Source organism: Streptomyces lusitanus (assembly GCF_042647945.1).
Lineage (GTDB): Bacteria > Actinomycetota > Actinomycetes > Streptomycetales > Streptomycetaceae > Streptomyces > Streptomyces pseudogriseolus.
In genome coordinates, this window is record NZ_JBHRWL010000018.1 from 14734 (window position 1) to 245419 (window position 230686).

201 protein-coding genes, 4 tRNA genes, 1 pseudogene and 1 riboswitch (1 of these 207 cut by a window edge) are annotated in these 230686 nt (G+C 71.5%); of the genes and pseudogenes, 123 read left to right on the forward strand and 83 right to left on the reverse strand.

What is annotated here, in order from left to right:
- Positions 1–71: 71 nt before the first annotated feature.
- The 3 genes from ACFOSY_RS24260 to ACFOSY_RS24270 all read right to left on the reverse strand — a co-directional run bounded on the left by ACFOSY_RS24260 (position 72) and on the right by ACFOSY_RS24270 (position 6384).
- Complete coding sequence (locus ACFOSY_RS24260) at positions 72–1622, reverse strand: sodium:solute symporter family protein (RefSeq protein ID WP_394310442.1); 1551 nt, start codon at positions 1620–1622, stop codon at positions 72–74.
- Positions 1623–1922: 300 nt separating this feature from the next.
- On the reverse strand, positions 1923–3824 hold the full coding sequence (locus ACFOSY_RS24265) for an MFS transporter (protein WP_394310445.1): 1902 nt from the start codon (positions 3822–3824) through the stop codon (positions 1923–1925).
- A 133-nt stretch (positions 3825–3957) separates the two neighbouring features.
- Entirely contained in the window at positions 3958–6384 is a 2427-nt protein-coding gene (locus ACFOSY_RS24270) for a D-alanyl-D-alanine carboxypeptidase (protein ID WP_394310449.1), read from the reverse strand.
- Positions 6385–6623: 239 nt separating this feature from the next.
- Between ACFOSY_RS24270 and ACFOSY_RS24275 the strand changes: the two genes are divergently transcribed.
- The 3 genes from ACFOSY_RS24275 to ACFOSY_RS24285 all read left to right on the forward strand — a co-directional run bounded on the left by ACFOSY_RS24275 (position 6624) and on the right by ACFOSY_RS24285 (position 8933).
- On the forward strand, positions 6624–7376 hold the full coding sequence (locus ACFOSY_RS24275) for a GOLPH3/VPS74 family protein (RefSeq protein ID WP_394310451.1): 753 nt from the start codon (positions 6624–6626) through the stop codon (positions 7374–7376).
- Positions 7377–7658: 282 nt separating this feature from the next.
- Positions 7659–8516 (forward strand): helix-turn-helix domain-containing protein, encoded by an 858-nt coding sequence (locus ACFOSY_RS24280; RefSeq protein WP_290001281.1) that lies wholly within the window; start codon positions 7659–7661, stop codon positions 8514–8516.
- Positions 8517–8741: 225 nt separating this feature from the next.
- The gene (locus ACFOSY_RS24285) at positions 8742–8933 is read left to right on the forward strand and encodes a DUF397 domain-containing protein (RefSeq protein ID WP_006135736.1); all 192 of its coding nucleotides are present in this window, start codon (positions 8742–8744) and stop codon (positions 8931–8933) included.
- A 158-nt stretch (positions 8934–9091) separates the two neighbouring features.
- Here the strand turns inward: ACFOSY_RS24285 and ACFOSY_RS24290 are convergent, their stop codons facing one another.
- The 3 genes from ACFOSY_RS24290 to ACFOSY_RS24300 all read right to left on the reverse strand — a co-directional run bounded on the left by ACFOSY_RS24290 (position 9092) and on the right by ACFOSY_RS24300 (position 11364).
- Positions 9092–10000 carry a MerR family transcriptional regulator gene (locus ACFOSY_RS24290; RefSeq protein WP_394310455.1) on the reverse strand — a complete coding sequence of 303 codons (909 nt, stop codon included), beginning with the start codon at positions 9998–10000 and terminating at the stop codon, positions 9092–9094.
- Positions 10001–10062: 62 nt separating this feature from the next.
- Positions 10063–10572, reverse strand: coding sequence for a glutathione peroxidase (locus tag ACFOSY_RS24295; RefSeq protein ID WP_006135738.1), 510 nt, complete (start codon positions 10570–10572; stop codon positions 10063–10065).
- Positions 10573–10677: 105 nt separating this feature from the next.
- On the reverse strand, positions 10678–11364 hold the full coding sequence (locus tag ACFOSY_RS24300; RefSeq protein WP_394310458.1) for a nucleotidyl transferase AbiEii/AbiGii toxin family protein: 687 nt from the start codon (positions 11362–11364) through the stop codon (positions 10678–10680).
- Positions 11365–11492: 128 nt separating this feature from the next.
- On the opposite strand from ACFOSY_RS24300, the gene ACFOSY_RS24305 reads away from it, so the two are divergent.
- Positions 11493–12140 (forward strand): DUF4352 domain-containing protein, encoded by a 648-nt coding sequence (locus tag ACFOSY_RS24305; protein ID WP_394310460.1) that lies wholly within the window; start codon positions 11493–11495, stop codon positions 12138–12140.
- A 4-nt stretch (positions 12141–12144) separates the two neighbouring features.
- Here the strand turns inward: ACFOSY_RS24305 and ACFOSY_RS24310 are convergent, their stop codons facing one another.
- The gene (locus ACFOSY_RS24310; protein WP_394310462.1) at positions 12145–12519 is read right to left on the reverse strand and encodes an RICIN domain-containing protein; all 375 of its coding nucleotides are present in this window, start codon (positions 12517–12519) and stop codon (positions 12145–12147) included.
- 1002 nt (positions 12520–13521) lie between these two features.
- Between ACFOSY_RS24310 and ACFOSY_RS24315 the strand changes: the two genes are divergently transcribed.
- On the forward strand, positions 13522–13872 hold the full coding sequence (locus tag ACFOSY_RS24315) for a hypothetical protein (protein ID WP_394310464.1): 351 nt from the start codon (positions 13522–13524) through the stop codon (positions 13870–13872).
- Positions 13873–13961: 89 nt separating this feature from the next.
- A complete protein-coding gene (locus tag ACFOSY_RS24320) occupies positions 13962–14633 on the forward strand; it encodes an enoyl-CoA hydratase-related protein (RefSeq protein ID WP_394310466.1) in 672 nt (223 codons plus the stop codon).
- Positions 14634–14719: 86 nt separating this feature from the next.
- On the opposite strand, the gene ACFOSY_RS24325 is transcribed toward ACFOSY_RS24320, so the two are convergent.
- From ACFOSY_RS24325 to ACFOSY_RS24340, 4 genes are all read right to left on the reverse strand, one after another.
- Complete coding sequence (locus ACFOSY_RS24325; RefSeq protein WP_394310468.1) at positions 14720–15052, reverse strand: hypothetical protein; 333 nt, start codon at positions 15050–15052, stop codon at positions 14720–14722.
- Positions 15049–15549: a DUF6232 family protein gene (locus ACFOSY_RS24330; RefSeq protein ID WP_394310472.1), complete on the reverse strand. Its 501-nt coding sequence runs from the start codon at positions 15547–15549 to the stop codon at positions 15049–15051. The genes ACFOSY_RS24325 and ACFOSY_RS24330 overlap by 4 nt, the downstream gene beginning before the upstream one ends.
- A gap of 207 nt (positions 15550–15756) precedes the next feature.
- Positions 15757–16323, reverse strand: coding sequence for a Uma2 family endonuclease (locus ACFOSY_RS24335; RefSeq protein ID WP_394310474.1), 567 nt, complete (start codon positions 16321–16323; stop codon positions 15757–15759).
- Between the two features lie 775 nt (positions 16324–17098).
- Entirely contained in the window at positions 17099–17854 is a 756-nt protein-coding gene (locus tag ACFOSY_RS24340) for a GntR family transcriptional regulator (RefSeq protein ID WP_394310477.1), read from the reverse strand.
- A 237-nt stretch (positions 17855–18091) separates the two neighbouring features.
- Here ACFOSY_RS24340 and ACFOSY_RS24345 point away from each other — a divergent pair, with 237 nt between their 5' ends.
- The 3 genes from ACFOSY_RS24345 to ACFOSY_RS24355 all read left to right on the forward strand — a co-directional run bounded on the left by ACFOSY_RS24345 (position 18092) and on the right by ACFOSY_RS24355 (position 19528).
- Positions 18092–18541 (forward strand): ATP-binding protein, encoded by a 450-nt coding sequence (locus ACFOSY_RS24345; protein WP_394310480.1) that lies wholly within the window; start codon positions 18092–18094, stop codon positions 18539–18541.
- 260 nt (positions 18542–18801) lie between these two features.
- Entirely contained in the window at positions 18802–19071 is a 270-nt protein-coding gene (locus ACFOSY_RS24350; RefSeq protein WP_394310482.1) for a type II toxin-antitoxin system Phd/YefM family antitoxin, read from the forward strand.
- A complete protein-coding gene (locus ACFOSY_RS24355) occupies positions 19061–19528 on the forward strand; it encodes a type II toxin-antitoxin system VapC family toxin (RefSeq protein WP_394310484.1) in 468 nt (155 codons plus the stop codon). Before ACFOSY_RS24350 ends, ACFOSY_RS24355 begins: the two co-directional genes overlap by 11 nt.
- Before the next feature lie 390 nt (positions 19529–19918).
- Here the strand turns inward: ACFOSY_RS24355 and ACFOSY_RS24360 are convergent, their stop codons facing one another.
- Complete coding sequence (locus ACFOSY_RS24360) at positions 19919–20551, reverse strand: hypothetical protein (protein WP_394310486.1); 633 nt, start codon at positions 20549–20551, stop codon at positions 19919–19921.
- Between the two features lie 610 nt (positions 20552–21161).
- Between ACFOSY_RS24360 and ACFOSY_RS24365 the strand changes: the two genes are divergently transcribed.
- The 8 genes from ACFOSY_RS24365 (at position 21162) to ACFOSY_RS24400 (ending at position 33300) form a co-directional block, all read left to right on the forward strand.
- The gene (locus ACFOSY_RS24365; RefSeq protein ID WP_394310488.1) at positions 21162–21662 is read left to right on the forward strand and encodes a YfbM family protein; all 501 of its coding nucleotides are present in this window, start codon (positions 21162–21164) and stop codon (positions 21660–21662) included.
- A gap of 152 nt (positions 21663–21814) precedes the next feature.
- Positions 21815–22288, forward strand: coding sequence for a YxiG-like protein (locus ACFOSY_RS24370; protein ID WP_394310491.1), 474 nt, complete (start codon positions 21815–21817; stop codon positions 22286–22288).
- A gap of 539 nt (positions 22289–22827) precedes the next feature.
- Entirely contained in the window at positions 22828–24573 is a 1746-nt protein-coding gene (locus ACFOSY_RS24375; RefSeq protein ID WP_394310494.1) for an N-6 DNA methylase, read from the forward strand.
- Complete coding sequence (locus ACFOSY_RS24380) at positions 24570–25778, forward strand: restriction endonuclease subunit S (protein WP_394310497.1); 1209 nt, start codon at positions 24570–24572, stop codon at positions 25776–25778. Before ACFOSY_RS24375 ends, ACFOSY_RS24380 begins: the two co-directional genes overlap by 4 nt.
- The gene (locus tag ACFOSY_RS24385) at positions 25778–28921 is read left to right on the forward strand and encodes a type I restriction endonuclease subunit R (protein ID WP_394310499.1); all 3144 of its coding nucleotides are present in this window, start codon (positions 25778–25780) and stop codon (positions 28919–28921) included. Before ACFOSY_RS24380 ends, ACFOSY_RS24385 begins: the two co-directional genes overlap by 1 nt.
- A 430-nt stretch (positions 28922–29351) precedes the next feature.
- Positions 29352–30209 (forward strand): hypothetical protein, encoded by an 858-nt coding sequence (locus tag ACFOSY_RS24390; RefSeq protein WP_394310501.1) that lies wholly within the window; start codon positions 29352–29354, stop codon positions 30207–30209.
- Positions 30210–30401: 192 nt separating this feature from the next.
- A complete protein-coding gene (locus tag ACFOSY_RS24395) occupies positions 30402–32018 on the forward strand; it encodes a hypothetical protein (RefSeq protein ID WP_394310503.1) in 1617 nt (538 codons plus the stop codon).
- 154 nt (positions 32019–32172) lie between these two features.
- Positions 32173–33300, forward strand: coding sequence for a hypothetical protein (locus ACFOSY_RS24400; protein WP_394310505.1), 1128 nt, complete (start codon positions 32173–32175; stop codon positions 33298–33300).
- Between the two features lie 5 nt (positions 33301–33305).
- Here ACFOSY_RS24400 and ACFOSY_RS24405 read toward each other — a convergent pair whose 3' ends face one another.
- Both ACFOSY_RS24405 and ACFOSY_RS24410 read right to left on the reverse strand, forming a co-directional pair.
- Positions 33306–33845, reverse strand: a complete 540-nt coding sequence (locus ACFOSY_RS24405; protein ID WP_394310508.1) for a GNAT family N-acetyltransferase — start codon at positions 33843–33845, stop codon at positions 33306–33308.
- Positions 33842–35125, reverse strand: coding sequence for an XRE family transcriptional regulator (locus ACFOSY_RS24410; protein ID WP_394310511.1), 1284 nt, complete (start codon positions 35123–35125; stop codon positions 33842–33844). The genes ACFOSY_RS24405 and ACFOSY_RS24410 overlap by 4 nt, the downstream gene beginning before the upstream one ends.
- A 239-nt stretch (positions 35126–35364) precedes the next feature.
- Here ACFOSY_RS24410 and ACFOSY_RS24415 point away from each other — a divergent pair, with 239 nt between their 5' ends.
- The 8 genes from ACFOSY_RS24415 (at position 35365) to ACFOSY_RS24450 (ending at position 44362) form a co-directional block, all read left to right on the forward strand.
- Positions 35365–35811, forward strand: a complete 447-nt coding sequence (locus ACFOSY_RS24415) for an ATP-binding protein (RefSeq protein ID WP_243782753.1) — start codon at positions 35365–35367, stop codon at positions 35809–35811.
- 68 nt (positions 35812–35879) lie between these two features.
- Positions 35880–36020 (forward strand): hypothetical protein, encoded by a 141-nt coding sequence (locus ACFOSY_RS24420; RefSeq protein WP_394310519.1) that lies wholly within the window; start codon positions 35880–35882, stop codon positions 36018–36020.
- A 17-nt stretch (positions 36021–36037) separates the two neighbouring features.
- Positions 36038–36226, forward strand: a complete 189-nt coding sequence (locus tag ACFOSY_RS24425) for a hypothetical protein (RefSeq protein ID WP_381701893.1) — start codon at positions 36038–36040, stop codon at positions 36224–36226.
- Between the two features lie 186 nt (positions 36227–36412).
- Positions 36413–36592, forward strand: a complete 180-nt coding sequence (locus tag ACFOSY_RS24430) for an FxLD family lanthipeptide (protein ID WP_016825826.1) — start codon at positions 36413–36415, stop codon at positions 36590–36592.
- A gap of 217 nt (positions 36593–36809) precedes the next feature.
- Positions 36810–39764: a lantibiotic dehydratase gene (locus tag ACFOSY_RS24435; RefSeq protein WP_394310522.1), complete on the forward strand. Its 2955-nt coding sequence runs from the start codon at positions 36810–36812 to the stop codon at positions 39762–39764.
- Positions 39761–41035 carry a lanthionine synthetase C family protein gene (locus ACFOSY_RS24440; RefSeq protein WP_394310525.1) on the forward strand — a complete coding sequence of 425 codons (1275 nt, stop codon included), beginning with the start codon at positions 39761–39763 and terminating at the stop codon, positions 41033–41035. The genes ACFOSY_RS24435 and ACFOSY_RS24440 overlap by 4 nt, the downstream gene beginning before the upstream one ends.
- Positions 41036–41056: 21 nt before the next feature.
- A complete protein-coding gene (gene fxlM / locus ACFOSY_RS24445; protein WP_394310527.1) occupies positions 41057–43138 on the forward strand; it encodes a methyltransferase, FxLD system in 2082 nt (693 codons plus the stop codon).
- 90 nt (positions 43139–43228) lie between these two features.
- On the forward strand, positions 43229–44362 hold the full coding sequence (locus ACFOSY_RS24450) for a hypothetical protein (protein ID WP_394310529.1): 1134 nt from the start codon (positions 43229–43231) through the stop codon (positions 44360–44362).
- Positions 44363–44368: 6 nt separating this feature from the next.
- Here ACFOSY_RS24450 and ACFOSY_RS24455 read toward each other — a convergent pair whose 3' ends face one another.
- From ACFOSY_RS24455 to ACFOSY_RS24470, 4 genes are all read right to left on the reverse strand, one after another.
- Entirely contained in the window at positions 44369–46084 is a 1716-nt protein-coding gene (locus tag ACFOSY_RS24455; RefSeq protein ID WP_394310531.1) for a relaxase/mobilization nuclease domain-containing protein, read from the reverse strand.
- Positions 46081–46650, reverse strand: a complete 570-nt coding sequence (locus tag ACFOSY_RS24460) for a MobC family plasmid mobilization relaxosome protein (protein ID WP_394310534.1) — start codon at positions 46648–46650, stop codon at positions 46081–46083. Before ACFOSY_RS24460 ends, ACFOSY_RS24455 begins: the two co-directional genes overlap by 4 nt.
- A 433-nt stretch (positions 46651–47083) precedes the next feature.
- Positions 47084–48406 carry a DUF3631 domain-containing protein gene (locus ACFOSY_RS24465; RefSeq protein WP_394310537.1) on the reverse strand — a complete coding sequence of 441 codons (1323 nt, stop codon included), beginning with the start codon at positions 48404–48406 and terminating at the stop codon, positions 47084–47086.
- A gap of 233 nt (positions 48407–48639) precedes the next feature.
- The gene (locus ACFOSY_RS24470) at positions 48640–48870 is read right to left on the reverse strand and encodes a hypothetical protein (RefSeq protein ID WP_269743354.1); all 231 of its coding nucleotides are present in this window, start codon (positions 48868–48870) and stop codon (positions 48640–48642) included.
- A gap of 94 nt (positions 48871–48964) precedes the next feature.
- Between ACFOSY_RS24470 and ACFOSY_RS24475 the strand changes: the two genes are divergently transcribed.
- Together ACFOSY_RS24475 and ACFOSY_RS24480 are read left to right on the forward strand one after the other, a co-directional pair.
- Positions 48965–49654 (forward strand): helix-turn-helix domain-containing protein, encoded by a 690-nt coding sequence (locus tag ACFOSY_RS24475; RefSeq protein WP_394310540.1) that lies wholly within the window; start codon positions 48965–48967, stop codon positions 49652–49654.
- The gene (locus ACFOSY_RS24480; protein WP_394310543.1) at positions 49651–51324 is read left to right on the forward strand and encodes a site-specific integrase; all 1674 of its coding nucleotides are present in this window, start codon (positions 49651–49653) and stop codon (positions 51322–51324) included. Before ACFOSY_RS24475 ends, ACFOSY_RS24480 begins: the two co-directional genes overlap by 4 nt.
- Before the next feature lie 47 nt (positions 51325–51371).
- Here the strand turns inward: ACFOSY_RS24480 and ACFOSY_RS24485 are convergent.
- A tRNA-Arg gene (locus ACFOSY_RS24485) sits at positions 51372–51444 on the reverse strand.
- Between the two features lie 184 nt (positions 51445–51628).
- Positions 51629–53575, reverse strand: coding sequence for a helix-turn-helix domain-containing protein (locus tag ACFOSY_RS24490; RefSeq protein WP_394310545.1), 1947 nt, complete (start codon positions 53573–53575; stop codon positions 51629–51631).
- A 289-nt stretch (positions 53576–53864) separates the two neighbouring features.
- On the opposite strand from ACFOSY_RS24490, the gene ACFOSY_RS24495 reads away from it, so the two are divergent.
- Entirely contained in the window at positions 53865–55355 is a 1491-nt protein-coding gene (locus tag ACFOSY_RS24495; protein WP_394310547.1) for an MFS transporter, read from the forward strand.
- A 120-nt stretch (positions 55356–55475) separates the two neighbouring features.
- Positions 55476–56237 carry an SDR family NAD(P)-dependent oxidoreductase gene (locus ACFOSY_RS24500; protein WP_394310549.1) on the forward strand — a complete coding sequence of 254 codons (762 nt, stop codon included), beginning with the start codon at positions 55476–55478 and terminating at the stop codon, positions 56235–56237.
- A 21-nt stretch (positions 56238–56258) separates the two neighbouring features.
- Here ACFOSY_RS24500 and ACFOSY_RS24505 read toward each other — a convergent pair whose 3' ends face one another.
- Positions 56259–57077, reverse strand: a complete 819-nt coding sequence (locus ACFOSY_RS24505; RefSeq protein WP_394310552.1) for an SAM-dependent methyltransferase — start codon at positions 57075–57077, stop codon at positions 56259–56261.
- 91 nt (positions 57078–57168) lie between these two features.
- Positions 57169–58461, reverse strand: coding sequence for a M6 family metalloprotease domain-containing protein (locus tag ACFOSY_RS24510; RefSeq protein ID WP_394310558.1), 1293 nt, complete (start codon positions 58459–58461; stop codon positions 57169–57171).
- Between the two features lie 319 nt (positions 58462–58780).
- On the opposite strand from ACFOSY_RS24510, the gene ACFOSY_RS24515 reads away from it, so the two are divergent.
- Positions 58781–59428 (forward strand): TetR/AcrR family transcriptional regulator, encoded by a 648-nt coding sequence (locus ACFOSY_RS24515; protein ID WP_394310560.1) that lies wholly within the window; start codon positions 58781–58783, stop codon positions 59426–59428.
- Between the two features lie 147 nt (positions 59429–59575).
- Entirely contained in the window at positions 59576–61132 is a 1557-nt protein-coding gene (locus ACFOSY_RS24520; RefSeq protein WP_394310563.1) for an MFS transporter, read from the forward strand.
- A gap of 102 nt (positions 61133–61234) precedes the next feature.
- Here the strand turns inward: ACFOSY_RS24520 and ACFOSY_RS24525 are convergent, their stop codons facing one another.
- Positions 61235–61753, reverse strand: coding sequence for a MarR family winged helix-turn-helix transcriptional regulator (locus tag ACFOSY_RS24525; RefSeq protein WP_394310565.1), 519 nt, complete (start codon positions 61751–61753; stop codon positions 61235–61237).
- 126 nt (positions 61754–61879) lie between these two features.
- Here ACFOSY_RS24525 and ACFOSY_RS24530 point away from each other — a divergent pair, with 126 nt between their 5' ends.
- On the forward strand, positions 61880–62641 hold the full coding sequence (locus tag ACFOSY_RS24530; RefSeq protein WP_394310898.1) for a dioxygenase family protein: 762 nt from the start codon (positions 61880–61882) through the stop codon (positions 62639–62641).
- A gap of 30 nt (positions 62642–62671) precedes the next feature.
- On the opposite strand, the gene ACFOSY_RS24535 is transcribed toward ACFOSY_RS24530, so the two are convergent.
- The gene (locus ACFOSY_RS24535; RefSeq protein WP_394310567.1) at positions 62672–63187 is read right to left on the reverse strand and encodes a GNAT family N-acetyltransferase; all 516 of its coding nucleotides are present in this window, start codon (positions 63185–63187) and stop codon (positions 62672–62674) included.
- 198 nt (positions 63188–63385) lie between these two features.
- Between ACFOSY_RS24535 and ACFOSY_RS24540 the strand changes: the two genes are divergently transcribed.
- Together ACFOSY_RS24540 and ACFOSY_RS24545 are read left to right on the forward strand one after the other, a co-directional pair.
- Positions 63386–64384, forward strand: a complete 999-nt coding sequence (locus ACFOSY_RS24540) for a sigma-70 family RNA polymerase sigma factor (protein ID WP_394310569.1) — start codon at positions 63386–63388, stop codon at positions 64382–64384.
- 442 nt (positions 64385–64826) lie between these two features.
- Positions 64827–65540 carry a TetR/AcrR family transcriptional regulator gene (locus ACFOSY_RS24545; RefSeq protein ID WP_394310571.1) on the forward strand — a complete coding sequence of 238 codons (714 nt, stop codon included), beginning with the start codon at positions 64827–64829 and terminating at the stop codon, positions 65538–65540.
- 16 nt (positions 65541–65556) lie between these two features.
- Here the strand turns inward: ACFOSY_RS24545 and ACFOSY_RS24550 are convergent, their stop codons facing one another.
- The gene (locus tag ACFOSY_RS24550) at positions 65557–66540 is read right to left on the reverse strand and encodes a helix-turn-helix transcriptional regulator (RefSeq protein ID WP_394310573.1); all 984 of its coding nucleotides are present in this window, start codon (positions 66538–66540) and stop codon (positions 65557–65559) included.
- A 62-nt stretch (positions 66541–66602) separates the two neighbouring features.
- Here ACFOSY_RS24550 and ACFOSY_RS24555 point away from each other — a divergent pair, with 62 nt between their 5' ends.
- From ACFOSY_RS24555 to ACFOSY_RS24575, 5 genes are all read left to right on the forward strand, one after another.
- Complete coding sequence (locus tag ACFOSY_RS24555) at positions 66603–68138, forward strand: MFS transporter (protein ID WP_394310577.1); 1536 nt, start codon at positions 66603–66605, stop codon at positions 68136–68138.
- Between the two features lie 214 nt (positions 68139–68352).
- Positions 68353–69114 carry a DeoR/GlpR family DNA-binding transcription regulator gene (locus ACFOSY_RS24560; protein WP_394310579.1) on the forward strand — a complete coding sequence of 254 codons (762 nt, stop codon included), beginning with the start codon at positions 68353–68355 and terminating at the stop codon, positions 69112–69114.
- On the forward strand, positions 69111–70058 hold the full coding sequence (pfkB, locus tag ACFOSY_RS24565) for a 1-phosphofructokinase (protein ID WP_225657137.1): 948 nt from the start codon (positions 69111–69113) through the stop codon (positions 70056–70058). Before ACFOSY_RS24560 ends, pfkB begins: the two co-directional genes overlap by 4 nt.
- Positions 70059–70173: 115 nt before the next feature.
- On the forward strand, positions 70174–72237 hold the full coding sequence (locus ACFOSY_RS24570) for a PTS fructose transporter subunit IIABC (RefSeq protein WP_394310582.1): 2064 nt from the start codon (positions 70174–70176) through the stop codon (positions 72235–72237).
- 109 nt (positions 72238–72346) lie between these two features.
- Positions 72347–72640, forward strand: a complete 294-nt coding sequence (locus ACFOSY_RS24575) for a hypothetical protein (RefSeq protein WP_394310584.1) — start codon at positions 72347–72349, stop codon at positions 72638–72640.
- A 73-nt stretch (positions 72641–72713) separates the two neighbouring features.
- Here ACFOSY_RS24575 and ACFOSY_RS24580 read toward each other — a convergent pair whose 3' ends face one another.
- Entirely contained in the window at positions 72714–73460 is a 747-nt protein-coding gene (locus tag ACFOSY_RS24580; protein WP_394310587.1) for a DUF6227 family protein, read from the reverse strand.
- Between the two features lie 297 nt (positions 73461–73757).
- On the opposite strand from ACFOSY_RS24580, the gene ACFOSY_RS24585 reads away from it, so the two are divergent.
- On the forward strand, positions 73758–74222 hold the full coding sequence (locus ACFOSY_RS24585) for a large conductance mechanosensitive channel protein MscL (RefSeq protein WP_394310901.1): 465 nt from the start codon (positions 73758–73760) through the stop codon (positions 74220–74222).
- A gap of 11 nt (positions 74223–74233) precedes the next feature.
- Here ACFOSY_RS24585 and ACFOSY_RS24590 read toward each other — a convergent pair whose 3' ends face one another.
- Entirely contained in the window at positions 74234–74407 is a 174-nt protein-coding gene (locus tag ACFOSY_RS24590) for a hypothetical protein (protein ID WP_006131152.1), read from the reverse strand.
- A gap of 43 nt (positions 74408–74450) precedes the next feature.
- On the opposite strand from ACFOSY_RS24590, the gene ACFOSY_RS24595 reads away from it, so the two are divergent.
- Positions 74451–75479, forward strand: coding sequence for a P1 family peptidase (locus ACFOSY_RS24595; RefSeq protein ID WP_394310589.1), 1029 nt, complete (start codon positions 74451–74453; stop codon positions 75477–75479).
- A gap of 38 nt (positions 75480–75517) precedes the next feature.
- On the opposite strand, the gene ACFOSY_RS24600 is transcribed toward ACFOSY_RS24595, so the two are convergent.
- The 5 genes from ACFOSY_RS24600 to ACFOSY_RS24620 all read right to left on the reverse strand — a co-directional run bounded on the left by ACFOSY_RS24600 (position 75518) and on the right by ACFOSY_RS24620 (position 80849).
- The gene (locus ACFOSY_RS24600; protein WP_394310903.1) at positions 75518–76105 is read right to left on the reverse strand and encodes a hypothetical protein; all 588 of its coding nucleotides are present in this window, start codon (positions 76103–76105) and stop codon (positions 75518–75520) included.
- 359 nt (positions 76106–76464) lie between these two features.
- Positions 76465–77307, reverse strand: coding sequence for an S-methyl-5'-thioadenosine phosphorylase (locus tag ACFOSY_RS24605; protein ID WP_394310591.1), 843 nt, complete (start codon positions 77305–77307; stop codon positions 76465–76467).
- 119 nt (positions 77308–77426) lie between these two features.
- On the reverse strand, positions 77427–77756 hold the full coding sequence (locus ACFOSY_RS24610) for an FmdB family zinc ribbon protein (protein ID WP_394310593.1): 330 nt from the start codon (positions 77754–77756) through the stop codon (positions 77427–77429).
- A 67-nt stretch (positions 77757–77823) separates the two neighbouring features.
- Positions 77824–79116: an MFS transporter gene (locus tag ACFOSY_RS24615; protein WP_394310595.1), complete on the reverse strand. Its 1293-nt coding sequence runs from the start codon at positions 79114–79116 to the stop codon at positions 77824–77826.
- A gap of 224 nt (positions 79117–79340) precedes the next feature.
- The gene (locus tag ACFOSY_RS24620) at positions 79341–80849 is read right to left on the reverse strand and encodes a potassium/proton antiporter (protein ID WP_394310905.1); all 1509 of its coding nucleotides are present in this window, start codon (positions 80847–80849) and stop codon (positions 79341–79343) included.
- 289 nt (positions 80850–81138) lie between these two features.
- Between ACFOSY_RS24620 and ACFOSY_RS24625 the strand changes: the two genes are divergently transcribed.
- The gene (locus ACFOSY_RS24625; RefSeq protein WP_394310597.1) at positions 81139–83961 is read left to right on the forward strand and encodes a penicillin acylase family protein; all 2823 of its coding nucleotides are present in this window, start codon (positions 81139–81141) and stop codon (positions 83959–83961) included.
- Positions 83962–84029: 68 nt separating this feature from the next.
- On the opposite strand, the gene ACFOSY_RS24630 is transcribed toward ACFOSY_RS24625, so the two are convergent.
- Positions 84030–84665: a 5-formyltetrahydrofolate cyclo-ligase gene (locus tag ACFOSY_RS24630; protein ID WP_394310600.1), complete on the reverse strand. Its 636-nt coding sequence runs from the start codon at positions 84663–84665 to the stop codon at positions 84030–84032.
- 92 nt (positions 84666–84757) lie between these two features.
- On the opposite strand from ACFOSY_RS24630, the gene galU reads away from it, so the two are divergent.
- From galU to ACFOSY_RS24665, 7 genes are all read left to right on the forward strand, one after another.
- Positions 84758–85669: a UTP--glucose-1-phosphate uridylyltransferase GalU gene (galU, locus tag ACFOSY_RS24635; protein ID WP_394310602.1), complete on the forward strand. Its 912-nt coding sequence runs from the start codon at positions 84758–84760 to the stop codon at positions 85667–85669.
- Positions 85666–86988 (forward strand): molybdotransferase-like divisome protein Glp, encoded by a 1323-nt coding sequence (gene glp, locus ACFOSY_RS24640; RefSeq protein WP_394310604.1) that lies wholly within the window; start codon positions 85666–85668, stop codon positions 86986–86988. The genes galU and glp overlap by 4 nt, the downstream gene beginning before the upstream one ends.
- An 86-nt stretch (positions 86989–87074) precedes the next feature.
- On the forward strand, positions 87075–87590 hold the full coding sequence (gene moaC / locus ACFOSY_RS24645; RefSeq protein WP_031023028.1) for a cyclic pyranopterin monophosphate synthase MoaC: 516 nt from the start codon (positions 87075–87077) through the stop codon (positions 87588–87590).
- The gene (locus tag ACFOSY_RS24650; RefSeq protein WP_394310607.1) at positions 87587–88108 is read left to right on the forward strand and encodes a MogA/MoaB family molybdenum cofactor biosynthesis protein; all 522 of its coding nucleotides are present in this window, start codon (positions 87587–87589) and stop codon (positions 88106–88108) included. The genes moaC and ACFOSY_RS24650 overlap by 4 nt, the downstream gene beginning before the upstream one ends.
- 17 nt (positions 88109–88125) lie before the next feature.
- Positions 88126–88788, forward strand: coding sequence for a GNAT family N-acetyltransferase (locus tag ACFOSY_RS24655; RefSeq protein ID WP_394310609.1), 663 nt, complete (start codon positions 88126–88128; stop codon positions 88786–88788).
- Between the two features lie 173 nt (positions 88789–88961).
- A complete protein-coding gene (sepX, locus tag ACFOSY_RS24660; protein WP_394310611.1) occupies positions 88962–90230 on the forward strand; it encodes a divisome protein SepX/GlpR in 1269 nt (422 codons plus the stop codon).
- A 60-nt stretch (positions 90231–90290) separates the two neighbouring features.
- Positions 90291–90364: transfer RNA gene (locus ACFOSY_RS24665), tRNA-Ala, on the forward strand.
- 162 nt (positions 90365–90526) lie between these two features.
- Here ACFOSY_RS24665 and ACFOSY_RS24670 read toward each other — a convergent pair.
- Together ACFOSY_RS24670 and ACFOSY_RS24675 are read right to left on the reverse strand one after the other, a co-directional pair.
- Positions 90527–91822, reverse strand: a complete 1296-nt coding sequence (locus ACFOSY_RS24670; protein ID WP_394310613.1) for a ricin-type beta-trefoil lectin domain protein — start codon at positions 91820–91822, stop codon at positions 90527–90529.
- Between the two features lie 222 nt (positions 91823–92044).
- Complete coding sequence (locus tag ACFOSY_RS24675; RefSeq protein WP_394310614.1) at positions 92045–92521, reverse strand: GNAT family N-acetyltransferase; 477 nt, start codon at positions 92519–92521, stop codon at positions 92045–92047.
- 51 nt (positions 92522–92572) lie between these two features.
- Here ACFOSY_RS24675 and ACFOSY_RS24680 point away from each other — a divergent pair, with 51 nt between their 5' ends.
- Positions 92573–93376 (forward strand): exodeoxyribonuclease III, encoded by an 804-nt coding sequence (locus tag ACFOSY_RS24680; protein ID WP_394310617.1) that lies wholly within the window; start codon positions 92573–92575, stop codon positions 93374–93376.
- Positions 93377–93439: 63 nt separating this feature from the next.
- Here ACFOSY_RS24680 and ACFOSY_RS24685 read toward each other — a convergent pair whose 3' ends face one another.
- Complete coding sequence (locus tag ACFOSY_RS24685; RefSeq protein ID WP_394310619.1) at positions 93440–94780, reverse strand: recombinase family protein; 1341 nt, start codon at positions 94778–94780, stop codon at positions 93440–93442.
- 136 nt (positions 94781–94916) lie between these two features.
- A complete protein-coding gene (locus ACFOSY_RS24690; RefSeq protein WP_394310907.1) occupies positions 94917–95546 on the reverse strand; it encodes a MerR family transcriptional regulator in 630 nt (209 codons plus the stop codon).
- A gap of 177 nt (positions 95547–95723) precedes the next feature.
- Between ACFOSY_RS24690 and ACFOSY_RS24695 the strand changes: the two genes are divergently transcribed.
- The 4 genes from ACFOSY_RS24695 (at position 95724) to ACFOSY_RS24710 (ending at position 99340) form a co-directional block, all read left to right on the forward strand.
- On the forward strand, positions 95724–97271 hold the full coding sequence (locus tag ACFOSY_RS24695; RefSeq protein ID WP_394310621.1) for a flavin-containing monooxygenase: 1548 nt from the start codon (positions 95724–95726) through the stop codon (positions 97269–97271).
- Positions 97268–98206, forward strand: coding sequence for an alpha/beta fold hydrolase (locus ACFOSY_RS24700; RefSeq protein ID WP_394310623.1), 939 nt, complete (start codon positions 97268–97270; stop codon positions 98204–98206). The genes ACFOSY_RS24695 and ACFOSY_RS24700 overlap by 4 nt, the downstream gene beginning before the upstream one ends.
- Positions 98203–99087, forward strand: a complete 885-nt coding sequence (locus ACFOSY_RS24705; protein ID WP_394310625.1) for an SDR family oxidoreductase — start codon at positions 98203–98205, stop codon at positions 99085–99087. The genes ACFOSY_RS24700 and ACFOSY_RS24705 overlap by 4 nt, the downstream gene beginning before the upstream one ends.
- 76 nt (positions 99088–99163) lie before the next feature.
- Complete coding sequence (locus ACFOSY_RS24710) at positions 99164–99340, forward strand: hypothetical protein (RefSeq protein WP_086016221.1); 177 nt, start codon at positions 99164–99166, stop codon at positions 99338–99340.
- 75 nt (positions 99341–99415) lie between these two features.
- Here the strand turns inward: ACFOSY_RS24710 and ACFOSY_RS24715 are convergent, their stop codons facing one another.
- Positions 99416–102670 (reverse strand): S41 family peptidase, encoded by a 3255-nt coding sequence (locus ACFOSY_RS24715; RefSeq protein ID WP_394310627.1) that lies wholly within the window; start codon positions 102668–102670, stop codon positions 99416–99418.
- Positions 102671–102895: 225 nt separating this feature from the next.
- On the opposite strand from ACFOSY_RS24715, the gene ACFOSY_RS24720 reads away from it, so the two are divergent.
- The 4 genes from ACFOSY_RS24720 (at position 102896) to ACFOSY_RS24735 (ending at position 106854) form a co-directional block, all read left to right on the forward strand.
- A complete protein-coding gene (locus ACFOSY_RS24720) occupies positions 102896–103498 on the forward strand; it encodes a TetR/AcrR family transcriptional regulator (RefSeq protein WP_394310629.1) in 603 nt (200 codons plus the stop codon).
- A 128-nt stretch (positions 103499–103626) separates the two neighbouring features.
- Positions 103627–105843: an MMPL family transporter gene (locus ACFOSY_RS24725; protein ID WP_394310631.1), complete on the forward strand. Its 2217-nt coding sequence runs from the start codon at positions 103627–103629 to the stop codon at positions 105841–105843.
- Between the two features lie 135 nt (positions 105844–105978).
- Positions 105979–106491, forward strand: a complete 513-nt coding sequence (locus ACFOSY_RS24730) for a YbaK/EbsC family protein (protein WP_394310634.1) — start codon at positions 105979–105981, stop codon at positions 106489–106491.
- Between the two features lie 87 nt (positions 106492–106578).
- Complete coding sequence (locus ACFOSY_RS24735; RefSeq protein WP_394310636.1) at positions 106579–106854, forward strand: DUF1876 domain-containing protein; 276 nt, start codon at positions 106579–106581, stop codon at positions 106852–106854.
- A gap of 13 nt (positions 106855–106867) precedes the next feature.
- Here ACFOSY_RS24735 and ACFOSY_RS24740 read toward each other — a convergent pair whose 3' ends face one another.
- The 4 genes from ACFOSY_RS24740 to ACFOSY_RS24755 form a co-directional block, all read right to left on the reverse strand.
- A complete protein-coding gene (locus ACFOSY_RS24740) occupies positions 106868–108037 on the reverse strand; it encodes a serine hydrolase domain-containing protein (protein WP_394310638.1) in 1170 nt (389 codons plus the stop codon).
- An 82-nt stretch (positions 108038–108119) separates the two neighbouring features.
- On the reverse strand, positions 108120–108890 hold the full coding sequence (locus ACFOSY_RS24745; protein WP_394310640.1) for an energy-coupling factor ABC transporter ATP-binding protein: 771 nt from the start codon (positions 108888–108890) through the stop codon (positions 108120–108122).
- Positions 108878–109639, reverse strand: a complete 762-nt coding sequence (gene cbiQ / locus ACFOSY_RS24750; RefSeq protein WP_394310642.1) for a cobalt ECF transporter T component CbiQ — start codon at positions 109637–109639, stop codon at positions 108878–108880. Before cbiQ ends, ACFOSY_RS24745 begins: the two co-directional genes overlap by 13 nt.
- A 1-nt stretch (position 109640) precedes the next feature.
- Positions 109641–110753: an energy-coupling factor ABC transporter permease gene (locus ACFOSY_RS24755; protein WP_394310645.1), complete on the reverse strand. Its 1113-nt coding sequence runs from the start codon at positions 110751–110753 to the stop codon at positions 109641–109643.
- Between the two features lie 210 nt (positions 110754–110963).
- On the opposite strand from ACFOSY_RS24755, the gene ACFOSY_RS24760 reads away from it, so the two are divergent.
- On the forward strand, positions 110964–111326 hold the full coding sequence (locus ACFOSY_RS24760) for an SsgA family sporulation/cell division regulator (protein ID WP_394310647.1): 363 nt from the start codon (positions 110964–110966) through the stop codon (positions 111324–111326).
- A 30-nt stretch (positions 111327–111356) separates the two neighbouring features.
- Here the strand turns inward: ACFOSY_RS24760 and ACFOSY_RS24765 are convergent, their stop codons facing one another.
- The 3 genes from ACFOSY_RS24765 to ACFOSY_RS24775 form a co-directional block, all read right to left on the reverse strand.
- The gene (locus ACFOSY_RS24765) at positions 111357–113018 is read right to left on the reverse strand and encodes a penicillin-binding transpeptidase domain-containing protein (RefSeq protein ID WP_394310649.1); all 1662 of its coding nucleotides are present in this window, start codon (positions 113016–113018) and stop codon (positions 111357–111359) included.
- Positions 113019–113152: 134 nt separating this feature from the next.
- Complete coding sequence (locus ACFOSY_RS24770) at positions 113153–114778, reverse strand: penicillin-binding transpeptidase domain-containing protein (protein WP_394310652.1); 1626 nt, start codon at positions 114776–114778, stop codon at positions 113153–113155.
- Positions 114779–114944: 166 nt separating this feature from the next.
- Positions 114945–116690: a dolichyl-phosphate-mannose--protein mannosyltransferase gene (locus ACFOSY_RS24775; protein WP_394310654.1), complete on the reverse strand. Its 1746-nt coding sequence runs from the start codon at positions 116688–116690 to the stop codon at positions 114945–114947.
- A gap of 85 nt (positions 116691–116775) precedes the next feature.
- Between ACFOSY_RS24775 and rsmI the strand changes: the two genes are divergently transcribed.
- From rsmI to ACFOSY_RS24805, 6 genes are all read left to right on the forward strand, one after another.
- The gene (gene rsmI, locus ACFOSY_RS24780) at positions 116776–117627 is read left to right on the forward strand and encodes a 16S rRNA (cytidine(1402)-2'-O)-methyltransferase (protein ID WP_394310656.1); all 852 of its coding nucleotides are present in this window, start codon (positions 116776–116778) and stop codon (positions 117625–117627) included.
- A 210-nt stretch (positions 117628–117837) separates the two neighbouring features.
- On the forward strand, positions 117838–118191 hold the full coding sequence (locus ACFOSY_RS24785; protein WP_394310659.1) for a hypothetical protein: 354 nt from the start codon (positions 117838–117840) through the stop codon (positions 118189–118191).
- Between the two features lie 10 nt (positions 118192–118201).
- Positions 118202–119083: a TatD family hydrolase gene (locus tag ACFOSY_RS24790; protein ID WP_394310661.1), complete on the forward strand. Its 882-nt coding sequence runs from the start codon at positions 118202–118204 to the stop codon at positions 119081–119083.
- A gap of 147 nt (positions 119084–119230) precedes the next feature.
- Positions 119231–120532 carry a ubiquitin-like domain-containing protein gene (locus ACFOSY_RS24795; RefSeq protein WP_394310663.1) on the forward strand — a complete coding sequence of 434 codons (1302 nt, stop codon included), beginning with the start codon at positions 119231–119233 and terminating at the stop codon, positions 120530–120532.
- A 50-nt stretch (positions 120533–120582) separates the two neighbouring features.
- The gene (gene rsmA, locus ACFOSY_RS24800; protein WP_394310666.1) at positions 120583–121464 is read left to right on the forward strand and encodes a 16S rRNA (adenine(1518)-N(6)/adenine(1519)-N(6))-dimethyltransferase RsmA; all 882 of its coding nucleotides are present in this window, start codon (positions 120583–120585) and stop codon (positions 121462–121464) included.
- Positions 121461–122357, forward strand: a complete 897-nt coding sequence (locus tag ACFOSY_RS24805; protein ID WP_394310669.1) for a 4-(cytidine 5'-diphospho)-2-C-methyl-D-erythritol kinase — start codon at positions 121461–121463, stop codon at positions 122355–122357. Before rsmA ends, ACFOSY_RS24805 begins: the two co-directional genes overlap by 4 nt.
- A gap of 8 nt (positions 122358–122365) precedes the next feature.
- Here ACFOSY_RS24805 and ACFOSY_RS24810 read toward each other — a convergent pair whose 3' ends face one another.
- A complete protein-coding gene (locus ACFOSY_RS24810; RefSeq protein WP_394310671.1) occupies positions 122366–122956 on the reverse strand; it encodes a Uma2 family endonuclease in 591 nt (196 codons plus the stop codon).
- A 156-nt stretch (positions 122957–123112) separates the two neighbouring features.
- Here ACFOSY_RS24810 and ACFOSY_RS24815 point away from each other — a divergent pair, with 156 nt between their 5' ends.
- The 4 genes from ACFOSY_RS24815 to ACFOSY_RS24830 all read left to right on the forward strand — a co-directional run bounded on the left by ACFOSY_RS24815 (position 123113) and on the right by ACFOSY_RS24830 (position 129881).
- Positions 123113–124930, forward strand: a complete 1818-nt coding sequence (locus ACFOSY_RS24815) for an ABC-F family ATP-binding cassette domain-containing protein (RefSeq protein WP_394310673.1) — start codon at positions 123113–123115, stop codon at positions 124928–124930.
- Positions 124931–125174: 244 nt separating this feature from the next.
- A complete protein-coding gene (locus ACFOSY_RS24820; protein ID WP_394310675.1) occupies positions 125175–126992 on the forward strand; it encodes an outer membrane protein assembly factor BamB family protein in 1818 nt (605 codons plus the stop codon).
- A 71-nt stretch (positions 126993–127063) separates the two neighbouring features.
- Complete coding sequence (locus ACFOSY_RS24825) at positions 127064–128983, forward strand: outer membrane protein assembly factor BamB family protein (protein ID WP_394310677.1); 1920 nt, start codon at positions 127064–127066, stop codon at positions 128981–128983.
- A 226-nt stretch (positions 128984–129209) separates the two neighbouring features.
- Positions 129210–129881 (forward strand): response regulator transcription factor, encoded by a 672-nt coding sequence (locus ACFOSY_RS24830; protein ID WP_394310679.1) that lies wholly within the window; start codon positions 129210–129212, stop codon positions 129879–129881.
- 469 nt (positions 129882–130350) lie between these two features.
- Here ACFOSY_RS24830 and ACFOSY_RS24835 read toward each other — a convergent pair whose 3' ends face one another.
- Together ACFOSY_RS24835 and ACFOSY_RS24840 are read right to left on the reverse strand one after the other, a co-directional pair.
- A complete protein-coding gene (locus ACFOSY_RS24835; protein WP_394310681.1) occupies positions 130351–130668 on the reverse strand; it encodes a hypothetical protein in 318 nt (105 codons plus the stop codon).
- A gap of 21 nt (positions 130669–130689) precedes the next feature.
- Positions 130690–132369 (reverse strand): sodium:solute symporter family protein, encoded by a 1680-nt coding sequence (locus tag ACFOSY_RS24840; protein WP_394310683.1) that lies wholly within the window; start codon positions 132367–132369, stop codon positions 130690–130692.
- A gap of 176 nt (positions 132370–132545) precedes the next feature.
- Here ACFOSY_RS24840 and galT point away from each other — a divergent pair, with 176 nt between their 5' ends.
- Genes galT through galK form a run of 3 tightly spaced genes read left to right on the forward strand, consistent with a single transcriptional unit; the run spans position 132546 to position 135767 of the window.
- The gene (galT, locus tag ACFOSY_RS24845) at positions 132546–133607 is read left to right on the forward strand and encodes a galactose-1-phosphate uridylyltransferase (RefSeq protein WP_394310685.1); all 1062 of its coding nucleotides are present in this window, start codon (positions 132546–132548) and stop codon (positions 133605–133607) included.
- Positions 133604–134566 carry a UDP-glucose 4-epimerase GalE gene (galE, locus tag ACFOSY_RS24850; RefSeq protein WP_394310687.1) on the forward strand — a complete coding sequence of 321 codons (963 nt, stop codon included), beginning with the start codon at positions 133604–133606 and terminating at the stop codon, positions 134564–134566. The genes galT and galE overlap by 4 nt, the downstream gene beginning before the upstream one ends.
- 28 nt (positions 134567–134594) lie before the next feature.
- Positions 134595–135767, forward strand: coding sequence for a galactokinase (gene galK / locus ACFOSY_RS24855; RefSeq protein WP_394310689.1), 1173 nt, complete (start codon positions 134595–134597; stop codon positions 135765–135767).
- 100 nt (positions 135768–135867) lie between these two features.
- Here galK and ACFOSY_RS24860 read toward each other — a convergent pair whose 3' ends face one another.
- Positions 135868–136227, reverse strand: a complete 360-nt coding sequence (locus ACFOSY_RS24860) for a DoxX family protein (protein WP_394310691.1) — start codon at positions 136225–136227, stop codon at positions 135868–135870.
- Positions 136224–136724: a cupin domain-containing protein gene (locus ACFOSY_RS24865; RefSeq protein ID WP_394310693.1), complete on the reverse strand. Its 501-nt coding sequence runs from the start codon at positions 136722–136724 to the stop codon at positions 136224–136226. Before ACFOSY_RS24865 ends, ACFOSY_RS24860 begins: the two co-directional genes overlap by 4 nt.
- Before the next feature lie 81 nt (positions 136725–136805).
- On the opposite strand from ACFOSY_RS24865, the gene ACFOSY_RS24870 reads away from it, so the two are divergent.
- Both ACFOSY_RS24870 and ACFOSY_RS24875 read left to right on the forward strand, forming a co-directional pair.
- On the forward strand, positions 136806–137657 hold the full coding sequence (locus ACFOSY_RS24870) for a LysR family transcriptional regulator (protein ID WP_394310695.1): 852 nt from the start codon (positions 136806–136808) through the stop codon (positions 137655–137657).
- Positions 137658–138131: a hypothetical protein gene (locus tag ACFOSY_RS24875; RefSeq protein ID WP_394310697.1), complete on the forward strand. Its 474-nt coding sequence runs from the start codon at positions 137658–137660 to the stop codon at positions 138129–138131.
- 57 nt (positions 138132–138188) lie between these two features.
- On the opposite strand, the gene ACFOSY_RS24880 is transcribed toward ACFOSY_RS24875, so the two are convergent.
- On the reverse strand, positions 138189–138950 hold the full coding sequence (locus ACFOSY_RS24880; protein ID WP_394310699.1) for a GntR family transcriptional regulator: 762 nt from the start codon (positions 138948–138950) through the stop codon (positions 138189–138191).
- 448 nt (positions 138951–139398) lie between these two features.
- On the opposite strand from ACFOSY_RS24880, the gene ACFOSY_RS24885 reads away from it, so the two are divergent.
- The gene (locus ACFOSY_RS24885; protein ID WP_394310701.1) at positions 139399–139539 is read left to right on the forward strand and encodes a hypothetical protein; all 141 of its coding nucleotides are present in this window, start codon (positions 139399–139401) and stop codon (positions 139537–139539) included.
- The gene (locus ACFOSY_RS24890) at positions 139536–140066 is read left to right on the forward strand and encodes an ATP-binding protein (protein ID WP_394310704.1); all 531 of its coding nucleotides are present in this window, start codon (positions 139536–139538) and stop codon (positions 140064–140066) included. The genes ACFOSY_RS24885 and ACFOSY_RS24890 overlap by 4 nt, the downstream gene beginning before the upstream one ends.
- Before the next feature lie 14 nt (positions 140067–140080).
- Here ACFOSY_RS24890 and ACFOSY_RS24895 read toward each other — a convergent pair whose 3' ends face one another.
- A complete protein-coding gene (locus ACFOSY_RS24895) occupies positions 140081–140536 on the reverse strand; it encodes a GNAT family N-acetyltransferase (RefSeq protein ID WP_394310706.1) in 456 nt (151 codons plus the stop codon).
- 288 nt (positions 140537–140824) lie between these two features.
- On the opposite strand from ACFOSY_RS24895, the gene ACFOSY_RS24900 reads away from it, so the two are divergent.
- Positions 140825–141595 carry a LuxR C-terminal-related transcriptional regulator gene (locus tag ACFOSY_RS24900; protein ID WP_394310708.1) on the forward strand — a complete coding sequence of 257 codons (771 nt, stop codon included), beginning with the start codon at positions 140825–140827 and terminating at the stop codon, positions 141593–141595.
- Here the strand turns inward: ACFOSY_RS24900 and tamR are convergent.
- The gene (gene tamR, locus ACFOSY_RS24905) at positions 141554–142051 is read right to left on the reverse strand and encodes a MarR family transcriptional regulator TamR (protein WP_006135804.1); all 498 of its coding nucleotides are present in this window, start codon (positions 142049–142051) and stop codon (positions 141554–141556) included. The two genes, ACFOSY_RS24900 and tamR, sit on opposite strands and share 42 nt — an antisense overlap.
- Positions 142052–142166: 115 nt before the next feature.
- On the opposite strand from tamR, the gene ACFOSY_RS24910 reads away from it, so the two are divergent.
- Both ACFOSY_RS24910 and ACFOSY_RS24915 read left to right on the forward strand, forming a co-directional pair.
- Positions 142167–142988, forward strand: a complete 822-nt coding sequence (locus ACFOSY_RS24910) for a trans-aconitate 2-methyltransferase (protein WP_394310713.1) — start codon at positions 142167–142169, stop codon at positions 142986–142988.
- A 6-nt stretch (positions 142989–142994) separates the two neighbouring features.
- The gene (locus tag ACFOSY_RS24915) at positions 142995–143378 is read left to right on the forward strand and encodes a VOC family protein (protein ID WP_394310715.1); all 384 of its coding nucleotides are present in this window, start codon (positions 142995–142997) and stop codon (positions 143376–143378) included.
- A 221-nt stretch (positions 143379–143599) separates the two neighbouring features.
- On the opposite strand, the gene ACFOSY_RS24920 is transcribed toward ACFOSY_RS24915, so the two are convergent.
- Positions 143600–144274, reverse strand: coding sequence for a TetR/AcrR family transcriptional regulator (locus tag ACFOSY_RS24920; RefSeq protein WP_026243476.1), 675 nt, complete (start codon positions 144272–144274; stop codon positions 143600–143602).
- Complete coding sequence (locus ACFOSY_RS24925) at positions 144271–145284, reverse strand: acyl-CoA desaturase (protein WP_394310717.1); 1014 nt, start codon at positions 145282–145284, stop codon at positions 144271–144273. The genes ACFOSY_RS24920 and ACFOSY_RS24925 overlap by 4 nt, the downstream gene beginning before the upstream one ends.
- 291 nt (positions 145285–145575) lie before the next feature.
- Between ACFOSY_RS24925 and ppc the strand changes: the two genes are divergently transcribed.
- Entirely contained in the window at positions 145576–148308 is a 2733-nt protein-coding gene (gene ppc / locus ACFOSY_RS24930; protein WP_394310718.1) for a phosphoenolpyruvate carboxylase, read from the forward strand.
- Positions 148309–148387: 79 nt separating this feature from the next.
- On the opposite strand, the gene ACFOSY_RS24935 is transcribed toward ppc, so the two are convergent.
- From ACFOSY_RS24935 to ACFOSY_RS24965, 7 genes are all read right to left on the reverse strand, one after another.
- Positions 148388–148885, reverse strand: a complete 498-nt coding sequence (locus ACFOSY_RS24935; protein WP_394310719.1) for a hypothetical protein — start codon at positions 148883–148885, stop codon at positions 148388–148390.
- Between the two features lie 88 nt (positions 148886–148973).
- Positions 148974–149576: an aminoacyl-tRNA hydrolase gene (gene pth, locus ACFOSY_RS24940; protein WP_394310721.1), complete on the reverse strand. Its 603-nt coding sequence runs from the start codon at positions 149574–149576 to the stop codon at positions 148974–148976.
- Positions 149577–149650: 74 nt separating this feature from the next.
- Positions 149651–150244 (reverse strand): 50S ribosomal protein L25/general stress protein Ctc, encoded by a 594-nt coding sequence (locus tag ACFOSY_RS24945; protein ID WP_394310724.1) that lies wholly within the window; start codon positions 150242–150244, stop codon positions 149651–149653.
- A gap of 229 nt (positions 150245–150473) precedes the next feature.
- Entirely contained in the window at positions 150474–151454 is a 981-nt protein-coding gene (locus ACFOSY_RS24950) for a ribose-phosphate diphosphokinase (protein WP_006135794.1), read from the reverse strand.
- A gap of 109 nt (positions 151455–151563) precedes the next feature.
- Entirely contained in the window at positions 151564–153009 is a 1446-nt protein-coding gene (gene glmU / locus ACFOSY_RS24955; RefSeq protein WP_394310727.1) for a bifunctional UDP-N-acetylglucosamine diphosphorylase/glucosamine-1-phosphate N-acetyltransferase GlmU, read from the reverse strand.
- Between the two features lie 123 nt (positions 153010–153132).
- Positions 153133–153203, reverse strand: a tRNA-Gln gene (locus tag ACFOSY_RS24960).
- A 6-nt stretch (positions 153204–153209) separates the two neighbouring features.
- On the reverse strand, positions 153210–154082 hold the full coding sequence (locus ACFOSY_RS24965) for a hypothetical protein (protein WP_394310729.1): 873 nt from the start codon (positions 154080–154082) through the stop codon (positions 153210–153212).
- A 167-nt stretch (positions 154083–154249) separates the two neighbouring features.
- Here ACFOSY_RS24965 and ACFOSY_RS24970 point away from each other — a divergent pair, with 167 nt between their 5' ends.
- On the forward strand, positions 154250–155563 hold the full coding sequence (locus tag ACFOSY_RS24970) for a sensor histidine kinase (protein ID WP_394310732.1): 1314 nt from the start codon (positions 154250–154252) through the stop codon (positions 155561–155563).
- Between the two features lie 73 nt (positions 155564–155636).
- On the opposite strand, the gene ACFOSY_RS24975 is transcribed toward ACFOSY_RS24970, so the two are convergent.
- Together ACFOSY_RS24975 and ACFOSY_RS24980 are read right to left on the reverse strand one after the other, a co-directional pair.
- Positions 155637–156131, reverse strand: coding sequence for an SUKH-3 domain-containing protein (locus ACFOSY_RS24975; protein ID WP_369156325.1), 495 nt, complete (start codon positions 156129–156131; stop codon positions 155637–155639).
- Between the two features lie 53 nt (positions 156132–156184).
- Complete coding sequence (locus ACFOSY_RS24980) at positions 156185–156715, reverse strand: YwqJ-related putative deaminase (protein ID WP_394310735.1); 531 nt, start codon at positions 156713–156715, stop codon at positions 156185–156187.
- Positions 156716–157060: 345 nt separating this feature from the next.
- Between ACFOSY_RS24980 and ACFOSY_RS24985 the strand changes: the two genes are divergently transcribed.
- The 3 genes from ACFOSY_RS24985 (at position 157061) to ACFOSY_RS24995 (ending at position 161957) form a co-directional block, all read left to right on the forward strand.
- Positions 157061–158080 (forward strand): SMI1/KNR4 family protein, encoded by a 1020-nt coding sequence (locus ACFOSY_RS24985; protein WP_394310737.1) that lies wholly within the window; start codon positions 157061–157063, stop codon positions 158078–158080.
- 9 nt (positions 158081–158089) lie between these two features.
- Positions 158090–160861 carry an SUKH-4 family immunity protein gene (locus ACFOSY_RS24990; protein ID WP_394310739.1) on the forward strand — a complete coding sequence of 924 codons (2772 nt, stop codon included), beginning with the start codon at positions 158090–158092 and terminating at the stop codon, positions 160859–160861.
- Between the two features lie 205 nt (positions 160862–161066).
- Positions 161067–161957: a cellulose-binding protein gene (locus tag ACFOSY_RS24995; RefSeq protein ID WP_394310741.1), complete on the forward strand. Its 891-nt coding sequence runs from the start codon at positions 161067–161069 to the stop codon at positions 161955–161957.
- A gap of 34 nt (positions 161958–161991) precedes the next feature.
- On the opposite strand, the gene ACFOSY_RS25000 is transcribed toward ACFOSY_RS24995, so the two are convergent.
- Together ACFOSY_RS25000 and ACFOSY_RS25005 are read right to left on the reverse strand one after the other, a co-directional pair.
- Positions 161992–163575 carry a sodium/solute symporter gene (locus ACFOSY_RS25000; RefSeq protein ID WP_394310908.1) on the reverse strand — a complete coding sequence of 528 codons (1584 nt, stop codon included), beginning with the start codon at positions 163573–163575 and terminating at the stop codon, positions 161992–161994.
- Positions 163576–163604: 29 nt separating this feature from the next.
- Complete coding sequence (locus tag ACFOSY_RS25005) at positions 163605–164096, reverse strand: DUF485 domain-containing protein (protein WP_394310742.1); 492 nt, start codon at positions 164094–164096, stop codon at positions 163605–163607.
- Between the two features lie 656 nt (positions 164097–164752).
- On the opposite strand from ACFOSY_RS25005, the gene ACFOSY_RS25010 reads away from it, so the two are divergent.
- From ACFOSY_RS25010 to mfd, 3 genes are all read left to right on the forward strand, one after another.
- Positions 164753–165541 (forward strand): ABC transporter ATP-binding protein, encoded by a 789-nt coding sequence (locus ACFOSY_RS25010; RefSeq protein WP_225654945.1) that lies wholly within the window; start codon positions 164753–164755, stop codon positions 165539–165541.
- Positions 165538–168117, forward strand: coding sequence for an ABC transporter permease (locus ACFOSY_RS25015; RefSeq protein WP_394310745.1), 2580 nt, complete (start codon positions 165538–165540; stop codon positions 168115–168117). The genes ACFOSY_RS25010 and ACFOSY_RS25015 overlap by 4 nt, the downstream gene beginning before the upstream one ends.
- A 336-nt stretch (positions 168118–168453) precedes the next feature.
- On the forward strand, positions 168454–171987 hold the full coding sequence (gene mfd / locus ACFOSY_RS25020) for a transcription-repair coupling factor (protein WP_394310748.1): 3534 nt from the start codon (positions 168454–168456) through the stop codon (positions 171985–171987).
- Positions 171988–172067: 80 nt separating this feature from the next.
- Here mfd and ACFOSY_RS25025 read toward each other — a convergent pair whose 3' ends face one another.
- The gene (locus ACFOSY_RS25025) at positions 172068–172256 is read right to left on the reverse strand and encodes an antitoxin (RefSeq protein WP_006135867.1); all 189 of its coding nucleotides are present in this window, start codon (positions 172254–172256) and stop codon (positions 172068–172070) included.
- A gap of 163 nt (positions 172257–172419) precedes the next feature.
- On the opposite strand from ACFOSY_RS25025, the gene ACFOSY_RS25030 reads away from it, so the two are divergent.
- Positions 172420–173199, forward strand: a complete 780-nt coding sequence (locus ACFOSY_RS25030) for an HNH endonuclease family protein (protein WP_394310750.1) — start codon at positions 172420–172422, stop codon at positions 173197–173199.
- Between the two features lie 88 nt (positions 173200–173287).
- Positions 173288–174031 carry an N-acetyltransferase gene (locus ACFOSY_RS25035; protein ID WP_394310752.1) on the forward strand — a complete coding sequence of 248 codons (744 nt, stop codon included), beginning with the start codon at positions 173288–173290 and terminating at the stop codon, positions 174029–174031.
- 7 nt (positions 174032–174038) lie between these two features.
- Here ACFOSY_RS25035 and ACFOSY_RS25040 read toward each other — a convergent pair whose 3' ends face one another.
- Together ACFOSY_RS25040 and ACFOSY_RS25045 are read right to left on the reverse strand one after the other, a co-directional pair.
- Positions 174039–174833, reverse strand: a complete 795-nt coding sequence (locus ACFOSY_RS25040) for a hypothetical protein (protein ID WP_394310754.1) — start codon at positions 174831–174833, stop codon at positions 174039–174041.
- A 108-nt stretch (positions 174834–174941) separates the two neighbouring features.
- Positions 174942–175448, reverse strand: a complete 507-nt coding sequence (locus tag ACFOSY_RS25045; RefSeq protein ID WP_394310757.1) for a hypothetical protein — start codon at positions 175446–175448, stop codon at positions 174942–174944.
- 207 nt (positions 175449–175655) lie between these two features.
- Between ACFOSY_RS25045 and ACFOSY_RS25050 the strand changes: the two are divergent.
- From ACFOSY_RS25050 to ACFOSY_RS25115, 14 genes and pseudogenes are all read left to right on the forward strand, one after another.
- Positions 175656–177831: pseudogene (locus ACFOSY_RS25050) on the forward strand (N-6 DNA methylase).
- A gap of 195 nt (positions 177832–178026) precedes the next feature.
- Complete coding sequence (locus tag ACFOSY_RS25055; protein WP_394310758.1) at positions 178027–178695, forward strand: hypothetical protein; 669 nt, start codon at positions 178027–178029, stop codon at positions 178693–178695.
- Between the two features lie 38 nt (positions 178696–178733).
- On the forward strand, positions 178734–180230 hold the full coding sequence (locus tag ACFOSY_RS25060; protein ID WP_228752115.1) for a serine/threonine-protein kinase: 1497 nt from the start codon (positions 178734–178736) through the stop codon (positions 180228–180230).
- 169 nt (positions 180231–180399) lie between these two features.
- On the forward strand, positions 180400–181050 hold the full coding sequence (locus ACFOSY_RS25065) for a SurA N-terminal domain-containing protein (RefSeq protein WP_394310760.1): 651 nt from the start codon (positions 180400–180402) through the stop codon (positions 181048–181050).
- Positions 181051–181069: 19 nt separating this feature from the next.
- Entirely contained in the window at positions 181070–182044 is a 975-nt protein-coding gene (locus tag ACFOSY_RS25070) for a nucleoside triphosphate pyrophosphohydrolase (protein ID WP_394310762.1), read from the forward strand.
- A 441-nt stretch (positions 182045–182485) separates the two neighbouring features.
- Positions 182486–183781 carry a cytochrome P450 family protein gene (locus ACFOSY_RS25075; RefSeq protein ID WP_394310764.1) on the forward strand — a complete coding sequence of 432 codons (1296 nt, stop codon included), beginning with the start codon at positions 182486–182488 and terminating at the stop codon, positions 183779–183781.
- A gap of 192 nt (positions 183782–183973) precedes the next feature.
- Positions 183974–184933, forward strand: coding sequence for a transglycosylase family protein (locus tag ACFOSY_RS25080; RefSeq protein WP_394310766.1), 960 nt, complete (start codon positions 183974–183976; stop codon positions 184931–184933).
- 219 nt (positions 184934–185152) lie between these two features.
- A riboswitch (cyclic di-AMP (ydaO/yuaA leader) is annotated at positions 185153–185321 on the forward strand.
- Positions 185322–185325: 4 nt separating this feature from the next.
- A complete protein-coding gene (locus tag ACFOSY_RS25085; protein WP_394310768.1) occupies positions 185326–186033 on the forward strand; it encodes a transglycosylase family protein in 708 nt (235 codons plus the stop codon).
- A gap of 268 nt (positions 186034–186301) precedes the next feature.
- On the forward strand, positions 186302–187582 hold the full coding sequence (eno, locus tag ACFOSY_RS25090; protein WP_394310770.1) for a phosphopyruvate hydratase: 1281 nt from the start codon (positions 186302–186304) through the stop codon (positions 187580–187582).
- A gap of 101 nt (positions 187583–187683) precedes the next feature.
- Positions 187684–188160 carry an FtsB family cell division protein gene (locus ACFOSY_RS25095; RefSeq protein WP_006135881.1) on the forward strand — a complete coding sequence of 159 codons (477 nt, stop codon included), beginning with the start codon at positions 187684–187686 and terminating at the stop codon, positions 188158–188160.
- Between the two features lie 28 nt (positions 188161–188188).
- Positions 188189–188722, forward strand: a complete 534-nt coding sequence (locus ACFOSY_RS25100; protein WP_394310772.1) for a DUF501 domain-containing protein — start codon at positions 188189–188191, stop codon at positions 188720–188722.
- Complete coding sequence (locus ACFOSY_RS25105) at positions 188719–189687, forward strand: Ppx/GppA phosphatase family protein (protein ID WP_394310774.1); 969 nt, start codon at positions 188719–188721, stop codon at positions 189685–189687. The genes ACFOSY_RS25100 and ACFOSY_RS25105 overlap by 4 nt, the downstream gene beginning before the upstream one ends.
- A 418-nt stretch (positions 189688–190105) precedes the next feature.
- The gene (locus tag ACFOSY_RS25110) at positions 190106–191494 is read left to right on the forward strand and encodes an NAD(P)/FAD-dependent oxidoreductase (protein WP_394310776.1); all 1389 of its coding nucleotides are present in this window, start codon (positions 190106–190108) and stop codon (positions 191492–191494) included.
- Positions 191495–191710: 216 nt separating this feature from the next.
- On the forward strand, positions 191711–193024 hold the full coding sequence (locus ACFOSY_RS25115) for a class I SAM-dependent methyltransferase (RefSeq protein WP_394310778.1): 1314 nt from the start codon (positions 191711–191713) through the stop codon (positions 193022–193024).
- 68 nt (positions 193025–193092) lie between these two features.
- On the opposite strand, the gene ACFOSY_RS25120 is transcribed toward ACFOSY_RS25115, so the two are convergent.
- Together ACFOSY_RS25120 and ACFOSY_RS25125 are read right to left on the reverse strand one after the other, a co-directional pair.
- A complete protein-coding gene (locus ACFOSY_RS25120) occupies positions 193093–195624 on the reverse strand; it encodes an ABC transporter permease (RefSeq protein ID WP_394310780.1) in 2532 nt (843 codons plus the stop codon).
- Between the two features lie 56 nt (positions 195625–195680).
- The gene (locus tag ACFOSY_RS25125; RefSeq protein WP_394310781.1) at positions 195681–196451 is read right to left on the reverse strand and encodes an ABC transporter ATP-binding protein; all 771 of its coding nucleotides are present in this window, start codon (positions 196449–196451) and stop codon (positions 195681–195683) included.
- Positions 196452–196837: 386 nt separating this feature from the next.
- Here ACFOSY_RS25125 and ACFOSY_RS25130 point away from each other — a divergent pair.
- The 3 genes from ACFOSY_RS25130 to ACFOSY_RS25140 all read left to right on the forward strand — a co-directional run bounded on the left by ACFOSY_RS25130 (position 196838) and on the right by ACFOSY_RS25140 (position 199352).
- A tRNA-Leu gene (locus tag ACFOSY_RS25130) sits at positions 196838–196924 on the forward strand.
- 161 nt (positions 196925–197085) lie between these two features.
- Complete coding sequence (locus ACFOSY_RS25135; RefSeq protein ID WP_394310783.1) at positions 197086–198267, forward strand: RCC1 domain-containing protein; 1182 nt, start codon at positions 197086–197088, stop codon at positions 198265–198267.
- A gap of 197 nt (positions 198268–198464) precedes the next feature.
- Complete coding sequence (locus tag ACFOSY_RS25140) at positions 198465–199352, forward strand: Bax inhibitor-1/YccA family protein (protein WP_225654972.1); 888 nt, start codon at positions 198465–198467, stop codon at positions 199350–199352.
- Positions 199353–199446: 94 nt separating this feature from the next.
- Here ACFOSY_RS25140 and ACFOSY_RS25145 read toward each other — a convergent pair whose 3' ends face one another.
- Positions 199447–199677: a DUF4287 domain-containing protein gene (locus ACFOSY_RS25145; RefSeq protein WP_394310785.1), complete on the reverse strand. Its 231-nt coding sequence runs from the start codon at positions 199675–199677 to the stop codon at positions 199447–199449.
- Positions 199678–199778: 101 nt separating this feature from the next.
- Between ACFOSY_RS25145 and ACFOSY_RS25150 the strand changes: the two genes are divergently transcribed.
- On the forward strand, positions 199779–200090 hold the full coding sequence (locus tag ACFOSY_RS25150) for a hypothetical protein (protein ID WP_394310787.1): 312 nt from the start codon (positions 199779–199781) through the stop codon (positions 200088–200090).
- Positions 200091–200186: 96 nt separating this feature from the next.
- Here ACFOSY_RS25150 and ACFOSY_RS25155 read toward each other — a convergent pair whose 3' ends face one another.
- From ACFOSY_RS25155 to ACFOSY_RS25165, 3 genes are all read right to left on the reverse strand, one after another.
- Positions 200187–200963, reverse strand: a complete 777-nt coding sequence (locus ACFOSY_RS25155) for a hypothetical protein (protein WP_394310790.1) — start codon at positions 200961–200963, stop codon at positions 200187–200189.
- Positions 200964–201248: 285 nt separating this feature from the next.
- Positions 201249–202469 carry an acetyl-CoA C-acetyltransferase gene (locus tag ACFOSY_RS25160; protein WP_394310792.1) on the reverse strand — a complete coding sequence of 407 codons (1221 nt, stop codon included), beginning with the start codon at positions 202467–202469 and terminating at the stop codon, positions 201249–201251.
- 483 nt (positions 202470–202952) lie between these two features.
- Positions 202953–203978 carry an SGNH/GDSL hydrolase family protein gene (locus ACFOSY_RS25165; protein ID WP_394310910.1) on the reverse strand — a complete coding sequence of 342 codons (1026 nt, stop codon included), beginning with the start codon at positions 203976–203978 and terminating at the stop codon, positions 202953–202955.
- A 163-nt stretch (positions 203979–204141) separates the two neighbouring features.
- On the opposite strand from ACFOSY_RS25165, the gene ACFOSY_RS25170 reads away from it, so the two are divergent.
- On the forward strand, positions 204142–205530 hold the full coding sequence (locus tag ACFOSY_RS25170) for a cystathionine beta-synthase (RefSeq protein ID WP_394310794.1): 1389 nt from the start codon (positions 204142–204144) through the stop codon (positions 205528–205530).
- Positions 205531–205918: 388 nt separating this feature from the next.
- On the opposite strand, the gene ACFOSY_RS25175 is transcribed toward ACFOSY_RS25170, so the two are convergent.
- Together ACFOSY_RS25175 and ACFOSY_RS25180 are read right to left on the reverse strand one after the other, a co-directional pair.
- Complete coding sequence (locus tag ACFOSY_RS25175) at positions 205919–206344, reverse strand: hypothetical protein (protein ID WP_394310911.1); 426 nt, start codon at positions 206342–206344, stop codon at positions 205919–205921.
- 114 nt (positions 206345–206458) lie between these two features.
- A complete protein-coding gene (locus ACFOSY_RS25180; RefSeq protein WP_394310796.1) occupies positions 206459–208171 on the reverse strand; it encodes an LCP family protein in 1713 nt (570 codons plus the stop codon).
- A 251-nt stretch (positions 208172–208422) separates the two neighbouring features.
- Here ACFOSY_RS25180 and ACFOSY_RS25185 point away from each other — a divergent pair, with 251 nt between their 5' ends.
- Together ACFOSY_RS25185 and ACFOSY_RS25190 are read left to right on the forward strand one after the other, a co-directional pair.
- Positions 208423–209265 (forward strand): MurR/RpiR family transcriptional regulator, encoded by an 843-nt coding sequence (locus tag ACFOSY_RS25185; protein WP_394310798.1) that lies wholly within the window; start codon positions 208423–208425, stop codon positions 209263–209265.
- 167 nt (positions 209266–209432) lie between these two features.
- The gene (locus tag ACFOSY_RS25190; RefSeq protein WP_394310800.1) at positions 209433–210014 is read left to right on the forward strand and encodes a hypothetical protein; all 582 of its coding nucleotides are present in this window, start codon (positions 209433–209435) and stop codon (positions 210012–210014) included.
- A 312-nt stretch (positions 210015–210326) separates the two neighbouring features.
- On the opposite strand, the gene ACFOSY_RS25195 is transcribed toward ACFOSY_RS25190, so the two are convergent.
- The gene (locus ACFOSY_RS25195) at positions 210327–211724 is read right to left on the reverse strand and encodes a diaminopimelate decarboxylase (RefSeq protein WP_394310802.1); all 1398 of its coding nucleotides are present in this window, start codon (positions 211722–211724) and stop codon (positions 210327–210329) included.
- A 133-nt stretch (positions 211725–211857) separates the two neighbouring features.
- On the opposite strand from ACFOSY_RS25195, the gene hutU reads away from it, so the two are divergent.
- The 4 genes from hutU to hutI all read left to right on the forward strand — a co-directional run bounded on the left by hutU (position 211858) and on the right by hutI (position 217386).
- The gene (gene hutU / locus ACFOSY_RS25200) at positions 211858–213522 is read left to right on the forward strand and encodes a urocanate hydratase (RefSeq protein ID WP_394310804.1); all 1665 of its coding nucleotides are present in this window, start codon (positions 211858–211860) and stop codon (positions 213520–213522) included.
- Between the two features lie 116 nt (positions 213523–213638).
- The gene (locus ACFOSY_RS25205) at positions 213639–214841 is read left to right on the forward strand and encodes an allantoate amidohydrolase (protein WP_394310806.1); all 1203 of its coding nucleotides are present in this window, start codon (positions 213639–213641) and stop codon (positions 214839–214841) included.
- Positions 214838–216181 carry a formimidoylglutamate deiminase gene (locus tag ACFOSY_RS25210; RefSeq protein ID WP_394310808.1) on the forward strand — a complete coding sequence of 448 codons (1344 nt, stop codon included), beginning with the start codon at positions 214838–214840 and terminating at the stop codon, positions 216179–216181. The genes ACFOSY_RS25205 and ACFOSY_RS25210 overlap by 4 nt, the downstream gene beginning before the upstream one ends.
- A gap of 32 nt (positions 216182–216213) precedes the next feature.
- Positions 216214–217386 carry an imidazolonepropionase gene (hutI, locus tag ACFOSY_RS25215; protein ID WP_394310810.1) on the forward strand — a complete coding sequence of 391 codons (1173 nt, stop codon included), beginning with the start codon at positions 216214–216216 and terminating at the stop codon, positions 217384–217386.
- Between the two features lie 88 nt (positions 217387–217474).
- On the opposite strand, the gene ACFOSY_RS25220 is transcribed toward hutI, so the two are convergent.
- Complete coding sequence (locus ACFOSY_RS25220; RefSeq protein WP_394310912.1) at positions 217475–218389, reverse strand: RNA polymerase sigma factor SigF; 915 nt, start codon at positions 218387–218389, stop codon at positions 217475–217477.
- Between the two features lie 250 nt (positions 218390–218639).
- Between ACFOSY_RS25220 and ACFOSY_RS25225 the strand changes: the two genes are divergently transcribed.
- Together ACFOSY_RS25225 and ACFOSY_RS25230 are read left to right on the forward strand one after the other, a co-directional pair.
- The gene (locus ACFOSY_RS25225) at positions 218640–219017 is read left to right on the forward strand and encodes an STAS domain-containing protein (RefSeq protein WP_019522686.1); all 378 of its coding nucleotides are present in this window, start codon (positions 218640–218642) and stop codon (positions 219015–219017) included.
- Positions 219018–219259: 242 nt separating this feature from the next.
- The gene (locus ACFOSY_RS25230) at positions 219260–219826 is read left to right on the forward strand and encodes an ATP-binding protein (protein WP_394310813.1); all 567 of its coding nucleotides are present in this window, start codon (positions 219260–219262) and stop codon (positions 219824–219826) included.
- 529 nt (positions 219827–220355) lie between these two features.
- Here the strand turns inward: ACFOSY_RS25230 and ACFOSY_RS25235 are convergent.
- Entirely contained in the window at positions 220356–221852 is a 1497-nt protein-coding gene (locus ACFOSY_RS25235) for an oligopeptide:H+ symporter (protein ID WP_394310816.1), read from the reverse strand.
- A 524-nt stretch (positions 221853–222376) separates the two neighbouring features.
- On the opposite strand from ACFOSY_RS25235, the gene ACFOSY_RS25240 reads away from it, so the two are divergent.
- Complete coding sequence (locus tag ACFOSY_RS25240; protein WP_031022041.1) at positions 222377–223054, forward strand: response regulator transcription factor; 678 nt, start codon at positions 222377–222379, stop codon at positions 223052–223054.
- A 34-nt stretch (positions 223055–223088) separates the two neighbouring features.
- Positions 223089–224363 carry an ATP-binding protein gene (locus ACFOSY_RS25245; protein WP_394310818.1) on the forward strand — a complete coding sequence of 425 codons (1275 nt, stop codon included), beginning with the start codon at positions 223089–223091 and terminating at the stop codon, positions 224361–224363.
- Between the two features lie 59 nt (positions 224364–224422).
- Here ACFOSY_RS25245 and ACFOSY_RS25250 read toward each other — a convergent pair whose 3' ends face one another.
- Positions 224423–224914, reverse strand: a complete 492-nt coding sequence (locus ACFOSY_RS25250; protein WP_394310913.1) for a GtrA family protein — start codon at positions 224912–224914, stop codon at positions 224423–224425.
- 163 nt (positions 224915–225077) lie between these two features.
- Here ACFOSY_RS25250 and ACFOSY_RS25255 point away from each other — a divergent pair, with 163 nt between their 5' ends.
- The 4 genes from ACFOSY_RS25255 to ACFOSY_RS25270 all read left to right on the forward strand — a co-directional run bounded on the left by ACFOSY_RS25255 (position 225078) and on the right by ACFOSY_RS25270 (position 229181).
- Positions 225078–226217, forward strand: coding sequence for a 5-(carboxyamino)imidazole ribonucleotide synthase (locus ACFOSY_RS25255; protein ID WP_394310820.1), 1140 nt, complete (start codon positions 225078–225080; stop codon positions 226215–226217).
- The gene (gene purE, locus ACFOSY_RS25260) at positions 226214–226738 is read left to right on the forward strand and encodes a 5-(carboxyamino)imidazole ribonucleotide mutase (protein ID WP_394310822.1); all 525 of its coding nucleotides are present in this window, start codon (positions 226214–226216) and stop codon (positions 226736–226738) included. Before ACFOSY_RS25255 ends, purE begins: the two co-directional genes overlap by 4 nt.
- Before the next feature lie 5 nt (positions 226739–226743).
- Positions 226744–227922, forward strand: coding sequence for a dipeptidase (locus ACFOSY_RS25265; RefSeq protein ID WP_394310914.1), 1179 nt, complete (start codon positions 226744–226746; stop codon positions 227920–227922).
- Positions 227923–228053: 131 nt separating this feature from the next.
- Positions 228054–229181: a dipeptidase gene (locus ACFOSY_RS25270; protein WP_394310824.1), complete on the forward strand. Its 1128-nt coding sequence runs from the start codon at positions 228054–228056 to the stop codon at positions 229179–229181.
- 495 nt (positions 229182–229676) lie between these two features.
- On the opposite strand, the gene ACFOSY_RS25275 is transcribed toward ACFOSY_RS25270, so the two are convergent.
- Together ACFOSY_RS25275 and ACFOSY_RS25280 are read right to left on the reverse strand one after the other, a co-directional pair.
- Entirely contained in the window at positions 229677–230069 is a 393-nt protein-coding gene (locus tag ACFOSY_RS25275; protein ID WP_394310826.1) for a VOC family protein, read from the reverse strand.
- Positions 230070–230084: 15 nt separating this feature from the next.
- A complete protein-coding gene (locus ACFOSY_RS25280) occupies positions 230085–230444 on the reverse strand; it encodes a VOC family protein (RefSeq protein WP_394310829.1) in 360 nt (119 codons plus the stop codon).
- Between the two features lie 109 nt (positions 230445–230553).
- Here ACFOSY_RS25280 and ACFOSY_RS25285 point away from each other — a divergent pair, with 109 nt between their 5' ends.
- Positions 230554–230686, forward strand: the beginning of a protein-coding gene (locus ACFOSY_RS25285) for a CGNR zinc finger domain-containing protein (RefSeq protein ID WP_394310831.1). It continues 374 nt past the right edge of the window; only the first 133 of its 507 coding nucleotides appear in the window; it begins with the start codon at positions 230554–230556; the stop codon falls past the right edge of the window.

The following is a 230686-nucleotide window of genomic DNA, read 5'->3' on the forward strand; positions in this document are numbered from 1 at the left end:
AGGGCCGAAGGGGGGTCCGGGGGGCGCAGCCCCCCGAGGGACGGGACGGGAAGGGGCGGCGGGGGCGAGAACTACGTCCGGTCACGCACCGCCGCAGGGGCCGGCACCGCTGCCGACGCACCCGAGTCGTCATCCGTGTTGACCCGCTCGATGATCGCCATCCGCCCCGGAGTGTCCTCCGGCTTCACAAACCCGACCACCACATACAGCACCAACGAAACCGCCAGCGGAATGGACACCTGGTACTCCAACGGCACCCCACCCTCCACCGCCCAGTTCACCGGATAGTTCACCAGCCAGAACGCCACCAGCCCCAGCCCCCAGCTGGTCAGCGCCGCCGTAGGCCCGGACCGCCGGAACGGCCGCAGCAGCCCCAGCATCATCGGAATGGCGATCGGCCCCATCAGCCCGGCCACCCACTTGATCACCACGGTGATGATGTCCTTGAACGTCGGCGAGTCCACCTGCGTGGCCACGGCCATGGACAGCCCCAGGAACACCACGGTCGTGACCCGCGCCGCGACCAGACCCGACCGCTCGCCCCACGCCCGCGCCCGGGCCGACAGCACCGGCGCCACGTCCCGGGTGAACACGGCCGCGATCGCGTTGGCGTCGGAGGAGCACATGGCCATCGTGTGGGAGAAGAACCCGACGATGACCAGCCCCAGCAGCCCGTGCGGCAGCAGCTGCTCGGTCATCAGGGCGTAGGAGTCGGACCCGTCGGCCTTCTGCGACTCCACCAGCAGCGGCGACATCCACATCGGGAAGAACAGCACCAGCGGCCAGACCAGCCACAGCACCGCGGACAGCCGCGCGGACCGCGCCGCCTCACGCGCGTTGGAGGTGGCCATGTACCGCTGGGCCTGGTTGAGCATCCCGCCGTTGTACTCGAACAGCTTGATGAAGAGGAACGCCAGCAGGAACACCGTGCCGTAAGGGCCGACCAGCGGCTTGCCGTGTCCTTGCAGCTCGGGCTGGTCCCACGCGCCGAGGAAGCCGCCGTGGTCGCCGAGCTCCAGCACCACCGCGACGAACATCGCGATGCCGGCCAGCAGCTGGATGACGAACTGCCCGAGTTCCGTCAGCGCGTCCGCCCACAGTCCGCCGATGGTGCAGTAGACGGCGGTGACCGCGCCGGTGATGAGGATGCCCTGGTTCAGCGAGACCCCGGTGAACACCGACAGCAGGGTGGCGATGGCCGCCCACTTCGCGCCCACGTCCACGATCTTCAGCAGCATCCCGGACCAGGCCAGGGCCTGCTGGGTGCGCAGGTCGTAGCGGTTCTTGAGGTACTCCAGCGGCGAGGCCACGTGCAGCCGGGAGCGCAGCCGGTTGATCCGCGGGGCGAACAGCCGGGAGCCGATGGCGATGCCGAGGGCGATGGGGAAGGACCAGGTGACGAACGACGTGACGCCGTAGGTGTAGGCGATGCCGGCGTACCCGGTGAACATCACCGCGCTGTAGCCCGACATGTGGTGGGAGATCCCGGAGAGCCACCAGGGCATCTTGCCGCCGGCGGTGAAGAAGTCGCTGACGTTGTCCACCCGCTTGTGCGACCAGACACCGATGGCGACCATCACGGCGAAGTAGCCGATGAGCACCGCCCAGTCGAGACCGTTCATGTCCCCCCTTCCAGGGTCCGCCTTGTGAACACCGCTCAGCTGGTTGGCACTTCGCCTGAGCGGGGCAGGAACAGGGAAGGGCGCGAAGTGCCCGCTCATCGTGGGCACTGTGGCGGGAGCACGACAAGAAAACGGAGGGTCAAGACCAGGTAAAAACGTTCGTCAGGCTGACCGCTGTTCAGTGTCCTGAACGTGACGGTGACAAGAGAAGGCCCCGGGGAACCCTCCCCGGGGCCGGACTCAGCAGCTCAGCAGGACTCAGCAGGACTCAGCAGGACTCAGCTGGAACAGAGCAGCAACTCAGCGCAGCTCCTCGGGGCAGGGCGTCCCCCGCTCACCCCACTTGTACGGGGCCGCCAGCCGGTACGTCCCCGCCTCGGGCGCCAGCAGCACCGTCCACTGGTCGCCGTTGGCGTCCTCCTCCGTCTCCATCAGGCAGCCGTGCACGTTGTCGAACGTCTTCGGCTCGTCCTCCGGGCGGTTCTCGGACTCCTCCGTCTCCTGCGGCGGGTCCAGCGCCTTGCCCTCGGCGTCCACCAGGCCCAGCCACGGCGAGTACGGCACCCGGATCAGGATCCGGCCCGGCTTCTCCACCCGCAGCGTCCACTCGCCCTGCTCGGCACGCTCCACGACCGTGTTCGGCTCCGCCAGCGGGGTCGGCGCCTGCACCTCGAACAGCTGCCAGTTGGCGTCGCCCCACACCTGCTTCAGATACGGCAGCCCGCGCTGCACCAGCTCCCGCTCGCGCTGGCCGCCGTCGCCGTCCGGCTCGTCCTTCGGCAGCACCACGTAGTGCACGCCCCAGCGCTTCAGCCACTCGTGGTAATTGGCGGCGTTGAGGGTGTCGTCGTAGAAGAGCGGGTTGCGCTCCATGTCGGCCTGCCGGTTCCAGCCGCGCGCCAGGTTCACGTACGGCGCCAGCGCGGACGCCTCGCGGTGCGAGCGGGCCGGGACGACCTCCACCCGGCCCTGCTCGGCGCCGACCTCCTGGAGCTCGTTCACCAGCGGCGCCAGCTCACGCGCCCAGGACGCGGCGGGCGTCGTGTTCACCACGTCGTTCACCGACTTCACACCGATCCAGCAGGTGAAGCCGACCACGGCGACGACCAGCGCGTACCACTTGCGGGACCGGGGCTCGGTGAACGGCAGCGCCGCCACCAGCACCACACCGCCGAAGAGCATCGCGAGACGGGTCATGTTCGACCCGATCTGCGAGCTGATCAGCCAGACCAGCACCACCCCGAGCCCGTACACCGCGGCCGTGATCCGGACCGTCCTCCAGTCCTTCGGCACCAGGACGTACACCAGCACCGAGTACACCAGCGGCAGCACCACCGAGCCGAAGCCCATCGGCTGCGTGCCCGAGAACGGGAACAGCCACGCCGACACCGCCACCACCGCGCTGGGCGCGAGCCCCAGCGCCCAGGCGCCCGGCCGGCGCTTCTGGAGGAACAGCGCCACCGCCACCAGGCCCACGAACAGGCCCGCGACCGGCGAGGCCATCGTCGCGAGCGCCGCCAGCGGGGCCGCGCACAGCGCCTTCGCCCAGCGCTTGTACCGCCACCGGTACGGCCAGCAGAAGACGACCGCGACCGCGCCGAGCGCGAACATCGTGCCCAGCCCGTACGTCACCCGGCCGGACGCGGCGTTGCACAGCAGCGCGAACACGCCCGCGAGCGCGGCCCACAGCGGGTTGCGCACCGACCGGCTGCGCATCAGCACCAGCGTCAGCAGACCCGCCGCCACCGTGCCGGCGATCATCATCGTGGTCCGCACGCCGAGCAGCGACATCAGGTACGGCGACACCACGCTGTACGACACCGGGTGCATCCCGCCGTACCAGGCGAGGTTGTACGCGGAGTCGGGGTGCCGGCCCACGAACTCGGCCCACGCGTCCTGCGCGGCGAGGTCGCCGCCGCTGTTCGCGAAGGTGAAGAACCAGACGACGTGCAGCAGCCCGGACAGCGCGGTGACCGACAGCACGGGGTGGCGGAGCATGCGCTCGCGCACGGCGAGGACGGCGGACGTCATCCGGCCGCTCCGGCCCGGGGGGTCACCACCGGGAGGGCCGCCGGCGGGGGCCTCCCCGTTCGGCGTCGTATGCGGAGGGGGCTCCGGTCGGTGCTCCGACGCGGGTATTCGCGGGCCGGCTCCCGGGCCCGGGTTCGCGTCGTCGGCGCGTGTCGGCTCCGCTGTCGCCACCTTCGGCACTCCCCGTGTTCCCGTTCATCGCCCGTTCACTGCCCGTTTCGTGACGCTAGCACGCACCCCGCGGACCGTCCGCCCGGGTGGGCGGCGGCCCGCGGGGTGCGGCCGTCGTCGATCGGCCGCCGGGTCAGGCGACCCGGGTCAGCTTGTCCGTGAAGCCGGGCTCCACGAGGTCCGCCTTCAGCGCGACCGGCACCTTGACGGCCCCGTTCTTGCCGTCACCCACGGTGAGCGTGCCGACCTCGGTCCCGGCCTTCGCCGTGTGCGGCAGCTCCGTCCCGGCGAACGTCAGCTTCACCTCGAGCCCCGCCCATCCGACGGCCTTGACGTCCTCGGTCACGGCGACGGGCGTACGGCCGCCGAGACCGTCGTCCACGTACCCGACGACGGTGCCCTTCTTCAGGATCTCCGTCGAGGTCAGTGCCTCCTGGGCAGCGCGCAGCGCGGGCTTGCTGACGTCGTTGACCGTCGTCAGGATCGGGGCCTTGTGCTGGCCGAGGATCGCGCCGACGACGGTGACCGCCCGGCCGCCCACCTCCTTGCGGGCGGCGAAGAGCAGGTTGCCGCCGGCCTTGGTGGTGGAGCCGGTCTTGATGCCGATCGCGCCCATCGTGTAGGGCAGCTCGTTGTAGTTGCTCCAGTACTGCCCGCTCGGGTCCGTCCAGCTGGCCGCGCTGGTGATGGCCACCATGGCCGGGTTCCTCATGGCCACGATGCCGAGCTTCGTCTGGTCCTCGGCGGTGGAGACGGTGGTCTCCTTCAGCCCCGAGGGGTCGGTGTACGTCGTGTGGGTCATCCCGAGTTCCTTGGCGGTGTCGTTCATCTTCTTGACGAACGCCTCCTCGGAGCCCGCGTCCCAACGCGCCAGCAGACGCGCGATGTTGTTCGCGGACGGGATCATGACGGCCGACAGCGCCTGCTTCTCGGTGAGGAAGTCACCGGCCTTGACCGTGTTGAGCGTGGACTCGCCGTCCTTGTCGTAGCCGCCCTCCTTCTCCGCCTTCGCGTCGACCTCGATCTTCGGGCCTTCCTCACCGGGCTTCAGCGGGTGGTCGCGCAGGATGATGTACGCCGTCATGGTCTTGGCGACCGAGCCGATGGCGACCGGCTCCTGCTCACCGAAGTGGTCCATGGTGCCGATGCCGTCGCCGCTCATCCAGCCCTGGCCCTCGCCCGGCCAGGGCAGCTTCACCTGGTCGCCGTCGAAGGTGTGGGTGTCCTCCGCGGTCAGCACCAGCGTGGGGGTCGGCAGCGGCCGGACGTTCTGCACGACCGCGAAGACGATCAGCAGCAGGACCACCAGCGGCGTCCAGATCTTGATCCGCCGCACGGCCGTCCGCAGCGGGGTCTGCGGGGGCGGCGGGGTGTTGGTCAGCTCGGCCAGCAGATCCAGCGGCGGCTTCGGCGGCAACGGCTGCTGCGTGGTCCGCTCCGGGCCGACCTGCGGCAGGAACGTCGTCGACTCCGCCGCGGCGGGTCCGCCCTGACGCGGGGTCTGCCGTATGGCGGGGTCGTCCTTGAGCGCGACGAACTTGCTGGTCCGCTCGGCCTCGGCGGCGCCGGCGCGGTTGCGGGCCGCCGCGTCGCCCAGCTTGAGCATGGTGGTCGGCTGGTCGACACCGGGCTCGGCGGGCCGGGGCGCCCGGAAAACGGCGGTGGGCTGATCGACGGGGGCGTCGTCGGCCTTCTTGACGCCCTCGGGGTCGCCGCCCTCGTCGTCGTCCTCGGCCTTGTCGCCGGCCTTGTCGTCGCCGGTCTTGTCGGCCTTGGTGCTGGTGTCCTTGGCCTCGCTGGGCTTGGCCTCGGTGCCCTTGCCGCCGTCGGTCCTGGCGTCGCCGCCCTTGTCGTCGTCCTCGGCCTCGTCAGCCTTGTCGTCCTCGGCCTCGTCAGCCTCGGCGTCGGCGGCCTTGTCAGCCTCGTCGTCGGCGTCGTCCTCGGCGCCCTTGGCGTCGCCGGCCTCGGCGTCGTCGGTCTTCCGGTTCTCACCCTTCGGGCCCTCGCCCTGGGCGTCGTCCTCGGTCGCCTCGCCGGACGGGTCGTCACCGGCGGTTTCGGCCTCGGCGTCCTTGTCGCCCGCCGCGGCCTCCTCCTCCGCGTCGGACGCCGCGTCCGCGTCCGGTTCGTCCGCGTCCTTGGACGTCTCCGCCGACTCCGACTCCGGCTCCGACTCCGGCTCCGCCGACCGCACCCACGCCGCGACGGCCTCCCGCAGACGCCCGTCACCGTTCCCCGCGCTCTCACCAGGGCTGCCGGCGTCGGCGTCGGCATCGACGGGCGCGTCGTCCGCACCCGGCTCACCCTCCGGCCCGGAGGCCGAGGCCTCCCGAACCGTCAGCACGCGCGTCGCCGTGTCGGCCTTCCCCCGGCCCTCGGCGGGCCCCGAGCCGGACCCGGACCCGGCTGCGGTCTTGGAGTCGGCGGAACGCTCCTTCTCCCGCTCACGGGCCACCGCGAGGCGGGGATCGCGCTTCTCGGGAACCGGCCCGGCGCTCCCCGACGTCTGTTCTGCCGACGACTCGCGCTGCTTCGACCTGTCGGGGGACTCGCCCGCCACCGATGCCTCCTCCATGTGCCGCACGCCCCGCGTGCCGCCAACCGAACCGTGAACCGCCCGCCCGTGACATCGCTCCGAAGCGCTGTCCGAACCATGTACCAGTGTCCTGTGTGCGGGCTTGCCCCACGCGGTAGACGAGAACGACATACCTACCGGTTCCACTACGAACCGGTCACGCACCCTCGACAGACCAATGTGAGAGGGGTCACCCTGTCATTCATCCACGCGGGGAGGCATGGATGGGCAGGAGCCGCAGAACACTTCCGGAGGAGCTTCTGCTGCTGGCGTTGGACCCGGCCACGGGTACCACTGCACAGCCGCAGTCGCTCGACCTCGGTCTGGCCGGAGCACAGCTAGTGGAGCTGGCGCTGGCCGGACGGATAGCCCCAGACGGGGATCGTATCGCCGTGGTGGTACCACGGCCGACTGGAGACCCAACACTGGACAGCGCACTGGAGTTGCTGCGAAGGCGCGGCGCCCCCGTGCGGGCCGTCCACTGGATCGGCGGGCCCCGACTCGGGCTCCGCCAGACCTACCTCTCGCATCTGGAGCGGTGCGGCATGGTGCACGCCGTGGCCGGCCAGATGTGCGGGGTCTTGCCGACGACCCGGTACCAGGCGACGGACACCGAGATCAGCCGGGAGATCAGGGCCCGGCTGGACTCCGCGATCCGTACCGGCGTACCGCCGGACCCGCGGACCGCGGCGCTCGCCGCGCTGGCGCACGCGGTGGGCCTCGGCAAGCACCTGTACCCGGGGAACGAGGGTCGCTCCTCGCGCTCCAGGCTGCGGGACCTGATCCGGCACGACCCGATGGGCGGACTCGTCGCGCACGCGGTGATGGACGTCCAGAACGGCGTCGCGGCCCAGCCGCGCCGCAGCTCCGCACCGGCGGGCCGGCAGGCCCCCGGCGGCAGGGGCGCACCGGAACCCGCCCGCGGTGTTCCGGCGCAGCCACGCCGCGGATCCATGGCACGCGCCGTCGCCCACTGACCCGGTCACGGGAGCCGCTGTCCGAGCGGGGCGGAGAGAACACACGGGCTCTCTCCGCCCCGCTCGGCGTGCCCGCGGGCACGCCGGCTCCCGGCCGCGGGGCCGTAGCCTGGCGTGTACCGGTCGTATATCCACCATTTCCCAGCGGTAGTACGCAGGTTGGTGGCAGTCTGCTCATCGAGCAGACACAGAAAGTGGCACGTACGAAGTCCGAGTACACCGCGCAAGCAAGTACACCGTGCAGGTACCAGTACGAGGCACGCAGCCGGAGGTGCACGTCCCGTGGCGTCCAATGTCAACCCCACCGTCCGGCGGCGCCGGCTCGGCCAGGAGCTGCGCCGGCTCCGTGAGCTGAAGGGCATGACGGCCGAGGAGGTCGCGGAGCGGCTGCTGGTGTCGCAGTCGAAGATCAGCCGGCTGGAGAACGGCCGCCGCAGCATCAGCCAGCGCGACGTGCGCGACCTGTGCGGGGTGTACGAGGTCGAGGACCAGCGGATCGTCGACTCGCTGATGCAGATGGCCAAGGACTCCCGCCAGCAGGGCTGGTGGCACGCGTTCGGCGACATCCCGTACAGCGTCTACATCGGTCTGGAGACGGACGCGGAGTCGCTGCGGGTGTACGAGCCGCAGATCATCACCGGCCTGCTCCAGACCCGCGCGTACGCGGAGGCGATCGTGCAGGGCGGCTCGCCGGAGTCGAGCGAGCAGGAGAACGACAAGCGGGTGGAGGTGCGGCTGCGCCGGCAGGGCCGGATCACCGCCGAACAGGACCCGCTGCGGCTGTGGGTGGTGCTCGACGAGGCCGCGCTGCACCGCGTCGTCGGCAGCCGTCAGGTGATGCGCGAGCAGCTCGAACACGTCCTGGAGCTGAGCCAGCTGCCGCACGTCACCGTGCAGGTGCTGCCGTTCGAGGTCGGCGCGCACGCGGGTATCAACGGCCAGTACTCCATCCTGGAGTTCGCCGACGCGGCCGACTCGAGCGTGGTCTACATCGAGGGCGTCACCAGCGACCTGTACCTGGAGAAGCCGCACGACGTGCAGAAGTACACGGTGATGTACGAGCACCTGAGGGCGCAGTCGCTGAACGTGGAGCAGTCGCGGCGGCTGGTGGAGCGGCTCGCGAAGGAGTACGCACGCTGAACTCCCGCGACAGAAGCGCCGGATGATACACCGGAGCCACGTCCGACTGGAAGTCCCGCCTGGAATATGCCACCTGGTCGAGTGAACGGCCACTCCGGACGACGAGGGTGACGAGTAGCGTCGATCACGCCAACCAGCACCGACGGTTGGCGCAATCCGTTCTGCGGTCCACGCCGGAATGCGCAGGCCGGTGACAGCAACTCAGCATCTGGCTACGGAGCGAACATGGCAATTCGTCTGGGCGCCACGGAAACGTGGACGACGTCCTCCTACACCAACAACAACGGCGCGTGCGTGATGGTCAGGTCGACCACCGAGGAGGCGCTGGAGCTCGGGGACACCAAGATCCCCGAGGGGCCGAAGCTGGCGTTCCCGGCCGACGCGTGGAACGCCTTCGTGACCTCGGTCAAGTCCTAGCGCCCCGGCGCAGGCACCGGCACCACCGACAGGCCCTCTCGACGAGTCCGCCGTCCTTGCCGAGAGGGCCGGCTCGCGCCTCACGCCTCCGGCGGGACGAGGACACGGCCGGCCGCAGGCAACCCCGCGACCGGCCGCACGCGTCCAGACCCGCGGGCTCAGCCCGCCGTGACCCCCGCTTCCGTCTCCGCCTCCGCGACCGTCACCGGGAAGGCGACGTCGCACACCGGGTCCTCCGGGCCCGCCGCGTCCCAGTCCGCGAAGTAGATCTCCCGGCAGGGCCCCGCGTACGTCAGCCCCCGCTCCCGCATCCACTCCTCCACCGCCTCGAACGCGGCCAGGATCTGCGGGTGCGCGACCTGCGCCTTGGTGATCCGGGTGCGGGCCAGCCGCATCGCCGGCTCCACCCGCACCGTCGTCCCCCGGGCCCGGCCCCGCTCCGCGGCCCAGGCGCGGGCCGCCGCCTCGTCGGCGACCGGCACGCACGCCTCCGCGGGCCCGTCGCTCTCCACCGACACCTCGGAGTGGTAGACGACGAACGGCGCCCCGGTCACCCCGCCACAGGCGCGGGCGCCCTCCTCCAGGCGGCCCAGCGACGCGCCGATCCACGCCGGCAGCTCGTCCGCCAGGATGTGCCGCGACTCGGTGATCACCACCTGCTCCGGCACGTCCACCGTCTCCACCGTGAACTTCCCGTACATCTCGAGGCTCCTCCCCGACAACCGTCCACGGAGATAGCCGGCGAGCGTCCGCTGCGAGGCGTGCCGCGCCTCGACGTCGGCCCAGTACGCGTCCAGCCGGCGCGCCTGCGCCGCCCCGTCGCCCGCGTCCACCACCTCGGCGATCCGCGCCAGCGGCATGTCCAGCTGCCGCAACAGCGCCACCAGCCGGGCCCGTTCGACCTGGCCCGCCCGGTAGTACCGGTAGCCGGTGTCCGCGTCGACCCGCGCCGGCGCCAGCAGCCCCAGCCGGTCGTACAACCGCAGAGCCTTGGCCGACAGACGGCACCGGGCCGCGAACGCCCCGATGGAGAGCAGTTCCTCGTCCACGTCGACAGTCTCCGTCACCGGGCGGTCCCTCCGCCCGGTGACGCAGACGCTCGCCCTTGACCCAAGGGCAAGGTCAACCGTCAGCCCAGAGCCTTCTCCACGGCCGCCACGACCTCCGCCGACTCCGGCTCGGTCTGCGGCGAGAACCGGGCCACGACGGCGCCGTCCCGGCCGACGAGGAACTTCTCGAAGTTCCAGCGGATGTCCCCGCTGTGCCCCTCGGCGTCGGCGAAGCCCGTCAGCCGCTCGTACAGCGGGTGCCGGCCGTCCCCGTTCACCTCGACCTTCTCGGTCATCGGGAACGTCACCCCGTACGTCGCCGAGCAGAACTCGGCGATCTCCTCCGCGGAGCCCGGCTCCTGCCCCAGGAACTGGTTGCAGGGCACGCCCAGCACGGTGAACCCGCGCTCCGCGTACCGCTCGTGCAGCCGCTCCAGACCCTCGTACTGCGGGGTCAGCCCGCACTTGGAAGCCACGTTCACGACGAGCACGGCACGGCCCGCGTACTGGGAGAGGTCGGCCGGACCGCCGGTCAGGGCGCCGATCTCGACGTCGAGCGGCGAGGCGCTGGTGTTCTCGGTAGTCGTCATGGGCCCGACCCTAGCTCCGCGCCCTGACGATCCCCTGACCGCCCTGACGAGAATCCGCCGCTCCCGGGACCGCCGGACCCCCTGTTCCCCCGTGGCCGCCGCGCCCTACTCCTCGGGGTCCTCGCCCTCCACCAGCCGCTCCGCGATGTCGTCCGCCCAGGCCAGCGCCCAGCGCCGCAGCTCCTCGATCGCGGGCGCGTCCAGCCCCTGCGCGCGGAAACCCCGGTCGTCGAGCCACTCCGTGCCGGTCAGCCGGGACTGCAACTCGGCCAGGTCGAAGGTGTCCGGCGCGTGCCGGCGCCCCAGCTCCTCCAACTCGGCCGGACTCCACCGGTCCGCGGCCGCGTGCACGTCCACCAGGTCACGCGGCAGCCCCCGGTCCGCCAGCGCCCGCACCCGCGTACCGACCAGGTCCTCCAGCGCCAGCGCCGGACCGGCCGCGGTCGTCACCGGCGGCCGCCACAGCACCTCCTTGCGCAGATCGACCCGCCACCGTGCCCCGGACGCCTCGTCCGCCACGACCAGCCGCGCCGCCAGCGGATCGGCCACCGGCGTCTCGACCGCCCACCCGCGCCCCTCCAGTCCCGCCCGCACCGCCCGGGCGATCTCGGCCATGTCCGCGGGATGCTCGGTGGACAGATCCACTCCCTCGCTCACCCGGGCCTCCACCAGCCCGTGCGCCCGTACGGCCTCCCCGCCGGCCAGCACCAGGCCGTACGGCGCCCCGACGGCGAGCAGATCGCCCGCGAGCCGCCCGTGCACGGCGTCCACGCCGAGAGGAGGAGAGGTCATGACCCGATTATCGCGGCGAGGACGCTCCACCACGATCGGGTGAATCCGTCCGGTACAGGGCAACGGGTCGCATACCTCGCAGGTCACCTACGGCGCACGAAGCGAACGACCAGGAGGGATCCAGCACGGTGACCCAGCCGCACGACCCGAGCCGGCAGCCGCACGACCCGAGCCGGCAGCCGCCCTACGCGAACCAGCAGCCGTACCCGCAGCCTCCGGGGTACGGCTTCCCGGGCACCCCGCCCCCGCCGCCCCGGAAGCGGGGCCGCTTCCTGAAGTTCGCGGGCCTCGGCTGCGCGGGCGTGCTCGGCCTCGTCGTCGTGATCGCCGCGCTGTCGGCGACCGGCGGCGGCTCCGACGACGGCGGGAACACGGCCGCCGACTCCTCCGCCGGCGCCGCCACCGGGGCGAAGGAGAAGAGGGAGGAGGAGAAGCCCGAGCAGGGCGACGGCCCGGTGAAGCTCACCGCGGAACGCGCGGAGTTCAGCAAGAGCGTCCTGGCCGACGGCAGCGACTACACCAGCGTGCGGGTCACCGTCGCCAACGACGGTGACGACGAGGTGAGCGTGAACCCGCTCTACTTCACGATCACCGACACCGACGGCACCAAGCACACCGTCGAGCTCGGCGTGGACGAGGAACAGATCGACACGGTGGACCTCGCCCCGGGCGAGAACATCTCCGGCACCGTCACGGGCAAGGGCACCTTCACGCCGGAGTACGTGACCTACACCGACGGCCTGCTGGGCGACCCGGTGCGCGTGGACGTCTCCTGAGGCGTCAGTCCGGCCGTACGACGAAGTACTGGTCCGGGGAGTCCGCCGCGTCCGCCGCGTCCGCACAGGGCTCCTGGACGGCCTCCACGCCCTCGGCGACGGAGTCGTCGGCGGTGCCCACGCACTTGGCGCCCGGCACCGTACGCAACCGGTAGGCGCCGGGGGCGCCGGAGCTCTCGGGGGCGGGCTCGGGCCGGAACAGGGTGGCGTTGGCGCAGTCGTCGCGCGGTTCGAGCATGCCCTTCACCGGGCCGGTGTCCATGACGGTCAGACACCCCTTGCCGAGCTCCGGATGGTGCCACTGGACGCGGTACAGCCCCGCACCGGCCGGCTCGAGATACGTACGCGGCACCGGGACCTCGGCGCAGGGCAGGTGCACGGCGACGGCGCTGCCGTAGGCGCCGCGGCGGTCCCCGTCCGTCCGTGAGGCACAGGTCGGTCCGTCCGGCGGGCCGGATGGTGACCCAGCCGTCGACGGGCGCCTGCCGCTCGGAGTTGGCGACGGGGGTGTCGTCGGGGGCGCCGTCCCGCGGGTCCTCCGCCTGGGACTGCCAGGCCCAGACCCCGGCGCCGGCGACGATGAGGAGGGCGACGGCGGCGAGCGCGAGCAGGGTCTGCCGTCGCCGCCGTGGCGTCCTGGCCGTGGCGTCCTCGCCGTCCTGCCCCACCGCACTCACCTCCTCGTGTTCGTCGCGCGGCGGGGGAGAGGACGCGGGAGGGGACGCGGACGCGGCCGGAGCCGGCTCAGGCGTGTCGCCGGCCCGTCCGCCCCCTTCCGCGATCCGCTCCCTGGCGTCCAGCCAGTCCCCGACCCGCTGTCCGTCCCCGCAGGCGCGCACGAAGGCGGCCAGGACATCGGGCCGGGGCAGGCGGTCGCGCCGGAGAACGTCGGCCAGGGTGCTGCGCGCCAGCACGTCCCCGTTCCGGCCGGCCTGCTCCTCCAGTTCGCGAAAGGTCATCCCCGACAGCTCTTTGAGCCGCCTCATCGACTCGACGAAACCGGCGGCATCCTCGGCCGCGTACGGAGACAACTCACGCAGGTTCCCCATGCGTGCCATCTTGCTGCGGTCGTTGCACGCTGAACAACGGGGAAACCCGCCATGCACGACCCGCATGCCTGATTCGCATGCACGACCCGCATGCCGGGGCCCCGCAGCCGTGTGCGCGTCGACCCTGCGCGGGGTGCCGGGCCGCGGTCTCCCCCTCGCCACGGCCCGTGCCCCCCGCAACGACGACTTTGCCGACCGCGCCGGCCGGGATCAACGGGGAAAGCCTGTCCCGGACAACCGTCACCTTGTCCCAGCAGGTCAGAGGCGTGCGGCGGCCGTGTCCCGGACAGCGGGGGGAGTGCCGCCGGGCGCCCCCGCATAGAATCCGGGCCATGAAGCCCGACGAGCTGATCGTAGACATCGCAACCCGCGTGGAAGCGGGACAGAGCAGTCAGATGTCTCTGACCGTGGTCACCGGTGGTGCCGTCATCACCGGCCGGCTGGCTCCCGAATCCGTGTGGCGGAAGAGGGTCGCGGAGGTACTGAAGGACTCGGACCGGCTCGGCGAGTTCGCCGCCGTCTTCGACGCCCCGGTGAAGCGGGAAGGCCCGCCCACCCACCTCCACTTCCACGTCGCGCGGATCATCCAGGGCACGGTCGGCGTCCCGGAGACGGGCGGCATGTACCGGGTGGCGATCGAGGACGTCAGCGCGTGGACGGTGGGGGACTTCAGCTACTCGTGACGTGGGCCGGCGTTCGGCGGTGTCTTGCGTTCCCTGCCCCGGCCCCTTAAGTTACCGACCAGTAGGCCACAGGTGAACGGAGCGCCGCCATGCCCACGCTGGACCGCCACGAGAACGTCTTCGTCCTCGATCTGGGAGACGGCGAGAACCGCTTCCACCCCGACTGGATCACCGCGGTCGGGGCGGCGCTCGACGAGGTGGAGAAGGCGGAGGGCCCGCGCGCCCTGGTGACGGCGGCGACGGGCAAGTTCTGGTCCAACGGCCTGGACCTGGAGTGGCTGTTCGCCAACGCGGACGCCTACCACGACTACGTGATCTCCGTGCACGAGCTGTTCGCGCGGCTGCTGTCGCTGCCGGTGACGACGGTGGCCGCGCTCCAGGGCCACACGTTCGCGGCCGGGGCGATGCTGTCCCTGGCCCACGACTTCCGCGTGATGCGCGCCGACCGCGGCTACTGGTGCCTGCCGGAGGCGGACATCGACATCCCGTTCACCCCGGGCATGTCGGCGCTGATCCGCGCCCGCCTGACTCCGCAGACGGCGCACGAGGCGATGACGACGGCGCGGCGGTACGGGGGTGTGGACGCGGCGGCGGCGTCGATCGTGGACCGCGCGGTCCCGGAGACGGAGGTCCGCTCCACGGCCCTGTCTCTGGCCGAGTCCCTGACCGGCAAGGCGGGCAACACGCTGGGCACGATCAAGTCCCGCCTGTACGCGGAGGTCTTGACGGCCTTGAGGGACAGGACGAACCCGCTGGGCTGAGGCGTCGTACGGAGGGTCCCGGACCGTACCGGCCCGGGACCCTCACGCCTGCCGATGCCGCGGGCGGACTGACTGTGGGCGCGCCCTCAACCGGAGAGCAGAGCCTTCCCGGCCGCGACGACGGGCAGGCCGACCTCGCCGACCAGGGCGGCGATGCCGGAGATGCGCTGCACGAGGGTGCGCCGGCGTTCCGCGGAGGTCTCCTCGGCGATGGCGCCGGCGGCGGCGTCCACCTCGGCCCGGTCCGCCGCGTCCAAGTGCGGTCGGAGCCGCTCGATTTCGGCGAGCAGAGCCTGGAGCGCCGGCCCTGCCTCGGCCACGCCGACGTTCTTGCCGCCGGCCACGATGTCCCCGGATCCGGTGTGCTCGGCCTTGCCGATGCTGCCCGCCCCGTACTGCTGGATGTGGTCCCCGCTCATGACGCCTGGATGCCCCCGCTGCCGCTGTGCTGTGCCTTGCCGATGCTGCCCGAGCCGTACTGCTTGATGAGGTCGCCGCCCACCGCGTGCTCCACGTTGATGATCATCTGGGCGATCTCGGGGTTGCCGATCGCCTTCGTGATCTCGTGGATCAGCTGGTGGATCTCCTCCTGCCGGGTGGACCAGATGGCCTCACGCTGCGTACCGGAGGTGTTGAGGACGAGTCCGTACACCGGCGGCTTCTGCAATGCCTGGACCAGCTTCCACACCAGGAAGGCCTGGACGCCGAGGAAAAGAATGACGCCCACGACGTCCACGAGGGCGGCGAAAATGCCGCCGAAGAACAACCAGACAAGGGTACGGACGAGAAATTCCTTCCACGCCGCGCCCTTGTCGACCTCTATCATGCGCTGGCCGACGTGAGAGATGTTCCGCAGGGGATAGGCCTCGCCCCCCACCCACAAAACGCCCTCATTGATGGTTACTTGGGCCGCCACAGGACCCTCCTGTCACCTTCTGGACACTGAGGTGTGAAGAGTAGCGAAGGGGATGTGGACATGTGCGGGGATTTCTGATTTTTCGCCTGGTTCTGATATATGCCGCTCTATCTATTCAAAAGCGGTCACGTCGGGGCGCGTATCGCCATGCAAGTGCAGGAGCGAAAACAAACGACCGAATTCGCGCACCCGTGCGGGGTGGGGGGCTCACATCTGGCCGAGGTCGATCTTCACAGGGAAAGGGGCCGCCACCTCGAGAACGCCGGGGAACACGTCACCGTCCCGGTAGGTCCGCGTCGCGGGGTCGAGGGCGTAGGTGTACACGAGCGGAACGCCTGTCGCAGCTTGCTCGATCCGCCAGTAGAAACCGATGCCTGCCTTGGCGTACTGGTCGACCTTCACGATCCGGTCGGTGGTCTCCGAGCCTGGCGAAACCACCTCCGCTACCAGCAGCACGTGCTCAGGACGGGTCGGGGTGACGTCGATCGTGTCCGCGCGGTAGACGACGACGTCCGGGCGGCGATTGGTGAGGGGGACGTCCTGCAGTCGGACGTCGAAGTCCGTGTCGGCGTTCCAGTCGGGGCCGGCTGCGGCGTCCAGTGCGTTCGCAAGAAGCCGGGCCAGCCGCCTGTGCCGCACGGGCACACTCGGACTGATGACGATCATCCCGTCCACGATCTCGATGCCGGCGCACTGCGCCTCGGACCAGGCCTCGTACTCCTCCGCCGTGATGTGCTCACGCATCCACGCGGGGACCACCGCCTCAGCCGTCATGAGGCACCTCCCGGACACCGTGTGGCGAGCCAATCCGCTGGGTTGGGCGTACGGTCTTCCGCCACCCGGCCAGGACGTGTGGCACGAGACCGATGTGAATCTGATCAGTACCATGAAGCGGCTCAAGCAGCCGTGCACGCGACTGCGTCTCGCCGACGACGAGCCGTACGTGACCAGCGACAACAACAGGTTCGTCGACGGTCGGCACCCACTAGGAGACCCAGGCCGTGATGACGGACGAAAGAGACGGAACAAACGAGGCGGAACCCACGGCCCCCGGCTCGCTGGTCATCGACTTGGCCGAGGTACGGGACGCCGAGGCACTTCAACGGCTCCTTCAACGGAGCCTACGTCGAGGCCGCGCATGCCTGGTTGCACGAAGGCCCATTCCCCAGGCTGCGGTTCGAAGCCCGGATGCGGGCTTACCGCCGGGCGTGCGGCCGCTGCTTTCCAGGAGCGCTGTGGAGCGGGAGTACGTACGCCCACGGGCGAAGCAGCACGTGGCCGCGGTTGCCCCTGCAAGGACCGTGAATACGTCCGTGTGGCCCGAGCCGTGGACGGGGACGAACTGCGCGACAGGCTCCACAGGGCACAGCACTCGGGAAACCCCGCGGCACAGCGCCACGCCGGCTACGTGCTGTGGCTGCTCGACCGTCCCGAGATACCGAACACCAGACATGTCTGGTGCACCTGGCTATCCGGCACCCTCACCTGATGGGTTACGGCGCACGCTTCTCCAACTGGACAGGTGGAGCGGCGGGTGACGAGAACACGCCTACGCGTCGAAGTCGTACTCCAGGACATAGGAGGCGGCGTCCAGGATCATCTCGTTGACCTCGACGGGGTGGCCTTCTTCGGTGAACGCGGTGCGGCAGATGAGGATGACCGGGGTACCCGGGGCCAGGCTCAGCTGCGTCAGCTCGTCCGGCGACGGCATGCGTGAGCGGATCTCTTCCCGGAAGTGCACCGGCGCGTGCCCGAGTTCGGAGAGTCGGGCGTAAGTGCCGCCCGGTCCGGTGTCCTCCTGGGTGATGGCGGAGCCGGCTACCAGGGACAGGGGCAGGTAGCTCGTTGCGAGCAGAACCGGCTTGTTGTCCACGACGAAGCGCCGGCGCCTCACACACATGACGGCTTCGGCAGCCAGGTCCATCACCGCACTGATGTGTGCGGGAGCTGTCTCCTCGGAAACGGAGACCTGGTCGACCTCCAGCGCCCTGGACTCGATGTCCGTCGACCAGATCGAGCGGCCGTTGCCCCACTGGTCGCGGGCCAGTCGCTGGATGCCGCGACGGCGGAGCGGGCGGAAGTCCCGGACGAACACGCCGGCCCCCTTCCGGGCCTCGGCGATGCCCTCGTCCCGCAGGACGCCGATGGCCTGCCTGGCCGTCATGCGGGCCACGCCGTGCGCGGCCATGAGGTCGTTCTCTCCCGGGAGCCGATCACCGGGACCGTACTCGCCCGACCGGATCGCCTCGCGCAAAGAGTCTGCGATCCGCTGGTACTTGGGCCGACGGTCATCGGTAGCAGCCATTCCGGAACCCTCCTCGCTTCTCTAGACACCTTAGGCCATAGGTAAGGCGCGGGCTTGCTGCGTGTAGCCGTCCGGTCCCTCGTTCCGGCGGTCCCCACTCGTAATCCTTGACATCTCTAGAGAGGTGTCGGGATGGTCGGGATGTCTAGAGAGGTCGTACTGGCCTCTGTCTGCGTGAAGGGTGTCCCCATGCGGTCCGCGGGTGGCCTCCCTTCCAACAGCGAGGAGAGACTGCTGATGGCCTTTGTGATCGACCACGATCCCTGTGACGAATCGCCGAGACTCGGGTCGATGGTCCTGGACCCGACGCCGGAGTCCGTCTCCCGGGCGCGGCGCTGGTTCCGGAAGCTCATTGCCCCGTACAACCCTGCCTGTTCGGTGGATGACTGCGTTCTGCTGATCTCGGAGCTGGTGACCAACGCGATCCTCTACGGCCAGTCCGACGAGGAATGGGTCGTCCGGGTCGAGTGGTCACGGAAGGGATCGTCACTGCGCGTGGAGGTGCACAACCCGGGATTTCCCGCGAGCGTGCGACTCAGGCGACCGGACGCCGATGACGCTCACGGACGTGGGCTGCTCCTGGTCGACTCCATCGCCGCGTCCTGGTCCTCCGGACCGAGCCGCTTCGGCGGAACGGTCGTTTCCTTCGAGCTGGCTGACGCGTGGCCGCGATGCCGCCCCGCGTGAGAGGGGAAGCCTCAGGGGTTCGATCCGCGCGCGGTTCGACTGTCGCCGTCAATCGGTGCGACGGCTGGCGGGAGTCGCCGGCGTGTGTCCACGTCCGACGTCGTTGATGTCAGCCGTGGATGTCAGATGCTTTCTCATCCGTAGCTCTGGCCGGATCGCTCAGCGAAGGTGGTACCCGGCCGCCACGGCCGAAGGTGTGCCGGCGCACGCCGTCGGCCGCCATGTGGCACCAGGTAGCACCGGGTGCTACGTTGGTCGGTATGAGCGTTCAGCCCGAAATCACCCAACGGGATCTACGCAGCCGGTCCCGAGAGATCATGGATGCCATACAGGGCGGTCAGTCGTTCACCGTCACACGCGACGGACATCCGATCGGCCAGCTCGTCCCGCTGCGTCGACGCCGTCGGTTCGTCTCTCGCCAGGAGTTCGCCGCGATGTCCAGGAGTGCCCCCGGTATCGACCTCGACAGGTTCCGCGCCGATCAGGACGCCACGGCCGACACCTACTCGGACGATCCCTATGGCCGCTGACCGCTCGACGCATCGGCAGGGCCTCCTCGACACCAACATCATGATTCTGCGCCGCTGGGTGGCCCCCGAGGAGTTGCCGGACGAAATGGCGATCACCGCCATCACCCTGGCCGAGTTGTCCGCCGGTCCGCACGAGGTCCGTCGCAATGACGAACAGAGCAGCTACGACGAACACGCCGAACGCGCCCGCAGGCTCGACATCCTGCAACGGGCCGAGAACGAGTTCGACCCCATCCCTTTCGACGTCGAAGCAGCCCGCATCTACGGGCGTATCTGTGCCGCGGTGATCAGCGCCGGTCGCAAGCCACGCCGCCGGGTGGCCGACCTGATGATCGCTGCCATCGCCGTGGCGGAGAACCTTCCGCTCTTCACCACCAACCCCGACGACTTCCTAGGGCTGGACGACCTCCTTACCGTCGTGCCGGTCACCCGCCCGAGGGTGCCCCACGAAGGCTGACGGCAGGGCACGGGTGCGGTGGGGGCACACCGGACTTCATGGTTCGCGTGCGGCACGGATGTGATCACGCAGCAGGGCCGGTTCGAGGGATCAAGCCCCTCGAACCGGCCCTGTGTCGTGTGCCCCCGGCAGGATTCGAACCTGCGACACCTGCTTTAGGAGAGAGGTCGGGTGTCAAGGCAGGTGACCTGCGGATACCTTGGCCAAGCCAGTCGGCACGGTGCTGCCTGCCAATCGCCACTATCAACCGCGGCTGACCCCTGCATCTGGCACGACTGTGGCACGCGGCGAGCAGAGGGCTCGGAACCTGGCCGGCTCCGCCGTTGCCCGGTGGTCAACCGCCGTAGCGGCTGTGCAAATCTTTCGTTCGAGGAGCGCGGCCCGTAGCGCTCACGTTTTTTGCGTAAGGAGTCTAATAAGCTGAGCAAACGAAGAATCATTCCGGATGAGCTCATGAGTATCGATGCGTTCGATTCTCCTATACAGTTCCTGACGTTTACGCTTTGCGTCGAACCTACTCATTCCCACCCACCGCTCGACGCCAGGATCCACCATAATGGGATGAACTAGGGAGTTGTCTTCGAGTCTTTGGAGGAACTCTTGAGAATCCTTCGGGCTCATACCGTCGGTTTCGACTAGTGCGGCAATCTCATCACCTTCCCCCAGTGAAAGAACTGCTGCAATGCTCGGTATTCCCCTCCTGCCCATGGTAGGAACTACCGAGTATGGACGGCTTCCTGGAGCCCCGCTAAGCGCCCTGTGGAGGAGTGCATGGGTAATTTCCTGGTCCAGCTTCCCCTCTACCAGGATCGTTAGATGGCTCAAGGCCCGAGTCGCGACGTAGGGCATGTAAATCTCACCCTCCTCAGTAGCTGCACGTAGCTTGAATCGGAGAACCTCAGCGAATCCGACTTCTGCAGCGACTTCTATGTCGTCTGGACCGAACAGGATAACGTTAAGGACTTTCCCAATCCGGACGGCTTCTACCGCCTCGGTACTGTAGTCCGACATTGAAACGAACACGCAACGGTTCCTACGAGCTTTCCATCTACTTTTCCCCTGAACTGGTAGATTGAGGAGGCGGGGAGGGGGCTTCCATGCCACTTGGCCTCAAGTAGGTAGATCCGCCCGTCGAGACCAAAGGAGCCGTCAATCTCTTCGCCCTGTGGGCGATAATTAGCCCTTGGATGCTGGGTGGAAGAACGCAGGAGCCGCCTCAGCCATTCTTCAAAGACGCGACCACGTGTTTGCGGAGTGATGCTCCTTGCGGGATTCCCAGAGTATGGGTCGATCGATTGGCGCAGAAGGGACAACTCACCTACCAGGGTCATGCTTGACCTTACCAAGCCCCCTTCTGTGATTTGGCGTGTTTCTAGGGCGCCAAGCCACAGACGTGCTCAACTGTCCATGGATCCCGTGCATGCGTGACTCTGTCGCCAACACGCTTTCCAACTGTGTTGGGGGGTCGGTGGGCTATGTGCAGGGGCGTTCACCAGCGTTCATTGGCGGTTCGGCACCGGGCTGGGATCGGCTCCGGGTCTCGGCTGAACGCCGATGAACGGGGCTGAATGAGACGGAAACTGAGACGGCCCGTCCGGCGACCGTTGTCAGTGGCCTCGCTTAGTCTCCGGCCATGAGCGTGATCGGTGAGTACCTGCGTGTCACGGCAGCTGAGCTTGATCGAGCGATCCAAGACCCCGTCTGGGCTCTGGACTTAGTCGAAGAGGCCCAGGACGCCGAGGAGGAGACGGAGCCTGCGCCGGCCGAAGCACGCCACTTCACCACGTACAAGACCTGGGACATGCTCCGCTTCCTGCTGGCGCGTGCCGAGTTCCCCGTGAACGTGATCCACGGTGAGGAGCCGTTCGCCGAGGATGAGGACTGGGGGTACGGGCCTCCGAGGTACCTGCGGCCTGAGCGGGTCCGGCTCGCGGCGGAAGCTCTGCGGGCTACCAGCTACGCCCAGCTAATTAGTGGCGTGGATCCTGCTGAACTGACCCGCGCCAAGGTGTATCCCCTGGGATGGACTGAGCCCGGCTCCCTGGAGTGGGGGCGCCCCTGGTACGACGGCCTCACACAGTTCTTTGAGTCTGCTGCCAGGGCGGACGACGCGATGCTCGTCTGGCTGGACTGACGGGCCACGACAGCGGTGAGACCTCGGGACTGGTGGGGGAGAGGAAGCTCCCGGCTAACACGTGTTCGAGCGATCCTTGTGTAGTCCTCAGCCCCTGGCACCGGTAGATATCCGGCTGTCAGGGGCTGATCGCGTGGGATAGAAACGGTCGCATGGACGCCGCGGTGCTTGAACAGATGTTGGACGAGATCTTCGACCACGCCGTCGTCCACCACGGATACACCAGCTACACGCGCGACTACGAGGTCATCGTCTACGTGACGGCGGATCCCCGCACCGGTGTCGAGCCGGCGTATCTGCGGTATCTCTTCCGGTACTGCGTCGAGGCCCGGTGCGAATCGTCCGTGCTGCCGGAGACCTGGCGTGTCTCTTTGGACGACCGCCTCATCGACCATGAGACCGGCGTCGACCTCGACGGATATGTCTGGGGCGTGAAGTGGCACTCCCTGTACCCAGGTGCGAAGGTCCTCCCGCGGTCGGAAGCGACCCGCCGTTGGGCGCAAGCTGTTGGGATCGACTTCCATGAGGTTCGCATCGAGACCAACGCGCACCGTCTCACGCTGCTCTTCTCGGACTTGCAGGTCAGTGAGGTGGCGGTCGGGTATGCGCCTTTCGTCGCGGAGTAGCGGGCATCCCTTCCCCCTCCGACGCCGAACGGGCGTAGTGGCACGCGTGTGGCACGACCCCGGACACGACGAAGGGCCGGCCCGGGAGGAAACCCCTCCTGAGCTGGCCCTTCTCGCTGTGCCCCCGGCAGGATTCGAACCTGCGACACCCGCTTTAGGAGTGGGATCGAATCCTTGCCGGGGGGTGCCTGGCGCTGCCGTGCGATGCTGTTTCCCCTGTTCAGAACCGCACGGCGAGCCACTTGGTCCGGCTCATGCGGCCCTGTATCGGGCAGTCCGCTCACGCATCGCTCACGCACCTGAGGTACCTCGGTGTCGTGCTGGCGCATCTCCATCTCTTCGTAGTGGAGTCTGCGGGGCCCGGTTCGTTCTTGCGGCCTTCCAGTGCCCTGCGGAGTTGCCGCTCCGGCAACATGTGCAAGCGCCCGTGCGGATTGGCATGAGCACGTCGAGGAGGCCTCTTAGCTGAACCATGGGATGCTGGCTGCTCCCTTTGGCAAAGTGATCGTCACTGCTAGACGATTCTCGTGAGGAACCTTGTGAGTACGCTCGGTAGCTTCATCTGGTCGATCGCTGACCAGCTTCGGGGGCCCTACCGCCCCAACCAGTACGGGACTGTGATTCTTCCGTTCACGATCCTGAGACGGCTCGATTGCGTACTTGAGCCGGACCGTGCGGCGGTACGAGAGCTGGCTGCGAGGTACGAGAACCCGAACCGGCTCAAGGTCGAGGTCAAGAAGGCCACGGGGCGGACGTTCTACAACACCTCCAACTACGAATTCGCGAACCTGCTGGCCGATGCGGATGGACTGGCGGACAACCTCGCTGACTACATTGACCGGTTCTCAGCCGATGTGGACGTGTTCGAGTATTTTGACTTCAAGAAGGAGATCCTGGCCCTGGAGAAGGCTGGACTCCTGCGCGAGATCGTCAAGTCCTTCGGCGCCGTCGACCTGCATCCCAAAGTGGTGTCCAACGCCGACATGGGGGATGCGTTCGAGTACATCATCCGCAAGTTCAACGAGGCCGCGAACGAGACCTCCGGAGACCACTACACGCCGCGCGACGCGATCCGGCTGCTGGTTGACCTGCTCTTCGCTGAGAAGGACGTCGCCCCCTCCGGGGGCAGCATCGTCCGGACGCTGTACGACCCCACCGCCGGCACCGGCGGCATGCTCTCCCTGGCAGAGGAGCACCTGCTGGCCCAGAAGCCCGAGGCGAAGCTCAGCCTGTACGGCCAGGAGTACAACCCGCAGTCATACGCCATCTGCAAGTCCGACCTGCTCGCAAAGGGGCACTACGCGACCAACATCGCCTTCGGAAACACGCTCACTGACGACGCCTTCAAGGGCCGCCAGTTCGACTTTTGCATGTCTAACCCGCCCTACGGGGTGGACTGGAAGCAGTACGCCAAGGCAGTCAAGGCGGAGCGTGACTCCGCCGGCCCCTACGGCCGATTCGCGCCGGGACTCCCCGCGACCTCGGACGGCCAAATGCTCTTCCTGCTCCACTTGGCCCACAAGATGCGTGCCCCCGAGGACGGTGGTGGCCGCGTCGGCATCATCATGAACGGCTCGCCGCTCTTCAACGGCGCTGCCGAATCCGGCCCCTCCAACATCCGCAGGTGGCTGCTGGAGAACGACCTGGTCGAGGCGATCGTCGCGCTGCCGACCAACATGTTCTTCAACACTGGCATTGCCACCTACATCTGGATCCTCGACAACACCAAGCACTCAGACCGTCAGGGCAAGGTCCAGCTCATCGACGGCACGTCGTTCTGGACCAAGATGCGCAAGAACCTCGGGGCCAAGGGACGCGAGATCAGCGACGATGACCGCGCCGAGGTCGTGCGGCTGTACGCCGACTTCGAGGACGCCGACCCCGACCACTCCAAGGTGCTGCGCAACGACGAGTTCGGCTACTGGACCATCACCGTCGAGCGTCCCCTGCTCGATGAGGACGGGAACCCTGTCGTCGACCGCAAGGGCAACCCGAAGCCCGACTCGAAAAAGCGTGACACCGAAAATGTGCCCTTCACCTACGGTGGCTCAACCGCCGGTGCGACAGGAAAACGCGAGGTCATCCAGACGTACTTCGACACGGAGGTGAAGCCGCACGTTCCTGACGCTTGGATCGACTGGTCCAAGACCAAGACCGGCTACGAGATCCCCTTCACCCGCCACTTCTACAAGTACGTACCACCCCGCCCGCTCGCCGAGATCGACGCCGATCTGGAGAAGCAGGTTGCCAAGATCCTTGATCTCCTCCACGAGGTGGAGCAGTGATCACTACCCCGCCGCCAGACTGGCGTGAGACAACGGTGCGGCGAGTATTGCGCCTGCTGGACCGACCTGCTCGGTCGGGGCTCGGTGTTATCACCGCCTATCGGGATGGCACAGTCACTCTGCGTTCGAACCGCCGTGAGGACGGCTACACCTTTTCTGATAGCGAGAACGGTTATCAGGAGATCCGCCCCGGCGACCTGGTCTTCCACGCCCTCGACGGTTTTGCTGGCGCCGTCGGCGTCTCGGACAGTCATGGCAACGGTTCACCCGTCTACCACGTCTGCGAACCTGTGGTGGGCGACGATCCCGCTTACCTTGCCCGCCTGCTACGCCACCTTGGTACCTCCGGGTTCCTCGCCACCCAGGCGCCGAACGTCCGCGAGCGCAGCGTTGACTTCCGTAACTGGAGCACCTTCGCCCGCATTCCTCTTGTATTGCCCCCGGCCGACGAACAGCGAGCCATCGCCTACTACCTCGACCGCGAGACGGCCCGCATCGACACGCTCATCGAGGAGCAGCAGCGGTTGATCGAGATGCTCCGCGAGCGACGCCAAGCCATCATCGATGTGGCCTTTTCGGCGCTTGGTGAGCCTTGCGTGCAATTGCGCCGATACGTCAGATTCCTGACGAGTGGCTCCCGCGGGTGGGCCGATTACTACGCGGATGCGGGCGAGCGATTCGTCCGCATCGGGAACTTGCCGCGAGCCAGCCTCGACCTTCGAGGTGACGTCCAGTTCGTCGACCTGCCAGCGAATGTGACTGAGGGCTCGCGAACGATGCTGGAGGCAGGAGATCTGCTCTTCTCCATCACCGCCTACTTGGGATCGGTCGCCGTGGTTGGGGGCGACTGGGTCGGTGCGTACGTTAGCCAGCATGTGGCTCTCTGCCGTTTGGAGTCAGAGCACGTGGATTCCAGGTTCATTGGGTGGTTCATGCTGACCACCACGGGCCAAGATCAGCTCAAGGAGGGTGCTGCAGGCGGGGCGAAGATGCAGCTGGCGCTCGATGACATCAGGGGACTTCGTGTGCCAGTCGCGCCCATCAACGAACAGCGAAACATCGCTGCATCCCTCGATGAGCAGACCGCAAAGATCGACACGCTCATCGAGGAGACCGAGCGCTTCATCGAGCTCTCCAAGGAGCGTCGGTCGGCGTTGATCACGGCGGCGGTGACGGGGCAGATTGACGTACGCGAGGGGGCGTGATGGCCGATCACAACGAGGTGGTCTTCGAGACGGAGATCTGTAAGTACCTCGAGGCTCACGGTTGGCTGTACTCGGAGAACGACCGTGACGGCGGGGAGTACGACAGGGAGCGGGCGCTGTTCCCGAATGACCTGTACGCGTGGCTGCAGGAGACGCAAAAGCCGGCGTACGAGAAGGCATTGAAGGCGGCGGGCTCGCAGGCGAGGTTCCTCGACGTGCTGACCGCGGCGCTGGACAGGCCGCTGGAGCATGGTGGGGGCACACTGAACATCCTGCGCAACGGGGTGCAGTACATCGGTGGCGGCCGGCTGAAGATGGCGCAGTTCCGCCCCGAGACCTCGCTCAACGCGACCACCACGGCGCACTACGAGGCGATGCGGGTGAGGGTGGTGCGGCAGGTGCACTTCTCGACTGCTGACCAGCGCATCCTCGATCTGGTGTTCTTCATCAACGGTCTTCCGGTGGCCACGGTGGAGTTGAAGACCGACTTCACCCAGTCGCTGGATGAGGCGATCAACCAGTACAAGCAGGACCGCAACCCACTGACTAAGGGGCGGCCCGAGCCGCTGCTGTCCTTCGGACACCGCGCTCTGGTCCACTTCGCGGTCTCGAACGACCTCGCGGCGATGACCACCAGGCTGGAGGGGGAGAAGACCCACTTCCTGCCGTTCAACATCGGCTTCGACAGCGGTGCCGGCAACCCGCCCGGCGCGGACGGACGGTCGTCGACGGCGTACCTGTGGGAACGCGTCTGGGAAAAACACACCTGGCTGAACATCATCGGGCGGCTGATGATCGTGCAGACCAAGGAAGAGTGGGACGTCACCACCGGCACGCCGGTGCGGCGTACGAGCATGCTCTTCCCGCGGTTCCACCAGTGGGAGGCCGTCACGAGCATCGTCGAGGCGGTGAAAGAGGAGGGTGTCGGGCAGCGGTACCTGATTGAGCACTCGGCAGGCTCGGGGAAGACGAACACCATCGCTTGGACGGCTCACAGGCTGGCGCGGCTGCATGTCGATGACCGGAAGGTCTTCGACTCGGTCATCGTGGTCGTGGACCGCACAGTGCTTGACTCCCAGCTGCAAGATGCGATCCGGCAGATCGACGGCACCGGCAAGATCGTCGCGACTATCAGCCCCGAGGACGTACGTAAGGCTGGCGCGAAGTCCAAGTCGGGTCTGTTGGCGCAGGCGTTGAAGAACGGTGAGCTGATCATCGCGGTGACGGTGCAGACCTTCCCGCATGCGCTGGACGAGATTCGGACCGACGCTGGCCTGAAGGGCAAGCGATTCGCTGTCATTGCCGATGAGGCGCATTCCTCCCAGTCGGGTCAGATCTCCTCGAAGCTGAAGCAGGTGCTGACCGCTGAGGAGGTGAAGGTGATCGAGGAGGGTGGAGAGATCGATGTGGAGTCGGTGCTGGCCTCGGAGATGACCGAGCGGGCCGAGTCGGAGAACATCTCCTACTTCGCGTTCACCGCGACGCCGAAGAACAAGACCCTCGAACTGTTCGGCCGCAAGGGGCCCGACGGCAAGCCGCGAGAGTTCCACTTGTACTCGATGAAGCAGGCAATCGAGGAGGGCTACATTCTCGACGTGCTCAAGGGCTATCAGTCCTACGACACCGCGTTGAAGATCGCCGGCAGGGCCGAGAGCGGTGACGGGGGAGAGGTCGAGGAGGCCGCCGCCCGCAAGGGTCTGATGCGGTGGGTTCAGCTGCACCCGACGAACATCAGCGAGAAGGTGCAGATCGTCGTCGAGCACTTCCATGCCAACGTCGCCTACCTCCTCGAAGGCAAGGCGAAGGCGATGGTGGTGACCGACTCGCGCAAATCCGCGGTGAAGTACAAACTGGCCATCGACGCCTACATCGCCAGGCGCCGGGCCGAGGACGCCTCGTACAACTACCGCACCCTAGTCGCCTTCTCTGCCGGGGTGACGATGGTCGAGGCCGAGACCTGGCACAGCGATTGGGGCCCGCAGCCGTCGAAGGATGACGAGTTCACCGAGGCCAACATGAACCCCGGCGCCGGGGCTGATCTGGCAGCCGCATTCAAGGGCGAGACGTACAAGATCATGCTGGTCGCCAACAAGTTCCAGACCGGCTTCGACCAGCCCTTACTCTCGGCGATGTACATAGACAAGAAGCTGTCAGGGGTCACCGCGGTGCAGACGCTCTCGCGGCTCAACCGCACCCATCGCACCGCTGGTGGGGAGCAGAAGCGCAAGACGTTCGTCATCGACTTCGCCAACAAGCCCGAGGACATCAAGGCAGCCTTCGAGCCGTACTTCAAGAACGCGACCCTGGAGACCGAGACCGATCCGTACGTCGTTGTCCACCTGGCTAACAAGCTTGCGCAGGCCGGAATCTACACCGAGGACGACGTTCGCAAGGTCGCCGAGCTGTGGGTGACCCGGAAGGGCAACAATGCGCTCTCGGCGGCGATCAGCCCGGCGCAGCACGGCTTCCGGCGCCGCTACGGGCGGGCGATCGAGGAGGAGGACAAGGTCACGCTCCAGGCGCTCGACCTATTTCGCAAGGATGTCTCCACCTACGTACGTCTCTACGACTTCATGTCCCAGATCGTCGACTACGGCGACCCCTACATGGAGATGCTCTCGATCTTCCTGCGCCTGCTGGAGAAGGTCATCGCCGAGTCCGCCTGGGCGGCCGACGTCGACCTCTCCGACGTGGTACTGGTCGGGGTGAAGCACAACAAGGCAATCCCGGTCAACATCTCGCTCGTGGGCGACGGGCAGCTGAAAGGCATCAGCGCAGCCGGCACGGGAATGAAGAAGGATCCGAAGTACGTCGCGCTCCAGGTCGTCATAGACAAGATGAACGACCTCTTCGGCGCCGAATCGTTCGCTGAGTCCCAGATCAGGGAGTTCGTGCAGGGCCTCGTCCAGCGGTTGCTCGCAGACCCGAACCTGATCAACCAGACCAAGGTGAACTCCAAGAAGCAGTTCGTGGAGTCACCAGACTTCCAAGCAGCCGTTACGGAGGCGGTCGCAGACAACCAGGACGCCCACAACACGATGGCTGACTACTTCTTCACCGACGGGCCGGCCATCAACTCGATCATCGTCGCCCTCGCGGATGCCTTCTACGAAGCAGCGGTCGATCAGCAGGTGGATTCTTAGATACGGCAGTATGCATGTCGCGCCCCCAGCAGACCGTCCAGCTGAATCTCGGGTGGAGCGCACCAGGCCCGCGTCGCGCAGGGTCCGCACGGCGCGGGAGACCTATGAGGCTCGCACCGGTTGGTAGTCGCCGGGGTACAGCGCCACGCCGAGCCGATCCATGCAGTCCCGGAAGGCGTTGCCCTCAACCCGAAGGAGTTGCTCCTCCACGAGCTTCCGCAGCGAATTCCGATCCACGGCAGCCCCTACCGCACGGCTCCCACGCCCGGTGCGGCTAGGTTACTCGGATTAAGCGGCCGTGGTCGGCGTGGGCTGGTCAAGGCGTCTATGGGGTGCTTGGGTAGCGCGTACATCGTGGCAACTCAGTTGATCTACTTCCACCTTGTCCCGATCCTGGAATATTCGTCTCCACCAACGCGAGAGGACGATCATGAACGAGGCATGGGTCAACATCGGCTGGGCGAACAACGCAGTGCGGCTCGATCTAAAGAAGGTGCAGGGCGCCAGCGGGCTCGGCGTGATGCAGCTTCGGTTCCACGTCGAAGCATCTTGTCGAGATGAAGCGGCAGCTCAGAAGCCGCTGTGGTTCGAGGGCGGGTTGTTTGCAGAGGGACTTGGAACGTCGAGTGGGTATGTGAGACGGCTTGTGGTCGAGGACTCACCGGTCACCCTGCACAGCCTGGCCGCTACGACGAACTTCGTCCTGGTGGCCGACATCGACCATCGACAGCTCCAGGTCATCGAGGAGCATCGCACGAGCGGGATGAAGTTCCGGTTGCAGCTCACCGGTACCGCCATGACTGATGGCAACCTCGAACGCATCGGGGTGGGGAATGTCGAGTGCGAGCTCACCCAAAGCGACTGGGCGGCGGTCCTTGAGCAGATGCAGTACCGTCGCCTGCTCCTGATCGAGCTGGACGCACCGGACGCCCACCGGTCGGCTGAGTACAAGTTGGCTCTCGACTTCTACCGCAACGCCGAGAAGCAGTACCTCAAGCAGGAGTGGCGTTTGACGGTAGAAGCGCTCCGTCAGTCGCTTGCGGCGCTCGTCGGGAAAGCAGTTGACGAAGAGGATGAAGCGGCCGACGTGGAAGCTGCGTTTAAGACACTCCGCAGGGAAGCCAACAAGACCAAGATCGGCTACTCGCCGCGTGCCGAGCAGGTGCGGCGTGCGCTCAAGTTCATGTGTGACCTGGGGGCTCATCCGGAAACGGCCGAGACGACCAAGGCTGAGGCGTACTCCACTCTCCTGATGGTCGGTGGACTGCTGCACGGGTGGCAGAGCTGATGCGGAGGAGGAGCGTGCAGTCGCCGGACTCGTAGACGGGGCCGGCCAACCCCGCGCCGGTTTAGCGGTTTTTTGCGCTACTGAATCAAAGTGCCCCGCCGAGCCCAAGGATTAGCTGCGAAATACGGGGCTGGTCAGCAGAGCTGCGGAAAGTTATTTTCCGGATATGCAGAGTTAGGGTAAAATGCGCACATGAATGAACAATCCCCTCTTGAGTTTCCTGACCATCTAGAGTATGTCGCCAACAAGCTCGGCGCAGAGCCATGGATCACCGTCTACGAGTTCACAAAGGGTGAACGCGAGGACGTAAGTTACTACTGCGCGCTCGCTCGTCCTGAGGTTCTGGAAAGATGCCTTGCCAACACCTCGTGGGATCTGCTTATCGGTCACGGGATGCCCGGCTTCTCGTTCTATGGTGACGGTCGGCATGAGTACCACCGCTTCGGCGGTGACGATGGGGTTGAGCCGTTCGTTATTGACCGCGATTTCCACGGCCTGAAGCCGTCCTATCTTGAGCTGTCCGAAGAATTCCGACACTTCCACAACCTCTACGAGGACCGGAAGAAGGGTGTCTTTATCGCCCTGGACGACAACGGTGACGATGTAGAAGTTGTCCGTATGGCGCCGCAGAAGGTTCAGGTTCGGGCGAAGTACCTCAAGGAATATCTGGCGGCCCGCGGCATTGTGATGCTGCTCTTCTTCGAGTTCGACCGTTGGTCCTCGAAGACGCTGGACGAGCTTGGGATTGAAAAGCAGAACGTGGACGAGCAGAAGGCGAACTATCGGTACATCCGGTGGGTAGACATGCTCCCCGGCATCACCGATCCTGCCCGCCGCACCATGGCTCGTATCACGGGAAAGAAGGTTGTCAACGGTTCCGGGAACCCGCTCCCTTCATGGGTTAGGGACCGTAGCGACCAGCAGTACGAGGAGTTTGTCATTGGGGTGGACGAGGAGGGGAATAACATCCTCTACACCTGTGACGAGGAAGAGTTGGCAAACTACTTCGGCAAGAATGCTGGTTCGCCTCACTACTTGACGCCCGTCTTCTTCAACAAGGCCGTCATGGCCAAGTACTACAGCGACCCGGCGAAGTACCAGGTTGAAGACAGTCACCTTTACTGTGGTGGGTACTGGGGCTTGCGCCTCGACAACAATCACCGGGACTACGTGGTCGTCTACCTGGGCGACCTCGGGAAGCTGTCTCACAAGGAACAGCTCTACTGGAAGAGCTTCAATGTCGTGCCTGAAGGAGGCGTGAGCGAGGTTGCGTACCGGCGCGCCATCTTGGGTGAATGGGCTGCTGCCGACGAACCAGCGCTTGCCTTCAAAGCCTCGTACGGGCGTTTCCGTGACGGCTGGCGTGAGCGCTTTGGCTGGGATCTGTTCAAGCCGCTCAAGCCGGAGGATGAACACTACTGGGCGACCCTGCACGTACCTGCGAGCGAGAACCAGCGGGAGTTCGACGACCAGGTCATGTCGCTGTCGAAGGTTCTCGTCGAGCGGTTGAACGAACGCGAGATCGCCAAGCACATCACGGTCGAGCAGAACGACAAGGGTATTACGAAGTTTCAGAAATACCTAGATGAGATTGGGTTTCCCGACCGGCAGGAACTCATCACGCTGCTGCGTAATCTCAACGGTCTACGCAGCGGGCCGGCTCACGTTAAGGGGAGGGACTATCAGCGAGCTGCCGAGCACTTCTCCCTTGACGAGAAGGGCCTCGCTCAAGCGTTCTCAGACTTGCTTGTGAGGGCGACCGAACTCGTTGACAAGCTGGGCATTTTCGCGATGCCGAGCGAACAGTGAGTCGTGCGCGTTTGGTCTGAATGGCCTGAAGCCCCGGCGGCAGGCAGATCGGAGCGTTCTGTTGGAATCAGTTGTTGGGGGATAAGTGAGAGTCTGCTTTCTGATCAACGAAGGTTGGAGCTCGCCGGAGGCCGGAACCTGGGGATGGCTCACCATGAGGGAATCCCTGGTGCGAGCGTTCATGGAATCCGTTCCACGGCATAGGCGCCATGCCCGCTTTTCCACGGGAACTCTTCCACTGTGGCGGCTTGCCCAAGAGGTGGGCAGCACTGAAGCCGCTGCGAACAGCGTTCTCGGCGAGCACTGGGCAGCCTGGAGCACTTTCTTTGGGCCGGACCTTGCCAAGCACGTTGAATCATTTGATATCGCAGGTATGGTCGTGGAATCTCTGGCTCCCTCGGACGCTCGCGCCATGCACATCCGGCTGAAAGGTACGGAGTGGTACCTGGGAGCAGTGCAAATTCGTCCGGAGATTCCGGAGCACTGGGCGGTGTTCCTGAAGGGTATCCCGAGCCGGTTTCGGATCTTCGAAGACTCCCTCTATTTATTTCATAGAGGATATGAGTTGGAAGTCGAAGACAACCGAGACCATGTGGAATATCGTGAGTGGGAATCTTCCGGCCTCTTCTCCTCAGTTCGCTGGGAGGACTCCGGGGTACGGGAGACCGTCTTTGATCCATACGACAACATGCAGCATTTTCGCAGGCTCGGCGAGGCGGACGAACTGCTTCACGGCCAGTTCTCATCTGCGCTGGGTGAGACCCTGATGCGTTGCTCAGACCTGAACCCGAACCTCACTCAACGGCTCCATGCGGCCATCAAGGCGTTCGAGGGCCACGAGACGGCGGAAGAACTGGCGCATGTGTCGTTGTCCTGTCGGCGATTCACCGAAAAACTTGCCGACTGCCTATATCCTCCACGTGATGAGAAGGTAAACGGACGAAAAGTCGGCCAGGCTGAGTACCGGAACCGGCTGTGGGCATACGTCGCGGAAAATGTCACCTCTGACACCTCGCGCGAACTACTCATCGCGAACGTCGAGGACTTGGGAAAGCGGATTGACAAGCTGGACAGCCTGAGCAATAAAGGGCTGCACTCTGACGTTTCGTCCTCAGATGTGAACCGGTTGTTGCTTTCGCTTCTTGTCGTGACACATGACTTGATCTCGCTTCGCCCGCCCGGTGGCGCCTTCTTGTACGAACCGTACGAGACCACCATTCGTACCTTTATGGAGGGGCTGTGGCAACAACAAGAACGTCGGTCTCAGGATGACGAGGAATAGAGTTGTCAGTGGCTGGCGCGGATCATCACGGTGAGGACTGGTGAGCCCGGTGACGGTTGGCTCTGCCCGATGTCCTCGTACCCCCACGACTTGTAGAGCGCATGGACTTTTCCGTCGCCAGCAGCCGGGTTGACCATGAGCGTCACGTACGGTTCATCGCGCGTGGCGAGGAGGGCGTTGTGGATGCGCCGGGCGGTGCCGGTCTTCCTCCAGGCTGGCCGGACGCCGATCTCCTTCAGGGCTACGGCCGGGCGCTCGGTGTACTTCTCGGCCGGCGTCGGGCTGGTGCGCTGCCAGTATCGGTCGCCGTGCTCGATGGTGTTGCCGTAGGCGTAGCCGACTGGATGGCCATCCGCGTATGCGAGGACGGCCGTGAACCCCGGCTCGCTGCCGTGCCGGTCCAGGCGCTCGCCGAACGCGGTGACCGCATAGTTCGGCAGGTGGAGGAGCGGGGCGCGCACGTCGGCGTACACGTCGAGGAGGTCGCCGCGGGCTGTGTCGAGGGTGGTGAAGGTGCGTAGTTCGATGGCGGGAGCCGTGGTCATGCGGCCATCCTCCAGGTTGCGGTGTGCTCGGTCCAGGTCTGGACGGTGGTGCTTCCGGGTGCGGTGGCGCGCAGTGCGGCCCCGAACTCCTGGAGCATGCGCGTGACCCGGGCGTGCTGGGTGGCGGCTTCGGCGGGGACCTTCATCGCGGTGGCCGTGGCGGCGTCGGGGGCGCCCTGTGCCAGCTGGGCGTGTGCGAGCCGGGTGGTGGTGATGGCCCGGGACCGGACCATGTGGGGCCTGAGGGCGGACAGGCAGCGGTGGGCGTGGTACTCGGCGGTCGAGTGGTCGCCGAGCGCCAAGTGCGCGGAGAGGGCCAGGGAGTCCAACTCGGCCTGGTCGTAGAAGGCGAGCATCCACACCGGCCGGTAGTCGGCGGGATCGGCGCGCAGCATGGCGTCCTGAGCCTGATCGAAGGCCCGGCGGGTGCCCGTGCGGTCCTGGGCCGTGCCGTGGATGGCGCCCTGGCGGGCCAGGCCGAGGGAGGCGAACAGGGGGTCTCGGCGGGTGAGGTGCAGGTTGCGGGCGACGTCGTTGGCGGCGAGTGCGTCGGCGGGTCGGCCCATGTGGCGATACATGGTTCCCGCGTGGCTCCAGATGCGGAACTTGATCGCCTGGTCGCCGGACATCTCGGCGAGGGCCTGGGCCTCGCGCATGTGCGCCTTGGCTACGTCGTAGCGCCGGCCGTCGATGGCGGCCCACATCGCGGAGGAGCGGAAGGCGGCTGCGGAGGCGTAGAGGTTGCTGCGTACGCGCTGGGTGGCGCTGCCGGCGTTCTGGAGGTTGAGTGCCTCGTCGGCGAGGGCGGCGGCCCGCTGTTCGATGCCGAGTTGTCCGCCGTGGCGGTGGTCGCTGGCGATGATCTCGGCGAAGCGCTTGTTGAGGCGGTTGACGTCGCTCATGCCGATACGGCGCGGGGATGCGGTGCCGGGTGCGGCCGCTGCGACGGCAGCCGCTGCGATGCTGCCGACGAGGGTACGACGCTTCATGTCGGGGTCCTCCTGCTGCGGTGGGGCCGGGGTGGACGAAGGCCGGCCCCGTGGCACGAACCCTAAAGCGACGGCGGGTAGTCCGGTCACGATCTCAAGTGCCCTGCGCGCGGCCGACTTTGGCCATGTGACCCGGCCTGCCTTCCATGCTCGGACCGATGAGCCGTCGAGTCCTCCAGGGCGTCCGGTCAACCGTTCAATGGCCCCGTTCACGGCCTCGGCGAGGCTGTTGGAGCTGTAGCCGTGTTCGGCCATCCACGCCTCAAGAACGGTGTTGCGGGTGGTGTCCATGCGGGCACGGTAGCCCGCACGATCCCCGCCCGCCAGGTAAAGGGAGAGTCAAAACGCCCTAGGTCGGTCCGTCGGCTGACCACCTGAACGTCCTAACCAACCTGCTGGGAAAGGGAGTTGTCTGGGTGCTGGTCGCTCGCATGCCCACCTCGCGGGCGGCTGTTGACGGCCCGGCCCGCCCCCGAGGTTTCCCCCGCGGGGGCGGGCCGGGCGCCGAGACGACACGAAGGCTCCACCCAATGACGAGTCTGAGAAAACCAGTTGAGGTCCCATCCGTCGGCCACCCCACGTACAGCCAGACCTTCCCGTGCGAGCCGTCCACGGCCGAGATCGGCCGCGACCTCGTCCGAGCCGTCCTCGGTGTGTGGCACATCGACGGCCTCGCCGACCGTGCCGCGCTGATCGTCACGGAGCTGATCGCGAACGCCGCCCGGCACACTCCGTGTCCCGAGATCCGCCTCACGGTCGGGCGGCCGAGCGCGACACGAGTGCGTGTTGGGGTCGTGGACCGGGAACCGACGCGTCTGCCCATACTCGGCCAGGCGGGTGACGACGACGAGTCGGGGCGTGGGCTGCTCCTCGTCGATGCTGTCGCCGACCGCTGGGGCTACGACCTGCATGGCTCGGGCAGACGCCCCTGGGGCAAAGAGGTCTGGGCGGAACTCAGCACCGGGGGCGGCGAGTGAGTATCCCGGCCACGGCACCCTCGCCCCTTCCGGATCTCGCCAGACTCCGGCCCCGCCAGCAGATGGCCATGGACTGCGCCCTCTGCGCCCGCTGGCTGGGAGCGAGTGGGCGACGGCTGGGCGAGATACGCCACTGGGGCCTGCTGTTCCAGCTCTGGGCCTGCGCTCCCCACTGCCAGGCCGCCAGATCGACCATCCCGACCAGCTGAAAAGGGGACGTCCTTCCATGGAGTGGCCGTGGATCACCGGTGACTGCTGGCTCGGCTGCGGGCGTACCGGAGTCCTGGTGATCTGGCTCGGACCGGTGCAGTGGGACGGGCAGCACGCACCCTTCTACGCGTGCGAGCCGTGCCTCGATCGCCTGCAGGCCCAGGCGCTCGCCTACTTCATGGAGCGGCGGCCGGCGTCCGCTTGATCAGACTCCCGGCACACGACTTCCCGGCGTGATGCAGGCAGCCCGCGAGGACTTCCTACGCGGAGCACGTCACCTCGCGCCGGGCAGCCAGGAGCCGTCGAGGAGCAGCCATCCGGCACCGCTCCCGTGGGCACCTGGTGGGTGCTCCAGCCCAGTAACACCACAACGATTACAAGGAGTTGAAGCATGACGCGCAGCACCGTAGTTCCCAGCCGCACCGAAGTACGCCCGCAGATTCCGGGGGCCTCGGACGGCTTCGACCTGGACGTCTCCCTCGTCGAGATCGCCGACCCGGCGGGTCTGGTCAACCTGACCGACGACAACTGCGGATCCACCTGCGGCGCTTGCACCACCAACGTCGCCTAACCCGGCCCTCAGGTCAGCCCGGTCTGGTGCCGCCGCGTCTCCGCGCGGCGGCACCAGCCGCCCGCCCCCTCACCTTCGGAGGTACTTGGTGGTTGCTTCGCCTGCAGCGTTCCGCGCCGGTTCCACCGCTCTCGTGCGTGCCGTGGCCCGGCCCTCGCTGCCGTTTCCTCCATGCCCTGACCTCGACGACCGCTCGCCCAGTGGTGCGTCTGCCTGTGTGGCGTGGCTACGCGCGGCCTGGGCGGACAAGGACGTCGCCGAGGCCCTCCGGTACTCCAGCCCGGTCCTGGCCGCGCAGGTAGGGGCCCTGTGCACGGCCGAGCACCCAGCCCTCCGGGATGTGCAGCGCGCGGCGCTGTCCGTGGCCCGCTACCTGCTGCGAGCCCAACACCGGGCGACGCCCTTCGGCCTGTTCGCCGGCGTGGCCACCGCGGAGTTCGGCACCCAGGCGCGGGCCGACTGGGGCGAGGAGCACGTGGCCGTCGGCCGTGCAGGGGCAGAGTGGTTGGCGGCCCTGGTCGAACGGCTGGAGTCCTGCCCGGACCTCCTCGAACGGCTGCCCGTCGTCGTCACCAACACCGTGACGTACCGGGGAGACCGGCTCATCGTGCCGTTCCAGCCCGACGTCCAGGACGACCGGACTCGCGCGGTCGAAGCGTCTTTGGCCCTGACCGGACCGGTGCACGCGGTCCTTGCCGCGACCCGGGCGCCGATCCGATTCGGCACCCTCGTGGACAAGCTCCAGGCGGAGTTCCCCGGGGCCGGTCCAGAGAAGGCACGTCAACTGCTGGCGGAGCTGATCCGGCGGCGGGTGCTGATCACGGGCCTGCACGCTCCGAGCACCGAGACCGATGCCCTCGGGTACCTGGTGGGCCAACTCGACGCGATCGACGCTGGGAGCCTCGCTCCGGTCTCGGAGACCGTACGCGAGCTCCACGCGGTTCGGGCGGGCCTGGAGGAGTGCGCCACGCACGACGGCCGGGACAGCGTCGCGGCGCGGATGCGAAACATCGTTCCCGGCCTGCGTCGCCACCCCGTCGCGCTCGACCTCCGCCTGGACGCGCAGATCGTTCTACCGGAAGCGGTCGCCCGAGAGATCGAACGCGCCGCTCTCATCCTGACCCGCTTGAGCATCCGCCCGTACGGGACCGCCGCCTGGAACAAGTACCATCAGCGGTTCTACGAGCGGTACGGCATCGGCACGATGGTGCCGCTCGCGGAGGTCGTGGCGGACAGCGGCACCGGCTATCCCGACGGCTACCCAGGCGCTCCGGCCGGCGCACGCAGGCCCCGCGTCTCCGCTCGGGACGACGCCCTCGTACAGCTGGCTCAGGCCGCCGCGCTCGACGGCCGTGACGAAGTGATCCTCACGGACGAACAGATTGAGTCCCTGGACGTGGGGCCCGACAAACCTCGGCTGCCGCCGCACTTGGAGATCGGGGTGCGGGTGCACGCGGTCAGCCTGGCAGAGTTGCAGCGCGGGCGGTTCCGGCTGGAGGTCATAACGGTGTCCCGAGGCGCCGGCGTCTCCACGGGCCGGTTCCTCAGCGTGCTGGCCCCGGCCGACCGCGATGCCCTGGCCGCCGAGCTTGCCGACCTCCCGACCGCGGACGGCAACACCGTGCCCGCGCAGCTTTCTTTCCCGCCCCTGCTTCCGGAGAGCGCCCACGTCACCCGCTCCCCACAGGTTCTACCCACCGTGATCAGCCTTCAGGAGCACCACGCCCCGCAGGACACTGTCCTCACCCTTGAGGACTTGGCTGTGGGGTGCGACGGCCGCCGCATGTACCTTGCCGTCCCTGGGCGAGGCCACCGCGTGGAGGCCGTCGGGATGCACGCCCTGAACCTGCGCACCCATACCCCACCACTGGTGCGGTTCCTCACCGAACTGTCCCGCGCCCAGTGCGCGCAGGTCACCGTCTTCGACTGGGGTGCCGCCGCGGCGATGCCGTTCCTTCCACGTCTGCGGTACGGCCGCACTGTGCTCGCACCGGCACGCTGGCGGCTGGAAGCGTCCGAACTGCCCGGCCATGCCCGCCCTCGGGCCGAGTGGGACGCCGCGCTCAGCGACTGGCGTGCCCGGCGAAGGCTGCCGCGCCGCGTCCACCTTGTAGAGGACGACCGACGTCTCTTCCTCGACCTCGACGAGGTCAGCCACCGGACGCTCATGCGTCAGCATCTCGACCGCGCGGGCCCGGCCGTGCTCGTCGAGGCCCCGGAGCCAGAGGCGTACGGCTGGTGCGGCGGGCGAGCCCACGAGGTCGTAGTTCCACTCAGGGCGACCCGACCGCCGACGTGGCCACCACTGCCCGTCCCCAGCCGGGCCCGTGCCCTGTCTGCGGCCCAGACGCAGACGCCCGCCGCTTCCCCAGTGCTTCTGGCCGCCCTGTACGGCGACCCCCGCCGCCAAGACGTCCTGCTCTCCCGGCACTTGCCCGGCCTCCTCGAACAACTCGGCAACCTGCCGTGGTGGTTCATCCGCTTCCGCGACCCGGACCAACACCTCCGCGTACGCATCGCCCTCCCCGGCCCGAAAGCCTTCGCCGACACAGCCCGAACGGTGAGCGCCTGGGCCGACGAGCTACGAAGCATCGGCCTGCTGGCCGACCTGCGCTATCCCACCTCCTACCGGGAGATGGGCCGCTGGGGCTCCGGCACCGCATGGGAGGCTGCCGAGGAGGTCTTCCGGGCGGACTCGCGCGCCATCCTGGCCCAACTCGCGCAGCCACAACGCCCCGGACTGCGCACGCTAGTGGCGGCCCACACGGTCGCCATCACCTCCGCGTTCCTCGGCACCAGCGAGGCCGGAATGCAGTGGCTGATCGACCACATCCCGCCGACAGCCCCCGCTCCCGTTCCTCGCCCGCAGTTCACCGAGGCCGTACGGCTCGCCGACCCGAGCGACGACTGGGCGGCGCTGCAAAGCGTCCCGGGCGGAGACGCCATCGTGTCCGGCTGGGCCGACCGGGAAGCGGCGCTCGCCGCGTACCGGCCGCACCTGCCCGGCCCGGACACCCAGGGCATCGCCGTCGACGACGTCCTGACCTCCCTGCTGCACGTCCACTTCGTGCGCCACGTCGCCGTGAACTTCCCGGAGGAAGAGGTATGCCTCTACCTCGCTCGTGCCGCCGCCCTGGCCTGGACAGCCCGCACCAGGGGGAAGGCTTCGTGACCGTCCACCCCGCGCTCGGCCTGGTCGACGCCATCGCCGCCCAACTCGCCGACCCCGACACCGTGCCCCTCGGCTCCAGGACGCTGTCCTCGGACCGGCAGCACCTTGCCTACGGCCCTCCCGGAATCGCGCTGCTGCACATCGAGCGGGCCGCGAGCGGCCTCGGCCCGTGGCACCACGCCCACGCCTGGCTCGCCGCCGCCTCCCGGCAGCCGCTCACCAGCGGCCCAGACAGCCACCCGTTCTACGGGGCGCCCGCCTTCGCCCACGCCCTGACCTGTGCCGCCGACCACCTTCCCGGCTCCTACCAACGCGCCCTCGACGCGATGGACGGACAGATCGCCGTCAACGTCGGACGCCGTCTCGACACCGCCCACCGCCGCATCGATGCCGGACGCCTGCCGCAGCTCGCCGAGTTCGACGCCATCCGGGGCCTCACCGGATACGGCACCTACCTACTGCGCCGAAACCCCGGCAGCTCCACGATGCGCGCCGTTCTCGACTACTGCGTGCGCCTCACCGAACCGATCACCCACCACGGCGAGACCCTGCCGGGCTGGTGGACGGAGACCGGTCCCTCCGGCAGCCCGGATGACCGATTCCCCGGCGGACACGCCAACACCGGTATGGCCCATGGCATCGGCGGCGTGCTCGCGCTCCTGGCCCTCGCCGCTCGGAACGGCTCCGTGACCGACGGGCACCACGCGGCACTGCACACCATCCTGACCTGGCTGGACCGCTGGAAGGAGAAGGCCGACGGCGGGCCGGTCTGGCCGTACTGGGTCACTCGGGGCGAGCTGCGCAGGGCGCGTCTCGCCCCGTCCGCGCCCCGGCGACCGTCCTGGTGCTACGGCACCGCCGGCCTCGCCCGCGCCCAGCAACTTGCCGCGCTCGCCCTCGGCGACATCCGACGCCAGATCGACGCGGAGAACGCGCTCGTGGCCGCCCTCACCGATCCCGACCAGCTGAAGGCCACAACGGACAACGGCCTCTGCCACGGGTTCGCCGGCCTCGCCCACGCTGCCGCGCGGACGGCCGACGACGCCCACCCCTCAACCGCGGGAAAACTCCGAGTCGCGATCCCAGCCCTCCTGGCTGCGGTCATCCCACCGGGCACCGACCCCGAACTCATGGCCAAGGCGCTCATCCAGGACCAGGAAGGCAGCTCCGGCCTCCTCGACGGCGCCGCCGGCATAGCCCTGGCCCTCCTCGCGCCCAGCACCGCCGCACCACCCCGGTCCGCCTGGGACGCATGCCTCCTCATCGCTTGATCCACCAACCGAAGGACCCTTATGCCTCCCGACCGCTGGCAGCAGCACAACATCACCTTCGTCGACCGCGAGATGGCACGGCACACCATCGCCGGACGCCTCGGCCCCGCCCTGATCGAGGCCGAGGCCGACGGGCAGCTCACCGGCTGGTGGTTCATGAACAAGCAGCCCTGGCCGCTGCGTTACCTCGCCGACAAGCCCTCACCAGCCATTGAGGCGCTTCTGAGCGATCTCATCGGCGACGGTGTGGCCGTGTCGTGCCTGCCCAGCATCTACGAGCCCGAGACCGACACCTTCGGCGGACCCGAGGCCATGGACGCGGCCCACGAACTGTTCCACAGCGACTCCCGCCACCTGCTCACCTACCAGCTGGGCCCGATGCACTTGGGACGCCGGGAAACCGCCATCCTGCTCGCGAGCGCCATGATGCGCGGCGCTGGACTCGACTGGTTCGAACAGGGCGACGTATGGGCGAAAGTCGCAGCCCTTAGACCAGCCACCAATCCACCACCACGCGAACGAGCCGCCGAACTGACCTCGTCCGTGCAGAAGTTGATGACCGTGGATGCCTACAGCCTCTGCTGCCCGAACGGTCCACTGCACAGGTATGACGAGTGGGTCACTGCCTTCGAACGGACAGGAGCCACGCTCGCCGACCTCGCAGGCCGTGGCGCCCTCACCCGCGGCCTGAGAGCCGTCATCGCCCACCACGTGATCTTCCACGCCAACCGCGCCGGTCTCCTCCGGGACGACCAGAGCGCCCTGTCCCACATCGCACGAGAGGTAGTCATGGGAACGAGTGACCACACCGAGTCGCCCACCGAGGCAACGGCCGACATCGATAGCGTCAGCGCGGTGAACACCGACACGATCACCACCCCCACGGCGGACGCCGAGCGCCTCCGCAACGCCTTGGTCGACCAGCTCCGCGCGGACGGACACGCCCGCACGCTCGCCGTCGAGACCGCGTTGCGGACCGTGCCCCGCCACGTGTTCGTGCCCGACGCGTCCCTCGAAGACGCCTACGCCAACGCGCCCGTGCACATCAAGTACGACACCGACGGCACCTCCATCTCCTGCGCCTCCCAGCCAGGCGTCGTTGCCCTCATGCTGGACCAGCTCGAAGCCCAGCCCGGCGAACGCATCCTCGAACTCGGCGCCGGCACCGGATACAACGCCGGTCTCCTCGCCCACCTGGTCGGCGAGAGCGGACACGTGACCACCCTCGACGTCGACGAGGACCTCGTGGAAGGCGCCCGTGCGCACCTCGCCGCCGCAGGGATCACCAACGCCGAGGCCGTGACCCGCGACGGGGCACTCGGCTACGCCGAAGCAGCGCCGTACGACCGGATCATCGCCACCGTCGGCGCCCACGGCGTACCGCACGCCTGGCTGCAGCAGCTCGCCCCCGGCGGCCGGCTCCTCGTCCCCCAGCGCCTCAAGGGCACGGTGTCCCGCTCTATCGCCTACGAGCAGCGTGACGGCCGGTGGGTGTCCCTCGGCAGCGAGATGAACACCTTCATGCCGCTTCGGCGGGGCATCGCCGACGACGACCGCCGAGTGATCCCTCTCAGCACGGACGGCACCGTACGACTCCAGGCCCCCGCCGGGCTCAGCATCGACGCCGATGCCCTCGCAGGTGTGCTTGACCAGCCGCGCACCGAGGAGTGGACCGGCATGACGGTCCGCGCCATGGAGTCACCGGAATGGATGGAACTGTTCGTCACCTGCTCCCTGCCCTCCGGCCTGATCCGGATGCTGTTCCCCCAGAGCGCCAAGGGCACTCTGCTCACCGAGGACCCCTACCCCTCGTCGACCGCGGTCGTCGACAAGGGTGCCGTCACCTACCTCGCCCGGCGCCTTTCGAAGGAGCAGACCCCCGAGGGCGACACGCTCTGGGAGTTCGGCGTCATCGGCCACGGCCCCGGCAGCGACGAACTGGCCGCGAAGGTCGCCGACACCATCCGCTCCTGGGATCACGACTACCGAGGCCGTGAGGCCACGTTCGAAATCCAGCCCCTCGACACCCCCGCCATCGAGCAGCGCCCCGGCCTCTTCGTCCTCGACACCCCGCTGAACCGCATCGTCGTCGACTGGCGATGACGCACCACGCGTAGCGGACGGTGCCCGTCGGTACACGGCTGGCGGGCACCGTCGCCTCAGCAATCCTTGCTTTCAACCCGGGGGAGATCCATGGACCCGCACGGCCTCACAGCCCAGCGCTTCCCGCTCGTCGCCCGATTCCGCCCCGCCTGCCGGCCCCTGCCTGAACGTGTGCGTGCACTCGTCGACCTGGCCGACACCGCGGTGAGGAAGGCCGACCAGGGTCTCGCGTCGGCCGTCTACAACCAAGCCGCGCTCATCGCCTCCGACCTCGACCTTCCCGACCTCGCCCGCGAGATGTGCCACCAGCACGCCGCCGCCTACCTCTACGCCTGCCCCCTGCCCGGCATGAGCGCAATCCGAGGACTGGAACCGGTCATCAACCTCGCCCGCCTCCAGATCCGCGCCGGCCACGCCGATGAGGGGCGTCAGCGACTCCTCGACCTGTACAGGGCCGTGGAGACCGGCACAGCGGCACGGTTCGAGGGCGTCACCGTACCTGCGGACCTCACAGCGACCGGCGAAGACCGCCAGGAAGTTCGCGCATGGCTGTGGCGCGTCCTCCTCGCAGATGGCACGCGCACCCTCACGACCGAGGGGCGATGGGCCGAGGCCCTGGCGCACATCGAAGCCCACCATGGCATCGGACAGCGGATGCTCGACGGTCGGCAGGTCGCCGTACTCGCCGCCCTCGCTGCGAACGACACGGCAGGGGCTGCTGGTCTCCTTACCGACACGAAGCCCGGCGACCCGTGGGAACAAGCCGTCACGGCATGCCTGACCGTCCTGTGCCGCCGTGACGCCGGGCAGCCGATCGACAGCCACCTGGCCGACCTGGTGACGGCCTACTTCGGACGGAAGACCGAACCCGGGATGACCGTCTTCGACACCCGCCTCGGACTTACCGTCCTCGACGCGATCGGGTCCGCCGAGGCGTCCGCCGCGCACCGCATCGTCGAGGACCTCCACCGCAGGACGACGGACGCCGAGGACGGCTACGCGGCCCGCGAGAATTTGGCTCACCCCCTGTTCGCCGAGATCGCCACGGACCGGCAAGTACACGACTGTCGCGCGCTGGTGCGCGCCTGCGCCCTCGGCACGGGGGTCTTCCCGGACGAGCTGCGAGGAGAACTGACGTCGGCTCTGCGCGCCAGCGACAGCGTGATCCGGGAAAGCCTCACACGTTCCTCCGATACCGGAGGAACGCAACCCCTGCGGGCCTGACGGTCCCTATCGGCGCTGTCGGCGCTGCTGTTCGGTAGGCGTCGTAGCCGTCGGCGGAAGCTGACCGTCGTGGGTTTGCCGGACGCGGATTGATCCTGCGAGGGTGGAGCGGCGGCGGGCGGCTTCGGCTCGGCGGTTGGGTGCTGGGTTTCGGCCGGTGTGCTGGATGCGGGTGATCAGGACGCGGGCGGGCTGTCGTGCGGTGGTCAGCTCACGCTGGGCAGCGGCTTCCTTGAGGAGCTGGTGGGGTTGGTGGCCGCGGGCTTCGGCGTCGGCGAGGACGGTGGCGAGCGCGGGCCAGGCCGGGTCGGTGAGGATGCGCTCGGCGTGGTCGGGGACGGCTGCCCGCACATCGCTGGCGAGGACGCGCCGGGCTTGATTCCTGGGTGGGCGGGCTGTGAGTTCGGCGAGCGTCGGGGCGAGGGCTCGGTCGGCGGCTGTCTGGAGGTGCTGGACGGCCTGGCGGGCGGCGTCGGCCTGGTGGGCGTGGTTCTTCGCTTCGTGCCAGCGCGCGGCGACGATGGTGGCCCAGACGAGGGCTGCGGCCAGGGCGGCCAGGGCGCTGCCGTCGGGGCCGGTGGCGGTGTGGACGATGTCGCGTGCCGCGCTGCGCAGGGCGTGGGCGGCTCGGTCTTCCGCCCGGATCTGGGAGCGCTGGGCCCGGGCGAACGCCTTGGAGGCGGCGTGGAGTTCGGCCTGCAGGTGGGCGGGTGCCGACTGGGCGGTGGCTTCAAGAAGTTCGCCGAGGGCGGTAATGCGGGCCTGGGCGTGGGCGTCGTCGGCGAGGTCGGTGTGCAGGGTGTCGAGGGCGTCAGCGGCTTGATGCCACGGGCTGCTGGGGTGGTTGCGGCGGGCGGTGGGGTGTTCCTCGGGACGGCTGGATTTGAGACGGGCCTTGATTTTGGGCAGGGAGAGGTCGGGGGAAATCTTGCTTCCGGGGTGGTAAATCTGCTCGCCGGCCTCGTTGACGTCGCCGGGGCGGCCGGCGGCGTAGCCGAGAAGGTCTCCTGACGGGCCGCGCCGGACCTGGACCTCGACGCCGCTGGCTTGCAGGTAAGCGATGAATTCCTCGGCGTTGGTCACGTGGGGGATGGCGGCGCGGATGCGGTCCTGGAGCCACTCGGGGCTGGGCTGTTGCCAGCCGAGGCGTTCGGCCTTGTGCATCTCGGCCTGAGTCGGGCGACGGCTTCCGGTTCCGTCCCCCTTCTTCAACTGCCGTAGCCCGTATTCCTTCTCGATCTCGCGGCAGGCGTCACCGACGCGCACGCCGCTGCCGTGGAGCTTGGGGCGGCGGCCGTCTTCGCGAACGGTGGTGGCGAGGATGTGGATGTGGTCATCGGCATGGCGGACGGCGATCCAACGGCAGCCCAGGTCATCCCCGGCCGGAGCGATGCCAGCCGCCTGGACGATGCGCTGCGCGATCTCGCCCCACTCGGCATCGGAGAGGTAGCGGTCCTCGGGGGCGGCACGGACCGGGCAGTGCCAAACATGGTCGGCGACCGGCTTGCCGAACTCGCCGTTGCGTAGCCGTACGGGTGCGTCGAGGTGGCGGGCGAGTTCGGTGAGGGTGGCGTTCTCGTCGCGGCCGGGGTCGGGCATGCCGAGCATCGCGAAGCCGGCCACGATGTGCGGGTCGAGGTGTTCGTCGTGGTCGCCGGGGCCGTAGAGGTAGGCGAGCAGGCCGCGGGTGTTGGCCCCGGTCGGTTTGATGGCGGCGATCACGCGGCTGCCTCCGTCTCCGGGTCGGCGGGCTTGCGCAGGGCTTCGGCGATCAGCTCCAGCAAGTCGTGGAGTTCGGTGAGGCGTTGGCGGATGTCGGGTGGGGTGTGGTCGCTGTTGAGGGCGCGGGCGATCTGGTTGATATTGACGCCGATCCGGTTGAGCTGGCGCAGGACCTGAGCGCGGAAGATGTGGGTGCGGCGGCGGTCCTCGGACAGAGGCAGGTTGGCGGTGAACCGGCCGGTGATGAAGGCGAGGACGATGTCGGCGGCGAAGCCGGAGTCGCCCCTGTAGCCGTGCTCGGCGGCGGCCTCCTGGAGACGGGTGTGCTCGTCGCCGGTGAAGCGCAGGGGGCCGACGCGGACGACGCGCTTGGTGCCGGTGAAGCGGCGGATCGTGGGCTGCACGCTCTTCACGACCGGCTCACCGCCGACGCTCTCGGCGGTGTCGGCGGCGCGTACGGGGCGCAGGGTCTCGCATTGGACGGTGTGGAGGGTGTCCGCGTCGGGGCCGCCCTCGGCCCCGACGTCCTGGCCTGGCGCCCCCTGGTGCTGGGCCGTCTCCGCCACCCCCGGGGCGGAGACCCCCGAAGACCGGCCTTGAGTCGGACTTGGGGTACTACTGGCTCCGCCCGGGGCAGGTCGTCCGAACGCGCGGCGCCAACGGTCCATCAGCGTAGGGGACTTCGTTAGCGATTGCGGATCATCGGGAATGTGGTCGGGGCGGCACCGGTCGTGCGTCATGGACGGTTCTCCAGAGCGGGGTGGGGAGGGAGTGCGGGTCACGGCGGAGATCAGATGGAGTTCGGACGGCTGCCGCCGCATCCACAGGTGTGGACGACCGTGCGTTACACGGGGCAGTGGCCGGCGGGCCGGGTGACCAGAAGGTTCCGGTCACCCGGCGGCGGTTCCGGTCAGCCGCCGGGCCGATCGGTCTCGGCGGAGGCTTCGAGTTCGGCGCGGAGGATGTCCATCACCTCAGTCAGCCGCTGGCTGCCGACCGTCAGCCCTTTGTCCTCAACCGCCGCGCGGACGACGGCCCGGGTGAGCTTGCCCTGCTCAGCGGCAGCAGCCCGGCCGATCTCCACGAGTTCCTCAAGAGGAGCCCCGGGCGGACGGCCACCGCGCACCTTGCCCGCCGCAGCGGAGGCGGGCGATTCCGGCGACTGGACGGATACAGCGGCCGACAGCCCAACGGCCGGGACGGGCTGAGTCGCGGAGCCTCCGCGTCTTGGCGCAGGTGGTGGAGGAGTTCCTCGGTGGACAGGCTCTCCACCTCACGCTGGGCGTAGAACACCCGGCGGATATCGGCGAGAATCCGCGCCCCGCTCGGGTGGTCCTCCTCGGCCGCCACTTCGGCGGCGACCATCCGCGCGCACGCGAGGCGCGCCCGCCGGGGCCAGTGCCCGCCAGCCAGGTCGGCGACGATGACCAGGGGCTCCCAGGTGTCCGCGGCACGGTCCTCGACCGGCATCTCCGGCTCCAGGTCCGCGGCCTCGTCCAGCAGGGGCCTGGCCCACGCGGCGATACGGTCGCGCAGATCGTGCAGGGCCGGGATGTCACGACGGGAGCGGAAGGGCTTGACCTTCTCGCCCTCGGCCCGGCGCCGCATCCGGATCACCACCGACCGGTCCATAACCGTGTCGGGCAGCTCGCCGATCCCCGCGATGGCCGCCATGGCGAAGGTCGCGAAGCGGTGCGGGGTGTGGTCGTTGCCCACCACCCGGGTCACGTAGCGACCCCGCTGGTGGCCGGCGTTGAGCAGGCCGCGCGTCTCCTCGTTCTTCTCCGCGACCTTCGGGCCGAAGATGGTGTCCGCCTCGTCCACCAGGAGGGTTGGCGGGTTGTCCTCGGAGATCGATCGGAAGATGGCCGCCGGGGTGGTGTTGATGGTGAGCATCGGTTCGTGGACCGTCTCGGTCAGCACGTCCAGGAGCCGTGACTTGCCGCACCGCTTCGCCGGCCCCACCACCGCCAGGCGCGGGGCGTGCTGCCACGCGGGCTGCATGTGCGTTGCCGCCACCCACAGGGTGATCGCGTCCAGGGCTTCCGGGGAGGGCGGGATCACGAACTGGGCGATCTGCCCGTGCAGTTCGTCCAGCAGCTTCGAGCCGTGGGTCGGCTCCGCGTCGGGTATCTCCACGAGTTCGCTCGGCGTCTTGGCCTCGTCGGCGCTGCGGGCGTCGTCCGCATCACCGGTGGGGCTCGGATCGGCGTCGTCGGCCTGCGTGGCGTGCAGGTGGGCGCCGGGTCGGCCGGGGATGGCTGCTGCGGGCCAGACGGCCTGGGCGGGGGCGGAATAGGGCTCGGGGTTCTCGGGTTGCACTCGGCAGCTCCTTGTCTGGCGGTGGCGGGCTGGCATGCCCTGGCCGCCGGGTCGGTTCACATGGGACTGGTGGGGAGTCATCGGGCCTCCGGCGTTGCACCGCCGGGGGCCCACCCTTTTCTCGCGGGCGCCAGGCCATCGCGAGGGAACACGGACGGTACGTCCACGCCCGGCAACAGTCCAGCGTTTCTGTGTCAGCTCAGCGCAGAACCGTCTGCTACGGTTCCCCGCTCTCACGCGGCCAGGCCCAACAAAACCAACAGGTCTGCGGTCACCACCCGGTAGGCGTTGCCCAGCCTCAGCACCTTGCACGGGTACTGGCCTCGCTTCGCCAGCTCGTACCCCTTGCTCCGCCCCAGCCCCAGCGCCCGGTTGCCCGTCTCCAGGTCAACAGCGGCGGGAAGCTCCAGCAGCTCCTCGCGGCTCATGCCCTTCGCCCGGCCGACGGGTTCGTTCTCGCGCATACGCGCTCCATCCATGACTGAGCCCTCGGCGAACACGGCGATCGCGCTCGTCTCCCGGCCATGGAATCAACGTTAGGCAAGTTAATGTGTCTTCATGACACAACACCGTTCCGACCATGGATCTGAGAAGGACGACGCAGACGACGTCCTTGAGTGGGAGGACCACGTCATGGCCACCGTGGCCGGCGAGGTCCGCAGACGACGGAAGGAACTGGGGTGGAGCGCACAGGATCTGGCCGACAGGTGCGAGGAGATCGGCTACCCGATCCCCCGCAACGTGATCGCCAACATGGAGTCCGGCCGCCGCGCCGGCCTGCCCCTGGTCGAGGTCATGGTCCTGGCCAAGGCCCTGCGTATGTCCCCGATCAGCCTGATCTACCCCGTCGGCTACGTCGACGAGGTCCGCCAACTCCCCTACGAGGACCCGCGACCGGCCTGGGACGCCCTGCAGTGGTTCACCGGCAGCTCGGCTGCCGATGACGCCACCGACTACATGCTCGACCACTTCCTGGCCCACGACCTCGAACTCCGCCCAGCCTTGGCCGCCGTGGAGAGTGAGGACTACGAACGCTGGAAGGTCAAGACCGCCCCCAACCGCGTCCAGCGGGAAGCAGCCGAGCGCGCCTTGGCCCGGTACGCCGATCAGGCCGCCAACGCCAAGCACGAACTACGACGCCACCGCGACGCCATCCGCGAAGCCGGCGGCACTCCACCCCACCTGCCCTCGCAGCTCGACGACGTCGACCCACCCGATACCGACCCCACCGAGGAGAACGATCTTTGAAGGGTTCCACCCACCGCCGCTGCTACTGCCGCGACCCTCACACCGGCAAGCCGCTCGGCAAGAAATGCCCCAAGCTCTCCAGCCGCAAGCACGGCTCGTACTCCATACGCCAGGAGCTTCCGCCCCGCGAAGACGGCACCCGCCGCTCCTTCAGCCGCGCCGGCTACGACTCCCTCAAGGCCGCCCAGGCGGACCTCGACCACGTGCGCGCGCTCGTCGGCCTGGCCGACGCCGACGACTCCGAGGGCCTGGCCCAGATAGCCGAGTTGTTGGAGAAGGTGGCCGACGATAGGGCCCCGCTGCCGAACATCGAGGCCACCCGCAGGCGCCTCAGCCACGGCCTGGACCTGACGAGCAGGCTCACGGTCGGCGAGTGGCTGGACATGTGGCTGGCGGGCAAGAAGGGGCGGCAGAGCGCCATCAGCCGCGACGAGAGCAACATCCGTGTCCACCTCAAACCACGGATCGGGCACTACCGGCTCGACCGCCTCCGGGTCGCCCACCTGTCGGAGATGTTCGAGGCCATAGCCGAGGCCAACGTCGAGATCGCGGAGGGTAACGCAGCCCGCCGCAAGGCGTTCGAGGACCTTGCCCAGATCCCCTGGAAGGGCCGCGAGCCCCGCGCCCGCCGTAAGGCGATGAAGGCAGCCATCGCAGAGATGGAGCCCTACCGCCGTATCGTCGGCCCGGCCACACGCCAGCGCGTCCGCTCCACCCTGCGGGCCGCACTGAACGCCGCGATCGCCCAGCAGCTCATCACCTTCAACCCGGCCGCCCACGTCGAGTTGGAGGCAGGCAAGCGACCCAAGGCCCTCGTATGGACCGAGGAGCGCATCCTCCACTGGAAGCGCACCGGCGAGAAGCCGTCGTCGGTGATGGTCTGGACGCCGGAGCACACTGGCCTCTTCCTCGACCACGTTGCGGAGGACCGCCTGTACGCCCTCTTCCACCTGATCGCGTTCCGCGGACTGCGACGGGGCGAGGCATGCGGCCAGAAGTGGACCGACACCAACCTGGACGCCGGTCTCATCACCGTCGCCAAGCAACTCGTCGTGGACGGCTGGGAGGTGTACGAGGACGACCCCAAGACCGACGCCGGCGCGCGGACCATCGCGCTCGACTCCGACACGGTCCAGGCCCTCAAGCGGCACCGCGCCCAGCAGGACAGGGACCGTAAGAAGTGGGAGAGCGCCTGGGTGGAGACCGGACGCGTCTTCACCAAGGAGAACGGCGAGTTGCTCCACCCCGCCAACGTCACCCGGCGGTTCATCGAGCTGTACGAGGAGATCGACCTCCCGCCGGTCAGGCTCCACGACCTCCGCCACGGTGCCGCGACCCTCGCCCACGCGGCCGGGGCCGACCTGAAGGACATCCAGGAGATGCTCGGCCACTCCTCGATCACCATTACGGCCGACACGTACACGAGCCTGCTCCCGGAGGCGGACCTGGCGATCGCCGAGGCCGCAGCCCGACTCGTCCCGCGCGCCCGCGCAACCTCCGAGAACACCGCCTCCGACGCGGAGCCTGAGCCCGACGACGCGGGGCATCCCGGCCCGGAGCCCGTGCCGGATGGTGCTGATCCGTTGGGAGGAATTTCGGAGATCAACTCTCCGTCCGCTCACGCACCGCTCACGCAAACGGCCCCGGACGAGGAGTCCGAGGCCGAGTAGGAGCCCTCCCTGGGGGAGAAACCCCAGGTCAGACGGGTAATGCGTTGTGCCCCCGGCAGGATTCGAACCTGCGACACCCGCTTTAGGAGAGCGGTGCTCTATCCCCTGAGCTACGAAGGCGGGGCCTCGCGTGCAACGTGGCTGAATACTCTGCGTGAGCGTTCACCCGCGCTGCGGCAAGGGTGGGACCGCCGCTGACGGCGGTCCCTGACAGGTTAGCGGATCAGACGGGGGTGGTGGGGGCGAGGCTGATGCCTCGGCCGGGCTTCGTTCCGAGGCCGGCACCGGCACATCCGCCCGACCCTCATGGACCCGACTCCCGCGAAGCCGCGTTGCCCCCGTCCCGTACCGCCCCGGCGGCCGTGTGCCTGTGCCGCAGGGTTCGGCGGGTGCGGTGCAGCCGGAGGGCTAGTTGGATCTCAAGTGCGCGATCAGGGTCCTGCCAGTTCGATCCGAGGAGTTCGGTGATGCGCTCCAGGCGTCTGGACACCGTGTTGGGGTGCACATGCAGGGCCGACGCCGCGCGCGTCGGGCTCGACGAGGAGGCGAAATACGCGTCCAGTGTGCGGGTCAGCTCCGTGAAACGCTGGGCGTCGTAGGCCAGTACGGGGCCGATCACGGACTCGACGTAGTCGCCGACGCCGTGGGTCTCGGAGAGCAGTACGCCGAGGAAGCCCATCTGCTGCGGAGTGGCGACGGAGCCGATGTTGCCCAGCTCCGTGAGCGCTTCCAGACAGCTGAGGGCCTCGCGGTGGGCCTGGGCCACGCGGTCCGGGGCCGAGACGGGTCCGGCCGCCCCGATCGTGACGGGACGGCCGACGAGCGGCGTGAGTTCTCTGGACACCGCATGCGCCGCGGCGAGGGGGGCCTCGCCGGGGATCAGCAGGGTCACACAGCCCTCACGGACTCTCATGAGCCCGGACATGCGATGGGCGTACGACGACGCCCACGCGGCGGCGCGGCCTTCCGGACCTCCCTCGGGCCGTGCCAGCACCACCACGTGCGGTTCGTCGACGGCGATGCCGAGCCGGCGTGCCCGCGGGATCAGCCGGGGCGGCTGCGGCCGGATGTCACTGAGGAGTTCCTCCAGCAGTTCGTCACGGAGCTGGTCGTGGGCGACGGCCGAGGTGCGCTGCAACAACAGGATGAGGGCGACCGCCCACGCGGTGAGTTGCAGCAACCGGACCCCGAAGTCGTCCGTGAGCGGTTCGTCGGGGACCAGCAGAAGGGCACCGAGGTTCTCGCCGCCGGCCGTGACCGGCGCGACCCAGCCGCCCTCGGGCACGGGCACCGGGCGGCCCGCCGCATGGGCGTCGTAGGTCCACCTGAGGACGTCGTCCTCGGCGAGTTCCGGCGGCGTACCGATCGCCACGACCCTGCGTCCGACGCAGTCCCTGACGACCAGCGCCCCCGACAGTTCCCTGGCCGCGGCTTCGGCGAGGGTCCGGGGATCGCAGCCGGCGAGCACCAGGTCGATCAGCCGTATGTAGGCGGCCTCGACGCGGCGTTGCGCGTGGAGACTGCTCCGGGCGCGGGACGTGTCCCGTTCCAGCTCGGTCACCTCGGCGCGGGTGTCCTCCAGCAGCCGTGCGCGTTCGACGGCGACGCCCGCCACCTTGCCGAGGGAGCGCATGAGGCTGATCTCGTCCGGCGTGAAATGCCGTACCTTCCGGTCGGCGCCGTAGAGGGTGCCGAAGACCGTCGTACCGTGGCCGAGCGGCACCGCCAGGATGGCGTGCAGGCCTTCGGCCCTGACGACGGCGTCGATGTCGGGGGAGCGCGGAAGGTCCCGGTCGGCCAGGTAGTCGGGGCTCCAGGCGGGCGCTCCGCTTCGCTGGACGAGGCTGCCGAGGCCCGAGTCGTCGGAGGTCCTCAGGCCCACGCTGAGCGATGTGGTGTCGCCCTCCGCCGCGCGGATGACGGAGCCCGCGCCCTCGTCGTCCGCGTCGCGCAGTGCGACGTAGGCCATGTCGACGTTCAGCAGTCGGCGTGTCCGTCGTGCGATCTCGTGCAGAAGCGCGTCTGTGCCGTGCACCAGCGTGAGGTCGTGGGCCGTGTCGACGAGCGCGGCGAGTCCGGCCTCGCGCTGCTGCGCATGGCCGATCATGGCCCGGACGCGCGAGGCCAGGCGGACGGCCTGGTCGAGTTCCGCGAGCCTCCCGTCGGAGGTCTCGTTGCGGCGCGCGGCATCCAGCAGTTCCTCGAACCGGGCTGACGGCGCCCCCGCCGCGAGCAGTTCCAGTACGGACATCACGTCCGGCGAAGCCGGCTCCGGCCCCCCTGCCATCACGTCCCCCGTGCTTCCTGAGTTCCTCGCCCTGCGGTTTCAGCAGCTCACGGTACGTGGCCGCACGGCTGTTCCTCGAAGGTGGTGGCCGAGGCACCCCTGTGCCTTGTGAGCAGTGTGGTCGGACCACCTGTCGCTCGTTCGCGATGTCACGGAACATCGAGCCCGGGCGGCGTCGAGGCCGCGTACGGCCCTCGAAACACCCCCAGCACTCGCAGTCCACCACCCTTTCCGATCACACGTGAGGCGAGCTGTGCAGCAGCATGACGTCGCCCAGGCCGAGCGGACGAAGCCGGCCGCGACGGCCGCCGACGCGGCAGGCGACGCGGCCGCCGACGAGGCAGGCGGCAGGAGAAGAGGCGCGGCCTTCGCCCTGCTGGCGTCGGTCCAGTTCGTGCTCGTCCTCGCCATGAGCGTGCTCAACGTCGTACTCCCCGACATCCAGCGCGAGTTCGGCCTCGACCGCGCCGAACTCGCCTTGCTCGGGGCGTCCTACCCCATGTCGTTCAGCGGGCTGCTGCTTCTGGGCGGCCGACTGTCCGACCTGTACGGCACCCGTCGGGTGTTCCTTCTCGGCACCCTCGTGTTCGGCGTGAGTTCCGCGCTGGCGGGCGTGTCCACGGGGCTGTGGATGCTGCTGGCGGCGCGCTTCGTCCAGGGCGCCGGCGCGGCACTGGCCGTACCGGCCGCGATGGCGCTGGTGAGGTCCGTTCACCCGGAGCCCGCGCGGTACGCCCGTGCCATGGCCGTCTGGGGCGGGCTCGCGGCCTCCGGCGGGACCGCCGGGATGCTGCTGTCCGGGGTGGTGGCCTCGTGGAACTCCTGGCGCTGGGCGTTCGCCGTACCGGTCGCGGTGGCGGTGGTGACCCTCGCCGCCGCGCCCCGGCTGGTCCCCGAAGGCGCGCCGCCCCGGGGTGGCCGGCTGGACGTCCTCGGAGCCGTCCTGGTCACCAGCGGGATCGCTCTGCTCGGCTACGGCCTCGTGGAGGCGCCGGAGCGCGGCTGGACCTCTCCGGTGGCGCTCGGCACGCTGCTCGGCGGCGGTGCGCTGCTGGCGGGCTTCGTCGTCACCGAGGCACGGGTGGAGCAGCCGCTGTTGCCGCCGGCGTTCCCTGCCTCGCCGCGCCGGGCCGTGGCGCTGCTCGCGGTCTTCCTGGGCGCCGCCGGGATCACCACGATCTTCTTCATGCTCGCGCTGTACTTCCAGGAGGTTCGGGGCTACTCCGCGCTGAGGACGTCGGCGGCGTTCCTGCCCTTCGGGCTGACCCTGGTCGTCAGCGGCGGGTCGGTGGGCAGGCTGGTGCAGCGCTTCGGACCGCGCGTGGTCCTGGTCACGGGACTGGCGCTCGCCGGTCTGGGGCTCGCGGCGCTGGGCCGGATCGGCACGGGCACTCCGTACGTCGGCGCGGTGCTGGTCGGTCTGGTGCTCTTCCCCGCCGGGACGGCGCTGGTCTTCGGCGGATCCACCGTCTCCGTGACCACCGACGTCCCGCAGGACCGCGCGGGTCTCGCCGGCGCCGTGGTCAACACCGCGCTGGAGGCAGGACCCGCCGTCGGCCTCGCCGTCCTGGTCACCCTGGCCGCGGGACGCACCGCCGGCCTGGAAAGCGCCGGCACGGGTTCGGCGTCCGCCCTGACCTCCGGCTACGGCTTCGCCTTCACGGTCGCCGCGGTGGCCTTCGCCGCCGCAGCGGTGTGCGCGTTCTTCCTGCTGCGACCGCGCTCGCCCGGGAACACCGCCTGACAGCTCCGTCGCCCTGAGCGCGGCGGCCGGCCCCCCCGGGTCTCCCGCCACCTCAGCGGCACCCCGGAATCCCGACTCCCAACTCCCGTCCGCAACGACACATGTCAAGGAGCACCCCCCATGACCGCCCGATTCAAGGACAAGGTCGTCATCGTCACCGGGGCCGGATCCGGCATCGGCCGGGCCAGCGCCAGGGCCTTCGCGCGTGAGGGCGCCACCGTGGTCGCCGCGGGTGTCCGGCCTCAGTCCGTCGAGGAGACGGCGCGACTCGTCGGCGCGGACGGCGGCACCGCCGACGCCGTCGTGGCCGACGTCACCCGGCCCGAGGACATGGCGCGCCTGGTGCGCACGACGGTCGAGCGTCACGGCGGCCTGCACGTCGCGCACAACAACGCGGGCGTCTTCGGCAGGCCCACCCCTGTCGCGGACCTGGACCTGTCCGTGTGGCGGTCCGTCCTCGACGTCAACCTGAACGGCGTCCTGATCGGCATGCAGCAGGAGATCGCGCACATGAGGGCGCACGGCGGCGGCGTCATCGTCAACACCGCGTCCAACATCGGCTTCCACGGGCGCCGGCCCGGCATGGCCGCCTACGCCGCGTCCAAGGCCGCCGTGAGCACCCTCACCCGCGTCGCCGCCCTGGACCACATCAAGGACAACGTGCGCATCAACGCGGTGAGCCCCGGCGCCACGGACACCGGCATGTCGCTGCGCCCGGGGGAGACCGACGCCGACCGCGCGGCCCGGCTGGCCACGACGGTGCCGATCGCCCGCGTCGCCACGACCGACGAGATCGTGGCCGCGGTGCTGTGGCTGGCGTCCGACGAGTCGAGTTTCGTCGTCGGCCACGACCTCGTCGTCGACGGCGGCGTCACCAGCTGATCAGACGCCCCGCCCCTCACCTCACCCCTTCCGCCCCACCCCGCCGAACATCGCCACCTCCGCCGGCAGCTCGCCGGACGGGTCCTCCGGGCGCCACCGGTTGCAGGAGACCACGCCCGGCTCGAGCAGCTCGAGGCCCTCGAAGAAGCGGGACACCGCCCCAGGCGTCCGCTGCGTCAGCTTCGGGGTGCCGTGTTCGTTCCAGAAGGCGACCGCCGCGTCGACGTCCGGCATGTCCGGGCGGGTGATCGTGTGGGAGAGGACGAGGTGGCTGCCCGACGGCAGCCGGTCCATCAGGTTGTGCACCACCCCGTACGCCTCCTCGTCGTCCTCGATGAAGATGACCACGCCGAGGAGGACGAGGGCGACCGGCTGGCTGAAGTCGAGGGTCCGCGCGGCCTGTTCGAGGACGGCGTCGATGTTGCGCAGGTCGTCGTCCAGGTACGCCGTGGCGCCCTCCGGCGTGCTGGTGAGCAGCGCCTCGGCGTGGGCCAGGACGATGGGGTCGTTGTCGACGTAGACGACGCGGGAGTCGGGGGCGACGCGCTGGGCGACCTCGTGGGTGTTGTCGGCGGTGGGCAGGCCGGTGCCGATGTCGAGGAACTGGCGGATGCCGCAGGGGCCGGCCAGGTGCCGCACCGCGCGGCCGAGGAACTGCCGGTCGGCGAGGGCGTAGTCGCCGATGCCCGGGTGCAGGGCGCGGATCTGGTCGCCGGCGGCCTGGTCGACCGGGTAGTTGTCCTTGCCGCCCAGCCAGTAGTTCCAGATGCGGGCGGTGTGCGGCTGGTCCGTCCTGATGCGCTTGCGTGCCTCGAGCGATGCCGCGGATATCTCCGACACTACGTCCTCCCTGAGCCGGCCGGCAGCTGTCAAGGAGCAACCTAGCGGCGGGAGTTGGGGGCCAGGGGGTCACCCCCTCGCGGCGGGCGTGTCAGGGTGCCGTCGTGCGGGTGACCCGCACCCGGTACTCCTCCTCGTCCCCGGCCAGCACCGCCACCCGTACCCCCTCCTCGCGGTCCACGAAGCTCTGGCCCGGGGCGAACGTGGCGTCCGACAGTTCCGCGTGCACGTTGGGCGCCCGGGTGCAGCCGCCGCTGTCCCGGGTCGCGTCGTGCACGCGGATCGGGCCCATGCCCGTGTCCACGTCCGCGTCGACCCGGTAGATCAGGACGCCCGGCCGGCACACCGCCTCGTCGTTCCCGCCGCGCGTGCGCACTTCGACCGCGTACCCGGAGTGGGCGTCGAGCGGGACGAAGATCAGTTTGGGGCCGCCCGCGCGGGCCAGCGGCGTCAGGACGTACTCCCGTGAGCCGCGCTGGGCCACGCAGCGCACCTGGGACGAGTCCAGCCAGCCCAGCTTCCACTTGTGCCAGGCGAGGAAGTCGTTGTTGGCGCCCCAGTCCTCGCTCATGATGTCCCAGTGGCCGACCGCGCCTCCGCCCTCGGCGGTGTAGAGGTCGGGCAGGCCGAAGACATGGCCGTTCTCGTGGGGCAGCACGCGGTAGCCGGTGCGGGCGTAGGAGCCGGAGCCGTCGTCCTGGCGGGAGTAGACGAACGACGCGTTGGAGAGGGGCCGGCCGTCGGCGGTGGGGGCCTCGTCGTTGCCGGCGAAGGTGACGGACAGGACGGTGTCCAGGGCGGCGGGGCCCGCGTTGGGGGTGACCAGGACGTTCACCAGGTCGTACGCCTGGAAGTCCACCTCCGTGTCGGCCGCGGAGACGATGTCGCGGATCAGTTCCCGGTAGCCGGGGTCGAAGGGGGCGCCGCGCTCTATGCCGTACTGGCGGAAGGACTTGGGCATGCGCAGCCACTCGGGGACCGGCAGTTCGGGGCGGTAGTCGAGGCGGCCGTAGGAGCTGGTGGTGAACCACTCGCGGGTCTGCGGGAAGAACTCGCGGTAGCGGTCCAGGGCGTCGCCCTCGCCGGGCGCGTCCGAGAAGTCGATCATCAGGGTGAGGGCGCGGACGGTGCCGGTGGAGCGGGTGTAGCCGGGGTCGGTCGGGACGCCCTCGGACATCTGGACGTCGCGGTCGCTGCCGATCATGCAGGGGCCGTGGACGGAGCTGCGGGAGAGGGCGCTGGGGCCGGCGCCGGGCGCGGTGGTCGTCGGGGAGAGGTGGCCGCTGCCGGCCGAGCTGCAGACCGCGAGGGTGAGGGCGGCGACGGAGCCCAGGGCGGCCAGGCGGCGCGGGGATATCCGGCCTCGGCTCGGCTGCGGCTGCATGGGGGGACCTCCGCTCCGCACGGCAGCCGCCGTCTCCGACTGCACCCTCGCGATCACCCTGCGTCACTGGTGGGGGGTGCGCTCGTCGGGTGGTCCGATCGTGGGGTCGGATGAGCGTGTGAATGTGACCTGGGTCACGAGAAAAACTTCCGGCACGGGAAATAACCGGGGATCGTCTCCCCGTTTACACCTGTGTCCGCACGATCCGGGGAGTCGATCCCCGGTTCACCGCAGACACGCAGACGCAGCGATCACCGCAGACACACGGATCGGTGCGGACGCAGACCAGACGTCAGAGCAACACCCCGAGGAGTGCACCGTGACCGCGACGACCGTGACCCCCGTGCCGCGCAAGGTGCCCCGGCCCCGCGCCGACGCCCTGCGCAACCGGGAGCGGATCGTCGCCGCCGCCCGGGAGATGTTCACCGAGTTCGGGCCCGAGGTCCCGCTCGACGAGATCGCCCGCCGGGCCGGCGTCGGCAACGCCACGGTGTACCGCAACTTCCCCGACCGCGACGCGCTCGTGCGCGAGGTCGTCTGCTCCGTGATGGACCGTACGGTGCGGGCGGCCGAGCAGGCGCTGAGCGAGACCGGGGACGCCTTCGAGGCGCTGGAGCGCTTCGCGCACACGGCCGCCGACGAGCGGATCAGTGCGCTGTGCCCGATGGTCTCCAGCACCTTCGACCAGAGCCACCCCGACCTGGAGGAGGCGCGGCGACGCGTCGAGGCCCTCGTCGCCCGGCTCATGGACCGCGCCCGTGAGGCCGGTCAGCTGCGGGACGACGTGGAGTACGGCGATCTGATGGTGGGCGTCGCGCAGCTGAGCCGGCCCCCGGCCGGCACCGCCTGCATGAGCGCCGACCGCTTCGTCCACCGCCACCTCCAGCTGTTCCTGGACGGCATGCGGGCGCCCGCGCCCTCCGTCCTGCCGGGTTCGGCCGTGACCGTGGAGGACCTGCGCCGCTGAGCCACTCCTGACGCCACCAGGCCGCCCGTCCTGATCACGGGCAACGGTGTTGACGGCCGTCGACGGGGACGCGCCGCTGCCGGAACACGCCCGATTTTTCGTTACTCACACATTCATTCCGCTACATGTCCCGAAGTGGGTACCTCCATGTCTGAAACAGTCTCCCCGGCCGGTAAGGCCCCGGGCCGCGCCGACGCCGGCGCCCCGGACGCCAACCGCTGGAAAGCGCTCGTCTTCATCGCGATCGCCCAGCTGATGGTCGTCCTGGACGCCACCATCGTGAACATCGCCCTGCCCTCCGCCCAGCAGGACCTCGGCATCTCGGACGGCAACCGCCAGTGGGTGGTCACCGCCTACGCCCTGGCCTTCGGCGGTCTGCTGCTGTTCGGCGGCCGGATAGCCGACCTGTGGGGGCGCAAGCGGGCCTTCGTGGTGGGTCTCGGCGGCTTCGCGCTGGCGTCCGCGCTGGGCGGCGCGGCCACGAATGAGGCGATGATGTTCGGCGCCCGCGCACTCCAGGGCGCGTTCGGCGCGCTGCTCGCGCCCGCCGCGCTGTCGCTGCTCGCGGTGATGTTCACCGACGGCAAGGAGCGCGCCAAGGCGTTCGGCATCTACGGCGCGATCGCCGGTGGCGGCGGCGCCGTCGGCCTGATCCTCGGCGGCTTCCTCACCGAGTACCTGGACTGGCGCTGGACGTTCTTCGTGAACATCCCGTTCGCCGTCGTCGCCGCGGCCGGCGCGTACTTCGTCATCCGTGAGCCCGCGGGCGGCCGCAACCGCTCCCCGCTGGACATCCCCGGCGTGATCCTGTCCACCCTGGGCCTGGTCGCGCTGGTCTACGGCTTCACCCGCGCCGAGTCCGAGGGCTGGAGCGACACCCTCACCGTCGCCATGTTCGTCGCCTCGGCCGTGCTGCTCGCCGCGTTCGTGGCCGTGGAGGCGCGGGTCAAGGCGCCGCTGCTGCCGCTGCGCGTGATCACCGAGCGCAACCGCGGCGGGGTCTACCTGTCGCTGGGCCTGGCCATCATCGCGATGTTCGGCCTGTTCCTCTTCCTCACCTACTACCTCCAGGTCGTGAAGGGCTACTCGCCGGTGAAGACCGGCTTCGCCTTCCTGCCGATGATCGCGGGCATGATCACGGGCTCCACCCAGATCGGCACCCGGCTGATGACCCGGGTCGCGCCCCGGCTGCTGATGGGCCCCGGCTTCCTGGTCGCCGCGCTCGGCATGCTGCTGCTGACCCAGCTGGAGATCGGCACCTCGTACGCGGCCGTGCTGCTGCCGGGCATGCTGCTGCTGGGTCTCGGCATGGGTACGGCGTTCATGCCGGCCATGTCGCTGGCCACGCTGGGCGTCGAGCCGCGTGACTCCGGTGTCGCCTCCGCGATGGTGAACACCTCGCAGCAGGTGGGCGGCGCGATCGGCACGGCCCTGCTGAACACGATCGCCGCCTCCGCCACCACCGCCTACGTCGCCGACCACATCGGCGGCGCCTCGGGCCGGGCCCAGCAGCAGCTGGTCCAGCTCCAGGGTCAGGTGCAGGGGTACACCAGCGCCATCTGGTTCGCGGTCGGAATCCTGGTGGCGGCCGCGGCCATCGCCCTGACCCTGATCAACGCGGGCCGTCCGGGCGGCACCACGGTCGCCGGGTCCTCCGAGGCGGCCGCGGAGAACGAGGCGGCCGTGCCGGTGGCCATGCACTGACCCACCGGCCCACGGGCCGCATCCACGGAGCCACCCGTGCGGGAGAGGAAGGGGACGCCCCTTCCGCACGGCTCCCCAGGACCTGCCCCGGCTTCCGCGGTGTCAGCGGAGCCAGGGCAGGTCCGCACCCGCTTCGCTCGGCTGAAGTCCCTCGGCGACGATCCCCATGATCTCGCCGAGGGACTTCTGCTGTTCCGGGGTGAGCCGGTCGAACACCGCCTGCCGTACGGCGTTGACATGGCCGGGGGCGTGGCGGCGCAGCACGTCCGTGCCCTCGTCGGTGAGCACGGCGAACTGGCCGCGCTTGTCGGAGGGGCAGTCCTCCCGGCGGACCCAGCCGTTGCGCTCCAGGCGGGCGACCGCGTGCGAGAGACGGGAGCGGGTGATCTTGGCGTCCTTGGCCAGTTCCGTCATCCGCAGCCGGCGGTGCGGCGCCTCGGCCAGCTTGACCAGCAGGCCGTAGTAGACGTGCGGCATGCCCGCGTCCCGCTGGAGCTGACGGTCGAGGTGGTCCTCCAGGAGCGTGGTGGCGTCGACGTACGCACGCCAGACGCGCTGTTCCTCGTCGGTGAGCCAGCGTGGCTCCCCGGCGGCTGCCGATGATGCGGGTGCCGTGTCCATGTACTCCACTGTACGGGGGCTCTCCTTGAAGGTTAAACAAATGAGCGGTACGGTGGGCAGGCAAAGCTTGAGAGTTCAAATATGCGGAAGGGAGTCGCCGCCATGACCGCCGCCACTCAGGAGCGCATGCCGGCGCTCTATCTCAGCCACGGCGCCCCGCCCCTGGCCGACGACCCCGTCTGGCCCGGCGAGCTGGCCGCCTGGTCCGCGGACCTGCCCCGCCCCACGGCGATCCTCGTCGTCTCCGCCCACTGGGAGGAGGCCCCGCTCGCCCTCGGCGCCACCGAGACCGTCCCCCTGGTCCACGACTTCTGGGGCTTCCCCGAGCACTACTACCGGGTCACCTATCCCGCCCCCGGCGCCCCCGAGCTCGCCGCGTCCGTGCGCAAGCTGCTGCGCGCCCCCGGCACCCCCGTCCAGGACGTCCCCGACCGGGGCCTGGACCACGGCGCCTACGTCCCGCTCGTCGAGATGTACCCGCAGGCGGACATCCCCGTCCTCCAGGTGTCCATGCCGACCCTCGACCCGGTGAGGCTGATGGAGATCGGCCGCCGCCTCGCGCCGCTGCGCGACGAGGGCGTGCTGATCGTCGGCTCCGGGTTCTTCACCCACAACCTCGCCGCGCTGCGCCAGGGCGGCATCCCCGCCTGGTCGGCCGAGTTCGACGCGTGGGGCAGGGAGGCGCTCCAGGCGCGGGACGTCGACGCGCTCCTCGACTTCACCCGCAAGTCCCCGGCGGGCCGGCTCGCCCACCCGCGCACCGAGCACTTCGCCCCGCTCTTCGTCACCATGGGCGCCGCCGACGCGGCCGGCGAGCTCGGGGAACAGAAGTCCGTGATCGACGGGTTCTGGATGGGGCTGGCCAAGCGGTCGGTGCAGTTCGGCTGAGCTCCCGGCGTTGAGCCTTGTGCGCCGAGCTCACAGCTCCTTCTCGTGCCAGGCCACGTCCCACCAGCGGCCGAACTTGTGACCCACCTCGCGGTACGTGCCGACGTACCGGAAGCCGAAGCGCCCGTGCAGCGCCGTCGAGGCGGCGTTCGGCTGGGCGATGCCCGCGTAGGCGCGGTGCAGGCCCTCGTCCGTCAGGGCGTCGAAAAGGGCCTGGTAGAGCAGCGTGCCGATGCCGCGCCGGCCCGCGTCCGGGGCGACGTACACCGTCGTCTCCACGGACGTCGCGTAGGCGGGCTTCGCGCGGAACGGGCTCGACGAGGCGTAGCCGAGGAGCCGGCCGGTCCCGGCGGCCGTGGCAACCATCAGGCGGTGGGGGCCGTCTACAGGGTGGGAGAGCAGCCAGGGGCGTCGCTCCGCCGGAGTGAACGGCGTGGTGTCGAACGTGACGGCCGTCTCACGTACGTAGTGGTTGTAGAGGTCGGTGAGGGCCACCAGGTCGCCCTCGTCCCCCGGCCTGACCTGCACCTCTGCGTGATCGGACACCGTCGCACCTCCCCGCGTGGCCGGAGAGGGTACCGCATGATCAGAAAAATCGGGGGACGGGTTGGGAATTCTGTCCTGATTCCAGTCGTTGTTTCCTACGGATGCGGGCACCCGAGCAGAGTCCGGACAGAGACCCTGAAGACCGTGCCGAGTGTCCGCAGGACCACCCGCTGACCTCATCATCGCAAGGGAGCACGCATGGCAACCCGTGCCGTCGCCCGTCGTCAGTCCGCCTCCGGCGAGACGGTCGACTCGGCAAGCAGTGTTCGCGCCCATGGCGGCGAGATCGCCGACCGCGACCTGGTCGGCATGTACCTCGACGAGATCGCGCGCACGCCGCTGCTCGACGCCGCCAAGGAGGTCGAGTTGTCGCAGATCATCGAAGCGGGTGTGTTCGCCCAGCAGATCCTCGACGGCCTCGAGGAGAACAAGGCGGGAGCCACCCCTGAGGAGCTCCAGGCCCTGGTCGACGCGAGCGAGCGGGCGAAGGACGTCTTCATCCGTTCCAACCTCCGTCTGGTCGTCGCGGTCGCCCGCCGGTACCCGCGCAGCGGTCTGCCGCTGCTCGACCTGATCCAGGAGGGCAACGCCGGCCTGGTCCGCGCGGTCGAGAAGTTCGACTACCGCAAGGGCTTCAAGTTCTCGACGTACGCCACCTGGTGGATCCGGCAGGCCATCACCCGCTCCATAGCCGACCAGTCGCGCACCATCCGCCTGCCCGTCCACCTGGTGGAGGAGCTGGGCCGGATACGGCGCGTGCAGCGCGAGTTCAACCGTGAGCACGGCCGCGACGCCGAGCCCGCGGAGATCGCCGCCGAGCTCGGTTCCACGCCGGAGCGCGTCACCGACGTGCTCGACTGGGCGCGCGACCCGGTCTCGCTGAACATGTCGGTGGACGACGAGGGCGAGACCCAGTTCGGCGACCTCCTGGAGGACACCTCCGCGGTGTCGCCGGAGCAGTCCGTGATGACGCTGCTGCGCAGCGAGGAGCTGGACGACCTGATCGGCCGCCTCGACCAGCGCACGGCCTCCATCATCAAGATGCGCTACGGCATCGAGGACGGCCGGGAGCGCACGCTGACCGAGGTCGGCAAGGAGCACGGACTGACGCGCGAGCGCATCCGCCAGATCGAGAAGCACGCGCTGCTGGAGCTGAAGAAGCTGGCCCGTTCCACCGGGTTCGACGCGGCGGCGTGACGGGAGCTTCCGTCCGCCGGCGCGGCGGCCGGCCCCCGCGTACGGGCGTCGCCCGCGCCGCGTGACGGCCGGGTCCCGCGCGGTCGCGTGAGGGGCGCGAGCCGCGTGCGCCGGGTGGCGGAAGACCGCGCAAAACATGGCTGTTCCCCGCCGCTTCAACCCGCTGGGGCCAGGGAACAAGACGTGTGAACCCAGCAGTACGAAAGCCTTGGGGCCGCGGCCCCCGGGCCGACCCACGCACCACGTCCCGACGCACCACCCCCCCGGCGCCGGGACTTCCCACGCCGGGTCCGGCGCCTGTCCCCCCGGGCGCCGGGCCCGGCTTTTGCTGTGTGCCGCGCTCATTGCCGCGTGCCGCGCTCATAGCGGGTCACCCCGGACCTGAACCCCGGGGTGGCCCGCCAGATGGCAGATTGTGCCACATGGGCATAGCCTGCCGAACGTGAGCAGCACCACCCCGACGCCGCCCCCGCCGTTCCCCGAAGACCCGGCCGCCGACGGCTCGTTGACCGAACGACGCAAGGCGCAGACCCGCCTGCGCATCGCCCGCACCGCCGCAGGACTCTTCGTCCGGCACGGGCTGCGCGCCACCCGCGCCGAGGACATCGCCCACGCGGCGGGCGTCGCCCCGCGCACCTTCTACCGGTACTTCCCCACCAAGGAGGAGGCCATCGGCCCCCTCTACGCGCTCGGCGCCCGCCGCTGGGTGGACGCGGTGCGTAACGCGCCCACCGGGACGCCTCTGCCGCGGGTGCTCGAGGAGGCCGCGCGGCACACCCTCACCCCCGGCCTCGGGGTCACCGAGGAGTCCTGGAACTGGGTCCGCACCCTCATCCGGCTCGCGGCGGACAACCCCGCGCTCGGCAGGGTGTGGGCGGAGGCCTGCCGCGCCTCGGAACGGGACCTGGCGGACGCGCTGGCCCACCGGCTGAACGACGGCCGGCCCCCGCGCCCCGACGCCGACGTCGCCTCCCGCACCCGCCTGTGCTTCGCCGCGGCCGTCGCGAGCGCCGCCGTCCGCACCGCCATGGAGAGCTGGGCCTCGGGCGACGGCCCGGCGGAGGGCCCGGCAAGCCCGGCGGAACTCGCGGCCACCAATCTGGCCGCGCTGCGGGACTTCCCTTGGGACGGGGTGGTGGGGGCGCGGGGGCGGTGAGTGAGGGAGTGGGGGGCTACTCGGTGGTGCCCGGGGTACCACCCCCCGCCTCCATCAGCCGTGCGCCCAGTGCTCTCGTCGCCTCCGCCAGTTCCGGTGGCGCCTCGACGGTGAAGGGGAGGCCCGTCATGGCCAGGCGTACCGCCAGCCAGTCCTTCGGGTCGTTCACCGTCGCCCGCAGGCGGCACCTCCCGTCGTCCAGCGGCTCGGGCGCGCCCACCCAGTGCGGGAGCCGCGCCGAGAGCGTCGCGGGGGGCGCGGCGAACGTGACGACGGCCTCGTACGACTCCTGCGCCCGGTACATGGACCGGCGCAGGAACTCCGCGGCGCTGCCCGTCGGCAGTTCGCGCGGTGCGAAGCGGGCGCCCGTGGCGAACGGGTCGCCGACCCGGTCGACGCGGAACGTGCGCCAGTCCGCGCGGTCGAGGTCGTAGGCGACGAGGTACCAGCGGCGGCCGGTGGACACCAGCCGGTGGGGTTCCGTCAGGCGCCGGGACTCGGTGCCGTCGGCCGCCCGGTAGGAGAACCGCAGCCGCTCGTTCCCGGCCACCGCGGACGCCATCACCGTGAGCGTCTCCGGGGCGATGGTCGCGCCGTCCCCGCTGGTCAGCGGTGTCGTCGCGGCCTGGAGGGTGCTGACGCGGTGACGCAGCCTGCCGGGCAGCACCTGCTCCAGTTTCGCCAGGGCCCGCACCGACGCCTCGTCCACACCCTCCAGGGCGTGCCCGGCGCCGGCCCGCAGACCGACCGCGATCGCCACCGCCTCCTCGTCGTCCAGCACCAGCGGCGGCATCGCCTTCCCCGCGACCAGCCGGTAGCCGCCGTCCGCGCCCATCGACGCCTGCACGGGATAGCCGAGGTCCCGCAGCCGCTCGATGTCCCGGCGCACCGTGCGCCGGGAGACGCCGAGCCGGTCGGCCAGTTCGCCGCCGGGCCATTCGCGGGGGGTCTGGAGGAGGGAGAGCAACTGGAGCAGCCGTGCCGGGGTGTCCGTCGTCATGCTCCGAGCATGCCCCACCACTAGGACCGGATCTGACCTACTGGGGCCATAGCGTCAGCGACATGCACTCCACCGACATCGCTCACGCACGGACACCGGAGCCCGCCACGGGCGACCGCCGGCGCTGGTTCGCGCTGGCCATCGTGATGACCGCGGCCTTCATGGACCTCGTCGACGTCACCATCGTCAACATCGCCGTCCCGTCGATCCAGCGCGACGAGGGCGCCAGCTTCAGCCAGATCCAGTGGATCACCGCCGGTTACGCGCTCGCGTTCGCCGCCGGGCTGGTCACCGGCGGACGGCTCGGCGACATCCACGGCCGCAAGCGGATCTTCCTCCTCGGCATCGGCGGCTTCACCGTCGCCTCCGCCCTGTGCGGGTTCGCCGTGAACCCCGAGATGCTGGTCGCCTCCCGCATCCTCCAGGGCGCCATGGCCGCGCTGATGGTGCCGCAGGTGCTGTCCATCGTCCACGCCACCTTCCCCGCGCACGAACGCGGCAAGGTCTTCGGACTGTTCGGCGCGATCGTCGGCCTCGGCGCGGTCTCCGGACCGCTCCTCGGCGCGCTGCTGACCCAGGGCAACCTCTTCGGGCTGGAATGGCGGCCCATCTTCCTCATCAACCTGCCCGTCGGCGTCGCCGCCCTCGTCCTCGGCAGCCGCTTCATCACCGAGTCCAAGGCGCCGCGCGCCCTGAAGCTCGACCTGCCCGGCGTCGCCCTCGTCACCCTCGCCCTGCTCATGCTGCTCTACCCGCTCACCCGCGGCCGCGAGCTGGGCTGGCCGGTGTGGGGCTACGTGTCGATGGCCGGCGCGCTCGTCGTGTTCGGGATCCTGGTGGCGTACGAGCGGGCCAAGGGCGCCCGGGACGGGTCCCCGCTGATCGAGCTGTCGCTGTTCCGGGTGAAGAGCTTCGCGGCGGGCATCGCCGTGCAGACGGTGTTCGGCGTCGGCCTCGGCGTGTTCTTCCTGGTCTGGACGCTCTACATGCAGATCGGGCTCGGCTGGAGCGCCCTGCGGGCCGGGCTGACGGGCGTGCCGTTCTCCGTGGCGGTGTCGGTGGCCGCCGGGGTGTCCGTGCAGCAGCTGGTCCCGCGCTTCGGCCGCAAGGTGCTCCAGGCGGGCGCCCTGGTCATGGCGGCCGGTGTGCTGATCTACCTCGCCGAGGCCGAACGCTACGGACTGGCCGTCACGTCCTGGCAGATGGCGCTCCCGCTGGTCGTCATGGGCGTCGGCATGGGCCTCATCGTGGCCCCGCTGACCGACGCGGTCCTCTCCGAGGTGCCGCGTGAGCACGCCGGATCGGCCTCCGGGCTCATCAACACCGTGCAGCAGATGGGCAACGCGCTCGGCCTGGGTCTGGTGTCCGTGGTGTTCTTCGGCGTCATCGACGAGCCGCTCGCGCCCGCCGAGACGGGCCCGGCCTTCGTGGACGGCTTCACCCACGCGCTGGGCTGGGTGGCCGCGGTGCTCGGAGTGATCTTCCTGCTGATGTTCGCCCTGCCGAAGCGGCCGGCGCAGCACGTCGAGGCCGCCGAGGGCGGCCTCGGTGAGGAGGCGCCGGCGGCGGGGGAGAAGGAGCGGGAGCTGGTGTCCTGACGGGCCCGCGCTGACGTGCCGGAGCCCGGAAGCAGACATGATCGGACGCCCGGTCATGCCCGTTTCCGGGCTTCGACTGTTTACTTTCCGGACATCCCGACGTAGCCTCCCTCCGAAATCACACGTTCGGGCACGGGCATGGGCACGGACGCGGGAACGGACACGGGCGCGTCAGGTGCATGCCGGCGCGGACGGAACCGGGAGGCAGGCGGTCATGTACGCACCGGAGCGGCAGCAGGAGATCCTGCGCCTCGCGCGTGACGGCGGACGCGTCGACGTGGTCTCGCTCGCCGAGGCGTTCCAGGTGACCGCCGAGACCATCCGCCGGGACCTCAAGGCCCTCGACCGCGCCGGACTCGTCCGCCGGGTCCACGGCGGCGCCATCCCCGCCGGACGCCTCGACTTCGAACCCGACCTCGCCGAACGCGAGACCACCGCCGCCGACGAGAAGGACCGCATCGCCCGCGCCGCCCTCGCCGAGGTCCCCGCCGACGGCACGATGATCATTGACGCCGGCTCGACCGCCGCCCGCCTGGCCGGCTTCCTCACCCCGGACCTGTCCCTCACCGTCGTCACCCACAGCCTGCCCATCGCCGCCCGTCTCGCCGACCACCCCGGCATCCAGCTCCATCTCGTCGGCGGACGCGTACGGCACCGCACCCGCGCCGCCGTCGACGCCTGGGCGCTGCGCGCGTACGCCGAGATCCGCGCCGACGTGCTGTTCCTCGCCGCCAACGGGTTCTCCGCCGAGCACGGGCTCACCACCCCCGACCTCGCCGAGGCCGCCGTGAAACGCGCCGCGACGGCCGCCGCCCGGCGCGTGGTGCTGCTCGCCGACTCCTCCAAGCACGGCCAGGAACACTTCGCCCGCTTCGGCGGCCTCGACGACGTCGACCTCCTCGTCACCGACACGGGACTCAGCCCGCAGGACGCCGCCGCCATCGAGGCCGGCGGCACGGAAGTGGTACGCGCATGATCCTCACCGTCACCCCCAACCCGTCCCTGGACCGCACCTACGAGGTGCCGTCCCTGGACCGCGGCGAGGTCGTCCGCGCCACCGGCGAACGCGTCGACCCCGGCGGCAAGGGCGTCAACGTCTCCCGCGCCGTCGCCGCCGCGGGCCGGCGCACCGTCGCCGTCCTGCCGCTCGGCGGCGCCCCCGGCGCCCTCGTCGCCGACCTCCTCGACGCCCAGGGCATCGAGGTCGCCCCCGTCCCGGTCGCCGGCGCCACCCGCTCCAACATCGCCCTCGCCGAGGCCGACGGCGTCCTCACGAAGATCAACGCCCCCGGTCCGGACCTCACCCCCGCCGAACAGGAACACCTCCTCGACACCGTCCGCCGCCACGCCGCCGGCGCCGACTGGATCGTCTGCTGCGGCAGCCTCCCCCGCGGTCTCGCCCCCTCCTGGTACGCCGAACTCGTCGCCCGCGTCCACGCCGCCGGCCTGCGCATCGCCCTCGACACCTCGGGCCCCGCCCTGCGCGCCGCCCTCCGCGAACACCCCGACGTCGTCAAACCCAACGCCGAGGAACTCGCCGAGGCCGTGGGCCGCCCCCTCGCCACCGTCGGCGACGCCCTCAAGGCCGCCGAGGAGCTGCGCGCGGCGGGCGCCCGCGCCGTCCTCGCCAGCCTCGGCGCCGACGGCCAGCTCCTCGTCGACGACGACGGCGCCTGGTACGGCACCGCCCCCGTCGACGCCGTCCGCAGCAACGTCGGCGCCGGCGACGCCTCCCTCGCCGGGTTCCTCGTCGCCGGCGGACGCGGACCCGAGGCGCTCGCCTCCGCCGTCGCCCACGGCGCCGCGGCCGTACGCCTCCCCGGCAGCGTCATGCCGTCCCCCGGCGACCTCGACCCGGCCGCCGTGACCGTCACCGCCGGCATCCCCGTCGACCGGCCGCTCGAGGGAGCGGCCACATGACCGGCCCCACCCCTCACGCCCCTGGTTACGAGCTCCCCCGTCCCCCTCTCGTCCCCACCCCCGCCCGCCCCGCCGTACGGGCCACACGGGCGATACGCGTGCGAAGGAGCCCGCGATGAGCGACACCATCACCGCGGACCTGGTCGACCTCGACCTGTCCGCCGACACCAAGGAAGCGGCGGCCCGCGCCCTCGCCGAACGCATGGCGGCCCACGGCCGGGTGACCGACCTGGAGGGCTTCCTGGCCGACGTCGCCGCCCGCGAGGCGCAGATGCCGACCGGCCTCGACGGCGGCATCGGCATCCCGCACTGCCGCAGCGCGCACGTCACCGAGCCGACCCTCGCCTTCGGCCGCAGCGCCTCCGGCATCGACTTCGGCGCCCCCGACGGGCCCGCCGACCTGATCTTCCTGATCGCCGCCCCGGCCGGCGCCGACGACGCCCACCTCACCCTCCTGTCCGCCCTCGCCCGGCGCCTGATGAACACCGAGTTCACCGACGCCCTCCGCGCCGCGACGGACGCGGAGGCCGCGGCGGCGCTGATCCGGGGGGAGGAGACGGCTTCCGGCGACACCGGCGCCGGGAGTGAGGCGGCTCCCGAGAGGGCTGCTGAGGGCGCGGAGGCGGCTTCCGGGAGCGCGGAGGCGGCCTCCGGCGACCGTCCCTTCCGGATCGTCGCCGTCACCTCCTGCCCCACCGGCATCGCCCACACCTACATGGCCGCCGAGTCCCTGGAGAACGCCGGACGCGAGGCGGGCGTCGAGATCGTCGTCGAGACCCAGGGCTCCGCCGGCTTCACCCGGCTCGACCCGGCCGTGATCGCCGCCGCGGACGGCGTGATCCTCGCTCACGACGTCCCCGTACGGGACAAGCACCGCTTCGCCGGGAAACCCACCGTCGACACCGGCGTCAAGGCCGCCGTCAACCGGCCCGCCGCCCTCATCACCGAGGTCCGCGACAGGGCCGCACGCGGTGAGACCACCGAGGCCGCCTCCGCCTCCACCCCGGTGGAACGCGCCGGCACGGACGGCGAGGGCTACGGCACACTCCTGCGCCGATGGCTGATGTCGGGCGTCAGCTACATGGTCCCGTTCGTGGCCGCCGGCGGACTGCTCATCGCCCTCGGCTTCGCCATCGGCGGCTACGAGATCAACGAGGCCCCGTCGGTCATGGACCACTTCGTGTGGACCCAGGCCGACAGCTGGGGCGCGCTGCTCTTCCAGACCGGCGGCGTCGCCTTCGGCTTCCTCGTCCCCGTCCTCGCCGGATACATCGCCTACGGCATGGCCGACCGCCCCGGACTCGTCCCCGGCTTCGTCGGAGGCGCCATCTCGCTCACCATCAACGCCGGCTTCCTCGGCGGTCTCGCCGCCGGACTGATCGCCGGCGGCGTGGTGCTCGCCATCCAGAAGGTGAACATCCCGGCGGCGCTGCGCGGCATCATGCCGGTGGTCGTGATCCCGCTGATCTCCTCGGCGGTCGTCGGCTTCCTGATGTTCGTCGTCATCGGCAAGCCCATCGCCGAGGCGCAGAAGGGCATGACCGACTGGCTCAACGGCCTCACCGGCACCAACGCCGTCCTGCTGGGCGCCCTCCTCGGCCTGATGATGTGCTTCGACCTCGGCGGCCCCGTCAACAAGGTCGCCTACACCTTCGCCACCGCCGGCATCGCCGTCGCCGACCCGGGCGACTCCGCGATGAAGATCATGGCGGCGGTCATGGCGGCCGGCATGGTCCCGCCGCTCGCCATGGCCCTCGCCACCACCGTGCGCGCCCGCCTCTTCAACCGCGCCGAGCGTGAGAACGGCAAGGCCGCCTGGGTCCTCGGCGCCTCCTTCATCTCCGAGGGCGCCATCCCGTTCGCCGCCGCCGACCCGCTGCGCGTCATCCCCGCCTCGATGGCCGGCGGCGCGGTCACCGGCGCCCTGTCCATGGCGTTCGGCGCCACTCTGCGCGCACCCCACGGCGGCGTCTTCGTGGTGCCCCTCATCGGCAACCCGCTGCTCTACCTCGTCGCCGTCGCCGCCGGTGTCGGCGTGACCACAGCCCTCGTGATCGTCCTCAAGGGCCTGCGCCGCACCACCGGGCCGGCCGCCCCGGCCCCGGACGCGGACACCGCGGCGGCACCGGCCGGAAGCACGGGAACCAGCAAGGAAACCGTCGCCGCACAGCCGCTGTGACGATGCGTCCGTTTGGGGGTGTGTGGGCAGTTCATGCCTAGTGCGATATAGATCACGATCGTCATGGTCCGGGGTACAACTCCCCGGACCGTGGTGTGTACTGGGGCGCATGGCTGAGCACGAGACCCTCTCGCGGACGACGGGTGCCACCGTCCTCACCCTGGTGGTGGTGGCCTGCGCGGCCGGTCTGGCCGACGCCCTCCGGCGCCGCGTACGCCTCCGCAGGCGCGCCCGCCCGAACGCCGGGGCGGAGCCCGCCGTGGCGCACACCCACACCCACCACGGCGGCCCCACGATCCCCCGCCAGCGGGCCACGGGCCCGAGCGCGGAGACCGTACGCCTCACCGAGGCCGAGCGCGACGCGTTCGCCGTCCTCGTACGGCGCCTGGCCGAAGGGGACTAGGCCGAGGGGCCAGGCAAAGGGCAGGTGAAGGGGAGCAGGCGAAGGGGGCCGGGCACGGGGCGGACGGGCGGGGTCAGCAGGCCTGGGCGGCCCGGCGCTCCATAGCCCGCCGCGCGGCGTCCTCGCTCGCGTACACCTCGCACATGTGCCGCCCGTCCGGCGTCACCGTGTGCTCGACCTCCCACAGCGAGATCTCCCCGCCGTCACCCAGCAGGAACGCGTGCTCGTACAGCGCGATGCACAGCGCCACCCGGCCCGCCCGCGACGGGCGGCCGAACGCCTGGGTGATGCGATGCGCGCACGCCGTCGACAGCAGCGCCGCCGTCTCGGCGTCCGGCCGGTCCGCGTTCTCCGCCCGGCGCAGTAAACGGCGCGCGTGGTCGGGGGAGTCGTCCGAGGCGTACACCTGCCGCACCGCCGGCAGCGGGAACGCGGCGGCCGTCACCGGCAGTTCGAAGTCCGGGGCCTCCGACGGCAGCGGCAGCCGCGCCGTCGCCGTCCGCAGCTCATCCTCGTCCACGTACACCTCGTGCTGCGGCTCGCCGCCCGGGGCCGTGTTGTGCGCCAACTCCCAGAGCGTCAGCGCCGAACCGTCCGCCAGCAGCCACGTGTGCCGGTACGTCTCCCGGTGCAGGCCCGCGCTGTGATGCGCCGAGTGCAGGGAACTGTCGTGCGCCAGCGCGCAGTCCAGCCGGCGGATCGTCTCGTCCGGCAGCTCGAAGGAGTTCAGGGCGCGGCCCAGGAGGCGCGCGAGATGCTCCTCCGGTGAGTCGGACGAGTCAGGTGGTTCGCACGCTGCCGTCCCGTAGGGAACGCTCAAGGTTTCTCCCGGCGTTGCTGCATGTCACCTTGTGGGTGCATACGGTAGCCCCTCGCCCGGACGTCATGTCCGGGAACCGAGAAAACGTATGCCCCGACGACGAGCGGACCACACAAGGGAGTTCCCCGTGAAGCCCGCCCGCTCCGCGTCCCGCCGTCCGGCACCACTGGACACGTCGTCTCGGCCGTGACGTAAGTTGCGGAGCGTTTCACTCCGCACCCTACGCACGAGAGAAGAGGCCCCGCAGTGAGCGACCCGGAGAAGACCAGCCTGTGGCAGGGCTTCAAGGCCTTCCTGATGCGCGGCAACGTGGTCGACCTGGCGGTGGCGGTCGTCATCGGCGCCGCCTTCACCAACATCGTCAACGCGGTCGTGAAAGGCGTCATCAACCCCCTCGTGGGCGCGTTCGGCACCCAGAACCTCGACAGCTACGCGTCCTGTCTGAAGGGCCCCTGCGAGGGCAGCGGGGACGCGGCGACCGGGGTGCGGATCCTGTGGGGTTCGGTGCTCGGCGCGACCCTTCAGTTCGTGATCACGGCGGCCGTCGTCTACTTCCTGATGGTGCTGCCCATGGCCAAGTACCTGGCCCGCGTGGAGGCGCGCCGCAAGGCGAAGGAAGGCGCCCACGAGGTCGTCGAGGTGACCGAGCTGGAGGTGCTGAAGGACATCCGCGACGCCCTGCTGGCCCAGCGTGCGCAGGACCAGGGCAGCGGCCCGGGGGCCGACGGCGGGTCCGGGCGGTCCGGCGACGGCGGGCGGTAGACGCCGTCCGGTCAGATGTGGTGGGGCGGCTTCTCGTCGAGGAAGCGCTTCAGGTCGGCGGCGCTGTCCCCGGACGGGCGCTCGCCCCATCCGCGGTCCGTGTCGTCGGCGGTCTGCTGGTCCAGCGGGTCGTCGAAGACGAGCGCGGGCTTCGGCTCGCGCGGGGGCTCGGGGGCGGTACTCATGGCTCCAGGGTACGGCCGGGGCCGTGGGGGCATGACTGCCTCCATGAAGGCTGACGCTCTGACGGATGTGGCCGGCGTGCGCGTGGGACACGCGACACGGACCGGCGACGGATGGCTCACCGGCACCACGGTGGTGCTCGCACCGGAGGGCGGCGCGGTCGCCGCGGTGGACGTGCGCGGCGGTGGTCCGGGCACCAAGGAGACGGATGCGCTGGACCCGCGCAACGTGGTGCAACGGGTGGACGCGGTCACGCTGACCGGCGGCAGCGCCTACGGCCTGGACGCGGCCTCCGGGGTGATGGCCTGGCTGGAGGAGCGGGGCCGCGGGGTGCGGGTCGGCCCGGAGCCAGCGCATGTGGTGCCGGTGGTGCCGGCCGCCTGCGTCTTCGACCTGGGCCGCGGCGGCGACTTCCGGGCCCGGCCCGACGCCGCCCTGGGCCGCGAGGCGGTCGAGGCGGCCGCGGCCACCGGCACCGGGGCGCCGGTGCCCCAGGGCTGCGTGGGCGCGGGGACGGGCGCCGTGGTGGGCCAGCTGAAGGGCGGGATCGGCTCGGCGAGCACGCTCCTGCCGTCCGGGGTGACGGTGGCCGCACTGGTGGTGGCCAACGCGGTCGGGTCCGCGCTGGACCTGGAGACGGGCGTGCCGTACGGGGAGTACTTCGGCGGGCGGCCGCGGCTGCCGGACCCGGACGTGCACCGCGCCGCACGGCGGCGGCTGGCGGAGTCGGCCGGGCGCAACGCCCCGCCGCCGATGAACACCACGCTGGCCGTGGTCGCCACCGACGCCGACCTGAGCCGCGCGCAGGCGCAGAAGGTGGCCGGCACCGCGCACGACGGCATCGCGCGCGCCGTCCGCCCGGTGCATCTGCTGAACGACGGCGACACCGTCTTCGCCCTGGCCACCGGCACGCGCCCGCTGGACGGGAAGGATCCGCTCGCGCTGAACGAGGTGCTCGCGGCGGGCGCGGACCTGGTGACCCGGGCGATCGTCCGCGCGGTACGGGCCGCCACCCCGGTGGACGGTCCGGGCGGCGCCTGGCCGTCGTACCGGGAGCTGTACGGGGGGAGCTGACGGCGGGCGGGGTCGGCCGCCGGACAAGGACGAAGCCGTCACCACAGCGTCACCGCCAGCCGTGCCGTGGCGCTCGCGCCCGCCAGCTCCGCCGCCGTGCCCCGCGGCACCGACAGGACGACCAGCGCGCCCCCGTCCCCGTCCGCCGGCTCCGGCACCTCCGTGACCCGCGCCCCGCGCGCGACCACTCTCGCCCGCCCGCCGGACACCGTCTCCTCCGCCGCGATCACGTCCACCCGGTCACCGGGCCGCAGCAGCCGGACCGTGGCCGCGTCGGCGATCCGCACCGGCGCGGTGACCGTCGCCGCCGCGCGCCGCTGCCGTACGGGGCGGTCGTCGCCGCCGGACGCCACGGGTGTCCCGGCCGCCCTGGCCGGCTCGGGATGTCCGCGCGACCGGTCGGTGTCCCTCGGGCCCGCCGCGACCAGCGCCGCCGCGGTCACCGCCAGACCGACCGCCACCGCGCGCCTGCGGTGCCGCGCCAGACGGCCCGCGAGCGGCAGCGCACCGCGCACCCGCACCGGGTCGAAGTGCGGCACCTCGCACGGCGGCGGCACATCGGCGCCGTGCGGACGCGGGAACGGGGAACGACGGTACGCGGACGACGCAGGGGGCGCGGACGACATGGACGTCACGGACGACATGGACGTCACGGACGACATGGACGACGCGAGCGACGTGAGCGACACGGACACGGGACCTCCACCTGACACGCGGGAACGGCTTGCGCACCCCACGATGAAGCCCCCGGCGGATCCCCGCCGGGGGCTGTGAACGCATCCTCGGTTGTGGAAAACCCGGCCACCCGAACGAGCGCCTCCGCGAAGCCGCGACCCCGCGCCTCCGCGAAGCCGCGACCCCGCGCCTCCGCGAAGCCGCGACCCCGCGCCTCCGCGAAGCCGCGCCTCCGCAACGCCGCGCCTCCGCAACGCCGCGCCCCGCGAAGCCGCCCTCCCCCACCGGGACGGCGGCCCCGCACCCCGCCCTACGGCAACACGAACCCCGGATCCATCCCCCCCAGCGCCGACGCGCACAGACAGTCCCGCTCCTCCGTCGACGGCAGCGCCGCCACCGCGTCGAACAGCACCCCCCGCAGCCGGTCCACGTTGGCCGAGAACACCCGCAGCACCTCGTCGTGCGAGACGCCCTCGCCCGTCTCGGCGCCCGCGTCGAGGTCCGTGACCAGCGTCATCGACGTGTAGCAGAGCTCCAGCTCACGCGCGAGCGCCGCCTCGGGGTGCCCGGTCATGCCGACCACCGACCAGCCCTGCGCCTGGTGCCAGAGGGACTCGGCGCGGGTGGAGAAGCGCGGGCCCTCGACGACGACCAGCGTGCCGCCGTCCACCGCCTCCCAGTCCCGGCCGCGCGCCGCCTTCAGCGCGGACGCCCGCCCGGCGGGGCAGTAGGGGTCGGCCAGCGACGCGTGGACCACGTTCGGCACCGTGCCGTCCGGCAGCGGCAGCCCGTCGAAGTAGGTGTTCGCGCGGGACTTGGTGCGGTCCACGAGCTGGTCCGGCACCAGGAGCGTGCCCGGGCCGTACTCGGGGCGCAGGCCGCCCACCGCGCACGGGCCGAGGACCTGGCGCACGCCGACCGACCGCAGCGCCCACAGGTTGGCGCGGTAGTTGATGCGGTGCGGGGGCAGGTGGTGGCCGCGTCCGTGCCGGGGCAGGAAGGCCACCCGCCGGCCGGCCACCTCGCCGAGGAAGAGGGAGTCGCTGGGCGCCCCGTAGGGGGTGTCGACCTGGACCTCGGTCACGTCGTCGAGGAAGGAGTAGAAGCCGGATCCGCCGATCACGCCGATCTCGGCGTTCGCCATGTTCGCCATGGCCCCGACCCTAACGGCACCCGGAAACGCGCCGGGAAAGGCAGCGGGAAACGCGGGGGGAAACACCAGGGCCCCGCCGTCTCGCGACGACAGGGCCCTGTGAGGTGTGCGTGAGGCGGTCAGGCCGCCGTGGTGCTCGTCGAGCTGCCGGAGGAACCCGACGACGACGACGTCGACGAGGACGACGAGCTGGAACCGGAGTCCGACGACGAGGAGCTCGACGACGAGGATCCGGACGACTTCGACGACGCCGGCGAGGAGCTCGACGAGGAGCCGCGGCTGTCGTTGCGGTAGAAACCGGAACCCTTGAAGACGATGCCGACCGCGGAGAACACCTTCTTCAGGCGGCCCTGGCAGTTGGGGCACTCGGTCAGGGCGTCGTCGGTGAACTTCTGCACCGCCTCGAGGCCCTCGCCGCACTCGGTGCACTGGTACTGGTAGGTCGGCACTGTCTTCCTCCTGGCACTCTCACTCAATGAGTGCTAACGACGGTCCATAGTGACGCATTCCGTGGGCCTAGTCCACTGCGACGGGCTCGCGGTGACCCATGCCACGTGCGACGGTACGCCCGCGCGGAGCACCCGCGAGCCGCGAGCGCAGGGCCAGCAGGGTCGCCAGGGCCAGCAGCGTGCCGCCCATCGGCACCAGGAATCCGGCGCCGTCCCACAGCCGGTCCTCGAACTGTCCGGCGACGGTCACGGCGGCGGCCTGGCCCAGCGCGACCGCGCCGGTCAGCCAGGTGAACGCCTCGGTGCGGGCGCCCGCCGGGACCAGGCTCTCCACCAGCGTGTAGCCGGTGATCAGCGCCGGGGCGATGCACATGCCGACCAGCAGGCCGAGCGCGCCCAGCAGCGGCGCCGAGTCGGCCGTCCACAGGGCGGACGCGGCCAGCGCGAGGGCGGCGTAGGCGACGATCAGGCGGCGCCGCGGGGACACCTTCCAGGCGACGGCGCCGCAGGCGAGGCCCGCGAGCATGTTGCCGGCGGCGAAGACGCCGTAGAGGACGCCGTTGAGGCCCGGTTCGCCGATGGACTCGGTGAACGCGGCCAGGGAGACCTGCATGCCGCCGAAGACGGAGCCGATGCCGAGGAAGGTCACGATCAGCACGCGCACGCCGGGCACGCGCAGCGCGGAGGCGTGCCGTACGCGCGTGTGGCCGTCGGCGGCCGTGGCGACCGGCGGCTGGGTGCCCTTCTGCGCGGCGAACAGCAGACCGCCGACCAGGGTGAGCGCGGCCTCGGTGACCAGTCCCGCGGACGGGTCGACCGTGGTGCACAGGGCGGTGGCGAGGAGCGGGCCGACGACGAAGGTGAACTCGTCGGTGACGGACTCGAAGGCAGCGGCGGTCGCCATCAGCGGGGAGCCCTTGAGGCGGACGCCCCAGCGGGCCCGGACCATCGGCCCGACCTGCGGCACGGAGGCGCCGGTGGGGACGGCGGCGGCGAACAGCGCCCAGAGGGGGGCGCCGTTGAGCGCGAGGGCGGTGAGGGCGAGTCCGGCCGTCGCGTGCACCAGCACGCCGGGCACCAGGACGGCGCGCTGGCCGTGGCGGTCGGCGAGCCGGCCGGTGTACGGGGCGAACAGTGCCATGGAGACGCCGGTGACGGCCGCGACGGCGCCGGCCGCGCCGTAGGAGCCGGTGGTGTGCTGGACGAGCAGCACGATGGAGAGGGTGAGCATCGCGAACGGCTGACGCGCGGCGAAGCCGGGGAGCAGGAACGTCCACGCGCCGCGGGTACGCAGCAGGCGGCCGTATCCCGGTCGGGAGGGGGCCGCCGAGTCCTTCGACGTGGTGACCGTGGATGCCACGGCCCGTGCCTTTCCGCCGCCTGGTAGCGCCCCTCGCGAGGTCGCGCGGGCACGCCGAGAGCTGTCCTCTTGCGCTGACTGCGGTAGATACCGGCGCCACAGCTCAGGGCGCCCGGCCGCCATACGGTCGCGCCAGCTCTGCGTCAGGCAGAGTTGGTTCGATCTGGGGTCGCTTCATGATACAGGCGGTAACGGCGTGCACGCCTGTGAACGTGAGCACCCTCTCAGCGTCCGGCCTGCGATCCTTCGGAGTTGTTGCCCAGCCAGCCGGCGAGCTTGCCGCCCCGGGCGACCGCGCGCAGCCTGCGCTCCACCGCGTCCCGCACCGGGTCGGTGGCGACGACGAGCAGTTCGTCCCCGCGCCGCAGCATCGTCTCCGGCGACGGCACGAACGACCTGCCGTCCCGCACGACCAGGGTGACGGCGGACCCTGCGGGCAGGCGCAGTTCGCCGACCTCGACGCCGTGCATCCGCGACCCGGCGGGGACGGTGACCGACAGCAGATGGCCGCGCAGCCGCTCCAGGGGCGCCGACTCCACGCCCAGGTCGGCGGCGCCGGAGTCGCCGAGCCGCAGCAGCCGGGCCAGACCGGGCAGCGTCGGACCTTGGACGAGGGTGTAGACGACGACCAGCAGGAAGACGATGTTGAAGATGCGTTCGCTGCCGTCGACGCCCTGCACCATCGGGATGGTCGCCAGGATGATGGGCACGGCGCCGCGCAGCCCCGCCCAGGACAGCAGGGTCTGCTCCTGCCAGGGCACCCGGAACGGCACCAGGCACACCACGACGCTGAGCGGGCGGGCCACCATCGTGAGCACCAGCCCGACGACCAGCGCGGGCACGATGTCGTCGCCGAGTTCGTGCGGCGTGACCAGCAGGCCGAGCAGCACGAACATGCCGATCTGGGCGATCCAGCCGATCCCCTCGGCGAAGCCGCGGGTGGCGGGCCAGTGCGGCAGCTTGGCGTTGCCGAGCAGCATCGAGGCGAGGTAGACGGCGAGGAAGCCGCTGCCGTGGGCGAGCGCACCGGCCGCGTACGCGGTGACCGCGATGGCCATGACGGCGATCGGGTAGAGGCCGGAGGCGGGCAGCGCCACGTGCCGCAGGCCCCAGGCGCCGAGCCAGCCGACGGCGAGGCCGATGGCGGCGCCGATGGCCAGCTCCAGGAGTATCTCGCCGATCAGCACGTACCAGTGCTCGACCGGACCGGCCGTGGAGAAGGCCACCACGAGGATGACGACGGGTGCGTCGTTGAAGCCGGACTCCGCCTCCAGGGTGCCCCGCACCCGCGCGGGCAGCGGCACCTTGCGCAGCACCGAGAAGACGGCCGCCGCGTCCGTCGAGGAGACGACCGCGCCGATGATCAGCGCCTGCCGCCACTCCAGCCCGATCAGCAGGTGCGCCGCCGTCGCCGTCACGCCGACGCTCACCGCGACGCCGACGAGCGCGAGCGCGGCGGCCGAGGGCAGCACGGGTCTGATCTCGGCCCACTTCGTGCCGAGACCGCCCTCGGCGAGGATCACGACGAGCGCCGCGTATCCGATGACCTGGGTCAGCTCGGCGTTGTCGAACTGGATGTCGCCGATGCCGTCCTGGCCGATGGCGATGCCGATGCCCAGGTAGACGAGCAGGCTGGGGAGCCCGCTGCGTGAGGAGATCCGGACCGCCGCCACGGCGACGAGCAGGACGACCGAGCAGACGAGCAGCAGCTGGTTGAGGTGGTGGACAGTCAGCGGCGTTCCCTTCCCCGGCCCAGGCGCACCCGTGAGGGAGCGCGCGTCCGTCGCGGGCGATGCGCCCGTTTTCCGGGCGAACCGCTTCGATTGTCACGGCGAACTACTTCGTTACCTTACCTAACTCTTGACGCGTTCTTGACGCGAAAGGCGGCAAGATCGAACGCCCGTCCGCGCTGGTTCCCCACTCCGCGTCAAGGGGCGCGGGGCCCTGCGCCTATCGTTGCTCCAGCGCTCAGTTAAAAGCACAGCCCGACCTGCCGCTCGCGTTAGGACAGCAAGGACAGCGATGCCCACCGACACCACCGCCGCCGCCGCCTCCACGGGTCAGCAGGCCGCCGGCACGTCCGGCAGGAAGAAGGGGCGCAAAGGCCGCCTCCTCGTGCTCGTCCTGGTGCTGGCCCTGATCGGAGGAGTGGCCTACGGGGCGTACTGGTCCGTCAGCACCGTGCGCGCCTCGTTCCCGCAGACCAAGGGGTCGATCACCCTCGAGGGACTGTCCGGCCCCGTCGACGTCAGACGCGACGGCCACGGCATCCCGCAGATCTACGCCTCCTCCGACGAGGACCTGTTCATGGCGCAGGGCTACGTCCAGGCGCAGGACCGGTTCTACGAGATGGACGTGCGCCGGCACATGACGTCCGGCCGGCTGTCGGAGATGTTCGGCGCGGGCCAGGTCGACAACGACGCGTTCCTGCGCACCCTCGGCTGGGACCGGATCGCGAAGCAGGAGTACGAGGAGAAGCTCTCGCCCGCCACCAAGAAGTACCTCCAGGCGTACGCCAAGGGCGTCAACGCCTACCTGGAGGGCAAGGAGGGCAAGGACATCTCCCTCGAGTACGCGGCGCTGAGCTTCGAGAACGACTACAAGCCCGGCGCGTGGACGCCGGTCGACTCCGTGGCCTGGCTGAAGGCGATGGCCTGGGACCTGCGCGGCAACATGCAGGACGAGATCGACCGGGCGCTGCTGACCAGCCGCCTGGGCCCGAAGCAGATCGCCGACCTGTACCCGTCGTACCCGTACGACCGGAACAAGCCGGTCGTCCAGGAGGGCGGCTACGACGAGGGCAGCGGCACCTTCGAGGCCGAGGGCGGCTCCGGCTCGGGCGACGGAGGCGGAGACGGTGACGGTGAGGGCGACGGCACCGGCTCGGGCGAGGGCGCCGGTTCGGAGCTCGGCGGCGGCACGGAAGCCGGTGCGGAAGGCGACGCGGCCGGCTTCGAGAGCCAGCTCACCGGACTCCAGCGGGTGATGGAGGACCTCCCCACCGCCGTCGGCGTCAACGGCGACGGCATCGGCTCCAACTCCTGGGTCGTCTCCGGCGAGCACACCGTCTCCGGCAAGCCGCTGCTCGCCAACGACCCGCACCTGTCGGCCTCGCTGCCGTCCGTCTGGTACCAGATGGGCCTGCACTGCCGCGGCGTCTCCGACACGTGCCGCTACGACGTCACGGGGTACACCTTCGCGGGCATGCCCGGCGTGATAATCGGCCACAACCAGGACATCGCCTGGGGCCTGACCAACTCCGGCGTCGACGTCACCGACCTGTACCTGGAGAAGATCACCGGCGACGGCTACCAGTACGGCGACAAGGTGGTGCCGTTCGAGACGCGCGAGGAGACCATCAAGGTCGCCGGCGGCGCCTCCCGGAAGATCGTCGTGCGTGAGACCAACAACGGCCCGCTGCTGTCGGACCGTTCCGACGACCTGGTGAAGGCCGGCAAGAAGGCCACCGTCGACAGCGCGGCCCCCGACCGGGGCGACGGCTACGCCGTGGCGCTGCGCTGGACCGCCCTGGACCCCGGCCGCACGATGGACGCCGTCTTCGCGATCAACCGCGCCAAGGACTGGGACGACTTCCGCGAGGCCTCCGAGCTGTTCGAGGTGCCCTCGCAGAACCTCGTCTACGCGGACACCGACGGCCACATCGGCTACACCCTGCCCGGGAAGATCCCGACCCGCGCGAAGGACCACGACGGTTCGGTGCCCGTCCCCGGCTGGGACCCCGACTACGAGTGGACCGGCTGGGTCGACCAGGACGAGCTGCCCTACGAGTTCGACCCGGAGCGCGGCTACATCGTCACCGCCAACCAGGCCGTCGTCGGGGAGGACTACCCGTACACGCTGACCACCGACTGGGGCTACGGCGCCCGCAGCCAGCGGATCAACGACCTGATCCAGTCGAAGATCAAGGACGGCGGGAAGATCTCCACCGACGACATGCGGCAGATGCAGCTGGACAACTCCAGCGCCGTCGCCAAGCTGCTGGTGCCCGAACTGCTCAAGATCGACGTCGGCGACCCGCACGTCCGCGAGGCGCAGAAGCTGCTGGAGGGCTGGGACTACACCCAGGACGCCGACTCGGCGGCCGCCGCGTACTTCAACGCCGTCTGGCGCAACATCCTCAAGCTCTCCTTCGGTCACAAGCTGCCCAAGGAGGTACGGGTCAAGGGCCAGTGCCTGTGGGTCGAGCCGGTCAACACCACCGGTCCGGCCGACGAGGCGGGCAAGGTCCGCGAGTGCGGCCAGCGCTCCGCGAGCCAGGCGCAGCCGGACGGCGGCGACCGCTGGTTCGAGGTGGTCCGCCGGCTGATGGCCGACGAGGACAGCGAGTGGTGGACCACGCCGAAGCGCGGCACCCGGCCCGCCGCCGAGAACCGCGACCAGCTGTTCAAGCGGGCCCTGATCGACGCCCGTTGGGAGCTGACCGCCAAGCTCGGCAAGGACATCGACACCTGGAGCTGGGGCCGGCTGCACCGCCTGTTCCTGGACAACCAGACGCTGGGCACCGACGGCCCCGGCTTCGTGAAGTTCGTCCTCAACCGCGGCCCGTGGAAGCTCGGCGGCGGCGAGGCCACCGTCAACGCCACCGGCTGGAACGCCGCCGGCGGCTACGGCGTGGTGTGGGTGCCGTCCATGCGGATGGTGGTCAACCTCGACGACCTCGACAAGTCCCGCTGGATCAACCTCACCGGCGCCTCCGGGCACGCCTACAACGCCCACTACGTCGACCAGACGGAGAAGTGGGCCGAGGGCGAACTGCTGGAGTGGGCCTACTCGGAGAAGGCGGTCGAGGACTCCACCACCGACACCCTGGTGCTGAAGCCCTGACCCGCCGCCGCGCACCGCGGCCCTGACGGACCGGCCTCCACGCGCGCGTGGAGGCCGGTCCGCGTTTCTCAGGCCTTCGCGCCGGGGTCGCCGAACCGCCGCACCCCGGACGGCGTCACCACCGCGTCCACCGGCCGGTCGTGCGGCTCCCGCGGCACGCGCTCCATGACCTCCCAGTCGTACAGCAGCACCACCAGCGCGGGACGCACGCGGGCCCGCTCCAGGCGGGCGAGGACGCGGTCGTAGGAGCCGCCGCCGCGGCCCAGCCGCATCCCGCGGGCGTCCACCGACAGGCCCGGCAGCAGCACGGCGTCCGCCTCCGTCACGGCGTCCGGCCCGAGCCGCTCCCCGGCCGGCTCCAGCAGCGTCATCCGCCCGCCGCCGTGCCGGGCCGGCTTCAGGGAGTCCGGCCCCCGGTACACGCCCCACGCCAGGTCGTTGTCCGGCAGCAGCGCGGGCAGCAGCACGCGGACGCCCCGCGCGCGCAGCGTGTCCAGCAGCGCCGCGGTGCCCGGCTCGCTCCCCACGGAGACGTACGCCGCCACCGTGCGCGCCTCGGCCAGCTCGGGCAGCGCGAGCGCCCGGCGGGCCAGGGCGGCGGCGTGCGCCTGAACGTCATCGGCCGTCAATCCGTTCCTCACCTGGAGGACTTCACGCCGTCGCGCGCGCTTGTCAGGTTCGGGCTGGCCCTGGTTCTGTCTCAAGTCGATTCCCGTACTGTCTTAATGTGCTCATATGAGCATTTTTTCAGCGGAGTCACAGATTCAGTGCAAAGACACCGGCTAGGGTGTCGCCCATGTCTCAGTCACACCCGCGGATCAGCAAGGCTGTCATCCCCGCCGCCGGTCTCGGCACCCGGTTCCTGCCGGCCACCAAGGCCACGCCCAAGGAGATGCTGCCGGTGGTCGACAAGCCGGCGATCCAGTACGTGGTCGAAGAGGCCGTCGCCGCCGGCCTCGACGACGTCCTCATGGTGACGGGCCGCAACAAGCGCCCGCTCGAGGACCACTTCGACCGCAACTACGAACTCGAGTCCGCGCTCGAGAAGAAGGGCGACGGCGAGCGTCTCGCCAAGGTCCAGGAGTCCAGCGACCTCGCCACCATGCACTACGTCCGCCAGGGCGACCCCAGGGGCCTCGGCCACGCCGTGCTGTGCGCCGCCCCGCACGTCGGCGACGAGCCCTTCGCCGTCCTCCTCGGCGACGACCTGATCGACCCGCGCGACCCCCTGCTCCAGCGCATGATCGAGGTGCAGCAGGAGCACGGCGGCAGCGTCGTCGCGCTGATGGAGGTGGCCCCCGAGCAGATCCACCTCTACGGCTCCGCCGCCGTCGAGGCCACCCCCGACGCCGACGTCGTCCGGCTCAGCGGCCTGGTCGAGAAGCCCTCCCGCGAGGAGGCGCCCTCCCACTACGCCATCATCGGCCGCTACGTCCTCGACCCGGCCGTCTTCGACGTGCTGAGCAAGACCGAGCCCGGCCGCGGCGGCGAGATCCAGCTGACCGACGCCCTCCAGCAGCTCGCCGCCGACGCCACGCTCGGCGGCCCGGTGCACGGCGTCATCTTCCAGGGCCGCCGCTATGACACCGGCGACCGCGGGGACTACCTGCGTGCCATTGTCCGGCTCGCGTGCGAACGTGAGGACCTGGGACCGGACTTCCGGACCTGGCTCCAGCGATTCGTCACCGAGGAGATGCAGCAACGTTGAGCAGCGCCGCGCCCCGCACCGCAGAACCGGACCGCCTCTGGTCGGTGGACGAGCACCTGGACGACATCCTCGCGACCGTCCGCCCGCTCGACCCCATCGAGCTGAACCTCCTCGACGCACAGGGCTGCGTCCTCGTCGAGGACATCACGGTCCCGGTCTCCCTGCCTCCCTTCGACAACAGCTCGATGGACGGCTACGCGGTGCGGGTCGCCGACGTCGCGGGCGCGAGCGAGGAGTACCCGGCCTCGCTCGAGGTCGTCGGGGACGTCGCGGCCGGCGCGGCCGACCCCCTGCACGTCGGCCCCGGACAGGCCGCCCGCATCATGACCGGCGCCCCGCTCCCGCCCGGCGCCGAGACCGTCGTCCCCGTCGAGTGGACCGACGGCGGACTCGGCGAGGGCCCCGCCTCCGGGATGCGCGCCCGCAGCCTCGCCCCCGAGGGCGCCACCGGGCAGGTCGGCGTCTACCGTCCCGCACCCGCCCGCGCGCACGTCCGCGCCCAGGGCAGCGACGTCCGGGCCGGCGACCGCGCCCTGGAGGCCGGCACCGTCCTCGGCCCGCCGCAGATCTCCCTCCTCGCCGCCGTCGGCCGCGGCACCGTCAAGGTCCGGCCCCGCCCGCGCGTGGTGGTCCTGTCCACCGGCAGCGAACTCGTCCAGCCCGACGAGCCGCTGCGCCCCGGCCAGATCTACGACTCCAACAGCTTCGCCCTCACCGCGGCCGCCCGGGACGCCGGCGCCATCGCCTACCGCGTCGGCGCCGTCGCCGACGACGCCGAGACCCTCCGCGACACCATCGAGGACCAGCTCGTCCGCGCCGACCTCCTGGTCACCTCCGGCGGCGTCAGCGTCGGGGCGTACGACGTCGTCAAGGAGGCGCTGGCGCACGCGGGCGACGAGGACGAGCCCGGCAGCGGCGTGGAGTTCCGCAAGCTCGCCATGCAGCCGGGCAAGCCGCAGGGCTTCGGCTCGATCGGCCCCGACCACACCCCGCTGCTCGCCCTCCCCGGCAACCCGGTCTCCTCCTACGTCTCCTTCGAGCTGTTCGTCCGCCCCGCCATCCGCACCCTGATGGGGCTCAAGGACGTCCACCGGCCGCGCATCCGCGCCGAGCTGAGGGCCGAGAAGGCGCTGACCTCGCCGAAGGGCCGCCGCCAGTTCCTGCGCGGCCGGTACGCCGACGGCACGGTCACGCCCGTCGGCGGGGCCGGGTCGCATCTGGTCGCCGCCCTCGCGCAGGCCAACGCGCTCCTCGTCGTCCCCGAGGACGTCGAGGACGTGGCGCCGGGCACCGAGGTCGAGGTGGTCCTGCTCGGCTGAGCGCCGCCCGTTGGCGGTACCGTGTCGCGCACAGCAGGCCCGCGCCCCGCACCGCGACGGGCCAGGACCGGGAGCGCCACACCATCATGACCGTGCCTTCCCGGGGGGACACCCCCGGACCCACCGACGACCAGTCCCGTCTGACCCACATCGACGAGGCGGGCGCCGCCCGCATGGTCGACGTGTCCGGCAAGGACGTCACCGCGCGCACCGCACGCGCCACCGGCCGCGTGCTCGTCGCGCCCCGCGTGGTCGAGCTGCTGCGGGGCGAGGGCGTGCCCAAGGGCGACGCGCTCGCCACCGCGCGCATCGCGGGCATCATGGGCGCCAAACGCACCCCCGACCTGATCCCGCTGTGCCACCCCCTGGCGCTGTCCGGTGTGAAACTGGACCTGTCGGTCGCGGACGACGCCGTGGAGATCGCGGCGACCGTGCGGACGACGGACCGCACGGGCGTCGAGATGGAGGCCCTCACCGCGGTGTCCGTCGCCGCGCTCACCGTGATCGACATGGTCAAGGCGGTCGACAAGGAGGCGGTCATCACGGACGTGCGGGTGGAGGAGAAGACGGGCGGCAAGTCGGGCGACTGGAGCAGGTCATGACGCCCTCCGCGGCCCCGTACCGGGCGCTCGTCGTCACGGCGTCCAACCGGGCCGCCGCCGGCGTCTACCAGGACACGGGCGGCCCGCTGATCGCCGAGGGCCTGAAGCGCTTCGGCTTCGCCGTGGACGGCCCTCAGGTCGTCCCCGACGGCGACCCCGTGGAGGCCGCCCTGCGTGAGGCCGTCGACGCCGGGTACGACGTCGTCGTCACCACCGGCGGCACCGGCATCTCGCCCACCGACCGCACCCCCGAGGCCACCCGCCGGGTGATCGACCTGGAGGTCCCCGGCATCGCGGAGGCCATCCGCGCGTACGGCCGGGACAAGGTGCCCACCGCCGCCCTCTCCCGCGGGCTCGCGGGCGTCGCGGGCTCCACGCTGATCGTCAACCTCCCCGGGTCCAGCGGCGGGGTGAAGGACGGCCTCGCCGTCCTTCAGCCGCTGCTGAGGCACGCGGTGGACCAACTGCGCGGCGGGGACCACCCCCGGCCGGACGCCGAGGACGGGGGTGCGCGCTGAACACCCCGTACTGGCCCGTGGAACTGGTGGACGGCGACATCGTCCTCCGGCCGATAAAGCTGCGCGACCAGAAGGCCTGGCGCGAGGTGAACCGGCGCAACCGCGACTGGCTCCGGCCCTGGGAGGCGACCATCCCGCCGCCCACCCCCAGCGGCCCCATCACGCACCGCCCCACCTACCGGCAGATGGTGCGCCACCTGCGCTCCGAGGCGAGCGCGGGCCGCATGCTGCCGTTCGTCATCGAGTACCAGGGCCGTCTGGTCGGGCAGTTGACGGTCGCCGGGATCACCTGGGGCTCCATGTGCTCCGGGCACATCGGCTACTGGGTGGACGAGGCCGTGGCCGGACGGGGCGTGGTGCCGACGTCCGTCGCGATGGTGGTCGACCACTGTTTCCGCAGCGTCGGACTGCACCGCATCGAGGTGTGCATTCGCCCCGAGAACGGCCCCAGCCGAAGGGTCGTGGAAAAACTCGGATTCCGTGAGGAGGGGCTGCGTCCGCGCTATCTCCACATCGACGGCGCGTGGCGCGACCATCTCGTCTTCGCGCTCACCGCGGAAGAAGTCCCCGACGGCCTCCTCGCCCGCTGGCGCCGCACCCGCGCGCGGGAGCGGTCCCGCGATGAGCTGCCCGGACGCGAGCAGCGCGACCACGGAATCCCGCACGGCCCCGGTAATTGAATATACGTTCGAATTGCGGCCCGGGATGACCGGCTCGGAACCGGCAATTACCGGGATCTGGCGACGGTCCGATCGCATCCGTCACAAGAAAAGGTCGAAATATCAGCCAGATCGTGCGACACACCGGCCCAATTGGCGTATGGCCCCGTGCAAACCCCTCTACGGTGTGAGACGTGAGCAGCAGCGGCCTCATCTACGCAGTCATCGTCGGGGCCTGGGCCGCCTACTTGGTGCCGATGTGGCTCCGTAGGCAGGACGAGCTGAACGAGGCACGTCCGACGGAACGCTTCAGCACCGCCATCCGGCTGCTGTCCGGACGGGCGGGCATGGAGCGCCGGTACGCCAAGGACCTGCGGGCGCGCTCCGCCGACGAGGGGGAGCACGGCGTCCACGACCCGGATGCGATCACCGACTCGGTGGACGTCCGGGCCTTCGCCGTGTCCCAGACCCGTCCGCAGACCCAGGCGCCCGTACCGCCCCTTCCGGACGAGCGCCCGGAACCCGCCCGCGGCGGGCGGGCCCCGCAGGAACGCGGCGAACCGGCCGCGCCCCGGGGCGAACAGGCCGCCGCACGGAGCGACCAGGCCGCCGCACGCGGCCCCGCAGCCCAGAGCCCCGCCGCGCAGGGCCGCGTCCCCGCCGCGCGCCGCTCCCCGGACGCCGCCCGCCGGGACCGCACCGCGCAGGCCGCCGCCGAGCGCGCCCGGCGCTCGAAGGTGCTCGCGCGCCGCCGGCGCACCACCACGATGCTGTTCCTCGCCTTCACGCTCGGCGCGGTCGTCGCCGCCGTCGGCGGGCTGGCGTTCCTCTGGGCGCCCGGCGTGCCCGCCGTGCTGCTCAGCGCCTACATCGCCTACCTGCGCTCCCAGGAGCGCCGCCGGTTCGCCTACCAGATGGACCGCCGCCAGGCCGAGGTCGCGGCCCAGCGGCTGCGCGAGAGGCGGCCCCGCCGCCGTCCCGCCGTCGACGAGGCCGACCCCGACGAACCGGAGGGCCCGGAATCGGGCGCCGACACCGACCCCGGCCTGTCCGCCCTCGCCGCCGACCGGCGCGCGCTGGTCGAGCAGACCGACCACGCCGAGTGGGTCGACCAGCAGCGCGAGCGCAGCCGGCGGCCCGGCCAGGGCGGCGACAGCTGGGACCCGGTCCCCGTCCCGCTGCCCACGTACGTGACGGCCCCGGTCGCCCCGCGCGCCTCCGGCGACGTCGACCTCGGCGCCCCGGACACCTGGAGCTCCGCCCGCTCCAGCGCCGTACCGGCCGAGGAGACGCAGGAGGCGGCCGAGGAGCCGGAGCCTGAGGCGGCCGACGACCGCGACCCCGGCGACGGCCGCACCGACGCCCGCCGCGCCGCCTCCGCCCGCCGCTCCCGCGAGCGCGGCCGTACCCCGCTGTTCGACCAGTACGAGGACGGCGACCGCCCCAAGGCCGCGAACGAGTAGTCCCCGGAGATCGGATTTTTGAGCACCCCGATCGGGATGCTAAAGTTTCACTCGTTGCAAGGGCCTGTGGCGCAGTCCGGTAGCGCACCTCGTTCGCATCGAGGGGGCCAGGGGTTCAAATCCCCTCAGGTCCACGCAACGAAGCCCCGGCCGGGTTCACCCGGCCGGGGCTTCGACTTGTTGTGCGGCACCTGCTCCGCACCGTGCCGACGCACCCCGCCGGCGGCCGGCCGGACGCGGAACGCCTCCCGGGCTCGGGTGAGCCGGGAGGCGTTCCGCGTGGGGGGACGGAGGGGTCAGGCGAGCGTCCACTTCTGGTTCGCGGCGCCCGAGCACGTCCGGATCTGCAGGGGCGTGCCGTCGCCCGCGGCGTTGTCCTTCGTGGCCAGGCACTTGTCCGCGCCGACGTTGGTCAGGTCGCGGGCGGAGGTGTAGGTCCACTGCTGCGCCTTGGTGCCGTTGCAGGTGTAGAGCTGCACGGCCGCCCCGTCCGCGGTGGAACCGCCGCGCACGTCCAGGCACTTGCCGAGGGCGCGTACCGTGCCGTCGGCGCCCAGGGTCCACTTCTGCGCGTCGACGCCGGTGCAGTCGTGGAGCTGGACCGGGGTCCCGTCGGCGGCCGAGGCGCCGGCGACGTCGACGCACATGCCGCCGACGCCCTTGATCGCGCCGGTCCTCGTGGCGCCGCCGTTGCCGCCGTCGCCGGAGTCCCCGGTGCCGCCGGAGGCCGAGACGCGGACGTAGTCCACGGTCATCGTCTGCGGGAACCGCGTGTCCGCGTTCGGGCTGCCGGGCCAGTCGCCGCCGACGGCCAGGTTGAGGATCATGAAGAACGGGTGGTCGTAGACCCACTTCTTGCCGCCCAGGTCGGCCGGGGTGCGGGTCTGGTAGGTGGTGCCGTCGACGGACCAGGTGATCTTCTCGGGGCTCCAGTCGACCGCGAAGACGTGGAAGGCGTCGGCGAAGGCCGCGCCGCCCGGGAGGTTGTACGCGGCGCCGATGCCGCCGCCGCCGGAGTAGCCGGGGCCGTGGAGGGTGCCGTGGACGGCGTTCGGCTCGTAACCGACGTTCTCCATGATGTCGATCTCGCCGCTGTTGGGCCAGCCGACGCTGCCCAGGTCGTTGCCGAGCATCCAGAACGCGGGCCACATGCCCTGGCCGCGGGGCACCTTGATGCGGGCCTCGAAGTGGCCGTAGGCCTGGGTGAAGGTCTTGGCGGTGTTGAGGCGGGCGGAGGTGTACTGGCAGGCGCCGTACCAGCACTGGAGCCCGGGGTCGGTGTTCTTGCGGGCGGTGATGACGAGATTGCCGTTGCCGTCGAGGGCGGCGTTGTCCCGGCTGTCGCGGTAGTACTGCAACTCGTGGTTGCCGTTGCCGCCGCCTCCGGTCTCCAGCGTCCACTTGGCGGGGTCCGGGGCGCTGCCGGCCGGGCCGTCGAACTCGTCGGACCAGGTCACGGCGGTCGGGGCGGCGGCGTCGGCCCGGTCGGCGGACGGTCCCGTGGTGATGAAGGTGAAGGCGGCGGCGACCGCGGCGGAGACCAGCAGGACGGATCCGCCGAGCGACCACCGGCGTGCGCGGTGAGCGGCCATGACTGAACGCACCTTGTCTGTGGAGGGGTTCGTGGGGGAGCCCCGATGCTACGGACCGTTGACGGTGCAACCAACTGCCCGGTTTGTGTCCCAACAGGCGCTGACCTGCGGTTACTTGACGCCCTAAGGGGGCCGGCCGATCGCTTAAAGAGCGCTTAAGGTCGGCTTAAGCGGTGAGTCGGGCGGTGAAGGCGCCGTATCCCCCTCCGGCGACCGGGCGCCCTACAGCGTCTTCGCGTAGCAGCGGCTGTCCTCGTGGAAGCGGTAGTAGCCGAACTTCTCGCACGGCTCGTAGCCGCTGGAGGCGTAGAGGGCGATGGCCTCCGGCTGCTTGGTGCCGGTCTCCAGGACCATGCGGACGCGGCCGGCGGCGCGGGCGTCCTCCTCCAGGGCGGCCAGGATGCGGCGGGCGAGGCCCCGGCCGCGCATCTGCTCGATCACGTACATGCGCTTCAGCTCGGCGTCGCCGTCCCGGTTGCCCTCGCCGTTGGCGTCCTGGACGCGCCAGCCGCCGGAGGCGACCGGGACGCCGAGTTCGTCGTAGGCGATCAGGTAGATGCCGTTGGGGGGACGGAAGTCCGCGGGGTCCATGGGGGTGGCGTCGCCGCCGTCGCCGTAGCGGATGTCGTACTCGGCCTGGACGGCTGCGTCCAGCTTGACGGCGTCGGGGTGGTCGTAGGGGACCGGACGGATTTCCATGGCGAATACCGTAAAACATGCCCGGACCTGCGCGTGTCGTATCGTGCCCTGGTGCTCACTGTGACCTCTGTCAACGTCAACGGACTCCGCGCCGCCGCCAGGAAGGGCTTCGTGGAGTGGCTCGCCGGTACCTCCGCCGATGTGCTGTGTCTCCAGGAGGTGCGGGCCGAGGCGGCGCAGTTGCCGGAGGCGGTGCGGGAGCCCGAGGGGTGGCACGTGGTGCACGCGCCGGCCGCCGCGAAGGGGCGCGCGGGCGTCTCGCTGTACACCCGGCGCGAGCCCGAGCGGGTGCGGATCGGATTCGGCTCGGCGGAGTTCGACGGCAGCGGACGGTACGTCGAGGCGGACCTGCCGGGTGTGACGGTCGCCTCCCTGTACCTGCCGTCCGGCGAGGTCGGCACGGAGCGGCAGGACGAGAAGGTCCGCTTCATGGACGCGTTCCTCACGCATCTCAAGGAGCTGCGGGAGAAGGCCGCCGCCGACGGGCGCGAGGTCGTCGTCTGCGGCGACTGGAACATCGCGCACGGGAAGGCCGACCTGAGGAACTGGCGCGGCAACGTCAAGAACTCCGGCTTCCTGCCCGAGGAGCGGGAGTGGCTCTCCCGCGTCCTCGACCCGGCCGACGGGGGCTACGTCGATGTGGTGCGGGCGCTGCATCCCGAGGTGGACGGGCCGTACACCTGGTGGTCGTACCGGGGGCGGGCCTTCGACAATGACACAGGTTGGAGGATCGACCTGGCCGTTGCCACCCCCGGGCTGGCCGCGCGAGCGGTCAAGGGATTCGTCGAGCGAGCGGCCAGTCACGAGGAACGGTGGTCGGATCACGCGCCCGTGACGGTGGTCTTCGGGCAGTGAGGTTCTCGTGCGAGCACGCGAGACGCGAGACCATGCCGCGTGCTCACACGAAGCTTGTCGGACTCAGCTGTCCGATCGCGCACTTCTCTCGGTGAGGGTGAAGGACAGCCGCGAGGTGTCCGGCCCAGCCAACCTGGCCGAGTTTCCACCGCGGTGGCCCTTGGAGACGGTGACACGGGCGCCGCTGTCGAGGAGCACCTGGCGAGAGACCGGTGAGTCCGTCGCTGTGATTTCGCGGTAGCGGGTGACTGTGTATGCCTCAAGCCAGTCGGACCGTATCGCGGCCGGTGCGAGGCACTTTTCGGCGCGCGCAGTCGCCCGGCATACGTAGTCGCCGTACGAACAACCCTTACGAGCGGCGAAGTACATGCGGCCACCACACCCCGAGCAGTAGGCGACTGCCGTGAGCAGGGCGGTCGTACGACTCCTGGGGTGACTGCCGTTCGAGCGGGCTCTGAGCAGCTCTTGCAAGCTGTCGAACTCCTCCTCGGTAAGCAGAGGCGGGCCGATCAACACTGGCGTCCCCGCGGCGTCGTAAACGGTCTGTCCCTTGTGAATGCGATGCCCCTTCAACGATGGACTGCGCAAGACCTTGGACAGTGTGCCGGACGTCCAGCGGAACCTGTCGAAGTCGCGGCCATGGCGACGGCCGCCCATGGGGCGTCCCTGGAGCAGGGCGTGACGGTCCCGTGGCACTGGCACGTCTGCGTCGTTGAGCTTCCTTGCGACGGCGATCAGCGACAGCCCCGAACGCACGTCATCCACGATCTCGCGGACGATGGCGACGGTGTCAGGATCGGGAGTCAAGCACCAGCCCACGCCGGACGGGTGCGGCGACTTCCGATAGCCGAAGGGAACCAGCCCACCTCCATAGCGGCCGACCATGCGCAATGCCGCATGGCTGCTCGTGAGCCGGGCGGAAAGGGTGCGTACCTCTTGTTCGGCAACCTGAGCGAGTTCCATGCATCGCCGGATGGCGGCGTCGTTCGCCTGTGGCCGTACTACGAGTGGACAGTCGTCATCCGGGTTCCCGAATACGAGCGTCCGCGCATGCTTCTTCGCCCACGCGACCAACTCGCGCATGTCGGCAACGGACCGGACGGCGCGGTCCACGTGGGCCCAGACAATGGCGTCGTACTCGTCGGGGCGGCGCAGCCAGGACGACAGGGACGGCCGTTCGAACGGAGACGTTCTGCGGGCCGAGACGCCGAGATCTGCTGCTTCGGCGATGACTGTGATACCGAGCTGCTCGGCGCACATCCGGACCGTGTTGCGCTGCCGTTCCGGCGCTGTGGTGACGTCCGTGAGATGACTGATGCGTACGGCGGCAAGGGCTCTGGGTCGTTCAGTGACGAACGGCAGAAGCGAGGGTTGCTGAACCGGTCGAAGACTAGGCTGGGGCATGTCGGCGCTCCTTGGCAGTGTCGGCCGCACCCCGGGGCTGGTGGCACAGCCGCCGGGGTCTTGGCTCTTACTGTCGGAGCGTGAACACACGTCCGTCTGTCAATCCCCGGAAAAGTACCTCTATGAGGTGAGGCGCTCACATGGGGTTGTCACGTTTGCGTAGCCGCCGGTCCAGCGCCAGCGACAGCTCCGCGTCCACCACACTGCGGGCCAGGGGGCGCAGGCGGTGGAGCGTTTCCTCCGGGGCGTGGCGGAGGATCAGGCCGGCGAAGAGGTCGGCGAGGGCGTCGGCGTGGGTGCGGACCTCCGCGCCGGTGCGGAGCACCTCGCCGAGCGGGATGCCCTCGCGGACGAGCGCGGAGGACACCTCCAGCAGGCGGCGGCTGATGTGGACGATCTCCTCGCCGTCGACGCCGAGGTAGCCGAGGTCCAGGGCGGCGGCCAGGTTTTCCGGGGTGACCTCGCCGGCGAAGTGGTCGGCGAGTTCCTCGGGCGTGAGGCGGACCGGGGTCTCCTCGGTGGGGACCTCCATGCCGAGCAGTTCGCCGACGCCGCGCCCGTGGTCGAAGGCCTCGGCCAGCTCGGCTATGCCGTTGAGGGTGTGGCCGCGTTCCAGCAGCGCCGTGATGGTGCGCAGCCGGGCCAGGTGGTGGTCGTCGTACCAGGCGATGCGGCCCTCGCGGCGCGGCGGCGGGATGAGCTTGCGCTCGCGGTAGAAGCGCAGGGTGCGCACGGTGATGCCGGCGAGCCGTGCCAGTTCCTCCATGCGGTACTGGCGCGGTTCCGAGGGGGTGCCGCTGTCGTCTGCCACGCCTGAAGCCTAGGTCGTACCGCCGGTAACTTTCTTCGCGCGCCCCCTACCCATCAGTACGGAGCTGTTCTACTCTCCCCATTGCGCCAGTAATCACTGGCATGGTTCTGAGCGATGCGCGGAGGTCAAGGGATGACCGAGCACGAGCACGTGCGGGTTGCGGTGATCGGGTCGGGATTCGGCGGGCTCGGGGCCGCCGTACGGCTGCGCCGCGAGGGGATCACGGACTTCGTCGTCCTGGAGCGGGCCGGCGGCGTCGGCGGCACCTGGCGCGACAACAGCTACCCCGGGTGCGCCTGCGACGTGCCCTCGCACCTGTACTCCTTCTCCTTCGCGCCCAACCCCGACTGGCCGCGCTCCTTCTCCGGCCAGGAGCACATCCGCGCCTACCTGGAGCGCGTCACCGACACCTTCGGGCTCCGCCCGCACCTCCGCTTCAACGCCGAGGTCAAGCGGATGACCTGGGACACCGAGCGGCTGCGCTGGGACATCGAGACCACCGCCGGCAACTGGAGCGCGGACGTCGTCGTCTCCGCCACCGGACCGCTGTCCGAGCCCAAGCTGCCGGACCTGCCCGGACTCGACGCCTTCCCCGGCAAGGTGTTCCACTCCGCCCGCTGGGACCACGACTACGACCTGCGCGGCAAGCGCGTCGCCGTGATCGGCACCGGCGCCTCCGCCATCCAGATCGTCCCGTCGATCCAGCCGCAGGTGGAGAGGCTCACCCTGTTCCAGCGCACCCCCGCCTGGGTGCTGCCCCGCATGGACCGGCCCATCGGCGCCGCCGAACGCGCCGTGCACCGGGCGCTGCCCTTCACCACCAAGCTGCGCCGCGGGGTGCTGTGGGGCCTGCGCGAACTCCAGGTCCAGGCGTTCACCAAGCACCCCGGCGAGCTCGGGTTCGTCGAGCAGCTCGCCAAGCGGAACATGGCCCGGGCCGTCAAGGACCCGGCGCTGCGCGCCAAGCTCACCCCCGACTACCGCATCGGCTGCAAGCGGATCCTGCTGTCCAGCACGTACTACCCGGCCCTCGCGCAGCCCAACGTGGACGTCGTCGCGAGCGGGCTGAGCGAGGTGCGCGGCTCGACCCTGGTCGCCGCCGACGGCACCGAGGCCGAGGTCGACGCGATCGTCTTCTCCACCGGCTTCCACGTCACCGACATGCCGATCGCCGAGCGGGTCGTGGGACCCGAGGGCACCACCCTCGCCGAGTCCTGGTCCGGCGGCATGCAGGCGCTGCGCGGCGCGTCCGCGGCCGGTTTCCCCAACTGGATGACGATCATCGGCCCCAACACCGGCCTCGGGAACTCCTCGATGATCCTGATGATCGAGTCCCAGCTGAACTACATGGCCGACTACCTGCGCCAGCTCGACGTCCTGGGGGTCCCCCCAGGCCCTTCGGGCTCTGGGGGAGGCCGGGTCGCCCTCGATGCCCGCCCCAGCGCGGTGCGCGCCTGGAACCACCGGGTGCAGGAGAGGATGAAGCGCACGGTGTGGAACACCGGCGGCTGCACCAGCTGGTACCTCGACGCCAGCGGCCGCAACACCACCATCTGGCCCGGCACCACCGCCGAGTTCCGCCGCGCGACCCGCCGCGTGGACCTCGCCGAGTACTCCGTGCTGCGCGCGGCCGAGGAGCGGCCCGAGGCCGGCGCGGAGAACACGGAGGTGGCCGCATGAGCCGCCCGACCCCCGTCACCACCGGGCGCTACGCCCCGCCCGCCCCGGTCCGCGAGCTGACCGCCACCTCCGCCGACGGCGCCCCGGTCCACGTCGAGGTGCACGGACCCGAGGGTGCGCCCGCCGTCGTCCTCGCGCACGGCTGGACCTGCTCGACCGCCTTCTGGGCCGCCCAGATCCGCGAACTCGCCGCCGACCACCGGGTGATCGCCTACGACCAGCGCGGCCACGGACGCACCCCGGCGAGCCCCGCGTGCAGCACGGACGCGCTCGCCGACGACCTCGAGGCCGTCCTCACCGCCACCCTCGCCCCCGGCGAACGCGCCGTGATCGCCGGGCACTCCATGGGCGGCATGACGGTGATGGCCGCCTCCGGACGCCCCGCGTTCCGCGAGCACGCCGCCGCCGTCCTGCTGTGCAGCACGGGCAGCACGCGGCTCGTCCCCGAGTCGACGGTGCTGCCCCTGCGGCCGGGCCGGGTGCGGACCTGGATCACCGGGCACATCCTCGGCAGCCGCGCCCCGCTGGGCCCGGTCACCCCCGCCGCCCGGCGCATCCTCAAGTACGCGACCATGGGCCCCGCTTCGGCGCCGGAGATGGTGGAGGCCTGCGCCCGCATCGTGCACGCCTGCCCCCGCACGGTGCGCCACGCCTGGTCGCACGTGCTCGCCTCCCTCGATCTCGACGCGGGCGTACGGGAGTTGCGGGTGCCGGCCGAGATCGTCGCCGGCACCGCCGACCGGCTCACCCCGCCCGTGCACGCCCGCGCGCTCGCCGCCGCGCTGCCCGACTGCCGCGGCCTCACCGAACTGCCCGGCGTCGGCCACATGACGCCCGTCGAGGCGCCCGACCTGGTCACCACGCGGATCCGGGACCTCGTCACCGCCCACGTGCGTGCCCAGCAGCCCGCCGTACCCGCCGAGGAGAGCGCATGAGCAGGGTCAGTCTCGAAGGCAAGGTCGCCGTCGTCACCGGAGCGGCGCGCGGGGTCGGGGAGCTGCTCGCCCGCAAACTCTCCGCGCGCGGCGCGACGGTGGCGCTGGTCGGTCTCGAACCAGAAGCGCTGAAGGACGTCTCCGCCCGGCTGCACGGCGAGAGCGGCCACTGGTACGCGGACGTCACCGACCAGGAGGCCATGTCCCAGGTGGCCGCCGAGGTCCGGGAGCGGTTCGGCCGGGTGGACGTCGTGGTCGCCAACGCCGGTGTGGCGACGGGCGGTCCGTTCACCGAGTCCGACCCGGAGGCCTGGCGGCGGGTGATCGAGGTCAACCTCGTCGGATCGGCCGTCACCGCGCGGGCGTTCCTGCCGCTGCTCGCCGAGAGCCGCGGCTACCTGCTCCAGATAGCGTCCCTCGCCGCGATCACCCCCGCGCCGATGATGACGGCGTACTGCGCCTCCAAGGCCGGCGTGGAGGCGTACGCGCACGCGCTGCGCGCCGAAGTCGGCTACCAGGGCGTCAAGGTGGGCGTCGGCTACCTGTCGTGGACCGACACCGACATGGTGCGCGGCGCCGACCAGGACGACGTGATGCGGGAGTTGAGGCAGCGGCTGCCCTGGCCGGCCAACAAGACCTACCCGCTCGGGCCCGCCGTGGACCGGCTGGTGTCCGGCATCGAGCGGCGCGCCGCACACGTCTACGGGCAGGGCTGGCTGCGCGGCATGCAGGGTGTGCGCGGCTACCTGCCGGCGCTCGTCGGCGTCGTCGGGCAGCGGGAGATGAAGCGGTTCGCGGGCCGGCTCGACGGGCTGCGCATCGGCCTGGTCGGAGCGGGCGGCAACGCCGACGAACAGCACCGCGCTACGGTCCGTGACTGATCGACATGCGCAGGGTGACCCCCCGTGTGAATCTGGTCGGGCAAGTTCCCCCACCCCACAACGGGAGTGAACCCACATGGGTATGAAGGATCAGATGCAGGAGAAGGCCGGCCAGTTCCAGCAGCAGGCCAAGCAGCGCGCCCAGCAGGGCAAGGAGCAGCTGCAGAACCGCGGCCGCCGTCGGGACGACGAGACCGACCCGCAGCGCCGCCGCGAGTCCGAGGAGCGCTTCGACCAGGACCAGGAGATCTGACGTCGAAGCACCCGGGCAGTGACGTGCCGTAGGAAGGGGTGCCCCTGGCGAAGGGGGCACCCCTTTCTCACGCCCTCAGCCGCTGCGCGGCGGCAGCCCGGGACGCGACCGGTCGGGCACGTCGGCGTAACCCGGGGGCGAGGCGGGCGGGTTGGCCTCCAGCAGGTCCAGGGCGAGCCGTACGGCGTCGTCCAGGACCGCGTGCCTGCCCTCGGCCCAGTCCAGCGGGGTGCGCAGCGCCTCCAGGTCGGGGTCGACGCCCCGGTTCTCCACGGACCAGCCGTACGCGTCGAACCAGGCCGCGTTCATCGGCACCGTGATCACCGTGCCGTCCCCGAGCCGGTGCCGGCCGGTCATGCCGACCACCCCGCCCCAGGTGCGCTGCCCCACCACGGGGCCCAGCTTCAGCAGCTTGAACGCGGCCGTGATCATGTCGCCGTCGGAGCTGGTCGCCTCGTCCGCCAGCGCCACCACGGGCCCGCGCGGCGCGTTGGAGGCGTACGACACGGGCTGGGCGTCACGGGTGAGGTCCCAGCCGATGATGGTGCGGGTCAGCTTCTCCACCACGAGTTCGCTGATGTGCCCGCCCGCGTTGCCGCGCACGTCCACGATGAGCGCCGGCCGGGACATCTCCATGCGCACGTCCCGGTTGAACTGCGCCCAGCCGGAGCCGCCCATGTCGGGGATGTGCAGATAGCCGCAGCGGCCGCCGCTCAACTCCCGCACGACGGCGCGCCGTTTGGCCACCCAGTCCTGGTAGCGCAGGGGCGTCTCGTCGACCAGCGGGACGACCGCGACCCGCCGGGGCGGGCCGGAGCCGTCCGGCAGGAACGTCAGCTCGACCGTGGTGCCGCCCGCCGCCGCGAGCAGCGGGTACGGCCCGGTCACGGGGTCCACCGGGCGGCCGTCGACATGGGTGAGGACCGCGCCCTCGCGGATGCCCGCGCCGGCCAGCGGGGAGCGGGCGCGGGAGTCGGAGGAGTCGCCGGGCAGGATCCGCTGCACCGTCCAGCCCGCCTCGCGGTGCACCAGGTTGGCGCCGAGCAGTCCCTGGCGGCGCTGGTAGTGCGGGGGTCCCTCGTTGCGGCGGGCGGCGGTGACGTAGGCGTGCGAGGTGCCCAGCTCGCCGAGGACCTCGCGCAGCAGGTCGGCGAACTCGTCCGGGGAGGCGACCCGTTCGACCAGCGGGCGGTACTGCTCCAGCACGCCGTCCCAGTCGATGCCGCACATGTCCGGCTCCCAGAAGTAGGCGCGGATCAGCCGCCCCGCCTCCGCGTACGCCTGGCGCCACTCGGCCGCCGGGTCCGCCTCGTGCTTGATCCGGCGCAGGTCGATCCACACCGTGGAGTCGCCGTCGCCCGGCTCGGTGGCGGGCACCGCGCGCAGCTCGCCCTCGTCCACCACGACCAGCCGGGTGCCGTCGCCGCTGACCGCGAAGAAGTCGAGGTGGGTGACGAGTTCGGACTTCTTGGCCTTGGTGACGTCGAAGTGCTCCAGGGTGGGCCGGCCGGTGGTGTCGTCGGGGTTGGCGAACGTCTCGCCGAGCGCGCCCGAGATCGGCCAGCGCAGCCACACAAGGCCGCAGCCCGCGACCGGGTACAGCCCCGAGTACTTGGACGCGGCCACCGGGAACGGCGTCACCCTGCTCTCCAGGCCCTCCGCCTCCACGGTCACCGTGCCGCCCTCCTCGCCCTCCTCCTCCAGCGGATCGAGCCCCCCGGCGGCGGGACGCCCCTCCGGGTTCAGCGCGAACGGCGAGGGCGTCGCCGACGACAGCGGCACCAGGTACGGGCGGCAGCCCAGCGGGAAGGACAGGTCGCCGGTGTGCACGTCGTACACCGGGTCGAAGCCGCGCCAGGACAGGAACGCCAGATAGCGGCCGTCGCGGGTGAAGACCGGGTTCTCGTCCTCGAAGCGGCCGTTGGTGACGTCGAGGACCAGCCGGTCCTTGATCCGGGCGAGTTTGATCTGGCGCAGCGACCGCCCGATCACCGGGTGGGACCAGGCCAGCCAGCCGCCGTCGGGGGAGAACGCGAGGTCCCGCACCGGACCGTTCCCGGAGTGGATCAGCTCGGTGACCTCCCCCTCAACCGTCCCGTCCGTCGTCTCGTCGGTGTCCACGAGGAGCAGCCGCCCGTCGTGTGCGGCGACGGCGAGACGCCGCCCCTCGGGGTCGGCGACCATCTCGAGGACCCGGCCGAGCTTCCCGGCGGCCAGCCTCCGGGGCGCGCGCTGGCCGGTCGCCCGGGGCAGGGAGGCGATCTCCACGGCGTCCTCGCCCTCGGCGTCGGTGACGTACGCGATCCGGCCGCCCGCGCCGAGCATCTCCGGCAGCCGCACCCGTACGCCCGGGGTGTCGGTCAGGGTGCGGGCGGGGCCGTCGCGGTGGGTGAGCCAGTACAGGCTGCCGCGCACCACGACCGCGCTGGCCCGGCCGGTCTCGTCGACGGACAGGCCGTCCAGGTGCCGCGCGGCGGGCACCTGGTAGGGGCGCCGGCCGGACCGCGGGCCGCTCAGCCGCACGTCGAGCCTGCGCGGCTTCGCGTCGGGCGACAGGTCGTCCACGATCCACAGGTCGCCCGCGCACTGGTAGACGACGCGGGTGCCGTCGGTGGCGGCGTGCCGGGCGTAGAAGGCGTCGTGGTCGGTGTGGCGGCGCAGGTCGGTGCCGTCGTGGGCGCAGGAGTAGAGGTTGCCGATGCCCTCGTGGTCCGAGAGGAAGGCGATGCGGCCGGCGACGAACATGGGCGAGTGCAGATGGCCGTCGAGCCCCTCCAGCAGGCGGTGTCCGTGCAGCCACAGCCGTCCGGTGGCGCCGCCCCGGTAGCGCTTCCAGGACGCCGGTTCGTGCGGCGGGGTGCCGGTCAGCAGCAGTGATCTGCGCTCGCCGTCGAGGTCGGCGACCTGGATGTCGGAGACCGGGCCCCAGGGCAGCTTGCGTCCGGGGCTGCCGTCGGGGCCGAGCTTGTAGGCCCAGGTGAAGTGGGAGAAGGGCTCGCCGTGCGAGGTGACGGCGAGGATCGCGGCGTGCCCGTGCTCGTCGGGCGGGGCCCAGCCGCAGACCCGGGTGTCGGAGCTGCCCCAGTACGACAGCCGCCGGGCGGGGCCGCCGTCCACCGGCACCAGGTGCACTTCGGGGTCCAGGGCGCGCCAGCTGGTGTACGCGATCTGGCGGCCGTCGGGGGAGAAGCGGGGGTGGCCGAGCTTGGTGCGGTCGGCGGTGAGCCGCCAGGCGCGGCCCGGTCCGTCCAGCGGGGCGAGCCACAGGTCGTCCTCCGCCACGAAGCACAGCAGGTCGTCCTTGAGGTGCGGCAGACGCAGATAAGTCACCCTCCCCATGCTTTTCCGGGGGCCGGACGGCAGCAACTCGTACGCGGCAGTCGTACGCGCCCTTTGTCACGTCTTCTGTCGCGTCGCTTATGCGGTGCTGACAACCGTGACGCAGAACACGAACGAAACCGTTTCGTTTCGTTAGGAGTCCGGGGTACCTTCTTCTTGTACGAAACCGTGTCGTTTCTTTGACGCGGTGGGACCCGGAGCGGAAAGGTGGACGGCATGAGTGACATCGCGACATCGCGTCGCAGCCGGATCACCCCCGAGCGCGAGGCCGAGCTGTACCGGGCCGTGCTCGACCTGCTCCGTGAGGTCGGCTACGACGCCCTCACCATGGACGCCGTGGCCGCCCGCACCCGGTCCAGCAAGGCCACGCTCTACCGCCAGTGGGGCGGCAAGGCCGAGCTGGTGGTCCGGGCGATGCACAGCCAGAAGCCGGGCGGCATCGCCGACGTGGACACCGGGTCCCTGCGGGGTGACCTGCACACCATCATCAGCCGTGAGGACGACTGCGTCATGGCGCAGAACGTCGCCCTCATGCGGGCCCTGTCCATGGCGGCGCACCAGAACGACGAACTGCGCCAGGCGCTCCGCGAGCTGCTGGTGGAGCCCGAGATCGACGAGTTCCGCCGGATCATCGACCGCGCGGTCGACCGGGGCGAGGTCCGCCCGGACACCCCGGCGCTGAACTACATCGTGCACATGCTCATCGGCGCGTTCGCCACCCGGATGCTGGTCGACGAGCAGCCGCCCACGCAGGCGTTCCTCATGTCGTACATCGACGCCGTGGTGCTCCCCGCCCTCGGAGTCTCCCCACCCCGCTGACGGCCCCCACCGTCGGCACCCACAGCCAGCAGATCCACAGTCAGCCACCTCCTGACGTAACCGCTCACGTCGTCGGGCTGATCCACCCTGCCCTGAAACATCCACGACCTGACCGGGAGTACGCCCTCGTGGCCACATTCCTCTACCGACTCGGACGGTTCTCCTTCCGGAAACGGCATTTCGTCGCCCTCTTCTGGGTCGCGCTGCTGACGCTCGCGGGCGCCGGCGCGGCCGGCGCGCCCGCCGCCGGCAACTCCTCCTTCTCCATCCCCGGCACCGAGGCCCAGAAGGCCTTCGACCTGCTGGACGAACGCTTCCCCGGCACCAGCGCCGACGGAGCCACCGCCCGCGTCGTCTTCAAGGCGCCCGACGGCCAGAAGATGACCGACCCCGGCAACAAGGCGGCGGTCCGGGAGACCGTCGACGAGCTGTCCGGCGGCGCGGAGGTCGTCCAGGTCACCGACCCGTACCAGGGCGGCGGCGTCAGCCAGGACGGCTCGATCGCCTACGCCTCGGTGACCTACGAGGTCTCCGGCATGGAGCTGGAGGAGTCCTCCCGCGAGGCCCTGAAGGCCGCCGCCGAGGACGCCCGCGAGTCCGGGCTGACCGTCGAGATCGGCGGTGACGCCCTCCAGGCCGTCCCGGAGACCGGCTCCGCGGAGATCATCGGCATCGGTGTCGCCGCGGTCGTCCTGGTCATCACCCTCGGCTCGCTGCTCGCCGCCGGACTGCCGCTGCTCACCGCGATCGTCGGCGTCGGCATCGGCGTCGCCTCCATCACCGCGCTGGCCAGCACCCTCGACCTGGGCTCCACCACCTCCATCCTCGCCTCGATGATCGGACTCGCGGTCGGCATCGACTACGCGCTGTTCGTCGTCTCCCGCTACCGCGCCGAACTGGCCGAGGGACGCACACGCGAGGAGGCGGCCGGACGCGCCGTCGGCACCGCGGGATCCGCCGTGGTCTTCGCCGGCCTGACCGTCGTCATCGCCCTGGTGGGCCTGTCCGTCGTCAACATCCCGATGCTGACGAAGATGGGCATCGCCGCCGCCGGCACCGTCGCCGTCGCGGTCCTCATCGCCCTCACCCTCATCCCCGCCGTGCTCGGCTACGCGGGCCGCCGGGTGCGCCCCGCGGGCGAGAAGAGCAAGCTGCTCGGCGGCGGACGCGCCAAGAACAAGGCGGAGCGGCCCAACATGGGCACCCGCTGGGCGAGCTTCGTCGTCCGCCGTCCGCTCGCCGTGCTGCTGCTCGGCGTGGTCGGCCTCGGCGCCGCCGCGGTCCCGGCCGGCTCCCTCGAGCTGGGCCTGCCCGACGACGGCTCCCAGCCGGTGTCCACCACCCAGCGCCGCGCCTACGACCTGCTCTCCGAGGGCTTCGGCCCCGGCTTCAACGGCCCGCTGGTGGTCGTCGTCGACGCCGAGGGCAGCGACGACCCGCAGGCCGTCTTCAAACAGGCCGGCGACGAGATCAAGGCCCTCGACAACGTCGTGAACGTCGCCCCGGCGGCGCCCAACAAGGCCGGCGACACCGCGACGATCGCCGTCATCCCGGACGCCAAGCCGTCCTCGGTCACCACCGAGGACCTGGTGCACGACATCCGGGCCGCGGGCGCCGACATCAAGGACGGCACCGGCGCCGACGTCCTCGTCACCGGCGCCACGGCGATGAACATCGACGTCTCGCAGAAGCTCAACGACGCGCTGGTGCCGTACCTGGTGCTGGTGGTCGGGCTCGCGTTCCTGCTGCTGATCGTGGTGTTCCGCTCGATCCTGGTCCCGCTGAAGGCGGCCCTCGGCTTCCTGCTCTCCGTGCTGGCGGCGCTCGGCGCGGTCGTCGCGGTCTACCAGTGGGGCTGGCTGTCCGGCCTGATGGGCGTCGAGGAGACCGGCCCGATCATGTCGATGATGCCGATCTTCATGGTCGGCGTGGTCTTCGGCCTGGCCATGGACTACGAGGTGTTCCTCGTGACCCGCATCCGCGAGGCCCACGTCCACGGCGAGAAGCCGGCGCAGGCCGTCGTCACCGGGTTCCGGTACAGCGCGCGGGTGGTGACCGCCGCGGCGATCATCATGATCGCGGTGTTCTCCGGCTTCATCGGGTCCAGCGACTCCATGGTCAAGATGATCGGTTTCGGCCTCGCGACCGCCGTCCTCTTCGACGCGTTCGTGGTCCGCATGGCCATCGTCCCGGCCGTCCTGGCGCTGCTCGGCGAGAAGGCCTGGTGGCTGCCGAAGTGGCTGGACCGGGCGCTGCCCAACGTCGACGTCGAGGGCGAGAGCCTCGCCGCGCTGGACCGCGCGGCGGACAAGGACGACGAGGACAAGGAACTCGTCCGGGCCTGACCGCCCGGACGGTCACGACCGGCCGGTGAGGGCTCCGTGGGGACGGGGCGCCCTCACCGGCTGCGTCGCGTGGGGCCCGCCCGCCCCCCGGAACGCGGTCGCGTGCCTCCGGGACCGGCCGCTAACGTGCCCCGCATGACCACCTCAGCCACCGACACCGAGGGCTCCGCGGCCCACCCCCGTTTCGCCGAGGCCCTGCGGGAGATGGGCCTGGGGGACGTGGCCGGCCAGGTCCGCCGCTTCCCCGAGGCCACCCGCACCGCCGCCGAGGCGGCCGCCGCGATCGGCTGCGACCTCAGCCAGATCTGCAAGTCGCTGATCTTCGCCGCCGACGGCGAACCCCTCCTCGTCCTCATGGACGGCGCGTCCCGCGTCGACCTCGACCGGGTCCGCGAGGAACTGGGCGCGGACCGGGTCACCCGCGCCAAGGCCGACGTGGTCCGCGAGACCACGGGCTACGCCATCGGCGGCGTACCCCCCTTCGGCCACCGCACCCGCACCCGCGTCCTCGCCGACCGCTCCCTCCTCGCCCACCCCGTGATCTGGGCCGCGGCCGGCACCCCCTACGCGGTCTTCCCGATGCCCCCGAAGGACCTGATCACCCACGCGGGGGCGACGCTGGTGGATGTGCGGGAACGCGAGACCTGACCCACGCGGGACGACGCGCCCGGGCGCGTGCGGTGGGTGGGCGGGAGGCGCACTCTGGAACGAGAGGAAATCCGGAGGTGATCCGTCATGATGCACACCGCAGTGGGATGGCACGTGGAGATGGAGTTCGTGGAGGACGAGCAGCACACCCGCGCGGTCGCGATGGTCCGGCTGCCCGACGGGTCCGAGGTGCGTGGCCACGGGCACGCGTCCCGGCACTACACCGACTCCAATCAGCCACGGGTCGGGGAGGAGATCGCCGGCGCCCGGGCCCTGAACGAACTCGCCATGCAGATGCTCGACAAGGCGCACCGCGAGATCGACGACGCGTCCGGCCGCGTCTCCCACCCGATCCACGTCTGAGCACGAGGCATGTCTAGGACGCGGTGACGCACTCCCGTACCGCCCGTATCAGCGCCTGCGCCCTGGGGTCCGCCGTGACCGTCCTGCGGAAGCCGTTGGTGACGTAGCCGAAGGCGACGCCCGACTCCGGGTCGGCGAAACCGAGGGAGCCGCCGCGGCCGGGGTGGCCGAAGGAGCCCGGGGACAGGAGGGGGGAGGCGCTGCCGTGCAGCATGTAGCCGAGCCCGAAGCGGGTGCCGACCACCAGGACCCGGTCGGGGCCCGCCGACTCCTCGGCGCGGGCGCGCTCCACCGTGTCCGGGGCGAGCAGCCGCACCCCGTCGACCGGGCCGACCAGTGACGCGTAGAAGCGGGCGAGTCCGTCCGCCGTCGCGATGCCGTTGGCGGCGGGCAGGGCGGCCGCGTGGAACGCCGGGTCGTTGTGGTCCGGCATCGGGTCGATCGCGGCGAAGGCGCGGCGGGTGAGGGAGCCGGGGTCGGCGTAGGCGGCGGTGACCGAGCGCTTGGGCCGGGCGCGCAGCGCCCCCGACGGCTCGGGCGCCTCGACCTTGCCGGCCCGTCCGACGCGGTGCTCCTCGGAGGACGGGAGGCCCACCCACAGGTCCAGGCCCAGGGGAGCCGCCATCTCGGCCGCGATCCACTCGCCGGTGCCCTGGCCGGTGACCCGGCGCACCAGCTCGTCCACCAGCCAGCCGTACGTCAGCGCGTGGTAGCCGTGATCCGTGCCCGGCTCCCACACGGGCGCCTGCGCGGCGACCGCCTCGGCGGCCCGTACCGGGTCGGCGGCCTCGGCGAGGGTCAGCGGGCGGTCGAGCACCGGCAGCCCGGCGCGGTGCCCGAGGACGTGCCGGACCAGCACGCCCTCCTTGCCGTGCGCCTTGAACTCCGGCCAGTACCGGCCGACCGGCGCGTCCAGGTCCAGCAGGCCGCGCTCGTGCAGCATCAGCACCGCGGCGGCGGCCACACCCTTCGTCGCCGACCGCACGACCTGGGCGGTGTCCCGCTGCCACGGCTCCTCGCCGTCGACGTCCTTCGTCCCGGACCACAGGTCCACGACCCGGCGCCCGTCCCGGTACACGGCGAGCGCCGCACCCCGCTCCCCGAGCCGCTCGAAATTCCGGGCGAACGCCTCCCGGACGGGTTCCCACCCGCCGGCCACCGTGCCGTGCACCTCGACGTTCACGTCCTGTCGTTCCTTCCACTCGCCTGCGACAGTGGGTGCAACCACGCCGCCGCGCCTGCGATTCCAGGGCGCGGCGCGTCCGTCACCCACGGCCGGGCGGCGCCGGTACGGAGCGCGGGTCGAAGCCGTACGGCAGTTCCAGGCGGTGCGCCCGCATCAGCGCGTCGTCGGCGAGCAGGTCGGCCGTCGGGCCGTCGGCCGCGATCACGCCGTCGCTGAGCACCAGCGAGCGCGGGCACAGCTCGAGCGCGTACGGCAGGTCGTGCGTGACCATCAGCACGGTGACGTCCAACGACCGCAGGATGTCGGCCAGTTCGCGGCGGGACGCCGGGTCGAGGTTGGACGACGGCTCGTCCAGGACGAGGATCTCCGGCTCCATCGCGAGCACGGTCGCCACGGCCACCCGGCGCCGCTGCCCGAAGGAGAGGTGGTGCGGCGGGCGGTTCTTGAACTCCGCCATGCCGACCCGCTCCAGCGCCCGGTCCACGCGCGCCTCCAGCTCGTCCCCCTTCAGCCCGGCCGCCGCCGGACCGAACGCCACGTCCTCCCGCACCGTCGGCATGAACAGCTGGTCGTCCGGGTCCTGGAAGACGATGCCGACCCGGCGCCGGATTTCCGCCATGTGCCGCTTGCCGACCTCCAGGCCGGCCACCCGCACCGTGCCGGCGCCACCGCCGAGGATGCCGTTGAGGTGCAGGACGAGGGTGGTCTTGCCGGCGCCGTTCGGGCCGAGCAGCGCGACCCGCTCGCCGCGCCCGATGGTGAAGTCCACGCCGAACAGGGCCTGATGGCCGTCGGGGTAGGCGAAGGCGAGGCCGGAGACCTCGAGGGAAGCAGTACTCACAGGGTCCATCCCAGCAGACACACGACGAGGGCGGCACAGGGGAGGGCCAGGGCGTACGACCACTGCGCCCGGGACGCCGCCACCTCGTCGATCACCGGCATGACCCCGGTGTAGCCGCGGCTCACCATCGCCAGGTGGACCCGCTCGCCGCGCTCGTAGGAGCGGATGAACAGCGCGCCCGCCGACTTGGCGAGCACCCCCCAGTGCCGTATGCCGCGCGCCTCGAAGCCCCGGGACTCGCGGGCGATCCGCATCCGGCGCATCTCGTCGGTGATGACGTCGCCGTAGCGGACCATGAAGGACGCGATCTGCACCAGCAGCGGCGGCAGCTTGAGCCGCTGGAGGCCGTGCAGCAGCTCCCGCAGTTCGGTGGTGGCGGCGAGCAGGACCGACGCGGCGACGCCGAGGGTGCCCTTGGCCAGCACGTTCCAGGCGCCCCACAGGCCGTTCACGCTCAGCGACACCCCGAGGACGTCCACCCGCTCGCCCTCGGCGACGAACGGCAGCAGCACGGCGAACGCGACGAACGGCACCTCGATCAGCAGCCGCTTCAGCAGGAACCCGGCCGGCACGCGCGCCGCGTACGCGACCACGGCGAGCAGCACGGCGTACGCCGCGAACGCCCACATCGCCTCGCGCGGCGTCGACACGACCACGATCACGAAGGCGAGCACCGCGGCGAGCTTGGTGTGCGGCGGCAGCGCGTGCACGGGGGAGTCGCCGTGCCGGTGGAGCCGGTGGGTGTGGCCCGCGCCCACGTCAGACGCTCGTGCCGGCGGGGGAGGAGGTCTCCGCCCGCTCGTCGTCGGCGGTGCGCCGGCGGCGGACCGCCCAGAACACGCCCGTGCCCGCCACGACCGTCACGCCCACGCCGATCACGCCGGCGAGACCGCCGGACAGCCGGGCGTCGTCGACGTCCTTCACGCCGTAGTCGGCCAGCGGCGAGTCCGCGGTCGCGTGCTCCTGGGCCTGTTTGTCGATGCCGTGGTCGGCGGCGACCTTCTCCAGGCCGTCCGGGTTCGCCGAGGCGTAGAAGCTGACGAACCCGGCGAGCACCAGCGAGGTGACCAGCCCGGCGATCCACACCCGGCGCGGGGAGCGCGCGGCGGCCGGGACGGGCTCCGCGGTCTGAGGGGTCTGAGGGGCGTCGACCAGCTCGCCGTCCACCCGCAGCTTCAGTTTCTGCCGCAGCCCCCGCGCCCCGTGCACCAGGTCCGGGCGCACGGCGATCACCGCGCCGACGGTCAGCGCGGTGATGGCGGCCTCGCCGAGACCGATGAGGACGTGCACGCCCACCATCGCGGTGGCGACCTTGCCGATCGACACGTCGGTGGTGCCGCCGACCGCGTACAGCAGCGTGAAGACGACCGCGGAGGCGGGCACGGAGACCAGGGCGGCCACGAAGGACGCGGCGGTCACCGAGCGGCGCGAGCGCGGCAGCACCTTCACCAGGACGCGGAACAGCGCGTAGGCGACCAGGGTGGTGGTGAGCGCCATGGTCGTGATGTTCACGCCGAGCGCGGTCAGGCCGCCGTCGGCGAACAGCACGGCCTGGAGCAGCAGCACCACGGACACGCACAGCACGCCCGTGTACGGGCCGACGAGGATCGCGGCGAGGGCGCCGCCGAGGAGGTGGCCGCTGGTGCCGGCGGCCACCGGGAAGTTGAGCATCTGCACGGCGAAGATGAACGCCGCGACCAGCCCCGCCAGCGGGGCGGTGCGCTCGGCGCCGGCGCCGCCGCTCCCGCCGGGGTGCGCGGTGTCGTCGAGCTCGCGGCGCGCGCCGCGCAGGCTCACGGCGATCGCGCCGGCGGCGAGGACGCCGGCGGCGGCGGATACGGGGACGTCGATGAATCCGTCAGGTGCGTGCACGGACTCGATGATGTGTCCTCTTGCGAACCTTTCGCAAGAGCGAGTGACTTGTTCTACGTCTCGTCTTACGTTCCGCCTACCTCATCTGTGATACCCGCCGCTCGGAAGCGCGGATTCCGATTTGGGTGCACGATGGGACGGGGGTGGGTAAACGCCTGATAAGGCACGTACGCCTCGTCAGGCGCACTACGCAGTGTAAGGGGCCCACCGATGTCCGTGATCGAGCAGTACGCGCGAGTCCACATCGTGACGGATGAGGATCCCTTGCTGGAGAGTCACGGGGCCGTCCCCGTGGTGCTGCGGTACGACCCCGAGGACGACCCCCGCCAGGTGCGGGTGGGTCTGCCCGGGACGCGGCCCCTCGAATGGGTCGTCGACCGTGACCTGCTGGAACACGGCCTCACCGCGCCCGTGGACAGCGGCGGCATACGGGTGTGGCCGTGCGGCCGGGTCCAGGCGGTGGTGGAGTTCCACACCGGCCAGGGCCACTCGGTGGTCGAGTTCGACGCCAAGACCCTCTCGCGCTTCCTCCGCCTCACCCATGTGAGGACGGCCCAGCCGGTCCCGCACTGACCGGCCGGTCGCCTCCCGGCAGCAGCGTCCTCAGCCGCCCGCCTTCAGCAGCGTCGCCACGATCGGGCCCGCCGTGGAGCCGCCGTGGCCGGCGGACTGGACGACCGCGGCCGCCGCCAGGTCGCCGCGGTACGCCGTGAACCAGCCGTTGGGCTTCTTCTGGCCGTCCACCTCGGCCGACCCGGTCTTCGCGCCCCGCTCGCCGTCCACCCCGGCCATCGCCTCCGCGGCGGTCCCGGCGGTCGCGGTGTACGACATGAGCTCCCGCACCTGCGCCAGCGTCTCCGCGGACAGGGTGCGCGGCGCGGTCGCCAGCTGACGTCCGTCGACCTCGGGGGAGACCAGGTACGGCTGGTGGAAGACACCGGCCTTCACCGTCGCCGACACCGACGCCATGTTCAGCGGGTTCATCCGCACCCCGCCCTGGCCTATCAGCGACGCGGCCATCGGGGCCTTCGACTGCACGGGCACCGCCCCGTCGAACGTGGACACGCCGACCTGCCAGTCGTTCCTGCCCAGCCCGAAGTAGTCCTGGGCGTGCCTGGTGAGGTCGTCGTCCTCCAGCTTCGGGGCCTGGCTGATGAAGGCCGTGTTGCAGGAGGCGGCGAAGCTCGCGCGGAACGTGCCGTCCTTGATCTGGAACTTGTCGAGGTTCTGGAACTTCCAGCCGCCGTAGCTGAAGTACTTGGGACACGGGTGCTTCTTGTCGATCGAGGCGAGGCCCTTCTCGATCAGCATCGAGGAGGTGATCACCTTCATCGTGGAGCCCGGCGCCAGCGATCCCTGGAAGGCGACGTTGAAGCCGCGCGAGGAGTTCGCCGCCGCGAGTATCTCGCCGGTCGACGGCCGTACCACCACCACCGATGCCTGCTTCCGCTTCGCCACCTCGGCTTCGGCGAGCGCCTGCAACGACGGGCTCAGCGTCGTCCTCACCGTGCCCGGCGTGCCCTCGCTGAGCTCCAGCACGGTCGTGTCGGACAGCTTCGCCTTCTTCGACGCCTCGCCGCGCACCACGCGTAGCTCCACGCCGGCCTCGCCGCCCGCCTTCTCGCCGTACTTCTCGCGCAGCCCGTCCAGCACCGACCCCAGCGACGGGTACTTCTCGGTGGTCAGCTCGCCGCCGTCGCGGTCCAGCGCCTTCACCGGCGGCGTGCCCGCCTCGCCGGTGACCAGCTTGTCGCCCTCCCGCAGCTCCGGGTGCAGCACGGACGGCCGCCAGTCGACGCGCGGCTCCCCGTCCCCGGCCCGGCGCACCACGGTCAGCGTGCTGTCGTACGTCAGCGGCTTGCTCTCCTGCTCGTACGACACCGTGCCCTTGACGGAGAAGGTGACCGAGGCCCGGGCGGGGGCGCCGGGCGTGAGGGCGAGGTTCCGGACGCGGGCGTCCTTGACGTACGAGGCGAGCGCCGCCTTCGCGGCCACCGGGTCGTCGGTCGCGGCGGCGGCCTCGGCGACCCGGCCGGACTGCCAGGCGGTCAGGAACGTCTTGGCGGCGGCGGTGACCTCGTCGGCCGTCAGCGGCCCGGACTTCACGGTCTCCGCCTGCGTGGCGGTGTCCCCGCCGTCGCGGCCGGAGCCCTCGACGAGTGCGTACGCGCCGTAGCCGGCGCCGCCCACGAGCACGGCCATCGCCGCGCCGATCACGACCGGTCTGATGTTCCGCCGGTCCCCGGCGCGCCCTCTGTTCCCCACTGGTTGTCCGTTCCTCCGTCGCCCCGCCCCGGCCCCCCGCGGCCCGCGTGGCTCTCGATCGAGTCAAGGCCCCGCCGGCGCTGCTGCGCCGACGACGGCCCCCACCCTAAAGTCCCGCCGGACGGGCCGTGCGCTCAGCCGCCCGCTCGTAGCACGGCTGCGACAATCGGCCCCGCCGCGTCCCCGCCGTGGCCGCCCTGCTGGGCCATGGCCGCCGCCGCGACGTCGTTCCGGAAGCCGGTGAACCAGCTGTCCGACGTGGCGTTCCCGTCGACCTCCGCCGACCCGGTCTTCGCGCCGATGTCACCGCCGAGCCCGGACATCGCCTGCTGCGCGGTGCCCTGGGTGGCGGTGAGCCGCATCATCTCCCTCAGCTGCGCCGACGTCTCCGCCGGCAGGCCCTTCGCCTGCGCCAGCTGCCGGCCGTCCAGCTCGGGGGAGACAAGGTACGGCTGGCGGAAGGCGCCGGTGACGGCGGTGGCCGTCACGGAGGCCATGTTCAGCGGGTTCATCTGCACCTGGCCCTGCCCGATGGCGTTCGCCGCCCGGTCCGGGCCGCCGGACGCCGGCACGCTGCCGTCGAAGGAGGCGATGCCGGTCTTCCAGTCGTCGCGGCCGAGCCCGAACCGCTCCTGCGCCTCCCGGGTGAGCGAGGCGTCGTCGATCGGCTTCTCGTCGATCAGCTTGATGAAGGCCGTGTTGCAGGACCGCAGGAAGCTGTTGGCGAGGGTGGCCTCCTCGTTCGGCTCCATGCCGGTGAGGTTCTTGAAGGTCTGGCTCTGCCAGGTCGCGGTGTCCGTGCAGGGCGCGGGGCCGTTCATGGAGGTCACGCCGTTGTCGATGAGCATCGCGGCCGTGATGATCTTCATGGTGGAGCCGGGGGCGACCTGGCCCTGGAAGGCCGCGTTGAAGCCGTCGTCGCGGTGGTTGGCCACCGCCAGCACCTCGCCGGTGCTGGGCTTCAGCGCCACCACCGACGACTCCGGGTACGCCTTCACCGCCTTCTCGGCGGCCGCCTGCACCTCGGCGCTGAGCGTGGTGCGCAGCTTGCCCGGCTCGCCCGCGGCGAGGGTGAGCAGCGGGGTGTCCGCCTCCTCGGTGGCGTGCCGGATCGACAGCTCGACCGCCGGGCTGCCGCCCGCCTCGTCGCCGTACTTCTCCCGCAGGGTGTCCAGGACCGGACCGAGGGAGGGGTACTTCTCCCTGGTCAGCACGGTCCCGTCACGGTCCACCGCCTCGATGGGCGGCTGCGCGGACTCCCCGGTGACGAGGGTGTCCCCGTCCTTCAGGTCCGGGTGCACCACGGACGGCTCCCAGTCGACCAGGGCGCGCCCGGTGGTCTGCCCGCGCACGACCGTCAGGGCGCTGCTGTAGCGCAGGGGCTTGGAGACGCCGTCGAGCGAGACGGTCGCCTTCACCGTGAACGGCACGGTGGCGCCGCGCGGGGCGTCCGGCGTGATGTCCACCCGCCCTATGCGCGCCTCCTCGCCGTACGCGGTCAGCAGCACGCCGGCGTCGGCCGCGTTGTTCGTGTACGACGCGGCCTCGGCGGCCTGCCCCTTCTCCCAGGCGCCGAGGAAGGCGTCGGCCGTCTCGCGCACCTCCTCCTTGTCCGGCGGCCCGGACCTGCGTGTCTCCGCCGCGCCGCCGCCCCCGTCCCCGTTCAGGGCCGAGACGATGTTGTACGCCCCGTACCCCGCTCCGCCGATCATCACGGCGAACACGCCGCCGACGACGGCGACCTTGACCCCCTTGCCCATCGGGCGTCCCTCCCCCGGCCGGACCCCGCGCTCATTGAACACGTTCAAAAGCCCGGCACGCCCCGAACTCTAAGCGCTGCCCGCGCCCAACGGCATGCGAGTGAAGGATCGTTGTCCCAAAGAGACCCTCACCACAGGCCCGCCGGACCGTGTCCGAGCGGCCCCGCTACACCCACGTGTCCAGCCACATCCGCGACCGCCAGTCGTCGATCGGGATCGGCGTGCCCGTGTAGATCGGCCAGAAGTAGATGAAGTTCCAGACGATCAGGAGCGTCAGGACGCCCGCCGCCGTCGCGCCCGCCACGCGGCGGGTGTCCGTGGAGCGGGGCGGGCCGACGATCGCGCCCAGGAGCATCGCCACCGCCAGGCACAGGAACGGCAGGAAGACGACCGCGTAGAAGTAGAAGATCGTGCGTTCCTGGTAGAGGAACCAGGGGGCGTAGCCGGCGGCGATGCCGCAGGCGATCGCGCCCGCGCGCCAGTCACGGCGGAAGAACCAGCGCCACAGGACGTAGAGGAGGGCCAGGCAGCCCACCCACCACAGCATCGGCGTGCCGATCGCCAGCACCTCCTGCGCGCACTTCTCGCCCGCGTCCACCGGGCAGCCGTCCACGCCGGGCGCGGGCGACTCGTAGAAGTACGACACCGGGCGGCCGGCGACGATCCAGCTCCACGGGTTGGACTCGTACGTGTGCGGCGAGGACAGGCCGACGTGGAAGTCGTACACCTGGTTCTCGTAGTGCCACAGGCTGCGCCACCAGTCGGGGAACAGCCACGACCAGTCGCTGCGCCGCCCGTCGCGGGTCGCCCAGTCGCGGTAGTAGCCGCCGCTGCCGTCGGTCGCGGAGAGGATCCAGCCGATCCAGGACGCGAAGTACGTGACCACCGCCACCGGCACCGTCGTCAGGAACGCCCAGCCCAGGTCCCGCTTCAGCACCGCGACACGGGGCCGGACCGCGCCCGCGACCCGGCGCGCGCCGACGTCCCACAGCACGGCCATCACGCAGAACGCGGCCGTGATGTACAGGCCGTTCCACTTGGTGCCGATCGCCAGGCCCAGCATCAGGCCCGCCGCCAGACGCCAGGGGCGGAAGCCGATCCGGGTGTTCTCGGCGGTCTCCGCGTCCGGACGGGCCCGCCCGTCCGCGTCCACCGGCAGGGCGGCGGCCAACTTCGCGCGCGCCTTGTCCCGGTCGATCAGCAGACAGCCGAACGCCGCCAGCACGAAGAACATCAGCACGCCGTCCAGCAGCGCGGTGCGGCTCATCACGAAGTGCAGCCCGTCCACCGCCATCAGCGCGCCCGCGAGACAGCCGAGGAACGTGGAGCGGAACAGCCGCCGCCCGATCCGGCACAGCATCAGCACCGACAGCGTGCCGAGCAGCGCCGTCATGAACCGCCAGCCGAACGGGTCGAAGCCGAACATCAGCTCGCCCAGCCCGATGACGTACTTGCCGACCGGCGGATGCACCACGTACGCCGCGTCCGTGGGGATCGGGACGTCACCGCCCGACTCCAGGACCAGCCGGTTGGCCTCCTTGGCCCAGTCGACCTCGAACCCGCGGTGGACGATCGCCCACGCGTCCTTCGCGTAGTACGTCTCGTCGAATATCACCGCCTTGGGGTGGCCCAGGTTCCAGAACCGCAGCACCCCCGCCACCAGCGTCACCAGCAGCGGCCCGTTCCACCCCGACCAGCGCACGAGACGGTCGGCGGTCACCGGCGGGACGCCGAGCGTCTTCCACAGCCGGCCCGACGGCTCGGTGTACGGCGGGACCAGACGGTCGCGGACGTCGCCTCTGACGGCGGACGTCCGGTGGCCGAAACGCCGCAGCCGGTGCTGCCACGTCTGCCGCTGCGCTGGCGGCGACTGCTCCTGGCGGGTGTCCGTGGAGGACGCGGTACTGGTCACCGCGCCATCGTAGGGAACGGCGCTGTGTGAGTCCCGCGCATGGGCGGTATGCCCCGCCTCCGTCCGCTCCTGGGAGGATGGGCGCGTGACCGGAACCCTCGTACTCGCAGGCACCCCCATCGGCGACATCTCCGACGCGCCGCCCCGGCTCGCCGAGGAACTCGCCGGCGCCGACGTCGTCGCCGCCGAGGACACCCGGCGGCTGCGCCGGCTGACCCAGGCGCTGGGCGTCACCCCCAAGGGGCGGGTGGTGTCGTACTTCGAGGGCAACGAGGCCGCCCGCACGCCCGAGCTGGTCGAGGAGCTGGCGGGTGGCGCGCGGGTGCTGCTCGTCACCGACGCCGGCATGCCGTCCGTGTCCGACCCCGGCTACCGGCTGGTCGCCGCGGCCGTCGAGCGGGACATCCGGGTCACGGCGGTACCCGGACCGTCCGCCGTGCTCACCGCGCTCGCCCTGTCCGGGCTGCCCGTCGACCGGTTCTGCTTCGAGGGGTTCCTGCCCCGCAAGGCGGGGGAGCGGCTGGGCCGGCTGCGGGAGGTCGCCGACGAGCGCCGCACCCTCGTCTACTTCGAGGCCCCGCACCGCCTCGACGACACCCTCGCCGCGATGACCGAGGTGTTCGGCGCCGACCGCCGCGCCGCCGTCTGCCGCGAGCTGACCAAGACCTACGAGGAGGTCCGGCGCGGCCCGCTGGCCGAGCTGGCCGCGTGGGCGGCCGAGGGCGTGCGCGGGGAGATCACCGTGGTCGTCGAGGGCGCCCCCGACAAGGGCCCCGAGGAGATCGACGACGCCGAGCTGGTGCGCCGGGTGCGGGTGCGCGAGGAGGCGGGCGAGCGGCGCAAGGAGGCCATCGCGGCGGTCGCGGCGGAGGCCGGACTGCCGAAGCGGCAGGTGTTCGACGCGGTCGTCGCGGCCAAGAACGCCGGTCGGGCGTAGAACGCCCGGAGCGCGGGCGGAGGTGACGCGCACCGCCTCCGCGTCATGAGAACTCCGGGCATCGGTAAAGAGGCCGGGGCATTCGGGCAACGCACGGCCAAATCGGTGCCAATACTCCGCCGCACCCCGTGTGCGCGCGGCTCCCGAGGAGTCCACTGGTCGACGGGGCGGGCGCCCGCCCGTCCCGCCAGCGGACCGACAGGAGCCGGCATGACCGAGATCTCCGGACCGGACGGACTGCGCGCGGGCGCCACCGCCGTGGTCACCGAGGCGTACGCCTTCGCCTGCATGCGCTGCGGATACGGCTGGGAGCAGTCGTACGAGATAGAGCACCACGTCGACGCCGACGGCCGCACCTTCGTGCTGTACGTGGCGGACGGCCGGATCGTGCCCTCCCCGCTCAACCGGCCCGCCTGCCGCAGCTGCGACGGCCGTGTCGTACGCATACTGCGCCCGGGCCGGGTCGCCTCGGCCCGCGACGCCGCCCACCGGGAGCGCCGGGTGCCGGCCGCAGGACCGGTCGAGGCGCCCTGGGCTCCGGAGAGGTCCGCGCCGCTTCCGTAGGATCGGGGGCATGCCTGCGAACGCCCCCGACAAGAACGCCGCGCCGCCGCTCCCGGAGCCCCTGCGGGTGCCGGTCGCGGACTCCCACACACACCTCGACATGCAGTCCGGCACGGTCGAGGAGGCCCTCGCCAAGGCGGCGTCGGTGGGGGTGACGACCGTGGTGCAGGTCGGCTGCGACCTCAAGGGGTCCCGGTGGGCGGCGGACACGGCGGCGGCGTACGACGCCGTGCACGCCACGGTCGCCCTGCACCCCAACGAGGCCCCGCGGATCGTGCTCGGCGATCCCGACGGGTGGTCCCGGCAGGGCGCCAGGCAGCCCGGCGGGGACGCGGCGCTGGACGACGCGCTCGCCGAGATCGACCGGCTGGCCGCGCTGCCGCAGGTCAAGGGCGTCGGCGAGACCGGCCTCGACCACTTCCGCACGGGCGAGGACGGCAAGGAGGCGCAGGAGCGGTCCTTCCGCGCCCACATCGAGATCGCCAAGCGGCACGGCAAGACGCTCGTGATCCACGACCGCGACGCCCACGCGGACGTGCTGCGCGTGCTGAAGGAGGAGGGCGCCCCCGAGCGCACCGTCTTCCACTGCTACTCCGGGGACGCGGAGATGGCGGAGATCTGCGCCGCCGCCGGCTACTACATGTCCTTCGCCGGCAACGTCACCTTCAAGAACGCCCAGAACCTGCGGGACGCCCTGGCCGTCGCCCCGCTGGAACTGGTCCTGGTGGAGACCGACGCGCCGTTCCTCACCCCCGTGCCCTACCGCGGCCGGCCCAACGCCCCCTACCTGGTGCCGGTCACCGTGCGTGCCATGGCCGCCGTGCGCGGCATCGACGAGGACGCGCTGGCCACCGCGCTCGGCGCCAACACCGCACGCGCCTTCGGCTACTGAGGAAAGCACCGACGATCCCTGTACACGCACGGTCCGTAGTCGTGTCGCTTGGGAGAGTGATCGGCGCTCGGCTAGGTTGCGGGAGCCCCAGGGGGACCCGTGCGGCCCCCTCGGGCGTCCCCGTGGCCAGCCCTGGAGCGTGTCGGCGTGAGCACCACCCTGCGGTTCGAGACGTATCACGAGACGTATCAGAACGGAACGTATCGGAACGACACGTATCAGAAGACGTGCCCGACGCACGTCGTGTGCGGCGCCATCCACGAGGCGGAGACCGTGCCCGCCCTGCCCCGCCGCGCGCCCGCCCCCGCGCCGCCGAGGCGTTCCGCGCACCGGCGCCCCGGCCGGTACGCGGAACGGGCCGAGGCCGTGCGCCGGATGCTGCCGCGGGCGCTGGTCGTCGCGTTCCTCGCCGGAGGCACCAGCGCCTTCGTCGCCGAGGACAAGGGCGTCGAGCTGACCGTCGACGGCCGCCCCCGCACCCTGCACACCTTCGCCGACGACGTCACCGGGCTGCTCGCCGAGGAGGGCGTGCGCATCGGACCGCACGACGAGATCAGCCCCGCCCCCGGCACGGCTCTCGACGACGGCGACACGATCGAGGTGCGCCACGCGCGTCCGCTGCTGCTCACCCTCGACGGGACCCGGCAGGAGGTGTGGACGACCGCCCCCACCGTCCACGAGGCGCTGCGGCGGATCGGCGTACGGATCGCGGGCGCCCATCTGTCCGCCCCGCCCGGCACCCGCGTCGGACCCGCCGGGCTCGCCCTGGAGGTCCGTACCGAACGCGCGGTCACCGTCCTCGCGGACGGCAGGGCGCGCACCGTCCGCACCAACGCCGCGACCGTGCGGGAGGCCGTGCACCAGGCCGGGGTCACCCTGCGCGGACGCGACACCACCTCCGTCGCCCCCGGCAGCTTCCCGCGCGACGGCCAGACCGTCACCGTGCTGCGCATCACCGACGGCACGGAGGTCCGCGACGAGGAGATCCCGTTCACCGAGGAACGCGTCGAGGACCCCGCGCTGGCCCACGGCACGACGGTCGTCGACCGCGCCGGACGGCCCGGGCTGCGCCGCCTCACCTACGCGCAGCGCACCGTCAACGGGGTCCGGCAGCGGCCCCGCCTGCTGAACACCGAGGTGGTGCGCGATCCCGTCGCACGCCGGGTACGCGTCGGCACCCGGCCCGTCCCGGTGTCCGTGCGGGGCGCGGACACCCTGGACTGGGACGCGCTCGCCCGCTGCGAGTCCGGCGGACGCCCCGACGCCACCGACCCCTCCGGCACGTACGGCGGGCTGTACCAGTTCGACGCCCGCACCTGGCGCGACCTCGGCGGCGCAGGCCGCCCCCAGGACGCGCCCCCGGCCGAACAGACGTACCGCGCTCAGCAGCTCTACGCCCGCAGCGGCGCCGCCGCCTGGCCGCACTGCGGGGCCCGGCTGCGCGGGTGACGGCGCCGGCGGTGACCGGGGCGGACCCGCACGCCCCGTACCCTTGTCCCGTGACCAGCCCCACCCCCGACGCCCTCCTGGGCCCCGCCGACGTCCGTGAACTGGCGGCCGCCCTCGGCGTACGGCCCACCAAGCAGCGCGGCCAGAACTTCGTCATCGACGCCAACACGGTCCGCCGTATCGTGCGCACCGCCGAGGTACGCCCCGACGACGTGGTCGTCGAGGTCGGCCCCGGGCTCGGCTCGCTCACGCTGGCGCTGCTGGAGGCCGCCGACCGGGTCACCGCCGTGGAGATCGACGACGTGCTGGCCGGAGCGCTGCCCGCCACCGTCGCCGCCCGCATGCCGGAGCGCGCCGACCGGTTCACGCTGGTCCACTCCGACGCCATGCACGTCACCGAGCTGCCCGGCCCGGCCCCGACCGCGCTGGTCGCCAACCTCCCCTACAACGTCGCCGTGCCGGTCCTGCTGCACATGCTGGAGACCTTCCCGGGCATCGAGCGCACCCTCGTCATGGTCCAGGCGGAGGTCGCCGACCGGCTTGCTGCCGCCCCCGGCTCGAAGGTGTACGGCGTGCCCTCCGTGAAGGCCAACTGGTACGCCGAGGTCAAGCGGGCCGGCGCCATCGGGCGGAACGTCTTCTGGCCCGCCCCGAACGTCGACAGCGGCCTGGTGTCGCTGGTCCGCCGCGCGGAACCGCTGAAGACCACCGCCTCCCGGCGCGAGGTGTTCGCCGTGATCGACGCGGCCTTCGCCCAGCGCCGCAAGACGCTGCGCGCCGCCCTCGCCGGCTGGGCGGGCTCGGCGGCCGCGGCCGAGGCGGCGCTGGTCGCGGCGGGCGTCTCGCCGCAGGCGCGGGGCGAGTCGCTGACCGTCGAGGAGTTCGCGCGGATCGCCGAGCACGGCCGGAACGAGGAGCAGGGTCAGCAGTGAGCGTCACCGTCCGTGTCCCCGCCAAGGTCAACGTCCAGCTCGCGGTCGGCGCGGCCCGCCCCGACGGCTTCCACGACCTGGCCAACGTCTTCCTCGCGGTCGGCCTGTACGACGAGGTGACCGCCACCCCGTCGCCGGACGGACCGCGCATCACCTGCGACGGCCCGGACGCCGCCCAGGTCCCCCTCGACCGCACCAACCTCGCCGCCCGCGCCGCCCTGGCCCTCGCCGAGCGGTACGGCCGGGACGCGGACGTGCACCTCCATATCGCCAAGGACATCCCCGTCGCCGGGGGCATGGCGGGCGGCAGCGCGGACGGCGCGGGCGCCCTGCTGGCCTGCGACGCGCTGTGGGGGACGGGCGCCTCGCGCGAGGAACTCCTCGACATCTGCGCCGAGCTGGGCAGCGACGTGCCGTTCAGCCTGGTCGGAGGGGCCGCGCTCGGTACCGGGCGAGGAGAGAAGCTGACGGAGCTGGAGGTCGGGGGGACCTTCCACTGGGTGTTCGCGATGGCCTCACGCGGGCTGTCCACACCGGCGGTGTTCCGGGAGTTCGACCGGCTGGCGGAGGGGCGGGAGATTCCGGAGCCGGTGGCGTCGCGGGAGCTGATCGGCGCACTCGCCAAGGGAGACGCGGAAGCGCTCGCGGCCACCGTGTCCAACGATCTTCAGCCGGCGGCGCTGTCGCTGTTCCCGGAGCTGGCGGACACGCTGGCCGTGGGGCGCGCGGCGGGGGCACTGGCCTCGCTGGTGTCGGGATCGGGGCCGACGACGGCGTTCCTGGCGCGGGACGCGGAGGCGGCGGAGACCGTCGCGGTGGCGCTGCGGGGCTCGGGCACGTGTCGGGACGTACGCACGGCACCGGGACCGGTGCCGGGGGTTACGGTGGTCTGACGGCCGACTCAGAGTTCGTCGATGGCCGTCAGGTCGATGTCGATGCCGTAGGGCTTGTCGACCTTGATGCGGTCGCGGTAGGTGCCGGTTGACCGGTACGTGCCGGTGTCCTCCGACAGTTCGAAGACTTCGACTGCGGGGTGCTGGTCCGGCCCGGTCATCTCGACCAGCCAGTAGTACCTGATGCCTGCCGCAGCGTACTTGTGCGTCTTGGTGAGCCGGTCTCGGGCTTCGGACTCCGGTGAGATCACCTCGACGGCGAGCACGACGTCCTTGCCCTCGAAGTACGTCTGGTCCGGCCCTTTCCTGGCAGCCGCGTGGATCACGGAGATGTCTGGTTCCGGGCCGTTGCGCCGGTCGAGTACTACGGTCATTTCGCGCGCGACTTTCAAGTCGGCCGGGAGAGTGCGGCGCAGACCGACGACCAGCAGGTCGATCGCGGCGAAGTGAAAGTAGCGCTGCGGGCTCACGAGGACCAGGCTCCCGTCGATCAGCTCGGTGTGCGGCGGGAGATCCGGCAGTGTCAGCAGGTCGTCGACGGTGTAGCCGTCCATTGGAGGCATCCGCCATCCGGACCGCTCAGCAGGCTGGGCTGTCATGGTTCCTCCCATGGACAAGATCCTGGTGCCTGTCCTCCACGGTAGCGGCCGAGTCCCGATCACGTCATCACAAAGAGTGACTGTCTCCTCGTGTCCCGGCCCCCTCCCGGCAGGGCCTACGCTTGAAAGCTGATCGATCCACCGGGCAGGAGCAAAATGGCCGTCAATCTGGTCAATGTCGAGAACGTCAGCAAGGTGTACGGCACCCGTGCGCTGCTGGACGGGATCTCCCTCGGCGTCTCCGAGGGCGACCGGATCGGGGTCGTGGGGCGCAACGGCGACGGCAAGACCACCCTCATCCGCATGCTGGCCCGGCTGGAGGACGCCGACACCGGCCGGGTGACGCACTCCGGCGGGCTGCGGCTCGGCGTGCTCACCCAGCACGACTCGCTCGACCCCGAGGCCACCGTCCGGCACGAGGTCATCGGCGACATGGCCGACCACGAGTGGGCCGGCAACGCCAAGGTCAGGGACGTCCTGACCGGGCTGTTCGGCGGCCTGGACCTGCCCGGCTTCCCCAAGGGCCTGGACACCGTCATCGGACCGCTGTCCGGCGGTGAGCGGCGCCGGATCGCGCTCGCCAAGCTGCTCATCGAGGAGCAGGACCTGATCGTCCTCGACGAGCCGACCAACCACCTCGACGTCGAGGGCATCGCCTGGCTCGCCGAGCACCTGCGCAACCGCCGCTCCGCGCTCGTCTGCGTCACCCACGACCGGTGGTTCCTCGACCAGGTCTGCACCCGCATGTGGGACGTGCAGCGCGGCGTCGTCCACGAGTACGAGGGCGGCTACTCCGACTACGTCTTCGCCCGCGCGGAGCGCGAACGCATCGCGGCCACCGAGGAGGCCAAGCGGCAGAACCTGGTCCGCAAGGAGCTGGCCTGGCTGCGCCGCGGCGCCCCCGCCCGCACCTCCAAGCCGCGCTTCCGCGTCGAGGCCGCGAACGAGCTGATCGCGGACGTGCCGCCGCCGCGGGACAGCAGCGAGCTGATGAAGTTCGCCTCGTCCCGGCTGGGCAAGACGGTGTTCGACCTGGAGGACGTGACCGTCCAGGCCGGGCCGAAGGTGCTGCTCAAGCACGTGACCTGGCAGCTCGGCCCCGGCGACCGCATCGGCCTGGTCGGCGTCAACGGCGCCGGCAAGACGTCCCTGCTGCGGGCGCTCGCCGACGCCGCCCGCAGCGAGGGCGAGACGCAGCCCGCGGCGGGCGGCATCCGCGTCGGCAAGACCGTCAAGCTGGCCTATCTCTCGCAGGAGGTCGCCGAACTCGACCCCGAGTGGCGGGTGTTGCAGGCCGTGCAGCAGGTGCGCGAGCGCGTCGACCTGGGCAAGGGCCGCGAGATGACCGCCGGTCAGCTCTGCGAGACCTTCGGCTTCGGCAAGGAGAAGCAGTGGACGCCCGTCGGGGACCTCTCCGGCGGTGAGCGCCGCCGCCTCCAGCTGCTGCGGCTGCTGATGGACGAGCCCAACGTCCTCTTCCTCGACGAGCCCACCAACGACCTCGACATCGAGACCCTGACCCAGCTCGAGGACCTCCTCGACGGCTGGCCCGGCTCCATGATCGTGATCTCCCACGACCGGTTCTTCGTCGAGCGCACCACCGACCGGGTCTTCGCCCTGCTCGGCGACGGCACCCTGCGGATGCTGCCGCGCGGCATCGACGAGTACCTGGAGCGGCGCAAGCGCATGGAGGAGGCCGCCGCCGCGGCCGCCTCCGCCCCGGCCGCGGCGGCCTCCCGTGACGTGGCGCCCGAGAGGAGCGCCGCCGACCAGCGCGCAGCGAAGAAGGAACTCCAGCGGATCGAGCGCCAGCTGGACAAGATCTCGGCCAGGGAGGCCACCCTCCACACCGCCATCGCCGAGAACGCCACGGACTTCGCGAAGGTGGCCGAACTGGACGCCGAACTGCGGGACCTGGCCGGTCAGCGCGACGAGCTGGAGCTGCGCTGGCTGGAACTCGCCGAAGACGCCTGACCGGCGCGGGAGTTGCGCCGCGCGCCTGCGTGCGGGGAGCGCGCGCCGCGTGAAGAGGGCGTGGAGGTGCGTAACGGGGGCATCACAGGCCGGTCCTCCCTTGGGAACAGGGGAGGACGCGGCCCGGTGGCGTGTCGGTGCCGGGTGATAGAAAGAGCCGTCCGGTAAGTGACCGACGACGACTCTGGGTCAGCACGTATCTCAGGGCGTGGCTAAAAATCAGTGAGCAAGGGGGAACGCGCTGATGACTCAGCCGCCCAATCAGCCGCCTCAGGGCGGCTTCGGACCGCCGCAGGATCCGCCGCCGGGCGGGGGTTTCGGACCACCGCAGACCCCGCCGCAGACCCCGCCGCCCCCGCAAGGCGCCCCGCAGACGCCGCCGCCCCCGCAGGGCCCGCCGTCCGGCGCCCCGCAGCCGGGGTACGGCTACCCGCAGCAGCCTCCGCAGCAGCCCGGTCCTTACGGCCAGCCCCCGCAGCCCGGTCCTTACGGACAGCCCCAGCAGCCCGGTCCTTACGGACAGCCCCAGCAGCCGGGGCCGTACGGCCAGCCCGGCTACGGCTATCCGCAGCAGCCCGGCTTCCCCGGCGCGCCCGGCACCCCGCCCGGCGGCGGCTCCCGCAACCCCTTCAAGGGCAAGCCGCTGCTGATCGCCGCCGCCGCGGTGGCGGTCGCGCTGATCGTCGGCGGCACGGTGTGGGCCGTCTCCGGCGACGACGACAAGAAGGAGCCGGTCGCCCAGCAGACCGAGGACCCCAAGCCGGGCACGTCCAGCGGCGCCCCGGTCAACCCGGGTGACGGCAGCGGCGACGGCGGCGAGGAGGCGGAGGACCTCAACGAGGGCCGCCAGGCGGGCGAGTCCAAGGTGCTCTGGTACAAGGAGGCGCCCGACGCCCCCGGTTCCGGCGCCGACGCCCCCGGCCAGTGGATCACCGACAAGACCGCGGTCAAGGCGGCCTACAAGGACCTCTACGGGTACAACGTCTCCGACGGCAAGCCCGCGTGGGACACCATCAGCTTCCCCCACAAGATCTGCGCGGTCACGCCCGGGAAGACCGCCGACAACAAGATCGTCGTCGCCTCCATGAGCGGCAGCAGCGACAGTGCCAAGTGCAACCAGCTCCAGCTCGTCGACCTCGTCACCGGCGAGAAGGGCTGGACGCAGGAGGTCGCCGACGGCGAGCTGTTCGACAGCGTGCTCTCCATCGAGATGTCCCTCGCCGGCAACACACTGGTGGTCGGCCGCTCGCAGTCCGGCACGGCGTACGACGTGCGCACCGGCAAGAAGCTGTGGGACTCCAAGCGGTACGGCAACGCCCCCTGCTTCCCCGCCGCGTTCGCGGGCGGCGAGCGGCTGATCCAGGTCGCCTCCTGCGGCGCCGGCGGCACCAACGCGCACGACGAGGTCCGCGAGCTCGACCCCAACACCGGCAAGGCCAAGTGGACCTACCAGTACGCCAAGGGCTGGCGGGTCGAGCGCACCTTCTCCGTCGACCCGCTGGTCGTCTACGCCACCAAGGAGGAGGAGGGCAGCGACAAGAAGTCGTGGAACATCGCCGCCTTCACCGCCGCCGGCAAGCTGCGCTCCCAGGTCGCCGTCGACGAGAACTTCGACCCCGGCTGCGGCTGGGCCATCCTCGCGCGTGACCTCCAGGGCTGCGAAGGCGTCGTCGTCGAGGGCGACACCCTCTACCTGCCGACCGCCGCCACCACCGGGGCCAACGAGCTCGTCGCCATCAGCCTCGCCAACGGCAAGGAGCTGTGGCGCGAGTCCTCCCCCGTGGAGGAGTCGATGGTCCCGATGAAGGTCGAGGGCGGCAAGCTCGTCGCGTACGTCGAGCCGTCCTACGACGCCGGCGGCCGTGTCGTCGCCCTGCCCGTCAGCGGCGCGAGCCACAAGCCGGCCACGCTGATGCAGAACCCGCAGGCGGTCGCGGACATCGAGAACGGCTTCTTCAGCAAGGCGATCGACTGGGTCGACGGCCGCTTCTACCTGTCGACCACCCGGCTGAACGGCAATGACGACGCGAAGGAGAAGTTGATGCTCGCCTACGGCAAGTGAGGCCGTGAGCGCCGCTCACATCACATCACTTTCCCGCCGCCCGTCGTCCCCTTCCCCGAGGTGCCCACGTCATGACCCAGCCGCCCCCGCCGCCCAACCAGCCCCCGCAGCAGCCGGGGTTCGGGCCGCCGCAGGAACCGTCGGAGCCGCAGCAGCCGACGCCTCCGGCTCCCGCCGGACCTGATCTGAACAAGGCGCCGCAGCCCGGATACGGCTATCCGCAGGCGCCGGGGACCCCGCCGCCCGCCGCTCCGCCGACGCCTGCGACGCCGCCGACACCTCCCACGCCTCCGCAGGGACCCGGCTACGGCTATCCGCAGCAGGCGCCCCAGCCGCCGCAGCCGCCGGCCGGGTACGGCTATCCGGCGCAGCAGCCCGGCCCGTACGGACAGCCCGGGCCCTACGGCCAGCCGCAGCAGCCGGGACCGTATGGGCAGCCGCAGCAGCCGGGCCCGTACGGGCAGCAGCCTCCGTACGGCTACGCGCAGCCGACCGTGCCGATGCAGGCGCAGGCCGGACAGCAGGGCGGGCGCAAGGTCAACGCCCAGGTGGCCATCATCGTGTCGGCCGTCGTCGCGATCGCGCTGATCGTCGGCGGCGGCGTCTGGTACTCGTCCTCGTCCGGCAAGGACGACGACAAGAAGACCACCGCCGAGGGCGGCGACACCAAGGGCGGCGACGGCAAGGAGGGCGGCTCCGGCGAAGGGGGCTCCGCCTCCGGCGAGGCGAAGGAGAAGGCGCCGGCCGCGACCGGGTCGAAGGTGCTGTTCCAGGTGCCCGCGCCCAAGGTGCCCAAGGGCACCACGAGCATCCCCACCTCCGGCTCCTGGCTGACCGACAGCGTCTACGCCAAGAGCGGGCTGTCGGAGATCACCGGCTACGACCGCAAGACCGGCACCAAGAAGTGGACGCTGGACCTGCCCGGCCCGGTGTGCTCGGCGACCCCGCACGTCACCGAGGACAAGAAGACGGCCATCGTGTACAAGCCGGGCATGCCGACCAAGCAGGACCCGGGGTCCTGCACCGAGGTCGCGGTGATCGACCTCGAGGCCGGCACCAAGGTGTGGTCGAAGAACGCCAAGTCCGGGACCACGCCGGTCAACTTCAACAACGTGACGCTCAGCGGCGGCACCGTCGCGGCCGGCAGCACCAGCGGCGGCGCCGCCTGGGACCTCGCCACCGGTGACGAGCGGTGGGCGCCGAAGACGTCCGACTCCTGCTACGACGCCGGCTACGGCGGCGGCCCGAAGCTCGTCGCGGTCCGCAAGTGCGGCTCGTACGACCAGCGCCAGCTGCACATCCAGAACGTCGACCCCAAGACGGGCGACGTCATCACCGAGTACAAGATGGACGAGGGCATCGAGTACGCGGCCGTCGTCTCCACCGACCCGCTCGTGGTCGCCGCCGACGTCGGCGACACCGCCGGTGACGGCAGCGGCATCTCCGACTTCTTCTCCATCGACAACAAGACGGGCAAGCTGCGCGCCCGCCTGTCCGCGCCGGGCGAGGAGTTCGCCGCCCGCTGCGACGGCATCTACAAGGTGGAGAACTGCACGGGGGTGACGGTCGGCAACGACCGGCTGTACATCGCGACCGAGGAGCACGACGCCGGCGGCGAGTCGTACAGCCAGACCAACGAGGTCGTGTCCTTCGACCTCGCCACCGGCCGGCAGACCGGTCAGCGCGCCGACGCCGGCGTGGACTACGAGATCTACCCGCTGCGCATGGACGGCCCCAACGTCATCGCCTACAAGCGGCCGCCGTACGACAAGGGCGGCCAGATCGTCAGCATCGACGGCGGTTCCTTCAAGCAGACGGTCCTCATGGAGAACCCGTCGACGGAGGCGGTGCGCGACGTGGAGACGCGGATGCTGCCGGACTACGCGGAGATTCTGTACGGGCAGGGCGGGCTGTACATGTCGTCCGTGTACGCGAGTGACTTCACGAGCGATGAGAAGGAGTACGCGGTGATCGCGTTCGGTACTGGATGATCACCGGTTGATCGTTCGCGGTGATCGTTTTGTGGGCGCGTTGCGGCCCCGTCCCTGTTCAGGGGCGGGGCCGTTCGCGTACCGCTCATCACACGCTCTTCGCCATCGAACACGAGAATTTCGGCGTTCCGGGGCGATTCTCGCCGGTAGGGGGAGCGCGACGTCGAACAAGCGTGTAGCTTCCGGGGGCATCCGGGGGTGTGTTGTCTGGGGGGATGGTTGTCCGATGGGAGTGCGGCTGATGGTGGTCGACGACCACCGACTGCTCGCCGAGGCGCTGGCCTCGGCGTTGAAGCTGCGAGGGCACAGGGTGCTGGCCGCGGCGGCGCCCGCGGCGGGGGCCGCGGACCTGGTGATCAGCAGGGCGCCGGAGGTCTGTCTGCTGGGGACGGCGGCGCCGGCCGAGGCCGGGACGTTCGATCCGGTGGTGAAGATCAAGCGGGAGCGGCCGCAGGTGGCGGTCGTGGTGCTGGGGCCGGTGCCGTCGCCGCGGGGGATCGCGGCGGCGTTCGCGGCGGGGGCGTCGGGGTACGTGCGGCACGACGAGCGGATCGAGGGTGTCGAGCGGGCGATGCTGAAGGCGCGGGCGGGGGAGGCGGCGGTGGCGCCGGGGCTGTTGCAGGGGGCGTTCGGGGAGCTGCTGAATCCGGCGGCCCAGCCGGACGACGAGGGGGCGCGGTTGCTGTCGATGCTGACGCCGAGGGAGGTGGAGGTGTTGGTGCGGGTCGCGGAGGGGGAGGACACGCGGCTGATCGCGGCGGGGATGGGGATCGCGCCGTCCACGGCGCGGACGCATGTGCAGAGGGTGCTGATGAAGTTGGGGGTGGGGTCGAGGCTGGAGGCGGCGGCGATGGCCGCCCGCACGGGGCTGCTCGACCGGGCGTCGACGCGGTCGTGAGTCGGGGTTGCGGTGCGATGCCTGCGGCGCAGGGTTGCGGTCCGGTGGGGGCGGGCGTAGCGCCTACGGAGGGTGGGTGGTGCGGGGTCGCGCTGGGGGTGGACGTCCTCGGTCTGGCGCGAGAGTGCGAGTGTACGAAGCACAGGGCGCGGACGCGCCAGCCGCTGCGGGCGCCCACCCCCACCCCGCCCCCTCCCCGCCGTCGGCGCGCAACCGCGGGCGCGCGGCCGCACGACGGCGGCAGGCCCCCGCCCAGCGCGGGCAGTCGTGCCGCCTGGGGCGGCACGGGTGGGCGCGGCGGCACCTCGTTGGCGCCGAGGTGCGCAGACACCCCCCGGCCCGCACCAACGCCGGCGCCCTACAGGCACACGAGGTGTGCAACTGGCGCACCGACGCCGGGCGACCCATGCACACGGGGTGTGCAACCCCCGTAGGTGAAGGCGCACACCCCGTGTGAGAAGGACGTGGGTCAGTTGCCGGACGCGTCCTCGTCGTCCGCGACCGCGGCCGGAGGCGGCGGCGTCGGACGCAGCCACAGCCACAGAAGGAACAGCAGGCCGAGGATCAACATCCCCAACCCCGTCCACAGGTTGATGTTGACCCCCTCCGCCTTGTCGATGTCGGCATCGGACGCCGTGAACCCGGCGATCGTCACGATCACCCCGTACAGCACGAACAGCCCACCGATGATCCGCCGGATGTCGAACAACCGGGCGGCCGTCGCGGACTTGGTCTCCAGCTCGGTGATCTCCTTCTGGAGGTCACTCTCGCGGTTGTGCTCGGACATGCTCTCTCAATCCTCCCGCGGTCAGAACGAGAACGGGATGTAGCAGGCGGCAGCCAGGATCACCGCGCCCCAGCCCAGCAGCGCGGGCTTGCGGTACCAGGCGTCGTCACCCTCCGCGGGCGGCTCCGCCATGCCGGGCGAGCGGGTGCCGTACACCAGCCCCTGGAGTTCGGCCTGCGGCTTGGGCGCCGTGAACAGGGACACCGCGACCATGACGACCGCGCCCGCGACGAAGCCCGCGATCGCGGAGACGAAGTTGGCGCCCTGGTCGGAGGGGATGTCGATGATGCCCTGTTCGTAGATGACGAAGTAGTTGACCATCGCGGCGGTGGTGCCGGCGATCAGGCCCCAGAAGCCGGACTTCATCGACGCCCGCTTCCAGAACATGCCGATGATGAAGACGACGAACATCGGCACGTTGAAGAAGGAGAACAGCGTCTGGAGGTAGGACATGATGTTGGAGAACGAGCTGGCCAGGAACGCCGTGCCGATGGACGCGAGCACGCCGATCGCGGTGATCAGGCGGCCGAAGCGCACGTAGTAGGAGTCCTCGCGGTCCGTCACCACGTACTTCGCCCAGATGTCGGAGGTGAAGACGGTGTTGAACGAGGAGACGTTCGCCGCCATGCCGGCCATGAACGCGGCCAGCAGACCGGTCACGGCGATGCCGAGCACGCCGTTGGGCAGCAGCTGCTGCATCAGGTACGGGATGGCGTCGTTGTACTGGAGGTCCGAGTCGCTGGTGCCGATCTTGGGGACCAGGACGGCGGCGACCAGGCCGGGGATCATCACCAGGAAGACGATGAAGATCTTCGGGAACGCGGCGATCAGCGGGGTGCGCTGGGCCGCCGAGAGGTTCTTCGCGGACAGTGCGCGCTGCACCTCGGCGAAGTTGGTCGTCCAGTAGCCGAAGGAGAGGACGAAGCCGAGGCCGAGGACGATGGTCAGCCAGTTGGCGCCGAGCGGGTTGTCGCTGCCGATGCCGGTGCCGCCCCAGGCCGTCACGAAGTTGTCGCCGCGGGACGCGGTGAGCTTGTCGGTCAGGCCGTCCCAGCCGCCGACGCTCCTCAGGCCGAGCACGGTGATCGGGATGAGCGCCGCCAGGATGACGAAGAACTGGAGGACCTCGTTGTAGATCGCCGAGGACAGACCGCCCAGGGTGATGTAGCCGAGAACGAACGCGCCGGCGACGACGATGGCGACCCACTGCGGCCAGCCGAGGAGGGCCTCGACGACGATCGCGAGGGCGTAGAGGTTGACGCCGGCGATGAGGATGGCGGCCGCCGCGAAGAGGACCGAGCTGAGCAGGTGCGCCGCCTTGTCGAAGCGCATCAGCAGGAACTCGGGGACCGAGCGGACCTTGGAGCCGTAGTAGAACGGCATCATCACCAGGCCCAGGAACACCATCGCGGGGATGGCGCCGATCCAGTACCAGTGCGTCGTGTAGACGCCGTACTGCGCGCTGTTCGCGGCCATGCCGAGGATCTCGGTGGCGCCGAGGTTGGCCGCGATGAACGCGAGTCCGGTCACCCAGGCGGGCAGCGAGCGGCCGGAGAGGAAGAAGTCCAGGCTCGTTTTGACCGACCGGCGGGCGGCGAAGCCGATGCCGAGCACGACGACGAAGTAGATCCCGAGGATCGTGTAGTCCAGCCAGTTGGTGGGGAGCCGAAGCTCGGCTGCCAGATATGTGGGGGTATGCATACGCACTCGCTTCGTTCGCGAACTGATCCGACGCGGAATCTACGCCTCCGTGTTCAATTACTGAACACGTTCGTACGCGTTCTTTGTTTGATCGTGATGAGCGCTGCTGTCTGGTGAGTTGTGATGTGTTATGTTCGATTGTGTTGGGTGACTGGCGGGTGCGGAGGAGTACCACAGTGAAGAAGACCTCGACCCGGCTGGCCGACGGCCGCGAGCTCATCTACTACGACCTCGCCGACGACACCGTGCGCGACGCGGTGGACCGCCGCCCGCTGGACGCCACCGTCACCACCTCCGAGATCCGGCGCGACGCCCTGCTGGGCGATTCCGTCGCCATCGCCTCGCACCGGCAGGGGCGCACGTACCACCCGCCGGCCGACGAGTGCCCGCTGTGCCCGTCGGAGGGCGACCGGCTGAGCGAGATCCCCGACTCCTCGTACGACGTGGTGGTCTTCGAGAACCGCTTCCCCTCGCTCGCCGGCGACTCCGGCCGCTGCGAGGTCGTCTGCTTCACCTCCGACCACAACGCCTCCTTCGCCTCGCTGAGCGAGCGGCAGGCGCGGCTCGTGCTGGACGCCTGGACGGACCGCACGTCCGAGCTGTCGCATCTGCCCTCCGTTGAACAGGTGTTCTGCTTCGAGAACCGCGGGGCCGAGATCGGCGTCACCCTCCAGCACCCCCACGGGCAGATCTACGCCTACCCCTTCACCACCCCCCGCACCGCCCTGATGCTCCGTCAGATGGCCGCGCACAAGGAGGCGACCGGAGGCGAGAACCTGTTCGACGCCGTGGTCGAGCGGGAGCGGACGGACGCACGGGTCGTCCTCGAGGGCGAACACTGGGTGGCCTTCGTGCCGTACGCGGCGCACTGGCCGTACGAAGTCCACCTGTATCCCCGGCGCAGGGTGCCGGACCTGCTGGGACTCGACGAGGCGGCGCGCGCGGAGTTCCCCCGGGTGTACCTGGAACTGCTCAGGCGCTTCGACCGGATCTTCGGGGAGAACGAGCCGCCGACGCCGTACATCGCCGCCTGGCATCAGGCGCCGTTCGGCGCCCTGGAAGACTTCGAGGGTGTGACGCGCGACGACTTCGCGCTGCACCTGGAGCTTTTCACCATCCGCCGGACGTCCGGCAAGCTGAAGTTCCTCGCGGGCTCCGAGTCCGGCATGAACGTGTTCATCAACGACGTGCCGCCGGAGCGCGCGGCCGAGCGACTGCGAGAGGTAGCGAGTTCATGAGAGGGAAGTACCTGGTCACCGGGGGCGCGGGGTACGTGGGCAGCGTCGTCGCCCAGCATCTGGTCGAGGCCGGTCACGAGGTCGTCGTGCTCGACAACCTCTCCACCGGCTTCCGCGAGGGCGTCCCCGCGGGCGCCGCGTTCGTCGAGGGCGACATCCGCGATGCCGCCAAATGGCTGGACTCCTCGTACGACGGCGTGCTGCACTTCGCCGCCTTCTCCCAGGTCGGCGAGTCGGTGCAGAGGCCGGAGAAGTACTGGGACAACAACGTCGGCGGCACCATGGCGCTGCTCGGCGCGATGCGCGAGGCGGGCGTGCACCGGCTGGTGTTCTCCTCCACGGCCGCCACGTACGGCGAGCCCGAGCAGGTCCCGATCGTCGAGACCGCCCCCACCCGCCCCACCAGCCCCTACGGCGCCTCCAAGCTCGCCGTCGACCACATGATCACCGGCGAGGCCACGGCCCACGGACTGGGCGCGGTCTCCCTGCGCTACTTCAACGTGGCCGGCGCCTACGGGCAGTACGGCGAGCGCCACGACCCCGAGTCGCACCTCATCCCCCTGGTGCTCCAGGTCGCCCAGGGCCGGCGCGAGGCGATCTCCGTCTACGGCGACGACTACCCGACGCCCGACGGCACCTGCGTCCGCGACTACATCCACGTCGCCGACCTGGCCGAGGCCCACCTCCTCGCGCTGAAGGCGGCCACGCCCGGCGAGCACCTGGTGTGCAACCTCGGCAACGGCAACGGCTTCTCCGTCCGCGAGGTCATCGAGACCGTCCGCAAGGTGACCGGCCACCCGGTCCCCGAGGTCGTGGCGCCCCGCCGGGGCGGCGACCCCGCGGTCCTGGTGGCGTCCGCCGCCACGGCCCGCGAGAAGCTGGGCTGGAACCCGTCCCGCGCGGACCTCGAGGGAATCGTCGCGGACGCGTGGGCATTCGCGCAGCAGCGCGCCAAGTAAGAGGCAACGAAGGGGCAGGGGTCCAGGCATGAGCGAGTCCAGCGCGGCCGTCGCGGGAGCCGTCGCCGAGCGGTTCGAGGAGCTGTACGGGAGCGCGCCCGACGGGGTGTGGGCGGCACCCGGCCGGGTCAACCTCATCGGCGAGCACACCGACTACAACGACGGCTTCGTGATGCCGTTCGCCCTGCCGCACACCGCCGTCGCGGCCGTGTCCCGGCGCGACGACGGCGTCCTGCGCCTGCACTCCGCCGACATCGACGGCCCCGTCGTCGAACTCACCGTCGACGACCTCGCCCCCGGCTCCGACAAGCGCTGGACCGCCTACCCGGCGGGCGTGGTGTGGGCGCTGCGCGAGGCCGGACACGCGGTCACCGGCGCGGACGTCCACCTGGCGTCCACCGTCCCGGCGGGCGCCGGCCTGTCCTCGTCGGCCGCCCTGGAGGTCGTGATCGCCCTCGCGCTCAACGACCTGTACGGCCTGGGCCTGCGCGGCTGGCAGCTCGCCCGCCTCTCCCAGCGCGCGGAGAACGTCTACGTCGGCGCCCCCGTCGGCATCATGGACCAGACCGCCTCCGCCTGCTGCGAGGCGGGCCACGCCCTGTTCCTCGACACCCGCGACCTGTCCCAGCGGCAGATCCCCTTCGACCTCGCCGCCGAGGGCATGCGCCTGCTCGTCGTCGACACCCGGGTCAAGCACAGCCACAGCGAGGGCGAGTACGGCAAGCGCCGCGAGGGCTGCGAGAAGGGCGCCGCCCTGCTCGGCGTCGACGCCCTGCGGGACGTGCCCTACGACGACCTGGACGCGGCGCTGGCCCGCCTCGGCGACGAGGAGGAGGTCCGCCGCCTGGTCCGCCACGTGGTGACCGAGGACCACCGCGTCGAGCGGGTCGTCTCCCTCCTGGAGTCGGGCGACACCCGCGCCATCGGCCCCCTCCTCATCGAGGGCCACACCTCCCTGCGCGACGACTTCCGCGTCTCGTGCCCCGAACTCGACCTGGTGGTCGACACGGCGGTCACCGCCGGCGCGCTGGGCGCCCGCATGACGGGCGGCGGCTTCGGCGGCTCGGCGATCGTCCTGACGGAGGAGCAGGACGTCCCCTCGATCACCAAGGCCATCGAGGAGGCCTTCGCCGCGGCCGGCCTGAAGACCCCCCGCGTCTTCGAGGCGGTGCCTTCGGCGGGGGCGCGGCGGGTGCGGTAGCCGCGGCGGTTGTCTGTGGTTGTGCCCCGCCTGGCGGTCGCCGGGCGGGGCATTTCCCTGTGCGCGGCCGTGGAGCGGCCGGCCGAGGGCCGATCCGCCATCACAGCCTGACGGCCAGCCAGACGGTCACGGCGGCGGTGGCGATGAGTCCGACGTTGAGGGTGATCCGGCGGTCTTCGCCGGTCAGGTGAACGGCGATCGCACCGATCTGGAGGAGCACGAAGCCGATGGCCGCGGCTGACGCCAGCCACGTCGCGACACCGGTCAGCGGTGGGAGGACCAGACCGGCCGCGCCGAGTATTTCGACCGCCCCCAGCGCCCTGAGGGCGGGCAGGGGCACGCGGTCGACCCAGGCCATCATCGGCCGGAGCTGATCGCGGCTGCGGATCACCTTCAGCGTGCCGGCGTAGAAGTAGAGGAGTGCGAGCAGTCCCGCGACGATCCAGTAGGCGATGTTCATGGTGTCCGTCGGTCGGTGGCGGGCTGTGTCGCGTAGCGGCTCATCGCGTCGATGTTGGCCTGCGGCGACAGCGGCCGGCCGTCGGCGAGCACCTCCTGGAGGTCCCGGAAGTACTGCACGTACAGGTCGGGGGTGAAGGTGCTGAGCATGACGGCGGGCTGGTCGGCCGGGTTGGCGAAGGTGTGAGGGGTGCCGGGCGGAACCATGACGAGGGTCCCCGCGGTGGCGTCGTAGGTCGCGGTCCCGACGGTGAACCGCACGAGGCCGGAGAGGACGTAGAACCCTTCGTCGTGTCGGCCGTGGCGGTGCTGCGGCGGCCCTTGCGTGTGCGGGGCGAGGACGGACTCGGCGATCGCGAGGCGGTGACCGGTGTGGCTGCCGTCCTCCAGAACGCGCATGCGCGTGGTGCCGAGAACGATGGTCTCGCCGTCATGGGGTCCCACCACTGATACGGCGGGGTGGGCCGGCGGCCCGCCGGTCTGCGCTTCTTCGGTCATGGTCACCAGTGCACCGCCGGGCCCGGACCGGTGTCCAAGACCTGTTCGGCAACGCCGATACCCCATGGGTATCGTCGCAGCGTGGAGCTACGAACCCTGCGCTACTTCGTGGCGGTCGCCGAGGAACTCCACTTCGGCCGGGCCGCCACCCGGCTGCATATGAGCCAGCCGCCGCTGAGCCGGGCGATCAAGCAGTTGGAAACCGAGGTCGGGGCTCTGCTCTTCGCCCGTTCGACCACCGGCGTCACGCTCACCGCGGTGGGCACGGTGCTGCTCGACGAGGCTCGAGCCCTGCTCGACCACGCCGACCGCGTCCGGGTGCGCGTGAGCGCGGCAGCCGGCGCCGCGGTCATCACCGTCGGCATCCTGGGCGACAGTACCGACCCGGGAGTGGTCAGGCTGGCCGCCGCCTACCGCCGGAACCACCCCGGAGTCGACATCCGCATCCGCGACGCAGACCTGACCGACCCGACGTGCGGACTGCGCGCCGGACTGGTCGACGTCGCCCTCACCCGCGCGCCGTTCGACGAAACTGCCCTGACGGTGCGTGAGCTGCGGACGGACCCGGTCGGCGTGGTCCTGCGCGCCGACGATCCACTGGCCCACCGCGACGGGCTGCGTCTGGCCGACCTGCGCGACCGCCGCTGGTTCCAGTTCCCGCAGGGCACCGACTCCCTCTGGCAGTCGTACTGGAACGGCGGGAGGCCACGCGAGGGGCCAGTGGTGCGTGCCGTCCAGGAATGCCTCCAGGCCGTGCTGTGGAACGGCACGATCGGCCTCGCCCCGCTCGGACACGACCTGCCCGCCGAATTCACCGTGGTGCCGCTGACCGACATGGAGCCGAGCCGAGTGGTGGTGGCGTGCAACGAAGGAGACACCAACCCGCTGATCCGGTCTTTCATCGAAACGGCGACAGCGGCGTACCGCCACTGAATGCCGCTCTACGAGCACGTCCCCACAGAGGCGGCCTTCGCACCTGGCTCAGGACAGGCTTTCGAGGAGAAGCTGACCCCTGACATGACCGGCTTCTTCGCCTTGAGCGAGACGCACCTGTCACGAGAGGAGTCGGAAATCCTCTGCGGCTGGACCGTGCTCGTGCCCTTCTCGCTCGATGAGGAAATTTGGCTGCCCATCGAATCCGACGACCACGAGTCCATGGTGGCCGGTGCTCCTCAGGTACTACCGCTCGCCGAGAAGCTGGCGGCCGTCATCGAACTGCCGGCCGAGACCCCGGCAACATGTGACAACCTCGACCTGAGCACCTGGTTCAGCCACCCAGTGAAGGAACTGGCCGCTACTCGTACAGGGCTGTGGACGAAGGACCTGGACACAGCCTTCTACGTCGCACTGTTCCTGCGTGCTGCACAGCACTCGATACGACGCGGCTGCCCCATCGTGTGTACCTAGGCCCATGTCCAGGTCCGGACGAGCCAGGACCACTGCTTGAGTAGGGAAGCTCCTGGCCTACGACGGCCGTTCCACCCCGAACTCGTAAGCCACTTCCCACCGTGCGTCCGGGACCGTGATGTCCGCCGTTTCGACCGGTCTGCCATCCGTGTCGTAGTAGGTGCGTTCGATGTGGAGCACCAGGTCGCCCATGCTGATGCCCAGCAGATTGGCCTCGGCCTGCGTGGCGCGGGCAGGCCTCGGCACCTCCACCGCGCTGTCCACGTGCACGCCGATCGCGCGCATGCGCTCGACCACGCCGGCACCCGCGAGCGGGCCCATCTCCGGCAGGACGACGGGAGTCCCGTCCGTGATCGCCATGGGCTCCCACGAGTGGGACAGCTGGACGGGCTGCCCGTCCGCCAGGAACTCGTAGCGCGTGCTCACGCACAGGTCGCCGGGCGCGATGGCGAGCCGTTCGGCGATGACCTCCGGAGCCGGCACGCGCGCTTCGCTGTGTGACTCCCATGTGCCTTGCCGGCCGCGTTCCTTCATGTCGGCCCGGAAGGGAGAGCGGCCTCTGCGCTCGCGATGATGTGAGCGGACCATCCGCAGGCGCTCGCGCGGCTTCCGCACGTACGTGCCGGATCCCGCCCGGCCCTCCAGGAGCCCTTCGACGATCAGCCGGTCCATGGCCCGTTGTGTCACGTTGCGGCCGACGCCGTACTCCTCGGCGAGCTGGGCGCGTGACGGCAGCCGTGCGCCGACCTCCCACTCACCTGCCAGGATCCGCGCGCGCAGCGAGTCCGCCACATCGAGGTACGGCGCCTCTCGGGGCATGGTCGGCCCTCTCGCTTCCCGAAGTGCTTCGTCGGTGCACCCGCATCACAGTGCCGCTCCCCGCACAGCTCACGGAGCCGAGCCGTCGCGCTCTGCTCGCGGCCCTCGCCGATGCGGACCGGTACGGCCATGACGTGACAGCACAAGGCGCCGTCATGTGGGCGGAGTTCGACCGCGACCGGTCGGCGTCCGTGCCGTGCAGCGGCAGCACATCGCGAACAGAGGTGAAGTAGAGATGACCGCAATCATCACCCGCGTACGGCAGTGGCTCCGAGTCGTCAGTACGCCGCGGGGGAGACATCGCGCCACAACAGCAGCGTGGCAGTGCCCCGTTGGGTGCCCTCCCGTCCCGATTCCGAGGGCGCCCGACCGTACATCCGCGCGCCGGACGATCGCGCCCACCGTCCGCCCCTGGCACGCCCCCGTCGACGGCACGTCCAGCCCTCTGGTGCGGCCGTACCTCGCCTCGTTCGAGCGGGAGGAGAAGGCCCGCATCCAGCGTCTGCGCCGCGACATCCTCTGGTGTGCCACGTACGGCGTCGACCTGGACCGTCGTGACATCCGCAGCCGTGCAGGGGTCGCGTCGTGAGTGAGCGCCCGATCCGTGAGCGCCGGACCTGTCTGCTCGTCACCGAGGGCAACGGCCCCGTCTCCCGGTTGACCGGCCGGATCGCGGACGAGGCTCTCGGCCTCCGCGGCTGCCCGCCGCGTCACGTCCCGGACCTGTTCACCGAGCTCACCCTGCCTGGTGACGACTTCACCTCCGGGCAGGTCGCCCGTCATCACGTACGGGACGCCGCCCGGTCTTGGGGGCTGCCGGCGGAGACCGTGGACGACCTGGAGTCGATCACCGGCGAGCTTGTCGCGAACGCGCTCGAGCACAGCGACAGCCGGATCGTCAGGGTCGTCTGCCGGCTGACCGCCGCTGCTGTGACGGTCGGCGTGACCGACGAGGGCGGGGGAGGTGCGGCCGTCGTACCCGGTGTGCCGGGGGTGGAGCGGGAGGACGGACGCGGGCTGTTGATCACGGACGCCCTGGCCGGACGATGGGGGACCTCAAGGGCGGGCGGGTGCCTGACCGTCTGGGCCGAGGTTGGCGTGGGCCGCCGCGCCTGACAAGGCGACCGTGCTCACCCCAGCCGCTTCGTCAGCGTGTACTCCGTGATCCCCGGCGGATAGTCGGGGATCACGCACACCACCTCGTAGCCGTGCTTCCGGTAGAAGTCAGGGGCCTGGAAGTCCCAGGTCTCCACGCGGGAACGCGTGCACGCGCGCTCCGTGGCGGCGAGGCGTTCCGCCTCCGTGAGGAGTGCCGAGCCGAGGCCCGCGCCTCGGTGGGCGGCGTCGACCCAGAGGTAGGTCACGTGCAGCCACGTCGTCCAGGTGTGGCCGACCAGGCCGCCCGCGAGTTCGCCGTTCGCGGTCAACGCCCACACGTGCAAAGGGGATTCGCGCTCGGCGGGGGTTCCGCGCAGGGCGCGCAGGACCGGGGAGGCGGCCGTGTTGGTGTCCCGGAGCCGCTTGTGGAGCAGATCGCGTCGGGCCTTGTCGACTTCTGTCTCAAGACGAAACATGCGGCACACCATAAACGCGCAAGGCCGCAAGTTCTGCAAATCAGCTTCCGCTCGCGGCCCCCGCCCGTACTCTGATGAACAGCGCCGGTGGGGGCCGGCGTGCGTTCAGGGGGCGAGACGGCCGGGCACGGCGTCCGGGGCGGGGACGGCGGTGGTCGCGCGGCTGCGGACGGCGCGCCGGTCCGTCCCGCATCCGGCGAGGGAAAGTCACGGGGCCCTCGGTGCCGTGTACGCGCCGGTGTCGTCCACCGGCGACGGGGTAGTCCCCTGCTCTGGGAAGAGCGTGGGGAAGGGGGTTACGTGGTTCGCATTCGAGTCCTGGTCGTCGACGACCACCGCATTTTCGCCGAGTCGCTGGCCGCGGCGCTGGCCGCGGAGCCCGACGTCGACGTGTCCGCGGCGGGCAGCGGCCCGGCGGCGCTGCGCTGTCTGGAGCGGGCGGCCGCCGAGGGGCGGCGGTTCGACGTGCTGCTCGTCGACGCCGACCTGGGCGTCCCGGCGCCGGACGGACGCCCGGCCGCGCCGCCCGTGCAGGCCGTCGACGAGGACGGCTCCGTCGACGGCATCTCCCTGGTGGGCGGGGTGCGTTCGGCCCAGCCGCAGGTGCGGGTGGTCGTGCTCGCCGAGAAGGACGACCCGGCCCGCGCCGCCCTCGCCCTCCAGGCGGGCGCCTCCGGCTGGGTCGCCAAGGACTGTTCGCTCAGCCGGCTGCTCACCGTCATCCGCGGTGTGCTGCGCGACGAGACGCATCTGCCGCCCGCCCTGCTGACCGGCGTCCTGCGGGAGTTGACCGCCGCACGGCGTCACCGCACGGAGAGCGAACGGCTCGTGGAGTCGCTGACCCCGCGCGAGCGGGAGGTGCTGCGCTGCATGGTCGCGGGCCTGGGGCGCAAGGCGGTCGCCGAGCGCCTGTACCTGTCCCCGCACACCGTGCGCACCCATATGCAGAATGTCCTCGGCAAGCTGGGCGTGCACTCCACGCTGGCCGCGGTCGCCCTAGCCCGGCGCGCCGGGGTCGGACCGGTCGACCTATCCGGGGATGTTGTCGAACGGGGCGGTCAACTGGCGTAGCAGACCGGCCAGTTCCACCCGCTGGGCGCGGGTCAGCTCCCCGAGGATGGCCCGCTCCTGGGCGAGCAGACCGGCCAGCGCCTGGTCCGCGCGGTCCTTGCCCTCGTCGGTCAGCCGCACCAGCACACCGCGCCGGTCACTGGGGTCCGGCAGCCGCTCCACCAGGCCCTTCTTGGTGAGCCGGTCGATACGGTTGGTCATCGTGCCCGAGGTGACGAGCGTCTGCGTGAGCAGCTGGCCGGGGGAGAGCTGGTACGGGGTGCCCGCGCGGCGCAGCGCGGTCAGCACGTCGAACTCCCAGGACTCCAGGCCGTGCTCGGTGAAGGCGAGACGGCGTGCCCGGTCCAGGTGCCGGGCCAGTCTGCTGACCCGGCTGAGCACCTCGAGCGGTTCCACGTCGAGGTCCGGGCGCTCCCGGCGCCACGCTGCGACCAGCCGATCGACCTCGTCCTCCATAAGGATCAGTGTAGTGGTTGTGTCGATGTGAAGTCTCTTGATGTCGAGTGTCTTGACGTCGAGAGATTTTCGGGTGACGCTGGAGTCCACGACGATCCGCGATCCGGGAGGTCCCGTGTCCGCCGCCGCCCGTCCCGTCTGGGACCCCGCCCAGTACCTGCGCCACGCCGGGCACCGCACCCGGCCCTTCACCGACCTGCTCGCCCGCGTCCCCGGCCTGCCCGGCGACCCGCCCCGCATCGCCGACCTCGGCTGCGGCGCCGGCAACGTCACCGCCCTCCTCGCCGACCGCTGGCCCGCCGCCCGCATCACCGGCTTCGACAACGCGCCCGAGATGCTCGACAAGGCCCGCGCCGACCACGAGGGCCCCACCCGCGGGGGCGGCCGGCTCGACTTCGCCCACGCCGACGCCGGCACCTGGACGCCCCGGGAGCCGTACGACCTGATCGTCAGCAACGCCACCCTGCAATGGGTGCCCGGGCACGTGGAGAGGTTCGCCGCGTGGATCGACGGGCTCGTGCCCGGCGGGGTCCTCGCCTTCCAGGTGCCCGGCAACTTCGACGCCCCGAGCCACACCCTGATGCGCGACCTCGCCGCCTCCCCGCGGTGGCGCGACCGCCTGTCCGGCGTCCTGCGCCACGCGGACGCCGTCCTGCCGCCCGAGGCGTACCTGGACCGCCTGGCCGCCCTCGGCTGCGCGGTCGACGCGTGGGAGACGACGTACGTCCACCTGCTGGAAGGGGAGGACCCCGTCCTCGACTGGGTCAAGGGCACGGGCCTGCGCCCCGTCCTCACCGCCCTCGCCGACGATCCCGCGGCGCGCGAGGACTTCCTCGCCGAGTACCGCGCCGCCCTGCGCGACGCCTACCCGGCCACCGCGCACGGCACCCCGTTCCGCTTCCGCCGCGTCTTCGCCGTCGCCGTCAAGGAGGGCTGAGCGGCGATGCTGACCGCCGTCGACCATGTGCAGCTCGCCGCGCCGCCGGACTCCGAGGAGCGGCTGCGCGCCTTCTACTCCGGCGTCCTCGGCATGACCGAGGTGAAGAAGCCGCCCGCCCTGGCCGCACGCGGCGGCTGCTGGTTCGAAGCCGGAGAAGTACGCCTCCACCTGGGCGTCGAGGACGGCTTCCGGCCCGCGCGGAAAGCCCACCCCGGCCTGAGGGTGACCGGCATCGAGGCGTACGCCGCCCGCCTGACCACCCACGGCGCCCCGGTCACCTGGGACGACAGCCTCCCGGGCCACAGACGCTTCTACTCCGAGGACCCGGTGGGCAACCGGCTGGAGTTCCTGGAACCGTCGGCCGCGATGCCCGCACCACGCGCATGACCACCGGCGGCGGCCAAGGCGTTCTCCAGATCCTCGATCACCCGGGGAGCGACGAGGAGGGCCACCACCCGGCCCTCATCCGTGAGGGCGATGGGCTCGCGGCTGCCGGCCACCCGGCGAACCAGCTCCTTCAGCCGGGAGCCGCCTCGCCGATCGTCATCTCGATCATGCGCGCACCGTCCCATGCAACCGGACGGTCGCGCAGCCTGTTCAGCCCGGATTCAGCTCTTCCGGTGGCCTATCAGCCGCGGCTTCGGCTCCAGCCCGTCCAGACCGTGCCAGGCCAGGTTCACCAGGTGGGCCGCCACCTCCGCCTTCTTCGGCTTGCGCACGTCCAGCCACCACTGGCCGGTCAGCGCCACCATCCCGACCAGCGCCTGCGCGTACAGCGGCGCCAGCTTCGGGTCGAAGCCGCGGCTCTTGAACTCGCGGCCCAGGATGTCCTCCACCTGGGTGGCGATGTCCGAGATCAGCGAGGCGAACGACCCCGTCGACTGCGGGATGGGGGAGTCACGGACCAGGATGCGGAACCCGTCCGTGTACTCCTCGATGTAGTCCAGCAGCGCGAACGCGGCCTGCTCGCACAGCTCACGCGGATGACCGGCCGTCAGCGAACCGGTCACCATGTCCAGCAGCCGCCGCATCTCACGGTCCACCACGACCGCGTACAGCCCCTCCTTGCCGCCGAAGTGCTCGTACACCACCGGCTTGGAGACCCCGGCCTTCGCCGCGATCTCCTCCACCGACGTGCCCTCGAACCCCTTCGCCGCGAACAGGGTGCGGCCGATCTCCAGCAGCTGCTGGCGGCGCTCGGCACCGGTCATCCGGGTGCGGCGCGCACGCCGCGGCTTGTCGTTGCTGGGAGTGCTGGAGTCGGTCGCCACGGCGACCATCATGCCGCCTCGGCAGGTTCCTTCCCGCGCGGGGCGGCGCCATCCGGGGCGACACGCCGTGAATCGATACGCGAGCGTGACGGCCACCGCACGTCGTACGCCCAGCCCAGCTGCTCGAACCAGCGGATCAGCCGCGCCGAGGAGTCCACCTGCCAGCGCTCCACACCGTGACGCGCGGACGTCGGGTCGGCGTGGTGCAGGTTGTGCCAGGACTCACCGCACGACAGCACCGCCAGCCACCACACGTTGCCCGAACGGTCCCGCGACTTGAACGGACGCTTGCCCACCGCGTGGCAGATCGAGTTGATCGACCACGTCACGTGATGCAGCAACGCCACCCGGACGAGTGAACCCCAGAAGAAGCCGGTGAACGCCCCCCACCACGACATGGTCGCCAGACCGCCGATCAGCGCCGGCAGGCCCAGCGACACCGCCGTCCACAGCACGAACTGCCGGGAGATCGCCCGCATGGCCGGGTCCTTGATCAGATCCGGCGCGTACTTGTCCTGCGGCGTCTGCTCCTCGTCGAACATCCACCCGATGTGCGCCCACCACAGGCCCTTGATCAGCGCCGGGATCGTCTCCCCGTACCGCCACGGCGAGTGCGGGTCGCCCTCCGCGTCGGAGAACTTGTGATGCTTGCGGTGGTCGGCCACCCAGCGCACCAGCGGCCCCTCGACCGCCATCGAACCGGCGACGGCCAGCGCGATCTTCAGCGGCCGCTTCGCCTTGAACGAACCGTGCGTGAAGTGACGGTGGAAGCCGATCGTGATGCCGTGGCATCCCAGGAAGTAGAAGAAGACCAGCAGACCGAGGTCCAGCCAGCTCACCCCCCAGCCCCACGCCAGCGGCACGGCCGCCACCAGCGCGAGGAAGGGGACGACGATGAAGAGCAGCAGCGTGATCTGCTCGACGGACCGTTTGCGCTCCCCGCCCAGCGTGGCGGAGGGAGCGGTGTCGTCGGACGGTGACTGGTTCGGGGCTTCGTCGAGCACATCGGAGCGTGAGGTCATGCGTTCCCCTGTGGGGTATGTGGACTTGAGGAAGGTGCCGGGCCGCCGGGACCGCATCGCTTTCCTACGGTTCCGTAACCTACGGCATCGTAAGTATGGCAGTGCGTCGCCCCGCGGCAAGAGCCCGTGGACCAGCGCGTCCGGGTCGACACCTATCCTTGGAAGTCGGTCGGACAGCGCGGTCCGCTCTGATTTCTTCCCGGACGTCCGGCCCGCAAGCGGCTCACGCCGCGCGGGACGCTCGACCGGGTTCCCTCCAGACGAGCTTCAACACTGCAAGGAGCCGCACCTGTGAGCAGTGCCGACGACCAGACCACCACGACGAGCGCCGAACTGCGTGCCGACATCCGCCGACTGGGCGACCTCCTCGGCGAGACCCTGGTACGGCAGGAGGGCCCGGAGCTCCTCGAACTCGTCGAGAAGGTCCGCCGCCTCACCCGCGAGGACGGCGAGGCCGCCGCCGAGCTGCTGCGCGGCACCGAGCTGGAGACCGCCGCCAAGCTGGTACGCGCCTTCTCCACCTACTTCCACCTGGCCAACGTCACCGAACAGGTGCACCGCGGACGCGAACTCGCCGCCCGCCGCGCCGCCGAGGGCGGCCTGCTCTCCCGCACCGCCGACCGGCTCAAGGACGCCGACCCCGACCACCTCCGGGAAACCGTCCGCCACCTCAACGTGCGGCCCGTCTTCACCGCCCACCCCACCGAGGCCGCCCGCCGCTCCGTCCTCAACAAGCTCCGCCGCATCGCCGCCCTGCTCGAGACCCCGGTCCTCGCCTCCGACCGGCGCCGCCTCGACACCCGACTGGCGGAGAACATCGACCTCGTCTGGCAGACGGACGAACTGCGCGTGGTGCGCCCCGAACCCGCCGACGAGGCCCGCAACGCCATCTACTACCTCGACGAGCTGCACGCCGGCGCCGTCGGCGACGTCCTGGAGGACCTCACCGCCGAACTCGAACGCGTGGGCGTCCACCTCCCCGACGACACCCGCCCCCTCACCTTCGGCACCTGGATCGGCGGCGACCGCGACGGCAACCCCAACGTCACCCCCCAGGTCACCTGGGACGTCCTCATCCTCCAGCACGAACACGGCATCAACGACGCCCTGGAGATGATCGACGAGCTGCGCGGCTTCCTCTCCAACTCCATCCGCTACACCGGAGCCACCGAGGAACTCCTCACCTCCCTCCAGGCCGACCTCGAGGCGCTCCCCGAGATCAGCCCCCGCTACAAGCGCCTCAACGCCGAGGAGCCCTACCGGCTCAAGGCCACCTGCATCCGCCAGAAGCTGGAGAACACCAAGCTCCGCCTCGCCAAGGGCACCCCCCACGACCCGGGCCGCGACTACCTCGGTACCAGCGAACTCATCACCGACCTGCGGATCATCCAGGCCTCCCTGCGCGAACACCGCGGCGGACTCTTCGCCGACGGCCGCCTCGCCCGCACCATCCGCACCCTCGCCGCCTTCGGCCTCCAGCTCGCCACCATGGACGTCCGCGAACACGCCGACGCCCACCACCACGCCCTCGGCCAGCTGTTCGACCGGCTCGGTGAGGAATCCTGGCGCTACGCCGACATGCCCCGCGAGTACCGCGCCAAGCTCCTCGCCAAGGAACTGCGCAGCAGAAGGCCGCTGGCCCCCACCCCCGCACCCGTCGACGAGGCCGGCGAGAAGACCCTCGGCGTCTTCCGGACCGTCAAGCGCGCCCTCGAGGTCTTCGGACCCGAGGTCGTCGAGTCGTACATCATCTCCATGTGCCAGGGCGCCGACGACGTCTTCGCCGCCGCCGTCCTCGCCCGCGAAGCGGGCCTGATCGACCTGCACGCCGGCTGGGCCAAGATCGGCATCGTCCCCCTCCTGGAGACCACCGACGAGCTCAAGGCCGCCGACACCATCCTCGAGGACATGCTCGCCGACCCCTCCTACCGGCGCCTCGTCGCCCTGCGCGGCGACGTCCAGGAGGTCATGCTCGGCTACTCCGACTCCTCCAAGTTCGGCGGCATCACCACCAGCCAGTGGGAGATCCACCGCGCCCAGCGCCGCCTGCGCGACGTCGCCCACCGCTACGGCGTCCGCCTCCGCCTCTTCCACGGCCGCGGCGGCACCGTCGGCCGCGGCGGCGGCCCCACCCACGACGCCATCCTCGCCCAGCCCTGGGGCACCCTCGAAGGCGAGATCAAGGTCACCGAACAGGGCGAGGTCATCTCCGACAAGTACCTCATCCCGTCCCTCGCCCGCGAGAACCTCGAACTCTCCGTCGCCGCCACCCTCCAGGCGTCCGCCCTGCACACCGCGCCCCGCCAGTCCGTCGAGGCCCTCGCCCGCTGGGACGCCGCCATGGACGTCGTCTCCGACGCCGCCCACACCGCCTACCGCGAGCTCGTCGAGGACCCCGACCTGCCCACGTACTTCCTCGCCTCCACCCCCGTCGACCAGCTCGCCGAACTCCACCTCGGCTCGCGGCCCTCCCGCCGCCCCGGCTCCGGCGTCTCCCTCGACGGCCTGCGCGCCATCCCCTGGGTGTTCGGCTGGACCCAGTCCCGGCAGATCGTCCCCGGCTGGTTCGGCGTCGGCTCCGGCCTCAAGGCGCTGCGCGAGGCCGGCCTCGACACCGTGCTCGACGAGATGTACGAGCAGTGGCACTTCTTCCGCAACTTCATCTCCAACGTCGAGATGACCCTCGCCAAGACCGACCTGCGGATCGCCCAGCACTACGTCGACACCCTCGTCCCCGACGAGCTCACCCACGTCTTCGACGCCATCAAGGCCGAACACGACCTGACCGTCACCGAGGTGCTGCGCGTCACCGGCGAACAGGAACTGCTGGACGCCGACCCCGTCCTCAAGCAGACCTTCGCCATCCGCGACGCCTACCTGGACCCCATCTCCTACCTCCAGGTGGCCCTGCTCAAGCGCCAGCGCGACGCGGCCGCCGCCGGCGAGCAGCCCGACCCGCTGCTCTCCCGCGCCCTGCTGCTCACCGTCAACGGCGTCGCGGCGGGCCTGCGCAACACCGGCTGACCCACGGACGCACGAAAGGGCGGCGCCCTCCGGCTCGTACGAACCGGAGGGCGCCGCCCCTCGTCATGTCCCGGAAGGTCTACAACGCCACGAACGCCGCCGTCAGCAGCCCCGCGCCCGCCAGCGCCATCACCCACGCCGGCCGCGTCCGCAACAGGCCGCCCGCCACCACCACCGACGCCAGCAGCAGCGCACCCCCCAGCGGCACCCACGCGTACAGCACCCCCGCCGGACCGGAACGCACCGCCTCCGCCCCGCCCGGCTTCAGCACCACCGTGTACGTGCCGCCCTTCTCCACCGCGACCGTGTCGTCCAGCACCACCCGCGCCCGCGGCTGCGACCCCGGCGACAACGGCCGGTACGGCCCCTCGCACGCGTCCTCGGCACACCGGACCACCTCGACCGTGCCGCGCTCACGCCCCTTGGTCAGCATCACGTGCTGCGCCGTCCCCCACGACGCCCACACACCGGCGATCAGGATCAGCACGGCGACCGCGCCCATCGCCGCGAACCGGCCGAAGCGCAACGCGGAGGAACCGCGCGAGACACCGCGCGAGGAACGGACCGCAGAAGGCATGGCCGCGATCCTTGGCCATGACCTTGCGGCTGGTCAACTCCGGTGGGCCGCACCACCGGACAAGTCCACCGAAGTCACCCGCACCACGTCACGAGTTGTAGGCGCTCTGCGCCCGCTCCAGACCCTCCGTCACCAGACACTCCACCGCGTCCGCCGCCCGGTCCACGAAGTAGTCCAGCTCCTTGCGCTCCGCCGACGAGAAGTCCTTCAGCACGAAGTCCGCCACCGGCATCCGCCCCGGCGGCCGCCCGATCCCGAACCGCACCCGGTGATACTCCCGCCCGAACGCCCCCGTCAGCGACTTCAGACCGTTGTGCCCGTTGTCCCCGCCGCCCAGCTTCAGCCGCAGCGTCCCGTAGTCGATGTCCAGCTCGTCGTGGACCGCCACCACCCGCTGCGGCGGCACCTTGTAGAACTCCCGCAGCGCGTTCACCGGCCCGCCCGACAGGTTCATGTACGACATCGGCTTCACCAGCACCACCCGGCGGCTGCCCGGCCCCGCGGGCCCGATCCGGCCCTCCACGACCTGCGCCTGCGCCTTCGCCGCCCGCTTGAACCGGCCGCCCATCCGCTCCGCCAGCAAGTCCGCGACCATGAACCCCACGTTGTGCCGGTTCATCGCATACCCCGGCCCCGGATTGCCCAGCCCGGCGACCAGCCAGGGGCCCGCCGCGTCCTCCGTCACGCCCACGCTTCCTCCCACATACGCGTCGGCCGCCGCCCCGCACGGGAGCAGCGGCCGACGAACGACTGGATCCGAAAGGCTCAGGCCTCGGCGGCCTCTTCGCCCTCCTCGGCGCCCTCGGGCGCCTCCTCGGCCTGCGCGGCCAGGACCTGGAGCACCACGGCGTCGGCCTCGACGGCGAGGGAGACACCGCTCGGCAGCGTGATGTCCTTGGCGAGCACGGAGGCGCCGGCCTCCAGGCCCTCGACGGACACGGTCACGCTCTCCGGGATGTGCGTGGCCTCGGCCTCGACCGGCAGCGCGGACAGGACGTGCTCCAGCAGGTTGCCGCCCGGGGCCAGCTCGCCCTCGGTCTGCACCGGGATCTCGACCTGGACCTTCTCGCCGCGCTTCACCAGCTGAAGGTCGACGTGCTCCAGGAAGCCCTTGACCGGGTCACGCTGGACCGACTTCGGGATGGCCAGCTCGTCGGTCTTGCCGTCGATGTCCAGCGCGATCAGGACGTTCGGCGTACGCAGGGCGAGCAGCAGCTCGTGACCCGGGAAGGTCAGGTGCAGCGGGTCCGAACCGTGCCCGTACAGCACACCCGGAACCTTGTCGGAACGGCGGATACGGCGGGCGGCACCCTTGCCGAACTCGGTGCGCGTCTCGGCGGCGATCTTCACCTCGGACATGATCACTCCTCATAGTCAGAAACGGACGTGGTCACCCGGCCACGAACGGCCTGCTACGAAGAGCGCGTCGATAACGGACCGCCGTACAGCCTTCCGAAGAAGCGGTACGGCCTCCCTCGCCGAGCAACTCCAGCAGTTTACCCGGGCCAGGAGGCCGCACCCAAAACGATCACCGGCAGCCGAACAGATGTCGGACTGCAGAACCCTTACTGCTCGCCGAACAGGCTCGTCACTGCTCGTCGAACAGGCTCGTCACCGAGCCGTCCTCGAACACCTCACGCGCCGCCCGCGCGATCGTCGGCGCGATCGACAACACCGTGATCTTGTCCAGGCTCTCGCTCAGCTCACCCGGCGTCGGCAGCGTGTTCGTGAACACGAACTCGCTCACCTTCGAATTCTTCAGCCGGTCCGCCGCCGGACCCGACAGCACACCGTGCGTCGCCGTCACGATCACGTCCTCCGCACCGTGCGCGAACAACGCGTCCGCCGCCGCGCAGATCGTGCCACCCGTGTCGATCATGTCGTCCACCAGGACACACACGCGGCCCTTGACCTCACCCACGACCTCGTGGACGGTCACCTGGTTCGCCACGTCCTTGTCCCGGCGCTTGTGCACGATCGCCAGCGGCGCGCCCAGCCGGTCGCACCAGCGGTCCGCCACCCGCACACGGCCCGCGTCCGGAGACACCACCGTCAGCTTCGAACGGTCCACCTTCGCACCCACGTAGTCCGCGAGCAGCGGCAGCGCGAAAAGATGATCCACCGGGCCGTCGAAAAAGCCCTGGATCTGATCCGTGTGCAGGTCCACCGTCAGCAGACGGTCCGCACCCGCCGTCTTCATCAGATCCGCGATCAGACGCGCCGAGATCGGCTCACGCCCACGGTGCTTCTTGTCCTGCCGCGCATACCCGTAGAACGGCACGATCACCGTGATCGAACGGGCCGACGCACGCTTCAACGCGTCGATCATGATCAACTGCTCCATGATCCACTTGTTGATCGGCGCCGTGTGGCTCTGGATCAGGAAACAGTCGGCACCACGAGCCGACTCCTGATACCGCACATAGATCTCGCCGTTCGCGAAGTCGAAGGCCTTCGTCGGGACGACCCCGACACCCAACTGCTGGGCGACCTCCTCGGCAAGCTCGGGGTGGGCGCGGCCGGAGAAGAACATCATCTTCTTCTCGCCGGTCGTCTTGATCCCGGTCACAGCACTGTCTCCTCAGAGGTGTCTCAGCTGGTGGGGTGCGCATCCGCACCTAACACGGTACGCCGTCCCGAACGGCACGCTCTCCGGCCCCGAACAGGACGACCTCCCGTCACTCCTCGCCGGCCGGCTCCCGCGACGCCGCCTCCGCGGCCTTCGCGGCAGCACTGCCCGGACGCTTACGAGCCACCCAGCCCTCGATGTTGCGCTGCTGACCACGCGCCACCGCCAGCGAACCCGGCGGCACATCCTTCGTGATCACCGAGCCCGCAGCCGTGTAAGCGCCGTCCCCGACCGTGACAGGAGCCACAAACATGTTGTCCGACCCCGTCCGGCAGTGCGACCCGACCGTCGTGTGATGTTTGTCCTGTCCGTCGTAATTGACGAACACACTCGCCGCACCGATGTTCGAGAACTCGCCGATCGTCGCGTCCCCCACGTACGACAGATGCGGAACCTTCGACCCCTCGCCGATCGACGCGTTCTTCGTCTCCACGAACGTGCCGATCTTGCCCTTGCGCGACAACCGCGTCCCCGGCCGCAGATACGCGAACGGACCCACCGACGCCTCCGGACCCACCTCGGCACCCATCGCCACCGTGTTGTCCACCCGCGCACCCGCACCCACCCGGGTGTCCGTCAGCCGCGTGTTCGGACCCACCTCACAGCCCTCACCCAGATGCGTGGCGCCATGCAGCTGCGTCCCCGGGTACACCACCGCGTCCCGCTCGAACGTCACCGACACGTCCACCCACGTCGACGCCGGATCCACCACCGTCACACCCGACAGCATCGCCGCCGTCAACAGCCGGTCGTTCAGAATCCGCCGCGCCTCGGACAACTGCACACGGTTGTTGATCCCCGCGATCTCCCGGTGATCCCCCGCCACCGACGCACCCACCCGGTGCCCCGCCTCACGCAGAATCCCCAGCACGTCCGTCAGGTACTCCTCACCCTGACTGTTGTCCGTACGCACCTTCTTCAGCGCGTCCGCCAGCAGCGCGCCGTCGAACGCGAACACACCCGAGTTGATCTCCCGGATCGCCCGCACCTCGTCCGACGCGTCCTTGTGCTCCACGATCGCCGTCACCGCACCGGAGCCGTCCCGCACGATCCGGCCGTACCCGGTCGCGTCCGGCACCTCCGCCGTCAGCACCGTCACCGCGTTGCCGTCCGCCACATGCGTCTCCGACAGCCGGCGCAGCGTCTCACCGGTCAGCAGCGGGGTGTCACCGCACACCACCACCACGGTCCCGTCCACGGAACCGCCCAGCTCCTCCAGACCCATCCGCACGGCATGCCCCGTGCCGTTCTGCTCCGCCTGCACGGCGGTCCGCACGTCCGGCGCGACCTCCGCGAGATGCGCGGTCACCTGCTCGCGGGCGTGACCCACGACGACGACGAGGCTGGCCGGGTCCAGTTCACCGGCGGCGGCGAGCACATGACCCACCAGGGAACGACCACAGATCTCGTGCAGGACCTTCGGTGTGGCCGACTTCATACGGGTGCCCTCACCCGCTGCGAGAACGACGACGGCTGCCGGGCGATTGGCGCTCACGGGATGCCCTTCGGCTGTGTTGGAGGTGGGGGGATGGACATCCGCAGGATACCGGGGCGTTTCCGGGGGGACATGAGTGCGGGTCCCGACCGGTTGCCGGTCAGGACCCGAACTGAGGATGTGCTCCCGGGGGAGGACTCGAACCCCCATGATCAGAGCCAAAATCTGACGTCTTGCCCTTAGACGACCCGGGATTACCCTTATGTCCGATTTCGCGCATCGGACGAGGTGGCAGCCCCTACTATGCCGTACCACCAGCCTTCGATGCGACGGTACAGGTCGGCTCCGTTCCTCACGTCCACGCGGAGGCATCCCCGGTACGTGTCACCGGTGTTCTTCCGGTTCGTCGCCGGGTTGTGCCTCTTGAGCGTCGTCTTCAGGAAGCCGGCCCGGTCCACGCCCACATGGTCGGCCCAGAACTGTTCGGCGCCCTGGACGTCGGCGCTCTCGTGGATGTGTACGGCGAACCTGATCTGAGCCGGGTCCACGTCGAGCAGGCGCAGCCAGGCCAGGAAGACCGAGATCATGTCCGGGTCGCTGTTGACGAAGGTGACGCGCTCCTGCGGGTTGTGCGGCTTTCGCTTCGAGCCCTCGGCCCAGTAGAGGCCCACCCCGAGCAGAAACAGTTCGCGGTCCGCCAGTGAGCCGATCTCGCTCGTCGCAGCCGCTCGGGTCCGCTGCCGCTCCTCCTCGCGGAGCCTCAGCTTCGCCTCCCAGCCCCGCCGGGCGATGGCCGCCGCTTCCTCGCGACTGCGTTTCCGCTCCGGCTTCGGCAGATCCCGCACCCACAGCGAGATCGAGCTCTTCGAGCAGCCCAGCTCGACCTGGATCCGGTCATACGTCCAGCCCTGGAGCCGCAGCTCGCGGGCCTTCTCGCGGAGGTCGTCCTTGGCGTTGGGGCGTCGGGTCCAGTCGGGTGCGGGTTCGCCCTGGAGGAGGCGGTTGAGGATGTCGTTGTTGTCCACGTGGAGGCGGTCGCGGATCTGGCGTCGGCTGAGTCCCGCGCGCCGGAGGGCGACGGCCTGTTCGCGGAGGCCTTCGAAGTCGGCGTATTTGCCCGTCGGATGTGCCATGGGCATACCGTCCGGCCGGAATGAAGGGTTCCAGGGTCGAACGGTGCGCGATTCAGCAGTTCGAGGGATGGTGGGGCGTTTCGCGGCGGATCGGTCGGGCGCGGTGGGCCGGTGCCGGGGCGGAAACTCCTCGGAAAAGGGACGGGGAGCGCCTTTAGGCTGGAGGCATGACCACGACGGGGGAAGACCATGTGACGGCCCGGGGCGGGCCGTGGTGGTGGGAGCGGCGGCGCAGTGCCGTGCTCGATGTGGGGCTTGCGGTGGTGTCCGCGCTGGAGTGCGGGGTGGAGGGGGTCCCGTTCGCGTGGGAGGCGGGGATCCCGGTCGCGGTGGGGGTGGTGTTCGGGCTGGCGGCGGGGGCGGTGCTGCTGGTGCGGCGCCGTTGGCCGATCGCGGTGGTGCTGGTGGCGATCGCGGTGACGCCGGCGGCGATGGGTTTTCTGCTGGGGATCGTGGGTCTGTATTCGCTGGCGGCGTCGGATCTGCCGCGGCGGATCATCGGGTCGTTGGCGGGGATGCAGTCGGTCGGTGTGCTGATCGTGATGTTCGTGCGGTTGCGGCAGGACATCGCGCGGGGGGACGTGGAGGTCGGTGACTGGCTGGTGCCGTTCGCGTCGGTGACGATGGCGCTGGGGGTGACGGCTCCGCCGGTGCTGCTGGGTCTGTACGTGGGGGCGCGGCGGCGGCTGATGGAGAGCTTGCGGGAGCGGGCGGACAGTCTGGAGCGGGAGCTTCAGTTGCTCGCGGAGCGGGCGGAGGAGCGCGCGGAGTGGGCGCGGGGTGAGGAGCGGACGCGGATCGCGCGTGAGATGCACGACGTGGTGGCGCACCGGGTGAGTCTGATGGTGGTGCACGCGGCGGCGTTGCAGGCGGTGGCGCGGAAGGATCCGGAGAAGGCGGTGCGGAACGCGGCGCTGGTGGGGGACATGGGCCGGCAGGCGTTGACCGAGTTGCGGGAGATGCTCGGGGTGCTGCGGGCCGGCGGGGACGGGGCGCGGTCGCGGGCGGAGGGTGCGTCGGTGCCGTTGGCGGCGGTGGGGGCGGCGGCCGCCGCTGCCGCGTCGCGGGTGGCGGTGGAGGAGCCGGGGGAGGGGCCGTCGCTCGCGGAGATCGACGAGTTGGTGGGGCAGTCGGCCGCGGCGGGGATGGTGGTGGATCTGTCGGTGGAGGGGGAGTACCGGTCGTACGCGCCGGAGGTGGAGGCGACGGCGTACCGGGTGGTGCAGGAGGCGTTGACGAACGTGCACAAGCATGCGGCGGGTGCGAAGACGTATGTGCGTCTGGCGCACCGGGTGTCGGAGATCGCGATGCAGGTGGAGAACGAGCCGCCGTCGGGGGTGGGTTCGTCGGCGGGGTTGCCGTCGGGGGGCAACGGTCTGGTGGGGATGCGGGAGCGGGTGTCGGCGCTGGGCGGGGTGTTCGTGTCGGGGCCGACGGATGCGGGGGGTTTCCGGGTGTCGGCGGTGATTCCGGCGTCGTAGGGCCGGGGTCGCGGGGCCCGGAGTCGTAGCGGCGGGGGTCGCGGGGCCCGGCGTCCCGGTGTCGGTCCGGGGGTCAGCCGGCGGTGAGGCGTTGGGGCTGGATGCCGGAGATCAGGGTGGCGAGGGCGTGGTCGATGTCGGGGCCGAGGTACCAGTCGCCGGTGTGGTCGAGGGCGTAGGCGCGTCCTTGTGCGTCGATGGCGAGGAGTGCCTGGGTGTCGGTCTCGGCGCCGAGGGGGCAGACCTGGGTGTCGAGGGCGCGGCCGAGGTCGCCGAGGGTGCGGGCGAGGTGGAGGCCGTGGAGGGGGTCGATGTGGATCGCGGTGGGGGCGATCTGGCGGCCGGGTCCGGTGGGCCGGATGTGGAGTCCGCCGAATTCGGCCCAGGCTTCGACGGCGGCGGGGAAGACGGCGTGCCGGTGTCCGGCGGGGGAGGTGTGGTCGCGGAGGGTGTCGGCCCAGATCTCGGCCTGTTTGATGTCCCAGCGGCCGGGCTGCCAGCCGGCGTCGCGGAGCGCGGCGTCGACGGGGACGGCGAAGCGGGTGGTGGAGGTGCGGTCGGTGTGCATCGGCCCTTCGTTCGTCTGGGTCGTGTGGTGGTGCTGTGGTGGTGCGGGGCGGGTCAGCCGTCGGTGGCGGCGGGGTCGACCGTGCGGACGCCGAAGTGGGCGGTGAGGGCGGTGCAGGCGCGGCAGGGGGCGGCGTAGCTGCCGTGGAGGGGGTCGCCGTCCTCGCGGATGCGGCGGGTGGTGAGTTTGGCGTGCTTGAGGGCTTTGCGGGCTTCGCCGTTGGTCATGGGTTTGCGGGCGGCTCTTTTGCTGCGGGCGGCGTCGGCGGTGGCGATGTGCCGGGAGATGAGGATGGTCTCGGCGCAGCGTCCGGTGAAGCGGTCGCGCTGGTCGCTGGTGAGGGTGTCGAGGAAGTCCTGGACGAGGGGGTGCAGCGCGGGGGGTGTGTCGCCGCGGGCGGCGGTGCCGGTGAGGGTGGCGCCGCGGACGGAGAGGGCGGCGGCGATGGTGGGGAGGATGCCGTCGCGGCGGTGCCTCAGGGCGGGTGCGGGGGTGGTGTCGGTGGCGCTCCAGCCGATGCGGGGATCGCCGGAGCGGGGGTCGCCGGCCGGCCCGGTGTGCGTCCCCGTCTGCGTCGCGTTCATGATCGTCATCCCCTCCCGAGCATCCCCCCGGTGGTCACAGAGTGCCAAATCGCGTGGCGGCTGGGGAAGCTGGGGCGGGGCGACACGCCAGGGCAGGGGCAGGGTGTCACGGGTGGGTGACGTCGGGTCACGGAAGCGGAGGGGCTGGTGACCGGTGCCCGGTGACCGGTGGGGGCGTACCGCATAGGCTGTCGGCACTGCGGTCCAGCGGTGTTCCCGTGTGCGGGCGCCGGGGGGCCGTGGTGGTGAAGCAGTCGAGACAGACGTGACAGTCGAATACGGTCCGTGACGGGCCCCGATGGCGGGGCCGGCGGGGCGTACAGAGTGCCGCAGGGGGCAACCGCCATGACGACAGGTCGGCTCGGGCTGGGGGCACCTCCCGGCCGTCAGGCTGGGGGCACTTCCGCGCCGCCGAACGCGGCCTATGCCGGGCAGGTCGTGCACTTCCCGGATCCGGTGCGGGCGGCCCGTCACCCGAGAGGGGTGCGGGTGGACGAGCGTGGCTATCCGGATTTCTCGCCCTACGCGCGTGCGGCGGCGGAGATCGCGGATCCGCCGGAGGGTTTCGGCGTGGACGAGCTGCGGCTGACGGATTTCGTGTCGGCGAACGCGGCGCTGGCGGCGACGGGTCATGAGTTGTGGGACACGGTGCCGTCGGTGGCGACGCCGCACGGCTGGACGTGGCATCACGTGGCGGGTTCGCGGCGTCTTGAGCTGGTGCCGGTCGAGGTGAAGGCGCTGCTGCGGCATCACGGTGGTGTGGCGACGGCCGTGGTGGACCACGCGAAGCGGGGCACGCGGCCGTTGCAGGAGACGCGTCCGGCGCATTTCGGTCTGCCGAAGTCGGGTGTGGCGGTGTCGGAGTCGCAGGTGCTGGGGGTCGAGGAGGATCTCGGGTACCGGCTGCCGGGTGCGTACCGGTCGTTCCTGAAGGCGGCGGGCGGGTGCGCGCCGGTGGGGACGGCGTTGGACGCGGAGCTGGGTCTGCTGGTGGACCAGCCGTTCTTCACGGTGCGGGACGAGGCCGCGGTCAACGACCTGGTGTATGTGAACAAGTGTCTGCGGGACCATCTGACCAAGGACTATCTGTGCGTCTCCTTCGTGCAGGGCGGTCTGCTGGCCGTGAAGGTGCGGGGTGAGCGGCAGGGGTCGGTGTGGTTCTGCGCGTACGACGACGTGCGGGACGTGGATCCTTCGTGGTCGCAGGCGGAGCGTGTGGAGCGGCTGCTGCTGCCGTGCGGTGAGGATTTCGACGCTTTCCTGTCGCGGCTCGCGGGGTCTCCTCCGGAGTTGGAGACGGTGGCGAGTCTGATGGTGGACGGCGGCTTCGCGCGTGCCGTCCCGGTTTCTTCCGCGGGGGAGTGAGTCGTAGCGATGGTGACGTTCGCGCAGGCGCAGGAGCGCGCGGAGGAGTGGGTCAACGGGGACGTGCCCGCGTATCAGCACCGTGAGGTGCGGGTGCGGGAGTTCGGCCTGGGGTTCGTGGTGTGGGCGGAGGACCGTGCGGACGGTCCGCGTTCGGACGGCGGCGGGCAGCGGCTGGTGATCGCCCGGGACAGCGGTGAGGCGACGCTGTGGCCGGCGCTGCCGGTGGGTGAGGTGATCCGCCGGTACGAGGAGGAGTACGGCCGGGGCGAGACGGCCGCGGAGGAGCCGGTGCCGGCTCCGGCGCGGGTGGACCTCAATCAGACGTCGTTCCTGCTGAGTCCGCCGGAGTGGCTTCAGGAGGCCGCGGACCGGCTGGGGATCCCGGACCGGCGCGGGGAGACGTCGGGGGGTGCGGCGGGGGCGGCCTCGGCCGCGGGGTCTGGTGCGGGTGCCGGGTCGGCGTCGGGTGCGAGTGCAGGCGCGGGTTCCGCGCCGGGGCAGGCGGGCGCGCCGGTTTCCGCTTCCGCTTCCGACGGTGGCGGGTCGGCGTGGCCGGCGGCCGGCGGCGGGGCGGACGAGGGCACGCCGTGGGCCGGTACGGACACCACGGCGGACGGCGGCGAGGACCGCTCGGTGCCGCTGCCGCAGACGGTGTACGCGCCGCAGGTGAGGGAGCCGGAGGAGGACGGCTCGGCGACTCCCGAGGCGAGGACGACGCTGATGTCGGGCGGCAGCCAGCTGCCGCCGACGGCGGTCGCGCCGGCGGTCCCGACGGGGTCCTCCGCGACGCCTCCGCCTCCGACCCAGGCGGGGTCCTCCGCGACGCCTCCGCCTCCGACCCAGGCGGGGCCCTCCGCGACGCCGCCGCCTCCGACCCAGGCCGGTGTTCCCGGCACCCCGGCTCCGGGTGTCCCCGTGCCTCCGCCGCCGCCTCCGGGCGGTGCGCAGGACGCCGGTGACATCGCGGACGCCGCGACCAGCAAGGCGACTCCGCCGCCGAGGCGGGGCCAGGGTCCGACGCCCCCGCCGCCTCCGGGCGCCCCGGGGACGCCGGGCGCGCGTCCGGGCGGCACGCCCGTGCCCGCGCAGGGCGGGGCGAGCGGCTATGTGCCGACGCAGCTGGTGTCGTCGCTGGGCCCGGAGGGCCCGTCCGGCGCACAGACACCGCCTCCGTCCGGCCCGCCGACGCCGCCTCCCCCCGGTCCGCCGGGCACGCCCGGCACGCCGCCGGGCGGGGTGCACCACGCGGCGACGATGCTCGCCGACCCCAACAGCTCGGGCGCGGGTACGCCGATGCCGCCGGGTCCGCCCGGCGCGCCCGGCGCGCCCGGTGCTCCTGGTACGCCGGGTGCGCCGCAGCCGCCCGGTCCGCCCGGCGCTCCCGGCCGGCCCGGCGCGCCCGGCGCCCCGGGTGCCCACGGCGCGCCCCAGCCTCCGGGCCCGCCCGGTGCGCCCGGTCAGCCCGGCGCCCCGGGTATGCCGGGTGCTCCCGGTGCCCCTGGTGCACCCCAGCCGCCCGGCGCCCCCGGCAGCCCGGGTGCCGGCGCCCCGCCGGTGCACCACGCCGAGACCGTGCTGGCCGCACCCCCGGTCGGCGGCCCCGGCGCGCCCCCGCCGCCGGCACCGCCCGGTGTCCCCGGCTCGCCCGGTGTCCCCGGCGCGCCCGGTGTCCCCGGGGCTCCTCCCGGAGCGATGCCGCCCGGCGCCATGCCGCCCGGTGCCATGCCGCCCGGCACGCCCCCGCCCGGTGTCCCGGTGCCGGGGCAGCCGCCGGCGTACGGCTATCCGCAGCAGCCGCCCGGTCAGCCGACCGTCGGTCCCGGCTACCAGGCCGTGCTGCGCTACCGCGCCCAGGACGGCTCCGAGCAGCAGCTGATCCGGCGTTCGGCGCCGGGCACCCCGCACCCGGAGTGGCAGATCTTCCACGAGCTGCGTGCGATGAACGTGCCGCCGAACCAGGTGCTGGAGCTGCACACGGAGCTGGAGTCGTGCGAGCTGCCGGGCGCGTACTGCGCGCGGATGATCCGCGAGCAGTGGCCGCAGGCGCGCATCACGTCGATCGCGCCGTACGGCACGGATCACGCGAGCCGGCAGCAGGGCATGCAGCAGCTTCTCGCCCACCAGGGTGAGCTGCACCAGGTGGCGGACGGGCCTGCCCGTCCGGCGCCGGTGCGGGCGCCGATCCCGCCGGTGCAGCCGGCCCCGCCGCTTCCGCCGGAGGCGATCGGGCAGGAGCTGGCGGCCGCGTTCGGGCCGGGCGTGTTCCGGTTCGAGCAGGCGGCGGTGTCCCGGCAGGGTGTGCCGCCGGTCGTGGCGCACACGCTGGTGACGGCGGGTCTGCCGATGGACATGGGGCCGTTCTTCTGGGCGCAGGCGCAGCCGGGCCGCCCGGTGCCGACGCTGGCGGAGCTGGCCGCGGAGCGGGGTGTGCAGCCGGCGCCGGACGCGGGCTCGTACCTGGTGATGGGCAGTGACTTCGGCAAGGCGATCTGTGTGCAGTACGGCACGGCGAACATCGTGGCCGTGCCGGTGGAGGCCGGTCCTGGCGGTTCGGCGGTGCCGCCGCAGTTCGTGAACACCGGGCTGCCGGAGTTCGCGCGCTGCCTGGCGCTGCTGGGCCGGATGTGGCGGCTGCGGTTCGGGCTGAACCAGGAGCAGGCGGGCCGCTGGACGGTCGACTTCCAGGCGCAGCTGGCCGCGCTGGACCCGGCGGCGCTGGGGTCGCCGGAGACGTGGTGGTCGGTGCTGCTGGAACAGATGTGGGACGGGCTGTTGTGAGCCGCCGCCGCTGAAGGTGTGACCCGTGGGCCGGGCCCGGTCGTCGATGCGACGACCGGGCCCGGCTTTCGTCTGTCCGCCCCGCCGAGCGGAGTGTCGCGTTATGAACACTTCCTTGTCATCGATCAAGATGTGCGCGATTCATCCCTTTTTGTGCTCGGTCGTCGTGCTGGGCTTCGTGTCCGTCGGTGGAAGGGGTTCCAGGATGAGCAGCAGCGCATCGGTGTCGTCACGGGGGTTCGAGATCGTCCGCCGGGGGCGCGGGTACCGCCCGTTGCAGGTGATCGCGTACGTCGAGGCGCTGTCGGACGACCGGGACGCCGCCTGGGAACGCGCGGCGCGGCTCACCGTGCTGGCGCGGGAGATGGAGGAGGAGCTGGAGCGGCTGCGGGTGCGGGTGGCGGGTCTGCCCGAGCAGACGTACGAGTCGCTCGGTGACGGGCCCCGGCGGCTGTTCCTGCTGGCGCTGGAGGAGGCCACGGCCGTACGGGAGTCGGCGCGGCAGCACGCGCAGGACCTGGTGGACCTGGCGCGGGACGACGCCGCCGAGGTGGAGGAGGCGGCGCGGGCGTACGGGGCCGCGCTGCGCGCCGTGGCCGAGGAGTACGCGCGTGAGCGGCTGGCGGCGGCGCGTGAGAAGGCGGACGAGATCCGTATCGAGGCGCGGCTGGACGTGAAGGAGCGGCGCACCGAGGCGCTGGCGGAGATGCGGCGGGTGCGGGAGCGCACCTCGGAGCTGCTCGCCGAGGAGGCCAGGGCGCAGGCGGAGCGGCTGGACGAGGCCGCGCGTGAGGAGGCGGAGCGGGCGGCGGAGCTGGACGCCCGGCAGGCGGAGGCGGAGGCGCGGGCCGAGACGATGCTGGCCGAGGCGCGGCAGGCGTTCGCCGACGCGGAGGAGGCGGCCCGGCGGTGCGCGGACGAGGCGCGGGAACGCGCGGCCGAGGTGCTGGCGGAGGCGCACGCGCGCGTGGAGGGCATCGAGCGGGAGACGGGGCGGGTGCTGCGGGAGCACGCCGACCGGCGGGAGGACGTGCAGACGCAGATGGACCATGTCTGCGCGAGCCTGAGCGCGCTGACCGGCCGCGCGGTGGAGTGACGCACCCGCACGGCCGGTCGGGGCCTCGCGCCGGTCAGGGCCTCCTGCGGGTCGCGCCGGCCAGGATCCAGCCCTCCACCGCCTCGTACTGGCGGCGCTGTTCCTCCGCCCGGGCGCGGCCGGAGGCGACGGTGCCGAGCCAGCCGCAGGCGAAGCCGAGGGGGATGGACAGCAGGCCGGTGGTGGTGAAGGGGAACCAGGTGAAGTCGGCGTCGGGGAAGGCGGCGACGGGCGAGCCGGAGACCAGGTTGGTGCCCGGCATGAGCAGCAGCACGGAGACGGTGCCGCCGATGAGGGTGGCGAGCAGGCCGGTGCGGGTGTAGCGGCGCCAGAAGAGGCTGTAGACGAGGGCCGGCGCGATGGCCGAGGCGCCGAGGCAGAAGGACAGTGTGATCAGCGGGTGCAGGCTGCGGTGCTGCACCAGGGTGGCGAGCAGGATCGCGGGGACGCCGACGGCCGCGGCGGACAGGCGGGCCAGCAGCATCTCGCGGCGCGGCGTCATCTCCCGGGCCCGGGCGGCGAACACGTCGTGCGCGAGGGAGTTGGCGCAGGCGAGGATCATGCCGGCGACCGAGGCGAGGACGGTCAGGAAGATCGCCGTGGTGACGGTGGTGAACAGGACGGTCTCCGCGGTGGACACCTCCGCGCCGAACACGGCCCGGGTGCCCAGCAGATAGGCGGTGTTGCCGCGCGGGTCGGCGCCGGCGACGACGGCCCGTCCGAGCAGCGCGGTGGCGCCGAACCCGACGACCGTGAGGACCAGCACGAACAGCGCCACGCCGGACACCGCCCAGGACATGGAGCGGCGTACCTGCCGGGCGCTGTCCGCGGTGTACATGCGCATGGTGATGTGGGGGAGGCAGGCGCCGCCGAGGACCACCGTGAGATGTGAGCTGATCATGTCGATGCCGGGGGCGGCGCTGTCGGTGAACTGGAGTCCGGAGGTGAGGAAGGCGTCGCCGGTGCCGCTGTTCGCGGCGGCCGCGTCGAAGAGGGCGCCCGGGTTCCAGTCGAAGCGGTGCAGCATGAGCGCGGCGACCACCAGGCCGGAGCCGAGCAGCAGCACGATCTTCAGGATCTGGATGAGGGCGGTGCCCTTCATGCCGCCGATCGCCGCGTAGCTGATCATCAGCGCGCCCACGCCGACGATGCATCCGGTCTGCATCGACTCGCCGGAGAAGCCCAGGATGAACCCCATCAGCTGGCCGGTGCCGGCGAGTTGGACCAGCATCAGCGGCAGCAGCGAGGCGAGGGTGACGACGCTGGCGGTGATCCGCACCGTGCGGCCGCCCGGCATGCGGCGGGTCAGCGCGTCGCCCATGGTGAACCGGCCCGCGTTGCGCAGGGGTTCGGCCAGCAGGAACATCAGCAGCATCAGGGACAGGGCGGTGCTCAGGGCGAGCACGACACCGTCGTGTCCGAACAGGGCGATGACGCCGCTGGTGCCCAGCACGGTCGCCGCGGAGATGTAGTCGCCGGCGATGGCGAGGCCGTTGCGCAGGGGGGAGAGGGAGCCGTAGCCGGTGTAGAACTCGTCGAGGTCGTCCCGGTCGGGGCCGGTCAGCACGCACAGCAGCAGGGTGATCGTGGCGACGGCGGTGAAGCCGACCAGGGACATGGTCTGGGCGGTGTCGCCGAACCGCGCCGTCACCGGGCCGCCTCCCGCCGCGCGTCGACCACGGCCTGACGGCGGATCAGCGCGGCCAGGGGGTCCACGCGGCGGCGCGCGGTCACTTCGTACAGGGCGACGGCGAGCCAGGTGACGGGCACCTGGCCCACGGCGAGCAGCAGGCCGGTGGGGACGCCGCCGGCGGAGGTGCCGGTCATGAAGGACGGCGCGTACGCGGACAGCGTGAGGAAGAGGACGAAGTAGCCGAGCGCGGTGAGGGTGGCGGTGCGGCGCTGCCACCGGTAGGCGCGGCGCAGCCGGCGCAGGTCGCTGTGGTGGCCCAGCGGGGCGTGCCGGGGCGTCCGGTGCGGTGGGGGCGCCGGCGGGGCGGGCGGCTGCCAGGGGTAGGTGGGGTGGGCGGGGGAGGCGGGGAACGGGACGCCCGCGCGGGACTGCGTGTACGGGGCATCGGCGTACGGGTGCGGGGGGTGGTGCGGGTCGCGGGGGTGGGGGGAGGGGGCGGCGGGCATCCCGTGCTCCTTGCGTGGCTCGGGTCCGTGCGGGGACCGCAGGGAGGGGGGTGGCGGAGCGGAGCCCGCACGTTACTCGCGCGTAGAGCGGAGCGCGACGGTTTGGCGCAACTGGCGTGCCGGGGAGCGCTCTCACCGGTGGTACATGCCCTGAGCTGGGGTGTTACCCGGATTAACTCCGACTTTTGCGGTGTCCGCGGGACATCGCGCGGTCCGCCGGAGGGCGGCCGGCTTGACCCTGACGCGGCGGCAGGGTGGACGCTGGGCGGCGCCGGACGGGGCGCGGTCCGGCGGTGCGGGCGGGAGGAGGCCGGGAGGGCCGAAGGGAGGAGCGACCCCGAGACGGTCTCCGCCTCGCGGGGGAGAGCCCCTAGGGGCATCTCCGTACCGCGGCTCGGGGAGGGTTCGTCCCGCCGGAGGACGATGCGGGCCCGCCCTCGTCCTTAACCTGGCTTTACGCCGCTGGGGGGTGGCGGAGCACACCATCGGGGGTGGGGTTTTCCACAGCAGAAGACTGCGCTGAACATCAGCGACCCGGACCCCCTTCCCCCGCCAGACTGAGACACGTCCCGGACACCACGCACCGGGCGGCCGCCGCACACGGGCGTCCGTCGGGGGCACCGCATTCTCTTGACGACCGACATAGGAGACTTACCGTGACATCGGCTGTGACCATTCCCAGGCACGGGGGTACTGGAGGGACTACGGCCGTTGCCGCGCGAGCGCGGCAGGTCGTGAAGGCGTACGGGGCCGGGGAGACCCGTGTCGTCGCCCTCGACCACGTCGACGTGGACATCGCCCGCGGCCAGTTCACCGCGATCATGGGGCCCTCGGGGTCCGGCAAGTCCACGCTGATGCACTGCCTCGCCGGGCTCGACACCGTGACGAGCGGTCAGATCTACCTGGACGACACCGAGATCACCGGGCTGAAGGACAAGAAGCTCACGCGGCTGCGCCGCGACCGGATCGGCTTCATCTTCCAGGCGTTCAACCTGCTGCCGACGCTCAACGCGATCGAGAACATCACGCTGCCCATGGACATCGCCGGCCGCAAGCCCGACAAGGCGTGGCTGGACCGGGTGGTGGAGACCGTCGGGCTCGCCGAGCGGCTGAAGCACCGGCCCACGCAGCTCTCCGGCGGCCAGCAGCAGCGGGTCGCCGTGGCACGGGCGCTGGCCGCCCGGCCGGAGATCATCTTCGGTGACGAGCCGACCGGCAACCTCGACTCCCGCGCCGGCGCCGAGGTGCTCGGCTTCCTGCGCCGCTCGGTCGACGAGCTGGGCCAGACCATCGTCATGGTCACCCACGACCCGGTGGCCGCTTCCTACGCGGACCGGGTGCTGTACCTCGCGGACGGCCGCATCGTCGACGAGATGTACCAGCCGACGGCCGAGCAGGTCCTGGACCGCATGAAGGACTTCGACGCCCGGGGGCGTACGTCATGACCGTTCTGAAGACCTCGATGCGCAACTTCTTCGCGCACAAGGGGCGGATGGCGCTGTCCGCGGTGGCGGTGCTGCTGTCGGTGGCGTTCGTGTGCGGCACGCTGGTGTTCACGGACACCATGAACACGACGTTCGACAAGCTGTTCGCGGCCACCTCCTCGGACGTCACCGTCAGCGACAAGGACGCCTCCGACAGCGGTGAGACGACGTCCGGCAACGGCAAGCCGCCGGTGATACCGGCCTCCGTGCTCGACGAGGTGCGCAGGGCGGAGGGCGTGAAGTCCGCCGAGGGCACCGTGTTCTCCACCTCGGTGACCGTCGTCGACGCCGACAAGGACAGCCTCTCGCCGACCAGCGGCGGCCCGACCATCGTCGGCAGCTGGAACTCCAACGACGCCCGCACCATGGAGATCACCTCCGGTGCCGCGCCCGAGGGCGGCGACCAGATCATGGTCGACGGCGACACCGCCGACAAGCACGGCCTGAAGCTCGGTGACGAGATCGGCGTCATCAGCGCCGTCGGCACGCACACGGCGAAGATCTCCGGCATCGCGGACTTCACCGTCACCAACCCCGGCGCCGCGATCTTCTACATGGACACCGCGACCGCCCAGCGGACCCTGGTCGGCGAGAGCAACGTCTTCACCAACGTCAACGTCACCGCCGCGCCCGGCGTCAGCCACGACCAGCTGAAGAAGAACGTCGTGGCCGAACTCGGCGCCGGCTACAAGGTGCTGACCGCCGAGGAGACCGCGGAGGCCAACCAGGAGAGCCTCGGCGACTTCATGGGCGTCATGAAGTACGCCATGCTCGGCTTCGCCGGGATCGCCTTCCTCGTCGGCATCTTCCTGATCATCAACACCTTCTCCATGCTGGTCGCCCAGCGCACCCGGGAGATCGGCCTGATGCGGGCCATCGGCTCGTCCCGCAAGCAGGTCAACCGCTCGGTGCTGGTCGAGGCGCTGCTGCTCGGCGTGCTCGGTTCGGTCCTCGGTGTCGGCGCGGGCGTCGGGCTCGCGGTCGGGCTGATGGAGCTCATGGGCCAGATGGGCATGGAGCTGTCCACCGACGACCTCACGGTCGCCTGGACGACGCCCGTGGTCGGCCTGGTCCTGGGCGTCGTCGTCACGGTGCTCGCCGCCTACCTGCCGGCCCGGCGCGCCGGGAAGATCTCCCCGATGGCCGCGCTGCGGGACGCCGGCACCCCGGCGGACGCCAAGGCCGGATGGATCCGGGCCGTGGCCGGTCTTGTCCTCACCGGCGCCGGCGGCTTCGCCCTCTACCTGGCCGGGACCGCCGACAAGGCCGCCGACGGCTCCCTGTGGCTCGGCCTGGGCGTGGTGCTGTCCCTGATCGGCTTCGTCGTCGTCGGCCCGGTGCTGGCGGGCGGCATGGTCCGGGTCCTCGGCGCGATCCTGCTGCGGGCGTTCGGCCCCGTGGGCCGCATGGCCGAGCGCAACGCCCTGCGCAACCCGCGCCGCACCGGCGCGACGGGCGCCGCGCTGATGATCGGCCTCGCGCTGGTGGCGTGCCTGTCGGTCGTGGGGTCCTCCATGGTCGCCTCGGCCACCGAGGAACTCGACAAGGCGGTCGGCACGGACTTCATCGTCCAGAGCGACCGGGGCGAGCTGATCACCCCGCAGGCCGTCGAGGCCGTGAAGGCGGCGCCGGGGATCGACCGGGTCACCGAGTACAAGTGGACCGAGGCGGACTTCACCACGCCCGACGGCAGGACCGCGAAGGACACCGCGATCACCGCGGCCGACCCGACGTACGCGACCGACCTGCGCGTCGAGACCGTCTCCGGGAACCTCGCCGACGCCTACAAGCCCGGCTCGATGTCCGTGCACGAGGACTTCGCCAAGGACCACGACGTCCGCATCGGCTCGAAGATCGAGGTCGCCTTCACGGACGGCACCACCGGCTCCCTGACGGTGCGGGCCATCACCAGCAGCGAAGGCGTGATCGACGCCGGCGCGATGTACACGTCCATCGACACCCTCGCCAGGTACGTCCCGGCCGACAAGATGCCGCTCGACCAGCTGCTGTTCGCCTCGGCGCAGGACGGGCAGAAGGACACCGCCTACAAGGCGCTGAAGGACGCCCTGGGCGAGTTCCCGCAGTACGAGGTGCGCGACCAGACCGACTACAAGGAGGCCCTGAAGGACCAGATCGGCCAGCTGCTGAACATGATCTACGGCCTGCTGGCCCTGGCGATCATCGTGGCGATCCTGGGCGTGGTGAACACCCTGGCCCTGTCGGTCGTCGAGCGCACCCGGGAGATCGGCCTGATGCGGGCCATCGGCCTCTCGCGCCGGCAGCTGCGCCGCATGATCCGCATGGAGTCGGTCGTCATCGCCCTCTTCGGCGCCCTGCTGGGCCTCGGACTGGGCATCGGCTGGGGCGCCACCGCGCAGCAGCTCCTGGCGCTGGAGGGCCTGAAGGTCCTCGACATCCCGTGGCCGACGATCACCGGGGTGTTCATCGGCTCGGCCTTCGTGGGCCTGTTCGCGGCCCTGGTCCCGGCCTTCCGCGCCGGCCGCATGAACGTCCTGAACGCCATCGCCACCGACTGACCACCGCACACGGGGGTTGCGGGGGAACACGGGCGCCGGAAGTCCCACGGGGGGACTTCCGGCGCCCGTGCTTCTCGCGACGCCGAGTCGGGTGGTGGGCGGGCACGGGCCGGGGGTCCAGGGGGCGGAGCCCCCTGGCGGCTCAGCGGCGACGCCGCTCACGGGTCCAGGGGCGGAGCCCTTGAGGTGATTCAGCCACGGCGCCGCGCCCAGGGCGCCCGGCGCCGTCCACAGCCCCCGCACCCGCGGACGCGGCGACGTACCCTGGACACCCCCGGCCCGCGGCGCGCGTCGGGCCCGTCGTGTTGCACATCCCCGGAAGGGATTCCGCCCCGCATGAGCCTGCACGGTCTGCTCGACGCCGTCGTCAAGGACACCGCCCTCGCGGAAGCGATCACCGCCGCCGCCGACGGCAACCGCATGCACGTCGACCTCGTCGGCCCGCCCGCGGCCCGCCCCTTCACCGTCGCCGCCCTGGCCCGTGACGCCGGACGCCCCGTGCTCGCCGTGACGGCGACCGGACGCGAGGCGGAGGACCTGGCGGCCGCCCTGCGTTCGCTCCTCCCGTCCCAGGGGGTCGTGGAGTACCCGTCCTGGGAGACGCTGCCGCACGAGCGGCTCAGCCCCCGCAGCGACACCGTCGGCCGCCGCCTCGCCGTACTGCGGCGCCTGGCCCACCCCCGCCCCGACGACCCCGAGACCGGCCCGGTCTCCGTCGTCGTCGCGCCCGTGCGCTCCGTGCTCCAGCCGCAGGTCAAGGGGTTGGGCGACCTGGAGCCGGTCGCCCTGCGCACCGGTCAGAGCGCCGACCTGAACGAGATCGTCGAGGCCCTCGCCGCCGCCGCGTACGCGCGCGTCGAGCTGGTCGAGAGGCGCGGCGAGTTCGCCGTACGGGGCGGCATCCTGGACGTCTTCCCGCCCACCGAGGAACACCCCCTGCGCGTCGAGTTCTGGGGCGACGACGTCGAGGAGATCCGCTACTTCAAGGTCGCCGACCAGCGGTCCCTGGAGGTCGCCGAGCACGGGCTGTGGGCGCCGCCCTGCCGCGAGCTGCTGCTCACGGACGACGTGCGCGAGCGGGCGCGGGTGCTCGCGGAGCAGCATCCGGAGCTGGGCGAGCTGCTCGGGAAGATCGCCGAGGGCATCGCCGTGGAGGGCATGGAGTCCCTCGCGCCGGTCCTCGTCGACGACATGGAGCTGCTGCTCGACGTGCTGCCCAAGGGCGCCATGACCGTCGTCTGCGACCCGGAGCGGGTGCGGACGCGCGCGTCGGACCTGGTGGCGACGAGTCAGGAGTTCCTCCAGGCGTCCTGGGCGGCCACCGCCGGCGGCGGCGAGGCGCCCATCGACGTCGGCGCGGCGTCCCTGTGGTCGATCGCGGACGTCCGTGACCGGGCGCGTGAGCTGGACATGATGTGGTGGTCGGTGTCGCCGTTCGCCGCCGACGAGGAGCTGGACTCCGACACCCTCAAGCTCGGCATGCACGCCCCCGAGACCTACCGCGGCGACACCGCGCGGGCGCTCGCCGACACCAAGGGCTGGCTCGCCGACGGCTGGCGCACGGTCTACGTCACCGAGGGGCACGGCCCGGCCGCCCGCACCGCGGAGGTGCTCGGCGGCGAGGGCATCGCCGCCCGCCTCGACAACGACCTGGGCGAGCTGACCCCCTCCGTGGTGCACGTCTCCTGCGGCTGCATCGACCACGGCTTCGTCGACCCGGCGCTCAAGCTGGCCGTGCTCACCGAGACCGACCTCACCGGCCAGAAGGCGTCCGGCCGCGAGGGCGCCCGGATGCCCGCCCGGCGCCGCAAGACCATCGACCCGCTCACTCTGGAGGCGGGCGACTACATCGTCCACGAGCAGCACGGCGTCGGCCGGTACATCGAGATGGTGCAGCGCACCGTGCAGGGCGCCACCCGCGAGTACCTGGTCGTGGAGTACGCCCCCGCCAAGCGCGGCCAGCCCGGCGACCGCCTCTACATCCCCACCGACCAGCTGGAGCAGATCACCAAGTACGTCGGCGGCGAGGCCCCGACCCTGCACCGGCTCGGCGGCGCCGACTGGACCAAGACCAAGGCGCGCGCCAAGAAGGCCGTCAAGGAGATCGCCGCCGACCTGATCAAGCTGTACAGCGCGCGGATGGCGGCCCCCGGGCACACCTTCGGGCCCGACACGCCGTGGCAGCGCGAGCTGGAGGACGCGTTCCCGTACGCGGAGACGCCCGACCAGCTCACCACCATCGCCGAGGTCAAGGAGGACATGGAGAAGTCGGTCCCCATGGACCGTCTGATCTGCGGCGACGTCGGCTACGGCAAGACCGAGATCGCGGTGCGGGCCGCGTTCAAGGCCGTCCAGGACGGCAAGCAGGTCGCCGTGCTCGTCCCCACCACGCTGCTGGTGCAGCAGCACTTCGGGACGTTCAGCGAGCGGTACGCGCAGTTCCCGGTGGTCGTGAAGGCGCTGTCCCGCTTCCAGACCGACACGGAGGCCAAGGCGACGCTGGAGGGACTGCGGGACGGCTCGGTGGACGTGGTCATCGGCACGCACCGGCTGTTCTCCTCCGAGACCAAGTTCAAGGACCTGGGCCTGGTCATCGTCGACGAGGAGCAGCGGTTCGGCGTCGAGCACAAGGAGCAGCTGAAGAAGCTGCGCGCCAACGTGGACGTGCTGACCATGTCCGCCACGCCGATCCCGCGGACCCTGGAGATGGCGGTCACCGGCATCCGCGAGATGTCGACGATCACCACCCCGCCGGAGGAGCGCCACCCGGTGCTCACCTTCGTCGGCCCCTACGACCAGCGGCAGATCGGAGCCGCGATCCGCCGTGAGCTGCTGCGCGAGGGCCAGGTCTTCTACATCCACAACCGTGTCGAGTCCATCGACCGCGCGGCGGCCCGGCTCCGCGAGATCGTGCCCGAGGCGCGCATCGCGACCGCCCACGGCCAGATGTCCGAGCAGGCGCTGGAGCAGGTCGTCGTCGACTTCTGGGAGAAGAAGTTCGACGTGCTGGTGTCGACGACGATCGTCGAGTCCGGCATCGACATCTCCAACGCCAACACGCTCATCGTGGAGCGCGGCGACAACTTCGGCCTCTCCCAGCTGCACCAGCTGCGCGGCCGGGTCGGCCGCGGCCGGGAGCGCGGGTACGCGTACTTCCTGTACCCGCCGGAGAAGCCGCTCACGGAGACCGCGCACGAGCGGCTCGCGACGATCGCCCAGCACACCGAGATGGGCGCGGGCATGTACGTGGCGATGAAGGACCTGGAGATCCGCGGCGCGGGCAACCTGCTGGGCGGCGAGCAGTCCGGGCACATCGCGGGCGTCGGCTTCGACCTGTACGTGCGGATGGTGGGCGAGGCGGTCGCGGACTACCGCCGCCAGCTGGAGACCGGCGAGGTCCAGGAGGAGCCGCCGCTCGAGGTGAAGATCGAGCTGCCGGTCGACGCGCACGTCCCGCACGACTACGCGCCCGGCGAGCGGCTGCGCCTCCAGGCGTACCGGGCGATCGCCTCCGCCAACAGCGAGGAGGACATCAAGGCCGTCCGCGAGGAACTCGTCGACCGCTACGGCAAGCTGCCGGAGCCGGTGGAGAACCTGCTGCTGGTGGCGGGCCTGAGGATGCTCGCACGGGCGTGCGGCGTCGGCGAGATCGTGCTCCAGGGCACGAACATCCGGTTCGCGCCGGTGGAGCTGCGCGAGTCGCAGGAGCTGCGCCTGAAGCGGCTGTACCCCGGCACGGTCATCAAGGCGACCGCGCACCAGGTGCTGGTCCCGCGCCCGAAGACCGCGAAGGTCGGCGGCAAGCCGCTGGTCGGGCGGGACCTGCTCGGGTGGGTCGGGGAGTTCCTCACCTCGGTGCTGGGATCCTGACCCGGCCGTCCCCGGTGACGGCGAGGGCCGTCCGCGGTGCGCGAGGCGCATCGCGGGCGGCCCAGAGCTGTGTGTGAGGCCTACGGCTGCTGGTCGGGCCGGTCGCGCTCCATGCCGAGCCGGCGCTCCGCCTGCTGCTGGCCGGTGTCGATGTGCTGCTCGTACTTGCCGCCGGTCCTCTCGTTCAGCTTCTTCTCCGCGGCGTCGGAGGCCTTGTGCGCCTTCTCGCGCGCCGCCTTGTTGCTCTTGAACTTGTCGAGGATGCCCATCCAGAGCTCCTTCCGAAGTGGCTCAAATCCGACCATACGCGTGGATCGGACGGAATGCCCAAATGGGCGGTGACAGGTCTGGACCACTCGCTCGTTACGGTGAGCTTCCGGATCGGACCGCCCCTGCCGGGGCAGGGTTACAGCAGAACAAGGGAGGGGCGCGGTGACGCGAGACCTGGGGTGGGGCAGCAGAGCGCGGCGCACGGGAGGGGCGGCGGCCGTCGCGGTGGTCCTCCTCGCGGGATGCGAGTCGATACCCGAGGCGGACGTCCCCGCCTCCGGAGGCAGCGGCGCGGCGGCCCCCGACGGGCACGCGGTGAGCCCGCTGGACAACCCCGACGGCACCCGCCCCGGCCTCGCCCCCGTCCGTGACGCGCGCGACCGCGCCGAGGCCGCCGCCCTGATCGGCAAGGTCGCCACCAAGGGCCGCGGCCCCAAGACCGGCTACGACCGCGACGAGTACGGCTACGCGTGGATGGACACTGCCGACGGCGTGCCCCTGGCCCGGAACGGCTGCGACACCCGCAACGACATCCTCCGCCGCGACGGCCAGAAGCTCCGCTTCCGCTCCGGCTCCGACTGCGTCCTCGTCTCCCTGACCCTGGCCGACCCCTACACCGGCACGACGATCGAGTGGCGCAAGCAGGACGCCTCCGAGGTCCAGATCGACCACGTGGTGCCGCTCTCCTACAGCTGGCAGATGGGCGCCGCCCGCTGGTCCGAGGCCAAGCGCCGGCAGCTGGCCAACGACCCGCTCAACCTGCTCCCCGTCGACGGCAGCGCCAACTCCGCCAAGAGCGACTCAGGACCGGCGTCCTGGCTCCCGCCCAGCAGGACGATCCGCTGCGCCTACGCCGTCCGCTTCGCCCAGGTCGCGGTGAAGTACGAGATGCCCGTGACGGCGGCGGACAAGGAGACCATGCGGGAGCAGTGCGGGGCCTGAGGCCGGGCAGGTGCGACGGCCCGGGGACTTGAGGTGGTCGTGGATAACCGGTGGTCAGGGCGTCGGGCGCGTGTCTACCGTGGCGTCCATGACGTTCACGATCATGAGTCTCGCCGAGCGGCCCGACCGGTGGCCGGCGGTGCGCGACATGGCGGACAGCTGGCCGGTGTTCGTGACCGAGGACCTCGTGGGCGCCGCCTGCTTCCCCCGCATCGCCGCCGAACTGCCCGCCTACGTCCTCTTCGCCGAGGACGAGGACGGCGAGGTCGTCGCCACCGCGCACAGCGTGCCGTTCGCGCTGCGTGCCCCCGGTCGCGGCGGCCTGCCCGCGCGGGGCTGGGACCAGGTGCTCACCTGGGCCTTCGCCGACCTGCGGGCCGGGGTGCGGCCCGACACCGTCAGCGCGGTCGCGGTCACCGTCGCCCCGCACGCGCAGGGCCGCGGGCTGTCCGCGCTGATGCTCACCGCGATGCGGGACAACGCCCGGGCGCACGGTTTCGGCGAGGTCGTCGCCCCCGTGCGCCCCAGCGCCAAGCATCTTCAGCCGCGCACCCCGGTCGAGGAGTACGTCCGCCGGATGCGCCCCGACGGGCTGCCCGAGGACCCGTGGATGCGCGTCCACGCCCGCGCCGGCGCCACCGTCGAGCGGGTGGCGCCGGCGTCCATGACCGTGTCGGCGTCCCTGGAGCAGTGGCGCCGCTGGACGGGCCTGCCGTTCGACACCGACGGCCCGGTCGAGGTGCCCGGGGCGCTGGTGCCGGTCCACTGCGACGTGGCGGGCGGTCACGCCGTGTACGTCGAGCCGAACGTGTGGATGCGGCACCCGCTGTGACGGACGGTCAGGCCAGGGCGTCGAGGTCGAGGATCTCGCCCTCGGGCTTGTGAGCCGGGACCGGCTTGCCGAAGTCGGTGAAGGCGATCGACCCCGGGTCCGCGGCCGACGTGCTCTCCAGCCGCAGCAGGTACGGCTCGCCCGTGGTGGCGACGTAGAAGGTGTAGCGGTCCGTGCCGTCCTGCTCGGTGAGCGTGAGCGCCGGGGTGCCGTCGAGCGTGGTGGCCTTGCCCCGGGTCGCGTTCGAGCTGCCGTGCTCCGCGTCGCCGAGCACCTCGTCGAGGTCGCAGAACCCCGCGATGTCCTCGGCGTCCGCGCCGGTGGCCGCCATCCTGGTCCAGGTGCCGGCCATCATCTCCACCACCGCGTCGACGTCCGCCTGCGGCTCGCCCTCGCTCTGGGCGCGCAGGAACGCCTCGTCGTACTTGGCGTAGAGGGTGTCGCCGGTCTTGATCAGCTCGACCTCGCCCTCGTCGCCCACGCCGAGGGTGCCGGCGCAGTCGCCCTGCTTGTTCAGGGCCATGTCGACGTGGAGGGTGCCCCCGCTCTCCTCGTCGGGGATCTCGCCCGTGAACCGCAGGGACGGGGCGCCGGTGGTGGCGGCCACCGCGCGTTCGGTGATCTCGCCGCCGGACAGCCCGGCGAACGGCTCGTTCGGGTCCTTCGCGGTGTCCGCGTTCTTCGTCTGCTCCGAGGACGGCCGGGAGCCGGCGGACGCCGTGTCCCCGCCGGACTGACAGCCGGTGAGCCCGGCCCCGGTCACGGCGACGAGGCAGAGCGCGGCGAGTGCGGTGCGACGCATGACGGTTTCGTTCCTTCGGGATCGTGGTGGTGGACGGTCACCGCGGAGCGGCAGCGGTGACCGGCGCGGGCGCGGGTGGTGGGTGTGCGGCGCGCCGCGAGGTGAGTGTCAGAACTGGCCGTTGCCGAGGAGTTCGCCGTCGGCGTCGTAGACGGTGACGAGGCCGTTCGCGCTCTGCTTCCAGTCGGCGAAGGCGGAGGCGATGAGCTTGGCGGGGCCGGTGCCCTCGCCCATGATCCCGCCGGTGAAGTCGGTGTAGACGTCGGCGGTGTCGAGGATGTCGTTCTGGTCGTCGGCGCCCTGCACCTTGGTGACGTGGGAGACGGCCTCCTTCTCCTGGTCCGTCCCGTTCTTCTGCACGAACGCCTTGAACTGCTCGGCCTGCGAGACCTTCTGCTCCGTCTCCTCGGCCTTGTCCGCCGCGTCCGCGCCCTGGCCCTCGCCGGCCCCGGTGTCCGCCCCCGCGTCCTTCGCACCGCCGGGCTGCTTGTCCGCGGAGGCGGAGGCGCCCTTGTCGGCGGAGCCGGTCCCTCCGTCGCCGCCGTTGGCCGAGACGGCGCCGATGACGACGAGCCCCACGACGGCGCCCAGCACGATCTTGCTCTTCATACCCATGACGGTGTGTCCCTCCCCAGGTCGCGGCCGCCCCCGTTTCACCGGCGGCCGCTCGTTTGCTGGGTCAATCAGAGCAGAGACTGTGAACCGAGTCAACATGAGCTAGCTGACGTGGTGAGTACACGTCCGTGAACCTCTGTTCCGTGCCGCCGTCGGTATGCTCGTCGCCACACAGGGAGCTACGGGAGAGCGGGGCGGGGTTCCGGAATGCAGGGCAGCGCGACTGAAGTGACCGCCGCGGGGATCGCCCGGCTGGCGGGGGTGGGCCGGGCCGCGGTCAGCAACTGGCGGCGCCGGCACGCCGACTTCCCCCGGCCGGTCGGCGGCACCGAGACCAGCCCCGCCTTCGCCCTGGCCGAGGTCGAGGCGTGGCTGCGGCGCCACCGCAAGCTCGCCGAGGTCCCGCTCAAGGAGCGCGTCTGGCAGCAGCTCGTCGGCCATCCCGAGGGACCGGTCACCGCGCTCGTCCACGCCGGCTGCGCCCTGCTGCTGATCCACGACCGGCCGCCCGTCTGGCTCGACATCAGCTCCGGCGCCGACGAACGGCTCGCCGCGCTGCTCCCCGCGGCGCTGGACGAGGTGCTCACACCGCGCATGCCCGAGACGGCCCGGCAGGGCCGCCCCGACCGCTCACGCGTGAACGGTCAGCACCCTGTGAACACCCCGGGCGCGCCCACCCCGGCGTCCCTGACGACACCGGCCACCCCGGCCGCCCCCGCCCTCGACATCCCCACCGCCCCCCGCCTGCTCCCCTCCGTCCCCCTCCTGCGCGGTGTCGCCGAGCTCGCCGCCGAGCGGGGCGCCCGCCCCACCTTCGAGTTCCTGCTCGGCCGGCACCTCGACGCCAACCCGCGCCAGTACACGCTCACCCCGCCCGGCGTCGCCGACCTCATGGCCGCCCTCGCCGGCACCCCCGCCACCGTCCTCGACCCCGCCTGCGGCACCGGCGCCCTGCTCCGCGCCGTCGCCGACCGCCCCGACCGCCGGCTCCACGCCCAGGACGGCTCGCCGGAGCTCGCCGCCCTCACCGCCCTGCGCCTCGCCCTGCACACCCGCGCCCCCGTGCACGCCGCCGCCGGCGACACCCTGCGGGCCGACGCGTACCCGGAGCTGCGGGCCGACGCCGTGCTGTGCCACCCGCCGTTCAACGAGCGCAACTGGGGCCACGACGACCTCGCCTACGACCCGCGCTGGGAGTACGGCTTCCCCGCCCGCACCGAGTCCGAGCTGGCCTGGGTGCAGCACGCGCTCGCCCGGCTCCGGGACGGAGGCACCGCCGTGCTGCTGATGCCGCCCGCCGTGGCGTCCCGCCGCTCCGGCCGGCGGATCAGGGCCGACCTGCTGCGCCGGGGCGCGCTGCGCGCCGTCGTCGCGCTGCCCGCCGGGGCGGCGCCCCCGTACAGCGTGCCGCTGCACCTGTGGGTGCTGCGCCGGCCCGACCGGACGCCCGCGCAGCCGGAGGTGCTGCTCGTCGACGCCGGGCGGTTCACCGACGACGGGCGCGGCGGCCCCGACTGGCCCGGGGTGCGGGAGACGGTGCTCGACGCCTGGCGCGCCTTCGACGCCGCCGGACGGATCGACGAACGGCCCGGCCTGGCCCGCTCGGTGCCGGTCATCGAACTCCTCGACGACGACGTCGACCTCGCGCCCGCCCGCCGTCTGCCGCCCCCGGCCGACACGGACGGCGCCGGCCGGCTGACCGGCGTACGCGCGCGGCTCGACGAGACGCTGCGGCTGACCGCCGAGCTGACGCCGCCGCCCGCGGAACCCGTGCCGCCCGCCGCGTCCGGACGGCTGCCGCTGACCACCGTCGGCGAACTGGCCCGCGCGGGCGCGCTGGTGATGCGCACCGGCGGCCACGGCGGACCCGGCGGACACGGCGGACACGGCGGACCCGGCGCCCACGCGCGCGTGGCCGTGCTCACCGACCACGACGTGCTGGCCGGGACCCGCCCCCTCCGGAACTCTCCCGGAGAGCGAGGAGGAGCCGGTGCTGACCGAGCCGGGCGACGTCGTGCTGCCCGTGCTCGGTGGCGGGGCCGTCGCCCGGGTGGTCGACGAGGAGACCGCCGGGGCCGTGCTCGGACGCAACCTCGTGCTGCTGCGCCCCGATCCGGCGGCGCTCGACCCGTGGTTCCTCGCCGGCTTCCTGCGCGGCACCGCCAACCACCGCCAGGCCAGCAGCTACGCGTCCACCGCCACCCGGCTCGACGTCCGCCGCCTCCAGCTCCCGCGCCTCGCACCGGACGAACAGCGGCGCTACGGCGAGCGGTTCCGCGCCCTGGACGCGTTCGAGAGGGCGCTCAGGGAGGCCGGACGGCTCGGCGAGCAGCTGGTGCGCGGGATGTACGACGGCCTCACCGACGGGACGATCGCCCCTTAGAAGCCGCCGCGCCGGAACCCACCGGTCCGCCCCTGCGCGCCCTGCGCGCCCCCGCGCGCGGGGAGTTCGCGCCGCTGCCCGGCACGCTCCGGTACGACAACGGTTCGGTACATCACGGGACCGGTTGTCGCCGTGGGCCTATACGCTCGGACTCTCCACCGGAGATCCCATCGGCTACACCCGTCCAGGAGCAGCATGTACGGCCACGGCGCGCCGCCGCCCACACCCAGCTCGGGCTCGGTCATCACGCAGCGCGTGCTGTACACGGCCGCCGGTGTCCTGTGCTGCGGCATGCTGGCCGCCGTGCCGCTGTTCCGGGTCGCGGTGCTGCGCGGGCGGGTCTTCGACTGGATAACGGCCTGGGCGAGCATCCCGTTCGCCATCGCCTGCATGGCCGTGATCGGCTCCCTGCCGGAGAGCGACTGGCGGACCGACGTGGCCCTCGCCGCCCTGCTCCTGCTGGGCGCGTGCGCGGGCGCGTACTACCTGACCGTCGACATCCGCCTGCCCCGGCGGCAGGGCCCGTACGGCGGCCCGGTGCCGCCGTCGCCGCACGCCACCACGGTCCACGCCCACGGCGGCCCCGCCCCCTACGGCTACCCGCAGCCGGCCGCGCCGTACCGGCCCACGGCCGTGTCGCAGCCGCAGCCGCACACCCCGCACCCCGGCTCCGTGCCGGCCGCCCCCGTGCCGCCCACCCCGGTGCCTCCCGTCCCCGTGTCCCCGCCGCAGGGGCAGCCGCCGCAGCGGCCCGCGCCCGCGCGGATCGACCAGGTGCGCGCCGAGCTCGACGAGCTCAGTGACTACCTGCGCCGGCAGGACGGACAGCAGCGCCGGCCGGGCGACCCCGAGGGCGGACGGTGAGCGGGACGACGGGACGGGTCGTCGCCGGCCGCTACGAACTGTCCACGCTCATCGGGCAGGGCGGCATGGGCCAGGTCTGGACGGCCTACGACAAGCGTCTCGACCGGCGCGTGGCGGTGAAGCTGCTGCGCCCCGACAAGGTGGCAGGACACGAGGCGGACGAGCTGCGCCGCCGCTTCGTGCGCGAGTGCCGGGTGACCGCGCAGGTCGACCACCCCGGCCTGGTCACCGTGCACGACGCGGGCAGCGAGGGCGAGGAGCTGTTCCTCGTCATGCAGTACGTCGACGGCGCCGACCTCGGCGACCACCTCGCCGAGCACGACCCGTACCCGTGGCAGTGGACGGTCGCGGTCGCCGCGCAGCTGTGCGCGGTGCTCAGCGCCGTGCACGCGGTGCCGATCGTCCACCGCGACCTCAAGCCGCGGAACGTGATGGTGAAGCAGGACGGCACGGTCACCGTGCTCGACCTCGGCGTGGCCTCCGTGATGGACGCCGACACCACGCGCCTGACCCACACCGGCACCCCCATCGGCTCGCCCGCCTACATGGCGCCCGAGCAGGCGATGGGCGGCGCGGTCGGCCCGTACACGGACCTGTACGCGCTCGGCGTGCTGATGCACGAACTGCTCAGCGGGGACGTGCCGTTCTCCGGTTCCACGGCGCTCGGGGTGCTGCACCGGCACCTGTACGAGCCGCCGGTGCCGGTGCGGCGGCTGCGCCCCGAGGTGCCCGAGGCGCTGGAGACCCTGGTGCTGCGGCTGCTCGCCAAGGACCCGCAGCACCGCCCGGACTCCGCGCAGGAGGTCTACGAACACCTGGCGCTGCTGCTGCCCTCCCGGGGCACGCCCACCGGCGCCCCGCTGGACCCGACCCGGCCCTTCCTGCGCCCGCACGCCCCCTGGCCGGACCGCGCCAGGACGCCGGCGCCGCAGCCCGCGCCCGCCGCGCCGCCCGCCCCGGCGGCGGAGAAGGCCGACGTCGCCGCCGCCGTGGACGAGGTGAAGCGGCTGCTCGGCGAGGGCCGCATCACCCAGGCCGTCGACATCCTCGGCTCGATCCTCCCGGTCGCCGCCGAGCAGCACGGCGAGCACTCCCCGGTGGTGCGCACCCTGCGCAAGCAGTACGCGGCCACGCTCCTCGACGACGGCCAGTACCGGCGGGCCCTGCCCGAGCTGCGCCGCCTCGCCGACGAGCGCGCCGCCGAGGCCGGCCAGGCCGACCCGCAGTCGCTGCGCCACCGCTACGAGGCCGCCCAGTGCCTGGAGCAGCTCGGCGACCCGGCCGCCGCCCTCGCCGAGTACCGGGCGCTGCTGCCGTACTACGAGAACCAGTACGTGGCCGCAGGGGACCCGCAGCAGGCCCACGACGTGCGGCGCCGCATCGGCCATCTGCTGCTCGCCCTCGGCGACCGGGCCGCCGCGCACGACACGCTGGTGCGGCTGCTGCACGACGTGGAGCGCGTCCAGGGGCCGGGGCACCCGCTCGCGGCGGACATCAGGCGCACCCTCCAGTGGCTGGGGCAGGTGCGGGGGTAGCCGCGGACGGGCCCGCGCGGGGACGGCGCGAGGGGACGGCGGGCGCGGCGGTGCCGGAAGTCGCCGTGAATCGTTGGTCGAATGGGTTGGCCAGAGCTTGGCCGATGCCTACCATCGATCACCGCAAGACTTTGTGCACCGCCGCACAAGCTCTCCTCAGGAGGTTTCCTTGCACCGCCGTCGTCGCACCGCGCTCCTCCTCACCGCCGCGATCGCCGCGGCGGCTCCCCTGCTCACCGCCTGCGGGAACGACGCGCACCCCGGTGCGGCGGCCGTGGTCGGCGGGGAGCGGATCACCGTGTCGCAGCTGGAGAACCGCGTCGACGAGGTGCGGGCCGCCCAGCGGGCCGCCGTCCCGGACGACGCGCAGTACCAGCAGGCCATCGCCCGCACCGGCGGCCTGACCCGCGACACCCTGCACAGCATGGTGCTGGACCGGGTGCTGGAGCGCGCCGCGCGCGACGCCGGGGTGACCGTCTCCGACCGCGAGGTGCAGCGCACGCGGGCCGACTTCGAGGAGCAGGCCGGCGGCGCGAAGGCGCTGGAGGCCGCCTGGCTCCAGCAGTACGGCGTCCCGCCGCAGCGGCTCGACGACAACCTCCGCCTCCAGGTGACGGCGCAGAAGCTCGCCCAGAAGCTCGGCACCGACACCGGCCGTCCCGAGTTCTGGAAGGCGCTGTCCGACGCGAGCAAGGAGCTCGACGTCGACCTCAACCCCCGCTACGGCGAGTGGGACGCGGAGAAGAGCAGCCGGGTGGACGCCAAGACCCCGTGGGTGAAGGACGTCACCGCTGTGGACGGGCCGCCGCTGGGCCTGTGACGTGGGCTAGTTTCGAAGGGTGAACGCAACCAGCCCCGCCCCCGGCCGCATCGTCCTGCTCACCACCAGCCACCGGGTCGCGCCAGGTCTGCTGTCCTGGCCCGCCTGGCAGGCCCTGCACGCCGCCGACCGGGTGCTGTGCGCGGACGGCGCCCACCCGCAGCTGCCGTACCTGCGCGAGGCGGGGACAGCCGTCGAGGAGGCCGCGCCCACCGCGGAGGAGGTCGTCGACGCCTGCGCCGGCGGCCGCACCGTGGTCGTCGTCGCGACCGGCGAGGGCGAGCCCGCGCTCACCGACGGACTGGCGCGGCTGGCCGGCAGCGGCCGGGTCCGCATGCCCGAACTGGAGCTGCTGCCCGCCTCCTACGACCTGCCGGGTGCCCGCCTGCTCGACCTGGTCCAGGTCATGGACCGCATCCGCGCGGAGTGCCCCTGGTCCTCCCGGCAGACCCACAAGGGGCTCGCCAAGTACGGCATCGAGGAGGCGTACGAGCTCGTCGAGGCCATCGAGGACGGCGACCGGGACGAGCTGCGCGAGGAACTGGGGGACGTGCTGCTCCAGGTCGTCTTCCACGCGCGGATCGCCGAGGAGCACCCGGAGGAGCCGTTCTCCGTCGACGACGTGGCGGGCGGCATCGTCGCCAAGCTCGTCCACCGGCATCCGCACGTCTTCGGGGAGGAGACGGCGCGGACGCCGGAGGAGGTCAAGGCGCACTGGATGCGGACGAAGGCGGAGGAGAAGCGGAGGGAGTCCGTCACGGACGGGGTGCCGGTGGGGCAGCCGGCGCTGGCCCTCGCCGCGAAGCTGGCGGCACGGGTCCGCGGGGCGGGCCTCGCCGTTCCTCTGCCCTCGGGGGAGGGCGTCGGCTACGAGTTGCTGGCGCTGGCGGCGCGGGCGGAGGCGGAGGGGGTCGACGCGGAGGCGGCGCTTCGGGCTGCCGCCCGGGTCTACAGGGACGCGATCCGCGCCACGGAATCAGCCGCGCGCGCCTGACCTCCCCCCTCGGGGGCTCCGCCCCCGAACCCCGGTTGCGCAGTTCCCCGCGCCCCTGGGGGATGTGATCCGCGCGAGACAACAAGCCGCCCGCGCCTGACCTCCCGTTCGCGCAGTTCCCCGCGCCCCTGAGGGCACACCCCTCAAGGGGCGCGGGGAACTGCGCGCCCAGCCCCCACGCACCCGCGCGCACCCACAACGCGAACCGCCCCCGAAGGGGCGCGGGGAACTGCGCGATCAACCCCCGCCCTCCGGCACGTGTCCGCGACGCGTACCGCCCCCGAAGGGGCGCGGGGAACTGCGCGATCAAGCCCCACGCACCCGCACGGGCCCGCGACCCGAACCACCGTCCCCCCAGGGGCGCGGGGAACTGCGCGACCAGCCACGTCCCCACCCGCACGAGCCCCCGGCCCGCAACCCCCCGCCCGTTAGGGTCACCCCATGCCCGACCAGTCACCCCCCGCCCCCCAGGGCACTGCCCCCGACCTGTTCACCTGGGAGTTCGCCGCCAACCCCTACCCCGCCTACGCCTGGCTCCGCGAACACGCCCCCGTACACAGGACGAAACTCCCCAGCGGGGTGGACGCCTGGCTGGTCACCCGGTACGCCGACGCCCGGCAGACCCTCGCCGACACCCGCCTGTCCAAGAACCCCGCGCACCACGACGAGCCCGCCCACGCCAAGGGCAGGACCGGCATCCCCGGCGAGCGGCAGGCCGACCTGATGACGCACCTGCTGAACATCGACCCACCGGACCACACCCGCCTGCGCCGCCTGGTCAGCAAGGCGTTCACCCCCCGCCGCGTGGCCGAGTTCGCCCCCCGGGTCCAAGAGCTCACCGACGACCTCATCGAACAGTTCACCGCCAGCGGCAGCGGCACCGCCGACCTCATCCACGACTTCGCCTTCCCCCTCCCCATCTACGCCATCTGCGACCTCCTCGGCGTCCCCCGCGAGGACCAGGACGACTTCCGGGACTGGGCGGGCATGATGATCCGTCACGGCGGCGGCCCCCGCGGCGGGGTGGCCCGGTCGGTCAAGAAGATGCGCGGCTACCTCGCCGAGCTGATCCACCGCAAGCGGGAGGAGCTGCCCGCCGAACCCGTTCCCGGCGAGGACCTCATCTCGGGGCTGATCCGCGCCTCCGACCACGGCGCGCACCTCACGGAGAACGAGGCCGCCGCGATGGCGTTCATCCTCCTCTTCGCCGGCTTCGAGACCACCGTCAACCTCATCGGCAACGGCACCTACGCCCTGCTCACCCACCCGGAGCAGCGCCGGCGGCTGCAACGGGCGCTGGCCGAGGGCGACCGCGCTCTGCTGGAGACGGGGGTGGAGGAACTGCTGCGCTACGACGGCCCGGTGGAGCTGGCGACCTGGCGGTTCGCCACCGAGCCGGTCGTCATCGGCGGGCAGCGGATCGCGGCCGGCGACCCGGTGCTCGTCGTGCTGGCCGCGGCCGACCGGGACCCGGAGCGGTTCGCCGACCCGGACACTCTGGACCTGGCCCGCCGGGACAACCAGCACCTGGGGTACGGGCACGGCATCCACTACTGCCTGGGCGCCCCGCTCGCGCGCCTGGAGGGACAGACCGCGCTCGCCACGCTCCTGACGCGCCTTCCGGATCTGCGGCTGGCCGTCGACCCGGCCGAACTGCGCTGGCGCGGCGGCCTCATCATGCGCGGACTCCGCACGCTTCCGGTGGAATTCTCCCCTCCGCGTTCAGGACAGACCTGACCTTCCTGTCCGTGCCCGGGGGCCGGTGCGCGGAAACCTGAGACGTGCTCAACTCTGTGATCTCCATGTGATCTGCACGGCATGAACTTGTGACAAGTGATCGTCTGCCTATACGTTCACCCATCAAGTACGGCGCGCCGCACAGTTCTGCTCGCCCGTGCCGGTTCTTGTCGCCGAGTGAAAGGCTTCCGCATGCTCTCCGGGAACGGCCGACACCGTCGCCCTCGTCAGGCTCCGGCTCTGCTCGTCGCCGCCGGCGTGACCGGCTCCGCGATCGCGATCCCGCTCCTCGGGGCGGGCGCCGCCAGCGCGGCGGACGGCGACACCTGGGACCGGGTCGCGGAGTGCGAGAGCGGCGGCTCCTGGAGCCAGAACACCGGCAACGGCTACTACGGCGGCCTTCAGTTGACCCAGGACGACTGGGAGAACTACGGCGGCACGGAGTTCGCGCCCAGCGCCGACGAGGCCAGCCGCAACCAGCAGATCACCGTGGCCGAGAGAATCCTCGCCGACCAGGGCGTCGGCAAGTGGCGCGCCTGCGGCCTGCTCACGGGTCTGAACCAGGACACCGCGTCCCCGAACGTCGACCCGGGCGTGCCGACCACCGACGCGACGCAGGGCGACTCCCGGACCGACGGCACCACCACCCCGTCCGGTTCGCCGGAAAGCGGCGATTCGCCCGCTTCGCCCACTTCACCCTCTCCGTCGGCGACATCCGGTTCGTCCGACGAGAAGGAGAGCGGCACGGACGCCGGCGCCTCCCCGTCCGCCTCCGCCACCCCCGAAGGTGACGAGTCGGACAAGTCGGGGCAGAGCACCGGTTCTTCGGAGGCCACCGAGTCCGAGGACACCGGCTCGGGCCGCCACCGCGGCCCCAGCGCCCCGGAGGAGGAGAGCGCCGACGCCGGGACCCCGTCGTCCGGCCGGCACGCCTCGCGCCCCACGGACAGGCCCGCGGGCATCAGCGACGACCGCTACACCGTGCAGACCGGCGACAGCCTGACCTCCATCGCCGACTCCCTTGCCCTCACCGGCGGATGGACGGCGCTCTACGTCGAGAACCAGCAGGTCATCGGCGACGACCCGAACCTCATCCTGCCCGGCGAACGCCTCCTGGTGGACGTCGAGGACGGCGCCGAAACCGGCGAATAAGGGGCGAAGGGCGGCAGTCGAAGACCCCTCCGCCCGGCGGGAGTTGGCGGAGTGAAAAGGGCTGATTGTCCGTAATAAAGACTGTGAGAGATAGGTCTCAGAAGCCCTGATCGTCTTTGTCTTTCCGTGCGACGCGTGCTTACGGTCGTGACCGCTCGCCACCGCGGGCCCCGGCTGCCGCCACGCCGAATCCTGCCAGTGGCAGCACGGGAACAGTCGTCGCGTCATGCGCCGTAGGCAGGAGCGGGGGACCCAGGTAAGCGCCGGACCCGGACGGTTCACGTCCGGTACGGCTTGGGGTGAAGCCGCGTCCCGGGAGGGACGTGGCCGGGCAACTCAACCGGCCCGAACCCGACAGCTCACCTCGCAGGCGTCGGTGAGGGGATCCATCCATGCTGTTTTCCGGCAAGGGCAAGCACCGTCGTCCGTCCAAGGCCACTCGCGCCATCGCCATCGCCGGTGTGACCGGCGCCGCCGTCGCCGGCCCGCTCATGGCGTCCGGCACCGCCTCCGCCGCCACCGCGTCCGAGTGGGACGCCGTCGCCCAGTGCGAGTCCGGCGGCAACTGGTCCATCAACACCGGCAACGGCTACTACGGCGGTCTGCAGTTCTCCGCCTCCACGTGGGCCGCGTACGGCGGCACCCAGTACGCCGCCAGCGCCGACCAGGCCTCCAAGGCCCAGCAGATCGAGATCGCCGAGAAGGTCCTCGCGGGCCAGGGCAAGGGCGCCTGGCCGGTCTGCGGCACCGGCCTGTCCAACGCCTCCTACGACGGCGGCTCCGCCGAGGGCTCCGCGCAGGAGTCCGGCTCCACCGAGTCGCGTGAGAGCGAGCAGAAGGCCTCCCGCTCCGCCGAGCGCCCGGCCGCCCCGGCCGAGCAGAAGGCCGACACGGCCGAGAAGAAGACCGTCACCACCCCGACCGGCACGAAGGTCGAGAAGGGCGACGGCGAGTACAAGGTCGTCAAGGGCGACACCCTCAGCTCGATCGCCGAGGAGCACGACGTCAAGGGCGGCTGGGCGAAGCTGTTCGACCTGAACGACGACATCGTCGACGACGCCGACCTCATCTACCCGGGCCAGCAGCTGCACCTGAAGTAAGGGCAGACCGCCAGGTCCCTCCCCGTCCCCACGGGCTCCCCGCCCCGGTGCGTTTCTTCCCCCGTACGCACCGGGGCGGGGTCATGTCCGGACGCATTCAGGTCACGGTTTCCCGAACGGGCTTTGTTCCGTTCAGAAACAATTTACTCTCGGTTCTGTCCATGAGGCGGGCGGCGAGATGGCCGATCGCCCGGAGCCGGTTAGGCTCGGACCCGCAGGGCCCCCGCGGCCCCGCTCACCCGCGTCACATCCCAAGAAGGAGATGCTCGTGCCGTCCATCGACGTCGTCGTAGCCCGGGAAATCCTGGACTCCCGAGGCAACCCCACGGTCGAGGTCGAGGTCGGCCTCGACGACGGCAGCACGGGTCGTGCCGCCGTCCCGTCCGGCGCCTCCACCGGCGCCTTCGAGGCCATCGAACTCCGTGACGGTGATGCAGGCCGTTACCTGGGCAAGGGCGTCGAGAAGGCCGTCCTGGCCGTCATCGAGCAGATCGGCCCGGAGCTCGTCGGCTACGACGCCACCGAGCAGCGCCTGATCGACCAGGCGATGTTCGACCTGGACGCCACCGACAACAAGGGCTCGCTCGGCGCCAACGCCATCCTCGGCGTCTCCCTCGCCGTCGCCCACGCCGCCTCCGAGGCCAGCGACCTGCCGCTGTTCCGCTACCTGGGCGGCCCGAACGCGCACCTGCTGCCGGTACCGATGATGAACATCCTGAACGGCGGCTCGCACGCCGACTCCAACGTGGACATCCAGGAGTTCATGATCGCCCCGATCGGCGCGGAGTCCTTCTCCGAGGCGCTGCGCTGGGGCGCCGAGGTCTACCACACCCTGAAGAAGGTCCTGAAGAACAAGGGCCTGGCCACCGGCCTCGGCGACGAGGGCGGCTTCGCCCCGAACCTCGGCTCCAACCGTGAGGCCCTCGACCTCATCCTCGAGGCGATCAAGGAGGCCGGCTACACCCCCGGCGAGCAGATCGCCCTGGCCCTCGACGTGGCCGCCTCCGAGTTCTACAAGGACGGCGTCTACACCTTCGAGGGCAAGGAGCGCTCGGCGGCCGAGATGACCGAGTACTACGCGGAGCTCGTCGACGCGTACCCGCTCGTGTCCATCGAGGACCCGCTGTTCGAGGACGACTGGGAGGGCTGGAAGACCATCACCGACAAGCTCGGCGACAAGGTCCAGCTCGTCGGCGACGACCTGTTCGTCACCAACCCCGAGCGCCTGGCCCGCGGCATCGAGGAGGGCGCCGCCAACGCCCTGCTGGTGAAGGTCAACCAGATCGGCTCGCTCACCGAGACCCTGGACGCCGTCGAGCTGGCCCAGCGCAACGGCTTCAAGTGCATGATGTCCCACCGCTCCGGCGAGACCGAGGACGTCACCATCGCCGACCTCGCCGTCGCCACCAACTGCGGCCAGATCAAGACCGGCGCCCCGGCCCGCTCCGAGCGCGTCGCCAAGTACAACCAGCTGCTGCGCATCGAGGAGATCCTCGACGACGCCGCGGTGTACGCCGGCCGCAGCGCCTTCCCCCGCTTCAAGGGCTGACCCGCCCCGTAAGAGGCAGCGTCGTACGTACGTCCCCGTACCCGGTCCCGTACCGTGTGCGGGGACGTACGCGCGTAGGGAAGCGAACGAGAGGCGGGAACATGGCGGTGAAGGACCGGGACCGTTTCTCCACCGCGACCAGGATCCGGCTGATCGGTGAGCAGACCGCGGCCCGGGTCTACCGCTCGCAGACCAAGCGGCAGGCCCGGCGCTCCCGGCTGACCGGCCGCGCGGCCCTGCTCGCCCTGGTCCTGTGCTCCCTGGTCGTGGCCCTCGCCTACCCGATGCGGCAGTACGTCTCCCAGCGCGCGGAGATCGCCGACCAGCAGAAGGAACAGGACGAGACCCGCCGGCGGGTGGAGCGGCTGCGCGACCTCAAGGCCCGCTGGCAGGACGACGCGTACGCCGAGCAGGAGATCCGCAGGCGCCTGCACTACGTCATGCCGGGGGAGACCGGCTACATCGTCGTCGACCCGGCCGGCGCCGGCACCGCGCGCGGCGACCTGAGGGCCGCCGACCGCCCCTGGTACGCCAACGTCTGGGACGGCGTCGACAAGGCCGACGCCGCCGCCCAGTGACCCGACGGAACACCGCAGAAAGACACGTATGGACACCCCTCCGCCCACGACATCGCGTACCGAGCCCACCGACGCGGACGTCGCGGCCTTCAAGCAGCAGCTCGGCCGTCCCCCGCGCGGGCTGCGCGCCATCGCGCACCGCTGTCCCTGCGGGCAGCCGGACGTCGTGGAGACCGCGCCGCGGCTGCCCGACGGCACGCCCTTCCCGACGCTGTACTACCTGACGTGCCCGCGGGCGAGCTCCGCGATCGGCACGCTGGAGGCGAACGGCGTGATGAAGGAGATGACCGAGCGGCTGGCCGCCGACCCGGAGCTGGCGGCCGCCTACCGCGCCGCGCACGAGGACTACGTCCGGCGCCGCGACGAGATCGAGGAGCTGAAGAACTTCCCCAGCGCGGGCGGCATGCCGGACCGGGTGAAGTGCCTGCACGTGCTCGTCGCGCACTCGCTGGCCGCCGGGCCGGGCGTCAATCCGCTCGGCGACGAGGCGCTGGCGATGCTGCCGGAGTGGTGGAGCAAGGGCCCCTGCGTGACGCCCGCGGCCGAGGAGGGCGCCCAGTGACCCGGGTCGCCGCCGTCGACTGCGGCACCAACTCCATCCGCCTGCTGGTGGCCGACGCCGACCCGGCGACGGGCGAACTCACCGATCTGGACCGGCGGATGACGATCGTGCGGCTCGGCCAGGGCGTCGACCGCACCGGCCGGCTGGCGCCCGAGGCGCTGGAGCGCACCTTCGCCGCCTGCCGCGAGTACGCGGAGATCATCGAGAAGCACGGCGCCTCGGAGCACCTGCGCTTCGTCGCCACCTCCGCCTCCCGTGACGCCGAGAACCGCGACGACTTCGTGCGCGGGGTGGTGGACATCCTGGGCGTGGAGCCCGAGGTGATCACCGGAGACCAGGAGGCGGAGTTCTCCTTCACGGGCGCCACCAAGGAGCTGACCGGCCGCGCGGACCTGCACCGGCCGTTCCTGGTGGTGGACATCGGCGGCGGCTCCACCGAGTTCGTCGTCGGCGACGACCACGTGCGCGCCGCCCGCTCCGTGGACGTCGGCTGCGTCCGGATGACCGAGCGCCACCTGGTGCGGGACGGGGCCGTGACGGACCCGCCCACCGAGGAGCAGATCGCGGCGATGCGCGCCGACATCGAGGCCGCCCTGGACCGGGCGGAGGAGACGGTGCCGCTGCGCGAGGCGCGGACGCTGGTGGGGCTGGCGGGCTCCGTCACCACGGTGTCGGCGATCGCCCAGGAGCTGCCCGAGTACGACTCCGAGGCCATCCACCACTCCCGCGTCTCCCGGGAGCGGGTCCGCGAGATCACCGAGTGGCTGCTGCGCTCCACCCACGCCGAACGGGCGGCGGTGCCCTCCATGCACCCGGGCCGGGTCGACGTGATCGGCGCGGGCGCCCTGGTCCTGCTGGCGATCATGGAACGGACGGGCGCGGAGGAGGTCGTGGTGTCCGAGCACGACATCCTCGACGGCATCGCCTGGTCCGTGGCCCAGGGCTCCTCCGCTGCCGGCCGGTAGCACTCCGCTGAGCAGTCGGAACAGCGTTTGAGCGGTGTCCGGGGGGCCTACGGGCCCCTCGGGGCGGACCCCTCCGGGAAAGTTCGTGAAGTTCTTCACAAGGAATTGGCCCCGGGAGGGCGAAGAAGCGGGGCCGATTGACCCGTTCGGGCGCTCAACACCCCTTTGAACACGTTCAGAAGGTGGTCGCGGGGGGTTCGCGCCCCCCGGTCGCACCGGCCCGCCGGCCGGCCTCACGGGCCTGCCGAGGCGGCAGAGAGGCAGCTCACGCGGCATTGACAACGCGTCAAGCGCTTGCCCGGTTCCCGGTCCGAACTGTGATCTGGATCAAGAAGCGCGGGAGTGTAGCACAGGCCCTGTCGAAGCTTGTGAAGGGGCGCACGAGGTACCCCCCTCGGACGGGTGGATACTCGATGGCATGAGCACCACGGAGCGTCCCAGGATCCTCGTAGTAGGCGGTGGGTACGTAGGCCTGTACGCAGCTCGGCGCATCCAGAAGAAGATGCGTTACGGCGAGGCGACCGTCACCGTCGTCGACCCGCGGTCGTACATGACCTACCAGCCCTTCCTCCCCGAAGCCGCCGCCGGCAGCATCTCCCCGCGGCACGTCGTCGTCCCCCTGCGGCGCGTGCTTCCCAAGGCGGAGGTCCTCACCGGCCGGGTCACCACCATCGACCAGGACCGCAAGGTCGCCACGATCGCCCCCCTGGTGGGCGAGGCGTACGAGCTGCCCTTCGACTACCTGGTGATCGCGCTCGGCGCGGTCTCCCGCACCTTCCCGATCCCCGGCCTCGCCGAGCAGGGCATCGGCATGAAGGGCGTCGAGGAGGCCATCGGCCTGCGCAACCACGTCCTCGAGCAGCTCGACAAGGCCGACTCCACCACGGACGAGGAGATCCGGCGCAAGGCGCTCACCTTCGTCTTCGTGGGCGGCGGCTTCGCCGGCGCGGAGACCATCGGCGAGGTCGAGGACATGGCCCGGGACGCGGCCAAGTACTACAAGACGGTGTCCCGCGAGGACATGCGCTTCATCCTCGTCGACGCCGCCGACAAGATCCTCCCCGAGGTGGGTCCCAAGCTCGGCACGTACGGCAAGGAGCACCTCGAGAGCCGAGGCGTCGAGGTCTACCTGTCCACCTCCATGGACTCCTGCGTCGACGGACACGTGGTGCTGAAGAACGGCCTCGAGGTCGACGCCGGCACCATCGTGTGGACCGCGGGCGTCAAGCCCAACCCGGCGCTGGCCCGCTTCGGCCTGCCGCTCGGTCCCCGCGGCCACGTCGACACCGAGCCGACGCTCCAGGTCAAGGGCACCGACTACATCTGGGCCGCGGGCGACAACGCCCAGGTGCCGGACCTCGTGGGCCGCAAGGGCGGCAACGAGAACGCCTGGTGCCCGCCGAACGCCCAGCACGCGCTGCGCCAGGCCAAGGTCCTCGGCGACAACGTGATCTCCGGCATGCGGGGCTTCCCGCAGAAGGAGTACAGCCACGCCAACAAGGGCGCGGTCGCGGGCCTCGGCCTGCACAAGGGCGTCGCGATGATCGTGATGGGCAAGTTCAAGATCAAGCTGAAGGGCCGGCTGGCCTGGTACATGCACCGTGGTTACCACGGCATGGCCATGCCGACCTGGAACCGCAAGATCCGGATCTTCGCCGACTGGACCCTCGGCATGTTCCTCAAGCGCGAGGTCGTGTCGCTCGGCGCGATCGAGTCCCCGCGCGAGGAGTTCTACGAGGCCGCCAAGCCGGCCCCGGCGCCCGCCGCCGCGCAGGAGCCGAAGAAGACCGAGGCCAAGGCCTCCTGACCCGGAGCCACCTCCGAGGTCATCCGTAGGTCACCCCCGAAGGGGCCGCCCGCCATCCGTGGTGCGGGCGGCCCCTTCGGCGTGTTCCGGGGGCGACTCCCGGCGGGTCGCGTTCCGTTTTTGCCCGAAGATGACGCGCGCCGGGGACTGTCAGGGCCGCGCCCAGGTGTTTACGTGGTGACGACATTCCGGGATCCGGTCACGGAGGTGTACACCATGGCAGACGCCGCCTCGCGGCTGAAAGGCATCCTCGAGCAGTTGCTCGGCTCACCCCTTCCCGTGCGTATCCGCGCCTGGGACGGGTCGGAAGCCGGCCCTCCGCAGACCCCCGTCCTCGTCGTGCGCAACCGCCGCGCCCTGCGCCGCCTGCTGTTCAAGCCCGGCGAACTGGGCCTGGCCCGCGCCTGGGTGGCCGGCGACCTGACGGTCGAGGGCGACCTCTACACCGCGCTCGACCTGCTCTCCGGGCTCATCTGGGAGCGGGACGAGGACGCCCGTACCCTCGCCCAGGCCCTGCGCGACCCGCAGTTCCGGTCCGCGGTGCGCCGGCTGTTCGCGATGGCGGGCCCGCCGCTGCCGCCCGCCCCGCCCCGCGAGGAGGTCCGCCGGTCCCGCCGCGGACTGCACACCAAGCACAGCGACAAGCGCGCCGTCAGCCACCACTACGACGTCGGCAACGAGTTCTACGAGATCGTCCTCGGCCCGTCCATGGTGTACTCCTGCGCCTACTGGCCCGCCCCGCCCCCGGAGGGCACCCTCGAACAGGCGCAGCACGACAAGCTCGAACTGGTCGCCCGCAAGCTCGCCCTGCGGCCCGGGCAGCGGCTGCTGGACGTCGGCTGCGGCTGGGGCTCCATGGCGATCCACGCGGCCCGCGAGCACGGGGTGAACGTCGTCGGGATCACCCTCTCCCAGGAACAGGCCGCCTACGCCCGCAAGCGGATCGCCGAGGAGGGGCTCACCGACCGCATCGAGATCCGCGTCCAGGACTACCGGGACGTCGCGGACGGCCCCTACGACGCGATCTCCTCCATCGGCATGGCCGAACACGTCGGCTCCGAGCGGTACCTGGAGTACGCCACCACCCTGCACCGGCTCCTCAGGCCCGGTGGCCGGCTGCTCAACCACCAGATCGCCCGCCGCCCGCAGCGCGACGAGTCGTCGTACCAGGTCGACGAGTTCATCGACGCCTACGTCTTCCCCGACGGCGAACTGGCCCCGCTCGGCACCACCGTCTCCCTGCTGGAGCGCGCCGGCTTCGAGGTCCGCGACGTGGAGTCGCTCCGCGAGCACTACGCCCTCACCCTGCGCCGCTGGGTGGCGAACCTGGAGTCCGCCTGGGCGCGCGCGGCGACGCTCGCCGGTCCGGGACGGACCCGCGTGTGGCAGCTCTACATGGCCGCGTCCGCGCTCGCCTTCGAGCACAACCGCATCGGCGTCAATCAGGTCGTCGCCGTGCGCACGCCCGGCCAGGGCGCCTCCGGGATGCCGCTGCGGGCCCGTGTGTGGGGCCCGCCCGGCGCGGCCTGACCCGCACCCGACGCGAAGGGCCGGGCTCCCCCTACGGGAGGCCCGGCCCTCGGTGCGTCGTGACGCGGTCACTCCGTCTTGATCGCGGTCAGCATGTTCAGCCGGGCGGCGTTGCGGGCCGGCCACAGGGCGGCCAGGACGCCCACAAGACCGGCCAGCACCACGAAGATCCCGATCCGGTCCCAGGGCATGACCAGCGCGTACCCCGGGATCTCCTCGGCGACGGTCTCGCCGATCGCCCAGCCGAGGAACGTGCCGAGGCCGATGCCGACCACCGCGCCGAACACCGAGATGACGACGGCCTCCAGCCGGACCATCCGCTTCACCCGGCGCCGGTCCAGACCGATCGCCCGCAGCATGCCGATCTCCTGCTGCCGCTCGAAGACGGACATCGCGAGGGTGTTGACGACGCCGAGCACCGCGATGATCAGCGCCATCGCCAGCAGCCCGTACATGACGTTCAGCAGGGTGTTGATGGCGCCGCCGAACTCGTCGCGGATGTCCTGGCGGTCCATGACGGTGATGGCGGGGTTGTCGCCCAGCGCGTCGACGAGGACCTGCTCGTTCGCCGCGGTCTGGCCGCCGTCGACCTTCACGAAGATCTGCGGGATGTACGGCTTCGCCTCGTGCTCGTTCACCACGGCGGTGTCGATGAGGACGGGCGAGAGGAACTCGCTGTCCTTGTAGACGGCGCCGACCGTCAGCGTCGCCTTCTTCTCGTCGGCGAAGGTGAACGGGATGCGGTCGCCGGGCTTCCAGCCCTTGCCCTTCGCCGTCTTCTCGGCGACCGCGATCTGCCCCTCGGCGAGTGAGCCGATGTCGCCGCTGACGACGTCGACGTTCAGGACCTGCTGGATGTCGCCCGGGGTGACCGCGGAGGCGGAGACGTAGTCGCCACCGGCCTGGAGGTAGGCGTCCTGCTGCGGGGAGAGGGCCGAGACGCCCTTGGCCTTCTCCAGCGCGGTCAGCGCGGACTGGTCGAGGTCGCCGCCGTTGGCCATCGAGACCATGTAGTCGGCCTTGATGTTGTCCGTGGTCATCTTGTCGAGGGCGGCGCCGACCGTGACGCCGAGCACCGACAGGCCGGTCACCAGGGTCAGCCCGATCGCCAGCGCGGAGGCGGTGGCGCCGGTGCGGCGCGGGTTGCGGACCGCGTTCTGGCCGGCCAGCTTGCCGGCCACGCCGAAGGGGCCGACGAGCAGCGGACGGACGAGCGCGATCACGGGCCGGGACAGCAGCGGGATCAGGACGATCACGCCGACCAGGGCGAGGAACGCGCCCGCGCCGATGTACATCCGGCCGTCGTCGCCGCCGGCCGAGGCACCCGCCACGATGCCCGCCGCGCCGAGCGCGGTGATCGCCGCGCCGATGGAGTTGCGCAGCACCAGCGACTTGGTGGTGGCCACCGCGTGGAGGCTGTTCATCGCCGCCACCGGCGGGATCTTCGCGGCCCGGCGGCCGGGCAGCCAGGCGGCGAACACCGTGATCAGCACGCCCACCGCGAACGCAGACACCACCGGAGTGGCGGACAGGACCAGCGGGCCGTCCGGCATCTTCATGTCGAACGCGGCCATCCCGGAGCGCAGCCCGACGGCCAGCCCCACGCCGAGGGCGAAGCCGACGGCCGAGGCCACCAGACCCACCACCGCGGCCTCGGCGAGCACCGAGCGGGTGATCTGCCGGCGTGACGCGCCGACCGCGCGCATCAGGGCGACCTCCTTGGTGCGCTGCGCGACCAGCATCGTGAACGTGTTGGAGATCAGGAAGACGCCCACGAACAGCGCGATGCCCGCGAAGCCGAGCAGAACCTGCTTGAGGTTGCCCATGCCCTGTTCGATCTGGTCGGCCTGCTCGTCCGCGAGCGCCGTGCCGGTCTGCGCCTCCGCGGTGTCCGGCAGCAGCGGCTCGACCGCGGCGAGGATCGTCGCGTCGTCCGCGCCGGGCGCCGCGACGACGGTGGCGTCCTCGAAGTAGCCCTGCTCGAGGTACTGCTTCTGGGCGACGGCGGTGTCGAAGAGGACGAGGCTGCCGCCGGCGTTGACGGCGCCGTCCTCGGTGGTGAACACACCGCTGAGGGTGTACTCCTTCACCGGGCCGTTGGTCGCGACGCGCACCCGGTCGCCCACCTCGTACTCGCCCTTGGCCGCGGACTCCTCGTCGAGGGCGATCTGGCCGTCCCGCACCGGGCCGGAGCCGTCGGTGAACGTGTACGCGGGGTCCTTGCCGTCCTCGCCGGGCGCGAAGTTGGAGCCCTTGTTGGACCAGCCGACGCCGATCAGCTTCCCGTCGGGGTCGGCGACACCGGCGAAGCCCTCGACACGGCCGTACACCCCGGCCACGCCGTCCACGGCGGAGATCCGGTCGAGGACCTTGCCGGACAGGCCGGGCTCCTCCTCGGGGTTGTCCGGGTCGGCGTACGAGGTGACGGCGACGGCGACGTCGTCGTAGCTCTTCGCCGACTGGTTGCGGAAGGCGTTGGAGAGGGTGTCCGCGAAGACCAGGGTGCCCGACACGAACGCCACGCCGAGCATCACGGCGAGCACGGTCATCAACAGCCTGGCCTTGTGCGCGAAGACGTTGCGCAAGGCGGTACGGAACATGGGTCTTCTCTGTCCAGACGGTACGAGGGAGGGGCGAGCGGGCGGCGGGGGCGGGGTCAGCTGGTGCGGCCCTTGGCGTCGAACCGCTTCATGCGGTCCAGCACCGAGTCGGCCGTCGGCCCGTACAGCTCGTCGACGATCCGGCCGTCCGCGAGGAAGACCACCCGGTCCGCGTAGGCGGCGGCCACCGGGTCGTGGGTCACCATGACCACCGTCTGGCCCAGCTCGCGCACGGAGTTGCGCAGGAAGCCGAGCACCTCGGCGCCGGAGCGGGAGTCGAGGTTGCCGGTCGGCTCGTCGCCGAAGACGATCTCGGGCCGGGACGCCAGCGCCCGCGCCACCGCGACGCGCTGCTGCTGGCCGCCGGAGAGCTGGGCCGGCCGGTGGCCCAGCCGGTCGGACAGGCCGACCATCCGGATCACGGTGTCCAGCCACTCCTTGTCGGGCTTGCGGCCCGCGATGTCCATGGGAAGCGTGATGTTCTCCAGGGCGTTCAGCGTCGGCAGCAGGTTGAACGCCTGGAAGATGAAGCCGATCTTGTCCCGGCGCAGCCGCGTGAGCTGCTTGTCCTTGAGCGCGCCCAGCTCGGTGTCGCCGATGCGCACGGAGCCGGAGGAGAAGGTGTCGAGCCCGGCGACGCAGTGCATCAGCGTGGACTTGCCGGACCCGGACGGGCCCATGATCGCGGTGAACTCGGCCTGCCGGAAGTCGACGGAGACCCGGTCCAGGGCGACCACCCGGGTCTCGCCCTGACCGTAGATCTTCGACAGCTCCGTGGCGCGCGCGGCCACGGCGGTGGTCCGGTCGGCAAGGGGGGCGGTGGTCACGGATGGGCTCCTGTCAGGACGGGGTGTTTCGAGGACGTCACCATCGTCGCGTGGCTTCGCCGCCGCGTAGTCAGCCGCAGCTCCGGTTCCTTGGGGCGACTCGGGACGGAGCGCCGGGCGCCGGGTCATACCTGGGGATGACGGGGGACCCCTACCCGGGTCGGTCCGGGGAACGGGTGGGGCGCCCTGTTCGGACGGTGAAATTCCGTCATTCCGCGTGCGAGGGGCCTCGTCACACGCAAGGCTGGTGGCGGGTGCTGACGGTGCGTTCCGGTGTCTGATGGTCCCTCAGGCGCCAATAAAATAAGACAAGATCGGCCCATCCTGCCGCTGGCGGGGGGAGGGTCACCGATAGGCTCGGAACCGCGAAGCGGAGCCCACGGCCTGCCCGGATGGTGGAATGCAGACACGGCGAGCTTAAACCTCGCTGCCCCTGAGCGGGCGTGCCGGTTCAAGTCCGGCTCCGGGCACCACTACGCCTCCTTTTTCTCCCCTCCTCGCGCCGAGACGCGTGTGCTGAGTGCGCGTACTCAGGGACCGTGGGGAGGTTGAGCAGCAGCGCGCATACCGGGCTCGGCCCGTGACCGGCACCGTTGGCGGGGTGAGGAGTTCACTTCGTCGACGGGGGTGTCGTATGGCCGGCGTTCTCTGGCTGCGGGCGGTGGTCGCGGGCGCCGCGGTGCTCTCGCTGGCCGGGTGCAGCAAGGCGGATCTCGCCGTGCTCAAGGCACCGGCGTGCCCGGAAGGAAGCGCCGCCCGGCCCGAGCGGCAGGAGGTGCGGCCGTCGGGGACGGTGTGGGCCTGGGCCCCGCCCTTCCAGGCCCCCGAGGGCACGCCCGGGGAGGGACCCGTGCCCGGACTGACCGACGTCGTGTCGATCGCGGACAGCGGGTACACCGTGGTCGCCGTGCGCGCCGACGGCACCGTGTGGTCGTACGGCACCAACGTCGACGGCTCCCTCGGCCACGGATCGCGGGAGCGCCACTACCTCGCCGTACCCCGGCAGGTCACGGGGATCGGCCCCGCGCACGCGGTGTACAGCAGCGGCCCCACCTTCTACGTGGTGCTGCGCGACGGCACCGTCATGGCGTGGGGCGCGGACAGGTTCCTGGTCAGGGCCGGGAAACGGGAGGGGTACGACGGGGTGACCCGGCCGGAGCCGGTGCCCGGGGTCAAGGGGGTGGCCGCCATGGGACCGGGCGCGCTGAACGCCTTCGCGCTGCGCGACGACGGCCGGGTCCTCGGCTGGGGCGTCAACCTGACCGACGTCCTCGGCGACCGCGACAGCACCCGGCTCACCACCGTCGACGGCGTGCGGGGCGTCGTCGACGTGGCCTCGGCCGGCGGGGCGGTGGTCGCGGCGACGGCGGACGGCCGGGTCTGCGCCTGGGGCGGGAACGCCCACGGACTGCTGGGCGTCGAGCCGCGCGGCGGCCAGTCGGGGCGCCCGGTGCTGGTGGGGGGATTGAAGGACGTCGTCCAGGTGGCCGGCGGGTCGGACGTCGCCTACGCCCTCGACCGGGACGGCACGGTGCGGGCCTGGGGGCGGGGCGCGAGCGGCGCCCTCGGCGACGGGGACCGCTCGGACCACACCTCCGCGCGACCGGTCCGGGTGGACGGACTGCCCGAGATCCGCCGGATCGCGGCCCACGGGCTCACCGGGTACGCCATCGACACCTCCGGCGGACTGTGGGCCTGGGGCTCCGGGCTGATGCTCGGCGACCACGCCCCGCGGACCGCCCGGCCGGTGCGCATCCCGCTGCCCGGGCCCGCCCTGGACGTCTCGGGCCACCACGCGATCGTCGGGGCGGAATGAACGGATGATCTCCGGGGGGTCCCGGGCATGTACCGGCTTCGTACCGGTCCGTCACCCGTGGTGAAGGGAATCACCCGGCCGCGTAGCGTGTTGCCCAGCACAACGAGGGAAAGATCCTCCCCAAGCACTAGGGTCATTCCTTTGCCTACCTATTACTCTTGAGCCAAGGCCGCACCGAGTGGCCATGGAGGAGTGAAATGAGGAGCAGCAACCCGGTCTTCTCGCGACGGGGGTTCGGCCGCGACAACGGCTACGCGGGCTTCAACACCGCGCCGCAGGCCGGGGGCCCCGCCGTCGCCACGCAGGCCAACCCGTACGCGCAGCCGACGGGCAACCCGTACGCGCAGAACCCGTACGCGCAGCAGCAGCAGTACGGCGCGCCGCCGCAGGCGCCGGCCACCACCGGCCGGATGACCATCGACGACGTCGTGATGCGCACGGGCACCACGCTCGGCGTGCTCATCGTCACCGCGGCGCTCTCCTGGGCGCTGCTGCCGGTCGACGACGCCAACATCAGCCGGTCGTACGGCATCGGCATCGGCGCCGCGCTGATCGGCATGGTCCTGGCGCTCGTGCAGTCCTTCAAGCGCAAGCCCACGCCCGCGCTGATCCTGACGTACGCCGCGTTCGAGGGCGTCTTCCTCGGCGTCATCTCCAACATCGTCGACAACCGCATCGCCGACGGCGCGGCCATGCAGGCCGTGATCGGCACCATGGCGGTCTTCGCCGGTGTGCTGGTGGCCTACAAGGCCGGCTGGATCCGCGTCAACCGCCGCTTCTACGGCTTCGTGATGGCGGCCGCGCTCGGCTTCGTCCTGCTGATGGCCGTGAACCTGCTGTTCGCGGTGTTCGGCGGCGGTGACGGCCTCGGCTTCCGCAGCGGCGCGCTCGGCGTCGTCTTCGGCGTCATCGGCATCATCCTCGGCGCCTGCTTCCTCGCCCTGGACTTCAAGCAGGTCGAGGACGGCATCGCCTACGGCGCCCCGCGCGAGGAGGCCTGGCTCGCCGCCTTCGGCCTCACGCTGACGCTGGTGTGGATCTACCTCGAGTTCCTGCGTCTCATCTCCATCCTGAACAGCGACTGACGCCCCGGCGTCCGTCGCACGGCATGACGAAGGGCCCCGGTTCCCACCGGGGCCCTTCGCCGTGTCCACGGGGCCTTCCAGGGTGGTGCGCCGGCTAGAGCAGCCTGCGCGCCGCCCTCCTCAGGTCGTACTCGTGCACGATCGCCTTGGCGTGGCCGTACGCCAGGTCGTACTCGTGCCTCAGCCAGCTGACCTTCTCCTCGAAGCGGACGAGCGCCGGGCCTTCGTCGACGGTGCGCAGCCAGTCGGAGATCTCACGACCGGTGCAGTGCGGGATGCGGGCGAGCATGTTGCGATGGGTCTCTGCGGAGAAGAGTTGGGACATCGGCGCCTCCGGACGCTGGGATACAAGCCGGTCCTTCAGGTCACCGTGCCCGAGCGCCCGTCCGTTGGCAACAGTCCCGCCGCGCCGCGTACGCTCGCCGCGTGATTGATACGACGCCCTTCACCCGTGCCGTGGATCATTTCGCCGACCGTCTGCGGGCCGCGCCGCAGAGCCGGCTCCAGCGGGGAGCGGCGGCCGAGGCGCTCGCCCTGGCCAGGGAGATGGCGCGGCGCACCCAGCTCGTCGAGGAGCCGGGCACCGAGCCGCGCGAGATGCCGGACGCCGGGATGTTCGCCGCCGCGGACCAGATCACCGTCGCCGGACACGACTACGCCCTCGTGCTCGAAAGCGACGAGGACGTGGCGGAAGCCGCCCGGCTCGTGGAGGAGGCACGCGAGCGCGCGGGAGTGTGACGGCGGCGGGGGTGTGCGCCGGGGGCGCGAACGTGCGGGATGCGGGGCGCCTTCGCCTTCGGGGCGCCGGGTGGTCAGTTACCGCGACTACGGCGACTACAGCGAGGCGATGACGCGGTCCGCGAGGATGTAGACGCTGTCCTCGCCGCAGGAGAACGTCAGCGTGTACGCCCCGGAGATGCCGGAGCCGCCCAGCAGGAACGGCGTCTCGCCCGCCCGCAGCGCCTCGGCCAGCCGGTCCGCGGTCTCGCGGTGGCCCGGCGTCATGCACAGCGTGGTGCCGTCGGCGAACACGTACACGTCCAGGGTGCCCAGCGGGCCCGGACGGACGTCGGTCAGCTCGGTGCGCGCGGCTGCCAGCTCCTCCAGCACCTCCACCGTGCGCTCGTGGTCGCTCACCACGGGCGAGGAGTGCGGCACGAAGTCCGGGTGCGAGGGGTGACGGCGGCGGGCCGCGGCCAGCTCGGGGGAGTCGCCGGCGTGCTCCTCGGTGTCGGCGCCGGGCTCGGCGACCGGCTCCAGGCCCGCGAAATCGGCCTGCCGGGGCAGGAACAGCTCGCTGTCGGGCAGACCCAGCAGGGAAGGGCCGTCGGCGGCGTCACGCGCCTCCTGGGCGGCCCAGAAGGCCCGCGCCTCGGCCAGCTCGCGCTCCCGCTCCTCGGCGAGCGCCTCCGCGACGGCGGCGCGTATCTCGTCGGCTCCCGCCGAGCGGGCGGGCGGGACCTGGGCACGGCCCCTGGTCCGGCTCCTGGCCAGCTCGGTGTGCAGTGCCGCGACCTGTCGGCGCAGCACCAGCACGCTGCGCAGGACGGCGACGCCCACGGCGCCGGTGGCGGCCGTGGTGATCAGCAGGGCGATCGGCATGGCGCTCACTGACGTACTCCCGGTTCACAGTCGACCCCCGACTTCCTACATCAGCTTGAAGGGCGGACTAACCATCTGTCAGTGCGTAACGTCACGAATCGGACAGTCCGGCGGGGGGTGGACGCCTGGTGCGGCGACCGTGACCTGCGCGGATACCCCGCCCGCGAGGCGTAGGTCACATCCTGGGCGAATTTGGATCACAGAACGGCCCGGCACCCCGGGAAACGGGGGCGCCGGGCCGGATTCTCACGCGCTGTGCCGTGGCGGTCACTCACCGGCGCACGCGTACGGGGTTCAGCTCAGGCGCTCGATCACCATCGCCATGCCCTGGCCGCCGCCGACGCACATGGTCTCCAGACCGAACTGCTTGTCGTGGAACTGGAGGGAGTTGATGAGCGTGCCGGTGATGCGGGCGCCGGTCATGCCGAAGGGGTGGCCGACGGCGATGGCGCCGCCGTTGACGTTCAGCTTCTCCAGCGGGATGCCCAGGTCCTGGTAGGACGGGATCACCTGGGCGGCGAACGCCTCGTTGATCTCGAACAGGTCGATGTCGTCGACGGTCAGGCCGGCCCGCCCCAGGGCCTGCTTGCTCGCCTCGACCGGGCCGAGGCCCATGATCTCCGGGGAGAGGCCGGAGACGCCGGTGGACACGATCCGGGCCAGCGGGGTCAGGCCCAGCTCGCGGGCCTTGGTGTCGCTCATGATGACGAGCGCGGCGGCGCCGTCGTTGAGCGGGCAGCAGTTGCCGGCGGTGACCAGGCCGTCGGGGCGGAAGACGGGCTTGAGGCCCGCGACGCCCTCCATGGTGACGCCGGGGCGGGGGCCGTCGTCCTTGCTGACGACCGTGCCGTCGGGCAGCGTCACCGGGGTGATCTCGCGCTCCCAGAAGCCGTTCTTGATGGCTTCCTCGGCGAGGTTCTGCGAGCGGACGCCGAACTCGTCCATCTCCTGGCGGGTGACGCCCTTCCAGCGGGCGAGGTTCTCCGCGGTCTGGCCCATCGCGATGTACGGGTCGGGCACCAGGCCGTCCTCGCGCGGGTCGTGCCAGGTGGTGCCCTCCTGCTGGGCGACCTCTGCGGTGCGGGCCTCCGCCTCGGCGAACAGCGGGTTGCGCGTGTCCGGGAGGCTGTCGGAGTTGCCCTTGGCGAAGCGCGAGACCGTCTCGACGCCGGCCGAGATGAAGACGTCGCCCTCGCCGGCCTTGATCGCGTGCAGCGCCATCCGGGAGGTCTGGAGCGAGGAGGAGCAGTAACGGGTGATCGTGCAGCCGGGGAGGTGGTCCATCCCCATCTGCACGGCGACGATCCGGCCCAGGTTGTTGCCCTGCTCGCCGCCGGGCAGGCCGCAGCCGAGCATCAGGTCGTCGATGTCCCGGGGGTCCAGCTCGGGGACCTTGGCGAGGGCCGCCTGGATGATCGTGGCGGTCAGGTCGTCCGGTCGCAGGTCCTTGAGCGAGCCCTTGAAGGCGCGGCCGATGGGGGAGCGGGCGGCGGAAACGATCACGGCTTCGGGCATCACGGCTCCAGTGGCGTACCGGGTGGTTGGTGGTGGGCTTCTTGGGAAATTACCCGGAGGTAGGGGCGGGGTCACGGGTGACGCGGTGTGAGATGAAACGCAACTGTCTAAGCGCTTGCTTTTCCGCCGAGTCGCGGGCAGTCGTGCCGCTGGGGCGGCACGGGTGGGCGCGACGGCACCCCGCTGGCGCCGGGCTGCGCAACTCCCCCCGGCCCGCACGGACACCGGTGCCTGGTGCGGGCCGGGGGTCGGTTCACTCGCCGGCGTTCGCCGGGTGCCGCTGCGCCCACCCTCCCCCACTCTCGGCTTCGCTCGAGCGGGAGGTACCCCCATCGCCCCAAGCGGCACGACTGCCCGCAGCGGGGGTGCGGGGTTGCGGGCAGGCGCGGCTGACCGCAGCGGGGGTGCGGGGTTGTGGGCGGGTACGGCTGATCGCAGCGGGGGTGGGTTGCGGGGCGCGAGTGCCCGCAGCGGCGGGGGGCGTTACGTCGGCTGCGTCGTCGGCTCCGGCTCCGTTTCCGGGACCCGCCGCCGGCGCCGGCGCTTGAGCAGCGCCCACGGCCCCCGCGGCCCCGTCGGCATCGCCGCCGTGACCTCCGTCCCCGCCTCCGACGCGGCCTCCGCCGCCGCCCGCGCCACCGGCAGGAACCCCTCCCGACGCGCGGCGTCCGGCCGCTCCTCCTCCGCCGGCCACAGCCCCAGCGCCGCGCACACCGTGGGCAGTACCGCCATCGCCGCCGTCGCGTACCCCTCCGCCGAGGGGTGGTAGCTGTCCGGGCCGAACAGCTCGCGCGGGTTCGCCGCGAACTCCGGACCCAGCAGGTCGCCCAGCGACACCGTGCGCCCGCCCTGCTCGACCACGCCGATCGTCTGCGCCGCCGCGAGCTGCCGTGAGGCGCGCCGGGCCAGCCAGCGCAGCGGCTGCCGCACCGGCTCGATCGTGCCGAGGTCCGGGCACGTGCCGACGACCACCTCCGCGCCGGCCGTCCGCAGCCGCCGCACCGCCGAGGCGAGGTGGCGCACGGACCGGGTGGGCGGCATGCGGTGCGTCACGTCGTTCGCGCCGACCATGATCACGCAGATGTCCGGCACCCGCGACGGGTCCGCCAGCGCCAGACTCACCTGCCGGTCCAGGTCGTCGGAGCGGGCCCCCGGCACCGCGACCGTGGACAGCCCCACCGGGTGCTCCGCGATCGCCGCCACCCCGGACGCGAGCAGCGCGCCCGGAGTCTGACCGGCCCGGTGCACGCCCTGCCCGGCCGCCGTGGAGTCGCCCAGCATCGTCAGCCGCAGCGCCGGCTCGCCCGGCACGGTCCAGGAGGCGCCGTACAGCCCGTCCGCGTTGGGCACATGAGGACTCGTACCGTTGCCCACCCGGCGCCGGGCCAGCTGCGCCTCCGCCAGCAGCAGCCCCATGGCGGCCGCCCCGGCCAGCCCGATCCCCCCGCCGCCGTACGCGGCGCCGGCCGCGATGCGCCGGGCCACCCGCGCCCTCGACATGCCCGTCATGACCGCCGCCACCTCCTCGTAGCCGTACACCCAGTGCTTGCCCCGTACGGACGGTGCTCCAATCCCCACGGGGAGTGAACGACCCGGCCGAGTCCGGGACCGGGAAGGGCCTAGGCTGGCAGCACCACCACGACCACCCCTTTTGCAGCATCCGGAGACAACGGTGCAATTCCACGACTCGATGATCAGCCTCGTCGGCAACACCCCGCTGGTGCGGCTCAACAGCGTGACCAAGGGCATCAGGGCCACCGTCCTGGCCAAGGTGGAGTACTTCAACCCGGGCGGCTCCGTGAAGGACCGCATCGCCCTGCGCATGATCGAGGCGGCCGAGAAGAGCGGGGAGCTGAAGCCGGGCGGCACCATCGTCGAGCCGACCAGTGGCAACACCGGCGTCGGACTCGCCATCGTGGCCCAGCAGAAGGGCTACAAGTGCATCTTCGTCTGCCCGGACAAGGTGTCCACGGACAAGATCAACGTCCTGCGGGCGTACGGCGCCGAGGTCGTCGTCTGCCCCACCGCCGTGGACCCCGAGCACCCCGACTCCTACTACAACGTCTCCGACCGGCTGGTCCGTGAGACGCCCGGGGCGTGGAAGCCGGACCAGTACTCCAACCCCAACAACCCGCTCTCCCACTACCACTCCACGGGTCCCGAGCTGTGGGAGCAGACGGAGGGGAAGATCACCCACTTCGTGGCCGGCGTCGGCACCGGCGGCACCATCTCCGGCACCGGCCGCTACCTGAAGGAGGCCAGCGACGGCCGCGTCAAGGTCATCGGCGCGGACCCCGAGGGCTCGGTGTACTCCGGCGGCTCCGGCCGCCCGTACCTGGTGGAGGGCGTCGGCGAGGACTTCTGGCCGACCGCCTACGACCGGGACGTCGCCGACGAGATCGTCGCCGTCTCCGACAAGGACTCCTTCCAGATGACCCGCCGGCTCGCCAAGGAGGAGGGCCTGCTGGTCGGCGGCTCCTGCGGCATGGCGGTCGTGGCGGCGCTCGAGGTGGCCTCCCGGCTGGGCGAGGACGACGTGGTCGTCGTCCTGCTGCCGGACAGCGGACGCGGCTACCTCAGCAAGATCTTCAACGACGAGTGGATGGCCGACTACGGCTTCCTCGAGGACAGCGGCCCGAGCGCCCGCGTCGCCGACGTCCTGGACGACAAGGAGGGCGGCCACATCCCGTCCCTCGTCCACATGCACCCCGACGAGACCGTCGGCCAGGCCATCGAGGTGCTGCGCGAGTACGGCGTCTCGCAGATGCCGGTCGTCAAGCCGGGCGCCGGCCACCCGGACGTGATGGCCGCCGAGGTCGTCGGCTCGGTGGTGGAACGCGAGCTGCTGGACGCGCTGTTCAGCAAGAGCGCCTCGCTCGACGACCCGCTGGAGAAGCACATGTGCGCGCCGCTGCCGCAGGTCGGCTCCGGTGAGCCGGTCGCGGACCTGATGGCCGTGCTCGGCAAGGCGGACGCGGCGATCGTGCTGGTCGAGGGCAAGCCGACCGGCGTGGTCAGCCGTCAGGACCTGCTGTCCTTCCTCGCCAAGGCCGGAGCCTGACGGAGCCCGACGGAACCTGACGGGCCGTCGGTCCCCGAGCGGGGGTGCGGCGCCCGGGCCCTTCGCGTGCGGCGCGTGCCCTTCGCGGAAGTGGTACGAGCACGTCACGCCCGCGCAGCACTCGCTTAACACAGCCACGGCACAGTGGTGGATGTCGGCGGGACGGGAGCGGCTCCCCGTTCCGGCCGGCGGCCACACGGCGTCGAAGGACCTCCGGAGCGGCTCCCGGACCTCCATGGACGCCTGTGTGACGCTCTACGCCTCTGGCGGAGCGCGTGTTCGCGGGGACCGCCGTCGTCCCGCCCCCCGGCAACGGGGGTGCGGCGGTCCCCGCGCACATTTCTTCCCCGGACCTGTCTTTCCGGACCTGGCCCGGCCCCTGTGCGGCTCAGTCCTCCCAGGCGTCGTCGTCCCGTGCGGTGCGACGGCCCCGGAACAGCCCCGGGTTGCCGCGCACGACCTGGACGACGTTCACCCCGACGATCCCCGCCCAGGCGACCAGCAGTCCCGGCAGGTCGGCCACGCCCCCGCCGATCGCGGACAGCGGCACCGCCAGCACCAGCGACACGATCCCGAAGCCGAACCGCTCGCCCCAGGAGTCCGTGACCTTCGGCGCCCGCGCGTCACGGGCGGACGTGAGCCGCTGCTCGGCCAGCTGCCGGCGCACCCGGCGCTCCACGGCGCCGTCGATGCGCTGGTCGACCTTCTCCAGGAACGAGTCGACCAGGGCGGACTCGTAGTCCTCGCCCAGTTCCCTGCGGGCCTGCAGGGAGGCGAGGAGTTCCTTCTTCAGCTCGGCGTCCCGCGCGTCCATTCCGGTCATGCCTCACAAGGTAGGCACGCGGGAGCCCGGCCGCACTGGGGGTAACCCCCGTTCCCGCCCTCGGGCCGGCCGCCGTCCGCGCCGGCCCGGGTTCCGCCTTCTCTCTCAGCCCTTGCACATCTTCTCGTCGGCCCGGGACTGCGGGACGTCGACCTTCTTCGGCGTCGCGACCGGCACCCCGGCCTTCTTGAAGTCGGGGCCGAGGGTCAGCGTCATCGGCCCGTCGCCGCCGGCCTTCGCGGACGGCTTCAGCGCGGCGGCGGGCAGACCCATCAGGTCGGCGAGCTTGCGCGCCTGGTCGGCCTGGTCCGGGGCGTAGACGAGCTGGGTGCGGGCGACCTTCGCGGGGGCGTTCCCCTGGTTCGCCGACCGGGACACCCCCTCGCTGCTCTGCAGCCAGGCGACGGTCTCCCCGGCCGCGCCCTGCGGGCCCCCGCCGTTGAGGACGTCGACCTGCACGGCGGACGCCTCGGCCCGCGGCCCCTTCAGCAGCGCGGCCTGCTTGTCCTTGGCCTTCTTCTGCTGCTTCTTCACCTCGGTGAACGACACGTCGTCCTGGAGCATGGAGAACACCTGCGGCGCCTTCACCGGGTCCGGGACGACGGTGACCGGCGTCGGCTCGTCCGGGTTGTCGATCACCGGGAGCGTCATCAGCGTGATGTTCTTCAGGTCGATCTTCCCGAGCTCCCGGGCGAGGGTGAGCAGCTTGGGGGCGCTGCCGATGCCCTTGTCCACGGTGAGGGACTTGGTGGCCGCGTCGGCGACGTCCAGCATCTTCGACGGGCTGCTCAGGGTGTCCTCCTTGAGCCGGCGCAGCATCGACGCGACGAACTTCTGCTGCATCCCGATCCGGTCCAGGTCGCTCTCGTTCTTCAGCCCGTGCCGGTTGCGCAGGAACGACAGCGCCTTCTCGCCCTGGATGGTGCTCTTCCCGGCCGGGAGGTCGAGCTTCGTGCCGCCGTCGGTGTCCTTCAGCGGCTTCTCCAGGCACACCTCGACGCCGCCGACCGCCGTGGACAGCGTCTTGACGGCGTTGAAGTCGAACATCATGAAGTGGTCCACGTCCAGGCCGGTCAGCTCCTCGACCGTCCGCATGGTGCAGCCCGGGTCGCGGCCCTCGACGCCGTAGGACTCGTTGAACCGGGTGGTGCCCTCCGAGCCCGGGATCGTCTTCGACGAGCCGTCGGACTGCCGGGTCTCGCAGTCCGGTATCTCGGTCATCAGGTCCCGGGGGATGCTCACCACCGTCGCGTTGGACCGGTCCCCGGCGACGTGGAACAGGAGCGTGGTGTCGGCGTGCCCGGTCACGTTGTCCCGGTCGCCGTACGCCTCGTTGCCCTCGCCGGTGCGGACGTCGTTGCCGATGACGAGGATGTTGGCCGGGCCGTCCCCGAGGACCGTGGCGCTGCCCACGTCACCGATGTCGACGGTGCCGATGTTCCCGTTCAGGCGGTCGTACCAGTAGTACGCGAACGCCGAACCGCCGATGAGCACCAGGCCCATGACGCCCCCGGTCCACAGCAGCGCCTTGCGCCTGCCGGACCGCTTCGGGCGGTCGCGTCTGCGGCGGTGCGTGTCGCGCGGGCCGTCGGGGGTGCCGTCGTCGTCCTGCGCGTCGTCCCGGTCGCGCGGGCCGCCGGAACGCGGACCGCCGGGACGCGGGCCGGGCGCCTGCGGGGTGCGCTGGCGGGGGACCGGGGGAGGCGGGGGCGCGGGGGCGCCGTCCAGCCTCAGCTCGTAGTCACCGGTCTGCGGATTGAGCACCCACTGGTCGGCGGGATCGGCCCCTTCCGCCCGCCCACGACTCTGCGCGTCCACGCCCCCACCCCGTCCTGCGCCCTGTGCCTCATGGGGCACCTGAGTCCGAAATTGCTTACATGTTCGACGACGTACGGTATCCGGCCGTTCCCGGCCGGGCGGACCTCGTGGCGAAATCGTCGAGATCCGGACGGGTCCGGGAACCACCGGGTGCGGCGCACGCCCCACGCGGCGGGACGTTCGCCTGTATAACGGCATGCAGAAGTCACGACGGATGAATGGGCCGGGGACGGCCGAGGGGGAGTCAGGTCATGAGCCGCACCGAGAGCCCCGCGGCGCGTCTCCAGGCGCTCTTCGAGGGGCACCGGCTGACGCCCACCCAGCGGCGCATCGCCCACAGCATGGTGCGGCGCGCCGCCGACGTGCCGTTCCTGTCGAGCGTGGAGCTGGCCGAGCTGGCCGGGGTGAGCCAGCCCTCCGTGACCCGGTTCGCGGTCGCCCTCGGCTTCGACGGCTACCCGGCGCTGCGGCGGCACCTGCGCGAGGTCGCGCCGGCCGAACCCGCCCCGGAGAGCGGCTCGGCCAACGAGTACCAGCAGGCGGTCGAGGCCGAGATCGAGAACCTGCGGCATCTCGCGGAGGTGCTGGCCGACCCCGCGCCCGTGCGCCGGGCGGGGCGGGTCCTCGCGGAGAGCCGGCCGCTGCCCGTGCTCGGCCTGCGGGCCGCCGCCGCCCAGGCGCACGGCTTCGCCTACTTCGCGGCCAAGGTCCACCCGGACGTACGGCTGCTCAACGAGGGCGGCACGATGCTGCTCGACCGGATCGACGCGGCCGTGCGGGCGGGGGCGTCGGCGCTGCTGTGCTTCGCGCTGCCGCGGCATCCCCGCGAGGTCCTCGACGCGCTCGTCCACGCCAAGGAGGCGGGGCTGACCGTCGTCACCGTCGCCGACTCGCCGTTCGCGCCGGTCGCCAAGGTGTCCGACCTGCTGCTGCCGGCCGCCGTCGGCACCGCGCTGGTGTTCGACACCGCGTGCGCGCCGATGCTGCTGGGGCGCGTGCTGCTGGAGGCGATGTGCGACGACCTGCCGGACGCGCAGGCGCGGCTGGAGGAGTTCGACGCCCGGGCGGCGGCGCGCGGGCTGTTCGTGGAGTGACGGCAGCGATGCGAGTGACGTGGGGGCCGTCCCCTCGCGTCTTCTCAGACTCGTCTCACCTTGCCCCGCTAGCGTCCGGCGCGGGGGACTTCCCTTGAAGGCGTTCCACAGGTAAGGGACTTCCCACAGATGGACTTCCTCAGGAATCGGATGACGGGAGGCTGGACGTGACGCGCGGAGGACAGGGGCTGGCCCGGGTGGCCGTCGTCGTACGGGCCGGGGCCGCGCCACTGTGGTGGCTGGGAGTCGTCGCCGCGGGCGCCGGGGCGTTCGTGCCGGGCCTGACGGGGCTGCGGATCGGGGCGCTCGGCGGGGCCGCGCTGTTCCTCGTGGCCGCGGCCCTCGTGGCGCTCACGCGGCGGGGCCGGTACCGCGCCCTGGCCCGTGCGGCGGCCCGGGCCGGCCGGAACGACGTGCTCCAGGACCGCGCGGTCACCGCGCGCAACTGGCGCCGGGGGCACCGCTGGTGGCTGCTGCTCGCCTTCCTCGCCGCGCTGGGCTCGGCGTTCGCGGCGCCCGCGGCGGCGGGACTGCTGCTCGCCGGGTGCGGTGCGGGGCTGTGGCTGAAGGCGGCGTGGATCGGCCGCCTGGAACGGGCCGACGACGTGCTCCTGTGGGTCCGCGTGGACTGGCTCAAGGCCGCGGGCCGCCCCACCGGCCGCACCGTCAAGGCCTACCGCACCACAGGCATCGCCGCAGGCGACGCGGCCCCGGGCGGCGCCCGCCGCAAACTGGCCACGGCGGCGTAGCGGGCGCCCCGGGCGCGGGGTGGGTTGCGCACCGGACGCGCGTGCACCTCACCGGCGACCAGGCCCGTCACGCGTGCGTGCGCCTCACCGGCGGTGCAGGTCGGCGTTACCCGACCGTGCCGGTGCGACCTGCGCGCCTGCGCCACGCGCCCGCGCGCAGGTGCCGCCTCGCGTCGAGGCGGCCGGTGCGCTGTGCCGGTCAGGCCGCCGCCCGGGGGCGCCCTCGGGAGTCGCCGTGGGCGAGCCCGCTACCGCCGCCCCGCGAGCGGTGCGTGGTGGCCCCGCGCCCGGGGTACGTGGGCGTACCCCGCGTCACCCCAGCCCCGTCAGGGCGTCCCTCTGGGCCGCGCCCGATTCCGTGACGATCTCCTCGATCGGCTGGGCCGGGCGGATCGTCGCGAAGGTGATGTCGCCGGAGGCGTCCCGCGCGTAGCCGAGGACGGCCGGGCGGGGGAGTGAGTTGTAGGCGTAGTGGTGCGCGAAGTAGTACGCGCCCGTGTCCAGCGCCGCCGCGTGGTCGCCCTGTTCCAGCAGCGGCAGATCCTGCCCCTGCGCCAGCAGGTCGCCGGCGAAGCAGGCCGGGCCCGCCACGTCCTGGACGACCGCCGGGCCCTGTTTGGGCAGCCCCTTCGCGTCGTACGCGGCGATCCGCAGCGGCCACGACTGCGGCGCGTACACCGTGCGCGTCGCGACCTGCACGCCCGCGTGGGTCACCGCGACCGGCCGGCCGCCCGCGCTCTTGGCGTACTCCACGCGCGTGACCACCGTGCCGTGCTTGGCCAGCAGGGACCGGCCGAACTCGGTGACCAGCCCGTACCGCCCGTCGAACAGCCCCGGCACCGTCTCCTTCAGCAGCCGCGCGTACTGCGCGTAGGTGGGGCGGCTCTCCTCGGAGGCGAAGTTCACCGGCAGTCCGCCGCCGATGTCGAGCGTGTCGACCTGGCGCCGTCCGGCCCGCCGGTTGATCTCCTCCGCCAGCTCGTACGTCTCCGCGACCCCGCGCGCCATCATCGTCAGGGCGATGCCCTGCGAGCCGGTGTGGGCGTGCAGCCGGGTCAGCCACGGCCGGTCCAGGTACGCCCGCACCACCCACTCCCGCGCGCCCTCGTCGCGCAGCGCCACCCCGAACTTCGAGGTGGCCGTGGCGGTCGACAGCGCCTCGATGGAGCCGCCCCCGACCTGCGGGTTGACCCGGATGCCCAGCGGTGAGCGGACCTCCGTGCCGGCCACCAGCGCGTCGATGCGCGCCAGCTCCTGCGGGTTGTCCGCGTTGACGGCGATGCCCAGCTCCAGCGCCTCCCGCAGCTCGGCGAGCGTCTTCGCGGGGGAGTCCAGCACGGTGCGGCCCGGCTCCACGTCCGCCGCCCGCGCGAGCGCCAGCTCACCCGGGCTCGCCACCTCCGCGCCGACGCCCTCCTCGCGCAGCAGCCGCAGCACCGGCACCAGCGGGCTCGCCTTCACCGCGAAGGCGTGCAGCACCGGCGTGCCGGGCGCGGTCACGGCCTGGAAGGCGGCCCGCAGGTCGGCCGCCGACTCGCGGATGCCGGTGACGTCCAGCAGCGCCACGAGGGGCATGGCGTCGTCGAGAAGGCCCCGCTCCACGGCCGCCCGCACCGCGGCGTCCCGGCGGGCCGCCCGCACCGCGGCCCGCGGGTCGTCCCCGGCCGTCACGTCGCCCGTCCTGTCATCGGTCTGCTCGTTCGCGCGCATGCATCCAGCCAAACATCCCCCGGACGGCGGCGCCGACGCACCCCCTGTATTGACTAGTCCTATTCAGAGCACGAGGATTTGAATATCCGCTATCCGACACGCGCAGACGACGCCGTCACCCTGGAGGCACCTCATGTCCGGACCCCGTCCCGTCCGAGCGCCGCGCGGCACGCGGCTGAGCGCCCTCGGATGGCAGCAGGAGGCCGCCCTGCGGATGCTCCAGAACAACCTCGACCCGGAGGTCGCCGAGCACCCCGACAAGCTCGTCGTCTACGGCGGCACCGGCAAGGCGGCCCGCGACTGGCGCTCCTTCGACGCCATGGTCCGCACCCTCCAGGGGCTCAAGCAGGACGAGACGATGCTCGTCCAGTCCGGCCGCCCCGTCGGCGTGATGCAGACCCACGAATGGGCGCCGCGCGTGCTCATCGCCAACTCGAACCTGGTCGGCGACTGGGCGAACTGGGAGGAGTTCCGCCGCCTGGAGGCCCTCGGTCTGACCATGTACGGGCAGATGACCGCCGGCTCCTGGATCTACATCGGCACCCAGGGCATCCTCCAGGGCACCTACGAGACCTTCGCCGCCGTCGCCGCCAAGCGCTTCGGCGGCTCCCTCGCCGGCACCATCACCCTCACCGCCGGACTCGGCGGCATGGGCGGCGCCCAGCCGCTCGCCGTCACCATGAACGACGGCGTGGTGATCTGCGTCGACTGCGACCCGCGCGCCATCGACCGCCGCATCGAGCACCGCTACCTCGACGTGAAGGCCGACAGCCTCGACCACGCGCTGCGGCTCGCCGTCGAGGCCCGCGACGCCCGCCGCCCGCTGTCCGTCGGCGTCCTCGGCAACGCGGCCGAGACCGTCCCGCAGCTCCTCGCCATGGGCGCCCCGATCGACATCGTCACCGACCAGACCTCCGCCCACGACCCGCTCGCCTACCTGCCCCTCGGCACCGCCTTCGAGGACATGGCCGACGCGGCCGCCAAGGACCCGGCCGGCTTCACCACGCGAGCCCGCGAGTCCATGGCCCGGCACGTCGAGGCGATGGTCGGCTTCCAGGACGCGGGCGCCGAGGTCTTCGACTACGGCAACTCCATCCGCGGCGAGGCCCAGCTCGCCGGGTACGAGCGGGCGTTCGCCTTCCCCGGCTTCGTCCCCGCCTACATCCGCCCGCTGTTCTGCGAGGGCAAGGGCCCCTTCCGCTGGGCCGCCCTCTCCGGCGACCCCGCCGACATCGCGCGGACCGACCGGGCGATCCTCGACCTCTTCCCGGAGAACGATTCCCTGGCCCGCTGGATCACGATGGCCGGCGAACGCGTCCACTTCCAGGGCCTGCCCGCCCGCATCTGCTGGCTCGGCTACGGCGAACGCGACAAGGCCGGCGAGCGCTTCAACGACATGGTCGCGAGCGGTGAGCTGTCCGCGCCGGTCGTCATCGGCCGCGACCACCTCGACTGCGGCTCCGTCGCCTCCCCCTACCGGGAGACCGAGGCGATGCTCGACGGGTCCGACGCCATCGCCGACTGGCCGCTGCTCAACGCCATGGTGAACGTCGCCTCCGGCGCCTCCTGGGTGTCCCTCCACCACGGCGGCGGCGTCGGCATGGGCCGCTCCCTGCACGCCGGTCAGGTCACCGTGGCCGACGGCACCCCGCTGGCCGGCGAGAAGATCCGCCGTGTGCTGACGAACGACCCGGGCATGGGCGTCATCCGGCATGTGGACGCCGGGTACGACATCGCGGAGTCGGTCGCGGACGCGAAGGGTGTGCGGGTGCCCATGCGTGAGGGTGACTCCGCGTGAAACAGGACGGGAACTCTCCGGTGGGGGCAGGCGGGTCGTCGCCGACTGCGGGCTCGGCTGTGCCCACCCGTTCCGCCCTACGGAACGACTGCCCACAGCCTGATTCGTTCCACGAGATGTGGCGGCAACTGCTGCCCGTCGGACGGAACTCCGGCACCGGCGGCTACCGCCGGTTCGCCTGGACCGGCGCCGACGCCGACTGCCGGGACTGGTTCCGCGAGCAGGCCCGCCGCCGCGGCCTCACCCACGAGGTGGACCGCAACGGCAACCAGTGGGCCTGGCTCGGCGACCCCGCCGACGGGGACGCCGTCGTCACCGGGTCGCACCTGGACTCCGTGCCCGACGGCGGCGCCTTCGACGGCCCCCTCGGCGTCGTCTCCGCCTTCGCCGCCCTCGACGAACTGCGCCGCCGGGGCGTCCGCCCTGCCAAGCCGCTCGGCATCGTCAATTTCGGCGACGAGGAGGGCGCCCGCTTCGGGCTCGCCTGCGTCGGCTCCCGGCTCACCGCGGGCGCGCTCACCGTCGACCAGGCCCACCGGCTCACCGACGCCGACGGCATCACCCTCCCGCAGGCCATGGAGGCCGCCGGGTACGACCCGGACGCCATCGGCCCCGACCCCGTACGCCTCGGCCGCATCGGCGCGTTCGTCGAACTGCACGTCGAGCAGGGCCGGGCGCTGGACCTCACCGGCGACCGGGTCGGCGTCGCGTCCGCGATCTGGCCGCACGGCCGCTGGCGGTTCGACTTCCGGGGCGAGGCCAACCACGCCGGCACCACCCGGCTCGCCGACCGGCACGACCCGATGCTGCCGTACGCCGAGACCGTCCTCGCCGCCCGCCGGGAGGCCGAACAGGCGGGCGCGGTCGCCACGTTCGGCAAGATGTCCGTCGAGCCCAACGGCGTCAACGCCGTGCCCTCCCTGGTGCGCGGCTGGCTCGACTCCCGCGCCGCCGACCAGGAGCGCCTGGACGCGGTGGTCGGCGGGGTGGAGCGGGCCGCCCGCGCCCACGCCGCCGCCCACGGCGTCCAGCTGGACGTGGAACGCGAGTCGTTCACCCCCGTCGTCGAGTTCGACCACGCCCTGCGCGACCGGCTCGCCCGCATCCTGGGCGAGGACGCCGGCACGAAGCCGCCCGTCCTCGGCACCGGCGCCGGACACGACGCCGGAATCCTCTCCGGACGCGTCCCGACCGCCATGCTGTTCGTACGCAACCCCACCGGCGTCTCGCACTCCCCGGCCGAGTTCGCCGCCGAGGACGACTGCGTGGCCGGGGTCCTCGCCCTCGCCGACGTACTGGAAGGACTGGCCGCCCCGTGACCGCCACCCCGCGGACGTACTGGCTGGAGCACGCCTGGCTCGGCACCCACGTCGAGCCGGGCGTCACCGTCGACGTCGCGGACGGGCGCGTCGCCGCCGTCCGCACCGGCACCCCCGCGCCCCCGCCCGGCGCCGAGATCCTGCGCGGACTGACCCTCCCCGGACTGGCCAACGCCCACAGCCACGCCTTCCACCGCGCCCTGCGCTCCACCGTCCAGGTCGGCTCCGGCACCTTCTGGACCTGGCGCGAGGTCATGTACGCCACCGCCGAGCGGCTCACCCCGGACAGCTACCACGCCCTCGCCCGCGCCGTGTACGCCGAGATGGCACTGGCCGGAATCACCGCCGTCGGCGAGTTCCACTACGTGCACCACGCGCCCGGCGGCACGCCCTACGCCGACCCCAACGCCATGGGGGAGGCGCTGCTCGCGGCCGCCGCCGAGGCCGGCATCCGCATCACCCTCCTCGACACCGCCTACCTGTCCTCCGGCTTCGGCCGGCCGCCCACCGCCCACCAGCTGCGCTTCTCCGACGGCGACGCGGACGCCTGGGCCGCACGCTCTTCACTTCTCAAGGACCGGGACCACGCGCGGATCGGCGCGGCCGTGCACTCCGTACGGGCCGTGCCCGCGGAGCAGCTGTCGACGGTGGCGCGCTGGGCGGAGGAGCGGCGGGCCCCGCTGCACGTGCACCTGTCGGAGCAGACCGCCGAGAACGACGCCTGCCGGGAAGCGCACGGCTGCACCCCGGCCCAGCTGCTCGCCCTGCACGGCGTGCTCGGCCCGCGCACCACAGGCGTGCACAACACCCACCTCACCGCCGAGGACATCGCCCTGATCGGCGGCAGCGGCACCGGCACCTGCATGTGCCCCACCACCGAACGGGACCTCGCGGACGGCATCGGCCCCGCCGTGGCCCTCCAGAACGAGGGCTCCCCGCTCTCCCTCGGCTCCGACAGCCACGCCGTGATCGACCTGTTCGAGGAGGCGCGCGCGATGGAGCTGGACGAGCGGCTGCGCACCCGCACCCGCGGTCACTGGACGGCCGCGGCCCTGCTGCGCGCGGCCACCGTCGACGGGCACGCGGCGCTCGGCTGGGACGACACCGGCGTCATCGAGACGGGGGCGCGCGCCGACCTCACCACCGTCGCGCTGGACTCGGTCAGGACAGCGGGGCCGCTGCCCCGGCTGGGCGCCGAGACGGCCGTATTCGCCGCGACGGCCGCCGATGTGCGGCACACGGTCGTGGCAGGCCGGCACGTGGTGCGCGACGGGGCGCACACGCTGGTCCCCGACGTGCCCGGAGCACTCGCGCAGGCCATCCGGGACTTGCGCGCCTGACGACCCATGAGCACGCGACCCATGAGGACACGATGAGCGCCACCGTCATCACGAACATCGCCACGCTGGTCACCAACGACCCCTCCCTCCGCGACTCGGACCCCCTCGGCCTGGTCCGGGACGCGGCCGTCGTCATCGAGGGCGACCGCGTCGTGTGGACCGGCGACTCAAGCAAAGCACCCGCCACTGACAACCGGGTCGACGCCGCGGGCCGCGCGGTCCTGCCGGGCTTCGTCGACTCCCACTCCCACCTGGTGTTCGCGGGCGACCGCACCGAGGAGTTCAACGCCCGCATGTCCGGCCGCCCGTACAGCGCCGGCGGCATCCGCACCACCGTCGCCGCGACCCGCGCCGCGAGCGAGGCCGAGCTGGAGGCCACCCTCACCCGCCATCTCGCTGAGGCGCTGCGCCAGGGCACCACGACCTTCGAGACCAAGTCCGGCTACGGGCTGACCGTCGAGGACGAGGAGCGCGCCCTGCGGCTGGCCGCCCGCCACACCGACGAGGTCACCTACCTCGGCGCGCACGTCGTCGCCCCCGAGTACGCCGACGACCCGGCCGGCTACGTCGCCCTGGTCACCGGCGCGATGCTGGACGCCTGCGCGCCGCACGCCCGTTGGATCGACGTGTTCTGCGAGAAGGGCGCCTTCGACGGCGACCAGGCCCGCGCGATCCTCACCGCGGGCAGGGCGAAGGGCCTGCACCCGCGGATCCACGCCAACCAGCTCTCGTACGGGCCCGGTGTGCGGCTGGCCGTCGAGCTGGACGCGGCCAGCGCCGACCACTGCACCCATCTCACCGACGCCGACGTGGACGCGCTGGCGAACTCCGCGACCGTCGCCACGCTGCTGCCCGGCGCGGAGTTCTCCACCCGGGCCGCCTGGCCGGACGCGCGGCGGCTGCTGGACGCGGGGGTGACCGTGGCGCTGTCCACCGACTGCAACCCCGGTTCGTCCTACACCTCGTCGGTGCCGTTCTGCGTCGCCCTCGCCGTGCGGGACATGGGGATGACGCCCGACGAGGCCGTCTGGGCGGCCACGGCGGGCGGCGCCGCCGCGCTGCGGCGCACCGACGTCGGCCGGCTCGTCCCGGGCGCGTACGCGGACCTGGTGCTGCTCGACGCCCCCAGCCATGTCCACCTGGCCTACCGGCCGGGCGTCCCGCTGGTCACGGGCGTGTGGCGCAGGGGCGTACGGGAGGTCTGAGAGGCCGCCGCCAAGGCCCCCGAAACCCCTGAAGGGCGGCCCGGAGGTCCGGGCCGCCCCCTGGAGGACGGACGTCACGCGGCGGGGATCACTCCTCGACCGTGAGGCCCTTGCGCAGCTTCACCAGCGTCCGGGACAGCAGACGGGAGACGTGCATCTGGGAGATGCCGAGCTCCTCGCCGATCTCCGACTGGGTCATGCCGGCGACGAACCGGAGCGAGAGGATTTTGCGGTCCCGCGACGGCAGTTCGGCGATCAGCGGCTTCAACGACTCGATGTACTCGATGCCCTCGATCCCGTTGTCCTCGTAGCCGATCCGGTCGGCCAGCGCGCCCTCGGCGTCGTCCTCCTCGGGCTGGGCGTCCAGGGAGGAGGCGGTGTAGGCGTTGGACGCGGCCATGCCCTCGACGACCTCGTCGGCGGTGATGCCCAGCCGGTCCGCCAGCTCGGCCACCGTCGGCGCGCGGTCGAGCTGCTGGGCCAGTTCGTCACCGGCCTTGGCCAGGTCCAGCCGCAGTTCCTGGAGGCGGCGCGGTACGCGCACGGACCACGAGGTGTCGCGGAAGAATCGCTTGATCTCGCCGATGATGGTCGGCATCGCGAAGGTGGGGAACTCCACACCCCGCGTGTGTTCGAAGCGGTCGATCGCCTTGATCAGGCCGATGGTGCCGACCTGGATGATGTCCTCCATGGGCTCGCTGCGCGAGCGGAACCGGGAGGCGGCGAACTTGACCAGGGCGAGGTTCAGTTCGACGAGCGTGTTGCGTACGTACGAGTACTCGTGACTGCCTTCGTCGAGCGACTCCAGGCGCTCGAACAGGGTCTTGGACAGGGCCCGGGCGTCGACCGGACCCACCTCGTCGTACGGGGGGATCTCCGGGAGTCCGGCGAGTAGACCGTCCGGGACGGCTCCGAGGCCGTCCTGCTCGATGGGATCCAGATGTTCCGGAGGGGGTGTCGACGTCGCTTCATGGGTAGGCGATGCGTCGAGCCGGGGTGACATGATGTCCTCCATCGTTCTCGGCATATGGCTGCCGAAGCCGATACGTGCACTGCGGTGTGCGGCGCCTCCAAAGCCGGCCGTGTCGGTTACGTGTCTTTACTAGCCCTACCGGCTGCTCGGAGCCTGCCGCAAGTGCGTTCTGTGCGGTTATGTCCGTTTGTGCGTGATTGTTAGAGTGTCGATGCGTGGCCGGAAGGCGTAATGTTCGAGAGCGTCAGGAACAGCCACGGCCTCGGGAGAGAGAGACGGCATGGACCGCGGGACGGTCGGCAGCGCACAGTCGGGCCGGCTTCTGGTCGAGGTGCGAGAAGAAGGCCCCAGCGCCGTCGTGACCCCGGCGGGTGAGTTGGACCACCACACCGCCGATCTGTTGCGGGAGCCCCTGGAGGACTGCCTCGCCAAGGGTTTCAAGCGGCTCGTCATCGACTGCTCCCGGCTGGAGTTCTGTGACTCCACGGGACTGAACGTACTGCTCGGCGCACGGCTGAAGGCCGAGGCGGGCGGAGGCGGCGTGGCCCTGGTGGGGATGCAGCCCGTCGTTGCCCGCGTGTTCGAAATCACGGGGGCGGACGCGGTGTTCGCCGTCCACGACACGCTCGAGGCGGCCCTGGCCGACGATTCGGCGTGACGCGGGGCGTCGGGCCCGGCGGGGTGCTCGTGTCGCACCCGTCGGCGGCGGGGGTCCGCGCGCGGGTCTTTTCGTGCGAACACGGGGGTGTTCCGTCCGACGGCTCGGGCAGGAGACACCCTGTACGTCCCGGACGCGGTGGTCGGGAGGGTGCCGAGAACCATTCGGGCCGTCCGCGCGTGACTGACCGAGTACGGAAGATTTTGCATTCTGAACTGGTGACACGGTGAGGTGAAGCGCTGATGAGCACCACCCGGCCCTATTCGCCGGGCGACCGCGGTCCGGAGCCCAGCGGCGCTTCCGGGACCCCCGGGGGCGCTGCACCGGCCGCAGGCGCCCCGGAGGGCGCCGTGGCCGCGCCGTCCGCCGCCCCGGCGTCCCTGCCCGGGTCCTCCGGCGGCGCGCAGGTGCGCCGGCTGAGCTTCGAGGACCAGAGCGGGGTCGTGCCGATGGCACGCGACTTCACGCGCCAGGCGCTGTACGACTGGGGCTGGCTGCCGGCCGCCACCGCGGACCGGCGGGCCGCCGCCGAGGACGTCCTGCTCGTCGTGTCCGAGCTGGTCACCAACGCGTGCCTGCACGCGGAGGGGCCGGACCTGCTCACCATCACCTGCGACCGCAAGGTGATCCGCCTCGAGGTCACCGACCGGGGCACCGGCCAGCCGTCGCCCCGCACCCCCCACCGCGCGGGCCGCCCGGGGGGCCACGGCATGTTCATCGTCCAGCGCCTGTGCCTGGACTGGGGCGTGCTCCGTACGCCCGACGTGGCGGGCAAGACGGTCTGGGCCGAACTCGGCACCCCGTCTTAACGCCGGGTCACTTCCCGGCACCCGGTACGGCCCGGGCGCCACCTCCGGGCTCCCGTCGCCCGCCGGGTGCGGGTCGTGTTGGGCTGGGCGCGCAGTTCCCCGCGCCCCTGAGGGACGCCGCCGCCTGCGGGACCCGCCCCCCCACGGCCACCGGGGTGCCACGAGCTGTCGCACGCCGGGTGCGGGACCTCCGTGGCTGGGCGCGCAGTTCCCCGCGCCCCTGAGGGACGCCGAGCTGCGGGCAGTCGTGCCGCTGGGGCGATGGGGGTGCCTCCCGCTCGAGCGAAGCCGAGAGTGGGGGAGGGTGGGCGCAGCGGCACCCCGTCAGCGCCGGGCTGCGTGACCCCGCCCCCCACGGCCACCGGGGTGCTACGAGCTGTCGCACGCAGGGTGCGGGACCTCCGTGGCTGATCGCGCAGCTCCCCGCGCCCCTTCAGGCGTCTTCATGAGCTCCGTGCCGAGAACGTCCGAAGGGCCCCCAGCCGTAGTGGCTGGGGGCCCTTCGGACGTGCGTGGGGTCAGGTCCGGGTCAGCGGACGTCTCCCATCAGGGACTTCACCTTGTTGCGGTACATCCAGATCGCGAAGCCCGCCACGACAGCGAGGGTCGCTTCCAGGGCGACGATGCCCGTCTTGTTGAGGTCGACGCCGGCGATGGACAGCAGGCCCGTCGTGGCGTCGCCGGCGGTGACGGCGAGGAACCAGACGCCCATCATCTGCGAGGCGTACTTCGCGGGGGCCATCTTCGTGGTGACCGACAGGCCGACCGGGGAGAGCAGCAGCTCGCCGACGGTCTGCGTGAAGTAGATCGCCACCAGCCACAGCGCCGCCGCCTTGTGACCGCCCTCGGCGATCGACAGCGGGGCCAGGAAGAGGAAGAAGGACACGCCGACCAGCGTCAGACCGGACGCGAACTTCACGATCGTGCTCGGCTCCTTGCCGCGCCGGTTCAGCGCGAGCCAGATCCAGGCGAAGACCGGGGCCAGCGCCATGATCAGCACCGGGTTGACCGACTGGTACCAGGAGACCGGGAAGTCCCAGCCGAGCACGCTGTTCTCGGCCGACGAGTCGGCGAAGATCGACAGCGTCGAGCCGCCCTGGTCGTAGATCATCCAGAAGATCGCCGCGGCGACGAAGAACCAGATGTACGCGGACATCTTCGACTGCTCGGCGCGGTCGAGGTCCTTGTCGCGCTTGATGCGCGCCAGCACCATCACGGGGATGATCACGCCGAGCAGGGTCAGCGGGACCAGGATCCAGTTCAGGGTGTAGTGGCCGGAGAAGCCGACGATCGCGTACGCCACGACGGCGATGCCCGCCCACAGCGCGGCCTTGCGCAGCGTGGAGGCCTTCTCCTCGGCCGACAGCGGCTTCGGGACGACGCTGGACCGCGCGTCCAGGTGGCGGCTGCCCAGCAGGAACTGCGTGACGCCCAGACCCATGCCGAGCGCGGCCAGCGCGAAGCCCAGGTGCCAGTTGACGTTCTCACCGATGGTGCCGATGATCAGCGGCGCCGCGAAGGCACCGAGGTTGATGCCCATGTAGAAGACGGTGAAGCCGCCGTCCCGGCGCGGGTCGTCCGGGCCCTGGTAGAGCTGGCCGACCATCGTGGAGATGTTGGCCTTCAGCAGACCGGAGCCGATCGCGACGAGGCCGAGGCCGCCGTAGAAGGTGCCCGAGTAGGGCAGGGCCAGCGTCAGGTGGCCCAGCATGATGACGCCGCCGGCGACGGCGACGGTCTTGCGGGGGCCCCAGACCCGGTCGCCGAACCAGCCGCCGGGCATGGCGAGCAGGTACACCAGCGACAGGTACACCGAGTAGATGGCGGTGGCGGTGCCGGCGCTCAGACCGAGACCGCCCGGCGCGACGAGGTACAGCGGGAGCAGAGCCCTCATGCCGTAGTAGGAGAAACGCTCCCACATCTCGGTCATGAAGAGTGTGGCCAGTCCGCGGGGGTGGCCGAAGAAGGTCTTCTCGGACCCGGGGGTGCCCGGGGTGACCGAGTCCTTCGTCAGGCTGGACGCCATGGTCGTTCCTTGCTGTCGGGACGCGTCGCGCCTCACGGGTACGCGCCCGGTGGGGGGCTGGCCGGCACCGGCTGGCCGCACCGTCCGCCCCACGCCCGGGGGGATGCCGCCCGGATCACTGATCACGGAGCGGCGGACGGCGACCACCGGGATCCACGCCCCCGCCGCGCGTCGACGCGCGGCGAGGGCCCGGCCACAGGTCATTCCTTCAGGGACCGGCAGCGTGTGCCGGCCCGCACACGAAAGAGACCCTCAGCGTCAAGTGCCGCCGAAGGTCCCCGTGGTGCAACAGGCGTTGGTTCACCATACGGCAGGACACTGCCGGATATGGAAGGACTTGAGACGCGAATCACAGGTTTCGAAGGAACCTTGATCGCGTATTCGAAGGTCCGCCCAGCATCGCACCTCGCACCTACAGGTCCGTACCGCGGGGTCGGGCGGTGAGAATCCGGTGAGACGACGGTGAGAACCGAGCCCGGCGATCACACCCCTGCGGCTCGGGCCACGGGACTACCATCATCGGCATGACCCGTGTACTGCTCGCCGAGGACGACGCGTCCATCTCGGAGCCGCTGGCCCGCGCCCTGCGCCGGGAGGGCTACGAAGTCGAGGTGCGTGAGGACGGACCCGCCGCTCTGGACGCCGGAATGCAGGGCGGCGTCGACCTGGTCGTGCTGGACCTCGGACTGCCGGGCATGGACGGCCTGGAGGTCGCCCGCCGGCTCCGCGCCGAGGGGCACACGGTCCCCCTGCTGATCCTCACCGCGCGCGCCGACGAGGTGGACACCGTCGTCGGCCTGGACGCGGGCGCCGACGACTACGTCACCAAGCCGTTCCGCCTCGCCGAGCTGCTGGCCAGGGTCCGGGCCCTGCTGCGGCGCGGCGCCGCCGAGCCGCAGCAGCCGCCCGCCACCCACGGCGTGCGCATCGACGTCGAGTCGCACCGCGCCTGGATGGGCGACGAGGAGCTCCAGCTCACCGCCAAGGAGTTCGACCTGCTGCGGGTGCTGGTGCGCGACGCGGGCCGCGTGGTCACCCGCGACCAGCTGATGCGCGAGGTCTGGGACACCACCTGGTGGTCCTCCACCAAGACCCTCGACATGCACATCTCCTGGCTGCGCAAGAAGCTCGGCGACGACGCGGCCAACCCCCGTTACATCGCCACCGTGCGCGGCGTGGGTTTCCGTTTCGAGAAGAGCTGAACCCCGCCGGGGTTCCGCCGCCGGGTAAGAGAACATGCGCCGCCGTCTGATCCAGTCCACGCTCGCCGTGGTCCTCGTCGTGATCGCCGTCTTCGGGGTCTCCCTGGTGATCGTCGAGACCCGCACCATCACCGAGACCGCCAAGGAGCGCGTGGAGTCCGAGGCGGTGCGGCTGGCCAGCATCGTCGACAGCCGCCTGCTCGTGGAGGACAAGGTCACCGCCGAGATCATCGGCGACCAGATGCCCGACGACCGGTACGCCGTCGTCCGGATCCCCGGCAAGCCGCCCATCGAGGTCGGCTCCCGGCCGGACGGCGACGTCATCAGCGCCACGGCGCCCGGCGAGGAGGGCGAGACGGTCACCGTCCAGGAGCCGCAGTCCTCGGTGACCCGGGAGGTCGCCCGCACCCTGCTGATCATCGGGTTCGTGGCGCTGCTCGCGGTGATCGCGGCGGTGCTGCTGGCGATCCGGCAGGCCAACCGGCTCGCCTCCCCGCTGACCGATCTGGCCGAGACCGCCGAGCGCCTCGGCTCCGGCGACCCGCGCCCCCGCCACCGCCGCTACGGCGTGCCCGAGCTGGACCGGGTCGCCGACGTGCTGGACTCCTCCGCCGAGCGCATCGCCCGCATGCTGACCGCCGAGCGCCGGCTCGCCGCCGACGCCTCCCACCAGCTGCGCACCCCGCTCACCGCGCTGTCCATGCGGCTGGAGGAGATCACCGTCACCGACGACCCGGACACGGTGAAGGAGGAGGCGACGATCGCGCTCGCGCAGGTGGAGCGGCTGACGGACGTGGTGGAGCGGCTGCTGACCAACTCCCGGGACCCGCGCACCGGCTCCGCCGTCACCTTCGACCTCGACGAGGTGATCACGCAGCAGCTCGCCGAGTGGCGCCCCGCCTACCGCAGCGCCGGCCGCGCCATCGTGACCTCCGGCAAGCGGTGCCTGCGGGCCGTGGGCACCCCGGGCGCGGTCGCCCAGGTGCTGGCCGCGCTGATCGAGAACTCGTTGATGCACGGCGGCGGCACGGTCGCCCTGCGCACCCGGGTCACCGGCAACCAGGTCGTCGTGGAGGTCACCGACGAGGGTCCGGGCGTGCCCGCCGAGCTGGGGTCGCGGATCTTCGAGCGGGCGATCAGCGGCCGCAACTCCACCGGGATCGGGCTCGCGGTCGCCCGGGACCTGGCGGAGGCGGACGGCGGCCGTCTGGAGATGCTCCAGGCCAAGCCGCCGGTGTTCGGACTCTTCCTGTCCCGCACGCCCCCGCGGAAGGACCCCGACGAGGAGACCCGCCCGACGGTCCGCTGAGCGGGCTCATCGACCGGGCTCGTAGGCCGGGCTCATCGACCGGGCTCCTCGAGGCGCGGCTACGGGACGCGCTGCCGGGTCCGCTCCCCGGCGGCCGGGGTCCCGCCCGCCACGGGCTCCTCCCGCACCGGCAGGGCGCGGAACACCCATGTGCGGTAGGACCAGAAGCGGAACAGCGTCGCGATGCCGATGCCGAGGAACTTGAAGATGTTGCTCTGCAGCGGGCTGTCCCAGCCGAAGCCGTACGTCGCCGTGTAGAGCACGCCGTTCTCGATCACCAGGCCGATGGCGCTGAACAGCAGGAACAGCGACATCTCACGGGTGCGCCCGGACTTGTCGCGGTCCCGGTAGGTGAAGTACCGGAAGCCGACGTAGTTGAAGACGATCGCGACCACGGTGGCGATGACGCTCGCGCGCACCACCTGGAGGTCGGTCGCCTGGCGGACCAGGTTGAACACGCCGAGGTTGACCAGAACCCCGGCTCCGCCCACCGCGCCGAACTTGGCCGCTTCGCCGAAGAGCCGTCGAAGCCCCGAGGAACCTTGTTCCATCGCCCACAGGCTCCCGTCGGTCGAGTGCGTCAACTCCGCCATGCTAACCACCCGCACGCGCGATCTTCCTGCGGACGCCGTGTCACACCCGTACCAGCTGCCCCTTCCGTCCCGTGCGAGGGCGGGAATCGGCCACCCTGGCGTGGGCGGATACCCTGGGGGCGTGACGTTCCCGGTAGTCGGCATGGTCGGCGGCGGTCAGCTCGCTCGTATGACACACGAGGCGGGCATCCCGCTCGGCATCAGGTTCAAGCTCCTCAGTGACACCCCGCAGGATTCCGCGGCCCAGGTGGTGAGTGACGTCGTCGTCGGCGACTACCGCGACCTGGACACCCTGCGCGACTTCGCGCGCGGCTGCGACGTGATCACCTTCGACCACGAGCACGTGCCCACCGAGCACCTGCGGGCCCTGGAGGCCGACGGCGTTCCCGTCCGTCCCGGCCCCGAGGCGCTGGTGCACGCCCAGGACAAGGGCGTGATGCGCGCGAAGCTCGACGCGATCGGCGTGCCCTGCCCGCGGCACCGCATCGTGTCAGGCCCCGAGGACGTGGCCGCGTTCGCGGCGGAGGGCGAGGGCTTCCCCGTCGTCCTCAAGACCGTCCGCGGCGGTTACGACGGCAAGGGCGTGTGGGTCGTCTCCTCCGCCGAGGAGGCCGCCGAGCCGTTCAAGGCCGGGGTGCCCGTGCTCGCCGAGGAGAAGGTCGACTTCGTGCGGGAGCTGGCCGCCAACGTGGTGCGCTCCCCGCACGGCCAGGCCGTCGCCTACCCGGTCGTGGAGTCGCGGCAGGTCGACGGCGTCTGCGACACCGTGATCGCGCCCGCGCCCGACCTCGACCGGGATCTCGCGCTCAGGGCGGAGGAGATGGCGCTGACCATCGCCAAGGAGCTCGGCGTCGTCGGCCATCTCGCGGTGGAGCTGTTCCAGACCCGCGACGGCCGCATCCTCGTCAACGAGCTCGCGATGCGCCCGCACAACTCCGGCCACTGGAGCCAGGACGGCGCGATCACCTCGCAGTTCGCCAACCACGTCCGCGCCGTCCTCGACCTCCCGCTCGGCGACCCGCGCCCGCGCGCGACATGGACGGTCATGGTCAACGTCCTGGGCGGCGACTACCCGGACATGTACTCCGCGTACCTGCACTGCATGGCGCGCGACCCCCAGCTGAAGATCCACATGTACGGCAAGGACGTGAAGCCCGGCCGCAAGGTCGGCCACGTGAACACCTACGGCGACGACCTGGACGACGTGCTGGAACGCGCCCGTCACGCAGCCGGCTACCTGAGAGGCACGATCACCGAATGAGCCCAGTCGTTGGCATCGTCATGGGGTCGGACTCCGACTGGCCCGTCATGGAGGCGGCGGCCAAGGCCCTCGACGAGTTCGAGATCGCCTACGAGGTCGACGTCGTCTCCGCGCACCGCATGCCCCGCGAGATGATCACGTACGGCGAGCAGGCCGCGGACCGCGGGCTCAAGGCGATCATCGCGGGCGCGGGCGGCGCCGCCCATCTGCCCGGCATGCTCGCCTCGGTGACCCCGCTGCCCGTGATCGGCGTGCCCGTGCCGCTGAAGTACCTCGACGGCATGGACTCGCTGCTGTCCATCGTGCAGATGCCGGCCGGCGTGCCGGTCGCCACCGTCTCCGTCGCCGGCGCGCGCAACGCGGGCCTCCTCGCGGCCCGTATCCTCGCCGCCCACGACGAGGAACTGCTCGGCCGCATGCGGGAGTTCCAGCAGGAGCTGAACGACCAGGCCACCGAGAAGGGCAAGCGGCTGCGCGCCAAGGCCGAGGGCTCCGCCGCCGGTTTCGGCTTCGGGAAGTGACGCGGGTGACCTCCCTGGACCAGGCCCGGGAACTGCTGCGCGAGTTCCCCGTCGTCGACGGGCACAACGATCTGCCGTGGGCGCTGCGCGAACAGGTCTCCTACGACCTCGACGCCCGTGACGTCGCCGTCGACCAGTCCGCCCATCTGCACACCGACATCCCCCGGCTGCGCGCCGGGGGCGTCGGCGCGCAGTTCTGGTCGGTGTACGTGCGCGCCGACGCCCCCGACCCGGTGCCGGCCACGCTCGAACAGATCGACTGCGTACGGCAGTTGCTGGACCGGTATCCGGCCGACCTGGCGCCCGCGCTGACCGCCGCCGACATGGAGGCCGCGCGCCGTGAGGGCCGTATCGCCTCCCTCATGGGCGCGGAGGGCGGCCACTCCATCGCCAACTCCCTCGGTACGCTGCGGGGGTTGTACGACCTCGGGGTGCGCTACCTGACGCTCACCCACAACTTCAACGTGGCGTGGGCGGATTCGGCGACCGACGAGCCGGGCGTGGGCGGACTGTCGGAGTTCGGCCGCGAGGTGGTGCGGGAGATGAACCGGCTCGGCATGCTGGTCGACCTCTCCCACGTCGCCGCCACGACCATGCGGGACGCGCTGGACACCAGCACGGCGCCGGTGATCTTCTCCCACTCCTCCGCCCGCGCGGTCTGCGACCACCCGCGCAACATCCCCGACGACGTGCTGGAGCGGCTGCCCGCCAACGGGGGCGTCGCGATGGTGACGTTCGTGCCGAAGTTCGTGCTCCAGGCCGCCGTCGACTGGACGGCGGCCGCCGACGAGAACCTGCGCGCCCACGGCTTCCACCACCTCGACACCAGCCCCGAGGCGATGAAGCTGCACCGCGCCTTCGAGGAGAGCCGCCCGCGGCCCGTCGCCACGGTGGCCACTGTCGCCGACCACCTCGACCACATGCGCGAGGTCGCCGGCGTCGACCACCTCGGCATCGGCGGCGACTACGACGGCACGGCCTTCACCCCCGACGGCCTGGACGACGTCTCCGGCTACCCCCGGCTGATCGCCGAGCTGCTGGACCGCGGCTGGTCCCGCGCCGACCTGGCGAAGCTGACCTGGCAGAACGCGGTCCGGGTGCTCGGCGCCGCCGAGGACGTGGCCCGCGACCTGCGCGCCACGCGCGCGCCGTCCAACGCCACCCTCGAGGCGCTGGACGGCTGACCGGCGGACGCGGCGTGGGATCCAAGGCCCTCCTCGGTCTTACCCCGAACGCCGCGTTCACCAGGAAGCGTGCGGGTGCTCCGTGCGACCGTGACCGTACCGCCCGAGGTCACGACGTACGGAGCCCCGTTATGGCCGATCTCCAGGACGACCTGCACACCGCCGCCGAGGTCGGCCGCGCCGACGCGCCGTACCCGCAGGAGGCGGTGGTCGTCGGGCCGGAGGAGTACCGGCCCGTGTCCGACCCGGACGACGCCCCTCTCGACCGCGCGGCGGCCGTCCTCGCCGCCCACCCCGTCTGCGACGGCTACAGCGGCCTGCCGTGGACACTGCGCGGACTGCCCTGGTACGACCTCGACCTGGGGGAGAGCGCCGTCGACGCGGACCTGCCGCGGCTGCGGAAGGGGCAGGTCGGCGCGGTGTTCTGGTCGCTGCACCTGCCCGAGGGACACGACGGCGACCGGGCGCTCACCGCGACCCTGGAGCAGCTCGACCTGGCGCAGGGGGTCGTCGCCGCCCACGACGCGGGACTGCGGCCCGCCCGCACCGCCGGGGAGGTCGTCGACGCCCGCAACTGCGGGCGGATCGCCGTACTGTTCGGCCCGGCCGGCGCGCCCGCCCTCGGCGACTCCCTGAGCGTCCTGCGCTCCCTGCACGCCCTCGGCGTACGGGTGCTCACCCTCACCGGGACCTCCTGGGCGGGCCCCGCCGGGCTCACCCGCTTCGGCGAGGAGGTCGTGCGCGAGATGAACCGGCTCGGCATGGTCGCCGACCTCTCCCACGCGTCCGCCCCGACGATCCGCCGGACGCTCGTGGTGTCCAAGGCGCCGGTGCTGTTCAGCCGGTCCGGCGCGTACGACCTGCGGCCGCACCCGGCCAACCTGCCCGACGACCTGCTCGCCGCGGTGGGGGAGGCGAAGGGGCTGTGCCTGGTGCCGCTGACCGCCGAACAGGCCGGACCGACGGTCCGCGACGTCGCCGACCACCTCGACCACGTCCGCACCCTCGCCGGGCCGGACTGCGTGGGCCTGTCCGGCACGTACGACACGGGGGGCGCGCACCCCCAGGATCTGCGCGACCCGTCCTGCTACCCCCGCCTGATCGCCGAACTCCTCCGGCGCGGCTGGGACGAGTCCGACGTCGCCCTCCTGACCTGGGGCAACATCCAACGCGTCCTGCGAGCGACAGCCTTCACGGCCCACACGGCCCAACAACGCCGCAAGCCGTCGACGGCGACGATCACCACCCTCGACGGCTGAGGCGCCCCTCAGGGGCGCGGGGAACTGCGCGCCCAGCCACGGAGCTCCCGCACCCGGCGTCGCACGGGTGCCGCTGCGCCCACCTGCGCCGCCCCAGCGGCACGACTGCCCGCAGCTGAGGCGCCCCTCAGGGGCGCGGGGAACTGCGCGCCCAGCCACGAAGATCCCGCACCCGGCGTGCGACAGCCCGTGGCACCCCGGTGGCCGTGGGGGTGGGTCACGCAGCCCGGCGCTTGCGGGGTGCCGCCTGCGCCCACCCGTGCCGCCCCATGCGGCACGACTGCCCGCAGTCGGCAGGGGCGCGGGGTACTGCGCGATCAGCCACGGAGGTCCCGCACCCGGCGTGCGACAGCCCGTGGCACCCCGGTGGCCGTGGGGGTGGGTCACGCAGCCCGGCGCTTACGGGTTGCCGCCTGCGCCCACCCGTGCCGCCCCAAGCGGCACGACTGCCCGCAGTCGGCAGGGGCGCGGGGAACTGCGCGGACCGGGCGTCGCCTACGGCTGTTCGATCCGGCACAGGCAGAACGGGTGGCCCGCCGGATCGGCGTAGACGCGGAAGTCCTTCGACCTGTCGTCCTCGCGGTCCAGGACCCGGGCCCCTAGCGCCAGCACCTTCGCCTCCGCCGCGTCGACGTCCTCCCACGTGCCGCCCGCGTCGAAGTCGAGGTGGAACTGCTGGGAGTCGTGGTCGGCGCTCGGCCAGGCCGGCGGGGCGAAGCCCGGGGCGCGCTGGAAGGCGAGGCGGGGGCCGGACGGGACCTGGAGGACCACCCAGTCGTCGTCCTGGGCCTCGGGCGTGCCGCCGGCCACGGCCGCGTAGAAGACGGCCAGCTCACTCGGGTCGGGGCAGTCCAGGACGACGCTGCGCAGTCGTGCCACGGGGGCCATCGGTTCCTCCATGTCTCAGCAGGCGCACAGGCAGAACGGGTGCCCGGCCGGGTCCGCGTAAACCCGGAAGCTGCGCGAGCGGTCCTCCGTGTCCAGCGGCTTCGCGCCCAGCGCCAGGACCTCCTTCTCGGCCGCGTCCAGGTCCTCGACGGTCAGGTCGAGATGGAACTGCTGGGAGTGGTCGGCCGCCGGCCACTCCGGCGGGACATGACCCTCGGCCCGCTGGAAGGCCAGCGTCGGCCCGCCCGGCACCGCCAGGTCCACCCAGTCGCCCTCGCCCTCCGGCGTGCCGCCCACGACACCGGCGTAGAAACCGGCCAGCGCGTGCGGGTCCGGACAGTCCAGGACGACGGCGCCCACCTTCGCTACGGACATGACTGCCTCCTCGTGTTACCGCTTGAAGCGGTCTACAGGTAACCGTTACCGCATGCTGCCGCAGAGCCGGTAACCTCGCAAGGAGATTCACGGAAGGTACCGTCGCGTCATGAGCGAGAGAGCGGCCCCGCCGGGACGGCTGACCCTGGTCCAGGCGTTGGTCAACACGGTGGACCTCGCCGCCGGCGCCGACGAACTGGACACGCCGGAGGGCCGCGCGCCCTTCGGGCTCACCGAGGACA

Bases quoted from the DNA above. Each gene is read 5' to 3' on its own strand.
- ACFOSY_RS24540 (WP_394310569.1), top strand. From the start codon at position 63,386: ATGGCAACCCGTGCCGTCGCCCGTCGTCAGTCCGCCTCCGGCGAGACG.
- ACFOSY_RS24935 (WP_394310719.1), bottom strand. From the start codon at position 148,885: ATGCCTTCTGCGGTCCGTTCCTCGCGCGGTGTCTCGCGCGGTTCCTCC.
- ACFOSY_RS25110 (WP_394310776.1), top strand. From the start codon at position 190,106: ATGAGCACCACGGAGCGTCCCAGGATCCTCGTAGTAGGCGGTGGGTAC.
- ACFOSY_RS24355 (WP_394310484.1), top strand. From the start codon at position 19,061: ATGGCCGCTGACCGCTCGACGCATCGGCAGGGCCTCCTCGACACCAAC.
- ACFOSY_RS24315 (WP_394310464.1), top strand. From the start codon at position 13,522: ATGAAGCCCGACGAGCTGATCGTAGACATCGCAACCCGCGTGGAAGCG.
- ACFOSY_RS25095 (WP_006135881.1), top strand. From the start codon at position 187,684: ATGGCGGTGAAGGACCGGGACCGTTTCTCCACCGCGACCAGGATCCGG.
- ACFOSY_RS24840 (WP_394310683.1), bottom strand. From the start codon at position 132,369: ATGCATACCCCCACATATCTGGCAGCCGAGCTTCGGCTCCCCACCAAC.
- ACFOSY_RS24705 (WP_394310625.1), top strand. From the start codon at position 98,203: ATGAGCAGGGTCAGTCTCGAAGGCAAGGTCGCCGTCGTCACCGGAGCG.
- ACFOSY_RS25270 (WP_394310824.1), top strand. From the start codon at position 228,054: ATGGCCGATCTCCAGGACGACCTGCACACCGCCGCCGAGGTCGGCCGC.
- ACFOSY_RS24365 (WP_394310488.1), top strand. From the start codon at position 21,162: ATGAGCGTGATCGGTGAGTACCTGCGTGTCACGGCAGCTGAGCTTGAT.
- ACFOSY_RS24975 (WP_369156325.1), bottom strand. From the start codon at position 156,131: ATGCACACCGACCGCACCTCCACCACCCGCTTCGCCGTCCCCGTCGAC.
- ACFOSY_RS24570 (WP_394310582.1), top strand. From the start codon at position 70,174: ATGAGCGACACCATCACCGCGGACCTGGTCGACCTCGACCTGTCCGCC.
- ACFOSY_RS25040 (WP_394310754.1), bottom strand. From the start codon at position 174,833: ATGCGTCGCACCGCACTCGCCGCGCTCTGCCTCGTCGCCGTGACCGGG.
- ACFOSY_RS25240 (WP_031022041.1), top strand. From the start codon at position 222,377: ATGACCCGTGTACTGCTCGCCGAGGACGACGCGTCCATCTCGGAGCCG.
- ACFOSY_RS24790 (WP_394310661.1), top strand. From the start codon at position 118,202: ATGCCTGCGAACGCCCCCGACAAGAACGCCGCGCCGCCGCTCCCGGAG.
- ACFOSY_RS25245 (WP_394310818.1), top strand. From the start codon at position 223,089: ATGCGCCGCCGTCTGATCCAGTCCACGCTCGCCGTGGTCCTCGTCGTG.
- ACFOSY_RS25140 (WP_225654972.1), top strand. From the start codon at position 198,465: ATGAGGAGCAGCAACCCGGTCTTCTCGCGACGGGGGTTCGGCCGCGAC.
- ACFOSY_RS24880 (WP_394310699.1), bottom strand. From the start codon at position 138,950: ATGCCCCGAGAGGCGCCGTACCTCGATGTGGCGGACTCGCTGCGCGCG.
- ACFOSY_RS24700 (WP_394310623.1), top strand. From the start codon at position 97,268: ATGAGCCGCCCGACCCCCGTCACCACCGGGCGCTACGCCCCGCCCGCC.
- ACFOSY_RS24320 (WP_394310466.1), top strand. From the start codon at position 13,962: ATGCCCACGCTGGACCGCCACGAGAACGTCTTCGTCCTCGATCTGGGA.
- ACFOSY_RS25185 (WP_394310798.1), top strand. From the start codon at position 208,423: ATGAGCCGCACCGAGAGCCCCGCGGCGCGTCTCCAGGCGCTCTTCGAG.
- ACFOSY_RS24995 (WP_394310741.1), top strand. From the start codon at position 161,067: ATGAGCAGCAGCGCATCGGTGTCGTCACGGGGGTTCGAGATCGTCCGC.
- ACFOSY_RS25225 (WP_019522686.1), top strand. From the start codon at position 218,640: ATGGACCGCGGGACGGTCGGCAGCGCACAGTCGGGCCGGCTTCTGGTC.
- ACFOSY_RS24830 (WP_394310679.1), top strand. From the start codon at position 129,210: ATGGGAGTGCGGCTGATGGTGGTCGACGACCACCGACTGCTCGCCGAG.
- ACFOSY_RS24340 (WP_394310477.1), bottom strand. From the start codon at position 17,854: ATGGCTGCTACCGATGACCGTCGGCCCAAGTACCAGCGGATCGCAGAC.
- ACFOSY_RS24860 (WP_394310691.1), bottom strand. From the start codon at position 136,227: ATGAACATCGCCTACTGGATCGTCGCGGGACTGCTCGCACTCCTCTAC.
- ACFOSY_RS25280 (WP_394310829.1), bottom strand. From the start codon at position 230,444: ATGTCCGTAGCGAAGGTGGGCGCCGTCGTCCTGGACTGTCCGGACCCG.
- ACFOSY_RS24275 (WP_394310451.1), top strand. From the start codon at position 6,624: ATGGGCAGGAGCCGCAGAACACTTCCGGAGGAGCTTCTGCTGCTGGCG.
- ACFOSY_RS25055 (WP_394310758.1), top strand. From the start codon at position 178,027: ATGTACGGCCACGGCGCGCCGCCGCCCACACCCAGCTCGGGCTCGGTC.
- ACFOSY_RS24690 (WP_394310907.1), bottom strand. From the start codon at position 95,546: ATGGAGGAACTGGCACGGCTCGCCGGCATCACCGTGCGCACCCTGCGC.
- ACFOSY_RS24500 (WP_394310549.1), top strand. From the start codon at position 55,476: ATGACCGCCCGATTCAAGGACAAGGTCGTCATCGTCACCGGGGCCGGA.
- ACFOSY_RS24825 (WP_394310677.1), top strand. From the start codon at position 127,064: ATGACCCAGCCGCCCCCGCCGCCCAACCAGCCCCCGCAGCAGCCGGGG.
- ACFOSY_RS24650 (WP_394310607.1), top strand. From the start codon at position 87,587: ATGACGCCCTCCGCGGCCCCGTACCGGGCGCTCGTCGTCACGGCGTCC.
- ACFOSY_RS25000 (WP_394310908.1), bottom strand. From the start codon at position 163,575: ATGTCCCTGGTCGGCTTCACCGCCGTCGCCACGATCACCCTGCTGCTG.
- ACFOSY_RS24770 (WP_394310652.1), bottom strand. From the start codon at position 114,778: ATGGGCAAGGGGGTCAAGGTCGCCGTCGTCGGCGGCGTGTTCGCCGTG.
- ACFOSY_RS24390 (WP_394310501.1), top strand. From the start codon at position 29,352: ATGAACGAGGCATGGGTCAACATCGGCTGGGCGAACAACGCAGTGCGG.
- ACFOSY_RS24895 (WP_394310706.1), bottom strand. From the start codon at position 140,536: ATGGTGTGCCGCATGTTTCGTCTTGAGACAGAAGTCGACAAGGCCCGA.
- ACFOSY_RS24875 (WP_394310697.1), top strand. From the start codon at position 137,658: ATGCCGCTCTACGAGCACGTCCCCACAGAGGCGGCCTTCGCACCTGGC.
- ACFOSY_RS25205 (WP_394310806.1), top strand. From the start codon at position 213,639: ATGTGGCGGCAACTGCTGCCCGTCGGACGGAACTCCGGCACCGGCGGC.
- ACFOSY_RS25015 (WP_394310745.1), top strand. From the start codon at position 165,538: ATGACCGTTCTGAAGACCTCGATGCGCAACTTCTTCGCGCACAAGGGG.
- ACFOSY_RS24385 (WP_394310499.1), top strand. From the start codon at position 25,778: ATGGCCGATCACAACGAGGTGGTCTTCGAGACGGAGATCTGTAAGTAC.
- ACFOSY_RS24530 (WP_394310898.1), top strand. From the start codon at position 61,880: ATGCCGGCGCTCTATCTCAGCCACGGCGCCCCGCCCCTGGCCGACGAC.
- ACFOSY_RS24785 (WP_394310659.1), top strand. From the start codon at position 117,838: ATGACCGAGATCTCCGGACCGGACGGACTGCGCGCGGGCGCCACCGCC.
- ACFOSY_RS24915 (WP_394310715.1), top strand. From the start codon at position 142,995: ATGCTGACCGCCGTCGACCATGTGCAGCTCGCCGCGCCGCCGGACTCC.
- ACFOSY_RS24560 (WP_394310579.1), top strand. From the start codon at position 68,353: ATGTACGCACCGGAGCGGCAGCAGGAGATCCTGCGCCTCGCGCGTGAC.
- ACFOSY_RS24325 (WP_394310468.1), bottom strand. From the start codon at position 15,052: ATGAGCGGGGACCACATCCAGCAGTACGGGGCGGGCAGCATCGGCAAG.
- ACFOSY_RS24745 (WP_394310640.1), bottom strand. From the start codon at position 108,890: ATGGACCCTGTGAGTACTGCTTCCCTCGAGGTCTCCGGCCTCGCCTTC.
- ACFOSY_RS24595 (WP_394310589.1), top strand. From the start codon at position 74,451: ATGAAGGCTGACGCTCTGACGGATGTGGCCGGCGTGCGCGTGGGACAC.
- ACFOSY_RS24590 (WP_006131152.1), bottom strand. From the start codon at position 74,407: ATGAGTACCGCCCCCGAGCCCCCGCGCGAGCCGAAGCCCGCGCTCGTC.
- ACFOSY_RS25075 (WP_394310764.1), top strand. From the start codon at position 182,486: ATGCCCGACCAGTCACCCCCCGCCCCCCAGGGCACTGCCCCCGACCTG.
- ACFOSY_RS24675 (WP_394310614.1), bottom strand. From the start codon at position 92,521: ATGGAAATCCGTCCGGTCCCCTACGACCACCCCGACGCCGTCAAGCTG.
- ACFOSY_RS24400 (WP_394310505.1), top strand. From the start codon at position 32,173: ATGAGGGAATCCCTGGTGCGAGCGTTCATGGAATCCGTTCCACGGCAT.
- tamR (WP_006135804.1), bottom strand. From the start codon at position 142,051: ATGGAGGACGAGGTCGATCGGCTGGTCGCAGCGTGGCGCCGGGAGCGC.
- ACFOSY_RS24520 (WP_394310563.1), top strand. From the start codon at position 59,576: ATGTCTGAAACAGTCTCCCCGGCCGGTAAGGCCCCGGGCCGCGCCGAC.
- ACFOSY_RS24575 (WP_394310584.1), top strand. From the start codon at position 72,347: ATGGCTGAGCACGAGACCCTCTCGCGGACGACGGGTGCCACCGTCCTC.
- ACFOSY_RS24710 (WP_086016221.1), top strand. From the start codon at position 99,164: ATGGGTATGAAGGATCAGATGCAGGAGAAGGCCGGCCAGTTCCAGCAG.
- ACFOSY_RS24415 (WP_243782753.1), top strand. From the start codon at position 35,365: ATGACGAGTCTGAGAAAACCAGTTGAGGTCCCATCCGTCGGCCACCCC.
- ACFOSY_RS24370 (WP_394310491.1), top strand. From the start codon at position 21,815: ATGGACGCCGCGGTGCTTGAACAGATGTTGGACGAGATCTTCGACCAC.
- ACFOSY_RS24425 (WP_381701893.1), top strand. From the start codon at position 36,038: ATGGAGTGGCCGTGGATCACCGGTGACTGCTGGCTCGGCTGCGGGCGT.
- ACFOSY_RS24695 (WP_394310621.1), top strand. From the start codon at position 95,724: ATGACCGAGCACGAGCACGTGCGGGTTGCGGTGATCGGGTCGGGATTC.
- ACFOSY_RS25100 (WP_394310772.1), top strand. From the start codon at position 188,189: ATGGACACCCCTCCGCCCACGACATCGCGTACCGAGCCCACCGACGCG.
- ACFOSY_RS24555 (WP_394310577.1), top strand. From the start codon at position 66,603: ATGCACTCCACCGACATCGCTCACGCACGGACACCGGAGCCCGCCACG.
- ACFOSY_RS24410 (WP_394310511.1), bottom strand. From the start codon at position 35,125: ATGGACACCACCCGCAACACCGTTCTTGAGGCGTGGATGGCCGAACAC.
- ACFOSY_RS24835 (WP_394310681.1), bottom strand. From the start codon at position 130,668: ATGTCCGAGCACAACCGCGAGAGTGACCTCCAGAAGGAGATCACCGAG.
- hutI (WP_394310810.1), top strand. From the start codon at position 216,214: ATGAGCGCCACCGTCATCACGAACATCGCCACGCTGGTCACCAACGAC.
- ACFOSY_RS24260 (WP_394310442.1), bottom strand. From the start codon at position 1,622: ATGAACGGTCTCGACTGGGCGGTGCTCATCGGCTACTTCGCCGTGATG.
- ACFOSY_RS25175 (WP_394310911.1), bottom strand. From the start codon at position 206,344: ATGGACGCGCGGGACGCCGAGCTGAAGAAGGAACTCCTCGCCTCCCTG.
- ACFOSY_RS24815 (WP_394310673.1), top strand. From the start codon at position 123,113: ATGGCCGTCAATCTGGTCAATGTCGAGAACGTCAGCAAGGTGTACGGC.
- pfkB (WP_225657137.1), top strand. From the start codon at position 69,111: ATGATCCTCACCGTCACCCCCAACCCGTCCCTGGACCGCACCTACGAG.
- ACFOSY_RS25275 (WP_394310826.1), bottom strand. From the start codon at position 230,069: ATGGCCCCCGTGGCACGACTGCGCAGCGTCGTCCTGGACTGCCCCGAC.
- ACFOSY_RS25035 (WP_394310752.1), top strand. From the start codon at position 173,288: ATGACGTTCACGATCATGAGTCTCGCCGAGCGGCCCGACCGGTGGCCG.
- ACFOSY_RS25235 (WP_394310816.1), bottom strand. From the start codon at position 221,852: ATGGCGTCCAGCCTGACGAAGGACTCGGTCACCCCGGGCACCCCCGGG.
- ACFOSY_RS25160 (WP_394310792.1), bottom strand. From the start codon at position 202,469: ATGCCCGAAGCCGTGATCGTTTCCGCCGCCCGCTCCCCCATCGGCCGC.
- ACFOSY_RS24925 (WP_394310717.1), bottom strand. From the start codon at position 145,284: ATGACCTCACGCTCCGATGTGCTCGACGAAGCCCCGAACCAGTCACCG.
- ACFOSY_RS24670 (WP_394310613.1), bottom strand. From the start codon at position 91,822: ATGGCCGCTCACCGCGCACGCCGGTGGTCGCTCGGCGGATCCGTCCTG.
- ACFOSY_RS24985 (WP_394310737.1), top strand. From the start codon at position 157,061: ATGACGACAGGTCGGCTCGGGCTGGGGGCACCTCCCGGCCGTCAGGCT.
- ACFOSY_RS24475 (WP_394310540.1), top strand. From the start codon at position 48,965: ATGACACAACACCGTTCCGACCATGGATCTGAGAAGGACGACGCAGAC.
- ACFOSY_RS24335 (WP_394310474.1), bottom strand. From the start codon at position 16,323: ATGACGGCTGAGGCGGTGGTCCCCGCGTGGATGCGTGAGCACATCACG.
- ACFOSY_RS24470 (WP_269743354.1), bottom strand. From the start codon at position 48,870: ATGCGCGAGAACGAACCCGTCGGCCGGGCGAAGGGCATGAGCCGCGAG.
- ACFOSY_RS24625 (WP_394310597.1), top strand. From the start codon at position 81,139: ATGCCCACCGACACCACCGCCGCCGCCGCCTCCACGGGTCAGCAGGCC.
- ACFOSY_RS25135 (WP_394310783.1), top strand. From the start codon at position 197,086: ATGGCCGGCGTTCTCTGGCTGCGGGCGGTGGTCGCGGGCGCCGCGGTG.
- ACFOSY_RS24450 (WP_394310529.1), top strand. From the start codon at position 43,229: ATGGACCCGCACGGCCTCACAGCCCAGCGCTTCCCGCTCGTCGCCCGA.
- ACFOSY_RS24345 (WP_394310480.1), top strand. From the start codon at position 18,092: ATGGCCTTTGTGATCGACCACGATCCCTGTGACGAATCGCCGAGACTC.
- ACFOSY_RS25220 (WP_394310912.1), bottom strand. From the start codon at position 218,389: ATGTCACCCCGGCTCGACGCATCGCCTACCCATGAAGCGACGTCGACA.
- ACFOSY_RS25230 (WP_394310813.1), top strand. From the start codon at position 219,260: ATGAGCACCACCCGGCCCTATTCGCCGGGCGACCGCGGTCCGGAGCCC.
- ACFOSY_RS24685 (WP_394310619.1), bottom strand. From the start codon at position 94,780: ATGCCCCAGCCTAGTCTTCGACCGGTTCAGCAACCCTCGCTTCTGCCG.
- ACFOSY_RS24720 (WP_394310629.1), top strand. From the start codon at position 102,896: ATGAGTGACATCGCGACATCGCGTCGCAGCCGGATCACCCCCGAGCGC.
- ACFOSY_RS24730 (WP_394310634.1), top strand. From the start codon at position 105,979: ATGACCACCTCAGCCACCGACACCGAGGGCTCCGCGGCCCACCCCCGT.
- ACFOSY_RS24405 (WP_394310508.1), bottom strand. From the start codon at position 33,845: ATGACCACGGCTCCCGCCATCGAACTACGCACCTTCACCACCCTCGAC.
- purE (WP_394310822.1), top strand. From the start codon at position 226,214: ATGAGCCCAGTCGTTGGCATCGTCATGGGGTCGGACTCCGACTGGCCC.
- ACFOSY_RS24300 (WP_394310458.1), bottom strand. From the start codon at position 11,364: ATGACCTCTCCTCCTCTCGGCGTGGACGCCGTGCACGGGCGGCTCGCG.
- ACFOSY_RS24760 (WP_394310647.1), top strand. From the start codon at position 110,964: ATGTCCGTGATCGAGCAGTACGCGCGAGTCCACATCGTGACGGATGAG.
- ACFOSY_RS24285 (WP_006135736.1), top strand. From the start codon at position 8,742: ATGGCAATTCGTCTGGGCGCCACGGAAACGTGGACGACGTCCTCCTAC.
- ACFOSY_RS24945 (WP_394310724.1), bottom strand. From the start codon at position 150,244: ATGTCCGAGGTGAAGATCGCCGCCGAGACGCGCACCGAGTTCGGCAAG.
- ACFOSY_RS25005 (WP_394310742.1), bottom strand. From the start codon at position 164,096: ATGCCCGCCGCCCCCTCCCCCCACCCCCGCGACCCGCACCACCCCCCG.
- ACFOSY_RS24430 (WP_016825826.1), top strand. From the start codon at position 36,413: ATGACGCGCAGCACCGTAGTTCCCAGCCGCACCGAAGTACGCCCGCAG.
- ACFOSY_RS25195 (WP_394310802.1), bottom strand. From the start codon at position 211,724: ATGCGCGCGAACGAGCAGACCGATGACAGGACGGGCGACGTGACGGCC.
- ACFOSY_RS24970 (WP_394310732.1), top strand. From the start codon at position 154,250: ATGACCACGACGGGGGAAGACCATGTGACGGCCCGGGGCGGGCCGTGG.
- ACFOSY_RS24920 (WP_026243476.1), bottom strand. From the start codon at position 144,274: ATGATGGTCGCCGTGGCGACCGACTCCAGCACTCCCAGCAACGACAAG.
- ACFOSY_RS25080 (WP_394310766.1), top strand. From the start codon at position 183,974: ATGCTCTCCGGGAACGGCCGACACCGTCGCCCTCGTCAGGCTCCGGCT.
- ACFOSY_RS25045 (WP_394310757.1), bottom strand. From the start codon at position 175,448: ATGGGTATGAAGAGCAAGATCGTGCTGGGCGCCGTCGTGGGGCTCGTC.
- moaC (WP_031023028.1), top strand. From the start codon at position 87,075: ATGACCGTGCCTTCCCGGGGGGACACCCCCGGACCCACCGACGACCAG.
- ACFOSY_RS24420 (WP_394310519.1), top strand. From the start codon at position 35,880: ATGGACTGCGCCCTCTGCGCCCGCTGGCTGGGAGCGAGTGGGCGACGG.
- ACFOSY_RS24350 (WP_394310482.1), top strand. From the start codon at position 18,802: ATGAGCGTTCAGCCCGAAATCACCCAACGGGATCTACGCAGCCGGTCC.
- ACFOSY_RS24510 (WP_394310558.1), bottom strand. From the start codon at position 58,461: ATGCAGCCGCAGCCGAGCCGAGGCCGGATATCCCCGCGCCGCCTGGCC.
- ACFOSY_RS24395 (WP_394310503.1), top strand. From the start codon at position 30,402: ATGAATGAACAATCCCCTCTTGAGTTTCCTGACCATCTAGAGTATGTC.
- ACFOSY_RS25250 (WP_394310913.1), bottom strand. From the start codon at position 224,914: ATGGAACAAGGTTCCTCGGGGCTTCGACGGCTCTTCGGCGAAGCGGCC.
- mfd (WP_394310748.1), top strand. From the start codon at position 168,454: ATGAGCCTGCACGGTCTGCTCGACGCCGTCGTCAAGGACACCGCCCTC.
- galK (WP_394310689.1), top strand. From the start codon at position 134,595: ATGAGCGAGTCCAGCGCGGCCGTCGCGGGAGCCGTCGCCGAGCGGTTC.
- ACFOSY_RS24585 (WP_394310901.1), top strand. From the start codon at position 73,758: ATGCGCGGCAACGTGGTCGACCTGGCGGTGGCGGTCGTCATCGGCGCC.
- ACFOSY_RS24600 (WP_394310903.1), bottom strand. From the start codon at position 76,105: ATGTCGTCCGCGCCCCCTGCGTCGTCCGCGTACCGTCGTTCCCCGTTC.
- ACFOSY_RS24965 (WP_394310729.1), bottom strand. From the start codon at position 154,082: ATGGCACATCCGACGGGCAAATACGCCGACTTCGAAGGCCTCCGCGAA.
- ACFOSY_RS25120 (WP_394310780.1), bottom strand. From the start codon at position 195,624: ATGTTCCGTACCGCCTTGCGCAACGTCTTCGCGCACAAGGCCAGGCTG.
- galE (WP_394310687.1), top strand. From the start codon at position 133,604: ATGAGAGGGAAGTACCTGGTCACCGGGGGCGCGGGGTACGTGGGCAGC.
- ACFOSY_RS24525 (WP_394310565.1), bottom strand. From the start codon at position 61,753: ATGGACACGGCACCCGCATCATCGGCAGCCGCCGGGGAGCCACGCTGG.
- ACFOSY_RS24735 (WP_394310636.1), top strand. From the start codon at position 106,579: ATGATGCACACCGCAGTGGGATGGCACGTGGAGATGGAGTTCGTGGAG.
- ACFOSY_RS24295 (WP_006135738.1), bottom strand. From the start codon at position 10,572: ATGACGACTACCGAGAACACCAGCGCCTCGCCGCTCGACGTCGAGATC.
- ACFOSY_RS25025 (WP_006135867.1), bottom strand. From the start codon at position 172,256: ATGGGCATCCTCGACAAGTTCAAGAGCAACAAGGCGGCGCGCGAGAAG.
- hutU (WP_394310804.1), top strand. From the start codon at position 211,858: ATGTCCGGACCCCGTCCCGTCCGAGCGCCGCGCGGCACGCGGCTGAGC.
- ACFOSY_RS25145 (WP_394310785.1), bottom strand. From the start codon at position 199,677: ATGTCCCAACTCTTCTCCGCAGAGACCCATCGCAACATGCTCGCCCGC.
- ACFOSY_RS24865 (WP_394310693.1), bottom strand. From the start codon at position 136,724: ATGACCGAAGAAGCGCAGACCGGCGGGCCGCCGGCCCACCCCGCCGTA.
- ACFOSY_RS24990 (WP_394310739.1), top strand. From the start codon at position 158,090: ATGGTGACGTTCGCGCAGGCGCAGGAGCGCGCGGAGGAGTGGGTCAAC.
- ACFOSY_RS24810 (WP_394310671.1), bottom strand. From the start codon at position 122,956: ATGACAGCCCAGCCTGCTGAGCGGTCCGGATGGCGGATGCCTCCAATG.
- fxlM (WP_394310527.1), top strand. From the start codon at position 41,057: ATGCCTCCCGACCGCTGGCAGCAGCACAACATCACCTTCGTCGACCGC.
- ACFOSY_RS24980 (WP_394310735.1), bottom strand. From the start codon at position 156,715: ATGAACGCGACGCAGACGGGGACGCACACCGGGCCGGCCGGCGACCCC.
- ACFOSY_RS24550 (WP_394310573.1), bottom strand. From the start codon at position 66,540: ATGACGACGGACACCCCGGCACGGCTGCTCCAGTTGCTCTCCCTCCTC.
- ACFOSY_RS25085 (WP_394310768.1), top strand. From the start codon at position 185,326: ATGCTGTTTTCCGGCAAGGGCAAGCACCGTCGTCCGTCCAAGGCCACT.
- ACFOSY_RS24490 (WP_394310545.1), bottom strand. From the start codon at position 53,575: ATGTCCGTACTGGAACTGCTCGCGGCGGGGGCGCCGTCAGCCCGGTTC.
- ACFOSY_RS25165 (WP_394310910.1), bottom strand. From the start codon at position 203,978: ATGACGGGCATGTCGAGGGCGCGGGTGGCCCGGCGCATCGCGGCCGGC.
- galU (WP_394310602.1), top strand. From the start codon at position 84,758: ATGTCTCAGTCACACCCGCGGATCAGCAAGGCTGTCATCCCCGCCGCC.
- ACFOSY_RS25115 (WP_394310778.1), top strand. From the start codon at position 191,711: ATGGCAGACGCCGCCTCGCGGCTGAAAGGCATCCTCGAGCAGTTGCTC.
- ACFOSY_RS24820 (WP_394310675.1), top strand. From the start codon at position 125,175: ATGACTCAGCCGCCCAATCAGCCGCCTCAGGGCGGCTTCGGACCGCCG.
- ACFOSY_RS24605 (WP_394310591.1), bottom strand. From the start codon at position 77,307: ATGGCGAACATGGCGAACGCCGAGATCGGCGTGATCGGCGGATCCGGC.